This is a genomic window from Microbulbifer agarilyticus, from assembly GCF_019800665.1.
Taxonomy (GTDB): Bacteria; Pseudomonadota; Gammaproteobacteria; order Pseudomonadales; family Cellvibrionaceae; genus Microbulbifer; species Microbulbifer agarilyticus_C.
On record NZ_JAHVKO010000004.1, the window covers coordinates 173015 to 403700 of the forward strand.

At 58.1% G+C, this 230686-nt stretch carries 212 protein-coding genes (1 of these 212 only partly in view); 112 read left to right on the forward strand and 100 right to left on the reverse strand.

Translation table 11 applies throughout. The features are described 5' to 3' along the window. Positions 1–162: 162 nt before the first annotated feature. Entirely contained in the window at positions 163–987 is an 825-nt protein-coding gene (znuC, locus tag KUV22_RS10120; RefSeq protein WP_261319493.1) for a zinc ABC transporter ATP-binding protein ZnuC, read from the forward strand. Next, complete coding sequence (locus KUV22_RS10125; protein WP_222230771.1) at positions 987–1790, forward strand: iron chelate uptake ABC transporter family permease subunit; 804 nt, start codon at positions 987–989, stop codon at positions 1788–1790. Before znuC ends, KUV22_RS10125 begins: the two co-directional genes overlap by 1 nt. Before the next feature lie 39 nt (positions 1791–1829). Here the strand turns inward: KUV22_RS10125 and KUV22_RS10130 are convergent, their stop codons facing one another. The 9 genes from KUV22_RS10130 to KUV22_RS10170 form a co-directional block, all read right to left on the reverse strand. Next, positions 1830–1976 carry a hypothetical protein gene (locus tag KUV22_RS10130; protein WP_157520041.1) on the reverse strand — a complete coding sequence of 49 codons (147 nt, stop codon included), beginning with the start codon at positions 1974–1976 and terminating at the stop codon, positions 1830–1832. Positions 1977–1978: 2 nt separating this feature from the next. Next, positions 1979–2158, reverse strand: a complete 180-nt coding sequence (locus KUV22_RS10135; protein WP_222230774.1) for a hypothetical protein — start codon at positions 2156–2158, stop codon at positions 1979–1981. 33 nt (positions 2159–2191) lie between these two features. Continuing rightward, positions 2192–2401, reverse strand: coding sequence for a hypothetical protein (locus KUV22_RS10140; protein ID WP_222230776.1), 210 nt, complete (start codon positions 2399–2401; stop codon positions 2192–2194). A gap of 123 nt (positions 2402–2524) precedes the next feature. Beyond that, positions 2525–3316 (reverse strand): CPBP family intramembrane glutamic endopeptidase, encoded by a 792-nt coding sequence (locus tag KUV22_RS10145; RefSeq protein WP_222230778.1) that lies wholly within the window; start codon positions 3314–3316, stop codon positions 2525–2527. A gap of 83 nt (positions 3317–3399) precedes the next feature. Then, the gene (locus tag KUV22_RS10150) at positions 3400–4068 is read right to left on the reverse strand and encodes an SCO family protein (protein ID WP_222230780.1); all 669 of its coding nucleotides are present in this window, start codon (positions 4066–4068) and stop codon (positions 3400–3402) included. A 1-nt stretch (position 4069) separates the two neighbouring features. Then, positions 4070–4978 carry a heme o synthase gene (cyoE, locus tag KUV22_RS10155; RefSeq protein WP_222230782.1) on the reverse strand — a complete coding sequence of 303 codons (909 nt, stop codon included), beginning with the start codon at positions 4976–4978 and terminating at the stop codon, positions 4070–4072. Between the two features lie 217 nt (positions 4979–5195). Further along, positions 5196–6248 (reverse strand): COX15/CtaA family protein, encoded by a 1053-nt coding sequence (locus tag KUV22_RS10160; protein WP_222230784.1) that lies wholly within the window; start codon positions 6246–6248, stop codon positions 5196–5198. Positions 6249–6266: 18 nt separating this feature from the next. Further along, a complete protein-coding gene (locus tag KUV22_RS10165; protein ID WP_222230787.1) occupies positions 6267–6926 on the reverse strand; it encodes an SCO family protein in 660 nt (219 codons plus the stop codon). Between the two features lie 89 nt (positions 6927–7015). Beyond that, positions 7016–7849, reverse strand: coding sequence for an SURF1 family protein (locus KUV22_RS10170; protein ID WP_222230790.1), 834 nt, complete (start codon positions 7847–7849; stop codon positions 7016–7018). Between the two features lie 32 nt (positions 7850–7881). Between KUV22_RS10170 and KUV22_RS10175 the strand changes: the two genes are divergently transcribed. Continuing rightward, positions 7882–8106: a DUF2909 domain-containing protein gene (locus KUV22_RS10175; protein ID WP_222230791.1), complete on the forward strand. Its 225-nt coding sequence runs from the start codon at positions 7882–7884 to the stop codon at positions 8104–8106. Positions 8107–8153: 47 nt separating this feature from the next. Here KUV22_RS10175 and KUV22_RS10180 read toward each other — a convergent pair whose 3' ends face one another. From KUV22_RS10180 to coxB, 4 genes are read right to left on the reverse strand one after another with little or no spacing between them, the layout of a single operon-like run. Continuing rightward, on the reverse strand, positions 8154–9044 hold the full coding sequence (locus tag KUV22_RS10180; protein WP_222230793.1) for a cytochrome c oxidase subunit 3: 891 nt from the start codon (positions 9042–9044) through the stop codon (positions 8154–8156). Positions 9045–9050: 6 nt separating this feature from the next. Beyond that, positions 9051–9623 carry a cytochrome c oxidase assembly protein gene (locus KUV22_RS10185; protein WP_222230795.1) on the reverse strand — a complete coding sequence of 191 codons (573 nt, stop codon included), beginning with the start codon at positions 9621–9623 and terminating at the stop codon, positions 9051–9053. Between the two features lie 24 nt (positions 9624–9647). Next, the gene (ctaD, locus tag KUV22_RS10190; RefSeq protein WP_010131120.1) at positions 9648–11198 is read right to left on the reverse strand and encodes a cytochrome c oxidase subunit I; all 1551 of its coding nucleotides are present in this window, start codon (positions 11196–11198) and stop codon (positions 9648–9650) included. A gap of 24 nt (positions 11199–11222) precedes the next feature. Further along, positions 11223–12383, reverse strand: a complete 1161-nt coding sequence (coxB, locus tag KUV22_RS10195; protein WP_222230797.1) for a cytochrome c oxidase subunit II — start codon at positions 12381–12383, stop codon at positions 11223–11225. A 419-nt stretch (positions 12384–12802) separates the two neighbouring features. Between coxB and KUV22_RS10200 the strand changes: the two genes are divergently transcribed. Both KUV22_RS10200 and KUV22_RS10205 read left to right on the forward strand, forming a co-directional pair. Next, positions 12803–14161, forward strand: coding sequence for an MATE family efflux transporter (locus tag KUV22_RS10200; protein ID WP_261319372.1), 1359 nt, complete (start codon positions 12803–12805; stop codon positions 14159–14161). A gap of 156 nt (positions 14162–14317) precedes the next feature. Beyond that, positions 14318–14977 carry a hypothetical protein gene (locus KUV22_RS10205; RefSeq protein WP_222230799.1) on the forward strand — a complete coding sequence of 220 codons (660 nt, stop codon included), beginning with the start codon at positions 14318–14320 and terminating at the stop codon, positions 14975–14977. A 97-nt stretch (positions 14978–15074) separates the two neighbouring features. On the opposite strand, the gene KUV22_RS10210 is transcribed toward KUV22_RS10205, so the two are convergent. From KUV22_RS10210 to KUV22_RS10220, 3 genes are read right to left on the reverse strand one after another with little or no spacing between them, the layout of a single operon-like run. Beyond that, positions 15075–15881 carry a hypothetical protein gene (locus KUV22_RS10210; RefSeq protein ID WP_222230801.1) on the reverse strand — a complete coding sequence of 269 codons (807 nt, stop codon included), beginning with the start codon at positions 15879–15881 and terminating at the stop codon, positions 15075–15077. Positions 15882–15897: 16 nt separating this feature from the next. Continuing rightward, on the reverse strand, positions 15898–16158 hold the full coding sequence (locus KUV22_RS10215; protein ID WP_261319373.1) for a YheV family putative zinc ribbon protein: 261 nt from the start codon (positions 16156–16158) through the stop codon (positions 15898–15900). A gap of 23 nt (positions 16159–16181) precedes the next feature. Beyond that, positions 16182–18230 carry a M3 family metallopeptidase gene (locus KUV22_RS10220; RefSeq protein ID WP_222230802.1) on the reverse strand — a complete coding sequence of 683 codons (2049 nt, stop codon included), beginning with the start codon at positions 18228–18230 and terminating at the stop codon, positions 16182–16184. Between the two features lie 132 nt (positions 18231–18362). Between KUV22_RS10220 and KUV22_RS10225 the strand changes: the two genes are divergently transcribed. Beyond that, a complete protein-coding gene (locus KUV22_RS10225; protein ID WP_222231635.1) occupies positions 18363–18902 on the forward strand; it encodes a gamma carbonic anhydrase family protein in 540 nt (179 codons plus the stop codon). Between the two features lie 30 nt (positions 18903–18932). Further along, positions 18933–19772: a helix-turn-helix transcriptional regulator gene (locus KUV22_RS10230; RefSeq protein WP_222230804.1), complete on the forward strand. Its 840-nt coding sequence runs from the start codon at positions 18933–18935 to the stop codon at positions 19770–19772. A gap of 88 nt (positions 19773–19860) precedes the next feature. On the opposite strand, the gene KUV22_RS10235 is transcribed toward KUV22_RS10230, so the two are convergent. The 5 genes from KUV22_RS10235 to KUV22_RS10255 form a co-directional block, all read right to left on the reverse strand. After that, positions 19861–21276 (reverse strand): NAD(P)/FAD-dependent oxidoreductase, encoded by a 1416-nt coding sequence (locus KUV22_RS10235; RefSeq protein ID WP_222230806.1) that lies wholly within the window; start codon positions 21274–21276, stop codon positions 19861–19863. A gap of 38 nt (positions 21277–21314) precedes the next feature. Continuing rightward, positions 21315–23642, reverse strand: a complete 2328-nt coding sequence (locus KUV22_RS10240; protein ID WP_222230808.1) for a TonB-dependent receptor — start codon at positions 23640–23642, stop codon at positions 21315–21317. A 195-nt stretch (positions 23643–23837) separates the two neighbouring features. Beyond that, a complete protein-coding gene (locus KUV22_RS10245) occupies positions 23838–25241 on the reverse strand; it encodes an APC family permease (RefSeq protein WP_315857534.1) in 1404 nt (467 codons plus the stop codon). Positions 25242–25294: 53 nt separating this feature from the next. Continuing rightward, positions 25295–26722, reverse strand: a complete 1428-nt coding sequence (locus KUV22_RS10250) for an aldehyde dehydrogenase family protein (protein ID WP_222230812.1) — start codon at positions 26720–26722, stop codon at positions 25295–25297. Positions 26723–26942: 220 nt separating this feature from the next. Next, positions 26943–27905, reverse strand: coding sequence for a LysR substrate-binding domain-containing protein (locus KUV22_RS10255; protein WP_222230814.1), 963 nt, complete (start codon positions 27903–27905; stop codon positions 26943–26945). A gap of 162 nt (positions 27906–28067) precedes the next feature. Between KUV22_RS10255 and KUV22_RS10260 the strand changes: the two genes are divergently transcribed. Both KUV22_RS10260 and KUV22_RS10265 read left to right on the forward strand, forming a co-directional pair. Beyond that, complete coding sequence (locus KUV22_RS10260; RefSeq protein WP_222230817.1) at positions 28068–29306, forward strand: Zn-dependent hydrolase; 1239 nt, start codon at positions 28068–28070, stop codon at positions 29304–29306. Between the two features lie 196 nt (positions 29307–29502). Further along, on the forward strand, positions 29503–30414 hold the full coding sequence (locus tag KUV22_RS10265; RefSeq protein WP_222230819.1) for a dimethylarginine dimethylaminohydrolase family protein: 912 nt from the start codon (positions 29503–29505) through the stop codon (positions 30412–30414). Between the two features lie 87 nt (positions 30415–30501). Here the strand turns inward: KUV22_RS10265 and KUV22_RS10270 are convergent, their stop codons facing one another. The 11 genes from KUV22_RS10270 to KUV22_RS10320 form a co-directional block, all read right to left on the reverse strand. After that, positions 30502–30891, reverse strand: a complete 390-nt coding sequence (locus KUV22_RS10270; RefSeq protein ID WP_222230821.1) for a c-type cytochrome — start codon at positions 30889–30891, stop codon at positions 30502–30504. 34 nt (positions 30892–30925) lie between these two features. Continuing rightward, a complete protein-coding gene (locus KUV22_RS10275) occupies positions 30926–31327 on the reverse strand; it encodes a hypothetical protein (protein ID WP_033229933.1) in 402 nt (133 codons plus the stop codon). A 207-nt stretch (positions 31328–31534) separates the two neighbouring features. Continuing rightward, positions 31535–32671, reverse strand: a complete 1137-nt coding sequence (locus KUV22_RS10280) for a 5-(carboxyamino)imidazole ribonucleotide synthase (RefSeq protein ID WP_222230826.1) — start codon at positions 32669–32671, stop codon at positions 31535–31537. An 87-nt stretch (positions 32672–32758) separates the two neighbouring features. Next, positions 32759–33250, reverse strand: coding sequence for a 5-(carboxyamino)imidazole ribonucleotide mutase (gene purE / locus KUV22_RS10285; RefSeq protein ID WP_157520489.1), 492 nt, complete (start codon positions 33248–33250; stop codon positions 32759–32761). Between the two features lie 344 nt (positions 33251–33594). Continuing rightward, positions 33595–34443, reverse strand: coding sequence for a shikimate dehydrogenase (gene aroE, locus KUV22_RS10290; RefSeq protein ID WP_222230828.1), 849 nt, complete (start codon positions 34441–34443; stop codon positions 33595–33597). A gap of 91 nt (positions 34444–34534) precedes the next feature. Continuing rightward, a complete protein-coding gene (locus tag KUV22_RS10295; RefSeq protein WP_222230830.1) occupies positions 34535–34966 on the reverse strand; it encodes a hypothetical protein in 432 nt (143 codons plus the stop codon). A gap of 53 nt (positions 34967–35019) precedes the next feature. After that, positions 35020–35925 (reverse strand): oxygen-dependent coproporphyrinogen oxidase, encoded by a 906-nt coding sequence (gene hemF, locus KUV22_RS10300; protein WP_222230832.1) that lies wholly within the window; start codon positions 35923–35925, stop codon positions 35020–35022. A gap of 48 nt (positions 35926–35973) precedes the next feature. Continuing rightward, complete coding sequence (locus tag KUV22_RS10305; RefSeq protein ID WP_222230834.1) at positions 35974–36600, reverse strand: L-threonylcarbamoyladenylate synthase; 627 nt, start codon at positions 36598–36600, stop codon at positions 35974–35976. A gap of 206 nt (positions 36601–36806) precedes the next feature. Continuing rightward, positions 36807–37973 (reverse strand): PQQ-dependent sugar dehydrogenase, encoded by a 1167-nt coding sequence (locus tag KUV22_RS10310; RefSeq protein WP_222230835.1) that lies wholly within the window; start codon positions 37971–37973, stop codon positions 36807–36809. 57 nt (positions 37974–38030) lie between these two features. Further along, on the reverse strand, positions 38031–39185 hold the full coding sequence (gene dprA / locus KUV22_RS10315; protein ID WP_222230836.1) for a DNA-processing protein DprA: 1155 nt from the start codon (positions 39183–39185) through the stop codon (positions 38031–38033). Positions 39186–39361: 176 nt separating this feature from the next. Then, positions 39362–40429: a LysM peptidoglycan-binding domain-containing protein gene (locus tag KUV22_RS10320; RefSeq protein WP_222230838.1), complete on the reverse strand. Its 1068-nt coding sequence runs from the start codon at positions 40427–40429 to the stop codon at positions 39362–39364. 313 nt (positions 40430–40742) lie between these two features. Here KUV22_RS10320 and def point away from each other — a divergent pair, with 313 nt between their 5' ends. The 5 genes from def (at position 40743) to KUV22_RS10345 (ending at position 46801) form a co-directional block, all read left to right on the forward strand. Further along, complete coding sequence (gene def, locus KUV22_RS10325; RefSeq protein WP_222230840.1) at positions 40743–41249, forward strand: peptide deformylase; 507 nt, start codon at positions 40743–40745, stop codon at positions 41247–41249. Between the two features lie 192 nt (positions 41250–41441). Further along, positions 41442–42410: a methionyl-tRNA formyltransferase gene (fmt, locus tag KUV22_RS10330; RefSeq protein WP_222230841.1), complete on the forward strand. Its 969-nt coding sequence runs from the start codon at positions 41442–41444 to the stop codon at positions 42408–42410. Next, positions 42403–43710 (forward strand): 16S rRNA (cytosine(967)-C(5))-methyltransferase RsmB, encoded by a 1308-nt coding sequence (rsmB, locus tag KUV22_RS10335; RefSeq protein WP_222230843.1) that lies wholly within the window; start codon positions 42403–42405, stop codon positions 43708–43710. Before fmt ends, rsmB begins: the two co-directional genes overlap by 8 nt. A 236-nt stretch (positions 43711–43946) precedes the next feature. Then, entirely contained in the window at positions 43947–45332 is a 1386-nt protein-coding gene (trkA, locus tag KUV22_RS10340) for a Trk system potassium transporter TrkA (RefSeq protein WP_010131092.1), read from the forward strand. Positions 45333–45349: 17 nt separating this feature from the next. Beyond that, the gene (locus KUV22_RS10345) at positions 45350–46801 is read left to right on the forward strand and encodes a TrkH family potassium uptake protein (RefSeq protein WP_222230846.1); all 1452 of its coding nucleotides are present in this window, start codon (positions 45350–45352) and stop codon (positions 46799–46801) included. Positions 46802–46834: 33 nt separating this feature from the next. Here the strand turns inward: KUV22_RS10345 and KUV22_RS10350 are convergent, their stop codons facing one another. The 3 genes from KUV22_RS10350 to KUV22_RS10360 form a co-directional block, all read right to left on the reverse strand. After that, positions 46835–47482: a CDP-alcohol phosphatidyltransferase family protein gene (locus tag KUV22_RS10350; RefSeq protein ID WP_224868261.1), complete on the reverse strand. Its 648-nt coding sequence runs from the start codon at positions 47480–47482 to the stop codon at positions 46835–46837. 78 nt (positions 47483–47560) lie between these two features. Continuing rightward, positions 47561–48130 carry a DUF2239 family protein gene (locus KUV22_RS10355; protein WP_222230852.1) on the reverse strand — a complete coding sequence of 190 codons (570 nt, stop codon included), beginning with the start codon at positions 48128–48130 and terminating at the stop codon, positions 47561–47563. Positions 48131–48487: 357 nt separating this feature from the next. Beyond that, positions 48488–49375, reverse strand: coding sequence for a lysophospholipid acyltransferase family protein (locus tag KUV22_RS10360; RefSeq protein WP_222230854.1), 888 nt, complete (start codon positions 49373–49375; stop codon positions 48488–48490). A 176-nt stretch (positions 49376–49551) separates the two neighbouring features. On the opposite strand from KUV22_RS10360, the gene glyQ reads away from it, so the two are divergent. The 4 genes from glyQ to KUV22_RS10380 all read left to right on the forward strand — a co-directional run bounded on the left by glyQ (position 49552) and on the right by KUV22_RS10380 (position 54593). After that, complete coding sequence (gene glyQ / locus KUV22_RS10365; protein WP_222230855.1) at positions 49552–50532, forward strand: glycine--tRNA ligase subunit alpha; 981 nt, start codon at positions 49552–49554, stop codon at positions 50530–50532. Then, positions 50532–52613 carry a glycine--tRNA ligase subunit beta gene (gene glyS / locus KUV22_RS10370; protein ID WP_222230857.1) on the forward strand — a complete coding sequence of 694 codons (2082 nt, stop codon included), beginning with the start codon at positions 50532–50534 and terminating at the stop codon, positions 52611–52613. Before glyQ ends, glyS begins: the two co-directional genes overlap by 1 nt. A 10-nt stretch (positions 52614–52623) precedes the next feature. Continuing rightward, complete coding sequence (gene gmhB, locus KUV22_RS10375; RefSeq protein ID WP_222230859.1) at positions 52624–53172, forward strand: D-glycero-beta-D-manno-heptose 1,7-bisphosphate 7-phosphatase; 549 nt, start codon at positions 52624–52626, stop codon at positions 53170–53172. A gap of 233 nt (positions 53173–53405) precedes the next feature. Further along, complete coding sequence (locus KUV22_RS10380) at positions 53406–54593, forward strand: class I SAM-dependent rRNA methyltransferase (protein ID WP_222230862.1); 1188 nt, start codon at positions 53406–53408, stop codon at positions 54591–54593. A gap of 65 nt (positions 54594–54658) precedes the next feature. On the opposite strand, the gene KUV22_RS10385 is transcribed toward KUV22_RS10380, so the two are convergent. Continuing rightward, positions 54659–56824, reverse strand: coding sequence for a TonB-dependent receptor family protein (locus KUV22_RS10385; RefSeq protein WP_222230865.1), 2166 nt, complete (start codon positions 56822–56824; stop codon positions 54659–54661). A gap of 206 nt (positions 56825–57030) precedes the next feature. Here KUV22_RS10385 and KUV22_RS10390 point away from each other — a divergent pair, with 206 nt between their 5' ends. After that, positions 57031–57501: a GNAT family N-acetyltransferase gene (locus KUV22_RS10390; protein WP_222230868.1), complete on the forward strand. Its 471-nt coding sequence runs from the start codon at positions 57031–57033 to the stop codon at positions 57499–57501. A gap of 81 nt (positions 57502–57582) precedes the next feature. Here the strand turns inward: KUV22_RS10390 and gyrB are convergent, their stop codons facing one another. From gyrB to dnaA, 4 genes are all read right to left on the reverse strand, one after another. Further along, positions 57583–60003, reverse strand: a complete 2421-nt coding sequence (gene gyrB / locus KUV22_RS10395; RefSeq protein ID WP_222230870.1) for a DNA topoisomerase (ATP-hydrolyzing) subunit B — start codon at positions 60001–60003, stop codon at positions 57583–57585. Between the two features lie 122 nt (positions 60004–60125). Continuing rightward, entirely contained in the window at positions 60126–61226 is a 1101-nt protein-coding gene (gene recF, locus KUV22_RS10400) for a DNA replication/repair protein RecF (protein WP_222230872.1), read from the reverse strand. A 133-nt stretch (positions 61227–61359) separates the two neighbouring features. Then, entirely contained in the window at positions 61360–62469 is a 1110-nt protein-coding gene (dnaN, locus tag KUV22_RS10405; RefSeq protein ID WP_222230875.1) for a DNA polymerase III subunit beta, read from the reverse strand. Positions 62470–62551: 82 nt separating this feature from the next. Further along, positions 62552–64282, reverse strand: coding sequence for a chromosomal replication initiator protein DnaA (dnaA, locus tag KUV22_RS10410; protein WP_222230878.1), 1731 nt, complete (start codon positions 64280–64282; stop codon positions 62552–62554). Between the two features lie 664 nt (positions 64283–64946). On the opposite strand from dnaA, the gene rpmH reads away from it, so the two are divergent. The 5 genes from rpmH to mnmE all read left to right on the forward strand — a co-directional run bounded on the left by rpmH (position 64947) and on the right by mnmE (position 69047). Further along, positions 64947–65081, forward strand: a complete 135-nt coding sequence (rpmH, locus tag KUV22_RS10415) for a 50S ribosomal protein L34 (protein ID WP_043319858.1) — start codon at positions 64947–64949, stop codon at positions 65079–65081. Positions 65082–65125: 44 nt separating this feature from the next. Continuing rightward, positions 65126–65629, forward strand: coding sequence for a ribonuclease P protein component (gene rnpA, locus KUV22_RS10420; protein ID WP_222230880.1), 504 nt, complete (start codon positions 65126–65128; stop codon positions 65627–65629). Then, a complete protein-coding gene (gene yidD / locus KUV22_RS10425; RefSeq protein ID WP_222230881.1) occupies positions 65626–65895 on the forward strand; it encodes a membrane protein insertion efficiency factor YidD in 270 nt (89 codons plus the stop codon). Before rnpA ends, yidD begins: the two co-directional genes overlap by 4 nt. Positions 65896–65902: 7 nt before the next feature. Further along, positions 65903–67558, forward strand: coding sequence for a membrane protein insertase YidC (gene yidC, locus KUV22_RS10430; RefSeq protein ID WP_222230884.1), 1656 nt, complete (start codon positions 65903–65905; stop codon positions 67556–67558). A 115-nt stretch (positions 67559–67673) separates the two neighbouring features. Further along, positions 67674–69047 (forward strand): tRNA uridine-5-carboxymethylaminomethyl(34) synthesis GTPase MnmE, encoded by a 1374-nt coding sequence (mnmE, locus tag KUV22_RS10435; RefSeq protein ID WP_222230885.1) that lies wholly within the window; start codon positions 67674–67676, stop codon positions 69045–69047. A gap of 37 nt (positions 69048–69084) precedes the next feature. Here the strand turns inward: mnmE and KUV22_RS10440 are convergent, their stop codons facing one another. The 3 genes from KUV22_RS10440 to KUV22_RS10450 all read right to left on the reverse strand — a co-directional run bounded on the left by KUV22_RS10440 (position 69085) and on the right by KUV22_RS10450 (position 72635). After that, complete coding sequence (locus tag KUV22_RS10440) at positions 69085–70353, reverse strand: sensor histidine kinase (RefSeq protein ID WP_077407920.1); 1269 nt, start codon at positions 70351–70353, stop codon at positions 69085–69087. Next, on the reverse strand, positions 70343–71038 hold the full coding sequence (locus KUV22_RS10445; protein ID WP_222230886.1) for a response regulator transcription factor: 696 nt from the start codon (positions 71036–71038) through the stop codon (positions 70343–70345). The genes KUV22_RS10440 and KUV22_RS10445 overlap by 11 nt, the downstream gene beginning before the upstream one ends. 106 nt (positions 71039–71144) lie before the next feature. Next, complete coding sequence (locus KUV22_RS10450) at positions 71145–72635, reverse strand: DUF4397 domain-containing protein (RefSeq protein WP_222230887.1); 1491 nt, start codon at positions 72633–72635, stop codon at positions 71145–71147. A 729-nt stretch (positions 72636–73364) separates the two neighbouring features. Here KUV22_RS10450 and mnmG point away from each other — a divergent pair. The 15 genes from mnmG (at position 73365) to KUV22_RS10525 (ending at position 88142) form a co-directional block, all read left to right on the forward strand. Then, positions 73365–75254, forward strand: coding sequence for a tRNA uridine-5-carboxymethylaminomethyl(34) synthesis enzyme MnmG (mnmG, locus tag KUV22_RS10455; RefSeq protein WP_222230889.1), 1890 nt, complete (start codon positions 73365–73367; stop codon positions 75252–75254). A 4-nt stretch (positions 75255–75258) separates the two neighbouring features. Continuing rightward, a complete protein-coding gene (gene rsmG / locus KUV22_RS10460) occupies positions 75259–75903 on the forward strand; it encodes a 16S rRNA (guanine(527)-N(7))-methyltransferase RsmG (RefSeq protein WP_222230890.1) in 645 nt (214 codons plus the stop codon). A gap of 184 nt (positions 75904–76087) precedes the next feature. Next, entirely contained in the window at positions 76088–76906 is an 819-nt protein-coding gene (locus tag KUV22_RS10465; protein ID WP_222230892.1) for a ParA family protein, read from the forward strand. Between the two features lie 18 nt (positions 76907–76924). Continuing rightward, positions 76925–77833 (forward strand): ParB/RepB/Spo0J family partition protein, encoded by a 909-nt coding sequence (locus tag KUV22_RS10470; protein WP_010131060.1) that lies wholly within the window; start codon positions 76925–76927, stop codon positions 77831–77833. Between the two features lie 161 nt (positions 77834–77994). Further along, positions 77995–78516: an ATP synthase subunit I gene (locus KUV22_RS10475; protein WP_315857535.1), complete on the forward strand. Its 522-nt coding sequence runs from the start codon at positions 77995–77997 to the stop codon at positions 78514–78516. 117 nt (positions 78517–78633) lie between these two features. Continuing rightward, entirely contained in the window at positions 78634–79575 is a 942-nt protein-coding gene (atpB, locus tag KUV22_RS10480; protein WP_222230893.1) for a F0F1 ATP synthase subunit A, read from the forward strand. Positions 79576–79667: 92 nt separating this feature from the next. Then, on the forward strand, positions 79668–79916 hold the full coding sequence (gene atpE / locus KUV22_RS10485) for a F0F1 ATP synthase subunit C (RefSeq protein WP_010131056.1): 249 nt from the start codon (positions 79668–79670) through the stop codon (positions 79914–79916). Positions 79917–79970: 54 nt separating this feature from the next. Next, complete coding sequence (locus KUV22_RS10490; protein ID WP_010131055.1) at positions 79971–80441, forward strand: F0F1 ATP synthase subunit B; 471 nt, start codon at positions 79971–79973, stop codon at positions 80439–80441. A gap of 11 nt (positions 80442–80452) precedes the next feature. Then, positions 80453–80986 carry a F0F1 ATP synthase subunit delta gene (locus tag KUV22_RS10495; protein WP_222230894.1) on the forward strand — a complete coding sequence of 178 codons (534 nt, stop codon included), beginning with the start codon at positions 80453–80455 and terminating at the stop codon, positions 80984–80986. A 47-nt stretch (positions 80987–81033) separates the two neighbouring features. Beyond that, positions 81034–82578 (forward strand): F0F1 ATP synthase subunit alpha, encoded by a 1545-nt coding sequence (gene atpA, locus KUV22_RS10500; RefSeq protein WP_222230897.1) that lies wholly within the window; start codon positions 81034–81036, stop codon positions 82576–82578. Between the two features lie 65 nt (positions 82579–82643). Next, positions 82644–83504: a F0F1 ATP synthase subunit gamma gene (gene atpG / locus KUV22_RS10505; RefSeq protein ID WP_222230900.1), complete on the forward strand. Its 861-nt coding sequence runs from the start codon at positions 82644–82646 to the stop codon at positions 83502–83504. A gap of 38 nt (positions 83505–83542) precedes the next feature. Continuing rightward, positions 83543–84940, forward strand: a complete 1398-nt coding sequence (gene atpD, locus KUV22_RS10510) for a F0F1 ATP synthase subunit beta (protein ID WP_010131051.1) — start codon at positions 83543–83545, stop codon at positions 84938–84940. Between the two features lie 67 nt (positions 84941–85007). Next, positions 85008–85427: a F0F1 ATP synthase subunit epsilon gene (locus KUV22_RS10515; protein ID WP_010131050.1), complete on the forward strand. Its 420-nt coding sequence runs from the start codon at positions 85008–85010 to the stop codon at positions 85425–85427. A gap of 125 nt (positions 85428–85552) precedes the next feature. Next, positions 85553–86596 (forward strand): patatin-like phospholipase family protein, encoded by a 1044-nt coding sequence (locus KUV22_RS10520; protein ID WP_222230901.1) that lies wholly within the window; start codon positions 85553–85555, stop codon positions 86594–86596. A gap of 73 nt (positions 86597–86669) precedes the next feature. Then, entirely contained in the window at positions 86670–88142 is a 1473-nt protein-coding gene (locus tag KUV22_RS10525) for a tetratricopeptide repeat protein (protein WP_222230904.1), read from the forward strand. A gap of 70 nt (positions 88143–88212) precedes the next feature. Here the strand turns inward: KUV22_RS10525 and KUV22_RS10530 are convergent, their stop codons facing one another. After that, positions 88213–91539: an amidohydrolase family protein gene (locus KUV22_RS10530; protein ID WP_222230906.1), complete on the reverse strand. Its 3327-nt coding sequence runs from the start codon at positions 91537–91539 to the stop codon at positions 88213–88215. A 344-nt stretch (positions 91540–91883) separates the two neighbouring features. Between KUV22_RS10530 and glmU the strand changes: the two genes are divergently transcribed. The 6 genes from glmU (at position 91884) to glmS (ending at position 99726) form a co-directional block, all read left to right on the forward strand. After that, the gene (gene glmU, locus KUV22_RS10535) at positions 91884–93245 is read left to right on the forward strand and encodes a bifunctional UDP-N-acetylglucosamine diphosphorylase/glucosamine-1-phosphate N-acetyltransferase GlmU (protein WP_222230908.1); all 1362 of its coding nucleotides are present in this window, start codon (positions 91884–91886) and stop codon (positions 93243–93245) included. A gap of 420 nt (positions 93246–93665) precedes the next feature. Then, positions 93666–94775 (forward strand): pyruvate dehydrogenase (acetyl-transferring) E1 component subunit alpha, encoded by a 1110-nt coding sequence (gene pdhA, locus KUV22_RS10540; protein WP_222230910.1) that lies wholly within the window; start codon positions 93666–93668, stop codon positions 94773–94775. Continuing rightward, positions 94776–95828 (forward strand): alpha-ketoacid dehydrogenase subunit beta, encoded by a 1053-nt coding sequence (locus KUV22_RS10545; protein ID WP_222230912.1) that lies wholly within the window; start codon positions 94776–94778, stop codon positions 95826–95828. It begins immediately after the preceding gene. Further along, positions 95825–97027: a dihydrolipoamide acetyltransferase family protein gene (locus KUV22_RS10550; RefSeq protein ID WP_222230913.1), complete on the forward strand. Its 1203-nt coding sequence runs from the start codon at positions 95825–95827 to the stop codon at positions 97025–97027. Before KUV22_RS10545 ends, KUV22_RS10550 begins: the two co-directional genes overlap by 4 nt. Positions 97028–97099: 72 nt before the next feature. Next, on the forward strand, positions 97100–97861 hold the full coding sequence (locus KUV22_RS10555; RefSeq protein ID WP_222230914.1) for a DeoR/GlpR family DNA-binding transcription regulator: 762 nt from the start codon (positions 97100–97102) through the stop codon (positions 97859–97861). 35 nt (positions 97862–97896) lie between these two features. Then, a complete protein-coding gene (glmS, locus tag KUV22_RS10560) occupies positions 97897–99726 on the forward strand; it encodes a glutamine--fructose-6-phosphate transaminase (isomerizing) (protein ID WP_222230916.1) in 1830 nt (609 codons plus the stop codon). 89 nt (positions 99727–99815) lie between these two features. Here glmS and KUV22_RS10565 read toward each other — a convergent pair whose 3' ends face one another. Both KUV22_RS10565 and KUV22_RS10570 read right to left on the reverse strand, forming a co-directional pair. Next, complete coding sequence (locus KUV22_RS10565; protein ID WP_222230917.1) at positions 99816–100907, reverse strand: polysaccharide lyase family 7 protein; 1092 nt, start codon at positions 100905–100907, stop codon at positions 99816–99818. Between the two features lie 282 nt (positions 100908–101189). Then, positions 101190–101729, reverse strand: coding sequence for a fasciclin domain-containing protein (locus KUV22_RS10570; RefSeq protein WP_222230918.1), 540 nt, complete (start codon positions 101727–101729; stop codon positions 101190–101192). A 187-nt stretch (positions 101730–101916) separates the two neighbouring features. Here KUV22_RS10570 and KUV22_RS10575 point away from each other — a divergent pair, with 187 nt between their 5' ends. From KUV22_RS10575 to KUV22_RS10595, 5 genes are all read left to right on the forward strand, one after another. Continuing rightward, positions 101917–102480: a lipocalin family protein gene (locus KUV22_RS10575; RefSeq protein WP_261319375.1), complete on the forward strand. Its 564-nt coding sequence runs from the start codon at positions 101917–101919 to the stop codon at positions 102478–102480. 164 nt (positions 102481–102644) lie between these two features. Continuing rightward, positions 102645–103187: a sugar dehydrogenase complex small subunit gene (locus KUV22_RS10580; protein ID WP_315857537.1), complete on the forward strand. Its 543-nt coding sequence runs from the start codon at positions 102645–102647 to the stop codon at positions 103185–103187. A gap of 2 nt (positions 103188–103189) precedes the next feature. Further along, positions 103190–104797, forward strand: coding sequence for a GMC family oxidoreductase (locus tag KUV22_RS10585; protein WP_261319376.1), 1608 nt, complete (start codon positions 103190–103192; stop codon positions 104795–104797). A gap of 6 nt (positions 104798–104803) precedes the next feature. Beyond that, on the forward strand, positions 104804–106138 hold the full coding sequence (locus KUV22_RS10590; protein WP_261319377.1) for a c-type cytochrome: 1335 nt from the start codon (positions 104804–104806) through the stop codon (positions 106136–106138). Positions 106139–106156: 18 nt separating this feature from the next. Next, a complete protein-coding gene (locus tag KUV22_RS10595) occupies positions 106157–106960 on the forward strand; it encodes a glucose 1-dehydrogenase (RefSeq protein WP_222230922.1) in 804 nt (267 codons plus the stop codon). 21 nt (positions 106961–106981) lie between these two features. On the opposite strand, the gene KUV22_RS10600 is transcribed toward KUV22_RS10595, so the two are convergent. The 4 genes from KUV22_RS10600 to KUV22_RS10615 form a co-directional block, all read right to left on the reverse strand. Further along, positions 106982–107893, reverse strand: coding sequence for an alpha/beta hydrolase (locus KUV22_RS10600; protein ID WP_222230924.1), 912 nt, complete (start codon positions 107891–107893; stop codon positions 106982–106984). A 72-nt stretch (positions 107894–107965) separates the two neighbouring features. After that, positions 107966–109861 carry a monovalent cation:proton antiporter-2 (CPA2) family protein gene (locus KUV22_RS10605; RefSeq protein ID WP_222230927.1) on the reverse strand — a complete coding sequence of 632 codons (1896 nt, stop codon included), beginning with the start codon at positions 109859–109861 and terminating at the stop codon, positions 107966–107968. Between the two features lie 87 nt (positions 109862–109948). Continuing rightward, a complete protein-coding gene (locus tag KUV22_RS10610; RefSeq protein ID WP_222230929.1) occupies positions 109949–111271 on the reverse strand; it encodes a cation:proton antiporter in 1323 nt (440 codons plus the stop codon). Positions 111272–111372: 101 nt separating this feature from the next. Further along, on the reverse strand, positions 111373–112251 hold the full coding sequence (locus KUV22_RS10615; RefSeq protein WP_222230931.1) for a pirin family protein: 879 nt from the start codon (positions 112249–112251) through the stop codon (positions 111373–111375). A 150-nt stretch (positions 112252–112401) separates the two neighbouring features. Here KUV22_RS10615 and KUV22_RS10620 point away from each other — a divergent pair, with 150 nt between their 5' ends. From KUV22_RS10620 to gstA, 6 genes are all read left to right on the forward strand, one after another. Beyond that, on the forward strand, positions 112402–113289 hold the full coding sequence (locus tag KUV22_RS10620; protein ID WP_222230933.1) for a LysR family transcriptional regulator: 888 nt from the start codon (positions 112402–112404) through the stop codon (positions 113287–113289). 37 nt (positions 113290–113326) lie between these two features. Next, a complete protein-coding gene (locus tag KUV22_RS10625; protein ID WP_222230935.1) occupies positions 113327–114316 on the forward strand; it encodes a Gfo/Idh/MocA family protein in 990 nt (329 codons plus the stop codon). A 195-nt stretch (positions 114317–114511) separates the two neighbouring features. Then, entirely contained in the window at positions 114512–114916 is a 405-nt protein-coding gene (locus KUV22_RS10630; protein ID WP_077407850.1) for a DoxX family protein, read from the forward strand. A 33-nt stretch (positions 114917–114949) separates the two neighbouring features. Then, a complete protein-coding gene (locus KUV22_RS10635) occupies positions 114950–115924 on the forward strand; it encodes a glutathione S-transferase family protein (RefSeq protein ID WP_222230938.1) in 975 nt (324 codons plus the stop codon). Between the two features lie 193 nt (positions 115925–116117). Next, positions 116118–116729, forward strand: coding sequence for a hypothetical protein (locus tag KUV22_RS10640; protein ID WP_222230940.1), 612 nt, complete (start codon positions 116118–116120; stop codon positions 116727–116729). Between the two features lie 81 nt (positions 116730–116810). Next, on the forward strand, positions 116811–117410 hold the full coding sequence (gstA, locus tag KUV22_RS10645; protein WP_222230943.1) for a glutathione transferase GstA: 600 nt from the start codon (positions 116811–116813) through the stop codon (positions 117408–117410). Between the two features lie 9 nt (positions 117411–117419). On the opposite strand, the gene KUV22_RS10650 is transcribed toward gstA, so the two are convergent. Beyond that, positions 117420–118664 carry a multidrug effflux MFS transporter gene (locus KUV22_RS10650; protein WP_222230946.1) on the reverse strand — a complete coding sequence of 415 codons (1245 nt, stop codon included), beginning with the start codon at positions 118662–118664 and terminating at the stop codon, positions 117420–117422. 240 nt (positions 118665–118904) lie between these two features. Next, the gene (gene hexR / locus KUV22_RS10655; protein WP_010130290.1) at positions 118905–119759 is read right to left on the reverse strand and encodes a transcriptional regulator HexR; all 855 of its coding nucleotides are present in this window, start codon (positions 119757–119759) and stop codon (positions 118905–118907) included. 295 nt (positions 119760–120054) lie between these two features. On the opposite strand from hexR, the gene uvrD reads away from it, so the two are divergent. Further along, entirely contained in the window at positions 120055–122283 is a 2229-nt protein-coding gene (gene uvrD / locus KUV22_RS10660) for a DNA helicase II (RefSeq protein ID WP_077407842.1), read from the forward strand. Positions 122284–122402: 119 nt separating this feature from the next. After that, positions 122403–123536 carry a TRAP transporter substrate-binding protein gene (locus tag KUV22_RS10665; RefSeq protein ID WP_222230948.1) on the forward strand — a complete coding sequence of 378 codons (1134 nt, stop codon included), beginning with the start codon at positions 122403–122405 and terminating at the stop codon, positions 123534–123536. Between the two features lie 53 nt (positions 123537–123589). Here the strand turns inward: KUV22_RS10665 and KUV22_RS10670 are convergent, their stop codons facing one another. From KUV22_RS10670 to KUV22_RS10680, 3 genes are all read right to left on the reverse strand, one after another. After that, positions 123590–123979 carry an acyl-CoA thioesterase gene (locus tag KUV22_RS10670; protein WP_010130297.1) on the reverse strand — a complete coding sequence of 130 codons (390 nt, stop codon included), beginning with the start codon at positions 123977–123979 and terminating at the stop codon, positions 123590–123592. 169 nt (positions 123980–124148) lie between these two features. After that, a complete protein-coding gene (locus KUV22_RS10675) occupies positions 124149–125510 on the reverse strand; it encodes a TRAP transporter large permease (protein ID WP_222230950.1) in 1362 nt (453 codons plus the stop codon). After that, positions 125507–126130, reverse strand: a complete 624-nt coding sequence (locus KUV22_RS10680) for a TRAP transporter small permease subunit (protein ID WP_261319378.1) — start codon at positions 126128–126130, stop codon at positions 125507–125509. Before KUV22_RS10680 ends, KUV22_RS10675 begins: the two co-directional genes overlap by 4 nt. Before the next feature lie 236 nt (positions 126131–126366). On the opposite strand from KUV22_RS10680, the gene KUV22_RS10685 reads away from it, so the two are divergent. The 6 genes from KUV22_RS10685 to KUV22_RS10710 all read left to right on the forward strand — a co-directional run bounded on the left by KUV22_RS10685 (position 126367) and on the right by KUV22_RS10710 (position 133039). Beyond that, positions 126367–127434, forward strand: a complete 1068-nt coding sequence (locus KUV22_RS10685; RefSeq protein WP_261319379.1) for a PstS family phosphate ABC transporter substrate-binding protein — start codon at positions 126367–126369, stop codon at positions 127432–127434. Between the two features lie 161 nt (positions 127435–127595). Continuing rightward, positions 127596–128975: a phosphate ABC transporter permease subunit PstC gene (gene pstC, locus KUV22_RS10690; protein ID WP_222230953.1), complete on the forward strand. Its 1380-nt coding sequence runs from the start codon at positions 127596–127598 to the stop codon at positions 128973–128975. After that, complete coding sequence (gene pstA, locus KUV22_RS10695; RefSeq protein ID WP_222230955.1) at positions 128968–130269, forward strand: phosphate ABC transporter permease PstA; 1302 nt, start codon at positions 128968–128970, stop codon at positions 130267–130269. The genes pstC and pstA overlap by 8 nt, the downstream gene beginning before the upstream one ends. Positions 130270–130320: 51 nt before the next feature. Further along, positions 130321–131244 (forward strand): phosphate ABC transporter ATP-binding protein PstB, encoded by a 924-nt coding sequence (pstB, locus tag KUV22_RS10700; RefSeq protein ID WP_261319380.1) that lies wholly within the window; start codon positions 130321–130323, stop codon positions 131242–131244. 25 nt (positions 131245–131269) lie between these two features. Further along, positions 131270–131965 (forward strand): phosphate signaling complex protein PhoU, encoded by a 696-nt coding sequence (gene phoU / locus KUV22_RS10705; protein ID WP_222230957.1) that lies wholly within the window; start codon positions 131270–131272, stop codon positions 131963–131965. A 273-nt stretch (positions 131966–132238) separates the two neighbouring features. Continuing rightward, a complete protein-coding gene (locus KUV22_RS10710; RefSeq protein ID WP_222230960.1) occupies positions 132239–133039 on the forward strand; it encodes a putative porin in 801 nt (266 codons plus the stop codon). 76 nt (positions 133040–133115) lie between these two features. Here the strand turns inward: KUV22_RS10710 and KUV22_RS10715 are convergent, their stop codons facing one another. After that, positions 133116–134408, reverse strand: a complete 1293-nt coding sequence (locus tag KUV22_RS10715) for a M48 family metalloprotease (RefSeq protein WP_222230963.1) — start codon at positions 134406–134408, stop codon at positions 133116–133118. A gap of 66 nt (positions 134409–134474) precedes the next feature. On the opposite strand from KUV22_RS10715, the gene KUV22_RS10720 reads away from it, so the two are divergent. The 3 genes from KUV22_RS10720 to KUV22_RS10730 are packed head-to-tail and all read left to right on the forward strand — an operon-like array spanning position 134475 to position 136206. Then, positions 134475–134966 carry a DUF4265 domain-containing protein gene (locus tag KUV22_RS10720; protein WP_222230965.1) on the forward strand — a complete coding sequence of 164 codons (492 nt, stop codon included), beginning with the start codon at positions 134475–134477 and terminating at the stop codon, positions 134964–134966. 57 nt (positions 134967–135023) lie between these two features. Further along, complete coding sequence (gene yaaA, locus KUV22_RS10725; protein ID WP_222230968.1) at positions 135024–135803, forward strand: peroxide stress protein YaaA; 780 nt, start codon at positions 135024–135026, stop codon at positions 135801–135803. A 37-nt stretch (positions 135804–135840) separates the two neighbouring features. Continuing rightward, positions 135841–136206: a hypothetical protein gene (locus KUV22_RS10730; protein WP_222230970.1), complete on the forward strand. Its 366-nt coding sequence runs from the start codon at positions 135841–135843 to the stop codon at positions 136204–136206. Between the two features lie 83 nt (positions 136207–136289). On the opposite strand, the gene phoR is transcribed toward KUV22_RS10730, so the two are convergent. The 4 genes from phoR to KUV22_RS10750 all read right to left on the reverse strand — a co-directional run bounded on the left by phoR (position 136290) and on the right by KUV22_RS10750 (position 140118). Next, positions 136290–137609, reverse strand: a complete 1320-nt coding sequence (phoR, locus tag KUV22_RS10735) for a phosphate regulon sensor histidine kinase PhoR (RefSeq protein ID WP_222230973.1) — start codon at positions 137607–137609, stop codon at positions 136290–136292. Positions 137610–137705: 96 nt separating this feature from the next. Next, positions 137706–138410, reverse strand: a complete 705-nt coding sequence (gene phoB / locus KUV22_RS10740; protein ID WP_222230976.1) for a phosphate regulon transcriptional regulator PhoB — start codon at positions 138408–138410, stop codon at positions 137706–137708. Positions 138411–138610: 200 nt separating this feature from the next. Then, the gene (gene ubiA / locus KUV22_RS10745; protein WP_222230979.1) at positions 138611–139498 is read right to left on the reverse strand and encodes a 4-hydroxybenzoate octaprenyltransferase; all 888 of its coding nucleotides are present in this window, start codon (positions 139496–139498) and stop codon (positions 138611–138613) included. A 44-nt stretch (positions 139499–139542) separates the two neighbouring features. Continuing rightward, positions 139543–140118, reverse strand: coding sequence for a chorismate--pyruvate lyase family protein (locus KUV22_RS10750; protein WP_222230980.1), 576 nt, complete (start codon positions 140116–140118; stop codon positions 139543–139545). A 227-nt stretch (positions 140119–140345) separates the two neighbouring features. Here KUV22_RS10750 and KUV22_RS10755 point away from each other — a divergent pair, with 227 nt between their 5' ends. Further along, positions 140346–141656 carry a dicarboxylate/amino acid:cation symporter gene (locus tag KUV22_RS10755; protein WP_222230983.1) on the forward strand — a complete coding sequence of 437 codons (1311 nt, stop codon included), beginning with the start codon at positions 140346–140348 and terminating at the stop codon, positions 141654–141656. A 110-nt stretch (positions 141657–141766) separates the two neighbouring features. Here KUV22_RS10755 and KUV22_RS10760 read toward each other — a convergent pair whose 3' ends face one another. From KUV22_RS10760 to KUV22_RS10775, 4 genes are all read right to left on the reverse strand, one after another. Then, entirely contained in the window at positions 141767–142456 is a 690-nt protein-coding gene (locus tag KUV22_RS10760; RefSeq protein WP_222230986.1) for a hypothetical protein, read from the reverse strand. Positions 142457–142711: 255 nt separating this feature from the next. Continuing rightward, a complete protein-coding gene (locus KUV22_RS10765) occupies positions 142712–143422 on the reverse strand; it encodes a hypothetical protein (protein WP_222230989.1) in 711 nt (236 codons plus the stop codon). A gap of 283 nt (positions 143423–143705) precedes the next feature. Continuing rightward, positions 143706–145811: an ATP-dependent DNA helicase RecG gene (gene recG, locus KUV22_RS10770; RefSeq protein ID WP_222230992.1), complete on the reverse strand. Its 2106-nt coding sequence runs from the start codon at positions 145809–145811 to the stop codon at positions 143706–143708. Further along, on the reverse strand, positions 145808–146731 hold the full coding sequence (locus tag KUV22_RS10775; RefSeq protein WP_222230994.1) for a hydrogen peroxide-inducible genes activator: 924 nt from the start codon (positions 146729–146731) through the stop codon (positions 145808–145810). The genes recG and KUV22_RS10775 overlap by 4 nt, the downstream gene beginning before the upstream one ends. A 233-nt stretch (positions 146732–146964) precedes the next feature. On the opposite strand from KUV22_RS10775, the gene KUV22_RS10780 reads away from it, so the two are divergent. After that, positions 146965–147219 carry a GlsB/YeaQ/YmgE family stress response membrane protein gene (locus KUV22_RS10780; RefSeq protein WP_222230996.1) on the forward strand — a complete coding sequence of 85 codons (255 nt, stop codon included), beginning with the start codon at positions 146965–146967 and terminating at the stop codon, positions 147217–147219. A 205-nt stretch (positions 147220–147424) separates the two neighbouring features. Beyond that, the gene (locus KUV22_RS10785; RefSeq protein ID WP_222230997.1) at positions 147425–148303 is read left to right on the forward strand and encodes an NAD-dependent epimerase/dehydratase family protein; all 879 of its coding nucleotides are present in this window, start codon (positions 147425–147427) and stop codon (positions 148301–148303) included. A 46-nt stretch (positions 148304–148349) separates the two neighbouring features. Here KUV22_RS10785 and KUV22_RS10790 read toward each other — a convergent pair whose 3' ends face one another. The 5 genes from KUV22_RS10790 to KUV22_RS10810 all read right to left on the reverse strand — a co-directional run bounded on the left by KUV22_RS10790 (position 148350) and on the right by KUV22_RS10810 (position 153830). Beyond that, the gene (locus tag KUV22_RS10790; RefSeq protein ID WP_222230999.1) at positions 148350–148733 is read right to left on the reverse strand and encodes a RidA family protein; all 384 of its coding nucleotides are present in this window, start codon (positions 148731–148733) and stop codon (positions 148350–148352) included. A 380-nt stretch (positions 148734–149113) separates the two neighbouring features. Further along, positions 149114–151231, reverse strand: coding sequence for a bifunctional GTP diphosphokinase/guanosine-3',5'-bis pyrophosphate 3'-pyrophosphohydrolase (gene spoT, locus KUV22_RS10795; protein WP_222231001.1), 2118 nt, complete (start codon positions 151229–151231; stop codon positions 149114–149116). Positions 151232–151288: 57 nt separating this feature from the next. Then, the gene (gene rpoZ, locus KUV22_RS10800) at positions 151289–151552 is read right to left on the reverse strand and encodes a DNA-directed RNA polymerase subunit omega (RefSeq protein ID WP_222231003.1); all 264 of its coding nucleotides are present in this window, start codon (positions 151550–151552) and stop codon (positions 151289–151291) included. Between the two features lie 161 nt (positions 151553–151713). Further along, positions 151714–152334: a guanylate kinase gene (gene gmk, locus KUV22_RS10805; RefSeq protein ID WP_222231005.1), complete on the reverse strand. Its 621-nt coding sequence runs from the start codon at positions 152332–152334 to the stop codon at positions 151714–151716. A 251-nt stretch (positions 152335–152585) separates the two neighbouring features. After that, the gene (locus KUV22_RS10810; protein WP_222231008.1) at positions 152586–153830 is read right to left on the reverse strand and encodes a sterol desaturase family protein; all 1245 of its coding nucleotides are present in this window, start codon (positions 153828–153830) and stop codon (positions 152586–152588) included. Between the two features lie 322 nt (positions 153831–154152). On the opposite strand from KUV22_RS10810, the gene KUV22_RS10815 reads away from it, so the two are divergent. The 3 genes from KUV22_RS10815 to KUV22_RS10825 all read left to right on the forward strand — a co-directional run bounded on the left by KUV22_RS10815 (position 154153) and on the right by KUV22_RS10825 (position 156937). Continuing rightward, a complete protein-coding gene (locus KUV22_RS10815) occupies positions 154153–155892 on the forward strand; it encodes a hypothetical protein (RefSeq protein WP_222231010.1) in 1740 nt (579 codons plus the stop codon). After that, entirely contained in the window at positions 155893–156261 is a 369-nt protein-coding gene (locus KUV22_RS10820) for a hypothetical protein (RefSeq protein ID WP_222231011.1), read from the forward strand. A 133-nt stretch (positions 156262–156394) separates the two neighbouring features. Then, a complete protein-coding gene (locus tag KUV22_RS10825; protein WP_222231012.1) occupies positions 156395–156937 on the forward strand; it encodes a carboxymuconolactone decarboxylase family protein in 543 nt (180 codons plus the stop codon). A gap of 104 nt (positions 156938–157041) precedes the next feature. Here the strand turns inward: KUV22_RS10825 and KUV22_RS10830 are convergent, their stop codons facing one another. The 5 genes from KUV22_RS10830 to KUV22_RS10850 all read right to left on the reverse strand — a co-directional run bounded on the left by KUV22_RS10830 (position 157042) and on the right by KUV22_RS10850 (position 163610). Beyond that, complete coding sequence (locus KUV22_RS10830) at positions 157042–159135, reverse strand: S8 family peptidase (protein ID WP_222231013.1); 2094 nt, start codon at positions 159133–159135, stop codon at positions 157042–157044. A 274-nt stretch (positions 159136–159409) separates the two neighbouring features. Then, a complete protein-coding gene (locus KUV22_RS10835; protein WP_222231015.1) occupies positions 159410–160657 on the reverse strand; it encodes an MFS transporter in 1248 nt (415 codons plus the stop codon). Positions 160658–160691: 34 nt separating this feature from the next. Continuing rightward, a complete protein-coding gene (locus tag KUV22_RS10840; protein ID WP_222231017.1) occupies positions 160692–161945 on the reverse strand; it encodes a glycosyltransferase in 1254 nt (417 codons plus the stop codon). Positions 161946–161982: 37 nt separating this feature from the next. Next, on the reverse strand, positions 161983–162615 hold the full coding sequence (locus KUV22_RS10845) for a hypothetical protein (RefSeq protein ID WP_222231019.1): 633 nt from the start codon (positions 162613–162615) through the stop codon (positions 161983–161985). A gap of 116 nt (positions 162616–162731) precedes the next feature. Then, on the reverse strand, positions 162732–163610 hold the full coding sequence (locus KUV22_RS10850) for a DUF1295 domain-containing protein (RefSeq protein WP_222231020.1): 879 nt from the start codon (positions 163608–163610) through the stop codon (positions 162732–162734). 97 nt (positions 163611–163707) lie between these two features. Here KUV22_RS10850 and KUV22_RS10855 point away from each other — a divergent pair, with 97 nt between their 5' ends. Next, positions 163708–164463: an alpha/beta fold hydrolase gene (locus tag KUV22_RS10855; RefSeq protein ID WP_222231022.1), complete on the forward strand. Its 756-nt coding sequence runs from the start codon at positions 163708–163710 to the stop codon at positions 164461–164463. A 23-nt stretch (positions 164464–164486) separates the two neighbouring features. Here KUV22_RS10855 and KUV22_RS10860 read toward each other — a convergent pair whose 3' ends face one another. Beyond that, a complete protein-coding gene (locus KUV22_RS10860) occupies positions 164487–165134 on the reverse strand; it encodes a TetR/AcrR family transcriptional regulator (protein WP_222231023.1) in 648 nt (215 codons plus the stop codon). A gap of 288 nt (positions 165135–165422) precedes the next feature. Here KUV22_RS10860 and KUV22_RS10865 point away from each other — a divergent pair, with 288 nt between their 5' ends. From KUV22_RS10865 to KUV22_RS10900, 8 genes are all read left to right on the forward strand, one after another. Beyond that, the gene (locus KUV22_RS10865) at positions 165423–167864 is read left to right on the forward strand and encodes a TonB-dependent receptor (RefSeq protein ID WP_222231024.1); all 2442 of its coding nucleotides are present in this window, start codon (positions 165423–165425) and stop codon (positions 167862–167864) included. A 108-nt stretch (positions 167865–167972) separates the two neighbouring features. Continuing rightward, complete coding sequence (locus KUV22_RS10870; protein ID WP_224918568.1) at positions 167973–168782, forward strand: acetoacetate decarboxylase family protein; 810 nt, start codon at positions 167973–167975, stop codon at positions 168780–168782. Positions 168783–168808: 26 nt separating this feature from the next. Then, positions 168809–169981, forward strand: coding sequence for a 3-hydroxyacyl-CoA dehydrogenase (locus KUV22_RS17515; RefSeq protein WP_222231025.1), 1173 nt, complete (start codon positions 168809–168811; stop codon positions 169979–169981). An 11-nt stretch (positions 169982–169992) separates the two neighbouring features. After that, the gene (locus KUV22_RS10880) at positions 169993–170790 is read left to right on the forward strand and encodes an SDR family NAD(P)-dependent oxidoreductase (protein ID WP_222231027.1); all 798 of its coding nucleotides are present in this window, start codon (positions 169993–169995) and stop codon (positions 170788–170790) included. Positions 170791–170795: 5 nt separating this feature from the next. Beyond that, on the forward strand, positions 170796–172214 hold the full coding sequence (locus KUV22_RS10885; RefSeq protein ID WP_222231028.1) for an MFS transporter: 1419 nt from the start codon (positions 170796–170798) through the stop codon (positions 172212–172214). Positions 172215–172243: 29 nt separating this feature from the next. After that, a complete protein-coding gene (locus tag KUV22_RS10890; protein ID WP_222231030.1) occupies positions 172244–173848 on the forward strand; it encodes an AMP-binding protein in 1605 nt (534 codons plus the stop codon). Between the two features lie 101 nt (positions 173849–173949). After that, positions 173950–175728 (forward strand): acyl-CoA dehydrogenase C-terminal domain-containing protein, encoded by a 1779-nt coding sequence (locus KUV22_RS10895; RefSeq protein WP_222231032.1) that lies wholly within the window; start codon positions 173950–173952, stop codon positions 175726–175728. A gap of 14 nt (positions 175729–175742) precedes the next feature. After that, the gene (locus tag KUV22_RS10900; protein WP_222231033.1) at positions 175743–176699 is read left to right on the forward strand and encodes an alpha/beta hydrolase; all 957 of its coding nucleotides are present in this window, start codon (positions 175743–175745) and stop codon (positions 176697–176699) included. 38 nt (positions 176700–176737) lie between these two features. Here KUV22_RS10900 and KUV22_RS10905 read toward each other — a convergent pair whose 3' ends face one another. After that, entirely contained in the window at positions 176738–177571 is an 834-nt protein-coding gene (locus KUV22_RS10905) for a helix-turn-helix domain-containing protein (RefSeq protein WP_222231034.1), read from the reverse strand. Between the two features lie 185 nt (positions 177572–177756). On the opposite strand from KUV22_RS10905, the gene KUV22_RS10910 reads away from it, so the two are divergent. The 4 genes from KUV22_RS10910 to KUV22_RS10925 all read left to right on the forward strand — a co-directional run bounded on the left by KUV22_RS10910 (position 177757) and on the right by KUV22_RS10925 (position 182278). Further along, positions 177757–179559, forward strand: coding sequence for an acyl-CoA dehydrogenase (locus KUV22_RS10910; RefSeq protein ID WP_222231037.1), 1803 nt, complete (start codon positions 177757–177759; stop codon positions 179557–179559). A 33-nt stretch (positions 179560–179592) separates the two neighbouring features. After that, complete coding sequence (locus KUV22_RS10915; protein WP_222231039.1) at positions 179593–180051, forward strand: MaoC family dehydratase; 459 nt, start codon at positions 179593–179595, stop codon at positions 180049–180051. Positions 180052–180106: 55 nt separating this feature from the next. Beyond that, a complete protein-coding gene (locus tag KUV22_RS10920; protein ID WP_222231042.1) occupies positions 180107–181021 on the forward strand; it encodes an SDR family oxidoreductase in 915 nt (304 codons plus the stop codon). A gap of 75 nt (positions 181022–181096) precedes the next feature. Beyond that, positions 181097–182278: an acetyl-CoA C-acyltransferase gene (locus KUV22_RS10925; protein ID WP_222231044.1), complete on the forward strand. Its 1182-nt coding sequence runs from the start codon at positions 181097–181099 to the stop codon at positions 182276–182278. Positions 182279–182327: 49 nt separating this feature from the next. Here KUV22_RS10925 and KUV22_RS10930 read toward each other — a convergent pair whose 3' ends face one another. Both KUV22_RS10930 and KUV22_RS10935 read right to left on the reverse strand, forming a co-directional pair. After that, positions 182328–183020: an aspartate/glutamate racemase family protein gene (locus KUV22_RS10930; RefSeq protein ID WP_222231046.1), complete on the reverse strand. Its 693-nt coding sequence runs from the start codon at positions 183018–183020 to the stop codon at positions 182328–182330. A 124-nt stretch (positions 183021–183144) separates the two neighbouring features. After that, positions 183145–184068 (reverse strand): winged helix-turn-helix transcriptional regulator, encoded by a 924-nt coding sequence (locus KUV22_RS10935; RefSeq protein ID WP_222231048.1) that lies wholly within the window; start codon positions 184066–184068, stop codon positions 183145–183147. Positions 184069–184306: 238 nt separating this feature from the next. Between KUV22_RS10935 and KUV22_RS10940 the strand changes: the two genes are divergently transcribed. From KUV22_RS10940 to KUV22_RS10960, 5 genes are all read left to right on the forward strand, one after another. Next, entirely contained in the window at positions 184307–185773 is a 1467-nt protein-coding gene (locus KUV22_RS10940; protein ID WP_222231052.1) for a carotenoid oxygenase family protein, read from the forward strand. Between the two features lie 54 nt (positions 185774–185827). After that, positions 185828–187060, forward strand: coding sequence for an acetyl-CoA acetyltransferase (locus KUV22_RS10945; RefSeq protein WP_222231054.1), 1233 nt, complete (start codon positions 185828–185830; stop codon positions 187058–187060). A gap of 37 nt (positions 187061–187097) precedes the next feature. Further along, positions 187098–188297, forward strand: a complete 1200-nt coding sequence (locus tag KUV22_RS10950) for an acetyl-CoA C-acyltransferase (protein WP_222231056.1) — start codon at positions 187098–187100, stop codon at positions 188295–188297. 175 nt (positions 188298–188472) lie between these two features. After that, the gene (locus KUV22_RS10955) at positions 188473–189336 is read left to right on the forward strand and encodes a hypothetical protein (RefSeq protein WP_222231058.1); all 864 of its coding nucleotides are present in this window, start codon (positions 188473–188475) and stop codon (positions 189334–189336) included. Next, positions 189330–189779 (forward strand): hypothetical protein, encoded by a 450-nt coding sequence (locus tag KUV22_RS10960; RefSeq protein ID WP_222231060.1) that lies wholly within the window; start codon positions 189330–189332, stop codon positions 189777–189779. Before KUV22_RS10955 ends, KUV22_RS10960 begins: the two co-directional genes overlap by 7 nt. Before the next feature lie 26 nt (positions 189780–189805). Here the strand turns inward: KUV22_RS10960 and KUV22_RS10965 are convergent, their stop codons facing one another. Next, on the reverse strand, positions 189806–190690 hold the full coding sequence (locus KUV22_RS10965) for a YicC/YloC family endoribonuclease (protein WP_222231062.1): 885 nt from the start codon (positions 190688–190690) through the stop codon (positions 189806–189808). Between the two features lie 138 nt (positions 190691–190828). Here KUV22_RS10965 and rph point away from each other — a divergent pair, with 138 nt between their 5' ends. Together rph and KUV22_RS10975 are read left to right on the forward strand one after the other, a co-directional pair. After that, entirely contained in the window at positions 190829–191551 is a 723-nt protein-coding gene (gene rph / locus KUV22_RS10970) for a ribonuclease PH (protein ID WP_222231064.1), read from the forward strand. Positions 191552–191676: 125 nt separating this feature from the next. Beyond that, complete coding sequence (locus tag KUV22_RS10975; RefSeq protein WP_222231067.1) at positions 191677–193431, forward strand: tetratricopeptide repeat protein; 1755 nt, start codon at positions 191677–191679, stop codon at positions 193429–193431. 119 nt (positions 193432–193550) lie between these two features. Here KUV22_RS10975 and KUV22_RS10980 read toward each other — a convergent pair whose 3' ends face one another. Beyond that, on the reverse strand, positions 193551–194318 hold the full coding sequence (locus KUV22_RS10980; protein ID WP_222231069.1) for an exodeoxyribonuclease III: 768 nt from the start codon (positions 194316–194318) through the stop codon (positions 193551–193553). Between the two features lie 123 nt (positions 194319–194441). Between KUV22_RS10980 and pyrE the strand changes: the two genes are divergently transcribed. Next, the gene (gene pyrE / locus KUV22_RS10985) at positions 194442–195098 is read left to right on the forward strand and encodes an orotate phosphoribosyltransferase (RefSeq protein WP_222231072.1); all 657 of its coding nucleotides are present in this window, start codon (positions 194442–194444) and stop codon (positions 195096–195098) included. 136 nt (positions 195099–195234) lie between these two features. After that, the gene (locus KUV22_RS10990; protein ID WP_222231073.1) at positions 195235–195831 is read left to right on the forward strand and encodes a hypothetical protein; all 597 of its coding nucleotides are present in this window, start codon (positions 195235–195237) and stop codon (positions 195829–195831) included. 24 nt (positions 195832–195855) lie between these two features. On the opposite strand, the gene slmA is transcribed toward KUV22_RS10990, so the two are convergent. The 4 genes from slmA to coaBC all read right to left on the reverse strand — a co-directional run bounded on the left by slmA (position 195856) and on the right by coaBC (position 201364). Further along, positions 195856–196467, reverse strand: coding sequence for a nucleoid occlusion factor SlmA (gene slmA / locus KUV22_RS10995; RefSeq protein WP_010132085.1), 612 nt, complete (start codon positions 196465–196467; stop codon positions 195856–195858). A gap of 251 nt (positions 196468–196718) precedes the next feature. Continuing rightward, on the reverse strand, positions 196719–197642 hold the full coding sequence (gene argB / locus KUV22_RS11000) for an acetylglutamate kinase (protein ID WP_222231074.1): 924 nt from the start codon (positions 197640–197642) through the stop codon (positions 196719–196721). Positions 197643–197680: 38 nt separating this feature from the next. Then, positions 197681–200023: a phosphomannomutase/phosphoglucomutase gene (locus KUV22_RS17400; RefSeq protein ID WP_315857541.1), complete on the reverse strand. Its 2343-nt coding sequence runs from the start codon at positions 200021–200023 to the stop codon at positions 197681–197683. A 126-nt stretch (positions 200024–200149) separates the two neighbouring features. Continuing rightward, complete coding sequence (gene coaBC / locus KUV22_RS11010; protein WP_222231652.1) at positions 200150–201364, reverse strand: bifunctional phosphopantothenoylcysteine decarboxylase/phosphopantothenate--cysteine ligase CoaBC; 1215 nt, start codon at positions 201362–201364, stop codon at positions 200150–200152. 142 nt (positions 201365–201506) lie between these two features. Here coaBC and radC point away from each other — a divergent pair, with 142 nt between their 5' ends. The 6 genes from radC to KUV22_RS11040 all read left to right on the forward strand — a co-directional run bounded on the left by radC (position 201507) and on the right by KUV22_RS11040 (position 204771). Beyond that, the gene (gene radC / locus KUV22_RS11015; RefSeq protein WP_222231078.1) at positions 201507–202181 is read left to right on the forward strand and encodes a RadC family protein; all 675 of its coding nucleotides are present in this window, start codon (positions 201507–201509) and stop codon (positions 202179–202181) included. A 393-nt stretch (positions 202182–202574) separates the two neighbouring features. Beyond that, positions 202575–202811 carry a 50S ribosomal protein L28 gene (gene rpmB / locus KUV22_RS11020; RefSeq protein ID WP_010132080.1) on the forward strand — a complete coding sequence of 79 codons (237 nt, stop codon included), beginning with the start codon at positions 202575–202577 and terminating at the stop codon, positions 202809–202811. A 32-nt stretch (positions 202812–202843) separates the two neighbouring features. Beyond that, positions 202844–202999 (forward strand): 50S ribosomal protein L33, encoded by a 156-nt coding sequence (gene rpmG, locus KUV22_RS11025; protein WP_010132079.1) that lies wholly within the window; start codon positions 202844–202846, stop codon positions 202997–202999. Between the two features lie 95 nt (positions 203000–203094). Beyond that, complete coding sequence (gene mutM, locus KUV22_RS11030; RefSeq protein ID WP_222231081.1) at positions 203095–203910, forward strand: bifunctional DNA-formamidopyrimidine glycosylase/DNA-(apurinic or apyrimidinic site) lyase; 816 nt, start codon at positions 203095–203097, stop codon at positions 203908–203910. Positions 203911–203971: 61 nt separating this feature from the next. Next, positions 203972–204130, forward strand: coding sequence for a DUF5993 family protein (locus KUV22_RS11035; RefSeq protein WP_222231084.1), 159 nt, complete (start codon positions 203972–203974; stop codon positions 204128–204130). Positions 204131–204198: 68 nt separating this feature from the next. After that, on the forward strand, positions 204199–204771 hold the full coding sequence (locus tag KUV22_RS11040; RefSeq protein ID WP_315857542.1) for a disulfide bond formation protein B: 573 nt from the start codon (positions 204199–204201) through the stop codon (positions 204769–204771). 1 nt (position 204772) lies between these two features. Here KUV22_RS11040 and sugE read toward each other — a convergent pair whose 3' ends face one another. The 4 genes from sugE to rsmD form a co-directional block, all read right to left on the reverse strand. Beyond that, on the reverse strand, positions 204773–205099 hold the full coding sequence (gene sugE, locus KUV22_RS11045; protein WP_222231087.1) for a quaternary ammonium compound efflux SMR transporter SugE: 327 nt from the start codon (positions 205097–205099) through the stop codon (positions 204773–204775). A gap of 76 nt (positions 205100–205175) precedes the next feature. Then, entirely contained in the window at positions 205176–206984 is a 1809-nt protein-coding gene (ggt, locus tag KUV22_RS11050; RefSeq protein ID WP_222231089.1) for a gamma-glutamyltransferase, read from the reverse strand. A 73-nt stretch (positions 206985–207057) separates the two neighbouring features. Next, positions 207058–207537 carry a pantetheine-phosphate adenylyltransferase gene (gene coaD, locus KUV22_RS11055; protein WP_077407728.1) on the reverse strand — a complete coding sequence of 160 codons (480 nt, stop codon included), beginning with the start codon at positions 207535–207537 and terminating at the stop codon, positions 207058–207060. 134 nt (positions 207538–207671) lie between these two features. Continuing rightward, positions 207672–208268 (reverse strand): 16S rRNA (guanine(966)-N(2))-methyltransferase RsmD, encoded by a 597-nt coding sequence (rsmD, locus tag KUV22_RS11060; protein ID WP_222231092.1) that lies wholly within the window; start codon positions 208266–208268, stop codon positions 207672–207674. A gap of 478 nt (positions 208269–208746) precedes the next feature. Between rsmD and ftsY the strand changes: the two genes are divergently transcribed. The 7 genes from ftsY to KUV22_RS11095 all read left to right on the forward strand — a co-directional run bounded on the left by ftsY (position 208747) and on the right by KUV22_RS11095 (position 215191). Continuing rightward, positions 208747–209736 carry a signal recognition particle-docking protein FtsY gene (gene ftsY / locus KUV22_RS11065; protein WP_222231656.1) on the forward strand — a complete coding sequence of 330 codons (990 nt, stop codon included), beginning with the start codon at positions 208747–208749 and terminating at the stop codon, positions 209734–209736. A 103-nt stretch (positions 209737–209839) separates the two neighbouring features. Beyond that, positions 209840–210523 (forward strand): cell division ATP-binding protein FtsE, encoded by a 684-nt coding sequence (gene ftsE / locus KUV22_RS11070; RefSeq protein WP_222231095.1) that lies wholly within the window; start codon positions 209840–209842, stop codon positions 210521–210523. After that, complete coding sequence (ftsX, locus tag KUV22_RS11075; RefSeq protein ID WP_222231098.1) at positions 210507–211505, forward strand: permease-like cell division protein FtsX; 999 nt, start codon at positions 210507–210509, stop codon at positions 211503–211505. Before ftsE ends, ftsX begins: the two co-directional genes overlap by 17 nt. Before the next feature lie 348 nt (positions 211506–211853). Beyond that, complete coding sequence (gene rpoH, locus KUV22_RS11080) at positions 211854–212708, forward strand: RNA polymerase sigma factor RpoH (protein ID WP_010132063.1); 855 nt, start codon at positions 211854–211856, stop codon at positions 212706–212708. A gap of 267 nt (positions 212709–212975) precedes the next feature. Next, entirely contained in the window at positions 212976–213353 is a 378-nt protein-coding gene (locus KUV22_RS11085; protein ID WP_222231101.1) for a DUF423 domain-containing protein, read from the forward strand. Positions 213354–213536: 183 nt separating this feature from the next. After that, positions 213537–214274 carry a tRNA (guanosine(46)-N7)-methyltransferase TrmB gene (trmB, locus tag KUV22_RS11090; RefSeq protein ID WP_222231104.1) on the forward strand — a complete coding sequence of 246 codons (738 nt, stop codon included), beginning with the start codon at positions 213537–213539 and terminating at the stop codon, positions 214272–214274. A gap of 89 nt (positions 214275–214363) precedes the next feature. Further along, complete coding sequence (locus KUV22_RS11095) at positions 214364–215191, forward strand: outer membrane beta-barrel protein (RefSeq protein WP_222231107.1); 828 nt, start codon at positions 214364–214366, stop codon at positions 215189–215191. A 29-nt stretch (positions 215192–215220) separates the two neighbouring features. Here KUV22_RS11095 and KUV22_RS11100 read toward each other — a convergent pair whose 3' ends face one another. Then, the gene (locus KUV22_RS11100; RefSeq protein WP_222231110.1) at positions 215221–217134 is read right to left on the reverse strand and encodes an ABC-F family ATP-binding cassette domain-containing protein; all 1914 of its coding nucleotides are present in this window, start codon (positions 217132–217134) and stop codon (positions 215221–215223) included. 85 nt (positions 217135–217219) lie between these two features. Between KUV22_RS11100 and KUV22_RS11105 the strand changes: the two genes are divergently transcribed. Beyond that, positions 217220–217789 carry a TIGR02444 family protein gene (locus tag KUV22_RS11105; RefSeq protein ID WP_315857544.1) on the forward strand — a complete coding sequence of 190 codons (570 nt, stop codon included), beginning with the start codon at positions 217220–217222 and terminating at the stop codon, positions 217787–217789. Here KUV22_RS11105 and KUV22_RS11110 read toward each other — a convergent pair. After that, positions 217786–218793: a hypothetical protein gene (locus KUV22_RS11110; protein ID WP_222231113.1), complete on the reverse strand. Its 1008-nt coding sequence runs from the start codon at positions 218791–218793 to the stop codon at positions 217786–217788. The genes KUV22_RS11105 and KUV22_RS11110 overlap by 4 nt on opposite strands. 538 nt (positions 218794–219331) lie before the next feature. On the opposite strand from KUV22_RS11110, the gene KUV22_RS11115 reads away from it, so the two are divergent. Then, positions 219332–220120 carry an FKBP-type peptidyl-prolyl cis-trans isomerase gene (locus KUV22_RS11115; RefSeq protein ID WP_222231115.1) on the forward strand — a complete coding sequence of 263 codons (789 nt, stop codon included), beginning with the start codon at positions 219332–219334 and terminating at the stop codon, positions 220118–220120. A 128-nt stretch (positions 220121–220248) separates the two neighbouring features. Here KUV22_RS11115 and rsd read toward each other — a convergent pair whose 3' ends face one another. The 10 genes from rsd to rpmE form a co-directional block, all read right to left on the reverse strand. Further along, on the reverse strand, positions 220249–220716 hold the full coding sequence (rsd, locus tag KUV22_RS11120) for a sigma D regulator (RefSeq protein WP_222231118.1): 468 nt from the start codon (positions 220714–220716) through the stop codon (positions 220249–220251). Between the two features lie 117 nt (positions 220717–220833). Further along, the gene (locus KUV22_RS11125) at positions 220834–221592 is read right to left on the reverse strand and encodes an LrgB family protein (protein ID WP_222231120.1); all 759 of its coding nucleotides are present in this window, start codon (positions 221590–221592) and stop codon (positions 220834–220836) included. Then, on the reverse strand, positions 221582–221989 hold the full coding sequence (locus KUV22_RS11130; protein ID WP_222231121.1) for a CidA/LrgA family protein: 408 nt from the start codon (positions 221987–221989) through the stop codon (positions 221582–221584). The genes KUV22_RS11125 and KUV22_RS11130 overlap by 11 nt, the downstream gene beginning before the upstream one ends. Before the next feature lie 13 nt (positions 221990–222002). Then, positions 222003–222494 carry a disulfide bond formation protein B gene (locus KUV22_RS11135; protein ID WP_222231123.1) on the reverse strand — a complete coding sequence of 164 codons (492 nt, stop codon included), beginning with the start codon at positions 222492–222494 and terminating at the stop codon, positions 222003–222005. A gap of 15 nt (positions 222495–222509) precedes the next feature. Next, on the reverse strand, positions 222510–223100 hold the full coding sequence (locus tag KUV22_RS11140; protein WP_222231125.1) for an acyl carrier protein phosphodiesterase: 591 nt from the start codon (positions 223098–223100) through the stop codon (positions 222510–222512). 6 nt (positions 223101–223106) lie between these two features. Next, positions 223107–224696 carry a glutamate--cysteine ligase gene (gene gshA / locus KUV22_RS11145; protein WP_222231128.1) on the reverse strand — a complete coding sequence of 530 codons (1590 nt, stop codon included), beginning with the start codon at positions 224694–224696 and terminating at the stop codon, positions 223107–223109. Between the two features lie 171 nt (positions 224697–224867). Further along, positions 224868–225257: a hypothetical protein gene (locus KUV22_RS11150; RefSeq protein ID WP_222231130.1), complete on the reverse strand. Its 390-nt coding sequence runs from the start codon at positions 225255–225257 to the stop codon at positions 224868–224870. Positions 225258–225407: 150 nt separating this feature from the next. Continuing rightward, positions 225408–226661, reverse strand: coding sequence for a malic enzyme-like NAD(P)-binding protein (locus tag KUV22_RS11155; RefSeq protein ID WP_222231133.1), 1254 nt, complete (start codon positions 226659–226661; stop codon positions 225408–225410). A 309-nt stretch (positions 226662–226970) separates the two neighbouring features. Continuing rightward, positions 226971–227813 carry a thermonuclease family protein gene (locus KUV22_RS11160; protein WP_222231136.1) on the reverse strand — a complete coding sequence of 281 codons (843 nt, stop codon included), beginning with the start codon at positions 227811–227813 and terminating at the stop codon, positions 226971–226973. 17 nt (positions 227814–227830) lie between these two features. Further along, complete coding sequence (gene rpmE / locus KUV22_RS11165) at positions 227831–228043, reverse strand: 50S ribosomal protein L31 (protein WP_010132044.1); 213 nt, start codon at positions 228041–228043, stop codon at positions 227831–227833. 190 nt (positions 228044–228233) lie between these two features. On the opposite strand from rpmE, the gene KUV22_RS11170 reads away from it, so the two are divergent. Beyond that, entirely contained in the window at positions 228234–230483 is a 2250-nt protein-coding gene (locus KUV22_RS11170) for a primosomal protein N' (RefSeq protein ID WP_315857545.1), read from the forward strand. Between the two features lie 76 nt (positions 230484–230559). Further along, positions 230560–230686: the 5' portion of an SPOR domain-containing protein gene (locus KUV22_RS11175; protein WP_222231140.1), read on the forward strand. 440 nt of this gene lie beyond the right edge of the window; the window shows 127 of its 567 coding nt (coding positions 1–127); the start codon lies at positions 230560–230562; the stop codon falls past the right edge of the window.

Genomic DNA, 230686 nt, shown 5'->3' on the forward strand with positions numbered 1-230686 from the left:
AAATCCTACGGCCGGCAGCAACCGCGCTTGCCGACGAACACTCGCCAACACCGAATAAAGGGGTGCGATATAATCATACGCGGCTTACACTCGCCAGCCGTTTTACCATCGATCACGATTCTGCAGAGGCAAAATCCCTCTCTAACCAGCCTGGAGTCTCCCCTGAGTTCATCCGCCCCGCTCATCCGCGCCCACGACCTCGGCCTGAATATTGGTGGCCGGCAGCTGTTGCGGGATATCACGCTGGAGCTGCGACCCGCAGAAATTGTCACCGTGATCGGCCCCAATGGTGCAGGTAAGACGACCTTGTTGCGCCTGTTGCTCGGGTTGACCAAGCCCACCTCGGGCACGATCGAGCGGCGCCCGGCACTGCGACTGGGCTATATGCCGCAGCGCTTGCAGATTGATTCCAGCATGCCGATGACGGTATCGCGCTTTTTACAGCTCGGCATTGACGATGTCAGTGTCGCTGAAGCCCTCGACCGTGTCGCAGCCCCGCACCTGGCAAACGCCCGCCTTACCGACCTGTCCGGTGGCGAAATGCAGCGTGTGTTGCTGGCACGCGCAGCGGCGCGCAAGCCCCAGTTGCTGGTACTCGACGAACCCACCCAGGGCGTTGATGTCGGTGGGCAGAGCGAGGTCTACCAGTTAATCGCCCAGCTGCGCGACGAGCTGCAGTGCGGCGTGTTGCTGGTGTCGCACGATTTGCACCTAGTGATGGCGGCGACCGATCGGGTGTTATGCCTGAACCAACACATTTGTTGCCACGGGCACCCGGAGCAGGTAAGCAAAGACCCGGTGTACCTTGAAATGTTCGGCGACAAACTCGCCCTGTATACACACCACCACAATCATCACCACGACTTGAGTGGCGACGTGGTGGATGAGTGCTGTGACCACGACCATCCGCATGCGCTAACCCCTGCGCCCTCCCGCTCAAGCGTAGAAGCTCGTGGGAAATCCAAGGATTCGGAGGGGCAGAATTAATGGACTGGGGACAACTACTGAGCTCCACATTCCTCTGGTACGCGCTGGCGGCCGGCCTGCTGGTGGCAGTGGTCAGTGGGCCACTGGGTTGTTTCGCGGTATGGCGGCGCATGGCCTATTTCGGCGATACGCTGGCGCACTCAGCCCTGCTCGGGGTCACCCTCGGATTTGTACTGCATGTTCAACCGACGCTCGCGGTGGTGGCAAGCAGCTGTGTACTGGCATTGCTGTTGGTGTACTTGCAGCGCCGCCAGAACCTGTCGGTAGATACCCTGCTCGGGATCCTTTCTCACAGTATGTTGGCCCTGGGCATCGTGACCATGAGCCTGCTGAAGATCAATGTGGATTTACTGTCGCTGCTGCTCGGCGACCTGCTGGCGGTATCGTCGCAGGACCTGGCGCTGATGGCGGTGGCCGCGGTCATTATTGCCGCCCTGCTGTGGTACCTGTGGCCCAGGTTGTTGGCATTTACCCTGCACGAAGAACTCGCCGCAGTGGAAGGCGTGCCGGTGGATAAAATCCGCCTCGCACTCATGTTGATGCTGGCGCTGTTGATCGCCATCGCCATGAAAGTGGTAGGGGTACTGCTGATCACCGCGCTGTTGATCATTCCGGCGGCTACCGCACGTCGCCTGTCGGCGACACCGGAGCAGATGGCTGGCTTCGCGTCCCTGATCGGCTGCGCATCGGTGGTGGTCGGCCTGACCATGTCGGTGGTATGGGACAGCCCTGCGGGGCCATCGATTGTGCTAGCGGCGGGCCTGTTCTTTCTGCTGGGGCATATCCGCGCGGCGCGCGCATAACAAGCGGTGCCGCGCGATCGTTCTATACAACTGGCCGACTTAACGCGGCCCTCGCCGCTGGCCCTTGCGCGCCGGCGTGACCGGCTCACTTCCCGCGCGGTGAAAGGCAAACACCGTCAAGCCGATACCAATCAGCATCAACACAAAAACCGCCAGGCCGACGTAAAAAATCAGTTGGTCAGACATGACTACTCGCTGCGCGCCAGCAGCGCAGAAACTTTCACGTAAATACCAAACGCGAGAATGCTCGGCACCCAGAGGGCGGTGAATAAACCCTGCTCGCGGTAGCCGTTGAACCAGAGATAGCTGGAGAGGGCGAATGAAATCGCCACGGCGAGAAAAATAAACAGGTCGGACAAACGAAACATTTGCGGCACCTAGTTGCAGTTTGCCCCAAAAGTTTAGTCTTGCCAGAAGCCGATCGCGGCAATTAGCAGGCCGCCAATGGCGAAGGATGCAGGAATGCGCAATCCGGGAACGCCGAAGGTGGTGATCAACGACGGCTCCCATCCGAATAGGCCGGCAATAAACCAGATCACCCAGGGCAATACCATGGCAATGCCCAGGTACCCCAGCAGGCGCCTTCCGAAGGGCGGCCAATTAAACCGCATGTTTGCCAGTGCTCAGGTTCAGCTTCACAGACTTACGCGCCAAAAACCGCTCTTTTCAGATTAGTTCAAGCGCGCCGCTTACGCACCCCGACGACTCATATCCCGGATTCTCACCCTGGACTCTTACCCTGGATAGGCGAGTAGGGTCATATGCAGCAGGTTAACCCCCCAGTGGGCGAGCACACAGGCCCAGAAACTACCGCGTAACTGCCACAGCAGCGCGTAACCAAAACCGGCGACACCCACCAGCGCCAGCATGGTTGGCGAGGCCGCCCAGCCGGTATGCAGGGAGACAAACAACAGCGTCACCAGGGCAGTGGCGATCCAGGGCCAGCGCTTAAGCCACAGGCCGAGACCGCGCTGCAGCACCCAACGGAAAAAACCCTCTTCGGCGATGCACACCACAACAAAGTTGAGCAGTGCGGCAAGCGCGATCGTAGCGGTCAGTTTTGGATGGAAATCGAGGACCATACCGCCTAGCGCAATAGGTGCCGCGACGACCACGGCTATCCACGGCAAATCTTTGCGTTTCAGCGGTTGCGGCCGCACCAACATAAACAGCACGATGGTCAGCGCAATGACCGCCTTGGCAGGGCGGAAGCTCGGGTAAATCAGATTGGCGGAGGCATCCCGGTAGGGTTCCATCAGCAATATATGTTCGTTACCGGGAATCAAGCCACTGTTGACCAGCAACATGAGCAAGCCGGTAATGAAAAAGCTGGTGGCTTTTTTCCAGCCGTGGGCACTCTCCATCGCCACCAGGCCGAGCCAGATCGCCGGTGCAAACACACCAATCCAGCCGAAGGGAATAATCAGAAAACACAGGAAAGCGGCGGGCAGCCAGAGCGATTTGCCGTCGAACGGTTCACGCGCGGCAATTTCCGGCGCTCCCCGCCGAACACTCAGAGAAAACATAGAAAATCCATTTTCAATAGGTCGAATGGGAACAGGCGCCATCATAGCGCCTGTTGTTGATCACTTCAGTGAACTCCATCCCCTCAGCCGGTGAACGTGGCTCTCATTGAGCGGTAGGTCAGTTTCATTTTGGCCGGATCCAGTGGCGCTTTGAAAAAGCCGTGATAGTGGCCGCGTGGATTTATTAATACCACTTGCGAACCGTGGTCGACAGTGTAATTACCATCGTCCAGGGGCACCTTGTTAAAGGGGACATTCAACTGGTTCGCAAAGCGCTTCAGGTTCAGGAACTCACCGGTTACCCCGGCAAATTCTGGATTAAAGTAGCGCACGTAGTCATGTAGCTGTTGAGGTGTATCCCGCTTTGGATCTACCGACACCAGTAAAATGTCGGTGGTTTTCCGGGTTTCTTCATCCAGTGTCTGATAAAAGTTGTTCAGCGTCGCCATGGTGGTCGGGCATACGTCCGGGCAGTGTGTAAACCCGAAAAATACCAGTGTCCACCGCCCTTCGAGCTGCGTCGTTTTAAATGCACTACCGGTATCTGCGATCAGATCGAATTCGTCAAGAATACGTGGGCGCTCCAGCTTGATTGCACCATTGAGGCGTAACTCTGTATCGCTGATTACGCGCGGCTGGTTCATTTTATTCAGGAAACCGGCCATCACCGCGACCATAAATAAAACCAGAACGCCGACGGTTAAAAATATTCCCCGCTTTTGCGTGGCCGTGTGCTGCAAATTCTCACCCATCTCAGACTCCACTGGTTGGTAGTGCCACCAGATAATGATCCAGCAACATAATGCAGAACAGCGCCATCAAATAGATGATCGAGTACTTGAATGTTTCCATGCCCGCGTTGGGGTTGCGATCGCGCAACATTTCCACCGCCCAATACAGGAAGCCAATACCCAGCACCACCGCGCCCAGCAGATACAACCAGCCGAGCATGGCGGTAGCAAATGGCAACAGCGAGACCGCAAACAAAATAAACGTGTACAGCAAAATATGGACTTTGGTGTATTGCACTCCGTGGGTAATCGGCAACATGGGGATTTCCGCCTTGGCGTAATCATCACGGCGATGTACCGCAAGCGCCCAGAAGTGCGGTGGTGTCCAGGCAAAAATAATCAGTGCCAGCAGCAGGCCGTGGCCATGAATTTCACCGGTTACTGCGACCCAACCCAGTAATGGCGGTGCCGCGCCGGCGAGGCCGCCAATCACAATATTTTGCGGCGTGGCGCGTTTGAGAAACATGGTGTAGACCACCGCGTAACCCAGCAGAGACAGCAGCGTTAACCAGGCGGTAAGCGCGTTCACAAACACAAGTAGAATTGCCATGCCCGCGCAACCGAGAGCCATGGCAAACATCAGCGCCTTTTGCGGCTCGACGCGACCGCGTGCCACCGGCCGATTGGTGGTGCGCGCCATCTTGATATCAATCTGGCGGTCCACCAGGTGGTTTACCGCCGCAGCGCCACCGGCGCACAAGGCGATACCCAGGTTACCCAGTACCAGTATGTCCAGAGGCACCATGCCGGGCACCGCCAGTAACATGCCGATCACCGAGGTGAGAATCATCAGCATCACCACACGGGGTTTGGTGAGCTCATAGTAATCGCGCCAGCTGGCGCGTTGGACGGGTACTGCCTGGGTACTCATGGTTACCACCTCGTTGTCGTTGTTATATGCGGCCGCTTGCGTCTGGCTGTTATGGGCGCAGCGCAAAGGTCGCTATCGAGCAAGCGTTGCCACCGGGCAAGGTTTGCCCGGTGGCAGGGAAAGCCGATCAGGGCTTCCCTTCATTCAACCAATTCAACCGAGAGGTACTACTTAATCCTCTTCTCAATCCGCTTTTCAATCCTCTGCCAATACTCTTTTACGGATATTGCTTGATCGCCGGCTGTACCGTATTAATGCGGTAACAGAACGTCAGCAGGCTCAACAGCAACAGTGCCGCACCGGCATTGTGTGCCACCGCAATGGGGAGCGGCAGGAACATCACCACGTTGGCGATACCCAGCGTCACCTGCAAGGCCAGTACGGCCAGCAAACCCTGTCCCCAGCGTGGCGAGCCGGCGCGCCATGCGAGTACCGCGAGCAAGCTCACAATTAGGGTGACGATAATCGCTCCGATGCGATGGGTCAGGTGAATAGCGGTGCGCGCGTCATTCTCCATTGCACCACCGAGGTAGTTGGGCCCGATTTGCTGGGCAATATTGAACCCCTCGGCAAAGTCTGCGGCGGGCCACCACTGGTCGTGGCACTTGGGGAAGTCCGGGCAAGCAAGTGCGGCATAGTTGGAACTGGTCCAGCCACCCAGGGCAATCTGTAACCCAACGACCACCACGGCAGCGACCGCCAGCGGGCGCAGCCGTTGCAGCGCGGTAAATTCGTGGGCGGGAATCAGCCGTTTGCGATAGCGCAATCGCTCGGACAACATCCACAACACCGACAGGGTCGCCATACCGCCAAGCAGGTGCAGGGTCACTACCTGCGGCCACAGCTTGAGTGTCACGGTCCACATGCCGAATGCCGCCTGCAGCGTGATCAGGCCGAGCAGGATGTGACTCTGGATAAAGCCGCGATGGCCGCGCCGGCGCCAGAACAAATAGGTAAGACCGGCCACCAGCAGCATCAGCATACCGGCGAAATAGCGATGCACCATTTCTGGCCAGGTCTTGTCGGTCTCTACCGGGGTATCCGGGAAGGCTGCATTGGCCGCGGCGATTTCACTCTGGTTATCCGGCCACAGCAGGTGACCGTAGCAGCCCGGCCAGTCCGGACAACCCAACCCCGCGTCGGCGAGACGGGTAAATGCGCCGAGCACCACCACGACTACCGCAAGCCCGGTGCCGATTAAGGCAAGACGAAACCGCCAATCCTGCTTGTAATTTTTTCTCAGCTCGGTGATGTCTGATTCCACATCCATTGCTTTCTCCTGTTCCCGTTACTTCTCGTAGGAGTACTTCAGCAGTCGCTTGATATCCTTAAGTAGCTGATTGCCGTTGTGGGTGTTGTCGTACACCATCATGGCGTAGCCCTGTTGATCCACCAGCAGCGCACTGGGGCGTTTCAATTCTGCGTGGTCACTATCTGCCAACCACTCATCCAGTTTTTGCTGGTCGGTGGTGGTAAAGCGCAGCTTCGGATGCTGATCGGCAAGATCGCGATGACGAAGCTCCGTAAGCGGCGCGCCGGTTACCAGCAGGCGCTCCACACGGCGAGATTTCTCACCCAGGCGGATATGTACCTGACGCGTGGTATAGAGCAGCTTCTCGCACTCCCCTGCGCAGTTTTCTCCGCCCACAATCAGGTAGCGCCATTTTGGCTCCTGCGTCGCAAGGTCAACCGCATTGCCATCATCAGCCAGTAGATCAATTTCAGCGAGGTCCTGGGCTGGCGTGAGCAGCTCGCCCTGATTCACCGTATCCGTAGGCATGCCCACGCCGGTGTAAAAAATGATGTAGGCCGCAAGCATGGGCAGTGCCACAGACGCGACCACACTCATGCCGGCCAGGCGACTCAAACCTCCCCGCGGCGCAGGTGATGGAGACTCCTGCCGAGAGTCAGTCTGTACGTCAGATTCGATCTGGGTTTGCTCAGTCACGTGAGTACCTCGCTATCACACTCATACCCGGACGCAGGTCCAATTGAGTGCTCGTTATTGTTATGAGTTGATTATGTCTGTTTTGGTGTTTATTTAAACCACTTTTCTCGCACTATTTGCTGCAGGTTGGTCGCAGCCAACAGCCACATCACCATCAGGGCAAATGCCATGGCAAACCACTGCACCGCATAACCCGTGTGCTTGGCCGGACTGGTGGTCAACAGCTTCCAGTCCGTAACCAGTGCGGTATCGGAATCTGCGCTCAAGCGAATATGCCAGTCCGCTTGTTGCAAGCCGATGCTATGCGCGCGCTGCTGCGCCAGTGACTGAATGCGGCCATGCACGGCAACCGCCGGCAGCGCGTCGGTGTCCTCTGTCGAGTCGCCATTCGGGTAAAGAAAGCCGGTGATTACCTTGGCCGCCAATGGATAGGAAACTTGCGGCAACTGGTCACGGTGACTGTTTCCAGGAATCCATCCACGATTAATCAGCCAGCGCGCTTTTTCCTCGCCACCGCTGCCGGTTTCAAAAACCTGCACGACCTCATAGCCAACGCGACCATTACGAGTGCGGTTGTCGAGGAGAAAATATTCATCGGTGTAAAACCCCAGCAGGCGCACCGGGGTGTAGGTCGTAGGAGTACTTAGATCTGAGATCTTGATGGGCTGCGCACTGAGACGTGCATCGACCTGCCGCTGGATAGTCTCTTTTTCCGCCGCCCGCTGTAGCTGCCAGTTACCCAGCCCGAGCAATAGGGGGAAAAAACATAAACTCAGAACGGTCAGTGGCCAGTTGCGGATAAATGCTACACTGGCCCCCCGCGCTAAATGATCCTGGCCTTTTGCCAAGTGCGCGGAATGGGCGGAGTTCCCGGTCTGTACTGCCTGATCGCGTTGTTGCTGCGATTTTTTGGGAGCTATCATGCCAATAAATACTTCAATAAGTGGCGTCTGTTATGTGGCTTAAAGCAATAATTGTGTTGTTGTTTCTCGCGGTACTGGCCAGCCTGACCAGTGCACTCTTTTTTCTATTGCGCGACATGGGCGCGCCGGAATCCAAACGTGCCCTTTATGCATTAGGCATTCGAGTTTCTCTGGCTGCCCTGCTACTTGTGGCCATCTGGTATGGCTTCGACAGCGGGATACTTTCCAACACCGCACCCTGGGCGAATAAATACTGATTCGGTGAAGGGGTGGGTACCCAAAGGTATCCACCCCTAATTTTTCGTTAAGCGCCGAGCACGTAAACGAAGATAAATAGACCTACCCACACCACATCTACGAAGTGCCAGTACCAGCTGGCCGCTTCAAAGCCAAAGTGATCGTCCGGCTTGAAGTGATTTGCGATCACCGAGCGCAACAACATAATCAGCAGCATAATCGTGCCGAGTGTTACATGCATGCCGTGGAAACCGGTGAGCATAAAGAAGGTCGTACCGTAAATTCCGGATTCCAGAGTCAGACCAAGATGCTGATAAGCTTCGAGGTATTCTTCGACCTGGAAGAACAGAAAGGCGCCACCCAAGGCAACAGTTGCAGTAAGCCACCAATTAAAGCCTTTGCGGTTACCCTTTTTCAGGTACACGTGCGCGATATGCACGGTGACACTGGAAGCGAGTAGCAGAACGGTGTTAATCAATGGCAGGTGCCAGGGGTCGATGATGCCCTTCGGGCCGACCACTTTTGCCGCATCACCGCTGACCGCCTGCTCCGGGGTCACCATCAGTGGCCAGGTATTCTGGAAACCTTCCCACAGCATATTGGAGGAGCCGCGATCGCCTTCGCCACCGAGCCACGGCAAGGTAAAGGTACGGATGTAATACAGCGCACCAAAGAAGGCGGCGAAGAACATGACTTCGGAAAAAATAAACCAGCCCATGCCCCACACGTAAGAGCGCTTGAGCTGATCACTATTGAGCCCCTGCATGTTTTCTTTAATTACGGCGGCAAACCAGAACCACAACACGGTGGCCATCGCGAGGCTGCCGGCAAAGAAAATATAGGAGCTGCCGCCATTGATCCAGGTAGCGGCGCCGAACGCCATCAGGAATATGCCGATGGTGGCGAAGATGGGCAGCCGGGACTGCTCGGGCACATAGTAGCTGCTTTCGGTAGCCATAGTTTTTTATCCCTCTCGCTCGGAGTCGGTATTTTTGTTGTTCGCTTGTTTGGCAAATCTTTCCGTGACATCAAACAGCGTGTAGGAAAGCGTAATGGTATTCACACCGGCGGGCAGGTCTGGGTCGACGATAAAGCGCAGGCCCAATTCAGCGGTTTCGCCGGCAGCAAGTGATTGCTGGTTGAAGCAGAAGCACTCGGTCTTGTGAAAATAGTTGGCAGCCTTGAACGGCACCAGGCTGGGGATAGCCTGGCCGATCATTTCGCGATCGGTGGGGTTGCGCGCATGAAACACGGTATCCACCGCCTCACCGGGGTGCACACGTATTTCCACCATGCCGGGCTTGAATTCCCACGGCATGTTTTCGTTATTACTCGCCACAAACTGCACTTTGACGGTGCGCTCTGTGTCCACCGCTGCCGGCACCGCTTCGTAGCGGCCGCCGGTTTTGCCATTCAGGCCGGTTATTTCACAAAAGGCATCGTAGAGAGGCGGCATCACGAACAGTGCAAAGCCGAGCATGCCGACCGCAAGGGTCGTTAACTTGGCTGTGGTTTTTGCATTTGCGCTCAGTGCCATGATGCCAGCCCTCTCAATTCCGGATTAACGTACGACCGGTGGCGTGCTGAAAGTGTGGTACGGCGCCGGCGACGGCACGCTCCACTCCAGCCCTTCCGGGTTTTCCCAAACTTCATCGGTCGCCTTCTTGCCACCGCGTACGGTGCGGATCACGTTGAACAGGAACAAGATCTGCGCGGCACCAAACAGGAAGGCGCCCACACTGGCAATCTGGTTAAAGTCGGCAAACTGCAGTGCGTAGTCGGGAATTCGGCGCGGCATGCCGGCCAGGCCAACAAAGTGCATCGGGAAGAAGGTGACATTCAGGCCGACAAAGGCGAGCCAGAAATGCACTTTACCCATGGACTCGTTGTACATGTTGCCGGTCCACTTCGGCAGCCAGTAGTAAACGCCCGCGGTGATCGAGAAGATGGCACCGGGCACCAGCACGTAGTGGAAGTGCGCCACAACGAAATAGGTATCGTGGTACTGGAAGTCCGCCGGAGCGATGGCCAGCATCAGGCCGGAGAAGCCGCCGATGGTAAACAGAATCACGAAGGCAATGGAGAACAGCATTGGGGTCTCGAAGGTCATCGAGCCCCGGAACATGGTGGTTACCCAGTTGAACACCTTCACGCCGGTGGGCACCGCAATCAGCATGGTGGCGTACATAAAGAACAGCTCACCGGCAATGGGCATGCCCACGGTAAACATGTGGTGCGCCCACACGATAAAGCTGAGGAAAGCGATACTCGCGGTGGCATAAACCATGGAGCTGTAACCAAACAGCGGCTTGCGCGCGAAGGTGGGAATAATCGCCGACACAATGCCGAATGCCGGCAGGATCATGATGTACACCTCGGGGTGGCCGAAGAACCAGAACACATGCTGGAACAATACCGGGTCACCACCACCGGCGGCACTGAAGAAGCTGGTACCGAAGTGGATATCCATCAACATCATGGTGACCACACCGGCCAGTACCGGCATTACTGCGATCAGCAGGTAAGCGGTAATCAACCAAGTCCACACGAACAGCGGCATCTTCATCAGGGTCATGCCCGGTGCGCGCATATTCAGAATTGTGGCCACGATATTGATCGCACCCATAATGGATGAGGCACCCATGATGTGTACGGCAAAGATAAAGAAGGTCACGCTGGGCGGCGCGTACTCGGTGGAGAGCGGTGCATAGAAGGTCCAACCGAAATCGGGCGCGCCACCTTCCATGAACAGCGTGGACACCAGCATCGCGAAGGCGAATGGCAGGATCCAGAAGCTCCAGTTATTCATACGCGGCAGGGCCATATCCGGTGCACCGATCATCATCGGCACCATCCAGTTGGCAAGCCCCACAAATGCGGGCATCACCGCACCGAACACCATGATCAGGCCATGCATGGTGGTCATCTGGTTAAAGAAACCGGGCTGCACAATCTGCAGTCCGGGCTGGAACAATTCGGCGCGGATTACCAGCGCCATACAACCGCCTAGCAGGAACATCGCAAAACTGAACCACAGGTACATCGAACCGATGTCTTTGTGGTTAGTGGTGTAGAGCCAGCGGGTAAAACCGGGTTTCGGACCGTGTGCCATAACTAAACTCCTCTCGGCTCTTACTTACTTATTCTTGAAATTGAGAACGTCAATGGGCTGCACGGTGTCGCCCATATTGTTGCCGAAGGCACTGCGCTGATAGGTGATGACCGCGGCCAGATCCACTTCACTCAGCTGTGCGCCAAACGCCTGCATTGCCGGGTTGCTCGGCGAGCCATCCACGACCATGCTCATGTGGGCGTCCATCGGACCGGTGGCAATTGCAGAACCGGCAATGGCCGGGAAGGTACCGGGAATGCCCTCACCCTTGGCCTGGTGGCAGGCGACACAAGCACTTTTGTAGATCTCCTCGCCGCGGGCGTAGAGCTCGTCAAACGTGAAGGTTTTATTGGTGAGTTCTTTGATGCGCGCAGCGGCCGCCGCGCGGTCGCTCAACCAGGAATGGTATTCGTCTTCCGGCACCGCCTTGACCACAATGGGCATAAAGCCGTGGTCCTTACCGCACAGCTCCGCACACTGACCGCGGTAAATGCCGGGCTCTTCAATACGGGTCCAGGATTCATTCACAAAACCGGGAATCGCATCTTTCTTCACTGCCAGATCGGGCACCCACCACGCGTGGATTACGTCATTCGCCGTAATCAGGAAGCGGATTTTCTTATTGATTGGCACTACCAGCGGCTCATCCACCTCGAGCAGGTAATTGGCTGCCTTTGGCTGCTGGTTATTGATTTGCGATTGCGGGGTGGAGAGATTGGAGAAGAACGAAACATCGGAACCCATGTAGTCGTATTTCCACTTCCACTGGTAGCCGGTGATCATGATGTCCAGATCGGCTTCCTTGGTGTCGTAGATATCGTAGAGGGTTTTGGTGGCGGGAATCGCCATGCCGATGAGGATCAGGGTGGGGACGATTGTCCAGGCCAGCTCCACCAATGTGCTCTCGTGAAACTGTGCGGCCTCGTACCCCTTGCTCTTGCGGTGACGCCACATGCTGTAAAACATCACACCGAATACCACCACGCCGATCGCCACACAGATCCAGAAGATCAGCATGTGCAAATCGTAAGTGGTACGGGATACTTCGGTTACCCCTTGGGTCATATTGACCCCCCAGCGTGCCGCACCCTCCTCCGCATTCTGCGCAGTTTCCTGTGCAAGAACACCGGGTGCAATCGTCGCTAGGGTCAGGAAGGCGAACAGCCGTTTTATGCCCATCAACATCGCCTGCAGATCTCCATGTTTGTTATTCTCGCGAGTCGCTCACGGCGGTCGCACGGCAACGAATCCGGCGCACGAGCAAATACCCGAGCGAGATCGCGGCGCGAAAAACCACAAATAAGCAAAACCCGTAAACAGCGGCTGGCTGTTCGGAGGACTGGAGTCTGCCCCGACCACGAGATCGGGAACACATCCACACATTAAGAATGTGGACACGCTGTAGTAAACCAAGACTACATACACTGTTCGCACACCGGGCGATGACCTCGACTGCGCGATACTGCCGTCAGTGCAACTTGTTATTTTTACTTCAGATGTCGTCGCCCGGAAGGTACAACCAACAACCTGTGTCTTTTTGTCGCATCTAGCGTGTTCAACAGAAACACATCGCCAGAAGAAAGTCAATTAAACCGCCAACTTACATGAAAAATTCATCGGCGCAGACGAGCGTTACCAGGCGCCGCCAACAGGCCCCTTACCTGCGGGTCTGGCACCTCGCCTGGCCCATGATCTTGAGCAACATTACGGTGCCATTGTTGGGTGCTGTGGATACGGCTGTGCTCGGTCACCTGCCCAGCCCGGAATACCTTTCCGGGGTCGCCATCGGCGCCAGCGTGATTTCCATGTTGCTGTGGGCATTCGGCTTTTTGCGTATGGGCACCACCAGCCTGGTGGCGCGCTCCAGTGACAGCGGGGCGTCGTGGCTACTGCGCGCGCTGGGACTGGCGTTTGTGCTCGGCATCCTGCTGTTGCTACTGGCCTCGCCGCTGCTGCCACTGGTGACCCAATGGATGAATGCGAGTGCCGAGGCAACACCGCACGCACGGGACTACCTGCAAATCCGTTTACTCAGCGCCCCCATTGCGCTTGCCAACTTTGCCCTGCTGGGATTTTTTATTGGCCGTCAGGATAGCCGCGCGCCACTGGCGATTCTGGTCACCGCCAACCTGCTGAACATTGTGCTGGACCTGGTATTGATTCTCGGCCTCGGCATGGGCGCCCGCGGCGCGGCCTGGGCATCGGTGTGTGCGGATCTGTGCAGCTTCGGCATGGGCTGGTGGCTGCTGCATTTGCGGCATCGCGACACGCCCCGGGAAATGGCGCAGGTATTGCGCAATACAGCCTTCTGGCCGTGGCAAAACATTGCGCCGTGGTTGGAATTATTGCGGATTAACAGCGACCTGTTCGTACGTACCTGCCTGTTGTTATTTACCCTGACATTTTTCACCGCACAGGGTGCGGCGCAAGGGGATACGGTACTTGCAGCCAACGCGATCCTGCTGCAGCTACTAATGATGACTTCCTACGCGCTGGACGGATTCGCCCACGCCACCGAATCCCTAGTGGGGCAGTCCGTAGCCAGGAAATCGATGGCCCAGTTCCGCCGCACCAATCGCGCGGCAGGCGGCCTGGCGCTGGTTACCGCCGTTGTGATTACCGCGATACTTGTGAGCGGAAAATTCTGGATACTGCCGCTTTTTACCAATATCCCCGAAGTGCTGTCGGCAGCAAACGCATACTACCCGTGGCTGTGTGCACTGCCACTGGTGGCCGTGTGGAGCTATCAACTGGACGGGGTTTTCATCGGCGCAGGCAAGAGTCGGCAGATGCGTGACACCATGTTCATCGCTACCGTAATTGTTTTTCTGCCATGCTGGTGGCTTACACGCCAGCTGGATAACACTGGCATCTGGTTCAGCCTTTTTTTGTGGTTTGTCGCACGCTCTATCGGATTGATGGTCTACTTTTATAACTACACTAAAAAGAATTATTGGCTGTAATTGGAGCTACGGTACGGATTCCTCATCCTTCGTTAGGCAGTCTTGTTGCGCACATTTTGTTTGCTCTATTTCTGGAGCAGTTCTGGACCTAAAAGTCCCGGGGAAATAGGCGAACAATGAAACGAGGACGCGGTTTCACCGTTTTCGTTTCGACGTATGTCTGACCATTATGAACTGATCCAGCAGTGCATTGAGCGTGCCGTTACCGCAGAGCAGGCCCGAAGCCGCTTTCGCCACTCGCTGCACAAAACTCTGCGCAACCTGCATCGCAGTATCCACTTGCCCGAGCGAGACGCACCACTCCACCTCACCTGTTTTGTGATCCGCTATATCCAGGTTATTCCTGCCTGGCTAAAGCGTCTGGAAGCGCTGTGTGATGCCGGCGGCATGGACTTCCATCCGGTGCAGGAGCTGATTGCGCACAGTTTTAGTGAAATTCCCGAACGACAGCCTGAACAGCATGGGCTCGGCTCTATTCTCGACGAGGCGTATCTGGCACATCGCATCATGGAAGAGATCAACGATGTGTTGCAGCCGGTATGCGGCACGCCGCTACTGCCGATGGATCCGATGGTGGCCAATCTGGTGGTACGTGAGTTGCTGGGGGAGAGTCTGGCGTGCCAGCTGGATGGACTCGCCGATATTTTGTTACAGCGCTTCGAGCCAGCGGAGCTCGACCCGGAACATCTGATATCGATGATTTTGTATAAGCAGCGCTTCGACGATGTGCCCGGTCAATGGCCGGATTTCGCCCAGCACATGCAAATAGAATTGCGTGGCCCGTCAATTAATCGCCAGGTGGATTTATCCCACTAGTTTTCCCGGTGTGCCGCTTCGCATAGCGCGATCGCGCAGCCGCGGGATCTATACCACCTCACGTCCAAGGTTTCTCGGCCTGTCGCAGTGATACCTATCACTGCACAACAATTTGCCGCCAGTTGGCAAAAAAATCTGCCTCGCCATGCATCAGTGAACGATTCAGGTCGTCCGCCTTGCGGTGCAGGGTTTTATTGTAAAAAAACAGGCTACCGCCGCGCAGCGTAAACCCTCTGGTATTGTCGGTGAGCAATTGATAAAAGGCTTCCTGGCGCTCCAGATACTGTAAAACACGGCGTTTACTGAAACGTCCCTTGTGATATTTCTGGAAAATAAACTCGCGCAACTGCTGGTCGGCAAGGGCGCGTGCTTCGGGCGACATGCGACTGACATCCAGCCAGTGTTTTACATCCACTTCCAATTCCTGCATGTACTGATCCGCTGCCTCGGCGGCGGTCCTACTGCGGTAAATCGCTTTTTTGCGCCGTTCCTGAAAAGGCGCACTCTTGGCGGTATCCAGCTCCCAGATATCTTTTTTTGCCATATCCGCCAGCGGGCGGAAAATAGTTTTATGTTGTCGATTACTGTTTTCCGTCAATCGATCACACACATCAAGCGCAGCCTGCCAGTCAGCGAAGGGCTTGCCGACAAGGATGGCATCCGGCAGCGCCTGTGTCTGTTGTTTTAAGCGGCGGGTCTCGACATCCAGCAGCTTGGGCTGTTTTGCCCAGTCATTGCTCTGCAGTACAAACAACGACAACAGCCCCTGATTCACACAGCGGGTAATCAGGTGCGCGGTCATTTCCTGCTGCTGTTCGCGCACCTGGCGCTGATGGTCGAGCCAGTACAGGCTCGCGACAACGAGGGTAATCGCCACGGCGATCAAGGAAAGGAGCTTTTTCAAGTGGAAATCGTTTTGGTTATTTTTTTTCAGACGGCGGCAACAAAATCTTCACCGCAGTTTCTTCCACTTCCCTGTCTTCGGTTTGGTTGACCCGGGTGTCCAATTCCCGGACCGAGGCCTGCAGTCGAATTTCATCTTTAAAACCGCAGGCCACACATTCACGATAATTCTTGTCGCCCAATTTGTAATTCACAATCTTGTCCATTTCACTACAGCGTGGACAGACAGCGCCGGCAATAAACCGGCGTTTGATGGGCTTGTTAGTTTCGTCGCTCAAGGGATACCTCTATTACTATCGGGTTATTCTATACCCGAGTGACGCAATAATGCGTCTATTTTCGGCGCTCGGCCACGAAACGCCACAAAAATTTCCTGTGCATCGCGGCTGCCCCCCTGCTCCAGCACCGTGGTCAGGAATTTTTCGCCGGTCTCCGGATCGAAAATACCCTTCTCTTCAAACAGCGAGAATGCATCGGCACTGAGCACTTCCGCCCATTTGTAACTGTAATAACCCGCCGCATAACCGCCGGCAAAAATATGGCTGAAGCTGTTCTGGAAACGGTTTTCCGGAGAGACCGGCACCACTGATACCTGTGCGCGTACCTCATTGATCAAGCGCTGGATTTCCTCCGCATTGGCCCCTTCCGGGCGTGAGTGCAACAGAAAATCGAACAACGCAAACTCCAGCTGGCGCACGGTAAACATCGCGGACTGGAAGTTCTTCGCGGCCAGCATTTTATCCAGTAACGCCTGCGGTAGCGGCTCACCGGTCTCATGGTGGCCGGAGATCATCGCCAGCGCCTCCGGTTCCCAACACCAGTTCTCAAGAAACTGGCTGGGCAACTCCACTGCATCCCAGGCCACACCATTGATTCCGGAAACCGCGGCCACATCCACGCGCGTCAGCATATGGTGCAGGCCGTGGCCAAACTCGTGGAACAGGGTGGTGACTTCGTAGTGGGTCAGCAGTGCGGGTGCGTCCTGCGACGGCGAAGAGAAATTACACACCAGATAAGCCACCGGCAACTGCAGGCCGGCAATCGTCTGGCGGCGCACGCGCGCATCGTCCATCCAGGCCCCACCGCGTTTTTTCTCGCGCGCATAAGGGTCGAGATAGAAGCCGGCAATGGGTTCGCCACCGCGCTTCACCCAGTAAAACTGCACGTCCGGGTGATAGGTGGGGATACTGTCATCACGTTCGGCGACGACACCGAACAGCTTTTCCACCACCGCAAACATACCGGCGAGCACTTTGGGATAGGGAAAGTACGGGCGCAAATCTTCCTGGCTGACGGCGTAGCGGGATTGCTTGAGTTTCTCCGCAGCCCAGGCCACATCCCAGGGGTGCAGCGTATCGAGTCCCAGCTCGCTGGTGGCAAACGCCTGCAGCTCGGCAAATTCTTTCACCGCGGCGGGCTTGGCGCGTTTGGCCAAGTCGCGCAGGAAGGTTTCCACCTCCTCGGTGGAGCCGGCCATCTTGCTTGCCAGCGAGCGCTCGGCGTAATTTTGCATGCCCAGCAGGTGCGCCTGTTCCGCGCGCAACGCGAGAATCTCTGCCATCACATTGGCGTTATCGAATTCGCCCGCATTGGGACCGACATCGGACGCGCGGGTAATAAACGCGAAGTGCACGCGATGGCGCAGGTCGCGATTTCCCGCGTGGGTCATCACCGCCAGGAAACAGGGACCGTCCAGGGTGAGCAACCAGCCCGACTGGTTTTTCGATTCCGCCAAGGTCTTGGCCTGCGCCAGTGCGGAATCCGGGATACCTGCCAGTTCGGACGCCTCGGTGATATTCAGGGTCCACGCATTGGTGGCATCCAGCACGTTGTTGGCGAAGGTGCTCTTCAGTTCCGCGAGGCGCTTGCTGATCGCGGCGTAGCGCGTGCGTTTTTCGCCCTCGAGACTCACGCCGCCCAGATGCATATCGCGCAAACCGTGGCGCACTGCCTGCTGGCGGGCCTGCGGCCAGCTGGCAAAGTCTTCCGCTTTGGCCAGCGCGCGGTAGGCGGCATACAGTTCGGGGTTCTGACCCAGCTCGGTCCAGTACTCGGTTACCTTGGCCAGGCACTCTTCATAAGGTTGACGCCAGTCGCCGCTCAACACACTGTTCAGGTGCGATACCGGCGAAAAGGCCTTGCTCAGCTGGTCCTGAACCTCCTCCAGTGGTGCCATGGTGGCGTCCCAGGTAGGGCTATCTCCGGCACTTTCCAGGCAGGATCGCAGCTGTTCGCGGCACTTGACGATCAGCGTGCTGACGGCAGGCTCCGCGTGCAGGGGCTTTACCGTGTCGAACGGCGGCAGTACCGGTGCACCCAGCAACGGGTTGTCGAGGGAAGTGTCTGGCATCGGAATTCCTTGTCGATGGGCGGCCATCACAGGGGCGATGAACGCGGGGACGGGTTAACATATGCCCCCTATTCTAGTGGATTGCCCAAGCGGAGGTCAGCCTTGCCCAAACCGGATTTACCCCATGCTTCCATGCACGAACACCTGCGCGAACACCGCGGCCATAGCCCGAACCTAGGCGAGCGCGTGTTTATCGATCCGCAGAGCTGTGTGATCGGAGATGTGACGCTGGGCGACGACAGTTCCGTGTGGCCCATGGCGGTGGTGCGCGGCGACATGCACAGGGTGCGCATTGGCGCCCGCACCAGCGTGCAGGATGGCTCGGTGCTGCACATCACCCACGCCAGTGACTTCAACGAGGGCGGCTGGCCGCTTACCATCGGTGACGATGTCACCATCGGCCACAAGGCCTGCCTGCATGGCTGCACCGTCGGTAGCCGTGTGTTGATTGGCATTGGTGCCATCGTACTGGATGGCGCGGTGATTGAAGACGAAGTGGTGCTGGCGGCGGGCGCGCTGGTGCCGCCGGGAAAACGCCTGGAAAGTGGCTACCTGTATGTGGGCTCCCCGGCCAAACAGGCACGCCCCTTGTCAGAAAAAGAAAAAAGCTTCTTTGCCTACACTGCTGGCAACTACGTGAAGTTGAAAGATGAATATCTGGCCAAAGACTAAACCGGCACTTCGGCCCGGCAGGTGTGCTGCATGAGTGTTACCCCGGATTTATTCCACTGGCATCAGTGCGTCAGTAACCTGCTGGATTGCGAATCGGATTCGCAACGGGTGTATGAACTGCTGCGCGGCGCGGAACAGCTGGTGCACGGTAACAGCAGTATGGCGATCCTGTACCCCTCGGGCAGCGCGCCGGAAATTGTCCATCACCGCTTGCTCGCCAACGAACAGCCCAGCACCCAGGTGGATCGCTATGTAGAGGGCGCTTACCTGTTCGATCCGTTCTATCGCGCGGCGGTGGATGAAGAAAAACAGGGGCTTTTTTTCCTGCGCGAAGTTGCGCCCGATGCATTTTCGCATACGGAATATTTTCGCAAGTACTATCGTGAAGCCAATCTCGGGGACGAAGCCTGTTATCTGGTACGCGGCCGCGATGGCACCATCGCCAGCCTGTCGATTGGCCGCGCGCGCGATCTGGGTAACGGTCGTTTCTCTAATCAGGAAATGGCGGTACTGCGCTCTTTGACGCCGCTGGTAGAAAATATTCTCAGGAAATGGATGACCAGCCATGAGGCTGCGGAAACGGGTAAAGAAAGTTTCGGCACGCGTTTGGATAGCGCGCTGGAAAACTTCGGCAGTTCGCGCCTGACCAACCGCGAGTGCGAAGTGCTGCACCTGACCATGCGCGGACATTCCATCAAGTCGATGGCGGAGAAGCTGGATGCCAGTGTCGATACGGTAAAAACCCACCGCAAAAACATCTATGCCAAGCTCGATGTCACCTCGCAGTCAGAGCTGTTTTATCTGTTTATCAGTGCGTTGCGCCACCATTCCAGCGGCGATCCAGATCCGCTGACCAGCCTGGAAAAATAACCGCCATAAAAAAACCGCACCTGACCAGGTCGCGACATAAATCGCGACGTGGCGGTGCGGAAACGATTTCACACTCGGAAACACAAACTTACTTTTGCGTGATGGGGAATCCCATTTTTTCCACCATGCGCACCCAGGGAATACGCCAGCCACCCTTTTCGTCCAGGGTATCCAGCGCATACATGGTGATCTTGGCACCAATCCAGCGGAAGGGCTCCGGCGGAATAAATGCCGGTTGCGTGCGCGCAAACTGCAAATTGCGCTCTGGCACCTTCTTGTCGTCCAGCATCGCCAGCGCCACCCGCGCGCCGAAGCGCGTTGCGGTCACACCGAAACCGGAATAGCCACCGGCGTAAAGCATTTTTCCACCGTGATACGACTGGTAGTGCACCGCCATACGCGTGGTGAGTGCAATCGGCCCACTCCACGCGTGGCTGAAACGAATGCCGCGCAGGGTTGGAAAGGTGCGGTAAAAGTTATCCACAAGGCGCAGATACGGATCCGCCTTTTTATCTTCTGCGGGATCGGTATTGTTGCCAAAGAAGTAATCCAGACGCCCACCAAACAAAATACGGTTATCGGCAGTAAGGCGCATGTAGTTCAGCTGGGTGCGGGTATCGTAGATACCCTGGCGATTTTGCCAGCCAATCGATGCCATCTGCTCTGCGTTAAGCGGCTCGGTGACAACAATACGATCACGGATTGCCGCTACGCGGTTGCGAATTTTGCGGTTGCCCGCTGCAAACGCATTGGTTGCCAGCAAGACCTTATTTGCCTGTACCTGGCCCTGCGGTGTCTTTACCAGCACACCCTGTTTGTTCTGCTGGTTACTCACCATGGGCGTGTTTTCGTAAATCTGCACACCCAGCTCAGCGGCGACACGTTTCAGTCCCCAGGCGAGTTTCGCCGGGTGCACGGTGCCGCTGCGCTGTTTGGACCAGAGCCCGCCATTGAACAACGGCGAGTTCACTTCCTGCTGTACCGCATCGCGATCCAGCAGGTGTGCGTCGTGCCCGTAGTGACGGTAGAGCTTGTACTCTTTTTCGATATCTTCATGGCCTTCGTCACCGATCGCCACGGTCAGTTCGCCGCCCCATTCCAGATCGCAATCGATACCGTAGCGCTCGATGGTTTCGCGGAAACCGTCGAGATTGTCCTTACCCAGCTGCTCCAGGGTTTCCATATCTTCCGGAAACAATCGCTGGGCATTGGCCAGGCCGTGCATCACCGAAGTGGACAGAATCGCCGCCGGTCGGCCGGAGGCACCGATGGCAATACTGTTGGCTTCGATCAGCACCACGTCGCGTTCGGGGTTTGCCTCTTTTGCCTGTACCGCAGCCCACAAACCGGTAAAGCCGCCACCAACGATCAGCAGATCGCAGTTCAGCGCGCGCTGCAGCGCCGGTTCATCAGCCGGTCGCTGCGGCGCGTCGAGCCAGTAGGGAAAAAAGGTTGTGCCCTGTAACGCTTCCAGAGCATCCGCTCTGGCTTGTTCATCACACATAATTATCTCTCATCAACCAATCTATCGCCGGTCTGTAATTAGAAGAAGTTGTAGCGAACCGATACCCCGAAGGTGGTCGGTGCCTGGCGATAGTAGGAGCGCCCCGCGAAGCTGGAGAACGCATAGGTTTCAGCACTGCTGTCTTCGATGTTTTTGATCCAGCCACTCACTTGCCAGCGCTCATCCCCATCACTCAGGGTCGCTTCTGCATCCCAGGAATGTACTGGGCCGGACAGCGCATTGGCGTCTGCGAGCTGAGCGGTCATTTCATCGCTGTAGGTGTAGCTGGTTTGCAGGCGCAGGTTGTACTCAGCCAGCGGCAGGTCGTAGGCGAGCAAACTGTTGTAGCTCCACTCCGGCGCCTGGGACAGCGATGCACCCGCGGGCAGCGGTGCTGCCAGTGCATCCACAAACAGCTGATCCACGCCGTCCGCAGCGTCGTTCACCGAAGGATCGGCAGAGATACCGCGCATGCCCGCAGTGGTCGGCGCACGGGTCACTTCGCTGTCGAGGAAGGCAACACCAGCCATAACGGTCAGGTTGTCGGTAGGCAGCCAGTGCAGGTCCAGTTCAAAACCGTTGGTCTTGGATTCCGGCACATTCACCAGGGTGGTATCGGCCACCGGGAATTCGAGGAAATTACTGAAGTCATCAACGATGATGGTGACCAGTGACTGACGGTCGGTGTAGTCGAGGCTGAACAGGGCACCGTTCAACTGCAGCGAGGCATCGAACAGGGTGGCCTTAAAGCCCGCTTCGTAGGACAGCACCTTTTCCGGTTTCACGTACGCCCAGCTGATGTCGTCGAGAATCGCCGCGCCGTAGTAAGCGCCGGCCTTGTAGCTGTTAGCCACATTGGCGTAGAGCAGGAAGTCGTCGTTTACCTGCCAGTCCAGTCCCAGTTTGCCGGTTACGGCATTTTCACTGGTGCTGTCGTCGAGTTCGGCAATGGTGTCGTTGAAGGAATAGATATCGTCGTGATTGGTAGAAATACCATCGAAGGTGCGGTCATCGGCACTGTAGCGCACACCGGCGATCAGGTTCAGCGAATCGGTCAGCATGGTTTCGGTGTGCAGGTAAGTCCCCCAGGACTTGGTAACCTGTTCGTATTGCGCGGTGAGCAAATCCCAACCCTGCACGCTCACATCCGCGGGATCGAGCACAAAGGTACTGGCGACGGAGTCGGTCACGAAGAACGAATCGTCAAATACGTCGTGCACCTTTACGGTGTCTTCGGAAATATTCACACCGGCCACCCAGGTAACGCGGCCATCACCGTTGCTCACCAGCCGGAATTCCTGCGACCACTGGTTCATTTCGTTGTCCTGGTACAGATCCAGAATGGCCGCGGAGGAGCCGCCGTAGTTGTCTACCACATTGCGGTCGTAGGCATCGAACGCGGTAATAGAAACCACATCCAGGGTTTCGAAGCCGTAGCTCAAGTTAAGGGAGGCACCGTAGCCGGATTCGTCGCGGGCAACTTTCAGATCGCCAACGTTGACGAGAGTCGGGTCATCACTGCTGTTCAGCACATCGAACGACGGGTCGCCGAAGGCTTCGCCGAGGCCACTGACCTGCGGAGATACCGGCGTGGATTTGTCATTGCTGAAATAGACCTTGGCCAGGGCTTCACCGTTATCTGCAAACGGGAACAGGATCTGGCCGCGCCCCGCGGAGCGATCCACGCCGCCGAACTCCCGTCCGGTCTGCGCGTCTTCCTGCCAGCCATCGGCCTTGGACATATTCAGGCTCAAGCGGCCGAGGACTTCGCCGTTGATAGCGCCGCTCACCACACCAGTCAGCTCGTGGGAGCCGTAATTGCCGATACCCGCATCCACAAATGCTTCAAATTCGTCGCTGGGCTTGGCACTGATAAAGTTAATCGCACCGCCGGTGGTGTTTTTACCGTACAGAGTACCCTGCGGGCCTTTCAGTACTTCAACGCGTTCGATATCGAACAGCTGGCCGCCGAGGAAGGATGGATTGCTGGCAAATACTTCATCGGTGTAGATGCCTACACCGCTGCTGTTGTTGGGGCTGAAATCATCGAGGCCGATGCCGCGAATCGCAAACACCGGGGTGCCGCCAGAGGTGGAGTTCACGGTCACCAGACCCGGTGTATGCGCACCGAGATCCACCGCACTGTCGATACCCAGGCTCTGCATCATTTCGCCGCTGAACGCGTTGGCAGATACACCAATGTCATTTACCGACTGTTCGCGCTTTTGCGCGGTCACGGCAACTTCTTCGATCTGGTTGGCAAACGCGCTGGTGGTCACACCCAGCGTCGAAAGAAATGCGCCGGTGATGGCGACCGCAAGTGTGTTTTTCGCAAAACGTCGGCTGGAACGGTTCGACATTTCCATGACGATCTCCCCTTCAAAAAATTATCGGTTTTATGTTGAGAGAGACTATAAAAACCGAACAACTATTCGGCTATCACCCCAACGGGTGAGGTGTGCGTGGGATCGTCGGGGAAGGCACAACAAACACAAAAACCCGCAAAAAGCGGGTTTTTGTGCCGCATCTTGCGGCTAATTTTGTAGCGAAGCGTTTGCGGGCTAGAGCATTGCGCGCATTGCCGGGGTCACCGGCGGCTGACCGCGGCCCTGTTTTTCCGCCCACAAGATCGCCAGTTCACCGAGCAGCAGGGTCACGAAGGAACCAATCAGCACCGGCCATTGCACACCCTCACCGGGAGTGTAAATAAACAGGAAGATACTGCCGGCAAGGATCGCCACGCAGAACAGGGTCAGCGCACGCACGAACAGGCGGTTGCCCGGCACACGGAAAGGACGTTCGCGCTCACCATCTACGCGGCGCATTTTCAAAAACGCCAGGAACATACCCACGTAGGGCAGCAGGAAAATGACCCCGCTAAATGCGAACAACGACCAGAACAGGTCCTCGTTCGAGTCCACCAGAAAACCGTACAGCACCAGGATCACGGTGCTCATAACGCCCATCAGAATTGCAGCGCCCACCGGCGTGTTGCGGGTGACACTTTTGATCGCAAAGGCACGTGGCAATTCGCCTTCTTCCGCGGCCTCGGCAGCCGCGCGGTTGCCACCGATGGCCCAGGTAACGCCATTGGAGAAAAAGGTATACAGCGCGGCAATACCCAGTGCCATCACCAGCGCATCACCAAACGGCAGCGGCGCAAAGAACAGGCGCAGGGTGTCCACCAGACCCTCGACCAGGTCGATATCCTGTGCGGGAATCGCCGCGAGGATTGCCATGGTACCGAGCGTGTACAGCGCAAGAATAATGGCACCGGAAATCAGGATGGAGCGCGGCACATCGCGTTTCGGGCTGCGCATTTCATCACTACTGGCGCTGATCAATTCAAAACCGAGCATGCCGTAGATAATCGCGGGAATGTATTGCAGGCTGTCGCTCAGATTGGGCTTGATACTCTCGAGCGTAATCGGGTTGGCGAGCCCGTTTTCCGCCGCATAAAACCCGGCGCCGACAATGATCGCAACAAAGATCAGTATTTTAAAAATCGCACCGATGTTCGGTACCCACTTGCCCACGTTCAGGGTGACCACGTTGGCGGCGACGGCGATCCAGGTCAACACTACGCCCAGTACAATCTGTGCGGTGACCGTCATATCCGGCCAGAACAATTGTTTGGCTACACCGGCAAATAGAATAAAGATCGCCGGCATCCAGATCGCCACATTGACCCAGTAGCTCCAGCTCACCCGCGACGCCCAGCGGCCGCCAAAGGCATCCCGTACCCAGGCGTAAATACCGCCTTTCTCCGGATAGGCACAGCCAAGCTCGGCAGATACCAGTGCAAAGGGTACAAAGAAAAACAAACCCAGGAACAGCCACCAGAAAATACTCGAGGTACCGATGGCGGCGGTGGCGGCGAGGGTGTCCACCAGCAAAATGGCGGACACGGTAAACAGGATCATGTCCCGTTTGCCAAGATTCTTTTTGACGGCTACTTCTGTCACGGAGATTCTCCCGCGTGTTTTATGTTGTTGTTCAGTGTTTGCCGGAGTGTGCCTTAGCTTGCAGGCGCACCCAGTTGTGCGGATTTGATTTCGGTAAACTCTTCTACTCCATGGTGGGAGAACTCGCGACCATTACCACTTTGTTTGAAGCCACCAAACGGTGCCCGGTAATTAAACTCACCGCCATTAACAAAGCACAGCCCCGCGCGAATGCGTCGCGCGATGGCCAGCGCAGCGGTGTTGTCTTTCGCGAACACACCGGAAGACAAGCCGTAAGGCGTATCGTTGGCGATGGCCACCGCCTGATTCAGGTCATCGTAGGCAATGATGCACAGTACCGGACCGAAAATTTCCTCGCGTGCGATGCGCATGTCATTGGTCACACCGGCAAACACGGTTGGCCGCGCAAAATAGCCTTGCTCCAACCCTTGCGGTTTGCCGAGGCCGCCGCACACCAGTGTTGCGCCCTCGTTAATGCCAATCTGGATATAGTCCTGAACCTGCTGCCACTGGCGCCGGGAGGAAACCGGGCCCATAAACGCAGACTCACCCATACCCACTTCGATCTCGGCGACGCGCGTGCGCACAATGTCCAGCGCCTCGTCGATACGACTCCGCGGCACCAGCATGCGCGTAAGTGCGGTGCAGGTCTGACCACTGTTGATCATCACGTCGTCAACGCCGTAACGCACCGCCGCGGTTAAGTCACAGTCCGCGGTGATGATATAGGGGGATTTGCCACCCAGCTCCTGAGTGACGCGCTTGACCGTCGGCGCACAGGCCTTGGCAATTTCGATGCCGGCGCGGGTGGAGCCGGTAAACGACATCATGTCTACCAGCGGGTGTTCGCACAGGGCGCGACCTACCTCTATGCCGCGTCCCGGCACCAGATTGAATACGCCCGCCGGTAGGCCGGCTTCGTGGAAAATTTCCGCCATCAGGTAATCCTGTAGCGGTGTCTGTTCGGAGGGTTTGACCACCATGGTGCAACCTGCAGCGAGCGCTGCGCCCACCTTGCCAACAAACTGGTGCAAAGGGTAATTCCACGGATTGATAAACCCGCACACGCCAACGGCTTCACGCCATACCAGCGAGTGGCCGAGTTCTTCGGTTTCTTCGGTAATTCCGACCTGATCGGCGAACAGGCGCATGGCCTCGATGGGCCCCTCCACCTGCAACCAGCCAGCAATGTGCTGGGGGCAGCCCATGCTGGCGGATACCGCCGCAATCAGCTCCTGCTCCCGCGCCTGCATCAGGTCAGCCGCACGCAGCAACAGCGCGCGGCGCTCCGCGGATGGGGTATTGGCCCAGGTATCAAATGCACGGGATGCGGCCTGCACCGCACGATCAACATCGTCGGCACTGCCGGCAGGAACACGGGTAATAACAGATTCGGTTGCGGGATTGATCACTTCCAGCCAGTCGTCGGAAGTCGATTCCACCCAGTTGCCATCGATGTAGAGCTTATTGTGGTGTTGCATCGTTTTCGGCTCAGTTGCTGCGGCTGCGCGTCGCTTACAGCTATTGAAGCAGCAAGCGAGAGCATCTAAGTCCGCGAGGCGGACAAACTGCGCAATTGTTCATCTTATTTGAAGGATTATTCAGTATGCGCCAAGGGCAAGCGGGCCTGTATCACCTGAACAGGTGATACGAAGTCTCGGGTGAAACGGAGAGAAAAGACCGAAATATGCCGGTTAGCAATCAGCTATCTGCATCCTTGGCCGTGGGCGACAGCGCCTGCTGCAGGGCTTGTGCCTGGGTAGCCAGCGCCGCACCGCGCGTCTCCAGCCACTTGAACACGCTCTCGAGCACCAGGCGCGCGCGGTCATGCATGGCGCCGTGGTGGTCGCTCACCAGATACAGAAACTGGCCGATGGTATAGGGGCGCTCGATCACCGTCGCCAGGCGCCCGCTGCTGAGGTCTTCGCTCACCTCCAATCGATCCGCCAGCGCCACACCCATACCCAGGCGCGCCGCTTCGATGGCCTGATAGGCATAATCCACAGTGACGCCCTGGATCGCCGGCGCATACTCGACACCCTGCGCAGTAAACCAACCGCGCCATTGCTGCTGGCGGTCGTGCATCAGTGGCAGCCTTAGTAGATCCGCCGGGCGCAGGACACGGCCATGCGCCTGCAGCAGCTGCGGACTCGCCACCGGCAAGTAGTGTTCCTGATACAGCGGCGTAACCTGGCGCCCCGGCGCATCCGGCTCACCCAGGCAGATGGCAATATCCGCCTCTTCATCGAGCCTTGCCGCGCGCGGCTCAATGGTCGTCAGGCGCAGACGGATCTCGGGATAGCGCTGCTGCACCTCGGCGAGAATCCGCAACAGCCAGCGCGAGGCGATAGTAGCGGTGGCGGCAATCACCACCTCGCCGGCAAGGTTGGCTGGGTCCAGGGTCAGCAAGCCCTGCTCCAGACGCCCGAACGCATCGGAGACCGAGCGGTGCAGGCGCTTGCCCGCCGCGGTCAGGGACAGGCGATTGCCGCTGCGCAGAAATAGCGGCGTGCCCAGCCGCTCCTCCAGCTCGCGGATCTGCCGACTGAGCGCCGGGTGCGACACGTGCAACTCCTCCGCCGCACGCCGCAAATGACAGTGGCGGCCCACCGCGTAGAAACTGCGCAATGACGTCAGCGACAGGTTTCTCAGCTCTGCTGCCATGGTTTTCCTCGGAAATACCCCCGCCCTTGGGGTTTGCTTAGGTTTGGTGCTAAAAAGATACCAAAGTGGCAATTAATAGTTAATTGTGTTCACAAAAACAAACCATAGACTTGTGCTAAACCCTATACACCTTCCCAAACAATAAACGTGCGGATCGACCCCATGACTGACACCAGCCAAGTGCGCATCAACGGCCAGCGCCTGTGGGACTCCCTGATGGAGATGGCGCAGATCGGCGCCACCGACAAAGGCGGCTGCAACCGCCAGGCCCTTACCGACCTCGACAAACAGGGTCGCGACCTCTTCGTAAAATGGTGTGAAGACGCCGGCTGTTCCGTCTCCGTGGACGAAATGGGCAACATCTTCGCGCGCCGCCCGGGCAACAACCCGGAACTACCTGCGGTGCTCACCGGCTCCCACCTGGACACACAGCCCACCGGTGGCAAGTTCGATGGTGTCTACGGCGTGCTCGCCGGCCTGGAAGTGGTGCGCGCGCTCAACGACGCCGGCATCGAAACCGAAGCACCGCTGGAAGTCGCCGTATGGACCAATGAAGAAGGCGCTCGCTTCTCCCCCGCCATGATCGGCTCTGGCGTGTGGGCCGGCGAATTTGACCTCGACTACGCCTACGCCCGCGCCGACAAAGAAGGTAAAACCTTTGGCGACGAACTCGCGCGCATCGGCTACAAGGGCGAAGTCCCCGCCAAGCCGCGCCCACTGGCCGCCGCCTTTGAAGTACACATCGAGCAGGGCCCGATTCTGGAAGCCGAACAAAAACAGATCGGCGTATTGAGCGGCGTGCAGGGCATGAACTGGTACGACCTCACCCTGATCGGCCAGCCCTGCCACGCCGGCCCCAGCCCCATGGAAATCCGTCGCGACCCGTTTATGGGCCTGCACAAGATCCTCGACCAGCTGTACAAACTCGCCGCAGAGCACGGCCCCTGGGCCCGCGCCACCTTTGGTGATATCCGCGTCGAGCCCGGCAGCCGCAACACCGTGCCGGAGAAGCTCGTTCTCGCCGTCGACCTGCGCCACCCGAACCAGCAAGTGCTCGATTCCATGGACCAGCGCTTCCGCGAAATCGCCGCCACCGTCGCCGAGGAAACCGGACTGGAACACGATATCCGCGACGAATGGCGCTCCCCCGCCGTCGCCTTCGACAAGAACTGTGTCGAAGCCGTGCGCGCATCCGTCGCCGACCTCGGCTACAGCAACAAAGAGATGGTTTCCGGTGCCGGTCACGACTCCGTGTACATCTCCCGCGTGGCACCCACCAGCATGATCTTTGTGCCCTGCGAAAAAGGCTTGAGCCACAACGAAGCGGAGAATGCGGAGCCGAAGGATCTGGAAGCGGGCGCGAATGTACTGCTGCACGCAATGCTGAAGATGGCCGGTTAATCGAACACTGAAAACTAAGAATTGAAGGCGTCGCTGGCGATGACCCTTTGCGCGACCGTCTGCGGCCAGGACGGCCGCAGACGAGCCCCCAGGGATGGGTTTACGGCGTGTCGCGCAAAGGGTCACCGGCAGTGGCGACGCCACAAAACTAGCCGAGTGATTCCTCGAACCTCGAACGAACACGAGAGTTAACGAAATGACAGAATTTACCTACAAACACCGCAAAGACAACGGCAACACCGAGGCCCTCAAACGCTGGGGCATCGACTCCGAGTACGGCGTGCTGACCGACCTGCTGGTGGGCCCCATCGACCACTACACCTGGCAGATGGGCAACGCCGCCTCCCGCCGCTCCGTGCGCCTCGGCCGCGAATTCGATGCCACCGTCGCCAAGCGCCAGCACCAGGAAATGCTCGACGCCTACAAACAGGCCGGTGTTAACACCCACCTGCTGCCCGCAGACGGCAACCTCCCCTACCAACTGTATGCCCGCGACAGCAGCGTCATGACCCCATGGGGCCCGATCGTTACCCAGATGTATTCCCCGTGGCGCCGCGGCGAATGGGTCGACGTCGTGAAGACCTACCAGAAGCTCGACATCCCCATTTACGACATCATCACCGCCGGCAGCCTCGAGGGCGGCGATTTTATGGTGCTGGAGCCAGGTGTCATCCTGTGTGGCTACAGTGGCGAGCGCACCTCACCCCAGGGTTTCAACCAGATGAAAAGCTGGATCGAAAGAGAAGGCTGGGAAGTAAAAGGCTACCAGTTCGACCCCTACTTCCTGCATCTGGACGTGCTGGTTGCCGCACTTGCGGAAAAACTGGTCGCGGTATGTGTGGACGCGGTAGAGCCGGAACTGGTGCAGTGGTTCAAGGACCGCAACTTTGAAATTATCGACATCTCCTACCCGCAGGTAATGGAGCTTGGCGTCAACGTGGTAGCGCTCGGCAACGACCGCGTAATGCTGCCCGCCGACAATACCGAACTGAAAGAAAAATGCCGTGCCCACGGCCTGCAGGTGATCGACCCGGATATCTCCATGATTACCGCCGGCGGCGGTGGCGTGCACTGCATGTGTCAGCCTCTGGCGAGAAAGCCCGCCTAAGCAGGCTTGCACAAAAAAGGTCGGCCATAGGCCGACCTTTTTTATTGCAGGGAAATTTCCCGTTCCATACCAAGGCTCGCAACCGATTCAGCGCGCCGCCTTAACTTCCTCTTCACTCACCACTATTACCTCATCGCCCCAGGTATTGGTGATAAACGCGATGATTGCCGAGATTTCGCGGTCCGTCAGAAACTCCAGTGGCGGCATCAAATCCTCTTCGCCGCCATTGCGACGCGGTGCCGAGCGCCCGTGTAACACGGTTTCAATCAACAGCGGTTTATTTGCCAACAATGCGGGATTGCGCAGAGATGGGTACAACGCCTCCTCGCCATAGCCGTCAACCTTATGGCACTTTTTGCAATTATCGGCAAAGGTAAGCGCACCCAGTCCAATCAGGTCTCGGGTCTCCTGCTCTGAAGCGACGGATCCCAGCGAGAGAGTCGCAAACAGTATGCCGATGGATAATGTGCGTTTCATACGATCTGCCCTATTGCCAATTAATTGTGTGAGGTTATTTTCCCTGTGCGCGCAGCCATCCGGAGCCGGCGATACCGCCCGCGGCACAGGCCAGGATGATCACCAGTGGCGTCAGCGTACCCAACGCCAGTGCACCCACACCCAGTCCGCGCATGGGCAGCAATACCAGCAGCAGAATGCCCGCAGGTATCAGGGATAGCAGAAATCCACGGGTAATCCAGCTTTTGCGCCACGGCAGCATGAAAATCAATCCACAGATACCCCCCCAGACAACGCGCTGGTAAAGGTAAGCATTGGACAGATGCGGCGCGATATCCACAGACAGCGCCCGGGTAATCCCGTAGTGCCCCAGCGCCCACAAGCCCAGCGCATAGCACAGGCCCGCTACACCGCCGGCGGCAAAACAGATGGAAAGGTTTTTGATAAATTCTCGCACGACCAGATCCCCCAACTTCTTCTTATTCCCGCGTGCAGACTGTGCGGGTGAATAGAGGGAGTATGCCAGAACTGGGGGAAAAGAATCGAAACGGGTTGGAAGTTTCGCAGCCGCGAGGGCGAGCGTTCTGGGACAGGGTGAAGAGGGGCGAGGTATAGAAGAGCGGGGTAAAAAGGTGGCGGTAGAATACCGCCACCGGGGAATAACCTACGCGGGGCGCTTGCTCGGCCCGTACAGTTCTTCCAGCATGCTGTCGATACGTGCAGCCAGGGCGTCCTGGGTGTCGTCCAGCAAAATCACATGGCCCATCTTGCGGCCCGGGCGCAGCTCCTTGCCGTAAGACCAGACACCTTCGTTCTGCAACGCCGGCTCCTTATCCACACCCAGCATATTGATCATGACTGCCACGCGGTCACAGCCGGTTTCGCCCAGCGGCATGCCGAGAATTGCGCGCACATGGTTGGCGAACTGGCTGGTTTTGGCGCCGGCCAAAGTCCAATGGCCGCTGTTGTGGACACGCGGTGCCAGCTCGTTGATCAGCAGGCCATCGTCACTGACGAAACACTCCATCGCCAGCACACCGACATAGTCCCAGGCGTTCATCAACGTGGACAGGTATTCTTCCGCGGTGGTTTGCAGCTTCTCATCCACATGCGGCGCCGGTGCGGTGGATACCAGCAGGGTGCCGTTGTAGTGATCGTTCTCGGCCAGCGGATAGGTGACTACTTTGCCATCGGCGGTACGCGCACCGATCAGGGAAACCTCGCGGGAAAAGTTGATGCCCTTTTCCACCACATATTCCTGCGCCGGTACCTGGTCGGCGATTGCGGCAAGGTCTGCGTCGCTGTTCACACGCCACTGGTTTTTACCGTCATAACCGTGTTCACAGCTTTTGATAAAGGACGGGTAACCCAGTTCTTTGACCGCCGCACAGATTTCATCGTAGTTGTTGGCCGGGCGGAAAGGCGCCACTGGCAGGCCGGCATCGTTGATCGCGGTTTTTTCGCGCACGCGGTGCTGGGTCTTTTCGAAGGCATCCGGACGCGGGTACACCGGGCAGAATTTTTCCAGCGCGCGCAGCAGGCCAACGTCCACACTTTCGCGCTCGGCGGTAATCACCTCGGGGCTGCCCATCGCCTTGTACAGTTCTTCGATGTCAGCGCCTTCGCTGGCGTGCACGATGGTACCGAGCCCTTCCACACAGGTCGTGTTTTCACCACCCTCGGCCAGGAAGCTGAACTCGATTCCCAGCGGGCGGGCTTCCTGGGCCATCATCTGCGCCAATTGGCCGCAGCCGACAATACCGACACGACGCTGTGCAGATTGCTCTTGGCTGGATGTCATTTCCGCGATACCTCGTAAACCTTCAGTGCTTGTCGCACTATTCAAAAATCTAGCTGGTCAACAAATCGAATGAATCGGTAAACCGGTTTATTCAACTTCAAACGGCACACCGGCACTCTGCTTTTCACGCCAGGCGATCAGGCGCTGCTGCAGCTCCGGGTCGGTCAGCGACAGCATCTGCGCAGCCATCAGGCCAGCGTTGTAGGCGCCGGACGCGCCCACTGCCTGGGTGGCCACGGCCACGCCCTTGGGCATCTGCACGATAGACAGCAGGCTATCCATACCGGTCATAAACTTGCTCGCCACCGGCACGCCGATCACCGGCAGCGGGGTCATGGCCGCGATCATTCCCGGCAGGTGCGCAGAGCCGCCGGCACCGGCGATGATCACCTGGGTACCGCGCTCATGCGCGGTGGAGGCGAACTCCACCATACGCTGCGGCGTGCGGTGGGCAGAAACCACTGCCGTGGCAAAAGGTACACCCAGCTCGGTGAGCGGCTTGGTGGCCATTTCCATGGTCGGCCAGTCGGACTGCGAGCCCATCACAATAGTGACTTTTTCAAACGGCAGCTGATTCACGGGGATAACTCCAGTGTTCGCGGGCACCACAGCACTGTTGTTCACTGGCGGTACCGGGGAAAAACAGGGTCTTGCTGGTCACGCTTTCGAGAGTGCGCCCACCCGACCCGAAAATTTTAGGGGCGAGAGGATAGCAAAAATTGGCCGCAAAAGTACGCTATACGGCGTTTTCCCACGGGTTTCATCGCGGTATCGGCGCTATCTAGCCGGAAATGATGGCTTTTCGGGCTCCTGTGTTCGCGCTTGCACCACCGGAACCCTAAAAGATAGTGTGGCGAGACGGTCACAACACCTATAGGTGGCCGCCTGGATGGAGTGATATGTGGCTGCGGAAAGGTCCGACCTCAGCCCGCCTCTCCCGCTTCCGCATTGCGTTTTTTGCGCAGGGCTTCGCGCAACATCGCCTGCACCGGCGCCTCGGACGGGCGCACGCCCCGCCACAGGTGGAATGCCTCGGCCGCCTGGCCCACCAGCATGCCCAGGCCATCCGCGGTACGGGCGCCCAGCGGTTCCGCCCAGCGCATAAACGGCGTAGGTTCGGCACCGTACACCATGTCGTAGACACAGCAGTCCGGGCCCACCACCGATGCGTCGATGTGCGGGCGCTCACCGCTTAGCCCTGCCGCACTGGCATTGATGATCAGGTCAAAGCCCGCGGGAATATCTTCCAGACCTCCGGCAGTCACGCTGCCGAAACGCTGAAAATCCTCCGCCAAATGGTGCGCCTTGGAGGCGGTGCGATTGGCAATATGCAATCGCGCGGGCTGCTCGTTAAGCAGGGGCAACAGCGTTCCGCGGGTAGCACCACCGGCACCCAGCACCAGCAGTTTTTTGCCGCGAATCTGCCAACCGAGGTTGTCACGAATATCCGATACCAGACCGGGGCCGTCGGTATTGTCGCCCAGCAAACGGCCATCTTCCTGCAGTGCCAGGGTATTTACCGCACCTGCACTGCGCGCGCGTTCGGTCAGGGCGTCGGCGTACTCAAATGCGTCCAGCTTGAAGGGGGCGGTGACATTCAGCCCGCGGGCGCCGGCGGCAAAAAATTCGTCCACCACCGGTTTGAACTCATCAACTTCGGCAAACAGTTTGCCGTACTCGAGATCCTGATTGGTTTCCGTGGCAAAGGCGCTGTGAATCACCGGCGACATGGACTGCTTGATGGGGTTTCCGATGACCGCGTATTTATCCATAAATAACCTGAATCTCGTTTGTTATATTGCGCTGCGCTTGTTTGGCTTGCGGTACTGATCGTTACACTTTAAATCGTTACAACTTAAGTCATTACAAAGCGCGCAGTGCCTTGCGCACTTGCACGGTTTCATCGACACCAATCAGGCTGTCGATTTTCAATTCACCTTGGTATTCGCTCACCAGGTAACGGGTGATGGCACTGTATACTTGCTGCGGTTTCTCGCCGCGAGCATCAAGCAGTATCCAATTGAGGGTGGCGAGGCTGGCATTTTCGTTCAGCTCGATCACATCGGTCACCGCGCCAACAATCTGGGTTACTCCCAGTTTCTGGTAGAGCTTCAGCAGCTTCTCGACCCGACCAATAAAGTAGTCGCGATCCAGCTGTGACTTTTTGCCATCGGAAAAGTGGTAGTGCAGCGGGAAGCGATAAAAATCCGCGATCTGCTCTGCGTCGCGCGCCTCAAACAACCGGCGGTATTCGAGAAACAATTTGTTGATGTCTTCGAGACGAGCCTTGTGCATATCGTTACCTCTTTTTACAGCAGCCCCACAGCCTATGACTTCGGCAAGGCGTTTTATATCCAATCCCGATGCGGCAGGAAGTCGGTATACAGTTTCGCCTCGGCACTGCCCTCTTCCGGGTGCCAGTCATAGCGCCAGCGCACCTCGGATGGCAGCGACATCAGGATTGACTCCGTACGCCCGCCACTTTGCAGGCCGAACAGGGTGCCGCGGTCGAACACCAGATTGAATTCCACGTAGCGGCCGCGGCGATACAGCTGGAAGTCGCGCTCGCGCTCGCCGTACGGAGTATCCTTGCGTTTTTTCAGGATCGGCAGATATGCATCCAGGTAGGCATTACCCACTGCCTGCATAAAGGCGAATGCATTGTCGAATCCGCCTTCATTGAAATCGTCAAAGAACAGGCCACCCACACCGCGGGCTTCCTTGCGGTGCTTCAGATAAAAATATTCGTCGCACCACTTTTTAAAGCGCGGATAAATATCCTCACCGAAGGGCGCACAGGCTTCTTTCGCGGTCTGGTGCCAGTGCACAACGTCTTCTTCAAAGCCGTAGTATGGGGTCAGGTCAAAGCCGCCACCAAACCACCACACCGGGTCCGCGCCTTCTTTTTGCGCGACAAACAAGCGCACATTGGCGTGGCTGGTGGGTGCATAGGGGTTGCGCGGGTGAATAACCAGGCTGACACCCATGGCCTCGAAGGAGCGGCCCGCGAGTTCCGGGCGTGCCGCGGTGGCCGATGGCGGCAACTTGTCACCGTGCACATGGGAAAAGTTAACTCCGCCTTTTTCGATAACATTGCCATTTTCCAGCACCCGGGTGCGGCCCCCGCCGCCGCCCTCGCGCTCCCAGGCGTCCTCAAAAAATTCCTGCCCGTCCACCGCCACAAGTTCCGCACAAATGCGGTCTTGCAGGTCCAGCAGATATTTTTTGACGGCCTGAATGTCGATGGTACTCATGCAATGCTCACGATTTAATTTCGCTGGTAATAAGAATTTCTGTCGGGATTATCCCGCGCGCACAATGCGACCGCTGGAAGCGTCGCGAATTTCACTGGGGGATGCGCGCCCACCGGTGCTACCGCCGCCAATAAAATCCAGCGCGTCGCCAAAATAACGCAACACCTGGAATTTGTGACGCGCGGGCTGACAGCCCGCCGGGTTGGCGGAAGTCGACACAATGGGACCACCAAATGCCCGCGACAGTGCCGCGGTAAACGGGTGGTTGGTATGACGCAGGGCGACACTGTGGTGCACGCCGCTCACCCACGGCGGTATCTGGTCAAAATGCGGCACCAGCCAGGTAACCGGCCCCGGCCAGGTGGCATCGATACGTGCGCGCTGATCACCGGAGAGATTGTGCAACAGACCGGAGAAGTGGTTCACGTCACCCGACACCAGGATCAAACCTTTTTCCAGCGGCCGGTTTTTCAAGCGCACCAGGCGTTGCACCGCTTCGGCATTGTTCGGGTCACAGGCAAGGCCCCACACGGATTCGGTCGGGTGGGCAATCACACCGCCGGCGGCAATGATACGCGCGGCGCTTACCAGACTGATGCCAGCACCAGGCAAATTGGGCGTATGCGTAGTGGAGATGTCGTCGACGGCGGTAACGGAGGTAATTTTCTCTGACAAGGCTGGGACTCTTCGGGTCAGCAAGCGGAAGACGCGGCAAGCGCGCCGGGTAGACGTCCTCGGTACTTTTCAATGCGCCACTCAATGCGCAACAGTACTGGAGGTCGTCAGGTGGCAGCGCCGCAATTTATCGAATACTACCAGCCTAGACAAGGTAGCCTGATGAGACAGCGAGGTTACGGCGCCACGGGGAATCAGGTCTCGCATTAACCTTCGTAGGTAACACGGTAGATAACGCCGGCGCCGTCGTCCGACACTAATAAGGCACCGTCGGGCATCATCAGTACATCCACCGGCCGCCCCCAGGCTTCCTCTCCCTGCAGCCAACCATCGATAAACGGCGCGTAAGAAGTCGCCTCCCCGTCTTCATTCAGCGTGACCATGGTCACCCGGTAACCGATTTTGTTGGTGCGGTTCCAGGAGCCGTGCTCGGCGATCAAGACCTGATTTTTGTATTCCGCCGGGAACTGGTCACCGGTGTAAAACTTGACCCCAAGCGGCGCCACATGTGGCCCCAGGTTTTGTACCGGGCGCACAAAGTCGCTGCACTGTTTGCCCTCGCCGAATTCCGGATCGAGGATGTCATCGCCATGGCAGTAGGGGTAGCCAAAATGCATACCGGGGCGCGGCGCCTTGTTCAGCTCACAGGGCGGGATGTCGTCGCCGAGCATGTCGCGGCCGTTGTCGGTGAACCACAGCTCGTCGGTTTGCGGGTGCCAGGTAAAGCCCACCGTATTGCGCACGCCTTCGGCCCAGGTTTCGGTTGCCACCACCTCGTCGCCTTCAATTTTTAGGCGCTGGATGTTGGCGTAGTCTTTTTCCTCACAAATATTGCACGGTGCACCAATGGGTACATACAGCCAGCCGTCGGGGCCAAACGCAATGTACTTCCAGCCGTGATGCTTGTCCGGGAACTGGTCGGTAATCACTAACGGCTGCGGCGGGTTGTCGAGGCGGGACTCGATATCGTCAAAGCGCAGAATGCTGGTCACCGCGCTGACATACAGATCGCCACCCTTGAAGGCCACCCCAGTGGGCAACTTGAGCCCTTCGGCAATCACCTTTACCTCATCCGCCTTGTGATCGCCGTTGCTATCGATCACCGCATAGACCTTGCCCGCTCGGCGTGAACCCACAAACAGCGTGCCGTTTTCGCCCAGCGCCATGTGCCGGGCATTGGGCACGTCATCGGCGTACAGCTCAATTTTGAATCCATCGGGGAGGTTCAGCTTGTCCAGCTGCACATCATCTTTAGCGGCGTTGGTGCCGGCAGCAGCCGTCAGCGTGAGCGCAACGGCCAATGCACGCGGTGCGGCGTGACGGCAGGAAAGAGTTGCAGCAATTACAGGCTCGAGGAATTGGAACAGGCCCATGGGGCAGTCACTCCATGCTAGGTGAGAAAGTCATGGGCGACCGTACCGATTTTTCGCTTAATCCACCAGCCCGGCCAGGGCTTTGGCACCGCTGCCGGTAAGCTGATAGCCACCGGGGAGCTGTTCCACCAGCCCTTCCAGCTCCATGTGCAACAGGCTCGCCATCAGCTCGCCGGTATCGCCGCCGGTGTCGCGGGCCAGCTGTTCGATACTGCGCGGGTCGCCGCCGAGGGCGACAATAAGGCTGCGCTGCTCCGGCGGCAGACTTATGCCGCTATCCGCGGTCTGTTCAAACAGCGATCGCTGCTGCGCCATACCCGACAACAACCCACCCAGTTCAGCCACGATATCCGCGCTGGTTTCCACCAGATGAGCGCCGTTTTTGATCATGTGGTGACAGCCGCGGGCCATGGGGTTGTGCACGGAACCGGGGATCGCGAACACCTCGCGATTCTGCTCCAGCGCCAGGCGCGCGGTGATCAGAGAGCCGGAACGCACCGCGGCCTCTACCAGCAGAATGCCCAGGCTCAAACCGGAAATAATCCGGTTGCGACGGGGGAAATTGCCGGGCTCTGGCGCGCTGGCCAGCGGCATTTCACTTACCAGCGCGCCGCCCGATTCCAGGATCTGCTCTGCCAGCGCCGCATTGCGCTGCGGGTAAATGCGATCCACACCGGTGCCGAGCACGGCAACGGTTTTCCCCGCGCCGCGCAGCGCACCCTTGTGCGCCATGGCGTCGACCCCGAGAGCCAGGCCAGAGGTAATGGCGAAGCCAGCGGCCGCGAGGTCCGCGGAAAATGCCTCGGCATTGTCGAGACCGGCGCGACTGGCACGGCGCGCACCCACCACGGCGATCTGCGGCAGGGACAGCGCCAGGGGATCACCGGTGATATACAAAACGGGCGGCGGACGGTCGATTTGGCGCAGCAACGACGGATAGCTTTCGTCATCGCAATGCAGCAGGTAGATGCAGTTTTCCACACAGCGCTGACGTTCAGCGAGTGCCCATTGCGCCAGTTCACTGTCGCAGCCCAGGCGCTGGTATTCGGCCAGCTGGGCGCGGGCGCGCTCGGGTAATTTGCGGGGGAAATGGGTGGCAGGCTGCCGGAGAGCGGCTTCGGCGGAGCCAAATTGCTCCACCAGTTGCCAATACAAACTGGGGCCAATGCCCTCCAGCCGAAGCAGAGAGAGAGTAGCGGTCAACGCATCCATGCGATTTGCCGTAAATGTTGTTCAGTAAAACTTTAGGAGTGAAGGAGTCGCGGAAAAACGTAGCGAGCGGTTGGCTGGTGGTGGCCGCCGGAGCGCAACAACCGGAGCGTACTCAAAGTACGTGAGGATTGTGAGCACCGCCGTCAGGCGACCGCGCAGTAGTTTTTCAGTGATTCCTAGGGGTTGCGCACCAGATCCATTACTGCCAGCGGCTTTTCGGCTTCCAGCACCAGGCCGAGGCTCATTTTTTCGAAGCTGCGGAATACCATCAGCACACCGGCGCGCTCGTCCGGCAGTTTCACGTTCTGACGGGCGATGCGATCGCGCACGGTAGCGCCGCGCTTGTAGATCGCCAGTACATTACCGGGTTCCAGGCCTTCGCGCAGGCCGCGGTTGATGGCAACCACATCATACTTGGCGACCTGGGTTACACCCTCTTCCACACCGAGGATAACGCCATCCACAGGCACTGCCGGAGCGCTGGGCTGGAACAGTGCGGCAATCGCGCGCTCTTCCACCGGCAGCAAGCGGTCTTCCAGACGCATGTCGCGGCTGCTGCGGGTCACATCCAGGGTGGCCACGGCGAATTCGCTGTTGGCGTTATCCACATCCAGCTGACGCAGGTCTACGGAGGCGACATCCAGCGCCTGCTGACCCAGCTCTTCGCCGGTGTAGGGATCGGCGTAAACCGGACCCGGGCGGTAGACGCCGTAAGACGGCAGCGGTTCGCGGAAATCGCCACGGGCATAAACTTTTTCACCGGCACCCATCAGGATGCGCTGGTCCTGCCCTGAGATGACATAAGGAACGCCGCGGAAGGCATTTGGACCGACGATGCGGGTGCGGGACAGGAAGGCATTGATTGCGTCCAGCGGAATGGCTGGGATCGCGGTATCAATGGGTTCGCGGCGCACGGAGGGGCCCAGGCGGTTGTCGCTGGCCGGGCTCAATCGGTAAGCAGTGGGCGCGCGCTCGAGTTCGAGGCGCGGCTGGCCGTCAACGTATACCAGGTTGAGGCGGTCGCCGGGATAGATCAGATGCGGGTTCTCCACCTGCGGGTTCACCTGCCAGATTTCTGGCCAGTACCAAGGCATGGAGAGGAAGCGCCCGGATATATCCCACAGGGTGTCGCCCTGCTGGACGGTATAGGTGTCCGGATGGTCGGGCTTCAGCAGCGTATCTTGTGCGTGCAAGCCAAAGGTCGCCAGCAAGGTTGCGGCGGCGGCCAGTATTATTTTTTTCATGGAAGCATTCCTATGCTTTTTTGTCGCTAACGCTATTGGCCATTCAGTCTGCTGATTCTTTATACGGCTATCGCTGAGGTTTTATATCGCTATAATCTGTCAGCGCTGGGCCCGGCGGTGGCGGTACTAGCTGTACTAACAGACAGATGCTCTGCTAGTGCTACTGACCACACGCGGCAAAGTGGGGGCTAAAGGCGCCAGCTGGCGGTTTCGCCAGGGTGCAAAAACTCTCCCCCAGTTCAGCAAATTTCAAGCGCGATCATTATGTTATCAGCGCAAGTTCCACTAAGACTAGAAGTTTGTCACAGGTGTTATGGCCAAACTGGAAATCCTTGAATTCCCCGATCCCCGCCTGCGCAAGGTTGCAGAGCCTGTTGCAGAGGTGACGGACGATCACCGCACGCTGATCGAAGACATGTTTGAAACCATGTATGAGGCGCCAGGCGTTGGTCTGGCGGCGACACAGATCAATGTACACGAGCGCATTGTGGTGATTGATGTGTCGGAAGATCAGAGCGAGCCGCTGGTGCTGATCAACCCTGAGGTTGAGGTGCTCGATGCGGAAATCCACAAGTACGACGAGGGCTGTCTGTCGGTCCCGGGCTTCTACGAAAAGGTAGAGCGCCCGCGCAAGATCCGCCTGAAGGCGCTGGATCGCAATGGTGAGGCGTATGCGCTGGAAGCCGAGGGGTTGCTGGCGGTATGTATCCAGCATGAAATCGACCACCTCGATGGCAAGCTGTTTGTAGATTACATCTCGCCGCTCAAGCGCAATCGCATTCGTTCCAAGCTGGAGAAGGCGCACCGCCAGCGCGCTTAAGCACTTAAGGTCGCCCGGTGGCGTCGGGTCACCGGGTGTGGGTTTTCAGGACCACTGTGAACCCATCCCTGGGCGTTTCGGCGCAAACATCCTGTTTGCGACGATCCTGAAAACCCACACCCGGCACCCCGACTTCGCATTTTATTTGTGGACTTATCTATAAGTCCGCCCTTTCTTACCCGAAATACTGCCATGAGCCTCAATATTATCTTTGCCGGCACGCCCGATTTTGCTGCCGTCCACCTGCAAACCCTGCTCGACAGCGAACACAACGTCATCGCCGTCTACAGCCAGCCGGATCGCCCCGCCGGGCGTGGCAAGAAGCTGCTGGCGAGCCCGGTGAAGCAGCTGGCGCTGGAACACGAGATCCCGGTGTATCAGCCCCTGTCGTTGCGCGATGAACAGGCGCAACAGGAGCTGGCGGCGCTGAATGCGGACCTGATGGTGGTGGTGGCTTACGGTTTGATTCTGCCGCAGGTGGTACTGGACACGCCGCGGCTTGGTTGTGTGAACGTGCACGCATCTCTGTTGCCGCGTTGGCGCGGTGCGGCGCCGATTCAGCGTGCGGTGGAAGCCGGCGATGCGGAGAGTGGCGTGGCGATTATGCAAATGGAGGCGGGGCTGGATACCGGGCCGGTGCTGGTGGAGGCGCGCACGCCGATTGCCGCGGGCGAGACCGGCGGCAGCCTGCACGACAAGCTGGCCGGGCTCGGTGGGCCGGCGCTACTGGAAGCGCTGGCCATGCTGGAGAGGGACACCGCGAAACCGCAGGTGCAAGACGATGCACTGGCGAATTACGCGGGCAAGATCACCAAAGAAGAGGCGCGGCTCGACTGGAACCGCCCGGCAGCGGAATTGGAGCGCCTGGTGCGGGCGTTCAACCCTTTCCCGGTTTGCTGGACCGAGTACCGGGACAACAAGGGCAAGCCACAGCGACTGCGGGTATACGCGGCGAAGCTGGAACAGGGCTGCCACAACGACACCCCGGGGACCATTCTCAGCGCCGATGACGAGGGTGTTCTCGTTGCCTGTGGCCGCGAAGCATTGCGCCTGACGCAACTACAATTGCCAGGCAAGAAGGCACTGCCGGTGGCGGAGATATTGAAAGGTTACCGCGATCTGTTTGCCGCGGGCATCACTTTGGGAGCAGCCGATGAATGATCCAAGAGCCCTGACGGCGCGGGTAATCGCGCGCCTGTATCAGGACCGCGGCTCCCTGCAGCGTTTGCTGCCGTGGGCGGAAAAACAGGTCGACGAGAAAGACCGTTCACTGCTGCGCGAACTCTGTTACGGCACCGCGCGCTTCGCGCCGCGTCTGGAGCTGATGCTCAACAAACTGCTGCGCAAGCCGGTAAAGGACGAAGAGCTGGAAGCACTGATGCTGGTGGGCCTGTACCAGCTGGAGTACACGCGCATTCCCGACCACGCGGCGATTGCCGCCACCGTGGAAGCGGCCCGCGCGATCAAGCTCGGCCACGCCACCGGAGTGGTTAATGGTGTGCTGCGCAATGCGCTGCGTAATAAGGAAGTGCTCACTCGCAAACTCTCCGGCAACCCACAGTTCAGCTCCGCGCACCCGGAGTGGCTGCAGCAAGCGGTAAAGGGCGCCTGGGGCACCGATGCGCGCACCATCTTCACCGCGAACAACGAAAACCCGCCGATGACCTTGCGGGTGAATCAATCGCAAATCAGCCGCGATGACTATCTGCAACAGCTGCAAGATGCCGGTATCAACGCCGAGCCCTGCGCCTTCTCCACAGCGGGCCTGATTCTGGAGAGCCCGGTAGCGGTCAGCCGCCTGCCGGGCTTCGAAGACGGACTCGTCAGCGTGCAGGACCAGTCGGCACAACTCGCCGCCCCGTTGCTGGATCCACAGCCTGGTGAGCGCGTGCTCGACGCCTGCGCCGCGCCCGGCGGCAAAACCTGCCACCTGCTGGAGCTACAGCCGGACCTCGACCTCAGCGCACTGGATATTGAAGAAGATCGCCTCGACCGGGTCATCGAAAACCTCGAACGGCTCGGTATGGGCGCGCAAATCATCTGCGCAGACGCCGCCGAACCCGAGCACTGGTGGGATGGCGAACCTTTCGACCGCATCCTGCTCGACGCGCCCTGCTCGGCCACCGGCGTGATCCGTCGCAACCCCGACATCAAGCTACTGCGGCGCCCGGAAGATATTCAGGAGCTCGCCGCGCTACAGGGCAAGATCCTGCGTGCAATGTGGCGCCTTTTGAAACCTGGCGGCACACTCCTTTACGCCACATGTTCCATACTCCCGGAGGAAAACAGCGCTCAAGTGGCACGCTTCGTTGCGGAGACACCGGATGCGAGGGACAATACGCCGCAGTTGTTGCACGGGGAGCCCTGGGGATTGCCGCAGGAAGTCGGTATGCAGTTGCTGCCAGGCCTCCATGCAGGCGATGGGTTTTACTACGCAAAGCTTGAAAAGCAGGCACAGTAAGCCGACCACGTTTGCTAAGACTCGTGCGCTTACGAAGTACAAGAGTAAAAATTTAGGCTGGTCAGCCGGTGCAGGATGTCAGGATCGTCGCAAACAGGATGTTTGCGCCGAAGCGCCCAGGGATGGGTTTACAGTGGTCCTGACATCTTGCACCGGTTGGCCGGCCGCCACGCCCGCGAAAGAATCCGCAAAGCGGGTGGCACCAAGGCCAGAAGCCAAAGGCCCAATCGCATAATATGAAAATCATTATTCTCGGCGCCGGCCAGGTCGGTGGATCACTGGCGGAAAGTCTCGCCTCGGAGCGCAACGACATTGTTCTGGTGGACAGCAACGAGAAGACCCTGCGCGAGCTCCGCGACAAGATCGATATCGGCGTAGTCGAAGGCCACGCGTCCCATCCGGATATCCTGCAAGAAGCCGGCATCGAAGACGCCGACATCCTCGTCGCCGTCACCAACAACGACGAAACCAATATGGCCGCGTGCCAGATCGCGCACTCGTTGTTCCGGGTACCTACGAAAATCGCGCGCGTGCGCGCATCCGCCTACCTGCAATATCCCGAGCTGTTTTCCACCGAGTCGATTCCCATCGACGTATTGATCAGCCCGGAACAGATCGTGTCTGAATACATCGCGCGACTGATCGCCCACCCCGGCGCCCTACAGGTGCTCGATTTTGCCGACGGCCGCGTACAGCTGGTTGCGGTGCGGGCGGTACAGGGTGGGCCTCTGGTTGGCCATCAGCTGCGCTACCTGCGCGAGCATATGCCCAAGGTCGACACCCGGGTTGCCGCCATCTACCGCCGCAACAGCCCCATCATCCCGCAGGGCTCCACCGTCATCGAAGCCGGCGACGAAGTCTTCTTTATCGCCGCCAAACAAGATATCCGCGCAGTCATGAGCGAGCTGCGCCGCCTCGAACAGGGCTACAAGCGCATCACCATCGCCGGCGGCGGCAATATCGGGCTACGCCTGGCCACCAAGCTGGAAAACCGCTACTCGGTAAAGATCATCGAGCAGAGCCACGAGCGCTGTATCTTCCTGTCGGAAGAGTTGAGCAACAGCATCGTGCTGCACGGCAGCGCCTCGGACCAGGACCTGCTGCTGGAAGAGAATATCGAAGACACCGATGTTTTTCTGGCACTCACCAACGACGACGAAGCCAACATCATGTCGTCACTGTTGGCGAAGCGACTGGGTGCGCGCAAGGTCATGGCGCTGATCAACAACCGCGCCTATGTGGACCTGGTACAGGGCGGCGAAATCGATATCGCCATCTCGCCACAGCAAAATACCATTGGCAGCCTGCTCACCCATGTGCGTCGCGGCGACATGGTGAACGTACACTCCCTGCGCCGCGGCGCAGCAGAAGCGATCGAAGTGATTGCCCACGGCGACAACCGCACCTCGAAGGTAGTGGGCAGAAAAATTGAGGACATCGACCTGCCGGAAGGTGCCAGCATCGGCGCCATCGTGCGCGAGCGCGACGGCGAGAGCCAAGTGCTGATCGCCCACGACAACATCGTGGTGGAGACCGACGACCATGTAATCGTGTTCCTCGTCGACCGCCGCCACACCCGCCACGTGGAACAGCTGTTCCAGGTCGGCTTTAGCTTCTTCTGACGTCGGGACACGATTAGATGCGTTTAGCAGTCATAGCGCGGGTCTTCGGCATACTTCTGACGGTGTTCAGCCTTACCCTGTTGCCGCCGATCGGTGTATCGCTGTGGTACGACGACGACACCCACGTAGCGTTTTCCATCGCGTTTGGCATCACCCTGATCACCGGCTTGCTGATGTGGCTGCCGGTGCACGACCTGAAACAAGACCTGCGCACCCGCGACGGTTTCGTCGTCACCTCGCTGTTCTGGCTGATTCTGGGCAGCTTCGGTGCCCTGCCGCTGATTATCAGCCCCGCGCCTGATCTCAATGTGGTGGATTCCATTTTTGAATCTATTTCCGGACTCACCACAACCGGCGCCACCACCATTGTCGGCCTGGATACCCTGCCTCCAGCCATTTTGTATTACCGCCAGCAACTGCAGTGGTTTGGTGGCATCGGGGTAATTGTGATTGCGCTGGCTATTCTGCCGATGCTAGGCATCGGTGGTATGCAGCTGTATAAGGCGGAAATGCCGGGCCCGGTCAAAGACACCAAGCTGACACCGCGCATCGCGGAAACCGCACGTGCACTAATCGTTATCTATGTCGCGCTCACCGTGCTGTGCGGAATTGGCTACTGGTGGGCCGGTATGACCGCGTTCGACGCCGTGGGGCACGCATTTTCCACCGTGGCGAACGGCGGTTTTTCCACGCACGATGCGAGCATGGGCTTCTATGCCAACAACAACGCGATTATGGCGATCGCGATTATCTTTATGCTGACCGCGGCGATTAACTTTGGCCTGCACTTTTATGCGCTGGGTAACCGCACCCTCAAGCATTACTGGAAAGATTCTGAGTTTCGCTTCTACATACTGGTAACCTTTTTTTCCAGCATCATTATCATCGGCTACCTGTTCACTTCGGGCACCTTCAATATGAAGGACAGCTTCCTGCACGGAATTTTCCAGGTGGTCTCAATCGGTACTACCGCGGGTTTTGCCTCAGAGAGCTTTGCACTGTGGCCGGCTTTCTTGCCCTATATTTTGTTATTGCTCGGAATCATGGGTGCCTGCGCGGGTTCCACATCGGGTGGCATTAAAGCCGTGCGGGTAATGCTGATTGTTAAATCCGGCCTGCGCGAGCTCAGTCGCCTGGTACACCCCAATGCCGTTGTGCCGATCAAGGTAAATAAAAAAATCGTACCTACCCGTGTCACCGATGCGGTATGGGGGTTTTTTGCAATTTATATTCTGTCGTTTTTTATTCTTACGATTGTGGTGATGGCGACCGGCGAGAACTTCGTTACCTCGTTTTCCACCGTGGCATCCTGCTTGAGTAATATCGGCCCGGCACTGGGCGACGCTGCTTCGCACTACGGCGAAGTCAACGGTGTGGCCAAATGTTTTCTGATTCTCGCGATGCTAATGGGGCGCCTGGAAATCTTTACCCTGTTGGTGCTGCTCACCCCGGCTTTCTGGCGCCACTAATTCCTTTTATGCTAACCGGAGTTAAGGGAGACACTACTCAAAGGTGTCTTCTTTGCCGCGCATAACATCCCAATAGCGCGGCAAGAAACGCGCTAGCACCCACACCTCCAAAATACAGCCAATCAGCGTCAGCGCCTCCATGGTGTGATCAAAAACCTTCTCTTCTGTGGTGCTTTCCGGGATGAGTTCAATTGCCAGCTGCTCGGCGAAGCCTATTCCAAGTATTAAAAATGCAAGCGCCATAGCTGCACGTGACAACCATTCCGGGCGAAGCTGCGGACGCCTTTTAAGCCACAAAAGTAATACCGGGTAGGCCGTTAGCTGTATTGAAAATCGTGTAATAACCAACGTGGTGTAGATGCCACTTATGGATCCGTAGTGCCACAATAGTGGGATTAGCGCGAGGATATAAATACGATCGGCGACAGGGTCCAGTAAGGCGCCAAAATAGGAGTGCCAATTAAACCGATTTGCCAGCCAGCCGTCGAGCTGGTCGGTCCACGCGCCGAAACAATAGATCACCAGCGCCCAGAGGTGCTTGTCCGCCAATGACAGCCAGTAAATGATCGGAATCAGCGCAATACGCAACAGCGACAACCCGGTCGGTAAGAACCGCCAGGGTGACTTTTCTTCGGGTATTGGGGCTTCTTCCGATTCGGGTTCGGGTTCGATTTGGCTCATCGAGGTATGGGTTATTGAAATACCTACCTATGAGCTTAATCGAAATTTTCCAGGAATCCCGCGGCGGCACAAACTAAGTTAGTCCGTGTCTGTTTGCTCACTGGCAGCTCGATTGGACGGCGTATGAAAGGCATCGAATTTTTCCAAAAGGACGGCTCTCACATCTGCGGGCCAGGATTTTGTCGCCACGATAAATCCGGCCCGGCTGTTTCGGTACATGGCGCGTGCAGCTTCTTCAAAGCCTTGCGCGTCAGCAAAAAGCGAGAGCAGTTTATACAGCTGGTTTTGCTGAATACTGAGCTGCTCTTCCGCGGTCGCGTTTTTGATGGCCGCATCGACCAAACGTCGCAACGTCACCGAAGCGCCGCCGCGCTGTGTCGCCAACCACTCCCAATGCGCCGGCAACAGGGTCACCTCACGGGAGGTAACGCCCAGCTTCGGCCGCCCGCGGCGGCTTGGCGCAGAAAGCCTCGCGATGACACTTTCCACGTCACCCTGCCAGTCCACCTCAATGCGCTTGCAGGTATCCAGTGCCATCACCACTGGCTCGATGCCCGCCGCCCGTGACCTGCTCTTGCGCACAACGCTCTCGAGATCGCCACGGGCGATTAGTGATCCGTTGTGAACGGCGAGATATTCCGTTTTCATTTCAACTCCTGAAATATGGGTAGTCAATCTTATTATTACCCGGGTATTAATATAGATCAATTTACCCGGGTAATATTCGCGCTTGTTTTTACCCGGATAAATTAATTTAGATATTTGACCGGCAGGTCAATATTTGGGAATTTCCAGCATATGGCTCACGGGAAGATCCCACAGGCTTAACACTCTCTCCGGAAAGAACCGGGCGGAAAAATTAGAAAGTTGAGGGGAGGCTAGTGCGCAATGGGGGGAAATGGGGAAATGGTGCGCTCTGGGCCCGAGAACCGGGCCCGAGAGGATACTGCTGCGGCAGGGTTATTTCTGGAACAGTACGCTTGGTAGCGATAGCAGAAAGAAGTATTAGTTTTTCTTATACAGGCCGGTACGGCCTTCCGGCGCGCGCCGAAAACGTTTGTATTCCCACTGATATTGTTCCGGCGCTTCGGCAATGCAGGCTTCCACGCCGCGGTTCAATGCCGCGAGCGATACCTTGGCCTCTTCGCTGTAAATGGCCTCTTCGGCCGGTAACAGCACCAACTCAAACCCCTGCTCCAGGCGCTTGGCGAAACCAAACACCACCTTGCAACCGGTGCGCTGGATCAGGTTGTAGGCGAGCGTCATGGTCAGGGTGGGATGGCCGAAAAACGGCGCGAACTCACCGCCGGACAGATCCGGCTCCTGATCCGGCAGGACGCCGACGATACCACCGGCTTTCAACGCCTTGAGCAATGCCCGCACACCGCGCACATTGGTCGGCACCAGGTTCGCGCCGGTTTTTTCACGGCCGGCGCGAATCAGGGAATCCAGTGCCTCAATCTTGGGTGGCGCATACAGGCTGGTGGTGGGGCCGACGGTGGCCAGGTACTGGCCGAAGATTTCCCAGTTGCCGATATGCGGCGCGAGTACCAATACGCCGCGCCCCTCGCTGACACCCTCGGTGAGCAACTGCTGGTTGCGGATGCGTTCGATACTGTCTTCCGCCAGACTCCATGACTGGCGCCACAGGCTGGCGACTTCAAAACCCGTCATGGCGGTATTCACCACACTCTGACGAGCGAGCTGTTCGCGTGCTTTTTCCTGCATTTCCGGATAGCAATGTGCCAGATTGATGCGACTCACCCGCAGACTGTTTGCGCGGGTCGCGACGGCACAGTGGCCCGTGAAACCGCCGAGGCGCCGCGACCACTTGAGTGGCAGTTGTCCGATCAACTTCAAGGCGCCTGCGGCCAATTGCCCTTTGATATCCAACCGTTACATCCTTCTTGTCAGGGCCTGAGCCCACTCATGTTCATGTTTTTTCCGGTGATCGTCTTATATAGGCCAGATTGTGGCCATCAAATCCCTGCGCGCTGTTTAGCGTGCAACCGGCTGCCGCTATAATTGCGCCCCTTGTCTATTCCACCCAGCTGAAACCGGAGATTGTGGTGTCCGAGCAACAAACCAGCGGTTCTGCCCCTGCGCAGGATCTGAGCACCTTTCAGGGACTGATTTTTACCCTGCAGGAATACTGGGCGCGCCAAGGGTGCGTCATTCTACAGCCTCTGGATATGGAAGTGGGCGCTGGCACCTTCCACCCCGCAACCTTCCTGCGCGCCATCGGCCCGGAAACCTGGAATGCGGCCTATGTGCAGCCGTGCCGTCGCCCTACCGATGGCCGTTACGGTGAGAACCCCAACCGCCTGCAGCACTACTACCAGTATCAGGTGGTAATGAAGCCGTCGCCGTCGAATATCCAGGAACTCTACCTGGACAGCCTGCGCGCACTGGGTATCGACCCCGCGGTACACGACATTCGTTTTGTTGAAGATAACTGGGAATCCCCGACCCTGGGTGCCTGGGGTCTCGGCTGGGAAGTTTGGCTGAACGGTATGGAAGTGACCCAGTTCACCTACTTCCAGCAAGTCGGCGGCATCGAATGCTATCCGGTTACCGGCGAGATCACTTACGGTATCGAGCGTATTGCCATGTACCTGCAGGGCGTGGAATCCATCTACGACCTGGTATGGACCCGCGATGCGGAAGGCAACGCGGTGACCTACGGTGACGTTTTCCACCAGAACGAAGTGGAAATGTCCCACTACAACTTTGAGCACGCGGATGTCGAATTCCTGTTCGCGACCTTCGATCACTGCGAGCGCGAAAGCCAGCGCCTGATCGAACTGGGCCTGCCGCTGCCTGCATACGAGCAGGTAATGAAAGCTTCCCACGCGTTTAATTTGCTGGACGCGCGCCACGCGATTTCCGTCACCGAGCGCCAGCGCTTTATTCTGCGTGTGCGCACCCTGGCGCGGGCAGTCGCCCAGGCCTATTTTGACGCGCGCCATGCGCTCGGTTTCCCACTGGCAACCGAACAGGCTCGCAACGACGTACTTGCTCAACTCGATGCGCAGAAGGAGAAGAAGTAATGGCTCAGGATTTTCTGGTTGAGCTGGGCACCGAAGAGCTGCCCCCAAAAGCGCTGCACAAATTGATGCAAGCCTTCGCCGCAGGTATCGAACAGGGTCTCAAAGACGCTGAGCTCGCATACGGCGAGGTAAATGCGTTTGCCAGCCCGCGCCGCCTGGCAGTGTCGGTGAGCGACCTGGCCGAGCAACAGCAAGATAAACAAATCGAAAAGCACGGCCCCGCCGTGGCCGCGGCGTTTGATAAGGACGGCAACCCGACCAAGGCCGCGCAGGGTTTCGCGCGCGGTGCCGGCGTCAGCGTTGACGAGCTTGCGCGCGTGCAAACCGACAAGGGCGAACGCCTGGCATTTATCAGCGAACAGAAAGGCGCAGCGACCCAGGACCTGCTGGGTGACATCGTCAACAAATCCCTGGCGCAACTGCCTATTCCAAAACGCATGCGCTGGGGTGCACGCAAAGAAGAATTCGTACGCCCGGTCCACTGGCTGATCATGCTGTTCGGCAATCAGGTTGTGGATGCCGAGGTACTCGGACTGAAAGCCGGCAACACCACCCGCGGTCACCGCTTCCACTGTAACCGCGAACTCACCGTGGCCTCTGCCAACGATTACGTTCAGCAATTGCGCGATCCCGGCTTCGTGATTGTGGACTTCGCCACGCGCAAGGAAATGATCCGTGAGCAGGTTCAGGCGGAAGCCAATAATGTAAACGGTGTGGCGGTAATCGATGACGATCTGCTGGACGAAGTGACGGCACTCGTCGAGTGGCCGGTGGCGCTGACCGGACGCTTCGAGAAGCGCTTCCTCGAGGTTCCCGCAGAAGCACTCATTTCTTCGATGAAGGAACACCAGAAATATTTCCATGTGGTGGACGAAGACGGCAAGTTGATGCCGTTCTTTATTACCGTCTCCAATATCGAAAGCACCGACGCCAAGCAGGTGATCGAAGGTAACGAGCGTGTGATCCGTCCGCGCCTTTCCGATGCTGCCTTCTTTTTCGAAACGGATAAAAAAACCAGCCTCGAAGCGCGCCGTGAAAAGCTCAAGTCCATCGTGTTCCAGCAAAAGCTGGGAACCGTTTACGACAAGACCGAGCGCCTGGCCAAATTGGCGGCAGCGATCGCCGAGAAGCTGAACGGCGACGCAGCGCTCGCGGAGCGCGCGGCAAAACTGTGTAAGTCGGACCTGGTTACCGAAATGGTATTTGAGTTCGCGGATATGCAAGGCATCGCCGGCTATTACTATGCAGAAAACGATGGCGAACAACTCGACGTGGCCAAGGCCATGTATGAGCAATACATGCCAAAGTTTGCCGGCGATGAATTGCCGCAAACCGAGACCGGCACCATCGTCGCCCTGGCCGATCGCATCGATACCCTGGTCGGTATCTTCGGTATTGGCCAGCCACCCAGCGGCTCACGCGACCCATTCGCGCTGCGCCGTGCCAGCCTTGGCGTGTTGCGTCTGCTGGTAGAAAAGAATATCGATCTGGATTTGCGCGAACTGCTCACCCTGGCCCGCGATGGTTATCCGCGCACCGCACTGGCCGAGTACGACAATGTGGTTGAGCAAACCCTCGCTTACATGATCGAGCGCTTCCGCGCCCGTTATGAAGACGCCGGTATCAAGGCCGAAGTATTCCTCGCGGTATCCGCACGCAAGCTGTCGCGTCCACTGGATATCGACAACCGGGTGAAGGCGGTGCACAGCTTCAGCCAGCTGCCAGAAGCGGAAGCGCTGGCGGCAGCCAACAAGCGTGTATCCAATATCCTCGCCAAGCTCGACGGCCCCGCGCCGAACGAGGTCGATCAGGCGCTGCTGGAAGAAGATGCAGAAAAGGCACTGTATCTGGCGGTGCGCGATGCCGCTGACGCCGTAAACCCGCTGTATGCCGAAGCCCGTTTTGAAGAGGGTCTCGCCGGCCTGTCCGGTTTGCGCGACACGGTCGATGCCTTCTTTGACGGCGTAATGGTTATGGCCGAGGATGAAAAGCTGCGCAACAACCGCCTGGCCCTGCTGGCTCAGTTGCGCGGACTCTTCCTGGAAGCGGCAGACATTTCACTGCTGGCACCGGCGAAGTAAAGCGCAGGCTATGAGCATTATTGTTCTCGATCGCGACGGCGTCATCAATCAGCCCAACGGTAACCATGTTACCTGTGCGGCGGAGTGGGCGCCGATACCTGGCAGCATCGAAGCAATGGCGCGTCTCAGCCAGGCCGGCCATCAGCTGGTGATTGCCACCAATCAAAGTGGCCTCGCCAGCGGCCTGTTTGATCTGGACGATCTGGAAGCCATTCACGCGATGTTGCGCGAACAGGTAGAAGATGCCGGCGGCGAAGTCGCCGGCATCTTCTACTGCCCGCACAGTGACGAGGACAACTGCCGCTGCCGCAAGCCGAAAACCGGTTTGCTCGACGCTATCGAAGCGGAATTTGATGTGAGTTTGCACGACTGTTTTTTTGTCGGCGACCGCGCCAAAGACCTCTACTGTGCCGTGGCCAAGGGTTGTAAACCGGTGCTGCTTCAGACCGGCTGCGGTCAACAAACGCTGGCGGAGCTGATGCAGAACCCAGATGCGAGTCTCGCTGAGACCCGGGTGATGCAAAACCTCGCCGAATTTGCCGACTTCATTCTGTCTTAGGCGATCGCTGTTGGCGCATGCGCCGACGGCATTCATCCATTTCGCAGCCGTACTACGCGCGCAAGCTTCTTCAATAACTCATCTATTTATCAGCTGCCCGCAGCGCGGTGATTAAGCGTATTTCCGCCGTAGCTTTCCACTAGAGTGTTAGCAGGCCAATCACAATTCTCTCTTGTATTCGCAGGCGCGGATACGAACAATGGCGCCCCCGCAGCCAAACCGGAGTTTTTCCCGTGCATCAATTAGTTCTCAACCCACGTGCCGAGCGCCGTCTGAAGATGGGGCACCTGTGGATTTACAGCAACGAGGTGGACACCAAGCGCAGTCCGCTAAAGGGAATCGAGCCCGGCAGTCAATGTGAAGTTCTGGATAGTAATGGCAAGAGCCAGGGTTATGCGCTGGTTAATCCAAATCAACTGATCTGTGCGCGTCTGGTGTCGCGCAAGGGTGCGTTCACGCGTAAGACTTTGCAGCGGCGACTGGAGCAGGCTCTGGCTTTGCGCGAGCGGTACTTCGATCATCCCAGTTACCGTATGGTGTATGGAGACTCCGACGGCTTGCCGGGCCTTGTGGTGGATCGCTTTGGTGGTTATCTGGTGGTACAAATCAGTAGCTGGGGCATGGAGCTGTTTTGCGAAGACATTGTGAATGCACTGCAGGCACTGTGTAAGCCACAGGGTATTTTGCTGCGCAACGATCACCAGGGTCGCAAGGTGGAAGAACTACCCGAATTGTGTGAAGTCGCTTACGGTGAAGTGCCGCAGATGGTGCCATTTGAGGAAAATGGGGTACCGCTGTTGGCGCCGGTGTACCAGGGACAGAAGACGGGTTGGTTTTACGATCACCGCGACAATCGCGCCCATTTAAACCGCTGGGTGAAAGGCCGTCGCGTGCTGGATCTGTTTTCCTATGCCGGCGGTTGGGGTGTGCAAGCACTTGCTCACGGCGCTGCAGAAGTAACCTGCGTGGATGCGTCCGGTCAGGCACTGGACTGGTGCGAGGAAAATGCTGCGCTCAACAAGCGCAAAGAAGATCTGATTACCATTCAGGGCAAGGCGATCGATGCGATGAAATCGTTGATCGCCAGTGGCGAACGTTACGATGCGGTGGTGCTGGATCCGCCGGCGTTTATTAAACGCCGCAAGGATCAGAAGTCCGGCGAGGCGGCCTATCGACATATCAATGAGCTGGCGCTGCGCCTGCTTGAGAAGAATGGGGTGTTGGTGAGTGCCTCCTGCTCCATGCACCTGGCATCGGATACCCTGCTGGAAATCCTGCGTGGGGCTGGTCGCCACCTGGACAAGAATATCAGCGTCATCGGCAGTGGCGGTCAGGGTGCGGATCACCCGGTACACCCGGCGATTGCAGAGACACGCTATCTCAAGGCGCACTTTGTGCACCTGAGCGGCACGCTGCAATAGTTATTGTTGAGACATAAAAAAACCCGGCAATGGCCGGGTTTTTTTATGTCGTGCAACTTCAGGAATTAGAAACTGTAAGTCACACCAACAGAAGCGGTACGCGGGCGATTGGCGCGCGCACCATCTGGGGCACGGTTGATAATCGCCTGCTCGTCCAGCAGGTTGTCGATCTTCAGGTAGCCTGCCAGATCTTCGCTGAAGTCGTAGTGCGCAGCCGCATCGACTACCCACAGGGACTCGGTGCGCGCGAACTGGTCGACGTCGCCGCGATTACAGGCGTTATCGACACACATGTCATCCTGATAGGCGGCAGTCAGGTTTACACGCCATTCGGCACCGCTATCGATACCGGTGGTGACCGCAAATACGTTCTCCGGCAGGTAGGCGAAGTTGTCTCCCGCAAGGATGTCTTCCGCCACATTGTCGCGAGTGATTTCAGCATCGGTCCAGGTGTAGCTGGCGCTCAGCGGAATCAGCCAACCGTTCGCCAGCGACCATTCGGTTGCCACCAGAGCCTCAACACCTTTAATTTCTGATTCACCCAATGCGTAGGTGCCACTGTCGTCACCGTTTGCGCACGGAACGGCCACGGAACAGTTTTGTACGGTGCTTTCGTAATCGCTGTAGAAGGCGATCACTTCGGTACGCAGGCTACCATTGTCGAAGCGCGCGCCCCACTCGTAGTTAGAGGACAGGTCTCCGGCCTCGCCGTCAGAAGCGCCGGAACCGGGAGGCGCAAAGCCGCGGTGGGCTCCAGCCAGCAAGGTAACGGATTCGGTCAGCTGATAGGTCAGACCCAGGCCCGGTAACCATTCGCTCAGGGAATTTTCGCGGTAGCTGCCTTTTTCGCTGCGGTCGACATCGTTGTAACGCTGCTGTGAGGTTTCGATATCTTCGTAGCGCAGTGTGGCGGTCAATGCGAGGGCATCATTTACCTGAATCTGGTCATACACGAACAGGGACGTGGCATCTGCTTTACCGATGCGGTTGTTGCTCGAGCTAGGGTCGGTGATGTCGACAAATACGAGTTCGCCATTAACCTGGTTGTAGTTATCGACCGGCTGGAAACGGTCGATATCGTCGTAGTGATCGCGCACGCCGAATTCCAGATCATGGGCGATGGTGCCGGTCTGGAACTGCCAGTTAGCACTTACTTGCAGACCGCGGGATACGTAGGTGCGGTCGTTGTGTTTGATACCAACACCCTCGTAGTCCAAGGTCCCGTCAAGCACGGCCTGTGCATCGGGATCGCCAGCATTGGCTGCATCGATCAGGCCGCCGAGGCTCACCTTGAACCAGTCGCGCTTGAATTTGTTGTAATAGGCCTGGGTGTTCAGGCTGAAGCTTTCACTGAGAGCAATGGAGTGGTTCAGCTGTACGGTGCTGTGGCGGTTTTCGATCTCGTCTAGGGCACTGATGCCATAGCGGCGATTCGGATCGGCGGCGAAATCGGCGTCGGTGAGACCGAGGTAGCTCATGCCAGACTCTTCTTCCGAGTACTGCAACTTCACGTCCAGCTGCTGAGCGTACTTGGCTCCTTCGGCGGAGTTCAGGCGGCCTTTTAGCAGGTAGTCTTCCTTGTTGATATCGGCGCTGTCAGCGCGATCGATGTCACGGAAACCGTCTGCGCGTTGCTGGTGGGTTTCGATCAACCAGCCAGTGGTTTCGGTGCTGTCACCGTAATAGGTGTGCAGTCGGTTCTCGCCAAACTGACCCGCTTCCAGTTGTACCTTGCCAGTAGATTCGCTGGGGATTTGCGTACTGATCATATTCACCGCACCGCCAACAGTGAACGGTCCGTACTTCAGTGTAGATGGGCCCTTGAGTACTTCGATGCTGCTCAGGCGACCAGCGGTCGGGAAGTAGTAGGCCTCGGGCGCGGAATATGGAGCCGGCGCAACCAACACACCGTCTTCCATCAAAGAGATCTTGCCGGAACGGCCACCATCGGCGCCGCGAATACCAATGTTTGGACGCAGGCCATAGCCGTCTTCTTCACGCAGGTAGACGCCCGGTACCGCACGCATCATGCGGTTGATATCAACAAACTCGAACTTTTCCAGATCTTCAGCGCTTACCAGATGCGCTGAACCTGGGAGTTTTTCGATCTGCGTGGTGTCGCCGAGAACGGAAATCGTTTCCAGAGTTTCGGTTTTTTCTTCAGCGAAAGCGCCGGTGCTCAGGCTTGCGAGCAGGGCAACAGAGATCGGGGCGAGGGTAAAGCGGGCCAAGTGACGCTCCTTGTGTACATCTCTCATTACGATAGTTAATGAGAATTATTATATTTTACAAAGCGATCTTTGTCACTGTGTAGAACTCTGTTTTTGTGGAACTTTCGTGCCAATTTTCGGTCCCCGATCGACTGGATGTTCGGTTAGGAGCCACTGGCGCGGGAAGCTACCATCTGCTACTGCATCGACATAATTCGGGAGTTGTTATGCTGAGACCCTTGCAGGAATCGGATATAGAACGACTGCTACAGCTATGGCTTTTTCTGGCATCTACGGCACACCCGAGCCTTCCTGTTAGTTATTGGTCAGAACAGGGCCGCGCCATGCGGCGCAAGCTCAGGGCACAGTGCGGCCCGTGGAACCGTGGTGAGCCGGCAGCTGACGTGCACTGGGTGTATGCACGCCCTGGCAGTGCCACCGCCGAGGGACTGGTAACCGTGGGTGATGATCATCAGGTGCAGACGATTTTTGTGTCGCCAGGCGAGCAGGGGCACGGTGTTGGCAGCGAGTTAATGGAACAGGCCAAGTTCGGCCAGGTTGAGCTCACATCGGTGGTGCTGGAGGAAAACTTGCGCGGCCGCTACTTCTTACAGCAGCACGGCTTTGCCGAATTGGAGCGGACTTTCAATGCAAGCGCCGGCCAGGATGAGATCGTGATGCGCTGCCGGCTAACATAAAGTAAACACTTACTTACCAAAAAGCCCGTGTGGTTGTTACCGCACGGGCTTTCGATTGTGAGATTAGCAGTAGGGGTGACTTTAAACGTCCAGGTTCTCCACCGCCAGTGCGTTACTCTCGATAAATTCGCGACGCGGCTCTACCTGATCGCCCATCAGCGTGGTGAAAATCTGGTCGGCAGCGATGGCGTCTTCCACGGTCACCTGAAGCATACGGCGGGTTTCCGGGTTCATGGTGGTTTCCCACAACTGTTCGGGGTTCATTTCGCCCAAACCTTTATAGCGCTGGATGCTGTAACCGCGACGGCTCTCATTCATTAACCAGGCAAGCGCTTCCGGGAAGCTGTATACCGGCTGCTGTTTCTCGCCGCGCTGAATATAAGCACCCTCCTCCAGCAAACCCTGCAGCTTTTCGCCCAGCTGGCAGATAGCGCGGTATTCCGCTGACTCGAAGAACTCGTGGTTGACGGTATAGCGGCTGCTTACACCATGGGCAACGATATCGATGGTTGGCAGGAACAGATTGCGCTCCTGGTCTTCCGTTACGCTAACGCTGTGGCGGCGGCCGCCACCCTCGCCTTCCTGCTCCAGACGGGTCTGTAGCTGGTTAGCCCAGTCGGCCATGGCCTCGCTCGACTGAAGCTGCTCTGGCTTTACTGCCGGCAGGTAAACCATGCTCTGCAGCACTTCTTCCGGATACAGGCGCGACAGGCGGTCGATGGTCGCCATTACGCCGCGGTACTCTTTTACCAGGGATTCGAGTGCGGTGCCGGACAGGCCTGGAGCTTGCGGGTTTACAAACAAAGTGGCGCTTTCCAGAGCCGCGTTGGTCAGGAACTGGGTCAGGGCAGCCTCATCCTTCAGGTACTGCTCCTGTTTGCCCTTACCAATCTTGTACAGTGGTGGCTGGGCAATAAAGATGTGTCCGCGCTCAATCAGCTCCGGCATTTGACGGAAGAAGAAGGTGAGCAGTAGCGTACGAATGTGGGCACCGTCCACGTCCGCATCCGTCATGATAATGATGGAGTGGTAGCGCAGTTTGTCCGGGTTAAATTCACTTTTACCAATACCGCAGCCCAGCGCGGTAATTAGAGTGCCGACCTCGGCACTGGACAGCATCTTGTCGAAACGCGCTTTTTCGACGTTGAGGATCTTACCTTTCAGCGGCAGGATCGCCTGGGTACGGCGGTCGCGGCCCTGCTTCGCAGAACCACCCGCGGAGTCACCCTCCACCAGGTAGAGTTCGGACAGCGCGGGATCTTTCTGCTGACAGTCGGCCAGCTTGCCGGGCAGACCAGCGATGTCCAGGGCACCCTTGCGGCGGGTCATCTCGCGTGCTTTACGCGCTGCTTCCCGCGCGCGGGCCGCGTCGATCATCTTACCGACAACTGCCTTGGCTTCCTGCGGGTTCTCCAGCAGGTAATCGTTAAAAGACTGCCCCATTTCCTGCTCGACCGCCGGCTTCACTTCGGAAGACACCAGCTTGTCTTTGGTCTGGGAGGAGAATTTAGGATCAGGTACTTTCACCGAGATAATGGCAGTCAAACCTTCGCGGGCGTCATCGCCGGTGGTGCTGACTTTGTCTTTTTTACCAACACCTTCTTTCTCGATGTAACTGTTAAGTCCGCGGGTAAGCGCTGCACGGAAGCCCGCCAGGTGGGTACCGCCGTCTTTCTGGGGAATATTGTTGGTGTAGCAGTAGATATTTTCCTGGAAGGAGTCGTTCCACTGCAGGGCAACTTCTACCGCGATACCGTCTTCACGCTGATTCTGGAAGTGCAGGACCTTGTTGATCGGCGTCTTGTTCTGGTTCAGGAACTCCACAAAGGCGTGCAGGCCGCCCTCGTACTCATAAACTTCTTCTTTACCGCTGCGCTCGTCACGCAGGACGATACGTACCCCGGAATTCAGGAAGGAGAGCTCGCGCAGGCGCTTGGCAAGCTGCTCGAAATGGAATTCGATATTAGTGAAGGTGTCCGCGGAGGGCTTGAAGTGCACGCTGGTGCCGCTGGTTTCACTGTCGCCAACAACGGTCAGGGGCGCATCGGGTACGCCGTGGCGATAGACCTGCTCGTGGATTTTGCCACCACGGCGAATGGTCAGTTTCAGCTCTTCAGACAGTGCATTTACCACCGAAACACCAACACCGTGCAGTCCACCAGACACCTTGTAGGTGTTATCGTCGAACTTACCACCGGCGTGCAGTACCGTCATGATTACTTCAGCGGCAGAAACACCCTCTTCCGGGTGTATTTCGGTAGGAATACCACGGCCATTATCGGAGACACTGACCGACTCGTCCGGGTGAATGGTCACTCGGATTTCGTCACAGTGCCCCGCAAGGGCCTCATCAATGGAGTTATCCACCACCTCAAATACCATATGGTGGAGGCCGGTGCCGTCGTCGGTATCGCCGATATACATTCCCGGGCGCTTGCGCACCGCATCCAGGCCCTTCAGTACCTTGATGCTACTGGAATCGTAGTTATTCTCTTCCGACATTCTGTTGCTCCATTCCGCCGGCACGGTAAGTGTGCGGCCTAATCTCTTCTAGAAATAAATGCGTTTTTGTTTTTCGGGCGTCCGCCAACAAAGGCAAACACCGAGGTTCGAATTCTTAACAGCTAACCGCTTAGGTCAAAGTCTTCAATACAACCATGTTCCACGTGGAACATCTGTGGGTTACCCCAAGCGCCGTCGAGCGTCTTCCAAGCCCGCTGTGTTGTCTCTGGGTCAATACCTGTGACAAGTACTTGGCTGGCCGTATCACGCACCCAGCGGGCAAACAGAGCCTGATTGGCGTCATCTAGCTCCGCAGGTAAATCATCCACCAAAAACAATGGTTTTTCCGAGCCACCCACCGTCGCAGCCATCGCGGTACGCAGTGCGCACACAGCCATCTTTTGTTGGCCACGGGACAACACGGCTTCCGCTGGCTGCCCATTGATGCTGAACCGAAGGTCGGCGCGATGGGGTCCAATGCGGGTAAAACCCTGTTCGCAATCACCAGTTCGAGATGACTCAAGGGCCTCTGCCAGACTCAATTCGCGCTTCCAGCCGCTGCGATACTGAACATCCAGATCGCCAAAAACGTCCCGGGGCAATTCATCAAGGCGCTCCTTAAAAAGGACCTTCAGCCTCTGAAAGACCTCATAGCGACCCTGGTGAACCACCTCCCCTGCGGACAAGAGCTGTTGCTCCCAAGGGGCCAGCAAATCCGAGTCAATTTTACCACGACGAAGCAGTGCATTGCGCTGCTTTAGCGCGCTTTGGTACACCTTCCACTGCCCGGAAAACGAATGTTCCACGTGGAACACTGTCCAATCCAGTAACTGCCGGCGTACCCCGGGACCACCGTCCAGCGCAGAAAAACTGTCGCTATTAATTACCTGCAGCGGCAGGCATGCTGCAAGCTCCGAGCTGGAGCTGGCGGGCAATTGGTTGATACGTATGCGCCCCTTACCATCCCGCAGCTTCTCAACACCCAGTGCGACGCCACTGCGCAAGCGGCCGAACACCGCGAGCGATTCCGCACCATAGCGGATGAGTGATTGACTCTGTCGCGAACGAAAAGAGCGACCGCTAGCCAGCGTATGCACTGCTTCCAACAACGAAGTCTTGCCGCTGCCATTCGCACCGCAAAACAGGTGCACGACACCATCCAACACCACGTCAGCGTGCTGGATATTGCGAAAATTTGTGAGAACTACACGAGATAGAGCCACACTCAAACCCAAAATAGCGAACTACAGATACGAAAAGACCGCCGGCCCCAAGGGGTGGCGGTCTCCAGCGACAAAGTGCGTAACCAGCTCAATTACAACACTCTCGACAAGCGAACTGCTGCCATACCGTTGCTTACAAACGCATCGGCATAATCACATACACCGCATCGCCCTCTTCCGGCTGCTGCAGCAACGCACTGCTATTCGCATCGCCGAGGCCAATACGAATCTGATCGCTGTGGATGGCGCCGGTAACGTCCAGCAGATAGCCGACGTTGAAACCAATCTCCAGCGGATCGCCGTGGTAGTCGACCATCAGCTGCTCCTCAGCCTCTTCCTGCTCCGGGTTATTCGCCACAATCTGCAACAAACCCTCGGATAACTGCAGGCGTACACCGCGATACTTTTCGTTGGAGAGAATCGCTGCGCGCTGGAATGCCTGGCGCAGTGCCAGACGGTCGGCAAACACTTCATTACCGGTACCGCGCGGCAAAACGCGCTCGTAATCCGGGAACTTGCCGTCAACAAGCTTGGAAGTGAAGGTAAACTGACCGCAAACCACCCGAATATGGTTATTCCCCAGCACTACCTCGGCACTCGCGTCAGAATCCTCCAGCAGGCGGGCAAGCTCAAGCACCCCTTTACGCGGGACGATTGCCTGAATCGGCGCATCAACATTAAGGCCCAGCGCATCGCGATCACACAGGGCCAGACGATGGCCATCGGTAGCCACCGCGCGCAACTGCTGCGGGCGACACTCCAACAACAAACCATTCAGGTAGTAGCGAACATCCTGCTGCGCCATGGCAAAGCCGGTGGCATCAATCAGGCGGCGAATCTCACGCTGCGAGATTGAGAAACGACTCTGTGCTGTGGTTTCTTCCTGATTCGGGAAGTCACTGGCGGGCAGCGTAGACAACTGATAACGGCTGCGGCCACTGCGCAGCACCAGGCGCTCACCATCGCGCTCAAACTTTAGCTCCGCGCCGTCGGGCAGCGAACGACAGATATCGAGCAGCTTGCGTGCCGGAACGGTTACCTCACCCTCCATCTCGGCCGGCTGCTCAAGTTGCAGACGACCAACAATCTCTACTTCCAGGTCGGTACCGGTTAGCGACAGCTCCTGCCCTTGCAGTTGCATCAGTACATTCGCCAGTACCGGCAGTGTCTGACGCTTTTCTACCACACCCGCAACAAGTTGCAGTGGTTTTACCAGGGCATCACGGCTCACGCTGAATTTCATAATTATTGCCTTGATCTACGTTAGGTCGTTTTTATCCTACCGCCATCACGAGCAGTAGTAAAAATTATTAAATATCAAACAGTTAGGTGGTTAAAGAGCGCGTTAGCAGACGTACGTCTTCGCGAATATCACCATCGGATTCCTGCAGTTCCTTGATCTTGCGACAGGCATGCAACACGGTAGTGTGATCGCGACCACCAAAGGCATCGCCAATCTCAGGGAGACTGTGGTTGGTCAACTCCTTGGCCAGCGACATAGCCACCTGACGGGGGCGCGCTACGGAGCGACTGCGGCGCTTGGAAAGCAAGTCCGCCACCTTGATCTTGTAATACTCCGCCACCACGCGCTGGATATTATCGATGCTTACCAGGCGGTCCTGCAGCGCCAGCAGATCTTTAAGCGCCTCGCGTACCAGAATATCGTCGATAGCACGACCGGTGAACTGAGCGTTGGCAATCACCCGGCGCAATGCACCCTCAAGCTCACGCACATTGGAACGAATACGCTGCGCAATAAAGAACGCTGAATCCGGCGGTAACTCCACACCCACCTGCTCGGCCTTCTTCATCAAAATCGCCACACGGGTTTCCAGCTCTGGCGGCTCAACCGCTACGGTAAGCCCCCAGCCGAATCGCGACTTGAGCCGCTCTTCCAGGCCGTCGATCTCTTTCGGATAGCGATCACAGGTCAGAATGATCTGCTGACCACCCTCAAGCAGTGCGTTGAAGGTATGGAAAAACTCTTCCTGCGAGCGCTCTTTGCCGGCGAAAAACTGGATATCGTCGATCAACAACGCATCCACGGAACGGTAATAGCGTTTGAAATCACTGATCGCGTTCAGCTGTAACGCCTTCACCATATCCGCTACAAAGCGCTCGGAGTGCAAATACACAACCTTGGCATTGGGGTTGCGCTCAACCAATGCGTTGCCTACGGCATGCATCAGGTGCGTCTTACCCAGACCAACACCACCGTAGATAAACAGTGGGTTATAGGCACCACCGGGGTTATCGGCAATCTGCTGTGCCGCAGCCAAACCCAACTGGTTCGACTTACCCTCAACAAAGGAGGCAAAAGTGAAACCGCGATTCAGCGCACTTCCGTGCTTGATCGCCCCTTCTACTTCCACCTTACGCTGACCACCGGCCCCTGCGGGTAAACCGCTTGGCACGGCTTCACCGTTATGTAGATCCGCCGGCAACTTCTCTGCCGCACTCAATGCGTCCGCGCCAGCAGCTTCCGCTGCCAGGTTCTCATGGGAATCCATGCCCGGCAGCGAACGATTAATCGGCAACGGCGCCGGTGCAGGAGAAACGGGCAACGGGGAACGCCCCACTTCTGGCGTGGAGTAACTTGCTGGTGCTGCCTCCGCGGAACTCGCCGCCGGAACGCTGGCAACCGCCGCGTGCGCAGGCTGTACACCTGACTGCGCTACGTTGTTCGATACAACGTTGGACGCGCCGCCGTAGCCCTGATCAACACGGCCATGACCAGTATTCTGCTGGTAACCGGAATAAGCGCTGTCACCATTGAGGCTGCGACGGAAACGGGACGTGCGACGGTCAAGCGCCACCACCTCGACGCCGATCACGCGACCGGCAAACTGCTGCGCCAACTCACGAATACGGTCGAGAAATTTGTCGCTTACCCAATTGAGAATAAAACGGTTGGGCGCCACCAGACGCAGCTCGCCTTCAGCGCTCTCAGCACCGGCATCCGCGACGCGCAGCGGCCGAATCCAGGTATTGAACTGCTGTGGTGGCAATTCATCCTGCAAACAGGCAGCACACTGCTTCCAGATGGAATCAGACAAGGAACCCCCTAAGAAAGACAAATTGAGGTACAACTGCGCCCGCCAATACCGGCCACACTATCGCTGTGGGCCGCCCCCAAGAAACGCGGGCATCACCTCAAATGAAGGCCGACAGTATATCGGTTGGGCGCAGGGTTATCCACAACTCCACCACATTTGGGGACAACTTTTTGGTAAGAAAGACTAGCAATATCAACCACTTGACTACAAATTGAGCTAACCACTCACAACCGCCCCTTAAATTTATCCACAGGGAGCTGTGAATACCTTGGGGTCAAACGGTGAACTCTCGAAAATAGTGCAGACAATACAGGGACTTACCTGTGTGGCGCGCAATTCACCCAATGAACAAGGACAAAACGCTTCTCCCCCAGCGCCGTGCACACTACCTATATAAAAGGAAACAACACTCGACCTGATGCATTAAGCACAAGACGCGCGAACGCAGATTCACTCGCCAAGATTCCATTGCGTCACTCAGGAATCGTTGCTTTAACTGGCTTCTTTCTATACAATCCGCCGCCTTCGCAGCGCATAGCCCGCGATAACCTTTGCCCGGTTCGCAAGACTTGGCACACCGCTAACGGGCTATAGCCAAGCGCGGTAAAGAATTACCCAAACTTCCCGGACACGACTCCAGGACAACAATCCAGGTAGTAACAAAATGAAACGTACATTTCAGCCCAGCAACTTGAAGCGCGCACGTACCCACGGTTTCCGTGCTCGTATGGCAACCAAAAACGGCCGTAAAATCCTGGCCCGTCGTCGCGCCAAGGGCCGCAAGGTTCTGTGCGCCTAAGATTGCCGCCTAGCGAGCAACCTTATACTTGCCACTGAATCATCATGCAGTGTTCACGCAGCGACTTCGCATTCGCCAAGCCGCTGCGGCTGCTCAATGCGGCGCACTATCGCGCCGTATTTGATTCCGCTCCGGTTCGCGCAGCGCAACCGCAATTCCTGATCCTCGCCCGCCCGAACGAGCTGTCTCACCCAAGGCTCGGTCTCGTTATTGCTAAAAAGCACGTCCGCAACGCCACCGATCGCAATCGTATTAAACGTATTGCCCGTGAAACATTTCGTCTGCGCCAGAATGATCTGTTCCCGCTCGACGCCGTGGTACTCGCCCGCGCAGGTGCCGGCGAACTGGATAATGCGGCTCTCGCCAAGATATTCAATAAACTGTGGCGCAAGCTCGACCAACGCGCGCGCAACCCGCAGCCCGAGCAACCGGGACCAAAGCGCGGCTCGAGGGGCGGTAAACGGCCCCCGCGACGCAAACCGGCTGCCAACAAGGGCGGCCAGACTGCACCGCCAGAAAGCGATAGCGGCGGCGAGAACACCCCATGACCTGGCTGGCTATCCGACTGATCAAGTTGTACCGCCTCATCGCCAGTCCGTGGGTTGGCAACCAGTGCCGCTTCTACCCCACTTGCTCCTGTTATGCCGAAGAAGCATTTAAAACTCACGGATTCTGCAAAGGGGGTTATTTAACCCTGCGCCGCCTTATAAAATGCCACCCCTGGCATCCGGGCGGATTCGATTACGTACCACCGGCGCAACAAGCAACCGAAACACCGGCGAACGATAGAACGCCGCCAACGCAACAAGGCTAACGACATAATGGATTGGCAACGCTACACGCTGGTCGGCGGCATCGCCGCTGTCCTTCTGGCACTGATTTACCAGTGGAACGCTTTCCAGGAGCAACACGCCCCGACGATCGACCAGACCACCGTGGTGAACCACCAGAACACCGATACGGAAACCCTTCCCAGCAGCCAGGCCCAGTCCACCGCCGGCAGCGATCTTCCTGAAGGCAGTATCCCGGAAGTTGGCACTACCACGCAGCCTAAATTGATCAGCGTCGAAACCGACACTCTGAGCCTGCTGATCGACCCACAAGGTGGCGACATTGTGAAAGTCGCACTGCGCCAGTTCCATGAAGAACTGAATACGCCAGATCGCCCGCTGATCCTGCTCAACCAAACCCGCAGCCATACCTATATTGCGCGCAGCGGCCTCGTCGGCGGTAAAGGCAGCTGCTCCGCCGCACGCCCGGCGTTCACCAGCGATGCCAGCGAGTACGCGCTGCAGGAAGGTAAAGACACCCTCACGGTAGAGCTTAAGCAATCCCAGAACGGCATTGGCTTCACCAAACGCTTTACCTTTACCCGCGGCGATTACCTGATCAACGTTGCCTACCTGGTGGACAACGGCCGCGACAAACCGCTGCTTGCGGGCATGTGTGGGGAGATTATCCGCGACGCCCAGGAGCCGCCAGTCGACATGGGTATCGGCATGGCACCATTCCTTGGCGCCGCCCTGCACACCAGCGAAGAGAACTACTTCAAGCAGGATTTCGAAGACATCGCCAAGCGCCCGACCACCGAAACCATTCAGGGTGGCTGGGTTGCCATGGTGCAACACTATTTCCTCAGTGCCTGGATTCCAAACCAGCAAGACCTCAACACCTTTACCCTGGCGCCCATCGGCAACGGTCTGTTCAGCATGGGCTTCACCAGCCCACAGCTGCGCATCGAACCGGGCCAGCAGGGTACTGTGGCCGCCGACTTCTATGTCGGTCCAAAAGATGTATACCGTCTGGAAGAGATTTCCCCCTACCTGGACCTGACCGTAGATTACGGCTGGTTGTGGTGGCTGGCCAAGCCCATGTTCCGCGTACTGCACTGGATTCATGAGCACTTGGTCGCCAACTGGGGCTGGGCAATTATCCTGCTGACCGTATTCATCAAGGCGCTGCTCTATCCGCTGTCTGCCGCTGGCCTCAAGTCCATGGCACGCATGCGCAAATTCGCCCCGCAGATGAAAAAGCTGCAGGAGCAGTACAAGGACAACCGCCAGAAGCTCGCGGAAGAAACCATGAAGCTGTACCGCCGGGAGAAGATCAATCCCGTGGGTGGCTGCTTGCCGATCCTGCTGCAGATGCCGGTGTTTATCGGCCTCTACTGGATGCTGATGGAAACCGTGGAGCTGCGCCACGCACCCTGGATCGGCTGGATTCACGACCTGTCGGTTAAAGACCCCTACTTCATCCTTCCGGTGATTATGGGTGCCAGCATGTGGCTGATGCAGAAGCTGCAGCCACAGCCCACCGATCCCACCCAGGCGAAGATCATGCAGCTGATGCCAATCATGATGACCTTCTTCTTCCTGTGGTTCCCGGCCGGACTGGTTCTGTACTGGATCGCGAACAACCTGATCTCGATCGCACAGACCTGGTTTATCAACAAACAGGTCGAATCCGCAGACAAGTAATTTGCGCGATCGTGAAATCCAGAAGGGCCGCTACTAGCGGCCCTTCTTGTTGGTGAACCCCATGCGCGCAGCCTGTTCGTAAAGCCCGTTGTTGAAAGTCGGATAAACTCAAACTATGTCCCTGCAAAGCCTCAGCAAAGACACCATCGCCGCCGTCGCCACCCCACCGGGCCGTGGCGGCATCGGCGTGATCCGCCTGTCCGGACAAGACGCACGCAAGATCGGCGAACAGCTGTGTAACAAAGCCTTCAAACCCCGCTTTGCCCACTACTGCGATTTCACCCATCGGAAGCAACTCCTCGACCAGGGGCTGGCGCTCTACTTCCCCGGACCCAACTCCTTCACCGGTGAGGATGTGGTGGAACTGCAGGGCCATGGAGGCCCGGTAATTCTCGATACGCTGCTCGCCGCACTTATCGATATGGGCGCCCGCCAGGCACGCCCCGGCGAGTTTTCTGAGCGCGCATTTCTCAACGACAAGCTCGATCTGGCCCAAGCGGAAGCCATTGCCGACCTGATTGACGCCGGAACGGCCCAGGCCGCGCAAAACGCGCTGCGCTCGCTGCAGGGAGTATTCTCCGAAAAAATCGAAGATTTAGCGGAAAAACTGACGAATTTGCGTATCTATGTCGAAGCTGCGATTGATTTTCCTGAAGAAGAAATCGATTTTCTCGCCGATGGCAAAGTTGCCGCCGACATTGAGGCGCTGTTGGCCCAACTAGACAGCGTGGAAGCGGAAGCGCGCCAGGGTGCGATCATGCGCGAGGGAATGCAGGTGGCCATCGCCGGTAAACCCAACGCGGGCAAGTCCAGCCTGTTGAATGCACTGGCTGGCAAAGACTCGGCCATCGTCACCGACATCGCCGGCACCACCCGCGATGTGTTGCGGGAGCATATCCACATCGATGGCATGCCCCTGCATATCGCCGACACCGCCGGCTTGCGGGAATCCCCGGACCAGGTCGAACAGATTGGCATGCAGCGCGCCTGGGATGAGATTCACAGCGCCGATCGCGTACTGCTGGTGGTGGATGCTGCAGAAGTCACCAGCCTGGACCCCGAGCAAGCCTGGCCGGAATTCACCGCCCAACTGCCGGACCCAGACAAACTGACCCTTGTGGTCAACAAACTCGATCTCACCGACTACACCGCCGGACTACAAGTCCACAGCGACGGGGTACCGGTGGTCGCGATCAGCGCCAAAACTGGTGCGGGGATTGATGCACTGCGTGATCACCTAAAGCAGTGCATGGGATATCAGTCCGGGAACGAAGGAAGTTTCAGTGCGCGCCGCCGTCACCTCGACGCCCTGGCTCAGGCGCGCGCGTTTATCACCGCCGGCCAAGCGCAACTCAATGCCAGCGGTGCCGGCGAGCTACTGGCGGAAGATCTACGCCAGGCTCAGCAGTCACTGGGTGAAATCACCGGAGCCATGACCGCCGATGAACTGCTGGGCAAGATTTTCGGCAGTTTCTGTATTGGTAAGTAACCAGCGCCGCTGAAAAATTGGGAAGTGGCGCCAGGCCTCAGGCAAAGCGGAGGGTGGCGGTTGTGCCCGCCCCCTCTTCGCTGGCCAGCGATACCCGCCAACCATTTTGCTCACACAGGCGCTTCACAATCGCCAGGCCCACACCGTAACCGGAGCGAGATTGCTCGCTGCCACGCACGTGTGGCTCATAGATACTGGCCAGCTTGTCCTCACTGATCCCGCGGCCGCTGTCGATCACCTGCACCTGCCCGTCACCCACGCGCACCACTACCTTGCCACGGTCGGTGTAGTTCACCGCATTGCGGATCAGGTTACCCACCAGAATTGAAATGACGCGTTTGTTCGCTTGCAACAACAGACTCGAGTGGCACACGAGCTCCACGGCAATGCCTTTTTGCTCGGCCAATTGGGATATGCCCTCGTGCTCCCGCGCAATCAAGTCACAAACATCCACGCGTTCGGTGCGCAGACCGTCACCCTGCTCGCGCGACAACGCGAGGAACGCATCGATCAGCTCCTGCATATCGTGGCAGGCGCGTTGGATTCTATCGACCAGCTTGAGATCTGCTGCTGATATTTCCGGTTTCGCAGCAAGCAGCTCTGCGGACATGGCAATCACGGTGATCGGCGTGCGCAGCTCGTGGCTGGCATCGCGGGAAAATGCACGTTCCCGGTCGACAAAACGCGCGATCCTGCCGCGATAATGCTCGATCGCGTCCACTAGCATGGCCACCTCGGTGTCGAGGCTCATGGGCAACAGGTCCGCCAGATCCACCTCGCCTTTTTCTTCCGGCAACATATTGATCAGCCGGGCCAGCTCGATTGTCGGGGAAACCGCGCGCCGCGCCCGCAGGTAACTGAACCACAGCACCAGATACAGCAGCAGCAGCACCACTGCCAGCGGCACCAGGCCGTAGAGTGAGATCAGGCTGTTGACCCCGGAGCGGTTGAAAAACAGGAACATGCGCTGGCCACCGCGCGAACTCACATACAGCGAATTGAACTCGTCGGCCTTTACTTCGTGGTAGCCGTCGGCCACGTCGGTTGCCATTCGCCAGGGGAATGCGGACGCGTCCCGCGGAAACAGGTAACCCTGCAGGTTCAGGGAATTGGAGAGCTGTACCGACGGATTTTCTTCCACCAGCTGCCAGTAATGGGCGGTTTCCCGCTCCAGCGCTTCCTGTACCAATAGATGGGACAGTAACCAGTTGGTCAACAGCACCCCGAGGATCACGGCAAAGCCAATCAACAACCCCTGCAGAACAAAGGTGCGAAAGATTTTGTCCTGCAGGCGGTTATTTCGCATTGGGTACCACCAGCTGATAACCACTGCCGGGGTGATTCAGAATCATTTGTTGTGCGAAGGGCTTGTCGACTTTCTTGCGCAAGCTGTACATATGGCTGCGCAGGGTGTCACTGTCGGGCAGTATGTCGCCCCAAACCTTGCGCTCCAGCTCTGCGCGGCTCATCACCGCCGGAGAGCTGCGCATCAACGCCTCGAGCAAACGCAAACCAATTGGGGGCAGCCGGATATCCTGCCCATCCCGCTGTACCTGCAAGGTACTCTTATCCAGCTCCAGCGCACCCACCACGAGTTTATCCCGCGTGAGTTCGGAGCGATTGCGGCGCAACTGGGCATTAACGCGCGCTTCCAGTTCGCGGATGGCAAACGGCTTCACCAGGTAATCATCGGCACCGGCATTCAGCCCGAGAATTTTTTCATCCAGCGTGTCGCGCGCGGTCAACATAATGATCGGGGTATCGAGCTTGGCGTGCTCACGGATCGCGCGGCAAATCTCGAGCCCGTCGATACCGGGCAGCGAAAGGTCGAGAACCACCAGGTCTACGGGCTTGGTAGTCGCCAGGTGCAAGCCGGTCACACCATCCGCGGCGTAGTCCACCGTAAACCCGCGTCCCTCGAGGTAAGCGGTAATCATTTCCGCAATATCGCGATGGTCTTCAATGAGCAAAACCGTGCCGTTTTGTTGCATCACCAATGCCCTCGCTCGTTTGCCAATAATGAAAAATGCGGGCCCATGGGGGCCCGCACGCACATCTTATGTAACGCTTAGATAGCTCTGAGAAATCATACGTAAATCAGTTGGTGAGCACCACGACACCGAAATCTGCAGTGGTACCGCCCTGCTCACTCGGGCCGTAAGCCAGCACGCTGGCCACAACGCCACCGCCAAGCTCGAAGTTCTCGACGTTGATCGCCACCATGCCGCCAGCAACCACGCGGATATCGTAGGCGCCTGTCGCAACGGTTACGTAGTCGGTGATATCGCCAAAGGCGAAGTCAGTCAGCAGTGGCGCACCGGCCATGCCACCTTCCACATCCATCGCCGAGAATTCACCAGCGGCGGTAACGTACACATCCACCTCGCCGGCCGCCGGCGCACCGTGAATCACCTTCACGGAAGCTTCCGTGGCTACGGCACGGTTCGCGTCGACGGTGGGCAGCAGGCCGAAAGCCGGGGTGCCCAGTACGCGACCCGCGGCGACCACGGTGTACTCGGTACCGGCTTCCAGTGCGACTTCGCCGGACATAAACACACTGTCACCCACCATATCGGTGTCAGGGGCCACATCAAATACGTAGCTCGCGGCTGGCACACCGGCGTAGGCACTTTCACCCGGGAACTGATCCAGGTAATTGAAACCAGCGATTAGCTCCACCGGATCCATCCCCAGCACCTCACTGGTAGCAAATACTTCCACGTTGCCACTGTCGACACCCGCCGACATGACCGCGGCATTGGCATCAGGAGACAGGTGAACCACGCGCACACCGGCATTGGTGTCCATATCTAGGATCTCAACCGACTCGCCCTGCTCGGTAGTCACCAGCAGTTTGACCGGTGACGCGGCCGCCTCGGTGCTGTTTTCCGCAGCAATCGCGGTCACCAGCAGTTTTTGACCGGCGAACGCGGTGAGATCCACGGTACCGGAGTCGTAAACCACATCATCTTCCAGACCCACACGGATCCGTACCGGCTCCGCCATCACCACGCCAGCGTCAATGGACTCACCGAACTCAAACGCGAAGGCCGCAGAAAGGCTGGCAAAATCATCCTCAGGTGCACTCAGGTACACATCAACCCGCGGCGCATCTGGCGCGGCGTGGGTTACGGTCAATGCAACCTCGGTCTCGGCGGGCTCGGAAGCTGATTCGTTGACCACCAGCGGCGCGATATCCGCAACATTACCCACGGCAATCACCGTCGGACGGGCGTTTTCTTCGATGCTGAAGCCCGCGACTTCGATCACGGCGGCGTTACCACCGGGGATGATGCCTTCCACAGCAATGTCGTAGCTGCCCGTATCCAGCTCGGCAAAGCCGCTGGTCTCGGCATAATCCAGACCTTCGATCGCCACGCTGCCATTGAGCAGTACGTTTACCGCCGGCGCATCCACTGACGCATGCACTACCTGAATAAAGCCACTGGCCGCAGGTTCTTCCGCCGCCGGTGGAAATTCAATGACGTTGTCATTGTTGTTGTTATCGCTTGAACAGCCAGCAATCACCGCTGCCAGCGGCAGTGCCACGGCCAACTTCGAAACGATGGATCTATTTGAGGTTTTCATGGGGGTCTCCTGTTGTGTTTATGGGGCGATACTGGCGAACACCACATCAGGAGCGCGTCAAAAGGACGTGAAAATTATGTGAAAGCCGGAAATTCCGCTTGCGGCGAGACATACCCCAACAAATCGACCAATAAGTCACAAGATGGGAGGTGCTGGCGCGAATCTTTCCAACAAGATCTCCCCGAGCAAACCACAAGAGTTGCGCACACAAACTCACAGAGTTATCCAGACAGACCACCTATCCAGATCACTCACACAAGCTTTTATCCCGTTAAACCACAGACTTATACACAAAATTACGAAAAGAGAGACGCCCGATAGGCACGTGTGGATAAAAACAGTGGAAAAGTGAGGGGAAACCGGTACGCAAATGGGGACAAATCGACGAGTGGACCCATACCGCCAGACTTATCCCACTCATACACACCGCCATACCGCGGTTTTACCCTGCTAAAAGCAGGGGTTTAGGGGGTAGTTATCATTGATCTAACCAATTGATTTAAAACGTTTTTTTTCACTTATACGTAAAAAACACTGCCCTATATAACTACATTAAACATAAACACATACATACACATAAGATATGTATAACTTTATTTAAATAGGTATAAGAAAGCGTAAAACGAAATTTCAAAATGCCGCTTTTTTGCACAGCTCAAGGCGCCTATAATGTGCGGCCGATTTTTACCGTGACCTGTCAGCGGCAAAGCTGACACCAGAGCTGAACCTATGGATTACCCCACGCAATATGATGTGATCGTGATTGGCGGCGGACATGCCGGCACCGAGGCGTGCCTGGCATCTGCGCGCATGGGGAGTCGCACCCTGCTGTTGACCCACAACATCGAAACGCTCGGGCAAATGTCCTGTAACCCGGCCATTGGCGGCATCGGTAAAAGCCATCTGGTGAAAGAAGTGGACGCCCTTGGCGGCGCCATGGCCACCGCCACAGATCTCGGTGGCATCCAGTTCCGTGTTTTGAATGCCCGCAAAGGCCCCGCAGTACGGGCCACCCGCGCCCAGGCAGACCGCGCGCTGTACAAGGCGGCGATTCGCAATATCCTCGAGAATCAGCCCAACCTGGACATCTTCCAGCAAGCGGCCGATGACCTGATCGTCGACAACGACCGGGTGACCGGCGTGGTAACCAATGCCGGCCTGCGCTTTCACGGCAAAACCGTGGTCATTACCGCCGGTACCTTTCTCGGTGGGCGCATTCATATCGGCCTGGACAACCACGCCGGTGGCCGCGCCGGTGACCCGCCCTCCATTGCCCTTGCCGAGCGCCTGCGTGCGCTGCCTTTCCGCGTTGAGCGCCTGAAAACCGGCACCCCGCCGCGTATCGACGCGCGCTCCGTGGACTTCTCCGGCCTGGAAGAACAGTGGGGCGACGAGCCGCTACCGGTTATGTCCTACCTGGGCAACCGCGCCCAGCATCCGCAACAGGTGTGCTGCTGGATCACCCACACCAACGAGCAGACCCACGACATTATCCGTGGTGGTCTCGACCGCTCTCCCATGTATTCCGGCGTTATCGAGGGCATAGGCCCGCGTTACTGCCCGTCCATCGAGGACAAGGTGCACCGCTTCGCCGACAAGGACAGCCACCAGATCTTTATCGAGCCCGAAGGGCTCACCACCAACGAGCTCTACCCCAATGGTATCTCCACCAGCCTGCCGTTCGATGTGCAGATGAATCTGGTGCGCTCCATCAAGGGCTTTGAGAATGCGCATATCACCCGCCCGGGCTATGCCATCGAATACGATTTCTTTGATCCACGCGACCTGCTGCCGTCGCTGGAAACCAAGTTTATTGCCGGTCTGTTCTTCGCCGGCCAGATCAACGGCACCACCGGTTACGAAGAAGCTGCCGCCCAGGGCCTGCTGGCTGGCGCCAATGCGGCGCTGCAGGCGCAGGACAAAGACGCTTGGTCGCCGCGCCGCGATGAAGCCTATCTCGGTGTGTTGGTGGACGATCTGATCACCAGCGGCACCAAAGAGCCCTACCGCATGTTCACCAGCCGCGCGGAATACCGCCTGTTGCTGCGCGAAGATAATGCGGACCTGCGCCTGACCGAAAAGGGGCGTGCGCTGGGGCTGGTGGACGACACCCGCTGGCAGGCCTTCTGCGAAAAGCGTGAAGCCATTGCCCTCGAGCAGCAGCGCCTCAAGGAAACCTGGGTTCAGCCGGGTACCGATGCGGCCACCAGTTTGGAGCAAAAGCTGCCGCAGCCGCTGGCCCGCGAATACAGCCTGCAGGACCTGCTGAAGCGCCCGGAGCTGGAATACACGGATATCGCCAGCCTCAAAGGGGAAGCGGTCGCCGACGAGCGCGTCGCCGAGCAGGTGGAGATCTCCGCCAAGTACGCCGGTTACATCGATCGCCAGCGCGACGAAATTGAACGCCTGCAGGCGTACGAGGACACCCCGCTACCCGTGGATTTCGACTATGGCGCGGTATCCGGCCTCTCCAACGAGGTGGTGCAGAAGCTAACAGATGCGCGCCCCGACACCCTGGCGCGGGCCAGCCGCGTACCGGGCGTGACGCCGGCAGCGGTTTCGCTGTTGTTGATCCAGCTGAAGAAACGCGGACTGTTGACCCGCAAGAAGGCGGTTTGAGGTGATGGAGCAGTTTCGACCCCGCCTGCAGCAGGCGGCAGATCAGTTACAGCTGGATTTGACCGGTGAACAGCAGGACAAATTGCTGGCCTACCTCGACCTGTTTGCGCGCTGGAATGCCGCTTACAACCTGTCCGCAGTGCGCGACCCGGCGGAGATGCTGGAGCGCCATATCATCGACAGTCTGAGTGTGGTGAACCTGTGTGGTACCAGTCCCGCAGACCAGACCCCGCTGATCGATGTCGGCTCAGGTGGTGGCCTGCCCGGTATCCCGCTGGCGATCATCCACCCCGAGCGCCCCATCAGCCTGCTCGACAGCAATGGCAAAAAGTCGCGCTTTCAGTTTCAGGTGGCCAGCCAGCTCAAGCTCGCCAACATCAACGTGGTGAACCAGCGGGTGGAGGCCTACCAGCCGGAAAACCTCTACTCTGGCGTGGTTTCCAGGGCGTTTGCCTCCCTGCAGGATATGGTGCAGGGAAGTGAGCACTTGCTCGCCGCGGGCGGCCGCTTTTATGCGATGAAGGGCAAGATCCCCGAAGATGAGTTGAGCGCATTGCCAAAAGGCATTAAGGTCGAACAGATGCACCCATTGCGAGTACCGGGGTGCGACGCCGAGCGCCACCTGATCGTCCTTGTTCGCGAGGACTGAACCGCCAGCTCTGGCAATCCACTCCAATGCCGGGGTGGAACAAAAACAACTGAGATTAATACCAGTGCACCGGGCTGATGTTCGCGGGTGCGCTTTTGCTGCCGCGCCTCCCGGTCAAACCGGCCTAGCGGCGAGCCCGGGACGCAAGAGGAACTGCGTCAACGGGACCAACAGGACCAGAACCTTGAGCAAAATTTTTGCGGTAGCTAACCAGAAGGGCGGAGTCGGCAAGACCACAACCTGCGTTAACCTGTCCGCGTCACTTGTTGCCAACAAGCGACGCGTATTGCTGATTGACCTGGACCCCCAGGGCAACGCCACTATGGGCAGCGGCATCGACAAGAGCGAGTTGCAGCTGTCGAGCTACGACGTGCTGGCCAGCCTGCTGCCGCCGCGCAAGGCGATCGTGACAACCGCCAGTGGTTACGACCTGATGCCGGCGAACATAGACCTGTCCGCGGCGGAAGTGGAATTGCTGGAGATGGATGGCCGCGAATCCCGCCTGCGCCAGGCGCTCGTGCAGGTCGCTGATGATTACGACTACATCATCATCGATTGTCCGCCGTCGCTGAACATGCTCACCGTAAACGCTCTATGTGCCGCCGGCGGTGTATTGATCCCGATGCAGTGCGAATACTACGCGCTGGAAGGGCTGTCCTCACTGATCGACACCATTACCCAGGTCCAGCAGGCCGCCAACCCGAGCCTGAAGATCGAAGGTATCCTGCGCACCATGTACGACCCGCGTAACAGCCTGACCAGTGATGTGTCCGAGCAGTTGAGTGAGTATTTCGGTGAGCGCCTGTACCGCACCTGCATTCCGCGCAATGTGCGTCTCGCAGAAGCGCCGAGTTTTGGCAAGCCCGCGCTCGACTATGACCGCAGCTCCAAAGGTGCCATCGCCTACCTCGCCCTCGCCGGTGAGATTACCCGCCGCGACACCGCGGCAAACCAGAATAGCAACCAGAACAGTGGACCACGCCCGGTAGCGGAAGCGGTTTAAGACTGAGGTAACAAACCTATGGCCGCGAAACGCAAGGGCCTCGGGAAAGGGCTTTCCCATCTGATCAGCAACAATGCCAGCGAAGCCATCGCCGTGGCCACTGGCGAGCGCAACGGCGATGTCGCCGAGCGTGTGGATGGCGAGCTCAAAGAGTTACCCATTGAATTCCTACAGCGCGGCCGCTACCAGCCGCGCCGCGACTTCCCGCAGGAGTCCCTGCAAGAACTGGCCGACTCCATCCGCGCCCAGGGCATTATGCAGCCCATCGTGGTACGCCCTGTCGGTGAGCGCAAATACGAGATCATCGCCGGTGAGCGCCGCTGGCGCGCGGCCCAGCTCGCCGAGTTGGATAAAGTTCCCGCCCTGGTTCGCGAAGTGGCCGACGAAGCCGCTATCGCTATGGCGCTGATCGAGAATATCCAGCGCGAAGACCTGAATCCGGTTGAAGAGGCGGTGGCCCTCAAGCGCCTGCAGGATGAATTCGAGCTCACCCAGCAGCAGGTGGCCGAGGCCGTGGGTAAATCCCGCACCGCGGTGACCAACCTGCTGCGCCTGTTGAGCCTCACCGACGAGGTGCGCACCTTCCTCGAGCGCGGCGATATCGAAACCGGTCACGCCAAGGCGCTGCTCGGCCTCGCCGGTGAAGACCAGAAAGCCACTGCCCGCCAGGTGGTCGACCGCGGTTTGACTGTGCGCCAGACCGAGGCGCTGGTACGCAACGTCCAGGCCCAGGCGGGCAAGCCGAAACCGAAGAAAGCCCCCGTGGACCCCAATATTCGCCGTCTGAGTGAAAAGCTGGCAGAAAAAATTGGTGTTCCGGTGTCGATCGATCACGGCGAAAAAGGTGCCGGCAAGCTGGTACTCAAGTACACCAGCCTGGATGAGCTGGACGGCATTTTGGCCCACCTGGGCTACAGCGAAGACTGAGTCTCTTACAGTCGTAATGCTCTGGAAACGTTACTATTGCAACGTTTCTGTAAAAAATGCGCCAAAACAGTGCGGTGTTTTGGCGCATGCTTCCCTGCCCGCTGGCACCTCTGCCGCCAAATAACTCCTCGATTTGTAAGTACTTACTATCACCGAAATAGGTGGTAAACGACCGCGAAAGCCATACCATCTGGCGAGATTTGCTAGTTGAATCGACAGCCTCGTTCCTCCATAATTCGCACGCCCAATTTTTGGGCGGAAAAGAAAATTTGGCCGGCCTGTTCCCGCCTATGCGTAATCCCCCAGTTGTACAGATTTCGCTGATCCAGCTAGCGGTTGTTTTGCTGGCTGTAGTGGCGCTCGAATTCACGCTGGGACGTGTCATCGCCCTTTCCGCCCTGCTTGGCGGCGCCCTGTGTGTGGTGCCCAATCTGTATTTTGGTTTGCGTGCCTTTGAGCTGTTAGGGCCGAACCGCGGCAAGATTCGCGGAGCGCGCGCCAGCCAGCGCGCGGTGGGAAGCTTCTACCGCGCCGAAACCGGCAAGTTTGTAATGACCCTGGTGGGGTTTGCGCTGGTGTTTGCCAGCGTCAAAACGCTGAACCCCGCAGTGCTGTTTATCAGCTACGGCTTGTGCGTGATTTTGCAATGGATTCTCGTAGCCCGCCTGCATACCAAAGGTTAGCGGGGGGCGGGGAGCCTCGAAGAGTGACTGCGCTTTTGCTCAGGGCCGACAACCAAGGCCGCGCAGGTTCGGGGTTCCACGAAACAGATTTTTCATCTTAAAACGTGTTGAGGAACTATGGCTGCCGAACAAACCGCGACGGGTTATATCCAGCACCACCTGCAAAATCTTGCATACGGTAAACTTCCAGCGGGTTACACCCGTGCCGACGGAACCGTACTTTCCGAATCCACCTGGACGATTGCACACAGCAGTCAGGAAGCCGCCGATATGGGTTTCTGGGCCGTGCACCTGGACACTCTGGGTTGGTCCATTGGTCTTGGTCTGATTTTCTGCTTCCTGTTCGCCCGCGCGGCGAAAAAAGCGACTCCGGGCGTCCCTTCTGGTTTCCAGAGCTTCGTCGAAGTCATCGTCGACTTCATCGACAAAACCGTTAAAGACACCTTCCCGCACCGCAACAGCATGGTTGCACCGATGGCCCTGACCATCTTCGTGTGGGTATTCCTGATGAACCTGATGGATTTGATCCCGGTTGACTGGCTGCCGCTGGCGTTCGCCCACGGTACCTCTGCTCTCACCGGTGCCGATCCGCATCACGTCTACTTCAAGGTTGTTCCTACCACCGACCTGAACGCCACCCTGGGTATGGCGCTGGCGGTGTTCGCCCTGATGATTTTCTTCAGTGTGAAAGAAAAAGGCCTGATGGGCTTTGTGAAGGAACTGACTCTGCACCCCTTCCACTCCGGTAAGTGGTACGTAGATATCTTCCTGATCCCGTTCAACTTCCTGCTGGAAGCGGTTTCCCTGATCGCCAAGCCTGTCTCTCTCGGCCTGCGTCTGTTCGGTAACCTCTACGCGGGTGAGATGATTTTCATCCTGATCGCCATCGTATTCGGTGTTGGCGTTCTGGGCTTTATCGGCGCCAGCTTCCTGCAGATGGGCTGGGCGATTTTCCACATCCTGGTCATCACCCTGCAGGCCTTCGTATTCATGGTACTGACTACCGTGTACATGGCCATGGCGCACGACCGGGAAGAAGAGCACGCGCACGACCAGTAAGGTCGTGCCAGCTGTAAAGGATTTGTCGGTTTACTGACTTTTTTCACTCACTTTCAACTTCAACAACTCTTAACTTACTTTTGGAGAAAACAATGGAAGCATTAGGTCTGGTATACGTAGCTGCTGCACTGCTGATCGGTCTGGGCGCACTGGGTACTGCTATCGGTTTCGGCACCCTGGGTGGCAAACTGCTGGAAGGTTCTGCTCGTCAGCCGGAGCAGGCTCCTGCTCTGCAAGGCAAAATGTTCCTGATGGCTGGTCTGCTCGACGCCGTACCGATGATCGGTGTTGGTATCGCTATGTACCTGATTTTCGCGGTTGCTCCTGGTCTGGCTGGTTAATCCATCGTTCCAATTGCCCTTTAATCCACTTTTGAAAGAGCAAGAGGTGTCGGTGTGAATATCAACCTGACTCTGATCGGCCAGTCGATCACCTTTTTCGCCTTTGTATGGTTCTGCTGGAAATACGTCTGGCCGGCCCTGCTGGGTGTAATGCAAGAACGTGAGCAAAAAATTGCCACCGGTCTGCAAGAAGCCGAGCGCGCAGAAAAAGATCTTGAGCTGGCCCAGCGCAAAGCGGCCGAGCAACTGAAAGAAGCCAAAGCCCAAGCGGCCGAAATCATCGATGGTGCCAACAAGCGCGCCAACCAAATCGTTGATGAAGCCAAAGAGGCTGCACGCAGCGAAGGCGATCGCCTGAAAGCTGCCGCACAGGCGGAAATCGAACAGGAAGTAAACCGCGCGAAGGAACAACTTCGTACCCGTGTTGCTGCCCTGTCTGTTGCCGGCGCAGAAAAAATCCTCTCAATCAACATCGATGCCAAGGCACACGATGACATGATTGAGAAACTGGCAGCCGAGCTGTAAGCGAGGAACCCATGGCGGAACTCAGCACTCTGGCCCGGCCATACGCTAAAGCGGCATTTGCCCACGCCCAGGAAGCCTCCGACCTCAGCGGTTGGAGCGCGGCGTTGGTAACCGCAGCGGCGGTCAGCCAGAACGAAAAAATTGGCGAGCTGCTGGATAACCCGCAGTTGACCAGTGAAGTGCGCGCGGAAAAATTCCTGTCTGTATGTGGCGATTACGATGCCGCCATGCAGAACTTCATCAAGCTGCTGGCGGAAAACCACCGCCTGCCGCTGCTGCCGGAAATTTCCGAACTGTTCGAAGACCTGAAGGCCCAGGCAGAAGCCACTCTCGAAGTGGAAGTTATCTCTGCCCGCCCGCTCAGCGACGAACAGTCCCAGCGCCTCACCCAGGCACTCAGCAAGAAGTTTGCCCGCGAGGTGCACCTGCACAGCGCGGTCGACGAAAGTCTGCTGGGCGGCGCGATTATTCGCGCTGGTGACACGGTGATCGATGGCACCGTGCGCGGCCGACTGGCCAAACTCGCCGAGGCGATGAACTCCTAAATTACCTTCCCGGTGGGCAGCCCTGCCGGGGAATCGAGGAACAGAGCATGCAGCAACTGAATCCCTCTGAGATCAGTGAAATTATCAAGAGCCGCATCGACAATCTCGATGTGAGCACTGAAGCCCAGAATGAGGGCACAATTGTTTCCGTATCCGACGGTATCATCCGCATCCACGGCCTGGCCGACGTGATGTACGGTGAGATGATCGAGTTCGAAGGCGGTGTTACCGGTATGGCACTGAACCTGGAGCGCGACTCCGTTGGTGCCATCGTACTGGGCGACTACAAATCTCTGGCGGAAGGCCAGAAGTGTCGTTGTACTGGCCGCATCCTGGAAGCCCCGGTTGGTCCGGAGCTGCTGGGTCGTGTGGTTGACGCCCTGGGTAACCCGATCGACGGTAAAGGTCCGCTGAACAACAAGCTGACCGACGCTGTTGAGAAAGTAGCACCTGGCGTAATTGCCCGTCAGTCCGTTGATCAGCCGGTACAGACCGGTCTGAAAGCGGTAGACACCATGATCCCGATCGGTCGTGGCCAGCGTGAGCTGATCATTGGCGACCGTCAGATCGGTAAAACTGCGGTTGCGATCGATGCGATCATCAACCAGAAAGGCACCGGCATTAAGTGTATCTACGTTGCCGTAGGCCAGAAGCAGTCTTCTATTGCAAACGTTGTGCGCAAGCTCGAAGAGCACGGCGCAATGGACCACACCATCGTTGTTGCTGCCGGCGCCGCCGACCCAGCTGCGATGCAGTTCCTGGCTCCATACGTTGGCTGCACCATGGGTGAGTACTTCCGCGACCGCGGTGAAGACGCCCTGATCATTTACGATGACCTGACCAAGCAGGCTTGGGCCTACCGTCAGATCTCCCTGCTGCTGAAGCGTCCTCCGGGCCGTGAAGCATACCCGGGTGACGTTTTCTACTTGCACTCCCGTCTGCTGGAGCGCGCTGCTCGCGTAAACGCTGAGTACGTAGAGAAGTTCACCAACGGTGAAGTGAAAGGCAAAACCGGCTCCCTGACCGCACTGCCAATCATTGAAACCCAGGCGGGTGACGTTTCCGCGTTCGTACCGACCAACGTAATCTCCATTACCGACGGTCAGATCTTCCTGGAAACCGACCTGTTCAACTCCGGTGTACGTCCGGCGATCAACCCGGGTATCTCCGTATCCCGTGTTGGTGGTTCCGCACAGACCAAGGTGATCAAGAAGCTTTCCGGTGGTATCCGTACCGCACTGGCGCAGTACCGCGAACTCGCGGCCTTCTCCCAGTTCGCTTCTGACCTGGACGAAGCCACCAAGGCCCAGCTGGACCACGGTGAGCGCGTTACCGAACTGATGAAGCAGAAGCAGTACTCCCCGATGTCCATCGCGGACATGGCGGTATCTGTTTACGCTGCCGACAAAGGCTTCCTGAACGACGTAGAAGTCAACAAGGTGCTGGACTTTGAATCCGCCCTGCTCGCTTACATGAACAGCGAACACGCAGAGCTGATGGCAAAAGTGAACAGCACCGGTGACTACAACGGCGAAATCGACGCTGCCTTCAAGGCCGCTATCGAGAAATTCGTCGCTACCGGTAGCTGGTAATCCGCTTTCGCCCTGCACTCTCTGAGTACAGGGCGAAACAACGCGAGCGAACAAGGTAAAGCACTATGGCAGGCGGAAAAGAAGTACGCACAAAAATTGCCAGCATCAAGAGCACGCAGAAAATCACCTCGGCCATGGAAATGGTTGCGGCGAGCAAGATGCGTAAAGCTCAAGATCGCATGGCACTGGGGCGCCCTTACGCAAGCCGCATTCGCGCGGTGATTGGCCACATTGCCAACGCCAACGCGGAATACCAGCACATCTACCTGCAAGAGCGCGAAGTAAAGCGTGTGGGTTACATTCTGGTATCCACCGACCGCGGTCTCTGTGGTGGTCTGAACATCAACGTGTTCAAGGCAGCGATCCGTGATATGCACACCTGGGACAAACAGGGTGTAGGCGTAGACATCTGCGCGATCGGCAACAAGGCGGCCGGCTTTTTCAACAGCATCGGCGGCAACGTCGTAGCAGCAGTGCGCGACCTGGGCGACCAGCCTCAGGCCAAGCAACTGATCGGTTCTGTGAAAGTGATGCTCGATCGTTTCGCCAGTGGCGAGATCGACCGTCTCTTCCTGGTGTCCAACGAATTCGTGAACACCATGACCCAGAAGCCGCAGATCAACCAGCTGCTTCCGTTGAAGAAAGACGAAGATGAACAACTGCAGCACGAATGGGATTACCTGTACGAGCCAGAGCCTGTCGAGATTCTCGACGGACTGTTGTCTCGCTACATCGAGTCTCAGGTGTATCAGGCAGTAGTTGAAAACAAGGCCTGTGAACAGGCTGCACGTATGATTGCGATGAAGAGCGCCACCGATAACGCCGGTGAGCTGATCGACGCACTGCAGCTGGTTTACAACAAGGCGCGCCAGGCAGCGATTACCCAAGAGCTGTCTGAGATTGTTGGCGGCGCCGCAGCGGTCTAATTCGACCGCCGAAAGATTTGAACTTTGAGGATCGGGAAATGAGTAACGGGCAAATTGTGCAAGTTATCGGCGCGGTCATCGACGTGGAATTCCCGCGCGACGCCGTACCGAATGTATACGATGCACTTGTGGTTGAGGGTAAAGACCTCACCATGGAAGTGCAGCAGCAGCTGGGCGACGGCATTGTACGTGCTATCGCCATGGGTTCTTCCGAGGGTATCTCCCGCGGTCTGCCAGTAAAGAACACTGGCGCGCCGGTTTCTGTACCAGTAGGTACCGAGACCCTGGGTCGTATCATGGACGTACTGGGTAACCCAATTGACGAATGTGGCCCTATCGGTGAGAAAGAGCGTTCCTCTATCCACCGCGCTGCACCAACCTACGAAGAGCAGTCCAGCTCCACCGAATTGCTGGAAACCGGCATCAAGGTAATCGACCTGGTATGTCCGTTCGCCAAGGGTGGTAAAGTTGGTCTGTTCGGTGGTGCCGGTGTAGGTAAAACCGTAAACATGATGGAGCTCATCAACAACATCGCCACCGAGCACAGCGGTCTGTCCGTGTTCGCGGGTGTAGGTGAGCGTACTCGTGAAGGTAACGACTTCTACCACGAGATGCAGGAAGCTGGCGTTGTTAACGTCGAAGAGTTTGCCAAGTCCAAGGTAGCGATGGTTTACGGCCAGATGAATGAGCCGCCCGGCAACCGTCTGCGTGTAGCCCTGACCGGTCTGACCATGGCCGAGAAATTCCGTGACGAAGGTCGTGACGTACTGTTGTTCGTAGACAACATCTACCGTTACACCCTGGCCGGTACCGAAGTATCCGCACTGCTCGGCCGTATGCCGTCTGCGGTAGGTTACCAGCCGACTCTGGCGGAAGAGATGGGCGTTCTGCAGGAGCGTATTACCTCCACCAAGACTGGCTCCATCACCTCCATCCAGGCGGTATACGTACCGGCGGATGACTTGACCGACCCGTCTCCGGCGACCACCTTCGCCCACTTGGACTCCACCGTAGTACTGAGCCGTGACATCGCCGCCAAGGGTATCTACCCGGCTGTTGACCCGCTCGACTCCACTTCCCGTCAGCTGGATCCGCAGGTGATTGGTGAGGAGCACTACTCTGTAGCCCGTGGCGTACAGTCTGTACTGCAGCGCTACAAAGAGCTGAAGGACATCATCGCGATCCTGGGTATGGACGAACTGTCCGAGGAAGATAAGCAGATCGTAGCGCGCGCGCGTAAGATCGAACGCTTCCTGTCCCAGCCGTTCCACGTAGCGGAAGTATTTACCGGTGCACCGGGCAAATACGTTTCCCTGAAAGAAACCATCCGTGGTTTCCAGGGCATCCTGAACGGCGAATACGATGATATGCCAGAGCAGGCCTTCTACATGGTCGGCACCATCGACGAAGCCGTCGAGAAAGCCAACAAGAAGTAAGGCACGCGCGTGAGGCCCGGTTTTCGCCGGGCCTTACAAGGCAAACAGCTGAGAATGAGGTAGCCTTATGGCTATGACTGTACATTGCGACATTGTTAGCGCAGAGGAATCCCTCTTCTCGGGTCTGGTGAAGATGGTGATTGTCAGCGGCGTCGAAGGGGAGCTCGGTATCTCCTACGGTCACGCGCAGCTGCTCACCCACCTCAAGCCCGGCCCGGTACGCATCATCAAAGACAATGGTGATGAAGAGGTGCTGTTCCTGAGCGGCGGCTATGCCGAAATCCAGCCGAACATGGTAACCATCCTGGCCGACATCGCCGAGCGCGATATCGACGAAGATGCAGCCAAAAAGGCACGCGAAGAGGCGGAACACGCCCTGCGCAGCGCCCCGGCGGATATCGACTACGCCCGCGTTTCCGCGCAACTCGCCGAAGCCGAAGCCCGTCTGCGCACCCTGCAGGCGATCCGCAAGGCAGCCGGCAAGTAACGCGCATCTGCTTCCTACAGCAGGTCTGAAAAAGCAGCTTCGGCTGCTTTTTTTGTGCCTGTCATTTCAATCCCGGCCAAGCCGCGTCATTATTTATCCAGTTAAATACCGGAATTGGAATCCACATGGTAAATGGAACGAAAAACGGTGCCCCACGTATTGGCCTTGCCCTCGGCAGCGGTGCGGCAAAAGGCTTTGCTCATATAGGCGTGCTGCGCGCGCTGAAAGAAATGGGCATACGCCCGCACGTGATTGCCGGCACCTCCATGGGTGCATTTGTCGGTGCGGCCTATTCTGCCGGGCACCTGGATCGTCTCGAAGAGTGGGCGCGTCTGTTGGATAACTGGAAGGTGTTATCACTGCTCGACATCAACTGGACGCTGAGCGGCGGGGTCATCGGTGGTATCAAGCCATTTCGCACCTTTTTCGAAGAGGTGGAATACAAGCAGATCGAGGAGTTGCCGGTTCCGTTCACCGCCATCGCCACCGATCTGCACAGCGGACAAGAAATCTGGCTGCAACAGGGCAATCTTCAGGAAGCAGTAAGCGCGTCCTGTTCAATTCCGGGCCTGCTATCCGCCAAGGATCTCTCCGGTCGTTGGCTGGTGGATGGCGCCGTGTCCAACCCGGTACCGGTGGATGTGTGTCGCGCCATGGGTGCAACCACGGTGATCGCTGTCGACGTTACCGAAGATGCGGCGCCGTTAATGGACCGTGAGCATGGGGAAGTGCGCAGTGTTATTAGCGCCGCGTCGCCTGAGGCCGATGAGCTCCTGCTGGAGGCAGAAAGTGAAGAAATTGAGCAGCGTGAATCCGGTGGTGGCGAACAGGAGAGTAGCTTTACCGAGGGGTTATCGCGGCTGGTGGAACAGGGGCGCGAACAATTGAATCACTTTCGTGGCAGTCGCGAAGGCAAAGCGAGCCCGCCGGGCATGTTCGATACTATGCGGCGGGCCATGGAGATTCTGGAGCGCCGGCACAAGCGCACCCGCATGATGGGCGCGCCACCGGACGTGCTGATCAGGCCCAAGGTAGGCGAGATCGGCGGCAATGAATACGCCCGCGCCGGCGAAGCTATTGAACTCGGCGAACAAGAAGTTCTGCGCCTGCGCACTTGGATCGAGGACACGGTGCGCCAGGATTGTGAGCAAACTGTCGTCGGTTCTTAGGCTCATTGGCTGGATGACAGCAATTTCCGCGCTGGACTAACGTCCTGTCAAATGGGGTATGCAGAGGTAATAGATGTCTGTGACGAAATACTTGCGTATGAGCGCCCTGTTTACCTTGGTGCTGCTCAGCCCCTGCTTGTCTGCCGCCGAGTGGCATGAATACCAGTCGGAAAACTTCACCGTGTATTCCGACGTTTCCGAGCAGCGCGTCAACACGTTGATGCGCGATCTGGAGCGCTTCCGCCGCACCGCCCTCTCCTTTACCGGCCTTGAAGAGATTCCCGAAAACACAAAACTGCGGGTATTCCATTTCCGCAACTCCACCGAATTTCAGAAGTTCTCTGGCGATCAAAAAATTGCCGGGTTTTACCGGGAGACCTGGCATGGCCCGGTAATTTTCTCCCGCGACGGTGATCATGGGATTACCGGTTCCGGACTCATATTCCATGAGTATGTACACCACCTGATGCGCGAACACAGCACTATGACCTACCCGCGCTGGTACGCGGAAGGCTTCGCCGAACTGCTGGCGAGCGCGGAATTGCGCAAAAATACTGTGCTGGTGGGCGGCCTGCCGGAATGGCGACTGAGCGCGTGGGCCAAAGACGCACCGCTAACGATCGAACAGCTACTATCGCCACCATCACTCACGTCAGCAAATGGCCGTGACAACAGCCGCTACTGGAATAACTACTATGCCAGTGCCTGGTTGCTGACCCACTACCTGCAACTGGGCCACAATGCCGGCCACCCCGACTATCGCACCGCTACCGAAAATTACCTGCGCGCCGCTGCTGCAGGCGACGAGCCTGTTACCAGCTTTACCGAGTATTTCGGTAAGCCCATCGCCGATATACAGCGGGAAATGCTCTCCTATATGCGCGACGATATTCATCGTTACAGCCTGGATATACCGGAATATTCCTACTCCATCCCCCGTCGCGCGTTAAATAAAAACGAGCGCTTGTTCCTGCTGGCGAATCAGGCGCTCGATTTGCAAAAGTCCTTACTGGCGATGAATTACTTGCAACAAAGCGAAGAGCAGGGACTCGGCTGGCCCGAGAATCTGACTGCTATGGCGGTGATCGAGGCTGAGAAAGGCAACTTTAAATTTGGCGAGAAAATGCTGCAGGATGTCGGTGAATACGGCCTTGTCAGCCACCTCACCGCGGCAAACCTTGCGCGTTACTATTTGCTGCGCTTGCAAGCACTCAGCCAAACCCGCAAGTGGGATGAGGACGATTACGCCAAGGCGGCAAAGTACGGCAAGCTTGCTGTACAGGCCGGGCCCAACTACTTGCCCGGCTACCGCACGCTGTGGGTGGTGTATCAGCTAAAGGGCGAAAGCGAATCGGCGCTACAAATTATGCTGAGCGCCCATCACCAGCAGCCCAATCACCTGAACCTCAATGCGGCGATCGGGTTTTACCTGGCGCATCTGGGAGAAGCTGATCAGGCCCGGGAATATCTGGAGCGCGTTGTGGCTTGGAGCCACTCGCAAGACTTGCGTGCCAGAGCGCAGAAATTACTCGAGCGCAGCCATTAAAAAATTGGTCTCGCAAAAACAAAAAAGCCCGCGAGATTTCGCGGGCTTTTTTGTTATGGGTAATGGGAAATCAGTGCACCCAGTGATGGCGCTCCTGCTTCTCCTGGATCGCTTCCGCGGTCGGGGTCGGCATGGCGCTGACCGGCAGGCGCTCATGGAAGAACGCCAGACGCTGGTCGCCGTCGACTTCGTTCATGGTGGCTGCATCAAATACCTTGCCGTTGATCACGGTGTATTTGATGTTCTCGGACAGGCGCAGGTTTTCCAGCGGGTTGCCGTCTACCACGATGATGTCCGCCAGCTTGCCAGGCTCCAGACTGCCCAGATCCTTATCCATACCCAGATAGCGGGCGCCATCCATGGTGCCGGAACGAAGCGCTTCCCACGGGGTAAAGCCGCCCTGCTCCATCATCCACATTTCCCAGTGGGCACCGAGGCCCTCGCGCTGACCGTGGGCACCGATATGCACGGTAACGCCCTGGTCGCGCAGCTGCTTGGCGTGGCTGGCCACATTGAAGTGGTTGTAGTGGTGATCCGGCGCGCGCTCGCGACGGATAGAGCGCGGGTTGACGATAAAGTCCGGAGTGAAGCGCGTCAGGCGCTCGTTCTTCCAAACCTCGGTGTGATCGTACCAGTAGTATTCGCCGGTTAGGCCGCCGTAGGCCACCACGAAGGTGGGGGTATAACCTACCTGAGTCTGGCTCCACAGCTGCTGCACATCGGAATAAATATTGGCGATCGGCAGTGAGTGCTCAACACCGGTGTGACCGTCCACAATCATATTCATATTGTGCTGGTACTTACCGCCGCCTTCCGGCACCACCATGATGCCGTGTTTACGGCCTGCTTCCAGTACCTGCTGGCGCTGTTCGCGGCGCGGCTGGTTGTAGCTTTTCACGGAAATTGCGCCCATGTCCTTGAGACGCTCCACATGGAATTCCGCGTCTTCCAGGCTGTTGATCTTGGCTTTGTAGCCGGGGCCCTTGGCGCCGTAAAGGATGGTGCCGGTGGAGTAAATGCGCGGGCCGTTGATGATGCCGGCCTTCTGCATTTCCGCAGCGGAGAAGATCTCACTGCTGTCGTTGGAGGGGTCGTGAATGGTGGTCACGCCAAAGGCCAGGCTGGAATACAGGTTCCAATTCTGCTGCGGGATGATTTCCTCGCGTCCCTGAGCGCCGTGGGCGTGGGCATCGATCAGCCCCGGCAGTACGGTTTTGCCGGTTACATCGATACGCTGGGTGCCCACCGGGATTTCCACCTCACTGGTTGCGCCAACCGCCACAATACGATTGCCGCGGAACAGCACCACACCGTTTTCAATCACTTCCCGAGTCTGCTCGGAATCGCGCATGGTGACCACGGTGCCACCGGTGAGGGCCACCAGTTTGCCGCTGTTGGCAAACGGCTGCTCGAAGCTCAGGTCGGTCCCATCGCTAACGGGCTCAGGTAGCTGCTCCGGCGCACCGGCGACAAAGCCAAAGGCGTCTTTGAGTTCGCGCTCGTACAGTTTCGGGCCGTGGGCCCAACCCAGGGTGTTGCTGTCGGCGGACCAGTGCAGGTTCTCACCGGCGCGCTTGGATACCTGGGTTACCTTGACCGCACTGGCCTTGGGGCCGATGGATTCAGATTTGCCGGTGTGCATAAACGGGGCGGCAAATGCCTTGAAGTCCTGGGTAAACGCTACCCAGCGACCGTCCGGTGACAGGCGGAAGGAGGTGATTTCTGCGCCGTGCAGATGTTCACGCTCGTCCTTACCGTTGGTGTCGACACTCTTGAAGACACGCTTGCCACCGTTGCCGTAAATGTACTCGGAGAAGTAAATGCGCTCACCGTCGGCACCAAAGTGCGGCTCGTAACCGGACTTCGCGATACGGCGCTGCCAATCGCCATCGGCGTCGGCGAGGTAAATTCCCGGCTCGAGGGAGTATTCGGGGCTCAGCAGGTAGCCACCGGTAAAGCGGCGGAAGGTTACCTGTTCACCATCCGGGGAGAAGCTCGGCTCCACATACAGGCCGGGCTCCTGGGTGATGTTCCTGCCGCGGCCACTGCGCGCAGATACCACACGTACCTGGCCCAGTTTTTCGTCGTCCCAGGATACATAGGTGATTTGCTTGCCGTCGCGGGACCAGCTCGGATAGAACTCGAAGTGCTCATCCTGGCGGGTTAATCGGCGACGTTCACCACTTTTAACGTCCTGTACGTAAATTTTACCCAGTGCCTGGAAGGCGATCTGCTTGCCATCCGGAGACTTCTGCGCCCAGCGAATCATCTTTACGTTGAATGCATCCGGCGCCACATCGACCGGGAAGCGAACCGCATCGGCGACCTGCTTGTCGGTTTGGATGTGCGCGACGATTTCGCGTGCGCCGCTTTGCAGGCTGCTGCCGTCGGCGGCGATGCGCAGGAACTTGCCCTTGCTCCACACCACCAGGGATTTGCCGTCGGGCATCCAGTCGTACTGTACGTAGTTGCCGTGGGAGCCGAAGGTTTCCTGCAGGTCGCGCTCCAGCTCGGAGTAAAGTGGTGTCTCCAGACCGGTGCTCAGGTCTTTCACGAACAACGCGGTATTGAAGTCCTGACGGCGCACGAAGGCCAGTTTTTTGCCGTCCGGGGAGGGCATTGGGGCGATGGAGCCGCCGGGGCCGGAGACAAAGGTCTCGTCCTTGCCGTCATTCAGGTCATAGCGGTTGATGGCAAAGAGCTGCTTGGTGGAGTTCTTGTTGTACTCCCACACGGTGCCCGGGGTAGTGTCGATGGTGTAATAGATGTAGCGACCGTCCGGGGAGAACACCGCATCGGAAATGTTCTTCTGGGCGATATCGCCACCAAGACGCGCCTTGATCTGGCGGCCTTCACCACCGCCATAGTGGTACATCCAAATCTCACCGGCGGGGATACTGCGGCCACTCATAAAGCCTTTACGCGCAACCAGGTATTGGCCGTCCGGGCTGAAGCTCGGTGCGTGCACGAGGTTTTCACGTTCGGTGGTGAGCTGACGCAGGTTGTCGCCGGTGCGATCCATGATCCACACATTATCCGCACCGTCGCGGTCGCTCACGAAGACGATCGATTTGCCGTCCGGGCTGAAGCGCGGCTGGGTATTCCAGGCAATCTCATTGGTGATCGAGGTGGCCTTGCCGCCGTCGATGGGCATTTCATAGATGTCACCCAGCATATCGAACAGGATGGTTTTGCCGTCCGGGCTGATGTCCAGGTTGCTCCACGTGGTTTCGCGGGTGTCCAGCGGTATGGATTTGAACTCGTAGGGCGGTTTGTTCACGTCCCACTTGTCCGCTTCCTTCTTCGCCTCTTCCGCGGCCGCGGCCAGTGGCAGGGTCAGGGCGAGACTGGCACCGCCGATCAGGCGTGCCAGCTGGCTGACTTTGGTTTTTATCATCTCGAGCTCCCGGTTTACTGGAGTTGTCTTGAACAGCGCAACCTACGAGTTTGGGCCGCACTAGAGAAATCTGTATTCAGGAAAAACTACCGAAACGTCGGTAAAAAACAATGAATAGACGCCGAACGGAATAAAAGTCGGTATATTCAAAGCTGGCGAGATTTTCGTCTGCACAAGCCGTTTGCCGCACACCAAGGCACCGTTGGCAACATGCTGCATCGGAGTGCTTGCGGTCGTGGACTTGAGCCGTAACAATCCGCCTCCAGCAAAAATGATTGGTATCTATCTATAAAGAGGGGTGTCCAATCACACTTTCTCCTGTTGTTAATTCTCCAAGGATTCTCATGGCTATCGACGTTGTCATCCTCGCCGCGGGTAAAGGCACCCGCATGCGCTCCAATCTTCCCAAGGTTCTGCATCCCATTGGTGGCGTGCCGATGCTGGAGCGGGTGATCAATGCGGCCAAGGGGCTCGGTGACGTAAGTATTACCGTGGTTATCGGTCACGGTGCGGACCTCGTGCGCGAGCGCTGTGCCGATAGCGGTGTGCAATTTGTCGAGCAGACCGAACAGCTGGGTACCGGCCACGCCGTTGCCCAGGCAATTCCGAATTTTCGCAAGGGCGCCACAGTACTGGTGCTCTACGGCGATGTGCCACTGGTAAAAACCGCGACACTGCAAAGCTTGCTCGAGGCTTCTGCCTCGGGCCCTGCGTTGTTGTCGGTGGTGATGGATGACCCGAGTGGCTACGGGCGCATCGTACGCGATGAGTCCGGCGCGGTGCAGGCGATTGTCGAGCAGAAAGATGCTGACGCCGACACCCTCAAAATTACCGAAATCAACACCGGTATTCTTGCGGCGCCGGCTGACCTGCTGGCTCAGTGGCTACCGGAGCTCTCCAACAATAATGCCCAGGGTGAGTACTACCTAACCGACGTGATCGCGCGCTCCGTGAGTGAGAATATCGCCGTCACTGGTGTTATCGCCGATGACCCCAACGAGGTCGCCGGTGTAAACAGCCGTGCCCAGCAGGCGGAACTGGAGCGTGCACTGCAGGCAGAAAATGCCGAAGACCTGATGGCCGCCGGCGTCACCCTGCTCGATCCTGCGCGTCTCGATGTACGCGGAACCCTTGCCTGCGGCGCAGACGTTTCCATCGACATCAACTGCGTGTTCGAAGGTGACGTCACTCTCGGTGATGGTGTAAAGATTGGCCCCAACTGTCTGCTGAAAAACTGCCAGTTGGCCGCGGGTACGGTGCTGGAGGCCAATTCGATTATTGAAGATGCAAGCGTCGGCGAAGCCTGCACCATTGGTCCCTTCGCGCGCCTACGCCCGGGGACCGAGCTGGCCAACGGGGCAAAAGTCGGCAATTTCGTCGAAACCAAAAAAGCTAAAATCGGCCTGGGTAGCAAGGTCAATCACCTTTCCTATGTCGGTGATGCGGAAGTGGGAGAAGGCGTGAATATCGGCGCCGGTACCATCACTTGTAATTACGACGGCGTGAACAAATCCAAAACCATTATTGGCGATGGCGCCTTTATCGGTTCTAACTCGGCGCTGGTGGCGCCGGTAACCATCGGTTCTGGTGCAACCATCGGCGCTGGCTCAACAATTACCCGTGAAGTGAGTGCTGACGAACTGGCTGTTGCCCGTGGTAAGCAGCGAAATATTGGTGGCTGGCAGCGGCCTACCAAGAAGTCCTGAGCTCGATACTTCAGGTGCTTTTAAGCTATTAGGGTGGCGGTGGAGCACCGGGTGCAGATTTTCAGGACCGCTGCGAGTACATCCATGTACGCTGCGTCGCAAACATCCCTGTTTGCGACGCTCCTGAAAATCTGCACCCGGTACTCGACCTTCAGTCGAATCCAATTCACTTCGTAAGAACTTTCCTGCTCCACTAACGAAGTAGATGGGGTCAAGAGAAGGCAAAGTGCCGGGGATTATTTTTCGAAAGCGTCGGCGACAGGACGTCGCCGACGCAGCGCCCAGGGATGGGTTTACTGGGGGGCGCCCAGCTCGGTTTCGAAAAATAATCCCCGGTGATTTGCCGCCACCGAACCGCGAAAAATCGAACCCGGTTACCTCCAACTACACTACAAGCATCGGAATCCAGGGACCGCGCCGATGCACAAACCCCGCCTGCAGTTGCAAGCTTCCTTTGATATTGCCCATCTCCAGTATCTGGACAATCAGGGCAAGGCAATACAGTCGCTACCTGAATTTGCCACGCCGGACTGGCTTACCCATTGCTATCGGCAAATGCAGTTGGCCAGGCTGGTGGATGATCGCGCGGTAAAACTGCAGCGCACCGGCCGCCTCGGCACCTACCCTTCCACCCTCGGTCAGGAAGCCATCGGCATCGCCACTGGCAATGCCCTGGCCGCCGATGATGTCTATTGCCCCTACTACCGCGAAACCGGCGCGCTACTGGAGCGCGGCGTTACCATCGAAGAAATTCTTGCCATCTGGGGGGGGGATGAGCGCGGGCAGAACTTCCAGCACTCTCCCAGCGACCTGCCGATCTGTATTCCTATTGCTACCCAAATGCTGCACGCAGTGGGCGCCGCCTTTGCCTTGAAACAGCGGCATCAACAGGAAGGTGTGCCGTTGCAGGCAGCCGTCGCCAGCAGTGGCGAGGGCGCGACTTCTAAGGGCGACTTTTACGAAGCGATGAATCTCGCCGGGGTGTGGAAGCTGCCGGTGGTGTTTGTGGTGAACAATAACCAGTGGGCCATCTCGGTGCCGCGCCACGGCCAGACCGCGACCCAGACGATTGCACAAAAAGCCGTCGCTGCCGGGATCCCCGCGCTGCAGGTGGATGGCAACGATGTGGTAGCGGTGGCCTGGGCGGTGCAAGATGCGCTGCAACGAGCGCGCAATGGCGATGGGCCCGCGCTGATCGAGGCGATTTCCTATCGTCTGTGCGATCACACTACCGCGGACGACGCCAGCCGCTATCGCAGTGCCGAAGCTCTGCAGCAAGCCTGGCAGTGGGAGCCGATCAAGCGCCTGGATCGCTACTTGCGTGAACAGGGTTTGTGGAGCGACGCCAAACAGCAGGACCTGGATCGGGAGTTGGCCACGACCATGGAGATGGCGCTGGGCAACTGGCAAACGCGGACGCCTGAGCCGGTCACCGCCATCTTCGATCACCTGTATGCACAGTTACCTGAGGGTTTGTATGAACAGTACGACCAGTTGCGCGATGAACAGCAACAGGGGGCCGGTGCATAAATGGGGGATCAGCAAAACACGATAACGCTGGTGGAAGCGGTAACCCAGGCGCTGGCATTCGAGCTGAAAAACAACCCCGAAGTTGTGGTGTTTGGGCAAGATGTTGGGGCGAACGGCGGCGTATTTCGGGCAACCGAGGGCTTACAGGAGCGTTTCGGTGCGGCGCGCGTACTCGACACACCACTTGCGGAAACCATGATCGCCGGCGTCGCCGTGGGCATGGCCACGCAAGGGCTGCGCCCGGTCGCCGAATTCCAGTTTATGGGATTTATCTATCCTGGCCTCGACCACATCCTCAGCCATGCCACGCGCATGCGCAACCGCACCCGCGGCCGGCTCAGTTGTCCCGTCGTGTACCGCGCGCCGTATGGCGGCGGCATTCACGCACCAGAACATCACAGTGAAAGCACCGAGGCAATCTTCGCGCACATTCCCGGTCTGCGCGTGGTGGTGCCCTCCTCGCCCGCGCGTGCCTACGGTCTGCTACTGGCGGCCATCCGCGATCCAGACCCGGTGCTGTTCCTGGAACCGAAGCGCATTTACCGCGCCGCCAAACAACCGGTACCCGATGACGGCGAAGCACTGCCGCTGGATCGCGCGTTTGTGCTGCGGGAAGGTTGTGACCTGACCCTCGTTGCCTGGGGTGCCAGCGTCAAAGAAACCCTCGAGGCGGCGGAGCAACTCTCCGCCAGCGGCATCGAGGCGGAAGTGATCGACCCCGCCACGCTCAAGCCGCTGGATATCCACACGATTATTGATTCCCTGGAGAAAACCCGGCGCTGCGTAGTGGTACATGAAGCCGCGCGTTTTGGTGGCCTCGGCGCCGAGATTGCCGCGCAGATTCAGGAGTACGCCTTCGATTTGCTGGAAGCGCCGGTACAGCGCGTTACCGGCTACGACACGGTAATGCCCTACTACCAGTTGGAAGGTGCCTACTTGCCTGGCGTCGAGCGCATACTCGCCGGGGCCCGCACCGCACTGGAGTATTCGCGCTGTGAGCCCGGTTCCTCTATAAGCGCCAATGCACTGAGTGGTGGAGAGGCGTTGCCATGAAGATCTTCAAGCTGCCTGATCTGGGCGAGGGCCTGCCAGATGCCACCATCCGCGAGTGGCTGGTCCAGGAAGGTGACAGCGTTGCCGCGGATCAGCCCCTGGTCACCGTGGAAACTGCCAAGGCCCTGGTAGAGGTGCCATCGCCATACGCTGGTGTGGTGGAAAAGTGCTTTGTCGCCGCGGGGCAAACTCTGAATACCGGTCAACCGCTTATCGGCTTCAAGCAGGGTGAAATAGCGCAAACGTCGGCGAAAATGCCCGATACCGGCACGGTTGTTGGCAAAATCGAAGCCGGCGGTCAGGCGCTGACACAGGAACATCACCCCGTATCCAACCGCCCACGCAGCGCCACGCCCGCGGTGCGAGCACTGGCCCGGCAATTGGGTGTGGATCTTTCCAGGCTTCACCCCGCGGGTTCCCGTTTTAGTGAAGCCGAAGTGCGCGCTGCCGCCACCGGCGCAACAATGTCTATGCGGCAGCAGAAGTCGATGCGGCAGGAGTCTATGCGGCAGGAGTCGATACGGGTGCAGGCGCCGTCGCAATCCGATGGTGTGCTGGTTGCGCCAACAATACCGTCCGCCTCTGCTGAACCTGCGCGCCGCGCCATGGCGATGGTGATGGCTCAGAGCCGCGACCAGATCTGCCCCATGACCCTGTGCGATGAGGTGGATATTTCGCGCTGGCCAAAAGGCACTAATGCGACCGTCCGTTTGCTTCGGGCAATGGTCGAAGCGGCGTCGGCTGAGCAGAACCTCAATGCGTACTTCATCAACGATACCTTGCAGCCGCAGGCCCCGATTAACGTGGGCCTGGCGGTGGATGCATCCAAAGGCCTGTATGTGCCGGTGCTAAAGGATGTCGCAGCACTTTCACCTCAGGATCTGCAGGCAGCGATCGCCCGTTTTAAACAGCAGGCGGAAGATGGCGGTATTCCGCAGCAAGACCTGCAGGGCGCCACCATCCACCTGTCGAACTTCGGCAGCCTCGCGGGCCGTTTCGCCACTCCGGTGGTGGTGCCGCCGCTGGTCTGCATTGTCGGGGCTGGCCGCGCACACAAGGCGGTGTTACCGCACAAAGGCAAGGCGCGGGTACGCAAGCTGTTGCCGCTCTCCATTACTGCAGACCACCGTGCGGTGACAGGTGGTGAGCTCGCGCGATTTTTACAGACTATGCGAGAGCAGTTGGAGACCGGGGAATAGACGGGAAAATCGCCTTGTGATTATAAGTTTCGTTTTGCTATCATTATCTTTCGAAACGAAAGATGTGAAACCATGTCGAAACGGAATACCCAGCAGAGGCGTCACCAGATACTAAGCCTGATCAACGAGGCCGGCGAAGCCAGTGTCGAAGAATTGGCGCGTCGGTTCGAAACATCGGAAGTTACGATCCGAAAGGATCTGGCGGCCATGGAAGACAGCGGCCTGCTGCTGCGTCGCCACGGTGGTGCCATCCCCCTGCCCCGGGAATTGATGACGGAAGACACGCTGTCGCAAACCAAACGCGCCATCGGTCGCGCCGCCGCAGAGCTGATCCGCGATCACAACCGCATTGTTATCGACTACGGCCGCACCACCACCGGCCTGATTCCGGAGCTTAACCACAAGCGCGGCCTGGTGGTGATGACCAACTCCCTGCACGTGGCCAATCAGCTGCGCGAGCTGGAAAACGAACCCACCCTGCTGATGACCGGCGGCACCTGGGATCCGCACTTCGAGGCTTTTCAGGGGCAGGTGGCCGAGCAGGTATTGCGTGGTTACGACTTTGATCAGGCCTTTATTGGCGCCGATGGTATCGACCTTGATCGGGGTACCTGCACTTTCAACGAACAGATCGGCCTGTCACGAGTGATGGCGGATGTCGCTCGCGAGGTGATTGTGATGGCGGAGTCCAGCAAGGTCGGGCGCCGTATCCCTAATCTGGAGTTGAGCTGGGAAATGTTCGGCACCCTGGTCACCGATAGCGGTATTGAAGACAAGGTTTGTGCGCAGCTCGAAAGCAGAGGGCTGCGGGTGATTTGCGCGGACGCCAAGTAGCGTTCGCACAGCAATAAATAATTGAGGTTAACAAGATGTGTGGAATCGTCGGTGCCCTGGGGCAACGCAACGTAACCGGTATCCTTCTCGAGGGCCTGCGCCGGTTGGAATACCGTGGCTATGACTCGGCCGGCGTGTGTCTGGTGAACGGCGACGGCAAATTACAGCTGCGCAAAACCCAGGGCAAGGTTGCCGATCTCGAATCTGCGCTGGATGAGAATCCCACTTCCGGTCAGCTCGGTATTGCGCACACCCGCTGGGCCACCCACGGCGTGCCCTCCGACAAAAATTCGCACCCGCATGTATCCGGTGACTTCGCCCTGGTGCACAACGGCATCATCGAAAACTACCAGGAGCTGCGCGAAGAATTGCTCGCAAAAGGCTACGAGTTCCAGTCGGAAACGGACACCGAGGTAGTGGTACACCTGATTCACTCTCTCGCCAGCGAGGGGCGCAACCTGCTTGAAGCGGTTTCTGATGCCACCAAAAGACTGCACGGCGCCTATGCCCTTGGGGTTGTATCTGCCAAGGAGCCCGAACACCTGGTGTGTGCGCGACTGGGTAGCCCACTGGTGATTGGCGTCGGTATCGAGGAAAACTTTATTGCTTCCGACCCCATGGCTTTGCAACAGGTGACCGACCGCTTTATTTTCCTCGAAGAAGGCGACCTGGCCGAGGTGACCCGCGACGCCATTGCGATCTGGGATAAAACCGGCGAAGAAGTCAGCCGCCCGGTAAACAAGTTGCAAGGTGGTCACGATGCCGCGGACAAGGGCCGCTATCGCCACTATATGCAGAAGGAAATTTTTGAGCAGCCCAAGGTGGTGGAAGCAACCATGGCCGGGCGCATCGGCGAGCACTCGGTGCTGTCGCAGGCACTGGGTACCGCCGCCAATGAAATTCTGCCAAAAGTAAAACAGGTACAGATTGTTGCCTGCGGCACCAGCTACCACGCCGGTTTGGTTGCCCGTTACTGGATTGAAGACTGGGCCGGGGTGCCCTGCTCCGTGGAAGTGGCCAGCGAAATTCGCTACCGCAAGACCGCGGTACGCCCCGGCACTTTATTTGTCACCATCTCCCAGTCGGGCGAGACTGCCGATACCCTGGCCGCCCTGCGCCAGGCCAAGGAGCTGGGTTATCTCGCCTCTATGACTATCTGCAACGTACCCAACAGTTCACTGGTGCGCGAGTCCGAGCTGCATCTGATGACCGAAGCGGGTCCGGAAATTGGTGTCGCCTCCACCAAGGCTTTCACCACGCAGTTGGTCGCGCTGCAAATTTTCTGCATCGCATTGGCCAAAGCCAATGGCATGGATGGCGACCGCGAAGCACAGCTGATCAGTGCCTTACACCAGTTGCCGAAACTGATGGAAAAATTCACCGGCCTGGACGCGCTGGTAGCGGCTACCAGTGAAGCCTTCGCGGAAAAAAATCATGCGTTGTTTCTGGGGCGCGGTGTGGAGTATCCGATCGCATTGGAAGGAGCACTCAAGCTCAAGGAAATTTCTTATATCCACGCCGAGGCCTATCCAGCCGGTGAACTCAAACACGGCCCGCTCGCCTTGGTCGATGCGGATATGCCGGTTATCGTCGTCGCGCCTAACGACGAGCTGCTGGAAAAGCTGAAATCCAATCTGCAGGAAGTGCGCGCGCGTGGCGGTGAGCTGTTTGTCTTTGCCAGCCCCGAGGCCGGATTCCACAGCGAGGAAGGACTCACCGTGGTAGAGGTGCCGGATGCACCGGAAAGTCTGCAGCCTATTCTGTATACCGTACCGCTGCAGCTATTGAGCTATCACGTAGCGTTGCTGAAAGGCACCGACGTGGATCAACCGCGCAATCTGGCGAAATCGGTGACCGTAGAATAGTTATTGTTTTTCAGGAGAGTGCTAGTGCTCTCAAATAAAAAAGCCCGCGTTTTTTGCGCGGGCTTTTTTATATGGATATTTTTCAGTGATCAGTTTAACTCGATGGAAGTAAAACTGGCCTGCGCATAGTGACCTCCAGTGCGATCTTGCTCCCATATTCCCGAGCCGGCACAGCCTGCATACCACATACCCTGCTGATTTTTGCTGCTGCACTGGTTGTAGGCGCCAGCCTTGAAGTAGAACCAGTCACCGCTATAGCCTGCGGGATTATCCAGTGGGTCTACTTCACCGTTGGCGTCAACGTTGTTGGCAAGGTCGATGGTGTATTCCACGCGCGGTTTATTCGCCGCTTCAAAGGTGAGCTGCATGACATTGTCGACTACATCGACCGTATAGCTAAATGATTCATTGAGCTTGATGCCCTTGTCGCCTGGGTTCTCCGCGGACTCCCAGGTGTTGCCCCATACCGGATAAGCGATATCGGTACGGTTGGGGTTGTCTTTTTCCAGATTGCGCTCGTAGGTCCAGAATACGGAACCGTATTCGTGACCTGGCCACTTCTTGTAGTAAATCTTGAGCGGTTCGTTGCCGTAACCGAAACCAGCGTCGAGAAGGTTCGCGTCTTTACCGGCATGTATTTGGCCGACAACCACAGAGAAAGCCGGTTTTTTATTGGGGTGCGCAGCCTCGACCGCTACATGATTGACCGCCAGGGTCGCCGACAAGCGGCCACCGATCGCACCGTATTCATTTGCCTTGGGGTGCGATGCCAGCACAAAGTTATTCCCGGGCGCCTTGGTCTTGGATTTCACCGGGTCGATCATCTGCCGCAGCTCACTGCGAGTGTTGGTGGAATTCGCGGTGGTAATGGCCTTGTTTGGCGCAGTGAATACCAGCTCACCCTTTTCGTTGCCGTAAAAGAAGCGGGGCTCATACAGGCGCATGATATTGGGTGGCCCAACTTCATCAATCTTGCCGTCACCATTGCTGTCCATGGGCAAGGTGATCTTCCAGTTGCGCAGATCCACCAGAGACCCCGGAACAACGACCGCCGCTGTCTCAAGATTTGTCGGTTTTGCAGGCTTTTGTTCTGGTCCGCTGTGGCATGCAGATAACAAAATACCGAGACAGGCCCATGCCGTGAGGTGAAAAATCTTGTGCTTGCTCTGCTGGTTTATCATTATATTTTCCTGCGAATAACGATACTCCCGAGACTAAGTGCGCTGCTTAGTTGGTGTAAAGCAATAAACCAACAAAGTGAGATTATTGGTCGACCAATCCGGCCTCGACGGCTGTTGACGCACAGCGGGCGAGTGACCATTTCGATACGGGTAAGCAAATGTAGTCGACCTGCGTATTTCCTGTCGCTCATACCAGGCTGAACTTGGATTTAGCACAAAAGAAAACGGCAGCGCCGTCTGCGCTGCCGTTTTCGTATTTACCGTAATTGCGTGTCGAAGCAATTACTTGCTCGGCATCAATACACCATCGATTACATGCACCACACCATTTGAATTCATGATGTCTGCCTGAACAACGTTTACGGTATTGCCTTTCGCATCGGTTATGGTCACTTTGTCACCCATCATTTTCAGGGTGAGCTCGTCACCTTCCACCGTCTTCACTTTCGCATGGCCACCGCCCTGTTTAATCAGTCCTACCACCATTTCCGCGGTGGCTTTGCTGGGAACCACATGGTAAGTGAGGATTTTTTTCAGTTTGTCTTTGTTTTCTGGCTTCAACAACATTTCCACGGTACCCGCGGGCAGCGCAGCGAAGGCATCGTTGGTGGGGGCAAATACCGTAAATGGGCCATCGCCTTTCAGTGAGTCGACCAATTCGGCGGCCTTAACTGCGGCAACTAACGTTGACAGCGCCTCAGCATTTGCGGCGTTTTCCGCGATGGTTTTACTTTCGTCTGCTTTGAGGGGCATGCACGCGAGTGCGGTGAGCATAAGAGGTGCGAAAAAGAATTTGGTGAGTACAGCGTTTACCGATTGCATAGTTAAACCTCCGCAATAAATCGACGCGGCCATAGAGATCACAGAGTGTGCGCTCGGCTGGCTGGGTCGAGGTGCCCGGTAGTCTAGTATCGGCGAACGTTTCGTCCAAAGAGGGATGTTCCTGCGGGGTTCATTCTGGCCAGTGAAGTGTCCTGTTGCCTGAGCTAGGGTGAATTAAGAGGCACGAATGATTGAGCGGTCGCGCGCGGAGGGTTGCAAGATGCCGTTGAGGAAACTCGCTGTTTCACTACTGGTTGCCGTCAGTATTCTGCATGCGGCCTGTACGGGGATACCCCAGGGCGTCACACCTATTGATGACTTCCGCCTCGAGCCTTATTTGGGCAAATGGTATGAGATCGCGCGCCTGGACCACTCTTTTGAGCGGGGCTTAACTCGGGTGACTGCCGAGTACGCTATGCGTGAAGACGGCGGTGTCAGAGTGGTCAACCGCGGGTTCGATGCCGAAAAAGGCAAATGGCAGCAGGCAGAGGGCAAGGCATACTTTGTCGGCGCGCCCAACATTGGCCACCTGAAAGTCTCCTTCTTCGGCCCCTTCTACGGGTCCTATATCATTTTCGATCTGGATCAGGACTATCGCTATGCAATGGTTGCGGGTCCAAGCCGCTCTTATCTGTGGTTGCTGTCCCGCACGCCGACCGTGGATGAGGCGGTGAAGCAGCGGTTTATCAACCGCGCTGAGTCCCTCGGCTTTGATACTCGCTCACTCATCTTTGTCGAGCAGGCGCCGTGAGGTTCATCCTTACATGTGCGGAGTGGGTGCCGGGGCACAACCGCCGAACAGTTCCATTGTCCTAGTTTTGCCATTTACGCTGGGTAACTGTTCTTTCCGGCGGCCCTCTCTCAGCCTTATCTATACTGCCAGTAACGGATGGCGAGTTACTCTGTGAGGGCGGTGTGGGCTCTGGTAAGTGCAAAGATGAGCAAGCGCGGGCAGTTGCGAGCGCAGCGCCGAACTGCCTTGCCCGACGCAGATTTGTCCGCCATCAACTTGTCTTAGGTGCCAGCCTTGTGGGCGGCAGTGTGGCGCCGGTTTTCTCTCAGTCGCAACGTTTGCCGGACAGTGCCGAAAGCGCCTTGCACCGCCTGGAAAAATTTTTTTCCGTGTCACAGAAGCTGTTTTATCCACTGCCCATCGATACCCCATTAGACCGAAGAGTGGCGGCGCGCTTGTTGGTGGCGCTCAATGACCAGTACCCGAGCTTTGCGCAGCAGCTCGATCTTTTGCCTGACGAACCCGGTGAAGCCGAACGCCATTCACCGGTCGCGCAATTGATTATCGCGGCCTGGTTTCTCGGTACCGTTGGCACAACGCTGGTGACCTATGAGCGTGCACTGATGTATCGACTCACCTCGGATGCCCTTCCCGTACCCAGCTATTGCACCGGCAAACCCGGCGATTGGGCCAGGGCCCCACAGCTGAAATTCAAGAGGATCTAGGTTTGGCGAGCAGGGATGCGGAGTATGTGGTAATCGGGTCGGGGGTGGCTGGTGCACTGGTGGCCAACGAGCTGGCCAGGGCGGGGAAATCCGTGCTTATTCTCGAGGCGGGGCCGCGCGTCGCGCGCTGGCGCACGGTGGAACGGTTTCGCAACCAGTTGGATAAGACCGACTTTATGGCCGCTTATCGGTCACCCCGCTGGGCACCCCATCCGCAGTACGGTGAATTCGCCAACAACTATCTGATCTTCAAGGGCAGCCACAAATTCAAGCAACAGTATATTCGCGTGGTGGGTGGCACCACCTGGCACTGGGCGGCTTCCTGTTGGCGCTTTTTGCCGAATGACTTCAAGCTGAAAAGTCTGTACGGGGTTGGCCGGGACTGGCCGATTGAATATAGCGATCTGGAGCCTTGGTACTACCGCGCCGAACAGGAACTGGGTGTGTGGGGGCCAAAAGATGAAGAGCTGGGTTCACCGCGCAGCGCGGCCTACCCCATGCAGCCCTTGCCCCTCTCCTACAATGACGCGCGGCTCAAAACGCGCATGAACCGGCACAACCCCGCCTGGCAAGTGGTTACCGAACCCGTCGCCCGCAACAGCCGCCCTTACGATGGTCGACCAACCTGCTGCGGCAACAATAACTGCATGCCAATTTGTCCGATTGGCGCCATGTATAACGGCATCGTCCATGTGGAGAAAGCCGAGGCCAATGGCGCAGAGTTGATTGATAGCGCCGTAGTCAACAGGCTCGTGACCGAGGGTGACCGGATTGTCGCTGCGGAATACAAGGACCCCCGCGGTGAAAGTCATCGCGTAACCGGCAAGAAATTTGTGCTCGCGGCGAACGGCATCGAAACGCCAAAACTTATGCTGATCTCAGAGGCGCGCGACCACCCGAACGGGATCGGCAATCGCTCGGACATGGTGGGGCGCAATCTGATGGATCACCCGGGTACCGGCGTCCACTTCTACGCCGATGAACGGTTGTGGCCCGGACGTGGGCCTCAGGAGATGACCTCGGTCATTGGCTTTCGCGACGGTGCATTTCGCAGCGAATACGCCGGCAAGAAACTGCATTTGTCGAACGGCTCTGCGATACACAAAGCGACCGAGGCGGTACTACAAAAATCTGGAACGGTGGGTGTACTTGGTCTCACCGAGCAACTGCGCGAGCGTGCCGCCACCTATGTGGAATTCAACAGTTTCCACGAGATCTTACCCCAGCCACAAAACCGCATTCAGCCCAGCAGCACGGAAAAAGACGCCAGCGGCATTCCGCGTCCGCAAATTACCTACGCGATCGATAACTATGTGGTGAAAAGCGCCGCACACACCCGTGAACACTACGCGGAAATCGCCAAGCTGATGGGCGGTAGCGAGGTCACCTTTGCCAACGACTTTGCTCCCAACAATCACATCACCGGCACCACGATTATGGGTAGCAGTGCGGAGGACTCGGTTGTCGACAAGGACTGCCGGACCTTCGACCACCCCAACCTGTTTGTTGCGGGCAGCTCGGTGATGCCTTCCGTGGGTACCGTCAACGTAACGCTGACGATTGCCGCGCTTGCCCTGCGCCTGGCAGACACCCTGCTCAGGGAGGGGTGAGCAGCGATGCACCGGCGTCTTCTCTGGCTCTATGTAATTTCCATCGCACTCGTCGGCAGTCTATTGGCCGGCTGGCATGCGGTTGCGCAAGAAATCTGGGATGAAGCAGCGGCCGCCTCCGTGAATAAGGAGCTGAACCGCGCCGATCTGATTGAAAAGGGGCGCTACCTGTCGGTTGCCGCTGATTGCAAAGCCTGCCACACCGCAGAGGGTGGCTCAGTCTATGCCGGTGGGCGTGCAATGCATGTGCCGCTCTTGGGGACACTGTATTCAAGTAACATCACTCCGGATATTGCCACCGGTATCGGCGGTTGGACCCTGCAGGAATTCGAGCGCGCGCTGCGCGAAGGCGTTGGCAAGGATGGGCGCAACCTGTACCCGGCGATGCCATATGTTTCCTACGCGAAGATTACCGATGAGGATATCAAGGCACTGTATGCCTATTTCCTGTTCGGTGTCGCACCGGTACATGAAAGACCTCCAGCGAATAAAATCCCGCAATTACTCAGTGCACGCTGGCCGCTCTATTTTTGGAATTTGCTGTTTACACCCAACAAACCCTTTGCGCCGAACCCGCAAAAAAGTGATGCCTGGAACCGCGGTGCTTACCTCGTGCAGGGGCCAGCCCATTGCGGCGAGTGCCATACACCCCGCGGCCTAGCCTTTCAGGCAAAAGCGTTTGACGAAACCAAGAAAGGATTCCTCGCCGGTGGCCCGGTGTTGGATGGTTGGGAGGCGTACAACATTACGCCGGATCCAATCGGCGGTATTGGCAAGTGGACAGAAGAGCAGCTGACACAGTATTTAAAGACCGGCCATGTAAACCGCCTGGCCCAGGCCGGCGGCTCCATGGCCGAGGCGATCGAAAACAGTCTCGCCAACATGCAAGACAGTGACATAGCCGCAATCGTGACGTACCTGCGGGACATCCCCCCCGTAAAAGGCAGAGTCAGAATGCCGCGGCAGAGCCTCGGCAACCCCGCCACCGACGTGGTCATCCTGCGCGGTAACCCGTTGTCGCGGGATATTGATCCAAGAAAAAAGGCCGATGGTGCGCGACTGTACCTGGGGTTTTGCGCGACCTGCCACGGGGTGGACGGGACCGGCAGTAAGGATGGTTACTATCCATCGCTGATTCGGAACTCAACCGTTGGCGCGAAAGACGATCACAACTTGCGCCAGGCAATACTGGAAGGCATTAGTCGCACCATTGATGGTGAGGAAAAAATGATGCCCGGGTTCGCCGACAAAATGGATGAAGAACAGCTTAAAAGACTGGTGAATTATTTGCGCGCGCAGTTTGCCGTGCCTCCCCGGCAAACACCGGAACCGAATAACTGATTATTGGGGTCGCACGAAATGCATCGACTGGAAAATAAAGTCGCGCTGGTGACTGGCGCCGCCAAAGGCATCGGGCGCGCGGTCGCCGAGTTGTTTGAGCAAGAAGGGGCCACCGTCATTCTCAGCGATATCGACGATGCCCTGGGCCAGGCAGTGTGTTCTGAAATCGGCGGAGCAGCGCGCTATATCCATCTGGATGTGGCCGAAGAGTCCCAGTGGGATTCGATTTCCAGCGCCATTGAGCAACAGTTCGGCAGGCTGGATATTCTGGTCAACAATGCCGGTATTACCGGTTTTATGGAAACCGAAGGTCCCTTTGATCCGGAGAACTTCAATCTGCCGAGCTGGCAGAAAATCCACCAGGTCAATGTGGAGGGGGTGGCAATGGGTTGCCGGGCAGCGATCAAGCTGATGAAACCGGCAGCGCACGGCAGTATTGTTAACCTTTCCTCACGCTCGGGGAATGTCGGTATACCCGGCGCTGCGGCTTATGCATCGAGCAAGGCCGCGATTCGCAACCACACCAAATCGGTCGCCCTGTATTGTGCGCAACAGGGGTACCGCATTCGCTGTAACTCCATTCACCCCGGCGCCATCCTCACGCCGCTGTGGGATTCGATATTGGGTCAGGGTGCTGAGCGTGAGGAGGCTATCGAGAAAATTGCTGCAGACATTCCACTGCGCACCATGGGCGAGCCGATGGATGTGGCCTATGCCGCACTGTATCTCGCATCGGACGAATCCAAATATGTCACCGGCACCGAGCTGATGGTCGATGGCGGTATCCTGGCGGGCAGCACAGCGTCTCCGAAAAAGAAGTAGCTTTCGCGGAGGATATCGAACCTATAGCGTCTTCGATCGTGGAATTGCCCACAGTAATCCATCGGTAATCAGTGTCGGAAACACACTCACGTGGTATTCCTCCGGTATCAGCTTGGTTGTGACCTCAAGACCTGCGTAATCCCGCGATTCCAATTGCTGTTCAAACGCCAGCATGTCGTCGACCATGGTGAAATGGCTGTGCGGTTTACCGTTTTCGTATTCGCCGATCACCATCATCACCTGCGCATCCAGTGCCTTGTGCTGCTTGGCATAGTCGGATTCCATTGCAAAGATCACCTTGTTGTCATACCACAGGGATGGGCTGCCAAGGATGTAGTAGTCGAATGCTTCGGGCTGGTCGAACAGAATCGATGCACCGAGCAGGCCTCCAAAGGAGTGCCCCACAAAAATCTTTTTGTGCGGATGGATACGGTAGTGTTTGCTGAGGTAGGGGAGCACCTCATCGGCGAGAAAGCGGATGTATTTCGCCGATTGGCCGGAGGCCCGACGCGCGGCATCGGAGTGGCCACCTTTTTCATAGGGCGAGGGGGTGGGTGTGTAATCCCGGGTGCGGCTGAGCCCGCCGTTATCGCCCTTGGAATAGGACACGCCCACCAGCACCACTTCTTCAATCTTTTTGCCGTGGTCGCCCAGTTGCCGGGTGATGCTGCTGATCAACGGAAACGCATAGTCGGCGTCGTTGACCAGCACCAGCGGGTATTGCTGCTCGGTGTTGTGGAAAGAGCGCGGCAGCTTGATGAACAGCTCGTAGTCCTTGCCGTTGGCTTGCGAGTGGATATCCACAACCTGCGAGCCTTTGATTGTGTACGGTTTGGGCGCGGAAGCTGGGGAGCTTTGCACTTGGGCAAAAGCGAAGCTGGTCAGTGTGGCAAACCCACCACATAGCAGCAGGCGGGCAAACAGGTTTTTCACGGCGCAGTCTCGTTATTAATTTTTTAGGAAACAGTCCCGTTTAGAGCAATTGCACCGGAATAAGTTCCCGTATTAAAGCCCCGGCTGCACCGCCTTTTTTCCTTTCTTCTGCTTGCGCTGCTTATTACTTCCGTTGTCGCCGTCGTCCCAGTGATGATCCAGGTGCAGGTCTGGGTCGCGTCGGTCTTCCTGCAGTGCCTGCAACAGCTGTTCGCGATAGATCTTGGTCTGGGCAATATGCTGGGATTCATCGCGCCAGTACGGGAATAGCGATTCCAGCATGCGTTGGTCGTGCTGTTTGAATTTGCGTGCCGCGCGCAGGGCCTGGTGCTTGGACAGTCCCAGCAGCTCCAGCGCACCCGCACCGATTTCGATGGCGCTGTCGACGGTCTCGCGGTAGATATACTTCACCCCCGCTTCCATCAACGCATACTGGTGCATGCGGTTCCGTGCACGGGCCAGGATGGTGAGGTGCGGGAAGTGCTTCTGAATGCGCGCAATGATATCCAGCGACGCAGCCTGATCGCTCAGGGTGAGGATGATGAGCTTGGCGTTGTCGGCGCCGGCGGCGTGCAGTAAGTCGCCGCGGGACGCATCGCCGTAGTAGGCCTTGATGCCGTAGCGGCGCACCATCTCCAGCTGTTCTGCATTGTGCTCCAGCAGGGTTGTCTCGAAACCACAGGCATTGATCATGCGCCCGGCAATCTGGCCGTAGCGGCCGTAACCGATGATGATTACCGGCGAGCCGTCGTCGTGCGGGCCGCTGTCGGCAACATCCGGCAGTTGCGGGCCGGAGAAAAATCTCGGCTGGATTAGCTGCTCGTATGCCAGTAGCAGCAGCGGGGTCAATGCCATCGACAGTGCAATCAGCGCGATCAGGATACTGCTGACATCCGACGGCAGAACGTGGTTCTGGCTGGCGTAGGCCAACAGTACAAAACCAAACTCACCCGCCTGCGCCAGTGACAGCGCAAACAGCCAGTCCTCCCCTTTCGCCATGCCGCGAATGCGCGCCAGCGCAAACAGGATGATGAACTTCACCACTACCATCAACAGCAGTAAACCGAACAGCAACAGTGGCTTTTGCATTACCAGCGCGAGATCCAGGGTCGCGCCCACCGCCAGGAAGAAGAGCCCCAGCAACAAGCCTTTAAACGGCTCGATATCCGCTTCCAGCTCGTGGCGGAATTCGCTTTCCGCCAGCACCACGCCGGCAATAAAGGTACCCAGTGCGGGGGACAGTTCCAGCCAGCTCATCAGTGCCGCGGCACTCAATACGATCAGCAGCGCACAGGCGGTGAACAGCTCGCGGGTGCGGGTGCCCACCACAATGCGCAGCAGCGGCGTCAGCAGGTAGCGCCCCGCCAGAATCAGCCCGATCACTGCACCCAGCACCGCAAACGCATAGCTCCAGCCCTGCAGGTCATCGGGATCGGGGGCAATCTCGACCGTCGCCAGCAGCGGCAACAGGGCCAGGATGGGAATAACCGCGATGTCCTGAAACAGCAGCACGCTGAATGCGTTGCGCCCGCCCTCGGTCTTCAGCAGATTTTTTTCCGACAGGGATTGCAGCACGATAGCGGTGGAAGATAGCGCCAGGATCAGCCCGACCGCGGTGGCACTGCGCCAGTCAAAACCAAACAGGGCGATGGCCAATCCGGAGACCGCCAGCGCGGTCAGCAGCACCTGGGCGCCACCGGTGCCGAAAATCGCCCCGCGCAGTGCCCACAGTTTCCTGGGTTGTAGTTCCAGGCCGATCAGAAATAGCATCAGCGCAACGCCGAATTCGGCAAAGTGTAACTCGTCGCTGGTGTCGCCAACTAGACCAAAGGCATAGGGGCCGATCAGTACGCCGGCCACCAGGTAGCCCAGCACCGAGCCGAAGCCAAGGCGCTTGGCCAGCGGTACCGAGATCACTGCGGCGCCGAGAAAAATCACGGTCTGAAGTAAAAAGTTATCTTGTGCCATAACGCTGTTTTGAATTTTATGTGCTGTAGATGGATGCCCCCCGGCACCCGTTGGTCTTGAAGCTGGCAGCCCGTTATCTGCCTGCGTCTATTGCGCCTGTTGCCCCGCGTTCGGCGGCGGCACGTTGCTGGAATAATTCGCTTCGCGACTGCGGCGTATCAGCGGGGCAATGGTGGAGCCCTGAACCACGATGGAAAAGAGTACCACGCCGTAGGTCATCACTACCCACAGGTGCCCCAGGTCCTGAGTGCCCCCTCCTCCCTCGCGACTTATTAAGACTCCAGACGGTATCGACATCGCCAACGCCAGCGCCAGACCACCGCGCAACCCCCCCCAGATCAGAATGCGTTCGGTATAGGGGTGGTACCTGCGGTGGCGCTTGAGGAACTGGAATGGAATGCTCACCGCGGCCACCCGGCCGATGAGCACAATCACGATTGCGGCAACAATCATCAGGTAGTCGATGGGCTCGAAGGTGATTGTGATCAGGAACAGCCCCACCAGCAGGAACAGGATGCCGTTCAGAAACTCTTCGGTAATGTTCCAGAAGTTGTCCAGTTCGTGCTGGCTCACCCGCGAGAAACCGTGTTCGCGGGTGAAGTTGCCGATAATGATCCCCGATACCACCATCGCCAGCGCACCGGACACCCCGAGGATATTGGCGGTGGCAAAACCCGCGGTGGGAATCACCAGGGTGAGCAGCAATTCCAGGCTGTGGTCATTGGTGGAGCAGATCAGCCAGTGAAATAGCCCGCCGATGGCGAGACCGAGGGCGATACCGCCGAACGCCTCCACCATAAACAGATGGCTGATGGCGGCGAATGTGGGTTCGGTGCCCTGAAACGCCAGCGCATACAGCACCGCGAACACCACCATGCCAAAACCATCGTTGAACAGGGATTCCCCCTCCACTTGGATCGACACCTGCGACGGCGCCCTCAGGTTTTTGATGATCGCCAGCACTGCGATGGGGTCGGTGGGGGAAATCAGCGCGCCAAATAACAGGCAGTACACCAGCGGCACCGGCATGCCGAGCAGCCCGAGCAGGAAATACAGAAGGTAACCGACCACAAAGGTCGAGATCAGGGTGCCGAAGATCGCCAGTGCGGTGATCTCAACCTTCTGGTTGCGCAGCATATACAGGTCAATATGCAGGGAGCCGGCAAACAGCAGGAAGCCCAGCATGCCCTTCAACAGCAGGTCTTCCAGATTCATTAGTGGCAGCAGCTGTGCCGCCCAGTCGCGCAGTTCAACGATCTCCAGCTTACCCAGCCCGGTAACGATCAGCGACAGTGCCAGGGAGCCAGCGGTAATCGCAATCGTGGTCTGGGTGCGAAGCACATACTGGTTGAGAAATCCGAGGAAAACGGAGGCCGCGGCAATAAAACAAAAGGTGTAATAGACATCCATGTGGGCGCGGAATCTCCATACCGGGGTTACATCAGGTTTGTAGGGCGCGCGGATCGTGCCCTACAAAACGCCCTAATGCGAGCGCAATTTCCCGGCTGAATTTAATCGGTCAGGGTGCCGTTATTGTAGTCGCGCACGGCCTGCTCGATTTGCTCCCGCGTATTCATCACAAAGGGTCCGTAATGGGCGATGGGTTCATTCAGCGGATTGCCGTGCAGGATCAGTGCACCCATTTCCTCGGCTGCATTTAATTGCAGCGATTCGCCTGCGCCAAACAGCACCAGATTGCCGCGCTCCACCACACCGCGGCCGGTATCCAGCGCGCCGCGGTAGATATACACCAGCACCGAGTGCGCCGCCGGCAGCGGCAGCTTGATCTCGGCACCGGCCGCCAGGCGCAGGTCGGCCACAGCGGCGCTGGCAGAGGCATCGAGCAGTGGCGCGCATTCCGGCTCGCCGGCGACCTGCCACTGGCCCGCGATCAGGCGGATCATCGAGCCCTGCTCATCGAGTGTGACTTCGCGCACCTGCTCCGGCTGCACATCGCGCCAGTCCGGATCTGCCATCTTGTCCTTGGCCGGCATGTTGATCCACAGCTGAAAGCCGTGCATTCCGCTCTCCCCTTGCGAGGGCATTTCCGAATGAATAATGCCGCGCCCGGCGCGCATCCACTGGGCGCCGCCCTGGGAAATAGCGCCGCGATTGCCCAGGTGGTCCTTGTGCTCGAACTCACCACTCAACATATAGGTGAGGGTCTCGATGCCGCGGTGCGGATGTGGTGGAAAACCGGCGATGTAGTCGTCGGGGTTTTCCGAGCGGATTTCATCGATCATCAGGAAAGGACTGAAGTCCGCAGACTGGAAACCTGCGACACGATGAATTTTTACCCCGGCGCCATCAGCGGAGGGATGCCCCGCCACTACTCGCGCTGCAGGACGGGTTCCGGTGATATTTGCGCTGTTCTGTGTGACGTTTTGCATGGTTCTGCTCCTCCATTTCCGGCAGTATAAGCCGATAAAATCGCCTGAAAATGGCAAAAAATCGCAGCTAATATTCGAACAAATTGACAGATCGACCGCAGAGCGTTTCGAGCGCATCGGTTTTGATCGCATCCGGACAAGGGAAAGTCTATGGCCAAGGTAACCTTGGAACAGTGGCGCATGTTTCAGGCGGTGGTGGAGTACGGCGGCTTTTCGCAGGCCGCGGAAGCCGTGCACAAAAGCCAGTCTTCCATTAATCACGCGGTGCACAAACTGCAGGAAAGCCTGGGTATTGCCCTGCTGGAAGTGCGCGGGCGCAAGGCGGAACTCACCGACGCCGGGCGCGTACTGCTGAACCGTGCGGGAGGTCTGCTGAATGAAGCCGAGGCGCTGGAATCGGTCGCCGAGAGTCTCGCCGCCGGCACTGAAGCCCAGCTGCGCCTGGCGGTGGACGTGCTGTTTGATTACGACGCCCTGTTTACCGCGGTCGAGCGCTTCGCCGAAGTCTACCCGCACACCCGCCTGGAAATCCGTGAGACGGTTTTGTCGGGCGGCGAAGAGTTACTGCTGCAGCAGGAAGTGGACTTTATTCTCTCCGCCCGGGCCCCCCAAGGGTTTGTCGGCGAGCCGCTCACGCGGGTGAAATTCCTGCCGGTGGCGCACCCGGATCACCCCCTGCACCACCTGGGCCGCCCGGTAAACCGCGAGGACTTGAAGGCCACGCGGCAGATCGTGATGCGGGATTCCGCGCTGAAGAATCGTCAGGACGCGGGCTGGCTTGGCTCCGATGAGCGTATTACCGTCACCAATGTGCACACCTCCATCGACCTGATCGAACGCGGCCTGGGCTTTGCCTGGTTGCCGGAGCCGCGCATTCGCGATTCGCTCAGCGCCGACCGCCTGTTGCCGTTGCACACCGAGGAGCCCTGGGAAAGGGATGTGATGGTGTACCTGTTCTTTGCCGACCGCGATTGCGCCGGCCCCGCTGCCAACATGCTGCTGAGCGCCCTGCGCGAAAGCCTGCCGCCCCTGGACTGAGATACCCCAGAGACTTTGAGACCTGAGTTTGTGATAAATGGAACAAAATAACCGCCCGATCCGCTGGGGCATCATTGGCTGCGGTAACGTCACCGAACTGAAAAGCGGCCCTGCGTTTAACAAGGTACAGGGCTCTGAGCTGCTGGCGGTGATGCGTCGCGATCAAGCAAAGCTCGCCGACTACGCCGAACGCCACGGTGTGCCAAAGACCTACGCCAATGCCGACGCGCTGATTCAGGATCCGGAGATCGATGCCATCTATGTGGCGACTCCCCCGGGCAGCCACCGCGAGTACGCGCTGAAAATTGCCGCCGCCGACAAGCACTGCTGTCTGGAAAAACCGATGGCGCTGAATTTCGCCGAGTGCGAAGAAATCGCTGCGGCGTTCGCAGGGCGTGACGCACAATTGTTTGTCGCGTATTACCGCCGCTCCCTGCCGCGTTTCAGGCAGGTCAAGACGTGGCTGGATGAAGGCAAAATCGGCGATGTGCGCCATATCAACTGGAGCTATGCGCGGGTTCCATCTGATGCGGACCTTTCGGCGGAATACAATTGGCGCACCGATCCTGCCGTATCCGGTGGCGGCCACTTTGTTGACCTGGCCTGCCATGGTCTGGATCTGTTTATTTATCTGCTTGGCGATATTCGCGACGCCAAGGGCATCGCCGTCAACCAGCAAAACCTGTATGACGCCGAAGACGCGGTATCCGCCTGCTGGGTATTCGATAGTGGTGCCACCGGTTCCGGCTTCTGGAATTTTGGCTGTGCCGAATACGGCGATGAAGTGGTAATTCACGGCAGCCGCGGCAGTATCCGCTTTGCCGTGTTTGCCGATGCGGCTCTGGTGCTGGAGAGTGCCAGCGGCTCGGAGTCGGTGGAAATCCCTCATCCGCAGAATATCCAGTTCTTCCATATCGAAAACATGGTCAAACACTTAAATGGCGCGGGTTGCCACCCGGTTGCCGGCGGCGAGGGCGGCAAGGCCTCGCGGGTGATGGACCAGATCCTCGCCGGGCTGGTCGGCTAGCACCGGCGAGGTTGGCGATACCTTCTGACAATCCCTCCGATAACCCTTTCTGGGGAAACACCACGTCAAAGTCCGAAAAAATCGTAAATTCGTGCCGATAATTTGCGATTTTTGTTTCGAAAAGTCGAATTACACTGAACAGCGTTGTCACTCCATACACTTTCCGTCTCGACGGCTATTTACGAGGACTCTGCTATGCAAAACGGTGCACTGTGTGATTTCGGCAAATTGATCGGGCGTATTCTGATTTCGGTGATGTTTATCGTTGCCGGCTACAGCAAGATTGGCGCCTACGCGGGAACCCAGGAATATATGGCGGCCGCGGGCGTGCCCGGCATTCTGTTGCCGCTGGTTATTCTGCTTGAGCTGGGCGGTGGCCTGGCGATTCTGTTCGGTTTCTTCACCCGCTGGGTAGCGCTGGCATTCGCCGTCTTCTGTGCACTGAGTGCCTGGCTGTTTCACAACGTACCTGGCGACCAGATGCAGCAGATAATGTTTATGAAAAACATCACCATCGCTGGCGGCTTCCTGATCCTGGCATGCGCCGGCGCGGGTAAATTCAGCTTTGATCACGCCATGGCGAAAGTGAAAAACCGCTGATCGCCAATCACAACCTCTACACGGAGCACAATCATGGGACTCTTGGTTAAAGGCGAGTGGAAAGATCGCTGGTATGAAACCGACAAAAGCGGTGGTGAGTTTGAGCGTGAAGCGGCGCAGCTGCGCAACTGGGTGACCGCCGACGGCAGTGCCGGCCCTAGTGGTGAGGGTGGTTTCGCGGCGGAAAAGGGCCGCTACCACCTGTACGTTTCCCTCGCCTGCCCCTGGGCGCACCGCACGCTGATATTCCGCAAACTAAAAGGATTGGAAGACTACATCACCGTGTCCGTGGTCAGCCCCTACATGCACGAGCACGGCTGGACCTTCAATCAGGAGGAAGGCAGCAGCGGCGATGCGCTGTTTGGCAGCGAATTCCTGTACGAGGTGTACACCCGCAATCGCGGTGATTATTCCGGGCGGGTGACGGTGCCGGTGCTGTGGGACAAGCAGCGCAATTGCATCGTCAGTAACGAGTCGTCGGAAATCATCCGCATGTTCAATACCGCGTTCAACGATCTGACCGGAGATGACCAGGATTTCTATCCCGAGGATTTGCGCGGGGATATAGACGCCACCAACGCGCTGGTATACGAAAACGTCAACAACGGCGTGTATCGTGCAGGCTTTGCCACCAGCAAGAAGGCCTACGAGGCGGCGTACCATCGCCTGTTCGAGGTGCTTGAGCAATTGGAGCGCCGCTTGGCGGACAATCGCTACCTAACCGGGGATCGCATCACCGAGGCGGACTGGCGGCTGTTTACTACACTGGTCCGGTTCGATCCGGTGTACCACGGCCACTTCAAGTGCAACAAGCAGCGTCTGGCAGATTATCCCAACCTGTGGGGGTATGTGCGTGAGCTGTACCAGTGGCCCGGGGCTGCGGAAACGGTAGATTTCCACCATATCAAAACCCACTATTACGCCAGTCACCTGAACATTAACCCCACCGGCATTGTGCCCGTGGGCCCGGAGCTGGATTACGCGGCGCCCCACGGTCGCGGTGTCTGAACGCGCAACAACCGGACACAAACCGGGCTAACCCTCCACCCGTGACCGCGTCGGTAGATAAATATGGCGCGGTCAGAGTATCATCCTGCAGGTTTTTTGCTCGAAAGTGAGTACTTACTCCTCCTGTCTGGCTTTTTGCTCGGCGGAACTGGGGCTGAGTTTGTGAGCAACTTAATTGCTGTAAGAGATTGATATGCGGATTTTTGTATTAACGACGGGACGTTCGGGGTCTACGACGTTCGCCGAAGCCTGTACCCATATTGAAGGTATGACGTCTGGCCATGAGACTCATGAGCGCATGGTCAAAGGGCGGCTGGATTATCCGGATAACCATATTGAATCGGATAATCGGCTGGTATGGTTTCTTGGTTCACTGGATAAAATGTATGACGATGAGAATACATTTTATGTCCACCTGACCCGCGACCCAGAGAAGATAGCGCGGAGTTATCGTGATCGCTGGCAGGGCGTGATCTGTATCGCGCGTCACTTCTATCACGGTATTTTGATGTGCCGCAAGAAGCCCGATATGGAAACTGCGCTGGATGCCTGTCGACTGATGGTGGACACGGTTCAGGACAATGTCGATTTCTTTTTGCGACATCGTCAGAACTGGGTGACTGTGCGTATGGAGGCGCTGGAAGAAGATTTCTTCAAGTTTATGGATGCCGCTGGTGTGCAGGGTGATCGGGATAAAATACGCGACACATTGCGCACCGTGATTAATGGCAATAAATACTTACGTAAGAAGAAAACCTTACTGTACAAGGTGCGTTCGCTCTATTCCTCGCGTTTCCTGAGATGATTGCCTGAAGGCAAATGCGGTTCTTGGCCTGGTCAAGCGCGCGGCTATACTCGGGGCAACCTTCCGGTCTTGGAGATCCCGATGAAATTGTTCTATAGCCCCGGTGCCTGCTCATTGTCACCTCATATTGTTGCCTGCGAAGCGGGGATCGATCTGGAGCTGAGCAAGGTCAACCTGAAAACCAAGGAGATGGATGGCGGTGGCAATTTTGCCGAGGTCAATCCCAAGGGGCAGGTTCCCGCGCTGCGGCTCGAGGGTGGCGAACTGCTGACCGAAGGCCCGGCCATCGTACAGTTTCTTGCCGAACAGAAGCCGGAGCAAAACCTGGCGCCACAATATGGCTCGCTGGCGCACTATCGGGTGCTGGAGTGGCTGAATTACCTGGCTACCGAGGTGCACAAGACCTTCCTGCCGTTGTTCTGGGGCGGCACCGATGACGAAAAGGCGCTGGCCAGTAAAAAACTCGCCAAGCGCTTTCAGTACATCGAGGACAGCATGGCGGGCGATTACCTGATGGGCGACGACTTCTGCATCGCCGATGCCTATCTGTTTACTGTGTATAACTGGTGCAAGTTTGTCGACGTGGACACCAGTGCCTGGCCGAAGCTGGCGGCCTTTGCCGCACGCATGTCCCAGCGCCCGGGTGTGCAGAAAGCGCTCAAGGCCGAAGGGCTGATTTAACCCGGGCCTTCATTTCCTCTCAGATATCTCGATCGGCCGTCGCGCTTTCGCCACAAACAGCACCAGGCACAGCGCAGCGGCTGAGCAGCACAACATGCCCAGCGCAATCGGCACCAGGGTGCCGGTGTGCACCGCACTCACCGTCCCACCAAGTACCCCGCCAAAGATAAACAGCGAGGCGCCGAACAGCGCATTGGCGGTGCCGCTGATCGAGGGGAAGAATTCCAGATAACAGGCTGCCGAGTTGGGCGTGATCAGGCCGATGGTGGCCATTGCCAGCACCAATGGAATCATCCACGCCAGCAATGGTTGCTGTGCGCCGTAGTAGAGGGTGCTGGCCAGCAACAGCGCACAAAACACCAGTTGCAGCGCGATGCCCGCCAGCAGGATCTGGCGGGGCTCGAAGACCTTCAGCAGGCGGATGTTCAGCTGCACCAGAATCACCAGTCCCAGTACGCAGCTGCCAAACAGAATCGGGAAGGTCTGCGGGCTGACCCCGAAATGCTCCATAAACACAAACGGTGCGGTGGTGATGTAAATGAACATGCAACCGCTGACAAACGCCTGCCCGAACAAAAAGCCCAGTGCCCGCGGGGTGCGGAAAATTTCGGCGTAGCCCTGAAACATGCTGCGGCGGGGCTGGCGCTGGCGCCGCGCGCGGCGAAAGCGCGACACGGTTTCCGGCAAAATGCCGCGCACCAGTACCATCATCGCCAGACCGTAGACCAGCAAGAAGATAAAGATCGCGTGCCAGTCGCCAAAGGTCAGCAGGGTGGAGCCGATCACCGGTGCCACCATCGGCGCAATCAGCATCATGGTGGCAATCAGCGACATAATGCGCGCCGCCTCGCGGCCGTGGTACAGATCGCGCACGATGGCGCCGCAGATAACCGTAGCGAAACCGCCGCCCGCGGCCTGGAAGAAGCGTAGCGCCACCAGCATTTCCACGCTGTTGGCAAACAGAATCAGCGTGGTGCTGACGATAAACACGCTGAGACCAATGGTACCCACCAGAATACGCCCCCAGCGGTCCGACAGGGGTCCACCAAACAACTGCCCCAAGGCAAAGCCCAGCAGATAGCTGGAAACCGAGTGCTGCACCTGTGCGACTTCCACGCCCAGCGCGACCGCCATCGCGGGAATCGCCGGCAGATAGGTATCGATGGCAAACGGCGTCAGCGCAACCAGGGCGGCGAGACAGGGAGCGAGCCAGCGCGGCGGACGGCCGTCGGCGTCGAAGAAATTCGGGGGCATAACAAACCGGTAAATAGGGAAACTACGGGCACAGCGCCAGCGCCTGTGGGAGCCCGCGAGCCGATGCTCAAAGCATAGTTATTGGCAGATATTGTCTGCGGGCGGCGGCATAGTAGCGGGCGCGCCCGGCTGATGCCATGGGTGCTGGGGAATATGCGGTGAGTAGTTTTCTACTAAGGCGGGATAAGCGCTGCCAAGAGCAGCGCGTTCGCAGCAGATAGCCGCTTTTGGTGCTTTTCTCTAGTGTTTCTCTTCGCGCAAATTGTACAGACCCTGTTTCAGCTTCAGCAGATGTTCCTGCAGCTGCGGGCCCTTGCGCTGGGCAACGCCGATGGCGAGCACGTCGATCACCACCAGGTGGGCGATGCGGGAAGAGAGCGGAGTGTAGAGTTCGATGTCTTCCTCTACATCCACTTCCAGGGGAATGCTGGATTGGCGGGTCATCGGCGAGCCGCTGGGGCCGAGGCCAATAACGGTGGCGCCCTGTTGCTTGGCCATTTCCATGGAGCGCAGCAACGATGAGGTGCGGCCGCTCTGGGAAATGGCAACCACTACGTCGCCGGGCTGCATGCTCATGGCCGACATGCTCTGCATATGGTGATCGGAGTGGGCCGCGGTGGCCATCTGCAGGCGGAAGAACTTGTGCTGGGCATCGGCGGCCACGGCACCGGAGGCGCCAAAACCGAAGAATTCCACGCGCTTGGCGGCGGCGATGGCGGAAATTGCCGCTTCCAGGGCGCGCCCGTCAATCTTGTCGCGCACGTTCAGCAGGGTATCGACGGTGGAGTCGAACACCTTGCGTTTGTATTCGGCGATGGAGTCGGTTTCGGTGACTGCGATCTGGCCAAAACTGGGGCTGGAAGCCAGCTGCTGGGCCAGGTTCAGCTTGAATTCCTGGAAGCCGGAGCAGCCCACGGCGCGGCAGAAGCGCACCACGGTCGGTTCGCTCACCTGTGCTTCAGTGGCGAGATCGACAATACGCATATGAATGATTTCGCCCGGATTGGCGAGGATATATTCCGCAACCTTGCGCTCCGATTTGCGCATGGAACTCAGCTGCTCGCTGATTTTTTGCGTGACTTCCGCTGGCTTCACGACAACACCTTCTATGGTTCAAGTTGTGCAGTTTAGCGGCATGGCTCGGTGCTGGCGAGTGTTGGTGTTGCTTGATCGTGCTCTCGTGGCGGCACTGCCGCCGGGTATGCCTGTGTGAGCACGGGCTAGGCGCCCCCCCTAAACCCATCCCTGGGGGCTCTTCCGCGAGGTCCCTCTCGCGGAAGGTCTCGCACAGGCATACCCGACACCAGCGCCTTAACGTCGACCAATGTCTATCTGAAAAACCTGTTCATATAAACAGGTGAATGGCTCTTCCTCTGATACAATCCGCCCCATGGACGTATCTGAACTTTTAGACCCCCTCAACGACCCCCAGCGCGAAGCTGTGGCCGCGCCTCCGGGCAATCAATTGGTTCTGGCCGGTGCCGGCTCGGGCAAGACCCGCGTGCTGGTGCACCGTATCGCCTGGCTGATGCAGGTGGAAGGGGCGTCGCCCTACTCCATTATGGCGGTGACCTTTACCAACAAGGCCGCGCGCGAGATGCGCGGGCGAATCGAGGAGCTGCTCGGGGTAAACACCTTTGGCATGTGGGTGGGTACCTTCCACGGCCTCGCCCATAGGTTGCTGCGTGCGCACTGGCAGGAAGCGAAGCTGCCGCAGAATTTCCAGATTCTCGATTCCGACGACCAGCTGCGCCTGATCAAGCGGGTGCAGAATGAGCTGGGCCTCGACGAGAAGAAGTGGTCACCGCGGGAAACCCAGTGGTGGATCGGTGCGCAGAAGGATGAGGGTATTCGTCCCCAGTATATCCAGCTGACCGGCGACCCCTGGCTGCAGACCATGGTGCGTATCTACAGTGCCTATGAAGAGGCTTGCCAGCGCGCCGGCGTGGTGGACTTTGGCGAGCTGTTGCTGCGCGCCCACGAACTGCTGCTGAACAATGACAGCATCCTCGCGCATTACCGCCGCCGCTTCCCGTTTATCCTGGTGGACGAATTCCAGGATACCAACACCATTCAATACGCGTGGCTGCGCCTGCTTGCCGGCGACCAGTGTGCCATCACCGCGGTGGGCGATGACGACCAGTCAATCTACGGCTGGCGCGGTGCCAAGATCGAGAACATCCAGCACTTCGAAGCGGACCTGAAAGAGGTGCAGACGGTGCGATTGGAGCAGAACTACCGTTCCACCAGCACCATCCTGAACGCGGCCAACGCCGTTATCGCGCACAACTCCGGCCGCCTCGGCAAACAACTGTGGACCGAGGGCGACAAGGGCGAGCCTATCTCCCTGTATTCCGCCTACAACGAACAGGATGAGGCGCGCTTTATTGTGGAGCGTATTCAGGACTGGGTGCGCGATGGCAACCGCCGCGACAGCATTGCAATTCTGTACCGTTCCAACGCCCAGTCGCGGGTGCTGGAAGAAGGCTTGCTGCGTGAGCAGGTGCCCTATCGTATATACGGGGGCCAGCGCTTCTACGAGCGCATGGAAATCAAGAATGCGCTCTCCTATATGCGCCTGATGACCAACCGCCACGACGACACCTCGTTCGAGCGTGTCGTCAACACGCCCACGCGCGGTATTGGCGCACGTACCGTGGATACGGTGCGGGCGTTCGCGCGCGAGCACGGCTGCTCCCTGTGGAGCGCGGCGGAAAAGATGTTGCAGCAAAAGGTGCTGGCCGCCCGCGCCGGCAATGCTCTGGGTAACTTCCTCAGCTTGATCGACGCGCTGGACGAAGAGAGCACCGATAAGACCCTCGACCACATCGCCGAGCTGGCCATTGAACAGACCGGCCTGATCGAATTCCACGGCAAGGAAAAAGGCGAGAAAGGCCAGACCCGCGTGGAAAACTTGCAGGAACTGGTCAGTGCCTGCCGCGGCTTCGATGGTATTCCCACTGCGGATGCCGATGGTGAGGCGGTGGACGAGGAGGAAATCCCTCTGCTCAACCAGTTCCTCGACAGCGCCGCACTAGATGCTGGCGAAGGTCAGGCGGACGAGTTTGAAGATGCGGTGCAGCTGATGACCCTGCACTCCGCCAAGGGGCTGGAATTCCCGCTGGTATTTATGGCCGGTGTGGAAGAGAACCTGTTCCCGCACAAAATGTCGGCCCAGGAACCCGGGCGCATGGAGGAAGAGCGTCGCCTGTGTTACGTGGGTATCACCCGCGCCATGCAGAAGCTGTACATCACCTATGCAGAAAGTCGCCGCCTGTTCGGCAGCGAGACTTACAACAAGCCGTCGCGGTTTGTGAGTGAGATTCCGGTGGAGTATATCCACGAGGTGCGCCTGAAAACCGAAATCTCCAAACCGCTATTCCAGCCTAACTATGGGAAATTTGGCGGCAGCGCCGGTCAGTTTTCCGACCCGGCACCAGAATTCGACGACGACCTGCCGCCGCTGGCTCTGGGCGGCCGTGTGGACCATGCCAAGTTTGGCGAAGGCACTGTAATGCAGTTTGAAGGTTCCGGTCCGCGCGCGCGCGTACAGGTCAACTTCGACGACGCCGGCAGTAAATGGCTGGTAGTATCCATGGCCAAGCTGCAGCCGCTGTAAGTACTGTTAACAGAGTTGAGCTAGTAGTGCTGAGCGCTGAAAATTTGGATGCGTGATATTGCATCCACCACCCCGGGCCAGGTGCCCGGGGCCAATACACAATAAAAATTCAAACGGACATGAAAAAAATAAACTGGTACCCCCCCGTTATTCTGGGCCTGCTTGCCCTGCTGGTGCTGACCTTTGGCAGCCTGGTGATTTCCCGCTCTGACCAGGAACAAACCGTCACCGCGTTGGAAAATGCCGGTCAGCAGACCTTTGAGTGGAAAATGGTTACCACCTGGCCGAAGAATTTCCCCGGCCTCGGCAGTGCCCCCGAGCGTTTCGCCAAGAACGTCGACGCCATGTCCAACGGTCGCCTGAAGATCAAGGTCTTCGGTGCTGGTGAGCTGGTGCCCGCCATGGGCGTGTTCGGTGCGGTATCCAGCGGTGCGGCGGAGGCCGGCCACGGTGCGGCCTATTACTGGAAGGGCAAAATCCCCGCGGCCCAGTTCTTTACCGCGGTGCCGTTTGGCCTGAATGCGCAGGAAATGAATGGCTGGCTGCACTACGGCGGCGGGCTGGAACTGTGGGAAGAACTCTATGAACCCTTCGACCTGATCCCCATGGCCGGCGGCTCCACCGGTGTGCAGATGGCGGGCTGGTTCAACAAGGAAATCAATTCCGTTGACGACCTGAAAGGCCTGAAGATGCGTATTCCGGGGCTCGGTGGCGAAGTCCTGAACCGCGCCGGCGGCACCGCCGTGACCATTCCCGGTGGTGAACTGTATACCGCCCTGCAGACCGGCGTGATCGATGCGACCGAATGGGTAGGCCCCTACAACGACCTTGCCTTCGGCTTCCACCAGATCGCCAAATACTATTACTACCCGGGCTGGCACGAGCCGGGCTCGGTACTGGAAATCCTGATCAACAAAACCGCATTCGAGAAACTGCCAGAAGACCTGCAGGCCATCGTGCGTGTCGCTGCGCGCGATGCCAACCAGGATATGCTCGATGAATACACCGCGCGCAATAACCGCGCCCTCAAAGAATTGGTGGAAGAGCACGGTGTGGAGCTGCGCAAATTACCGGACGAGGTTATCGCGCACCTGAAGGAAATCAATCAGGGCATCATGCGGGAAACCGCGGCCAAAGATCCGCAGTTCAACCGGGTGTATGAGGCCTTCCAAGATTTTGAAGCGCAGGTAATTCCGTATCACCGGATCAGTGAAGAGGCGTACTACAAGACGCGCGAAATTAACCAGCATTAAAAAAGGGGCCGTTTGGCCCCTTTTTTGTCATTTTTTAACGGCTTCTGCGAAGCTTACGGCAGCGGGCGGGTGCGGCCGCGGTCGTCGATGGCCACAAACACAAATTCCCCTTCGGTCACTTTTACCTGCTCACCGGTATCTACCCGGGTCAGCCAGACTTCGACCAGTGTTTTGATGGAGGAGCGGCCTACTTCCACCGCTTCGGCGTAGCAGCTTACCGTGGAGCCAACCGGTACCGGGCGCAGGAATACCATGCTGCCGACGGCGACGGTGGTCACGCGGCCGCGGGCGATGCTCTGGGCGAGGATGGCACCGGCGACGTCCATCTGCGACATCAGCCAGCCGGCAAAAACATCACCCTGGGGGTTGGTATCCCGGGGCATGGACTGGGTCTGCAGGGTCAGGGTTCCGCTTGGTTGCGGTTCTTCATCAATGGCGGACATCACGGGTGCTCACAAATTCTTAGACTTATTGGCCCGGCGGTGGAATTTTGGTCGCCGCCTCGGGTGGCGCATCTTAACACAATCTGGGCACTAAATGACCAGTGTTGCGTACACCTTCTAACGCGAGCCCGCGGGTAGACGGGCTGGCGCTGTGCGCTTCGAAAACCCATCAGGATGCCATATAGCTCGGCAGCCATGTGGCCAGTGCCGGCCACATGGCCAGCAGGCACATCACCAGCAACTGAATGGCAATAAATGGCACCACACCGCGGTAGATGGCCCCTGTTGCCACTTCCACCGGCGCCACACCGCGCAGATAGAAGAGTGCGAAGCCAAATGGCGGGGTGAGGAACGAGGTCTGCAGGTTCAGGGCGATCATCACTCCCAGCCACACCGGGTCTAGGCCCATGGCCAGCAGTACCGGGCCGACAATCGGCACCACCACAAAAGTGATCTCGATAAAGTCGAGGATAAAGCCGAGCAGGAAGATCACCAGCATTACCAGCAGGGTCGCACCGACAACGCCGCCCGGCAGGCTCTCGAAGAAGTGGGTAACCACTTCCTCACCGCCAAACCCGCGGAATACCAGCGAGAATAGCGAGGCACCGATCAGGATCGCGAACACCATGGCGGTGACCTGCAGGGTGCTCTGCCCCACTTCGCCGGCGCGGGACCAGTTCAACGCGCCGCGCCCCCAGGCCAGGATACCGGCACCCAGCGCGCCCACGGCGGCGGCCTCGGTTGGGGTGGCGGCGCCGGTAATGATCGAGCCGAGCACCAGCAGCATCAGGGCAATGGGTGGGAACAGGCTTTTCAGGGTTTGCAGCAGGTCGACGTCTTCACTGGTGTTGCGGGCAGTTGCTGGCTCGCGGCGCGCAATAAACAGCAGATACAGGATGTAGGCAGCGACCAGCAGCAGCCCCGGGATAATCGCGCCCATAAACAGGTCGCCCACACTCACCGGTTTCGGGTTGAAGATACCCTGCGAGAGCTGCGCCTGCTGGTAGGCATTGGACAGGGTGTCCCCCAGCAGCACCAGGGCGATGGACGGCGGGATAATCTGGCCCAGCGTGCCGGTTGCACAGATGGTGCCGGTGGCGAGCTTGGGGGAATAGCCGCGCTTCAACATGGTGGGCAGGGACATCAGGCCCATGGTTACGACAGTGGCACCAACAATACCGGTACTGGCGGCCAGCAGCGCGCCTACCACCACCACCGACACCGCCATACCGGCGGGGATTCCGGAGAATACCCGCGCCAGGTTCACAAGCAGGTCCTCGGCGATTCGCGCCCGCTCCAGCATCACGCCCATCAACACAAACAGCGGCACCGCCATCAGGGTGCCGTTTTGCATAATGCCGTACAGGCGGTCGGGAAACGCGCGCAGCAGGCCGGCATCGAAGACGCCGCCGACAATGCCCAACCCGGCAGCCAGCAGTGCGGTGCCGCCCAGAGTAAATGCCACCGGATAGCCGGCCATTAGCGCCGCACACACGGCGACGAACATCAGTAGGGGGATCAGCTCCATCATGCGCTGGCCTCCCCGGCAGCTTCCCGCACCAGTGGGTGCGGTTGCTGTTCTGGTTCTCGCTTGGCAGGCGTTTCGGCTGCTGTAGTAACGATATTGGAGAAGTTATCGCTGGATTCGGCCTGCATCAGCGTGTGCAGTGCGCGCGCCAGCTGGCTGAGCCCCTGCAGTGCGAGGGTGGCGGCGGCCAGCGGGATCAGGCTCTTGAGCAGGTAAACCCCACCGAGACCGTCCGCGCTATTACTGGTTTCCTGCACGGCCCAGCTGCTGGCGGCAAACTGCAGGCTGCCGTAACCGATAAACACACACAGTGGCAGCAGGAAGATCAGGCAGCCCACCGCATCCACCCAGGCTTTGCCTCTTGGCGAGAGTCGGCGGTACACGACATCCACGCGCACATGGGCGCCGGACTGCAGTGCATAGGCCAGGCCGAGCATCAGCGCGGCGCCATGCAAATAAGCCACTGCATCCTGCATGGCCAGGGAGCCGCCATCGAAGCCGTAGCGCATTGCCACCACCAGACTCTGAATGACCACCATGGCCAGCGTGAACCAGCCCAGAAAGCGTCCGCAGCCACCGGCAAACCGGTCCAGGGCACCGGCGGCACGTAGCAGAAACATCATGTGAATACTCTCAAATCATCTTTATTGTTCTGTTATCACTGGGGCACAGCCTACCTTTTGGCCAGAAATTGCGCCAGCGCGGTGTGGGCTCTGGCCAAAACTGACTTGTAACCCAATATTGGTCATGAAATGAGCGTGTGACTGTAACCTGTTTGTAACTTTTCATTCATAGAATCGTCACCAGTTGGAAATAGCATGCTCCGCGTGCAGATAATTCGACCACTTATGGAGACACCATGAACAACCGTTCCGCGAGTAAAAAAGTCCTGGCTTCGGCCCTGGCGGCCCTGACCATTGCGGCCTCCAACGCGGCCCTGGCAGCGCGCGATCACATCAGCATCGTCGGTTCCTCAACCGTTTACCCGTTCACCACTGTTGTTGCCGAGCGTTTTAGCCGCGCCACTCAGTTCAAGACCCCGGTTGTTGAATCCACCGGTACCGGCGGCGGCATGAAGCTGTTCTGTCAGGGCGTTGGCGAGAGCACTGCCGACATCACTGGTGCTTCCCGTCGCATCAAGCAGTCCGAGCTGGAAATGTGTAACGGCAACGGCGTTGACGTTGTTGAAGTACAGATCGGTTATGACGGCATCGTGCTGGCGAACGCCAAAACTGCCAAGCCGTTCGAATTGAGCCGCAAGGACATCTTCCTGGCCCTGGCCAAAGACGTGCCGAACCCGGACGGTTCCGAGACTCTGGTGCCTAACCCGTACAAAACCTGGAAAGACGTAAACCCGACCCTGCCGGCTGCGAAGATCGAAGTTCTGGGCCCGCCCCCGACTTCCGGTACCCGTGACGCTTTCGCTGAACTGGCGATGGAAGGTGGCTGTAAGAAGTTTGACTGGATCGCTGCCAAGAAGAAGTCTGACAAGAATGCGTACAAAGCCATCTGTCACAACGTACGTGAAGACGGCTTCTACGTAGAAGCGGGCGAGAACGATAACCTGATCGTCAACAAGCTGGCCGCCAACCCGAACGCACTGGGCATCTTCGGCTTCAGCTTCCTGGATCAGAACGCCGACAAGGTTCAGGGCTCCCTGATCGAAGGCCAAGAGCCGACTTTCGAATCCATCGCGGACAACAGCTACCCGGTTTCCCGTCCGCTGTTCGTTTACGTGAAGAAAGCGCACGTTGACGTGGTACCGGGCATCAAGCAGTTCCTGGCCGAGTTCACCAACGACCGCGCCTGGGGCGAAGAAGGTTACCTGGCAGACAAGGGCATGATCCCGCTGCCGAATGCCGAGCGCCAGAAGGTTGCCAACAATGTTCGTAAGCTGAACGCATTGACCAACCTGGCTGCTAAATAACAGCTAGAAACAAGGTAGAAGGATTTACCGGCCAAGCCCTTTTTAAGGGCTTGGCTTTTTACGTATATAAAAGCCGCAATTTTTTCCGCGCCATGCAATTGCGGTCACAACCGTTGATAATGGCCGACGTTTTTTGTACCTAGAGATAACCGAGCGAATCGATGCAGACTCCTACTCTCTTCGCCCTGCTGCTATTGCTGATACTGGTGGCCTACGGCACCGGTTTTAGCCGTGCGATTGCCGCTGCCCGCAGCAGTGGTGGTATCCGCAGCCTGGCGTCACTGCCAAGCTACTACGGCGTGCACACCGCACTCTGGTGTGGCCTTCCCGCCCTGATCATTCTGGGTTGCTGGCTTGTTTTTGACGATGCCATTATCCGCGCAATGGTGATGGGCAGTATCGCCGACAAGCCAGAGTCCATCGCCGGGCAAAACCTGCTGTACGCGCAGATCCAGAACCTGGCTGCGGGTAACTTGGTGGGCAATGTGACCCCGCAACTGCAAGACGCCGCTGCACATCTTGAGAGTCTGCGTGCAAGTGGTCGCTGGATGCAGACCGCGTTGATCCTGATTCTGTCGATCGGCCTCGGTGCCTACGCATTCCTGCGCATTTCCCCGGAGATGCGCGCGCGGGAAAAAGTCGAGAAGGTCCTGCGTATTATTCTGCTGGCTTGTGCCTGCGCGGCCATCTTCACTACCGTGGGCATTCTGCTGTCGGTACTGTTCGAATCGCTGCGTTTCTTCCAGTCGGTACCGGTCACCGAATTCCTGTTTGGCTTGCACTGGAGCCCACAGATGGCACTGCGTGCGGACCAGGTTGGCTCCAGTGGTGCCTTTGGTGCGGTACCGCTGTTTACCGGCACCCTGCTGGTTTCCGCAATCGCCATGTTTGTGGCGGTGCCGGTGGGCCTGATGTCGGCCATTTACCTGGCGGAATACGCCGGCAAGAAAGTGCGTTCCGTGGCCAAGCCGCTGTTGGAAATCCTCGCCGGTGTACCCACCGTGGTCTACGGCTTCTTCGCCGCACTGACCGTAGCCCCGTTTATCCGTGACCTCGCCCAGTCCATGGGTCTGCAGGCATCCAGCGAAAGTGCGCTGGCCGCCGGTCTGGTGATGGGGGTAATGATTATTCCGTTCGTGTCGTCCCTGTCGGACGACGTGATCAATGCGGTGCCCCAGTCCCTGCGCGACGGTGCGCTGGGCCTTGGTTCCACCAAGTCGGAAACCGTGCGCAAGGTCGTGATCCCTGCCGCACTGCCGGGCATCGTCGGTGGTGTACTGCTGGCGGTATCCCGCGCGATTGGTGAAACCATGATCGTGGTGATGGCCGCGGGCCTTGCCGCGAATCTCACCGCCAACCCGCTGGAGTCGGTTACCACGGTTACCGTACAGATTGTGACGCTGTTGGTGGGTGACCAGGAATTTGACAGTCCGAAGACCCTCGCCGCCTTCGCGCTTGGTCTGATGCTGTTTATCAGCACCCTGATTCTGAACTTTATTGCCCTGCACGTAGTGAAAAAATACCGGGAACAGTATGACTGATCTGACTCAATCCAATTTGACGCAGAAAGAAGTGCGCGAGCGAATCGAGTCGCGCCTTGCCAGCCGTCACCGCAAGGAAAAGATCTTTCGCGGTTTTGGTATCGCCAGTATTGCCTTTGGCATACTCGCGGTCGTAGTGCTGTTTACCGACATTATCAGTAAGGGCAGCAGCGCATTTGTTCAGACCGATATCGAGCTGAACGTTACTTATGATCCTGCGGTCCTCGGTATCGATACCGTCGATGACGAGAGCCTGGCGTGGGCCAACTTTGATGCGGTGATTCGCAATGCCCTGCGCGAGCGCTTCCCCGATGTAAGCGGCCGTCGCGACAAGCGCGAACTCTACTCGCTGGTGTCCAATGGCGCGGGCTTTGAATTGCGCGAGCGCCTGCAGCAAAACCCGGAGTTGCTGGGTAAGACGGAAACCCTGTGGTTTAACGCCGACGATGATGTGGACACCTATGTAAAAAGCCTGTCCAAGTCCGAAGAGGGTTTCCTGGGGCGTACCTCCGAGCAGAAGGCAGGGTGGATCAAGTCCCTGCTCGCAACGGGCGAACTGGAAAAACGCTTCAACACCACCTTCTTTACCAACGGTGACTCCCGCGAACCTGAGCAGGCCGGCATTCGTGCGGCATTGATGGGCTCGCTGTTTACCCTGCTGGTCACCCTGGCGCTGTCCTTCCCGATTGGTGTGGCCGCGGCTATTTACCTGGAAGAGTTTGCACCAAAGAATCGCTGGACCGACCTGATCGAGGTGAATATCAACAACCTCGCCGCGGTTCCGTCCATCGTATTCGGTTTGCTGGGCCTGGCGATCTTTATCAACTTCTTCGAGCTGCCGCGTTCCGCGCCGCTGGTGGGTGGTCTGGTACTGACGTTGATGACCTTGCCGACGATCATTATTTCCAGCCGTGCCGCGCTGAAGTCGGTGCCGCCGTCGATCCGCGAAGCAGCCATGGGTATGGGTGCCTCGCGCATGCAGGTGGTGCTGCACCACGTATTGCCGCTGGCCATGCCGGGCATGCTCACCGGCGCCATCATCGGTATGGCACAGGCACTGGGTGAAACCGCGCCGCTGCTGATGATCGGTATGGTGGCGTTTATTGTGGACGTGCCGCACGGCATCACCGACCCGTCCACGGTGCTGCCGGTACAGATTTTCCTGTGGGCAGACAGCCCGGAGCGCGCCTTTGTTGAGCGTACCTCCGCCGCGATCATGGTACTGCTGGCAGTCCTGATCACCATGAACACCTGCGCAGTTTGGCTGCGCAAAAAACTCGAGCGCCGCTGGTAACGCGCGTGTGCGTAACCTTCGGATGTTAAGATTGCGAATCGAGAGTGAGCCATGACAAGCATGACCCTGAACGCCGGCGCACCAGTACCGGCGCAAGACAAAACCAATTCAGCCACCGACTTAACCGATAAGTCGGCCACGGAGTCCACCTCAGTGAAACAACAGGCAGTGAAAACCCAGGAAGATATTGCCGAAACCGTCGGCAGCCCCTTCTGTGATGAAGCCAAGCTGCGCATGCGCAACGTGAACGTGTTTTACGGTGAGGCCCAGGCAATTCACGATGTCAGCCTGGATATCGGTCGCAACCAGGTGGTTGCCATGATTGGCCCTTCTGGCTGTGGTAAATCCACCTTCCTGCGCTGCCTGAACCGCATGAACGACACCATCGAAGGGTGTCGCGTAGAAGGCGACCTGACTTTGGACGGCGAAGCCATCTACGGCCCCAAGGTTGATGTGGTACCCCTGCGTGCACGCGTGGGCATGGTATTCCAGAAGCCGAACCCCTTCCCCAAGTCCATTTACGACAACGTTGCCTACGGCCCCAAGATCCATGGCATCGCCAGCCGCCGCGCGGAACTGGATGAGATTGTGGAAAACAGCCTGCGTCGCGCAGGCCTGTGGGACGAAGTAAAAGATCGCCTGGACAAGCCGGGCACTGGCCTTTCCGGTGGTCAGCAGCAGCGTCTGTGTATCGCCCGCGCCATCGCGGTAAGCCCGGAAGTGATCCTGATGGATGAGCCCTGCTCCGCCCTGGACCCGATAGCCACCGCGCGCATTGAAGAGCTGATTCATGAACTGCGTGAAAACTACACCATCGCCATCGTGACCCACTCCATGCAGCAGGCCGCGCGGGTAAGCCAGCGCACCGCCTACTTCCACCTGGGCAAGCTGGTTGAGGTCAATGACACCGAGACCGTGTTCACCAACCCCGAGCACGATCTTACCGAAGCGTACATTACCGGCCGTTTCGGCTAAGGTTGAGGGAAGCGGACAAAACACCATGGATATGCATTTCGATCAACACATCTCCCGCCAGTTCAACGACGATCTTGAGAGCCTCAAGACGGAAATGCTGGAAATGGGCGGCCTTGTAACTCGCCAGGTAGCCGACGCCGTAGAAGCGCTGGCCAATGCCGACAGTGAGCTGGCGGAAAAAGTTTTGAAGGTGGAAGAGGATATCGACCGCTGTGAAATGGAAGTGGACGAGCACGCGACGCTGATCATTGCCAAGCGCCAGCCCGCCGCCTCCGACCTGCGCATGGTGATGTCCGTTATTCGCATCGCCCGCGACCTGGAACGTGTGGGTGATGAGGCGAGCAAAATCGCCAAGATGGCCATCGCACTTACGGACCAAGGCTCGGCCCCGCGCGGTTACACCGAGATTCGGCATATCGCCAACGCCGTGCGTAAGATGCTGAACGACGCCCTCGATGCCTACACCCGTTTCGATGTGAAATCCGCGATGGAAACCCTCGCCGAAGACGAACAGGTGGATATGGATTACCGCAGCGCCGTGCGCGAAATGGTGACCTATATGATGGAAGACCCGCGCAGTATCTCGCGGGTGATGAATGTGCTGTGGACCTTGCGCTCCCTGGAGCGTATCGGCGACCACGCCAAGAACATCTGTGAGCAGGTGGTATACCTGGTTCAGGGTGCGGACATTCGCCACGGCAACGAGCAAAACCTGCGCTAGCAAAATACGCAGTAGTTTGCAGATCGCACCTACCCAAAAAGGCCGCTTCCGCGGCCTTTTTTAATTCAGCATCCGTTCAGTCTCGCCCTGTCACACTGCGCTCGCGAACTTGATCTTCATACTAAAAATAACTTGGTATTTGGTACGAGTGTCGCAATTTATACTTTTTATTGCACCCATATTCTCCTTTGCATAGAATCCGCGCCGACTTTGCTTTTGTGCAAATCGGATGGGTACGCAAGTACAGATGTAACTTAAACAGGGAATACTTCTATGAAGTTCAAGTTTGCAGCACTTCCACTGATGCTGGCTTCTGCGGTCGCTTCCGCGGCGCAATACAATTCTTTTACCGACGTTGATTATACCAATAGCGATTTCGGTAACTTTGACGTAGATACTCTGAATCTAGATTCACGCTATTACTTCGGTGCGTTGGAGACCCTCGGTCCGCGTAAAGAGTTTGGCTATATTCTGCCAGTTTCCAATATCTACGGTGGTTTCGCTTATGCGGATGCCGATGGCGAAAGTAGTGATGCGTTGAATATTGGTGGTGAATACTACACCGGTCAGTGGAAACTATTCGGCGGTTTGAGCGATAACGACCTGTCTACCGATTACCGCGTCGGTGCGGGTTTCCTGTTTACCCCGAACTTGCTTGCCGAGGTAGAGGCAGTGAAGCGTGAGGATGTGGATACCCAGCTGATGTTTCGCGGTCGCTACAACCATCAGCTGACCGGCAATGATTACATCGGCTTTACTGCCGAAGTTGACGATGACTTTGACTACCGCAGCGTGTCTTCCAAGTACTTCACCGCGCTGTCCGGTGGCCAGTACCTGAGCGCGAGCCTGTCATTGATTGACACCGATAATTCCGATCTCTACTGGGGTGGCGGTGTTGAATTCTATTTCAATGAAGATACGTCTATTGGCGCGACTTACGATGAAGCCGAATCATATCGTTTCCACGCCACCCACTTCTTTAATGAAAATGTTGCTGCCAAAGCTTCCTATGGGTCCAACCGCGATTTCGATGATCTGGATGTATTCAGCCTCGGCGTAACCGTTCAGCTGTAATTTTCCCTGCAAAAATCGCGCATAAAAAAGCGGGCGAAGAAATTCGCCCGCTTTTTTTGCTTCTGTTCAGGGAAACTTATCCCTGTCCACTCAGTGCCTGCACCCGCGCTTGTGCTTTAGTGCCGATGTCACCCCCGCCCTTGGCGGCAGTCTGGTAGTGACTCAGCGCGTTCTTGGTATTGCCCTGCTGCTCATACACCTGCCCGAGATAATAGTGGGCATGGGGCGTTTCCAGATAGCGCGTGGAACGCTGCAGGTCGCGTTCGGCGGCGGTGTAGTTTTTTAGCTCAGCATTGAGCATGCCGCGCATCAGCCAGTTGGAAAACAGAGTTGGGTTTTTTTGAACCGCGGTCTCGTACGAGCGCAGCGCCGGCTGGTATTGTTTCTTCTTCGCTAGCAGGTCGCCTTCCAGTGCGTAGAACGCTGCTTCCTTGGGCTGTTGCTTCTGTGCCCGGCGCGCGAGCGACAGCGCCTGGTCGTATTGCTTGTTCTTTGCCGCGGTTAAAGCGTCGTCGTAGCTCTTGTATGCATCCGCATCGCGCTTAAGTTGCGCGATAGCGCGCTGGTACTGGCTGCGATTGACGGTGCCCGCGGGGAATTTTTTCGCGTGCTGGATATTCGCATCGACGCGGGACTGCGAGGGTGGGTGGCTGGCGAACAGCGCCTCGAGTCCGCCGGACTGACGGCCCTTGGACAGCTCGACAAATTTCTTCTGCAGGCGCACCGCGCCCTGCGGGTCGTAACCGGCCGCCGCCATGTACTTCATACCGTACTCATCGGACTCCAGCTCGTTGTCACGGCCGTACTTAGCAATGTAGGCGGAGCCGCCAAATTGGCTGCCGAGGGAGATCAGGTCGCCATAACCGGTGTTCTGGGTGGTGGCGCCGAGAATGGCGATACCCGCACCAAGGATCTGTTGCTGGGACATGGCCGCCGCGGAATGGCGCGCCGCCGCGTGCACAATCTCGTGGCCCAGTACCGCTGCCAGCTCCGCCTCGTCTTCCAGCAGTACCAGCAGGCCGCGGTTAATCGCGATTTTGCCGCCAGGCAGTGCCCAGGCGTTGGGGGTGGAGTTATTCAGTACCACAAACTCGTAAGGCAGGTTGGGCTGATCCGATACTCGCGCCAGTTTCTGGCCGACGTTGCGCACATAACTCTGCAGCGCGGGGTCGATCAGGTATTCGCCGCCCTGGGTCTGCTGTGCCTTGGGGTACTGCTGCTCGCCCAGCGCCACTTCCTGCCCCTGGGACATCAGCGAGAGTTCCTTCTTGCCGGTCACCGGGTTGACCGCACAGCCCACCAGGCCTGTGGACAATGAAGTGGTAATTGCGATGGTCAGAAGGCGGTTTGAGATTGAGCGCGGAAACATAATCCTCTCCCTGTATAATGCGTATCGCGAATAGCACACTATTGTACACAGTCCGGGGAGAGGGTTATGACGACCGCACTGCAGATTATTGAATTGTTTGCCGGGACCAATCCGGATGGCGAACCGGTGGTCGAGCGCATGCAGGTGAAGGTAAACGAGGACGACAGCGTGCAGCTGGTGCGGTCCCCGGCGTTTATCAAAGGCATCGCCAGTGGTGACACCATCAAGGTCAACCGCGAAGACCCCGAGAAGCCGAGCTTCGAGCTGGTAAAGCGCTCCGGCAACCTGGCGGTGCGTATCTTCTGTCGCGGTGACAGCACCAAGCTTTCTGACCAGCTGACCCCGCAACTGGAAAAACTCGGTGGCGAACTGGATCTCGAATCGCCGCGTCTGCTGGTGTACAGCATTCACGTGAGCTGTGGTTTCGAAGAGATCGAGAAGATCCTGAACAGTGCCTGCGATGGCGCCAATAGCGTCTGGTACTACGGCAACGTCTACGACCCGGTCGATGGGCAGACACCCCTGAACTGGTGGCAAGATATCCTGAAGCCCGAATAAGTCTTCGCCGAGCCCCATATAAAATCCGCGACAACGCCCGCAAGCAGTTAAAAACTTATGTTGATTGTTATCTCCCCCGCGAAAACCCTCGACTACGAGAGCGACATTCCCGCACTCGATACTACCCAGCCGGACTTTCTCAAAGAGTCCGCAGCCCTGATCAAGGAGTTAAAGGCGCTCAACCCGCAGGACATATCCAACCTGATGAAGGTGTCCGACAAGCTGGGGGTACTTAATTACGACCGCTTCCACAGCTGGAAGCGCCCGTTCACCGACAGTAATGCCCGCCCTGCCCTGCTCGCATTCAAGGGTGACGTGTACACCGGGCTCGAAGCGGAAACCATGGGCAAGCGCGATTTTAATTTTGCGCAAAAGCACCTGCGCATGTTGTCCGGTCTTTATGGCTTGCTGCGTCCACTGGACCTGATGCAACCTTATCGCCTGGAGATGGGCACCAAGTTTGCCAACAGCGGCGGCAAAAACCTGTACGAATTCTGGGACGGCAAGATTACCGAGGCCCTGAATACCCAACTTGCCGAACTCAAAAGCAAGCAGCTGGTTAACCTGGCGTCCAACGAGTACTTCAAGTCGGTGCAGGTGAAAAACCTGCAGGCGGATGTGGTAACTCCGCACTTTAAGGATTGGAAAAACGGCCAGTACAAGATGATCAGTTTCTTCGCCAAAAAAGCGCGGGGCATGATGAGTCGCTGGGCCATCGACAACCGTGTGAAGCAGGCGGAGCAGCTGCAAGACTTTGATGTGGCCGGTTATTATTTCAGTGAAGAACACTCCAAGGGCAATGACTGGGTCTTCCTGCGCGACGAACAGCCAGCCTGAACTACAAAACCCCTGAGCAGAACACAGGAGCGCACTTATGCCCCCATGGTTTGAAATTGCCGTCACCATCGCCGCCGCCATTGCCGCGGTGTTTTTCTTTGCCAAGTACCGCGAGACAGCCGCTGCACTGCACGAATCCGAGCGCATGAAGCTCAAGTATTCCAAGGACCTCGATCGCTACCGCGATACACCGCAACTGCGCGCCCTGCGCGATGCCTTGATCGGCGAGCGCAACCTGCCGGTAGACGATGAAGGTCGCGAGCACCTGCTGATCCGCGACAGCGCGCGCAAGCTGGTGCACATCACCGTGCAGAAGCGTACCGCCGCGCCGGTATCGGGCGACGAGTCGGTTGAGTACACCGCAGCGGGCGAAGCGCGCACACTGAAAGAACTGGAAGGATAAGTTTCGGGCTCCCGCCAGAGACAGCATAAAAAAAGCCCCGTTAAGGGGCTTTTTTGTGTCTGCAATATCCGCGCTGGGTGGAATCAGCTGGTGGCGGAACTGGCCTGGGTCAGTTTCTCGCTGGGGAAATTCAGGGTAAAGGTACTGCCGCGGCCCGGCACACTGCTGATACTCATATTGGCACTGTGGCGCAACAGCACATGCTTGACGATGGCGAGGCCGAGACCGGTGCCACCACTCTCACGGGAGCGACCGGCATCGACCCGGTAGAAACGCTCGGTAAGGCGCGGGATATGCAGCGGGTCGATACCGATACCGGAATCCTTTACCGCAAAGTGGCCGCCGCTGGCGTCCATTCGCCAGCGCAGTTCGATGGGGCCGCCGTCCGGACTGTACTTGACCGCGTTGAAAGCCAGGTTGGCAAAGGCGCTGTGCAGTTCACCGGCGTCGCCGGTGATGGTGCAGTCTGCATCACACACCACGGAAATCTGGTGTCGGCCGCCGCTCAGTGAGCGGGCTTCGTCGGCCACCCGTTCCATCAGCCCATTTACCGCGATGCGATCGCGCCCGCTATCGCGCTCGGAGGTCTCCAGGCGGGCGAGTAGCAGCAGGTCGTTCACCAGGCTGGTCATACGCACCGTCTGCTCGCTCATTTGCCCCAACGGCCGCTCCCAGTTGCGCGGCGCCTGGCCACTTTCCTGCAGCGTCTCCAGGTAGCCGGCAATCACCGTGAGCGGGGTGCGCAATTCGTGGGATACGTTGGCGACAAAGTCCCGGCGCATCTGCTCCAGGTTATGCAGCCGGGTAATATCGCGCACGATTACCAGCGCTTCATCCTGGCCGAAGCGGGTTACTTCCATCTGCAGGGTGCGCGAGTCGTCTCCGGGTGCCGGCAGGGTAATCGGCTGCAGGTCGCCCTGATTGGTGCCGCGCATGCGCTCGTGCATATGCTCGACAAAGCGTGGATCGCGCACAAAGTTGATGATCGGCTGACCGCTGTCGTCGGCCTGCAGGCGCAGCATTTCGCCGGCGACGGGGTTCCACCAGGCCAGGTTGCCGTCATCTTCCAGTGCCACGATGCCCTCGCGCAATGCGCTGGTGCTGTCCTGCACCCGGCGCAGCATGGCGTGTAGCTTTTGCTTTTCCTTGCGGTGGCGACGCTGTATCCGATAGAAGTCGTCGGTGATATCGCCCCATACCCCAAAACTAGTGGGGGCCGGACCACGGCGGCCGTTGGACAGCCAACGGTCGAAGCGATTTTGCTGCCACAGCAGCCAGATGAGATAGACGGTGAGGCCGGAGCACAATGCCAACCACCAGTGCCCGGTGGCGAAGCCCAGAATGGTGGTGCCCAGGGCTATGATGATAAAACGCGACAACTCGCCAATACTGCGATCGAGCATGAGGTTTTGGCCATCTTGTTGGGGGCGCGTCGAAGTGCGATCCGCCGCGCCGCCGGGCGATAAAGCGGGCCCGCTGGTAAAGTTCGATGGGTGGGATTATACCCGTTCGACGGTCTGGACTGAAAAGCGATAACCGGTCCCACGCACGGTCTGAATGTAGCGCTCATGGCCATCTACGGTCAACGCTTTGCGCAGGCGCCGAATGTGCACGTCCACGGTACGCTCTTCCACGTACACGTTGCCGCCCCACACGTGGTCGAGCAGCTGGGTGCGGGTGTAGGCGCGTTCCTGGTGGCTGAGGAAAAAGGTCAGCAGGCGGAATTCCGTCGGCCCCATTTCCACCGGGTTGCCGTTGATGGTGACGCGGTGGCTGATTGGGTCGAGCACCAGGCCGCCGGCGGTGAGCGGTTCTTCCGGGGCACTGGGGCCGGCGCGGCGCAATACGGCTTTCAGCCGTGCGACCAGCTCGCGGGGGGAAAAGGGTTTGGTGATGTAGTCGTCGGCGCCCGTCTCCAGGCCCTTGATCTTGTGGTCTTCCTCGCCCTTTGCGGTCAGCATCACGATGGGCAGCGACGCGGTGAGCTCGTCGCGCTTCAGGCGGCGCGCAAGTTCGACACCGGATACATCCGGCAGCATCCAGTCCAGGAGAATAAGGTCGGGTCTTTCGTCGATGACCAGAGCGTGGGCCGCCTGCGCGTTCTCTGCTTCCAGGCAGCGGTAATCCGCCATCTCCAGCGCCACGCGCAACATGTCACGTACCGGGGCTTCGTCATCGACTATAAGGATCGTCTTGCTGTGCATCTGCCTGCCATACCCTAACTGTGTTTGCTGTCGCTTCGGTGGTGCTTCACAACCTCCGCTGCGGCGCCTCGTGGCGTCCTGCCTCGTAGACTGTAGCGCCAGCCTCAACTGACTATTGTAGAGTGGCCATTTAACGTCACTTTGGTGACAAATATATGACAGGTGTTCAGGTAGGTGGAACTTCGAAACAAAGGGAAGCTCTAACGCGCGAGATACTGGAAAAATATTCCAGCAAAAAGCGCCATCCCCACAAAGTTGTTGTTCAGAAATGCCTTGAAGCATGCATCCCGTTGCCGGTCGCGGATCAACCATTGCTGGTAGGCAAACAAGCCAGTCACGATTGCCACGCCGCCGTAGTAAATGGACCCCAAATCCGCACGCCCACCCAGCATCAGTAACGCCACCACAACCATCGCCTGCAGGCTGGCGGTCATCGCCTTGTCCAGCTCGCCGAACAGGATGGCGGTGGATTTGACGCCGATTTGCAGGTCGTCATCTCGGTCCACCATGGCGTAAAAGGTATCGTAGGCCACGGTCCACAGCAGGTTGGCGGTAAACAGCAGCCAGGCCACCGCCGGCACTTCGCCGGTCACCGCGGCAAACGCCATCGGAATGCCCATGCTGAACGCGGCCCCCAGCACCACCTGCGGCAGGTGTGTATAGCGCTTGGCGAAGGGGTAACAGAAGGCCAGCGCCAGTGCCGGCAGCGACAGCAAAATGGTGGCGCGGTTGGTGGTCAGCACCAGCAAAAAAGCCACCAGCATCAAGCCGGCGAACAGCATCAGTGCGCCCCTGGGGGTGGCGGTACCGGTGGCCAGAGGGCGCTGTTTGGTGCGCTCTACATGCCCGTCGATATTGCGGTCGGCAAAGTCGTTAATGGCACAGCCGGCCGCGCGGGTGAGCACGACGCCCAGGGTAAACACCACAAACAGGTGCAGGCCCGGCCAACCCTCGGCGGCGATCCACAGCGCGCACCAGGTGGGCCACAGCAGCAGCAGTGAACCGATCGGTCGGTCCATGCGCGTCAGCTGCCAATACGGCAGGGCTGCGGGCCAACGCTGTTGGATCTGGTGGCTGATAGCTTGCATGGTGGCTTCCCGTGTTCGCTGAGTACTTTGAGGCGCTTGAGCGCTTATGCCATCGGCGGTGTATGGGGATTGAAACCGCTCAGGAAGGTCTCTGCAACCAGCAGCGGTTTATCCTGTAGCCAGAAGGTGGAGCGGCGTCCCCAGGCGTGGGGTGCACTGTCGCTCAGCTCTGCTCGCGCGCAGTGCGGATTACGCTCGAGCCGGTTGAGCACAATAGGCCCGCGGCGGATGTCCGGCTGGCTGAACAGCAGTTCGCCGAGGGGGCGGTTGTCGAGGCCGCGCAGATAGCGGGATTTACCGGTGAGGGTGCGCTCGGGCAGCACGCTGCGGGCGTAGACCCAGGGCTGTTCACTGTTGCCATACAGCAGCACCTCGCGCACCAGCGCGCGGCTGCGGTCTTTCAGGTTGAGCGCGCGGCGCTCCTCGGGCCGGGGTGTTTGCCAGCCCTGATTGAGTATCTGTACGCGGAAGGTGCCCTCGCCCAGACGCTTGAGGGCGGCGGTCAGCGAACCCGGGTGCAGCAGCCAGGGCAGCAGCCGCTCCGGTGGTGTCTGGCCGTGGAGGCTTTCCAGAGGTTGAGGGTGCCAATCGCCGATGGCCTCAAAGGGGGAGTGGTACAACGCTGACTCCGCGCAAGCTTGTGGTGGTTAGATCAACCCGCATTGTACCCGAGCGCGCCACCAGGGGAACGCGCTTTGCCCACAGGGAGTGAGGCCGATATAGTGGCGCATTCGCTGGCAGTTGCCGGATGCTGGCGATACGGGCGCTGCGCCTGTGTCGATGCCATTATCTACAATGCACAAAATAATGAATTGCCACTGCAAGGTGCGCATAAACGGGAAGGACCATGGGGCTTACCAAAAAAATCGTACTGGCCATGATCGCGGGTATCGGACTCGGCCTGCTGTTCAACGTACTCAATTCCAGCCAGGTTCTGGGTGAGGCGGTCACCTCCTTTATCAATAACTACCTCACCAATGGCCTGTTCGACATCGTCGGTCGCATCTTCATCGCCTCGCTGAAACTGATGGTGGTTCCGCTGGTACTCGTCTCCCTGATTTGTGGCGCCTGTGCCCTGTCGGAAGGTAGCCGCGTTGGCGTGCTGGCGGGCAAGACTCTGGCCCTGTACATGGTGACCACCGCGGTGGCGATTTCCCTGGCATTGATGCTGGCGCTGGTGATTCAACCGGGCGCGGGTATGGAACACCTGGCGGGCAATGCACAGTTCGAGGCAAAGCAGTCTCCGCCGCTGTCGGATGTACTGGTCAATATTTTCCCCACCAACCCGGTGCAGGCGATGGCCGAAGGGAATATGTTGCAGATCATCGTGTTTGCGCTGTTGCTGGGTTATGCGATTTCCCGCAGTGGCAAGCCGGGCCAGCGGGTAGCGGCCTTCTTTAATGACCTGAACGATGTCATTTTGCGCATGGTGGGCGTGCTGATGGCGTTTGCGCCTTACGGTGTGTTTGCCCTGCTGGCGAACAAGATTGCCCTGCTCGGCCTGGATGCGATCCCCACCCTGGCGAAATATTTCAGCGTGGTGCTGTTGGCACTGATGGTGCACGCGCTCGGGGTATACCCGCTGCTGCTGAAACTGCTGTCGGGTCTGAACCCGGTACAGCTGCTGAAAAAAATGCGCCCGGCAATGGCTTTTGCCTTCAGTACCGCCTCGTCTGCAGCGACCATCCCGGTCACCCTGCAGACGGTGGAGAAGCGCCTGGGTGTGGATAACAAGGTGGCCTCGTTCACCGTGCCGCTGGGTGCGACCATCAATATGGATGGCACCGCGATCATGCAGGGTGTGGCCACGGTATTTATTTCCCAGCTGTATGGCATTGAGATTGGCCTGATGGGTTACCTGACGGTAATTCTGACCGCGACACTCGCGTCAGTTGGCACCGCCGGTGTGCCGGGTGTCGGCCTCATCATGCTGGCGATGGTACTCGGCCAGGTTGGTCTGCCGGTCGAAGGTATTGCCATCGTGATGGGTGTGGACCGCCTGCTGGATATGGTGCGCACCGCGGTAAATATTACCGGCGATGCGGTGGTGAGTACCGTGGTTGCGAAAAGCGAAGGGGCTCTGGATGTCAGTACCTTCAATGACGAGAACTACAACAGCGTTGTGGATCACCAGGACGGCCGCTCAACGATTGCCTGAGGTACCTGAGCGAAAAGGTATCTGAGCCAAGAGGTATCTGAGCTCAATTGAACCAATAAAAAAGGGCGAGGCGCATAGGCACCTCGCCCTTTTTTGTGTCCTGCCGGCGATTAAGCGGAGACTAAATCGCGCAGTGCATCTGCTTCCAGGTGATCTTCCATACGCTCCACCAGCTCTTCAACCATTTCGCTGAGGGCATCTTCAATGGCTTCCTGGGTATTGTCTTCAGCGTCGCGACCGTCGAGGTAACTGCGCACCCGATATTTTTCCGTGATTTTCAGTTTGCCAATATCGATGCGTTGTTCGCGCAGTGTGTTGCCGTTGCGCCCGGCGAGCGTGAAGCGGAACTCGCCGCTCAAGGCGACGTGCCCTTTTTCGGTATCGTGGTTCTTCCCGGGCTTCATGCTGTTCAGGTGCTTGATCACTTTGATCTGGATATTGTTTTCCAGGTTCAGCAGACCATGTTCCTTTACCAGCGGCACTTCCTCATCTTCCAGGTATTCGTATAACACCCGGGCAAACTCGCTGTGGATATGTTGGGTGTAGCTGCGCACCGCCTTTTGCTTGAGCTCGGCGAGCCCGCCACCGTTGCCGGCCATCGCCAACATCAACTGCATATCCCCGGACACGGGCATGGGTACGTCGATTTCGATTTTGCCGGGGGTAATGACGAGGCTTGGGATATGGTCGCTGCCGCCCCAGAAACTTTGCTGGGCGATGGCTTGGCCAACGGTGATTGTGGATAGTGCAAGGCTGCACAGGCCCGCGGCCAACAGCCGGCGGATTCCTAGGTTTCTCATACATCGCTCCCTGTTTTATTTTTATACGGGGATGGTGTTTTTTATGTACGTCGTGGCGAATGATTTCGCTCTAGTTAAGTTGGACGTCTGTTCCAAGCTGCCACTTATTGCAGGCAAACGCAAAAAAATTTCGTGACTCAGGCGTCACCTTTGTTCTGGGCTGTGAGGTGGGTCGCAGCGGGGGCGAAATAAATCGGATATGTGCTGAGAGCGGGGAGGAGAGGTTGCACCGCCCCGGGAGGCGGTGGCAGAAACTTAATTGCGGCCGGTAAGTTCGAGCAGTGCGTCTGCTTCGAGGTCGTCTTCGATGCGGTCGAGGATGCGTTTCACCAGCTGGTCTGCCATGCGCTGCAGCTGTTCGCCGGTGTTGTCTTCGTTATCGTCGCCGTACAGGGATGTCTTGATCTGATACTTGCCCTTCAGTCCCAAGTTGGCGATATCCAGGCGTTTTTCTCTCAGCACCCGCTCGCCCGGTGCCTGCAGGCGCAGCAGATAGTCACCGCTGGCACTGAGGTTGCCGCGTTCGATTTCGATGTCACCCTTGGTTTTGAGGCCACTCAGCTGCTTGACCACGGAAATATCCACGAAGTTAAACAGGATCAGTGAGTGGTTATCGCTGCGCAGGGGTATTTCTTCGTCGGCAAAGAATTCACGCAGGGCACTGTCCAGGCGCGTGCGCAGATAATCGCTGAACTCGCGGCTGGCCGTTTCCTTGGCTGCGGAAACCCCGCCACCGTTGGTGGCCTGTGCCAGCAGACTTTCGAAATCATTGCCTTGCAGCGGTGTGGGTACCTCTGCGGCGACTTCTATGTTGGCGAGAGTGAGGTGCAGTGCCGACTGCTCCTGTGCCTGCGCCAGGACCGCAAATAAGCTTGTGCACAGCAGTATGCCGAGGCGGGTAAGAAGTTTTACATTGCCACGGGGCTGGTTTAAGGCTGCGCTGTTAAACATTTTGCGCTGACTCATTCAGCTGACTCCTGCACCTGATTCTTTCAGGTGTTCGCTATGCAAATGTGTGTGCCGCGGGTGCAGTGCCTGCGGGCTCTTATGTGATAAAAGGGGCGGTTGCGCGGTGTCGGCAAAACGCCCTATCAATGAGGCTGCCACCACACGTGAGCGAGTGCAAAAATATTAGTGACCCGAAGTGACCAATTGGTCTTGGCAATAACGTGGTGCAGTGAAAACTGTGGGGTGCTTGGCAAAAATAAGCGCCAATGGCATGGGGTTGGGGTGAGCAGGGACTGAGAACTCAGGCTTCGGCAAAGCGCGGTTTATTGTGCAGCCAGCGCCTTACCAGCGCGGTGCGCGCCTCTTCGCTTAACTGTGGAGCGGCGGCAATTTTCTGTACCTGCGGCAACAGGTGGGCATCTCGCTGCAGGTCGGCAATGCGGTGCTGGATCTCGCCGGTCTGGCGGGTGCCGAGGATCTCCCCGGGGCCGCGCAAGCGCAGGTCCTCCTCGGCGATGGCGAAGCCATCCGAGTGACTGCGCAGAGCCTGCAGGCGTGCGCGGCCGTTGGCGGATAATGGGGTTGAATACATCAATACGCAGTGGCTGGCGATACTGCCCCGCCCCACCCGGCCCCGCAACTGGTGCAGCTGGGCGAGCCCCAGGCGCTCGGGGTTTTCGATAATCATCAGGCTGGCATTGGGCACATCCACGCCCACCTCGATTACCGTGGTTGCCACCAGCAAATCCACTTCGCCGGCCTTGAACGCCTTCATCACCAGCTCCTTGGCTTCCGGCTTCATGCGTCCGTGCACCAGCGCCACGCGCACCCCATCCAAGGTGTCCGCCAGTTCCTCGGCGGTGGATTCCGCGGCCTGGGCCTGCAGAGTTTCGGATTCTTCAATCAGGGTGCATACCCAGTAGGCCTGGCGGCCCTCGCGCACGGCGCCCTGTACGCGCTCCATCACATCAAAGCGGCGCTCATTGGAAATGGCCACGGTATTGATTGGCTGCCGTCCGGGCGGCAGCTCGTTGATTACCGAGCAGTCCAGGTCGGCAAACGCGGACATGGCCAGGGTGCGGGGAATCGGGGTGGCGGTCATGATCAGCTGGTGGGGCTGGGTACGGGTCTCGCCCTCGACCGCGCCTTTTTCGCGCAACTGCAGGCGCTGGCGCACACCGAAGCGGTGCTGTTCGTCGATGATCACCAGCGCCAGGCGGTGGAACTCCACACCTTCCTGAAACAGCGCGTGGGTGCCGACGATCAACTGTGCATCGCCATTTTCGATCGCCGCCAGTTGCGCGCGTTTTTCTGCGGCTTTCATGCTGCCGGTGAGCCAGCCCACGGTAATACCCAGAGGCTCCAGCCAGCCGCTGAAGTTGATGCGGTGTTGCTCGGCGAGGATTTCCGTGGGCGCCATCACCACACACTGGTGGCCGGCGCCGATTGCCTGCAGTGCCGCGCGCGCGGCCACCAGCGTCTTGCCGGCGCCGACGTCGCCCTGCAGCAGGCGCATCATGGGGGTGGCGGTGGCGAGGTCGTCGGCGATTTCCCTGCCCACCCGCTGCTGTGCATTGGTGGGGGAAAACGGCAGACGTGAGAGAAAATCCCGCTCCAGTGCGGTATTGAGCGCGAGCGGTGGTGCGGCAACCTGGGCGCCGTTGCGGCGCAGTTCCAGCAGGCTCAGGTGGTGGGCGAGCAGCTCCTCCAGCGCCAGCCGTTGCTGTGCCGGGTGCTGGCCTTCCGCCAATTGCGCAAGGTCGGCATCTGCCGGTGGCTGGTGCAGATACATCAGCGCGCCGGCCAGCGGCAGCTGCATTTCTTGCGGCAACAGCTGGGCCGGCAGCAGTTCGCTGACATTGCCCTGGGCCAGCCAGTCCAGGCCCTGGCCGATCAGTGCGCGCAGGCGCCCCTGCCCCAGCCCTTCGGTCAGCGGGTAAACCGGGGTCAGGGTTTCCGCATTGGGTGAAGTGGTTTCGCCGAGCACCTCGGTTTCCGGGTGATACAGCTCGATGCCGGCGCTACCGCGCCGCGCTTCGCCGTAGCAGCGCACCCGCGTGCCCGCCGCCAGGCGGTTTTTTTGTGCCGCGGTGAAGTGGAAGAAGCGCAGGGTGACGCTGCCGGTGGTGTCCTGAATGCGCACCGCGAGGCTGCGGCGGCGCCCAAAAATAACGTCCGCTGCGCGCACTTCACCCTCGATAACCGCGTCCATGCCCGGGCGCAGCCCCGCCAGCGGTACAACTCGAGTGCGGTCCTGGTAGCGCGCCGGCAGGTGGAATAACAGATCCTGCAGGGAACTGATGTGCAGTTTGGCGAGGGTTTCCGCAAGTTTGGCGCCGACACCCTTGAGCGCGGTGACGGGAATTTCTGCCAGGGGTTTTTGCGGAGGATTCTGCGGCTGGCTCACGGACTCTGCAGCTGGCACTGGTTGATCGCGTCGCGCAGCATGTCGATGGCGCGATGGCGGGGAAAACTGGCGCGCCATGCCAGGGCCACGGTGCGCTGCGGTGCGGGGGCAACAAACGGACGGGTCACCAGCACCCCGGTGGCGTATTGCGAGGCGGCGGCGGCCGACAGCGGCAATACGGTGATGCCCAGGCGCGAGGCCACCATATGGCGCAGGGTTTCCAGGGAGCTGCCGTCGGCGGCGGTACGGATATGCCCGCTGCCGGCTTCTTTTTCGATGGACTGTTGCAACTGTGGGCAGGCTTCCAGCACTTGATCGCGGAAGCAGTGGCCCTCACCCAGTAACAGCACATTGTCTTCGCACAGCTGTTCCGGGGTCAGTGCTTCATATTTTGCCAGCGGGTGGTCTGAGGGCATCAGCACCACAAACGGTTCGTCGTAGAGCGGCTGGGTAACCACGTCCGGCTCGGTAAACGGCAGCGCGATAATTACCGCATCCAGTTCACCCTTGCGCAGGCGACCGCGCAGGGTCGATGTATAGCCCTCCTCTACATACAACGGCATCTGTGGCGCCAGTTGTTGCAGCTGGGGAATGAAATGCGGGAACAGATAGGGGCCGATGGTAAAAATCGCGCCCACCGACAGGGGGCTGCTGAGCTGGTCCTTACCGGCGCTGGCAATATCCTTGATGGCCGCGGATTGCTCTAGTACCAGTTGCGCCTGCGCGACGATACGCTCTCCAAGTGGTGTGGCCTGCACCCGGGTCTTGGAGCGCTCAAACAGTGCCACCCCAAGTTCTTTTTCCAGCTTCTTCACCGCAATGGACAGGGTGGGCTGGCTGACAAAGCAGCGCTCGGCCGCGCGGCCAAAGTGCTGTTCCTGGGCCAGGGTAACGATGTATCGGAGCTCGTTCAGTGTCATGGTAAACGCAATCAGATAAATCCAGGCGATAGAGTTTATTCATAAACACCCCCTGGCGGCCAGTAAAACCGCCGGGCCTTTGTGTAAATGTCACAATCTAGAAAAAAATGCTATTAGACAGGTTTATGCATAGTAAGATTTGCTATTAACTTGCGCACCGCACGGGCGATGTGGCGCTTTTTTTACTATACATGGAAGGCAAGCGTTCAAATTACATCAAGCGGAGGATCGCTATGGGAATCTTGTCTTGGATTATTTTGGGTCTCATCGCCGGTGCGCTGGCCAAGTGGATCATGCCCGGGCCGGATCCCGGTGGTTGGATTGTCACCATGATCATCGGTATTGTCGGTGCGTTTATCGGTGGCTGGGTCGGTAGCTTTGTGGGCCTGGGCACCACCGGCGGCCTGTCCCTCGGTAGCATCATCACCGCGGTAGTGGGTGCAGTTATCCTGCTGTTTATCTATCGAATGGTGAAATCCCGAGGTTGACGAAGCTTTGTTCGTCTATCCGTACGGGGCCCCGGAAAAGCGGCGGGCCCCGTTCACAGACTTCGTTAGGGAAACAGGCTATAAATAGCCAACCTGACGGAAAATTCATCGCAATTCTACGTATAATTCTAATCGCGCCCACCAGCGTGTGGACCGAAAAATATTGGGACCGGCGTTCGGTACCCAGGGGAAAAAGCAAGCGGTTATGGCAAAGGAAAAAGTCTGGATCTTCGGTTGCGGCGATCTGGGGACACGCCTCGCACTGAAGTTGGATCGCAAGGCGTACGATGTGTTTGGTGTACGACGCAATCCGTTACAGGCACTGGCACGCAAGCGCCGCGCGGACGTCGTCAACTGGCGTCGCGGCGACGCCACCAAGACAGAAGATATCCATCGCCACCTGAGCCAGGGTGCCGACATTGTCATCGCTACCTTCACGCCCGGCGCCAGCACTCCCCAAGCTTACCAGCGCGCTTATGTCGAAACGGCCACCTGCCTGCGCCAGTCTCTTGCAGATATGGAAAAACCCCCGCGCCTGTTGCTGTGGGTTTCCTCCACCCGCGTTTACGGCCAGAGTGGTGACCAGTGGTTGGATGAACGTTCCCAACCGATGCCGAGCAGCTTCCAGGGTGAAGCCCTGCTGGCCGCGGAAAAAATTGTCCAGCAAAGTGTGGTGGAAACCTGCGTGGTGCGCTTTGCGGGAATCTACGGGCCCGGCCGCGATCGACTGCTTTCGCAAGTGCGTGCCGGCCGTTGCGCGCCGCCATCACCGCCCCAGTTCAGCAACCGCATTCACGTGGACGACGCTGTCGGTTTTCTGACGCACCTGATTGAGGGCCAGAAAAAAGGCATGCCGCTGGAGAAGCTGTATATCGGTGCGGACTGCACCCCGGTTCCCATGTACGAATTACAGAGCTGGCTGGCAAAGTCGATGGGTTATACCAGTGCGCACCTGCGCGAAGAAGTGGCCACCAGCGAGCGTCGCTCCAAGAAACTGAGCAACAAGCGTATGCTGGATAGCGGCTATGACATGCTGTATCCGGATTACCGCGCCGGTTACCGCACACTGCTGGAAAACGACTGATTCAAAAGTTCGCGCCGCCCATTGGCGAGCGGCGCGCGGCAATCCCTTAGATCACCAGAACCCCTTCCGCCTCGAACTGCGCACCCTTGGGCAGTTCACTCACACCCACCGCCGCACGCGCCGGGAATGGTTTGGTAAACATCTCCTGCATCACTTCATTGACGGTAGCGAAATTGCTCAGGTCAGTGAGGTACAGATTCAGCTTTACCAGATCGTTCAGGGTACCGTTCGCGGCTTCGCACACCGCCTGCAGGTTTTTAAATACCTGCACCGCCTGCTCGCGGAAATCGTCGGACACCAGTTCCATGGTTTCCGGAACCAGCGGAATCTGACCGGACAGGTAGATAGTGTTGTTGACCTTGACCGCTTGGGAATAGCTGCCGATTGCTGCCGGTGCCTTATCGGTTTTTATCACGGCGCGATTGGGCATGGATGACCTCTCCTGACCCTGTTGGGGCCTACTTACTGAAAAAAGGAAGCGGGAGAATATAGCGTGGTTTTGTAGGCTTGGGGAGCGGTGCAAAGGACCAGAATGCGATATGCGGAACTTATCCACAAACTGAGAAAATTCACGCAAAACCCCCGCGAATTTCCCAAAAACAGCGCAATTCACATCCGCAAAAAAACCCAAGCCCAAAGCACCCACGAAGGCCCGTCACTGGTGCCCATCCGACAAACGATTGCCGACAGGTTGTTTGGCGGATGGGCACCAGTGACGGGCCGGGCCTAAATCGGAGCCATCAGCAGAAGCAATTAAGTGAGGGGGTGGCCAGCAAAATGCTGACCGCAAAGGATGTAAGAGTCTGAAAATCAGGGCCGCGCGATCTTGATCACCGCCGGCAAGTTACGCAGCCGCTTCATCACCTGAGCCAGGTGCACGCGGTTGGTCACTTCCAGCGTCAGTGCGATGGTACTGTGCTGCGCATCCTTCTCGTCCACATGGATTTGCTCGATGCTCGCGCCCTCTTCGGTAATACGCGTCGCCAGACGGGCAATGATGCCGCGCTCGGATTCCACCTCCACGCGCACATCCCCAAGGAACTCGCCTTTTACATCCGCCGACCAGCTCACCGCCATGATATTTTCCGGGTGCTCGCGCAACTCCGCCGCATTGCGACAGGTATCCCGGTGCACCACCACACCCTTACCGGAGCTGATGTGCCCCATGATGGTATCGCCGGGAATCGGGCGGCAACAGCGGGCAAAGCTGATCATCATGCCCTCTTGGGCATCGATGGTCAGCGGCGAGGAAATATTGCTCGCCTCGGTCTCGGTGGTGCCCGGTGGCACCAGTAGTTTGGCCGCGGAAAAGGCCGCGCGGTTGCCGAGCCCAATCTCCTCCAGCAGGTTCTCGAAACTTTCGTAATTGGCCTCTTTCACCCCGCGGCTGATCTGCTCCTCGGAGAGATCAGAGAGCTTCAGGTCGAACTTGGTCAGTGCCTTTTCCAGCAGGCGCTGGCCAAGGGCGATCGAATCGTGATGGCGCTGGTGCTTCAGGTAGTGGCGAATGGCACTGCGCGCCTTCGCGGTCACCACAAAATTGAGCCAGTTCGGATTTGGCTGCACGTTTTTGCTGGTGAGGATCTCCACCTTCTGGCCGCTTTCCAATGGCTGCGACAGCGGCGCCAGGCGCTGGTTGATGCGCACCGCCACACAGGAGTTGCCGATATCGGTGTGCACCGAATAGGCGAAGTCCACCGCGGTGGCCCCGGCGGGCAGGTCGATAATCTTGCCCTTGGGCGTGAACACGTAAACCTCGTCCGGGAACAGGTCGATCTTTACGTTTTCGATAAATTCCAGCGAGTCACCGGCGCGCTGCTGCATCTCCAGCAGGCCCTGCACCCAGCGGCGCGCGCGCACCTGGCTGGTACCGCCGGTATTCAGCACCTCATCGCCGGACGACTTGTACAGCCAGTGCGCGGCAATACCGCTGTTGGCCATCTCGTCCATTTCCTTGGTGCGGATCTGTACCTCGATCGGCACCCCGTGCATACCCAGCAGCACCGTGTGCAGCGACTGGTAGCCGTTGGATTTGGGGATGGCGATGTAGTCTTTGAATTCGCTGATGACCGGCTTGTACAGGTTGTGGATAACCCCGAAGGTGCGATAGCAGGTGTCCACACTGTCGACGATGATGCGGAAGGCGTAGACGTCCATGATTTCCTTGAACGACTTCTTCTTCGAACGCATCTTCTGGTAGATGCTGAACAGGTGCTTCTCGCGGCCGATCACCAGCGCATCGATGTTCTCGCGCTCCAGGCGCAGTTCGATGGCGTTCTGGATTTTTTCCAGCAGCTCCTTGCGGTTGCCACGGGCGGCAACCAGAGCTGCGCGCAGGCGGCTGGCGCGCAGCGGATAAATGGCAAAGAAGGCGCGGTCTTCGAATTCGATCCGCACATCGTTCATGCCCAGGCGGTTGGCAATGGGCGCATAGATCTCGAGGGTCTCGCGGGCAATGCGCGCGCGTTTGCCGGGCTTCAGCGAGCCGAGGGTGCGCATGTTGTGCAGGCGGTCGGCGAGCTTCACCAGAATCACGCGGATATCCCGCGCCATGGCCAGGGCCATTTTCTGGAAGTTCTCCGCCTGCTTCTCCGCCGGGCTGTCGGTCTCAAACTGGGTCAGCTTGGACACCCCGTCCACCAGATCCGCAATCTCTTCACCAAACTGCTCGGCCAGTGCCGCTTTGGGGATGCCGGTGTCTTCGATGACATCGTGCAGCATGGCGGCGGCCAGACTCTGGGCGTCCATGTGCATGCCTGCAAGAATGGTGGCAACGGCGAGAGGGTGGGTGATATAGGGCTCGCCCGAGCGCCGGGTCTGGCCCTCGTGGGCCTGCTCCGCGTAAAAGTACGCGCGGCGGACGAACTGGATCTGATCGGGGGGAAGATAGGACGAGAGGCGATGGGCCAGACTATCGATCGTGTGCAAAGCCGCGCTCGCCTCTTAGATTTCCTGCAAATCCTGCATCAAAACGTGGGGTGGGGATTACAGGTCCTGCTCGGACAGGAATACCGGCGCCGGGGACGCGGCCTGTACCGGCTCTTCTTCCGGCTCGTCCAGAATGCTGGCGTCAACGAAGCCTTCTTCGATTTCGCGCAGGGCGATTACGGTGGGCTTGTCGTTTTCTTCCGGAACCATCGGATCGCGGCCGCCGGTAGCGATCTGGCGAGCGCGCTTGCTGCCAACAATCACCAGCTCAAAGCGGTTGTCTACGTGGTCGAGGCAATCTTCAACGGTAATACGTGCCATAAAATCTCTGTTCCAGTGTGGGTTCGCCCGCTTGCGGGCAAAAAAGGACAAATTCTGTTGTCTGGTCGGTCACGGCCGACGCGGACGGGGTTAACTATTCTACCGGACCGCGCGGTGTACGCAAATCGAACAATGGGTTCTTTGTGCGGTTTTGGTGGCTTTTACTGACTGCGCAGTAACGATTGCAGCAGACCTGCGTGTTGCTCCTGCTGTCGCGCCAGCCGCTGCCGCTCTGCCACCATGATTGCGCGCAGTTCATTCAGCGCGGTGGTGAAGTCGTCGTTGATCACCAGGTAATCGGTCTCCACGTAGTGGGACATCTCATCGATTGCCTGTGCCATGCGCTTGTCGATCACCGCCTGATCGTCCTGGCCGCGCCCGGTCAGTCGCTCGTGCAGCGCCTGCTGCGAGGGTGGCAGGATGAAAATTCCTACCGTCTCCGGCATCAGTTTGCGCACCTGCTGCGCGCCCTGCCAGTCGATTTCCAGAATCACATCGCGACCGCTGGCGAGGGTTTCTTCCACCCACGCCTTGGAGGTGCCGTAGAAGTTCTCGAATACCTGCGCATGCTCGAGGAACGCGCTTTCCTGCAGCATGCCCGCGAAGCCATCGTGGTCCACGAAATGATAGTTGATGCCGTCGATTTCACCGGGGCGCATGGGTCGGGTGGTGTGTGACACCGACACCGTGACCTGAGTATCGGCCTCGATCAGCGCTTTGACGAGACTGGTTTTACCGGCGCCGGAGGGCGCGGAGACCGTATAGAGAGTACCTGTGGACACGGCGAACCTTGCTGCAGTGTGAGTAAGTGGGGTGATGGGCGGGGATTATAACGAATGCGGGGGCCGCGGAGCGAATATGAGGGATACGAAGCGAATGCAAAACAGGCGAGCCCCGACCGGGGCTGGGGGCAAAGTGTTGGGCTTTTTCGGTCCGCCTGCCACGGGGAGGCAGGGTTTCCGAACCCGGTCGAGGTGCCTGCGGAATCACAACCATGCCTTTGGGGAAGGCGGGCTACCGCGGATTCCTTGCGTTAATGACTAACGGACGTGACTGTATCGTCTTTGTCATTAAAAACCAACCACCACCAGAGCGCGGCGCTCACCAGGCAGTAGCCTGCAACCGCGGTCCAGACTAATTGCGGCAGTAGTGGAATGGATACGGCGAGCAGTGCCAGGCGGCCCAGCTCCCAGTAGCGGGTAGCGCTGTTGCCGTCGAGGATACGCCCGTTCAGGATCAGGCCCGCGATGACCAGGATTACCGCCAGTGTGGTGGTGGCGAAATCGAGGCCGCTGCCCATAAACAGTAATCCCACGGTCGCCAGGGTGTAGCTCAGATGCTGGGCCAGCGCGTACCAGCGCACGCCGCGGTTAATCTGCGGGTCAAAGCGGTGAAAGTTGTCCAGATCCCCGCTGGGAACGGGCATGGCCGCCTCGGCGTCCGCCGGGCGGTAGCCGGTGGCACGGAACCACAGGGTAAGCTTTTCCTTCCAGCTTTTGGTGTACACCGCATCCAGCCACATGCGCTTCAGGTGCTGCAAATTGGCGGCGAACGGGTCGAAGGTGTTGAGCGGCTTGCGCACGCCGTAGATGCACGGCTCGTCGTCCAGTTCTTCCTGATAGGTTCCGAACAGGCGGTCCCAGATGATCAGCACGCCGCCGTAGTTGCGGTCTACATACACCTTGTTCTGTGCGTGGTGCACCCGGTGATTGGACGGCGATACCAGGACCCACTCCATCCAGCGGATCTTGGGAAACTTCTGGGTGTGCACCCAGAACTGGTAGATGAGGTCAATGGCGCCGGCGGTCAGCAGCACTTCCGGGGGCATGCCCACCAGCAGCAGCGGCAGGTAAAACATCCACGACAGGGGGACAAAACCGCTGGACTGGCGCAGCGCGGTACTGAGGTTGTAATCCTCGCTCTGGTGGTGCACCACGTGTTCGGCCCAGAAGATATTGACCTCGTGCGCGATGCGGTGGCGCCAGTAATAGAAGAAATCGTACAGGACGATCGCCAGCACCATGTGCCAGGGGTTATCCAGCGACCAGTTGATGCCCAGGCTCTGGTAGGTGGGTTCCAGCCACTGGTACAGCGGAATGTAGACGAGCATCAATATGCCCACGCGCACCAGCCCAACCACCCGGCTCATGATGCCGGCGCCCAGGCTGCCGATGGTGTCGTTCAGTCGATACAGGCCCCAGCCGCGCCAGCGGTCGAGGGTCAGCTCGAGCACAAGCGCGAGCAGGAAAAACGGAATGGCGGCGGTGATCAGTCCCACGGGCACCTCGAGAGTCGTCGGTTTGATTATCTTTGTTGTGACTTGCTAGCAATCTTGCCACAGGGCGGGAGGCGAGCAATGTCCTGAGAGACCGGATTTCGAAATCCGTGTGTTTTTGGCGTTGCCCGTGACGAAGATCGTCAGTGAGCAGCGGCAATCATTCCGCGGGCATCCCGCGCGAGACCGGTGACTGGCACGCTCGTGCCGACCTTGGTGCTTTCTGATGATTTCCGTTTTGCGATAGCATTTGCCGCAATCACTATTACGGGACAAGGAAATGCCCCACTTTGATTTAAGCGACAGGCAGGGAAAGTATTATCGCTTGACGGCACCAATCCGTTTCTCCGTTCCCTGGATTGATCCACAGCAGGTTCTTATTGCCGAGGAGTTACTGGCGAATACGGAGCCTGGCCAGTTGTTGATGGCCGAGCAGCACTTTTTTGGTGGTGGCAGTTATCCCCTTTTGCAGCTCGGCAGATCCGAGAGTTTCGGGCTCCCTTCCGCTCTGCGCACGCACTCCGGTGCGTCTTCTCTGGTTTCACGTCCGGATTCAGTTCAGAGCCCATTACAGGGGCCAGTTCAGGACTCGGAGCAAATCCTGCTCGAAGCCATTCGCAGGGGCACGCTCGAACTGCAGGCGGCTGATCCGGCCCAAGCCAGTCACAGCCAAAGCGCAGACGAGCGCAACGCGCTGCGGGTAAAAATCCGGCTGGCGCTCGCTGAAATCGTCAGTCAGGAACGTGCAGAGGGCGCCGGTCATGAACGTTCGCTGGCAAACGAGTCGCACTTGATACGCGGGCTTATTTACACCGGTGCGTTTTTCAACGGGCTGTGGCAAGCGGGCACGGATTTCGCCCAGTGGCTGAAAGAAGTCAACGATGTGGTGAATCCCACCCAGCGCATCTTGCGCAGCCTGCGCTCGGGCATGCGTGCGCGGGAGCGCGTCAGTGTTAGCGGTGAATCGTATCTGGATGCCTTTGTGTCGGAGCAGCTCACCGCCGAAAAGCGCCAGCTGGTAGAGGCCATCGGCTTTGACCCGTCCAGTATTACCCGTGAGCAGTTTCATCAGGCGCTGGAGATTGCCGAGCTGGTCTGGCAAGACCCGGCGCTGCGCGCAGATATACGCCGCTTTTGTGTGGATTACGTAAATGCGCAGCATGCGGTGGAGCTCACGGCGTTTTCGGGCACCGCCGCATTTGAGGTTTTGTTTACCCTGGTGCTGGCGGCGGTCACCGCCGGTGCTGGTGTGGCGGTTGCCGGTGCGCGGCAGGCCCGCCACTTTGCTCGGTTCCGTAAAGTGGGTGAGTTACTGAAACGCTACGCTGATGAGGCTGCGCGGGCAGCGAAAAGAAAAGCGAAATCCACTGCGGGCGGTAACAGTCAGGCGAATGATTTTGGCGCTTTGCCGCGGGAAGAAGTGCTGGTGAAGCCCACGGACACCTCTGCCAGTAGGCCACCAAAACCCAAAACCAATTCCGCCAACGAAAATCCAGCGGCGCAGAATCGCAGCGCAGCTGCCGCGCCACCAGTCGCCAAGCGCGCAAGGCCCGAACCGGATAACTGGAAGACCTATAAGACCCATGGCGTTGAACAAACACCGATGGCGAGCGCCGTGGGCAGGGAGATGGTCGAAGTGCTCGAAGCCCAGGGTTTGTCCCGCGCCGAAGCGGTGATGAAAGCACAGGAATTTCTGGCCTCGGGTAGCGAGCTGCCGGTGAAAAAGACCGTTAAACAAGGGGAAAAGCTGTATAAGCTGGTGCCCGCAGGCGAAACACCGGGCAAGTATTCGGCCTATTTTGCCGAATTGTCGGATATCCAGGGCTTCGAGGGCGTGAGTTACGATGAGCTCACGGATGCCATCGGCATTCCCCTGGAAAGCCAGCAGACAATGAAGTTTGACCTGATGGAAGTCGAAGCGCTGGAAGATGTTACGGTTTACCAATCCACTATCGCGCCGACTTCGCAAAATGGCTATAGCCAGCCCGGCGGCGGGCGGCAGACACTGATTATCAACCGGTCGCAATTCTCAGATCCAAAATCTACCGGCAGGAAGTTTCCCTAAATGAAAAAGTTTGTACGTATCGACCCGCAAAGCGGCAGATTTTTGGATATTGATCCAAAAAAACTCGCGCGGGATGCCAAGAGCCTCGGCGATTTTGTGCGGAAAAATATTGACCCGGCAAACGATGCGCTGGGTATTTACACGCAACTGCTGCCACTGTGCGACAAGGTGGCTACACAACACCAGAACCAATCGATCCCACTGGACGAGCTGCCACTGCGCTACCCGTTTCGCGAGGGGTTGTTCCCCAACGGGATGGATGCCCTCTACTCGGAGTTTTCTGCAACGATTACCGGCACACCGCTGGACGTTGTGAATATCGTTGATGTGAACGGTGTTCCCTGTGCGGAGGTCGAATTCGAAGATTGATTTTCCCCTGGTAGGGACCGCCAAGCGCGGCCCAACTGCCGGCCAGTTACTCCGGGCTGCCATCGATATCGCGTGCTATAACCAAGAGCAGTCGCGATCCCATCTTGCCGATTTGGAAGCCCGGAGGATTATCATGTCAGAGTTTATTGTCCACACCCTGGAAACTGCGCCGGAAGACAGCAAGCCGCTGTTACAGGATTCGATTAAGGCATTTGGCTCCATCCCCAACCTGCACGGTGTAATGGCCGAGGCGCCTGCCGCGCTGAAGTCATACCAAGTGCTGCACGAGCAGTTCCTCAATACCTCGCTGACACCGGAGGAGAAAACGGTCGTTTGGCAATCCATCAATGTGGAGCACGGCTGCCACTACTGCGTTCCCGCCCACACCGCGATCGCCAAGATGATGAAAGTCGATGATGCGATTATCGAGGCGTTGCTGGACCAGACACCCCTACCTGATGAAAAACTTGAGGTGTTGCGCGACACCACCTTGGCAATAGTGCGCGACCGCGGCGTTGTATCAGATGACGTAATGCAGCGTTTTTACGACGCGGGTTACAACCGCCAACAGCTGTTGGAAATTATCGTCGGTGTCGCGCAGAAGGTGATGAGCAATTACATCAATCACTTTGCCGAAACCCCGGTGGATAGGCAGTTCCAGCGATATGTGCGTTGAGTCTTTTTGCTGTCGCTGACGAGTGAGCACAAAAAAGGCCGGCATATGCATGCCGGCCAAAACAAGGTGGGGTAAATCGAAGTCAGCAGTAACTGTTAATTGCTTTAGGGTGCTGCTTCTGCCTGCAGGGTTACGCCCGAATAAGCGCTGTAGCCGCGGATGCTGATGTACCAGGTCCCTGACTGCGGGTTGCTAATGCTGCAGCTTTCGTTATTGCCCCAGCGATAGGGACGGCAGTCGTAGCTGCTGGTAGTGGGCTGGCTGCCGTAGCGCACGTACAGGTCACCATCACCGCTGCCACCGCTCATCAATACTTCCAGCGTGCTCATGCCGCTGTTCACATCCAGGGTGAAGTGCTGCCAGGCACTGGCAGAGCCGGATACATTGGATTCGGTCCAGCCGGTGGCACCACCGCCGCCGCCATTGCCCGACTCGTCAAAGCTGCCCACCAGGCTCACGCCGGAGAAGGTGCTGTAAGCGCGCACCATCACGTGATAGGTACCCGCCTGCACATTGCTGATCGTGCAGGTTTCGTTGTTGCCATTCAGATATGGGCGGCACTCGTAGCTGCCGGTGGTCGGCTGGCTGCCGTACTGTACATACAGGTCCGCATCACCACTGCCACCGGAAATCTGGAAGCTCAGATTGCTCGCGCCGGCCGGTACTTCGAGGGTATAGCGCAGTTCCTGTCCGGAGCTTGCCGCCAGGCCAGACTCGGCCACGCCGTTGGTCAGCGCACCGTCACCCGGATCCGGATTGCCGCCACCGCCGCCGTTGGCTGCCGCCACTGCCGCTGCTGCATCCACGATACCGGAGCCACACTGGCTGCAGGAGCCGGGGAAGCTGCGCGCGGTGCTTTTCAGGTTGGCTTCCACCTCGTCAGGGGTGATGCCGGAGTCCACCGCATACAGCAGTGCTGCTGCACCCGCCACATGTGGCGCCGCCATACTGGTGCCCTGGTAGAAGGCGTAGTTGTCGCTGCCCGGGCCCTGAGAGCCGCTGTTCAGAGTGGAAAGCACGCCGTTAGTGCTGGTATCGGTTTCGCCACCCGGTGCCGCTACGTCCACCACGCTGCCGTAGTTTGAATAGTAGGCGCGGCTACCGGCGCGGGTGGTGGATGCCACGGTGATGACACCGGAGCAGCTCGCCGGGCTGAAGTTGCCAGCGTTGGCATTGGAGTTACCCGCTGCAACCACCACGGTGGTGCCGAGGCTGCGCGCGGTATTGATGGCATTCTGGGTGGTGGTATCACAACCGCCGCCGCCACCCAGGCTGAGGTTCAGAACCTGCGCCGGGTTGGCATTGGCGGGAACACCGCTCACGCTGCCGCCGGCGCCCCAGATGATGCCGTCGGCAATATCCGAGGTATAACCACCACAGCGGCCCAGTACGCGGATCGGAACGATCTTCGACTTGTAGGCGACGCCGGCAACACCGGTGTTGTTGTTGGTTACCGCCGCAATGGTGCCGGCCACATGGGTGCCGTGCCAGCTGCTGCTGCGCGCCGGCTCACCCTGGCCACAGGCGCCCGCTGGCGACCAGTCGCCGGGATCGCTGGCGTCACTGTCACGACCGTTGCCGTCCTGCGCTACGGTGGTATCGGAAATCATGTCGTAACCGGGCAGCAGGTTTGCGTTCAAGTCCGCGTGCGGGCGGTAACCGGTATCGATCACCGCAACCACAACCCCCTCCCCCTGTGTCACATCCCAGGCCGCCGGCAGGTTCAGACCGCCGGTGGACTCAAAGTAGTGCCACTGCTGGTTGTAGTTGGTGTCGTTGGGGGTGGCCATGGGGCGCATCAGCCGGTCTGGCTCCGCGTATTCCACCTGCGGGTCCTGTTGCAGGCGCGCAATAATCGCGTTCATTTCCGCCTTGCTGGCACGCTTCTCCAGCTTCATCAGCTGGGCACCGGTTGCGAGGCGACGCATATGTTTGAAGCGGTGGCCGGCGGTGCGCGCGACGCGGTCGATTGCGGTTTGCGACATGGCCAGACTGTTGGCGCCGGCCGTCGTGTTCTTGTATTTCACGATGATGCGGTCGGTGACCATTTCCTGCGGGGCAACGCTGGTGGCGGTGAGCTCGGGCTCGACTGCCTGCACAGAAAAGCTGGTGCTCAGGCCGGCGCCGAGTAGCAGTGCCGTAACACCGGCGCAGCTGGATGTGCGCACGCTGCGTGCCAGTAGATTGAGTATTTTCATTGTTGCGAGTTTCTCCTTAATTATTTTTATCGACGAAGCTGGGTACAGCCGCCGCTAAACCACTGCGGAACTCCTGGGCAGCGGCCGCGGTGTTGGCGATGCAATCGTGTCGCACCGTATTCCGCGGCTAGGGTTTAACGAGGAGAATCGTTTCGACCTCAGTCATATTTTGAGATAACTCTTTGGTTTTTGCGCCAAAATTAGGTTAATTTTGGTACGTTCGTCTCTGTTAGGTGAGCGGGTGTGACGGCGGTCTCGCTGGCTGGCGCCGTTTTTAGCGCGGGTTTTTTTCGTCGCTGGCAGGTGTGTTAGGTGGGGCTGCGACCTCTGTTGAGTGCCACAGGGTAAGGAGAAATCCGCAAACGCCGAGCACCGGCCCGGGCAACAGCAGCCAAACGGCATCCGGGCCGCTGACCTCAAACAGCCGGCTGAGCGCGGCAATGGAAACGACGGTGATGCCGAAGCCGATGGAATTTTGAATGGCCAGTGCGGCGCCCACCAGTTCGCGTGGACAGGCGCTCGCCGACAGCGCAGAAAACTGGGGCGAATCGGCGATCACCGTTGCTCCCCAGATTGAGAACAACAGCACCAGCCAAACTGCGGACAACTGATCCCACAGCAAGGCAAACATCAGCACGCAGCAGCCGGAAATAATGAGCGCGGTGATGGCAACGACGCTGCTGCCGACACGCCGCGACAGCAACCCACCCGCAATACAACCCAGTGCGCCGACGCCGATAAAGCAAAACGACAAGCCCGCTACCCCCAGCCCCGGGAATACTTCGGCCAGCCCGACACTCGCAATCAGTAGTGGCAACACCGTCCAGAAGGCATACAGCTCCCACATGTGGCCGAAGTAACCCCAGGCGGCGGCGCGAAACCGCGGAATGCGGAACGCCTGCAGCACCGCGGGTGTGGCAAAGCGCTTGTTGCGGGACCTGTGTTTGACGCTGGCAGATATGGGCAAATGAGGGCCGTCACCGAGTCGAAAGATCAGCAGTGCGGCGACGATTGCGAGCACGGAGGAGGCGGAAATGATCCACTGCCAGGGTATGTCCGCGCCCAGCTCGCGTAAACCGTGCGGCAGCGCCGTGCCCAGGGTCAGCATGGCCACCAGCTTCGCCAGTGCGGCACCGGCGCGCTCCGGTGCCCAGCTCACCACCAGTTTCATACCCATCGGATAAATGCCGGCCAGGCAGATACCCACGAGAAAACGAAACACCAGCGCACTGTTAATGTCGTGGGATAACCAGGCGAAGCAGGCGTTGAACAGTGCCCCCGCCAGTGCGCTGAAGACAAAAAGTCGGCTCGCGCGAAAGCGATCGGCGATGCCGCCGAGCGCGAGTACCAAGGTGCCGAGAATAAACCCGGCCTGCACCGCATTGGTCAACCAGCCAATATCCGTTGCGGTTACTCGCCAGCTCGCGATCAAGTCGTCCGCCGCACCATTAGCGCTGAACCACAGTGAGGTACCTAGCAGCTGGGCGATGGCGATAATGGTGACGGGTGCGAATAGGCGCATGGTCGGCTAGTTGATTTGTATCAGCGGTTATTAATCAGTTGCTGTCCGCCAACTTGTTTTTTGTCTCGATCCAGCGGCTCATAAATTCCTCGGCGCGGTGTTCGGTGCGCCGCAGGATCCGTCCCCAGATATTGCGGTTGCGATGCGCCTCCAGGTCCGCGGTAATGGCTTCGATACGCGCGAGAAATTGTGGGGCATGATCCGCGTAGCTGAAGCCGCTGGCGAGAGCTTGGGTGCCGGCATCGCGCACCCGCTGCCACGCCGTCCTGTCCTGATACAGCTCCGCGGTGGTTGCGGCAAAGGTATCCGGGCAGTCACTCACCGGGTAACCCCAATCATTGGCGCCCGCCATGGATTCCGCACCGATAGGGGTGGTCACGGTGGGGGTGCCGGACAGCCAGCCGTCGAGAATCTTGCCCTTCTGCCCCGCGCCAAACCGCAGTGGCGCCAGGTTCAGGCGATAGCGGGCCAGGGTCGCCAGTGCATCGTCGGTGCGCCCGACAATGCGCAGCCCGGCCTTTGGTTTGTGGAAGCGCTGCATGGCGTGATCGGCATAGGCGCCGTACACGTGGCACTCCACTTCCGGCAGCAATGTGCGCACCCGGGGCCAGATAGTTTCGGCAAACCAGGCTACCGCATCGCGGTTCGGTGCATGCTTGAAGCCGCCGATCATTGCCAGGTGCTCGCGCTGTTCGAAATCCGGCAGCGCGTCGAGGTCTGGCATTTCCCGCACCAGAAACGGCAGGTAGTGCAGCTGCCAATCCGGCAGGCAGAAGTGCTGCTTGAGCAGGTCCACCTCCACCTGGGAAATCATAACGGTGAGATCACAGCGCGCCATGGCGGCGATTTCACGTTCCGCACTGGCATGGAACAGGTTGAGCGCGTCACCGGTTTTTGCCGCCTGATGACGCGCCTCGCGCAGGCTGTGAAAATCGCTGGTGTCGAGAATCGTCATCGCCTGTGGGCACTGCTCGCGCACACGCCAGCCGAACTGCTCTTCCATCATAAAGCGGTCGTAAATCACCAGCGTCGGGTCCAGCTGGCGCACCCAGTCGTCAAAGCTGGATTCGTTCACTTCGATCTGGTGTTCGCCGTATTCGGACTTTGCCTGAAAGGGCGTGGGTTGCGCGGGGCTGCCAATTTCCACGGCATAGCCCGCCTCGGCGAGCAGATCGAGAATATCTAGCGTGCGCCGGCCGGCGGCCGTGGAGGCAGGTTCGGGCCACTGCTTGGCAATCAGCAGGGCGCGTTTTGCGGGAGCGTGTTTTACAGGGGTGTCGGAAAGCATTTGCGGGATTATGCCAGTTAACGCCGGCGCCGCGTATTCACTCCCAGCCCAATGTGCGCCACAGCGCGATCAGCAATGGTGGAATGATCAGCCAGCCCAGCTCCCACACGGTGGGGCCGATAAACGCGAGGCCGATGGTGAGTGCCGCAGTGAGTGGCTCAATTGTCGAGCGCCGTGCGACCGCGCGTCGTTCGCTGGCGTCCAGCTCGGGGTGGGCAAACCCTTTGCGACAGGCGTACTTCCAGCCCAGAAGGCCAATCAGGCCCGATATCGCCAGGCAACAGCTCTGCCCCACCGGTGACGAGATACTGACCAGTTGCGGGTCCGCCACCGCAAAGAACAAATAGAGCCCAACCACCACCAGCTGCAGTAGCACCAGCAGGGTGTGCAGACCGTCGGAGCGCTCCACCGGCCCCAGCAGCTTGTGGGTAAGGTTCCAGTTAATCAGGGTAAGGCCCACCGCAATCACCAGGCGCAGCAGTAATTCCGGGTCTGCCACCAGCAGGCTGAGCAGGCCGTAGGGCATCTCCGCCCAGGCCATATCTTCGGTGGGCGGCAGGTACATAATGAAGTTGACGAACAGAACGGCGTAGGCGACGTCCACAAAGGTTTCCAGCCGTCGCAAGCGACTGCGTTGGGTGAAAACCGTGGCGGCGTCCGCGGTGGGCATGGGGCTTGTTCCGAGGGGCTAGCTATTCATCCAGATTAGCATTCCTCGAGCGCGGGCTTTTTGCCGTCGGCACTGGCGCACCGCATCGAATGCACTTCGCTTAGCGTGCCTTTTGCTTAGTTTTTCTTCCCCGGCACTGGCCACAGCAGGTGGGTGCCGGCCTTATAGCGCTGGTAGCCTGCTTCATCACCCCAGCGTTCATCGGCGCGTTTTTCCAGCATTGGCACGCCACTGATATAGCGCAGCAGAACAAAGACAAAAATGGGTGAAATCAGCGCCGCCCACTGGCTGCCTTGCAGCACTGGCACCGCGATCAGAGCGATACCGGTCCACAACAATATTTCGCCGGCGTAATTCGGATGACGCGACCAGGCCCACAAGCCACTATCAATAAAGCGACCGCGGTTTGCCGGGTTGGCTTTGAAGCGCGACTTCTGGGTATCGGCGACCACCTCGATCGCCATGCCGAGCAGCCACAGAAGTGTCCCGGCCACCGCCCAAATACCCAATGGCTTCGCGTTCACACTGGTGAGTACTACCAGTGCGCAACAGGCGGTGACGCTCACCCACAACCCCTGCAGCGTCCACACCATCAGGAAGCGCAAAAACGATGGCTTGATGGTGTCGAAGCGGCGGTCTTTGCCGTCTTTGTGAATGCGGGAAAATAAAAAAGAACCCAGACGCAGCGCCCACAGGCTTACTAGTACCGCAACCAGGATTGCGCGCGACGACGACTGCGGGTTTAACCACAGCGGCACCAGCACCACGCTGAGATAGGTCACGCTACCGGTGAGATCAAAAAACTTTTCGGTTTGCGCGAGAAAAGATGGAATGAAAACCAGCCACTGCAGGACGAAAGCCAGTACAAACATCCACACCAGCAGGGGCGCACCAGCAAGCCTCACACTGTGCGAGGACAGCAGTGCGGCCAGGCCCGCGGCAATCGCCAGTATGACCGGTATCGCAAGCGCGGAAATTTTCTCAGCTTTGTTCACAGGAACCCCCGATTAGTTTGTACAGGCGAGTAGGAAATTACTCTAACATGACCGCTCTGATCTCCGCTTTATACCCCTGAAAATACCAAGTCTTGCTATGCCATACGCCATAAATCGAGGCCTGCATATTCATTATCGTGTTACCGGTTACGGTGCTCCACTGGTTCTACAGCATGGCAGTACTTCCAGGCTGGAAGCCTGGAACGAAAATGGCTATGTCGATGCTTTGCGCGACCAGTTCCAACTGATCATGATCGATGGTCGTGGGCATGGTCAGAGCGATAAGCCTCACGAGCAAAGCGCCTATGATCTGCCCAATCGGGTTGGGGATGTGATTTGTGTGCTCGATGCTCTCGGGTTAACCCGTGTGCATTATTGGGGTTATTCGATGGGTGGCTGGATAGGATTCGGAATGGCTGCGCATGCGCGGGAGCGCTTGGCATCACTGGTGATTGGTGGGGCTCATCCCTATGCAGACACTGCGACCGCTTTTGCGGAAATTGATGGAGGCGATCCCGATGCATTTATGACGGCGCTGGAAAAATTTACCGGCGCACGGGCGACGGCTGAGGTACGCAGACGCATCCTAAATAATGACCTGCGTGCATTGGCTGCCGCTATGCATTCGCGGTGCTCACTCGAACATATTTTACCAGGAATAGAAGTGCCCACCCTTTTGTATGTGGGTGAGCAAGATCCGCGTGCAAATAAGGTGCAGCGCTGCGCAGCTGATCTGATTCGTGGGCACAGTGAAGTCCTGCCCGGACTGGATCACGCCTCGGCAAGCTGGCGGTCAGATTTGGTGATACCGCAGGTGTTGCCGTTTTTGCTTGAGCAGCCCTTCCCGAACTAGATGTCGTTGTGCGCGATAAGTAATTATTCCTGTTTCAGCCGCAGCAACATCTGCACCAGCATATCCGCATGTCTATCGACGCGCACTTCTTCACAGGGGTCAATATTGAATAGGCGCCGGCACTCGGGCGCAAAAGAAAAGATGGTCGACGAGGCACTGACCATGATGTAGTACCAGTGCACAAAGGCATCCCGGTCTAACTGCAGGGAGTCACCCACCAATCGCTGCATTTTTTCGCAGGCTGGCGCAATGTACTGCTCAATCAAATACTGAATGCGCCAGCTATCCCGGGTTGCTTCCTGAGCCATCAAGCGGCTTAGCTCCGGATGGCGTGCGTGATAGCCCACATAAAAGCGCACAATAAAAGCTAAGTGCTCACTTTCAGAAACCTCGCGTAATAGCCCCAGGCGCTGCTCGAATTCTTCGTGCATGCCACTGAACACCGTCGCCACCACGGATTTCCAGAAAGCCTCTTTGTCGCCGAAGTGATAAGCCAGCAATCCGCGTTTTACCTTGGCGGCATTTTCGATATCACGTAGGGAAACTGCATCAAAGCCGCGCTCAGAGAACATTAGCCTTCCCGCATCGACCAGCTTGGCCTTGGTGGCCTCTGCCCTTTCCTGAACACGCCGTGTGCGCCCCCCGTTCGAGGTGGCGGTTACCGATGACATAGAAACCTCGTGTGACTGAGCAGTTCAATTAAGAAACAGATTGAACGGTATTTGGCCGAAAGATAGTCTGGAGACGCTAATTTTAACACGGGAATGGCAGCCTAGATGCAGAAAAAACGACAAATAACTTGTTGACCAATCAAATGAATGTGAATAAATTTGTTTGCGTGCAAGTTTTTCTGCACCAGCGATTGATGTTAGTGCTACTGGCGGTGTGCCCAGTCGGAATTCTTCCGGCCCGCGAGCCTCCGCATTTAAAACGATAAAAAGGCCTGGAGGTCTACCGGCATGAAGTCCAATTTCTACAAGCGATTCCCAACCCACCGATTGTGTGCGGCCGTGACTGCATTGATAGCAGCGGTACCTGCCGGTGCAGAGACTACTTTGGAAGAAGTCGTGGTCACCGCTAACAAGCGTGAGACCGGCCTGATGGAAACTGCCGCGGCGGTATCTGCTTTCGACAGTAAGGCGCGCGATGAGCTGGGTCTGGATGGCCCGCAGGATCTCGCGGTGCGTTCGCCCTCACTGACTATTGCGCCCAGCCGGGTCAGCATTCGCGGAGTAGGCCGCCCCAACGTGGCGTTGGGCTCGGACCCCGGTGTCGGCCTGTACTGGGACGGCGTCTACAACACGGAAACCGACATATTCACCATGTCGAACTTCCTCGACATCGAGCGTGTTGAGGTCCTGCGTGGCCCACAGGGCACCCTTTACGGTCGCAACTCGATTGGTGGTGCCATCAATCTCGTCAGCAAGCAGCCAGACAGCGAAGAATGGGGTACTTCCATCGTTGCTGAGCTGGGCAACTATGGCCACACGGTGGGCCAGGTGCTGACCACCGGCCCGGTTACGGAAAAGCTTTCAGTCCTTGCCGCAATCTCCGACATTCGTCGTGATGGTTTTCAGGAAAATATTTACAACGGTGACGACTACGACAATCGGGAAAACCAGTACGGCACCATTAGCCTGCGTCATGAAACCACCGATAACTGGACCAATACCGTCAAGGTGATGCGCGCGCAGTCTGATAGCAATCCCTCCAATGGTTACACGTTGGAACCTTTTGCGACCGATTACGTGCAGGAAGTGCGCGATGCTTATGTCGGCACCACGGTGCTGAATTTCCCGGGTATGTATCCGGGGCAGAACTTTGCCAATATGCATCAGGGGATGACTGCGGAAAATCCGGGTGTCAAGAATTCCAGCCAAGTCTCAATCGACTTCACACCGACCCAGACCAGCGAACGTGACGCTGTTTTCTTTACCAGCGAGCTGGATACCGACAGCTTCTCTCTCAAATATACCGCAGGACATTCGAACTTTGATTTCAGTCGTGCGCTCGATGCGGATCTCACTGCTTCCGGCGACTCAGGCCTTGATTGGAACAACCTCTTCCTAACCACTGAGTTTGGTCCGCTCCCAGTTTCTCTGGTGACCGGTATCGGCGCCACGCCTTCCGACCTGATTTTCTCATTTGAACAGCAAGCGGATTTTACCTCGCACGAGTTACAGCTGAGTAGCGACCTGGACGGACCGGTGAATTTTATCGGTGGTCTCTACTATTACAGCAGTGATGAGTTTCAGGACATCAGCTACCAAGAACGCAATGCGGAGCTGATGGCGGTTTACGGAATTTTCGGCAGCTTTATTGGCCAGACGGTGAACCCGGATGGCTACCTCTACAAGGCTACTGCCGACCTCGAAACCACATCTACCGCCGTGTACGGGCAGATGGATTGGAACGTCACTGATGATCTGGTAGTTACCCTTGGGGCGCGTTACTCAAAAGACGAAAAGTCCGGTAATGATCTGACGTTCGCACAGTACGTTGGTGACCCGTCTAGCCCGTTTGTGTCTCGCTCAGAATCCGAGTCCTGGGATCAGCCTACGTGGAAGCTGGGCCTCGACTACACGCTCAGCGAAGACCAATTCCTATATGGCTTTGTTGCTACAGGCTACCGCTCGGGCGGTTTCAATTTCCTTCAGCCCACCGCCAGCACTGATGTGGATATGGTTGAGCCCGAAACCCTGACTTCAACGGAAATTGGCTACCGTGGCAGCTTTGCCGACAACCGGGTGAACCTGAGTGCGTCGGTTTACCATTATGCGTATGAAGATATGCAGGTTCTCAAGCAGACCGTGATTAATGGCGTTGGCCTGGCGAGTTATGAAAATGCCGCCGAAGCCAGTGCTACAGGCTTCGAAACCGAGTTGGTGGCCTTGCTGACCAAAAACTTGATGCTCAGCGGCACATACTCCTACAACAACACCAGCTTTGAAAACTTCTCGTCCGCTGACCTTAACGCCTGTGCGTTGGGCCCACGCGCAGATGGCTTGGTGTTCGACGACCTGTGTATAGCCGAGCAGAATCTTACGGGTAATTCCTTCCCGCTCAGCCCTGAGCACAAAGCCTCAGCCAACCTGACCTACAGCTGGGAAGCCATTGGTTTTCAGTGGAGCGCAACCGGTAGTTACTTGTACACCGGAGAGCAATATATGACGGCCTTCAATCGCGACGATTACGACCTGCTGGATTCCAGCGATCGCATCGATTTGCGATTGAACGTGGCCTCGTTGGATGACACCTGGGAGGTTACTGGCTTCGTCAAGAATCTCAGCGACGACCGCCACGTTACCTACCGCGAGCGTCCGAGCACGGTGACCCAGACTGCTGTGTCGACATTGAGCGATCCGCGTCTTGTCGGCCTCCGCTTGAAGTACAACTTCTAAAGCGGACTAAGGTGTGGCCCCAGAAGGGGTCGCGCCGGTCCATAGAAAATTGCTGCGGCATGCCGTTCATGTTTCCGTTGCCGCTACTGGACTCTTTTTGAGGTACCCATGCGAGACCTGCCTGTAAACCAACCATTTGCCATGCCCGCGCACTTCGGGCCGCGAGGTAGCGATGCCCGCGCCAGTGGCTGGTACCGCGATGTCACTATGATGGTGGTGTCCTATGTTACCGATGGCGAAAAGCTCGCCCTTTACCTACCGGAACCTTTTTCTCTCGATGAGGAGCCTGTGATCACGGTTGTGTACGCCTGCAACAAGCAGGTCGACTGGCTCGCCGGGCATGGCTATAACCTAATCGGCGTCCATGCCAATGCCCGCTTTGATGGTCGGCACGAACAATTGCGTGGCACTTATACCCTGGCGATGTGGGAAAACCTCACGGATCCAATTCTGACTGGGCGCGAGCTGCAGGGAATTCCCAAAATCTATGCCGATATCCCTGAACACACCGTAAACAACGGCTGCTGGCACGCCGAAGCCCGACATTTCGACAACTCGATTGTTAATTTGCAGGTGGACGACCTGCGACCGCCAACGGCCGAAGAGATTGCGGAATCGACCGCGGCACAACAAGGCCGCGATAACCCCATGGCTTGGCGCTATATGCCGGCGATCGGAGGCTTTGGATCCAGCGTTAGTGAAGCCACCACCTTTCCCTCGGAAACCCATTACCACGATGTGCAGGTGGGTAGTGGCAGTGTGGCTTGGCAGAAGCTCAGCTGGGAACAAAACCCAACCCAGTTCCATATCGTCAATGCTATTCAGGCGTTGCCGGTAATCGAGTATCGCCCAGCGATGGTCGCGCGCTGCAGTGTCAACCTGCTAGTACCCGATCGATTGCCGCGCGCGATCCGTTAAGTCCTGCGACGTTTAGGTAAGAAGTAGTGAACCAGAAAACGATAAAAAAAATCTGCTATATCGGTGCGGGCACCATGGGGAGCTACAACGCATTGATTGCAGCTATCGCCGGCTATCAGGTGACATTGTTCGATCAGGACGAAGACGCTCTGCTTACTGTGCGCGCTCGCCAACAGGAAATCGCCGGGCTCCTGATAGCCAGTGGCAAGGTGTCGCAAGTCGCTATCGACAATTGCTGGGCGCGTGTGCGCACATGCTCCGATCTCGCCGTTGCCATTGGCGACGCAGATCTAGTCAGTGAATCGGTCACGGAATCCCTTGAGATAAAACGCACCGTACTGCGTCAGCTCGAGGCGCTGATGTGTCCCGGCACACTACTTACCAGTAACACTTCCGCGCTATTGCCATCGGACATGGATGTGGGGCTCCGTGACGGCGAAACTTTTGCCGCGTTGCATTCTTATCTGGGCGCGCCACTGATGGATATTGTCCCGGGTCCACGTGCCAGCGAACGGGTTGTAGCAGTACTCGAGCAATACGTACGTAGCCTCGGTTGCGTGCCAATGGTGCTGCACAAGGAGTATCCCGGCTATATCCTGAACTCCCTGCTAGGGCCGCTGCTCACGACAGCCATGCTCCTGGTCAGCCGATCGCGGGCGACGGTCGAACAAGTAGACCGCGCCTGGATGCGTCATATGGGGGGTACCATGGGTCCGTTCGGCATGATGGATTTGTTTGGCCTGAATGTCGTACTGGATAGCTGGAAGCGACCCGCACAAACCCACCATCGCGCGCAGTTCAAAGCGGAAATAATTCGCTGCCTGCAGCCAATTGTTGCCGCCGGTCACACTGGTATGAAATCGGGCCAGGGATTTTATTGCTATCCAGCGCCCACGTATGCGTCAGAAAATTTTCTTTGCAGCGAACCAGTATGTGAGGAAATTTTTACCGCACTTATCGGAAGTGTCGTGCAGGCTGGACTACTTATCGTCGCCGATGGTGCTGCCAGCGCGGAAGAAGTCGACCGCGCGTGGCGCATAGGTACCACTTTAAAAACTGCGCCACTCGAGCTGGTCACTACTGGCACAAGCCAAGTGTTGCGAGAAGAGGTACTCTCGACCCGCAGCGATTTGTCGCTACTTAGCGAAACGCAACAGCAACAAGCGCGCGGTGCCCTGGCTGTCACCGCGCCGGCCTGATGGAGGTATCTGTGGATCAGGAGCTCTGCGGAAAAATCGCACTGGTTACCGGCGCCTCGCGCGGTGTGGGTGCAGAAACGGCGCGTCAACTGGCTCGCGGCGGTGCAACAGTGATATTGGCGGCGCGTAGTCGCGAACAAGGCGAAACCGTTGCCCAATTAATTTGTGCCGATGGTGGTAATGCGGAATTTATCCAGCTCGATGTTACATCTCGAGACAGCTGGTGCGCCTTGGTGGCACATGTTATGGAACGCCATGGGGCCCTGCATATCTTAATTAACAATGCAGGAGTGCATATCGCTCGTACATTGGAAAATTGTTCGGAAATGGATTTCTACAAACAAGTAGAAACGAACCTCAAAGGCGTTTTTCTCGGTTGCCAAACTACTCTTCCGCTGTTGCGCGAAAGTGCGGCGCATTGTGGTGATGCCGCCATTGTCAACGTTTCTTCTATCGCCGGACTGGTCGGCGTCGCAAACCAAACCCTCTACAACATGACCAAGGGCGGATTGCAGCTCTTTAGTAAGTCGCTGGCTCTTGAGCTTGCACCACAAGGTGTGCGTGTTAATTGCGTAAATCCAGGCATGATTGAAAATGACATGGGTGACGCCCTGGTAGAACAGTTGGTCAACGAACAAATGTTTGCCGATACCGAAAGCGCGAGTCGCTATCTTCACCGGCAAATTCCCCTGCGGCGTTTTGCGCGCAGTGGTGAAGTTGCGAAAGCCATTACTCATCTAGCCAATCCATCCTCCTCATATATGACGGGTACCGAAATGGTGCTCGATGGTGGACTCACCGCGGGATAAGAACTATGCAAAACGCTTTAAATAAGTCGACAAAAAATGCCTATGGTATGGGGCAGTTTGCCTGGGCGGCGAAGGATTCCTGCTTTCACTACTTCCTGTTTTTCTACTACACACAAATACTTGGGATGTCCCCGAGCATTGCGGGGCTGGCTGCGCTACTGTCAATTATTGCTGATGCTATTTCTGACCCAATTGTCGGGTACTTCTCCGACAAATCACAGTCGCGTCGCTGGGGTCGGCGGCACGGCTTCATGGCATTATCGATTCTCCCGGTATCCCTTTCATTGTTTGCAATTTTTAACCCGCCCGCAGGGCTTCATGATGGCGGCCTATTTGCGTGGTACATAGGCAGTGCGATTCTGGTGCGTACGGCACTGACCTTCTTTGTCGTTCCTCATATGGCAATGGCGGCAGAACTCAGCGACGACTACCATGAACGCACCAACATCGTGTTACACCGAACTTTCTGGGGTTACGCTGGCGGAATCAGCCTGCAGGTCCTTGCCTGGTTTATTTTGATTCCAACTGCCACCAGCAACGGTGACATCGCGAGTGGCTATCAGAACATTGGGCTCGCGGCCGCGCTGCTGGCCGCTGTTGGGATGGCCATTGCTGTGTGGGGCACACGTTCACGAATTCCGTACTTGAAGCAGGCGACGAGCGAACAGAAAAGCCGCGCCTGGTACTGTGCATTTACCGATATCATTCAGTTCTTCAAAATTCCTTCTGCGCGCATCCTATTTTTCGGCAGCTTGATACTGGTGTGTGGCATGGGTACCGCAAATACCATGTTACTGCACGTCAACACCTTCTTTTATGGCTTCAGCAGCACGCAGACAGGCGCCTTCATGCTGTGCGTATTCGTGGCACTAATTCCCGCGACGATATTAACCATGAAAATCACCGCACAGATGGGTAAGCGCCGCACTTTAATGCTGTTCCTTATTACCGCCGCTCTGGTGGGGCCAATACCAGTACTTGCGCGTATTTACGGATTTGCGCCAGCCCCGGGAACGGCAAACCTGCTGATCCTGGTGTGCCTGTTTGTCGTTATTCACCAGACATTTTTTATTGGCGCCATGAGTATCACTGCTTCGATGGCCGCGGATGTCGCCGACGATGTTGAGGCAGAGTCGGGTCTGCGTCAGGAAGGCTCGCTGAACTCCGCGTTGATGCTTATTCAAAAAGTAACGTTTGGCGCAGGCACGCTGTGTGCTGGTTTTATTCTCGACTTTGCCGGTTTTTCCGATTCTGTGGACGCCTCCGGGATCACGATGGATATGTTGGCCCGTCTCGGCTGGGCTTATGGTCCGGGTATTTCCCTTATTGTACTCGGCAGTGTCTACGTTTTTTCTCTCTACCGCTCCCGGCGTGAAGGGGAAGCCTTTCGTGAAATGGACAAGCGCGCGATTGCGGCCAGCTAACCGGTGACCACAAACTGAGATACGAGAAAATGACTGATAATGCCTTCGAATATTCACAGGCGATGCTGCAAAAAATTAATCCGCGGGGGTTTCGGAACCTGGTGGATGCGTTTGATGCTGCTATATCGGCATATGCAGATAAGTCAGCATTCTCCTGCCTTGGACAAACGCTGACGTTTGCGGAATTGGATCGCCACAGTCGAGCTTTCGCAGCTTATCTTCTCAGGGATGGTTTGCAGCCAGGTGACCGGCTGGCGATTCAAATGCCCAATATCCTGGCGTATCCGATAGCTGTTTGGGGTGCTTTGCGGGCTGGTGTGGTCATTGTCAATACCAATCCGATGTACACCGAGCGAGAAATTCGTCATCAGTTTCAGGATGCGGACGTCAAGGCGCTATTGGTGTATGAGGCCTGTCTGCCGGTAACCGCCAAGGTTGCAGGTGAACTCGGCATTACCCGGGTAATCGTTGCCAACGCACTGAAAGCGGACGCCGGGCAGCAACTGCCCGACGAGTGCCCGGAAACTTATGTGACACTCAGTAATGTCCTGGCGCGCCATCTCGACCAGCCTTGCGAGCCGACAGACTGCGCCATGGAAAGCCTGGCGGTGTTGCAATACACGGGTGGGACAACTGGGCCATCAAAAGGTGCCATGCTGACGCACGGTAATTTGTATGCAAGTGCATGGCAGACCACCAGTGCACTGGATGAAAACGAGCGCAATGACGGCGTGGTGATCGCTCCCATGCCGCTGTATCACATCTATGGTTTCACCTGGAATGTTATCAGTTGTTGTATGAATGGCGTGCACTCGGTGTTGATTCCAGATCCGCGCAATCTCGACAGTCTGATACAGGCGATGAAAGCCCATCGTTTCACCGGGTTTGCTGGCGTGAATACCTTGTTTGCGGGGCTGATGCGGCACCCGGAATTTGATGACATTGATTTCAGTGCGCTGCGTGGCTCCATTGCCGGAGGCGCAGCGCTGGTCAGCTCAGTCGCGAAAGAGTGGGAGCGTCGCACGGGCACGCTGTTATTTGAAGGCTATGCGATGTCTGAAACCAGCTCATCACTTACCTGTAATGTGCCGACAGCACATCAAGTAGGTACAGTCGGCAAACCGTTGCCAGCGATGCAGGTCAAGGTCATCGACTCCGACGGAGAAATCCTTGCCGACGGTGAAGCGGGTGAACTGGTGGTACGTGGCCCACAGGTGCTCAAGGGCTACTGGAATCGTCCGGAGGAAAGTGTCGCGGCAATTGACCGCGATGGCTGGTTTCGCACCGGTGATGTCGCCGTGATCCAGGAAGATGGGTTTATACGAATCGTTGACCGTATCAAAGACATGATTTTGGTCTCCGGCTTCAATGTCTATCCAAATGAAATTGAAGATGTATTGACCGCTCACCCAGATGTTTTCGAATGTGCTGCGATAGGCGTACCCGATGAACGCACTGGCGAAGCCATCAAAGTATTCGTTGTCGCTGCCGGTGACTCACGCGATACGGATTCGCTGCGGGAATACTGCCGCAAATTACTGACCCCTTACAAAGTCCCCAAGTACATTGAATTTATCGATGTGTTGCCCAAATCGGCGGTGGGCAAAGTACTGCGCCGCAGCCTGCGTAAATAGTTACAACGCGAATTTCTTCCGAGTCGACCAATAATCTCTGGTAGTGCCTGCTTGATTGACAATCGCAGGTATTTTCCTTGGCTAACAGATGTGAGAACGCCATGCCCTTTAAAGCACCCATCCGCGACGTCCAGTTTCTCGCGGACAAGCTACTTAACGCGCAGCAACACTACGCAAGTCTCGCAGGTGGTGAGCCACTGGATTGCGATCTGCGCAACGCCATTCTCGAGGAGGCGGCGCGCTTTAGTGAAGAGGTGCTTTACCCATTGAATCGCAATGGCGATGAACAGGGCTGCCTGTGGAATGAGGATGGGGTAAAAACACCCGACGGTTTTGCCGACGCCTATAGGCAATATATTGATGGTGGTTGGCCGGGCCTCAGCATGCCCACTGCTTTTGGGGGGCAGGCGTTGCCAAAGTCCCTCGACTTTATGGTGTCCGAATGCTTGAGTCAGGCGAACCACGCGTGGGCAATGTATCCTGGTTTGAGTGCAGGTTGTCGCGGAACGCTGTTGGCCCATGGCACAGAGTCCCAGCAAGCAATCTATTTGCCTAAACTGACCAGCGGCGCCTGGACAGGCACTATGTGCCTGACCGAGCCTCAATGCGGCAGTGACCTTAGTTTCTTACGCACCCGCGCGGAAGCACGGGAAGACGGCTCTTATTCCATCAGTGGTACCAAAATCTTTATCAGCGCCGGCGAACACGATCTCAGTGAAAATATTGTTCATCTGGTACTAGCGCGACTGCCCGAGGCACCCGCAGGTACTCGCGGTATTTCGTTGTTTATTGTCCCCAAGTTTTTACCCGACCGACACGGCGAACCTGGCGCACGCAATGCGGTCCAGTGCGGCTCGCTCGAACATAAAATGGGCATTCATGGAAACGCCACATGCGTGATGAATTTTGACGGTGCTCAGGGCTTTCTCATTGGTGAGCCGCACCGTGGGCTATTGGCCATGTTTACCTTCATGAATTCTGCGCGACTGGGCGTTGCGCTGGAAGGTCTTGCCCATGGCGAAGTCGCGCTGCAGGGTGCGCTCAGCTATGCGACTGAACGCGAAGCCGGGCGTGCGTTATCCGGCGCTAAAGTACCAACGCGCCCGGCGGACAGACTCGTCGTACACCCGGATGTGCGGCGCATGCTGTTGACTATCCGTGCTCTGACTGAAGGTAGCCGTGCGTTGCTACACAGTCTCGGGCAGCTGGTAGACATCGAGCTGGGTACTGATGCTGAGGCAGCGGCTGAAGCTGCCAGTTTGCTCGCATTTTATACGCCAATCGCCAAAGGCTTCATGACCGAAATGGGCATCGAATGCGCGAATATCGGCATGCAGGTCTACGGAGGCCACGGCTACATCCGCGAATGGGGAATGGAACAAAACCTGCGCGATGCACGCATCACCACCATGTATGAGGGCACTACTGGTATTCAGGCACTGGACCTCCTGGCACGCAAGGTGCTGCGCGACCAAGGGGCCTCACTGGAGACGGTCATTGTCCGCATTCGTGCCGACATGGAAGACATGGAGACAGATTATGCCCAACGTCTTTCTGCGCGTCTTGAAGAATGGCAGGCGATCACCGCGACACTATTCAATTCCGTCAGTGAGAATATTGACGAGCTTGGCGCTGCGTCGGTGGATTATCTGATGTACTCCGGCTATGTGTTGCTGGGCTGGCAATGGGGGCGCATGGCCAGTGTGTCCGAAGTACGGGAAGGTGCGGATGCTTTCTATCGTGCCAAGGCCGTGACGGCACACTTTTATTTCGACAAAATACTGCCGCGCTGCAGCAGCCTGGCGGAACAGATACGCGCTGGTGCCGACAGTCTGATGGCGTTGGACGATATGGACTTTGACGTCCTCGCAGGTCGATAACCGGGTGCAAAAGAATGAGCCTGACCGAGCGGCAACTAGCTGAAGACATACGTGGGTTTCTTCAGCTGGTGGAGAGCCTGGAACGTCCGGCACTGACTGACGTTGGTGCCGAAGTGGCGCGCACAGCCGTCAAGACAATGACGCCAGACGATGGCGGTGTACGTCGCTGCCAATCAGAGGACATGGTTTTAGACGTGGCGGGCGGCCAGATACCCCTGCGGATCTACCGGCCGCGAAACCCGCGTGGGGTACTGGTTTTTTTGCATGGCGGAGGTTGGGTGCTATGTGATCTCGATACCCACGATGTATTCGCAGATCAGTTGGCGCACAGCACCCAGTATGTAGTGGTTTCCGTTGGCTATCGTCTGGCTCCGGAACACCCATATCCGATTCCATTGGACGATGCCTATGCTGCGCTTTGCTGGGCTGGCGCCAACGTGGAAGCGCTTGCCCCGGGGTGTTCACAGGTTGCAATTGCCGGTGACAGCGCCGGGGGTAATCTCGCCATTGCGTGCAGCCTTAAGGCCCGCGATCAAGGTGGTCCTCGCATTCTTCACCAATTGTTGTTCTATCCGGTCACGGATATCAGCAGTCTGGAAACACCGTCTTATTCTGCTTTTGCCGATGGCTATTATTTGCGTAAGTCTGATATGGCGTGGTTTGCACAGCAATATGTAGCGGATGCTGGCAGTACCAGCGATCCGTATGTTTCACCGTTGTGCTCAGTAAATCTTCAGGGCTTACCACCGACCTACCTGATCACCGCAGGCTTCGATGTACTGCGGGACGAAGGCACAGAATTTGCGGCAAAGCTGAAACATGCCGGGGTACCCGTTCGTTATGTCTGTTACCCGGAGATGATTCATGGATTCCTGACCCTGGCGAGCAACATCCCGTCCGCCCGCACTGCCACTGAGAGGGTATTAAGGGAGGCCGCACAGGAGCTGGGTTCACAGCAGGTATCAGCGTAAATCTGTGGGGTGCTTCTAAACGCCTCGATTGCTTGTTGTTAATAAAACAGCAGAGGGTGTGAGAGATCGCTATCCAGTGCATCCCCTAGGTCGAGCGCTTCATCTTCCGGATAGAGCGTGTTAATCGCCAAGCGCGGTTCCGACACGTACGATGCGGGGCCCACTGCACCGACGTTCAGGCTGACATTGAAAAGACTCAGAAGTTTGCCCTTGTAGCGTTGCTGAACACGGTAACTGGCCATGGGCTTGAGCTGTGAAGCAATCTGGGCCCAGTCGTCCGGCACACCGGGATGTGCTGCGAGTTCACGCACCATCCCGTGGTAGATGGGATCATCGGTCAATAGGGCCTCCTGCTGGGCATACATCAAGATCATGGCCAGCTTATGCCGCCAGGATTCTTGCGCGGCACCTTCCGACGGACGCCGGAACAAAAACTCGAAATGATTTTTTACTTCGACCAGCTCCTCAGCGCTAACCACCTCTTTGTAGAAGGCCACCCAGCTGCGGTTCACCATCAACAAGCGGCCGTAGCGGTCCATGAGCACTGCTGGGTAGGGGTCCATCGCCTTCAGTGAAAACAGGGTGGCCTTGCGCAGCCAATTGAACTCTGGCGCTTCGAAGTCAACGGCCTGGCTGCGCGCGAGATATCCTGCTGCCAGTCGCAGGTAGCTACTGTCCCGCTCTCCGAGCTGCAACGATTGGGCAATCGCCTCAACCAGCGCTTCACTGGGGCGCGCCTTGCCATTCTCCAGAAAGCTGATATGCCGGGTTGAGGATTGTAGATTGAGCGCCAGCGCTTCCTGGCTCATACCGCGCACCTTGCGCCAGAACCGCAATAGATGCCCAAACGCCGGATAGGCTGTATCGCTCATATTCCCGCCTTAACAAACAGCGCCACGGCAACGTATGCCGCGGGGCTCTCGAACGTGACCTGGCCCAAACTTGACCTGAGAGGTAATGGCCGAGTCTATCAACTGGGTCAACAATACCCAACCGCCCGCAAGCTGGGTGGAAGAATTCCGATAACCGCCAATGCTCAATAAATATTAGGTGACCCATGGCAGCCCAAGCACTTAGTGAACGCGATCTGGCATTCATGCTGTATGAACTCTTTGATGCGGAATCTCTCACGGCCCGTGCGCGCTACGCGGACCACAGTCGCGAGACATTTGACGCAGCTATCCAGACCGGCAAGACGGTTGCGCTGAAACATTTCCTGCCAATCCGCCAGAAGGTCGACACCAATGAGCCCACTTTTGACGGCAAAAAAGTGCACCTGATTCCTGAAATCAAGCCCGCGCTGGATGCGGTGATTGAGGCTGGTCTCGCCGCGCCCTCCAGCGATTTTGACAGTGGTGGTATGCAGTTGCCACCGATTGTCACCAGTGCGGCTCAGGCGCACCTTTTTGCTGTGGCGAGCACAACACTGGGATACATCTCCCTGACCGATGCCAATGCCAACTTGATTGAAGCGCACGGTTCCAAAGAGCAAATCGACACCTGGGTGCGCCCCATGCGCGAAGGGCGTTTTATGGGCACCATGGCGATGACCGAGCCCGGCGCCGGTTCCGGGCTTGCCGACCTCACTACTACTGCTACCCGCGAAGCGGATGGCAGCTATCGGCTGACCGGTAACAAGATTTTTATTTCCGGTGGTGATCACGAGCTCAGTGAAAACATCGTGCACCTGGTACTCGCGCGGGTTAAGGGGGCGCCCAAGGGCGTGAAGGGCATCTCCCTGTTTATCGTGCCCAAATTCCTGCTCAACGAAGACGGCAGTATTGGCGAGCGCAACGACGTGGCCCTCGCTGGCCTGTTCCATAAAATGGGTGGTCGCGGACATACCTCCACCGCGCTGAGTTTTGGCGAAAACGGTGGTGCCAATGCCTATCTGGTGGGTGAAGAAAACAAGGGACTGATGTATATGTTCCACATGATGAACGAGGCGCGCATCATGGTAGGCACCGGTGCTGCCCTCACGGCGCTGACCGGCTACCAGTATTCCCTCGACTACGCGCGTGAACGTCCCCAGGGGCGGTTACTCGGCAACAAGGACCCGGAATCCCCCCCCATCCCGATCATCGAGCACGCGGATGTGCGTCGCATGCTGCTCACGCAAAAGGCCTATGCCGAAGGCGCCTATGCACTGTGCTTGCTCGGCTGCCAGCTGGCCGACGACGAAAAAACGGCAGAAACCGAAGAAGCCCGCACGCAGGCGCACACCCTGCTGGATTTCCTGACCCCGATTATCAAAAGCTGGCCGTCGGAATACGGCCCCAAAGCCAACAACCTGGCGATCCAGGTGATGGGCGGCCACGGCTATATCAATGAGCATCCGGTGGAAATGTTTTACCGCGATAACCGCCTGAACCCCATTCATGAAGGCACCACCGGTATTCAGTCGCTCGACCTGCTCGGGCGCAAGGTACCGATGAATAACTTCGCCGGTTATCAGGCGATACTCAATGAAATGCAGGGCACTATCGACAAAGCCCGCGATACGGAATTGAGTCTGTTTGCTGGGCAATTAGGCGCTGCGCTAACCGAGTTGCAGCAGACTACGACTGGCGTGCTCGGCGCAACCGCCGAGAAAAACATCGATCTCGTTTTCTCCAACTCGGTCAGTTATCTGGAGATGTTCGGGCATATCGTGGTCGCATGGATCTGGTTGCGCCAGGGGCTCGCCGCAGATGCGGGGCTCCAGGCTAATCCGCATAAAGATGACGAGCACTTTTACCGCGGAAAGCTGCAGGCAATGCAGTATTTCTTCCGCTCAGAACTCCCGAAAATTTACCACTGGTCGAAACTGGTGCGCGATATCGACGCTACCAGTTTTGAGATGAAGCCAGATTGGTTTTAAACAAAAAAGCCAGTTATCAATCCAGGAAATAGCATGAACACCGTTACCAAAGAAGCGCTGCTGCAACACGTCGGTACCGAGCTGAAAACCACAGACTGGTTTGGCGTAAATCAGCAACAAATTGACCTCTTCGCCGAGGCGACTCTGGACCACCAGTTTATTCATGTCGATCCCGAGCGCGCGGCACAAACGCCATTTGGCTCGACCATCGCACACGGTTTCTTATCGCTGTCGATGCTGTCCCATTTTGCAGAGACCTTTGGCCTTGCCATCGAAGGCGCTTACATGGGTATTAACTATGGCTTTGACAAGGTGCGTTTTATCGCGCCGGTGAAAGTTGATAGCCGGATTCGCGCCCATGCGAAGCTTGCCAGTGCGGAAGAAAAAAATCCTGGCCAGTTCATGCTGAAGTTTGATGTAACCGTGGAAATTGAGGGTGAAGAGAAACCTGCACTCAAGGCAGAGTGGCTGACCATGCAAATGGTTGCATGAATGCAACCATTCACAGTGAAAACTGACAATACAATTATTTCAAGTGAGAAAAACAATGACAGTACGTTTTGACGGCCAGGTGGCCATCGTAACCGGCGCCGGTAATGGTCTTGGTAAATCCCATGCGTTGGCACTGGCCGCACGTGGCGCGAAAGTTGTAGTCAATGATCTGGGTGGCGCCCGCGACGGTAGCGGTGCGTCTTCAGAGGCGGCGCAGGCAGTAGTGCGGGAAATTGAGGCCAACGGTGGTGAAGCCATCGCGCACGGTGCCAACGTAGCCAAGTTTGACGAGGTGCAGGACATGGTGCAGCAGGCCATGGACAAGTGGGGCCGCGTCGACATCCTGATTAATAACGCCGGTATCCTGCGCGATAAATCCTTCGCCAAAATGGAATTGAGCGATTTCCAGATGGTGATGGATGTGCATGTGATGGGCTCGGTGAACTGCACCAAGGCGGTGTGGGACATTATGCGCGCGCAGAATTACGGTCGCATCGTGATGACCACTTCTTCCAGCGGCATGTATGGCAACTTTGGCCAGTCCAACTACGGTGCCGCCAAAATGGCAGTGCTAGGATTTATGAATACCCTGGTGCTCGAAGGCGCGAAATACGATATCCGTGTGAATGCGCTGGCGCCGACGGCCGGTACCCGCATGACCGAGGATCTGATGCCTCCAGAGATACTCGGTATGCTGACACCGGAATCGGTAACCGCCGGTGCCCTAACCCTGTGCCACAAGGATGCCCCCAACCGCTTTATTCTGTGTGCCGGTGCGGGTGGTTACGCCAGTACTCGACTCTTCGAGACCGCGGGCACCTTTATCCCGGCCGATGCGCAAACCCCCGAGGCGGTGCTCGAAAGCTGGGACAAAATTTGCGAACAAAGTGCACAGGGCGAACTCGCCTCGGGCGCGGGACAAACGGAAAAATTCCTCACTATGGCGATGGCCAGCACCCAGCCGGCGTGATTTGGCCCAAGTAATTTCAACCTGTCTGCCGCATCCACGCATATGTGTGGGTGCAGACTCGAAGAGCGTTTATCTATGAAAGAAGCGGTTATTGTCTCAGCTGCGCGCACGCCCATTGGTCGCGCTTATCGCGGTGCGTTTAATAATCTGGAAAGCCCGTCGCTTGCGTCCCATGCGGTAACCGCCGCGGTCGCGCGCGCGGGTATTGATCCCGCAGAAGTTGACGACTGTATTTTCGGTGCGGCGCTGCAACAGGGCAGTCAGGGTGGCAACCTTGCCCGCCAGGTTGCCCTGGCCGCAGGCCTGCCGGTAAGCGTCAGCGGCATGACCATTGATCGCCAGTGTGCTTCCGGCCTCATGTCGATAGCCACCGCGGCCAAGCAGATCGTCGTCGATGGTGCGCCGGTGGTTGTTGCCGGGGGTTGTGAGTCCATCAGCCTGGTGCAAAACGAGCACATGAACCTGCACCGTGCGGCAGATCCGACGGTACTGGCAAAAGCGCCGGCCATTTACATGCCGATGTTGGATACCGCCGAGGTTGTTGCCAAGCGCTATAACATTTCCCGGGATGCTCAGGACGAATACGCGCTGGAATCCCAGCGCCGTACCGCCGCGGCCCAGGAGGCCGGTAAATTCGATGATGAAATTGTTCCGGTGACGGCGACCAAACTGGTGGCCAATAAGGAAACTGGCGATATCAGCGAACAGGAAGTGACGCTGGCCAAGGATGAGGGTAACCGGCCGGGTACTACCCTTGAGGGCCTAAACAGCCTGAATGCAGTGCGCGAGAACGGTGTGATTACTGCAGGCAATGCCTCGCAATTGTCCGACGGCGCTGCTGCGGTGGTGATGATGGATAGCAAGCTGGCCGAACAGCGCAATCTGCAGCCGCTCGGGGTCTACCGGGGTATGGCTGTAGCCGGTTGTGAGCCCGATGAAATGGGAATTGGGCCGGTATTCGCGATTCCCAAGCTGCTAAAGCGCACCGGCCTGAAAATGGACGATATCGGTTTGTGGGAACTGAACGAGGCGTTCGCGGTGCAGGTGATTTATTGCCGTGATCAGCTGGGCATTCCAGCTGACCGACTCAATGTAAACGGTGGCGCCATCTCCATTGGTCACCCTTACGGCATGAGTGGTAACCGCATGACCATGCATGCGCTCATCGAAGGCAAGCGTCGCGGTGTGAAATATGTCGTCGTCACCATGTGTGTTGGCGGTGGTATGGGTGCCGCGGCCCTGTTTGAAGTCCTCTAATCTGAATGCGGCAAGGCGTCTTTCGCCCGGCTGCCATTCGCACCAAGGTTCAGGCCGCTTCCAGTGACTGCGCCTTGAGCAGAGCCAGCATGCGCTCCGACGGCAGGAACAGTTTGATGCCGTCGCAGTGCTTGAGTAGCTCGGCGTAGAAGTAGTCAAAGTGGGTGCAGCCTAGGATCAGGATCTGCACCCCGCTTTTCACCAGTGCCGCCGCCAGGTCATCCAGCGCGTGCTGCTGCACCAGTTCCGCTGGTGATACCCCGTCTTCGATATCTTCCACAATCTGCAGGTTGCCGATGCCGATGACCTTGGCACTGCGGTTGCGCAGCAGGATTTCCCGCTCGATGTTGGCACAGCTCTGGCAGTTGGCGGCGAGCAGGCCGAAGTTGCGATAGCGCTGGGTCAATTCCGCGTACACATCCAGCGGTGACACCACCGGGATCGCGACGGTGCTGCGCACGGTATCCAGGTCCACGGCACCAGACAGCGAGTTGCAGTAGATCATTGCCGCCGCGGCGCCCTGCTGCTGCAGGGACTCAATCGCATCGATCAGCTTCTGGGTGAGAGCGCCGCGCTCCAGCGCCTGCAGCTGGGTTTGCGCTTGCGGTGACGCGGACAGGGAGATGCCCAAGCCCGCTACTTGGCGGGCGGCGAGAAAGTCGAGTCCAAAACGGGTATCCGTGGCGGTGCCAGCAACCACGCCGATGGAATACTCATCATTGTAAATGTCATTTCGGAGCACATCTCACCTCGAATCTGTTCGAAATTGCGGATGTGCATATTTATCCACAAGTGGCGCGGTCAGTCGAGGTAAATCCGCACTGTGGATGACTGGTAAGGCCTGGCTGGTATCGGCTAACCGGCGCTCAGCTGGTGGTCAGTCGCGAAACATCCCGTGGCCAGGGTTTTTGCCCACACTCACCGCATACCACATCGATTACCAGAGGCTGCCCGCAGCCCTTGTGCCGCAAGGCCAGCGGCCGCTGGTCTGGGGGCAAACGCTGCTCCGCCCACTGTCGCATCACCATGACCAGCGGGTACAGGTCCCTGCCCCGTGGGGCCAGGCGGTATTCGTAGCGGGGCGGGTTTTGTTGGTAACTGATGCGCTCCAGCACTTCGGCCTCGACCAAGAAGCGCAGGCGCTGGGTCAGGATGTTCGAGGCGATGGAGAGATGTCGGGCGTAGTCGTCGTAGCGGCGCACCCCGAAAAAGGCGGCAATCAGGATCAGCAGGGTCCAGCGGTCGCCGATCAGATTGCTTACCGTGGCGAGGTCGCGGTCACTGCCCGTCGCTTGTTCGGCGCGCACGCGGCGCTGCCCGCCGATGGACCGCAGCTCTTCAAACTGTGGCTCCAGCCCCGCTGCGGGCAGGTCCCAGTCGACGGAATCCAGTGTGACTTCTTCGGCGCAGGCGCGGCACTGGGCGCGAGGGTGCAGTGGGCTCCCGCACACACTGTGGCGCAACCGCGCGGGCAGTTGCTCGCCGTGGGCCCAGCGGGATTCCCACTGCCACGCCAGCAGTGATGCACCGAACAATTCCTGCCCTGTGGCTGTGAGTCGGTATTCGACCCGCGAACCGGTGCCGTAGGCCTTGCGGTACAGCACGTCCGCGTCAACCAGTGCAGCAAGGCGACGGGTCAGCGTGGCGCGGCTGGCACCGGTGTGCGCGCGAATCTCTTCAAAGCGGCGCCGCCCCAGAAACGCATCCCGCAGGATCAGCAGCGACCAGCGGTCCCCGATTACATCCAGCCCGCCGGCGATGGCGCGGTTAATCAATAATCCCGAATTCATGGCGCGATATTAGCGCATCCCGCCGTTGTGGCGTATTCCCCGTAATCAGTCTTTTAGTGCTGGTGATCCTATCCGATCACTGACGCCTAAATTGGCATCCAATTCTCTATCTAAATGCATACTTGATCGAATCCGGCCGATCTGTTTTTATTATTAGTATCATAATGCAAGTTACTATTTACCTGTTACTTAGACGTAGCCTAGACATAACCCTATTGAGGCCCTGAGCACTACCGGTATGGATATCAAATATAAGAACACCGTCCCCAGTACCCTCCAGCCCAGCATGCACCCCTACCTGAACGGTGCCTGGACCCCGAACTTCACCGAATTTACCGCGACGGACCTCGAGGTGATCGGTGAGATACCGCGGGATATCGACGGGGTGTATATCCGCAATACGGAAAATCAGGTGCACGAGGCGATCGGTGTCTACCACCCGTTCGATGGCGATGGCATGTTGCACGCCATGAGCTTCCGCGATGGCAAGGTCGAGTACCGCAACCGCTTCGTGCGCACCAAGGGGTTCGAAGCCGAGCAGGAAGCTGGCGAATCGCTGTGGGCGGGGATTGCCAACAGCGTGCACAAATCCAAGCGACCGGGCTGGGGCGCGCAAGGCGCGGTCAAGGACGCCTCCTCCACGGATGTGGTGGTGCATGCGGGCAAGGTACTGTCGACCTTCTGGCAATGCGGCGATGGCTACCGTCTCGACCCCTATACCCTGGAGCAGGAGGGTGTTGCCGGCTGGGCGCCGGTCGATGGTATTTCTGCGCATCCCAAGGTGGATGAGCGCACCGGCGAGATGCTGTTCTTCAACTACTCCAAGCATCCGCCCTACCAGCACTACGGTGTGGTGGATAAGCACAACAAGCTGGTGCACTACACCCCGGTGCCCACCCCCGGGCCGCGCCTGCCGCACGATATGGCGTTTACCGAGAACTACTCCATTCTGGTGGACCTGCCGCTGTTCTGGGACGAAAACCTGTTGAAGGACAATATCCACCGCGCCGGTTACCACCCGGACATGCCTACCCGCTTTGCCATTTTGCCGCGCTACGGCAAGGCCGAAGACATCCGCTGGTTTGAGGCGGCGCCCACCTATGTCCTGCATTGGATGAACGCGTACGAAGAAGGCGATGAGATTATTCTCGACGGCTACTTCCAGGATGCGCCGGTGCCGGAACCTCTGCCGGGCCTGCCGGAAAAAGTCGGGCGCATGATGGCCGGCATCGATATGCATTCGTTCAAGTCCCACCTGCACCGCTGGCGCTTCAACCTGAAAACCGGTGAGACCAAAGAGGAGCGGCTCGACGATCGCGTGCTGGAATTCGGCATGTTCAACCAGCGCTACGCCGGGCGTAAATCCCGCTACCTGTATTCCGTGTGGGGAGAGCCCGGTTGGTTCCTGTTCTCCGGCATGGTCAAACACGATCTGGAAACCGGCGAGAGTTGGAGCCTGCCGTTTGGCGAGCAGCGGTTTGGCAGCGAGTCGCCATTCGCACCGCGGGTAAACGCCAAGGACGAAGACGACGGTTATCTGGTGAGCTTTATCACCGACATGAAAGAAGACCGCTCCGAGTGCGTGTTAATCGATGCGAAGGACATCGAGGCGGGACCGGTGTGCCGCATTATCCTGCCGCACCGGATATGCAGCGGCACCCACGCCACCTGGGCCGACGGCCCCACTCTGCGTGGCGATCGATAAGCGCGCGGGGATCAATAAACACAGAAAGTCACAGCTAATTAAGGGGAGAACACCGTGGCCACCAGTTCCATCTATATCCTGGGCGGCGCGCAAAGTGATTTTGCCCGCAACTGGGCGCGCGACGGTCTGTCCCTGTTTGATGGCTTTGCCGAAACCCTAACGGCCGGTCTGGAAAACACCAAACTGGATCCCGCAGAAATTGAAGTGGGCCATGTGGGCAATTTTGTCGGCGAGTTGTTTGCGGGCCAGGCACAGCTGGGCGGCTTCTTTGGTGAAGTGGACCCGGCGCTGCATTACCTTCCCGCCTCGCGCCATGAGGCCGCCTGTGCATCCGGCTCCATGGCACTGCTTGCCGCCATGGCCGACTTGCGTGCCGGCAATTATCAGCTGGCGGCGGTGGTGGGCATCGAGCAGATGCGCAATGTGCCCGGTAACGAGGCCGCGGCCAATCTGGCGCCGGCCGCCTGGAACGGTCGCGAATGGACCGATGCGGAATACCTGTGGCCCTGCGCCTTTGCCGAACTTATCGATATTTATCGCGCGCGCCACGGGCTCGACAAGGCACACCTCGCGGCAATTTCGCAAAAGAACTTCGCCAACGCCCGGGTAAACCCCAATGCCCAGTCCCGTCGCTGGCAATTTGCCGACAACAGTTTTGCCGAGGATGACAGTGCAAACCCAACCGTGAGCGGCGACATCCGCCGGCACGATTGCGGGCAGATTACCGACGGTGCCGCGGTGGTTTTTATTGCGACTGAAGAGCGCGCCCAGGAATACGCCCGCGCTCGCGGCCTGCGCCTCGAAGACATACCGCGCATTAAGGGCTGGGGACATATCAATGCGCCCATGCTGTTTTCGCACAAACTCAAACTGCAGAACCCACAGGGTGTTTTATTCCCGCATGTGCAGCAGTTGTTTGCGCAAACCCTGGCCCGTGCCGGCATGCACAGCGTACGCGATGTGGACGGACTGGAAGTACACGACTGCTTCAATATCACCGAATACATGATTCTGGATCACTGCGGACTTGTGCCGCCGGGCCAACTCCACCGCCTGATCGAGGAAGAAACTTTTGCGCGAAATGGCGCATTGCCGGTCAATGCCAGCGGCGGCCTGATTGGCCTCGGTCACCCGGTGGGTGCCACCGGTGTGCGTATGGCCCTGGATGGCTATCGCCAGGTAACTGGCAGCGCCGGCGAAAACCAGATCGCCAATGCCAAAAACCTGATGACGTTTAACCTCGGTGGCAGCACCACCACCTGTGCCAGCCTGATTATCGGCCGCTAACTAAAAAACCAGATAAAAACCAGATAAAGAGCAGAGTATGCAAAGCGCCAATATTATCGACACCGTACGGATCCCCCGCGCCCGCAGTCACGCCGAGAAAGGCGCATACGCGAAAGTAAAACCCGTCGCGCTACTCGCACCGCTGTTTCACGCACTGCAAACGCGCAACGATCTGGACCCGGGTATCGTCGACGATGTACTGCTGGGTTGTTCCACCCAGAGCGGTGAGCAGGGTTCCAATATCGCCAAGATGGCCGCCATGTACGCGGGTTGGCCCGACAGTGTGCCGGGCGCCAGCATCAGCCGCTTCTGCTGTTCGGGGCTGGATGCAGTGAACACTTCTGCCGCACATATTACTGCAGGCATGGCATCGGTGGTGGTGGCCGGCGGTGTCGAGCACCTGAGCCGGGTACCGATGTTTTCCGACAAGGGTCCCTGGTATTCCGACAAGGAAGTGATGCGGGCGACGCGTTTTATGCATATGGGCCTGTCCGCCGACCTGATCGCTACCCGCGAAGGCTACAGCCGCGCACAGTTGGATGAACTGGCCCTGCAATCCCAGCAGCGCGCCGCACACGCATCGCAGGCGGGCCACTTTGCCAACGCGCTGATTCCGGTAACCGATAGCGAAGGCGAGCCAATCCTGCAGGCCGACGATGGCATACGCACAACCACTATGGAAAAGCTCTCCGCCCTGCCGGAAAGTTTCCGTGAGTTCGCGCCGCTCGCGCAGAAGCTCGTCGGCTTCACCTATCCCGGCACCGAACTCGACTGCCGGCATACCGCGGGAAATGCCCCGGCGCTGGTAGACGGCGCATCGCTGGTATTACTCGCCAGCGATAATGCCTGCGCAGAATATGGCCTAAAACCGCGCGCCAAAGTTCGCCACTTTGCCAGTGCCAGCGATGAACCAGTACAAATGCTCACCGGCCACCTGCGCGCCACCGAAAAGTTGTTGAGCACGACCGGACTTAAGCCAGAAGGTATCGATCTATGGGAAATTAACGAATCCTTTGCCGCGAGCGTACTGAAATACCAGCAGCACTTTGCGATCGATTTTGACAAGCTGAACGTCAATGGAGGTGCTATCGCCATGGGTCACCCGCTAGGTGCCACCGGTGGCATTCTTATCGGCATGTTGCTCGACGAGCTGGAGAGACGAGACCTGCAGCGCGGTCTGGTCGCTATTTGTGGTGGCGCCGGTGTGGGCGTTGCGACTCTCATTGAGAGACAATGAAAATTATCTAAGTATTCAACCTAACACATCATTGCCCGTTGGATTGCCTTGCATAATCCGTACATTCGTGCCACAAATTCTCATTGTATCGCTTTTCTTGTTTTTCTACTCTTGCGTTAAACTTCAGCGCTTTACGCTTCAGCTTTACAGCGGATAAACATGGATTTGTTTAACGATGAAAGATATGGAAAGAGATCCGATCAGAAATGGCCTCCGGCATAATTCGCACGAATTGTACGCACTTTCGCTGGATGAATTTGATCATGTTGTAGCGACCGTTGCGAAATCGCCCGAGTATTCTTCCCAACAATCTACCTGGGCGATGCTTAGGAGTGGGGTCGAGGCTGCGGCAAATTACAGTGCCACAAGCAAAGACTTGGGCATGCTGACAAAACTATTTGCCGATCTCGGATTTTCCGGAACAAAGGCATATATCAAATATTATAAAGGGCAGCCCTATGTAATATTCAAGGGCAATCCGCGACTGCGAACGATTTTTACTGGCACCAGATATGGGTTACAAAATGCCAAAGTAGTACAAATGGGAGTCGGGAAAAGTGGTGCAATTGGTGCAATGCGTAGCGGCGGGATTTTGACTGTTGTTTTGGTAAGTGCCTTTAGAATTGCAGATTACATTCTTACAGATCAAGTTACTTTGAATCAGCTGATCGGAACCTTGGCTACAGACATTATAAAAATAGGGATTGCCACGGGGGCGTCAATAATTGCCGCTGCAGGTGCAGCAGCAATATTCACTGTGGCAGTGGGACCCATTGTGGCCGCTATTGGAGTGGGGTTGCTTGTTTCTTACGGACTTTCCAGGCTGGATAACCGGTTTGAAATTACTGAGAAAGTCATTTCTGCGTTAGACGAGCTACAGCGTAAGAAAAATGCGAAAGTGGCAGATTTTAAGAAAAGTATTTCCAGCGCGGCCGGTGAATTTATCGATAGCGCTTTGGATTATGTTATCGATGAAACTAGAAGAGTCCTAATCGATACCGCGAAACATTATTTACACAGGAATATACCGCAATGGTAGCGAAAGCCGAAATATCGCAACAGACGTCACGCCCAACGGCCGCAGCTATATTGTTGGTATTTTTTTCGGTGGCGGGTATTTGTCTCATACTCCCCACCGTAGCTTTCTATCACATGATGGTAGCGATATTCCAAGCTGACAATAACGTGTTAATTGACAAGGGTGTTTATTACTTGTTTGGCGCGGGAATCGCGATGTCGTTTTTATTATTGGATGGAATTTATAATTCGCTGATTCGACAGCCAGTCCCAGGAAAAATCAAGCAAGCTGTTGGTGCGACTGCCTTACTTGGGCTGGCGCTCATTGTGATTCTACCTACTACAGTTCACTACGCTTCCGCATATCTTCTTGAGCAACGGGGTTACGAAATTTGTGAAGCAGCCTCAAGTCAGTGGTTGTTCGTGCGAGATATCGTCTACACCATCCCTGGTGCGTGCGACTGAAGATTGTCTGAACTCTTGAATAGGACTTATTCGATATTCTGCACCTGCTCGCGCATCTGCTCAATCAATACCTTTAACTCCACCGCAGCCTGAGTGGTGTCAGTTACTACCGCTTTGGATGAAAGCGTGTTCGCTTCGCGGTTGAATTCCTGCATCAGGAAGTCGAGGCGTCGGCCGATGGGGCCGCCGTTCTTGAGTACCCGACGGGTCTCGGTGATGTGAGCGTCAAGACGGTCCAGCTCTTCATCCACATCCGCTTTTTGTGCGAGCAGCGCAATTTCCTGCTCGATACGATCCTTGTCGATTTCTTCGAGCAGTTCTTCCAGCCGGGTTTTCAGTTTTTCGCGCTGGTTTTGCAGAATCTGCGGCAGCAGCGCGCGCACGGTGGTGACCTGTTCATTGATGCCGACAAGGCGTGCTTCGATAAAGCCGGCGAGTTCGGCGCCTTCGCGTTCGCGGTTATCCACAAGCTGCTTCAACGCCTGCTTGAAGCCGTCGAGGATGGCGTTGGCCTGTTCCTGCGCATCGGTTTCCGGTTCGGCAATCACCCCCGGCCACTTCAGAATTTCCATCGGATTCAGCGGCAGGCTGCCGACACCGCCAAGGCCTGGTGAGACTTGCTTGGCCGCACTCAACAGTTGCTCAACCAGCGCCTGATTCACCTCAATTGCCGCGGCCTCACCGCTGGTAGCCCTGAGGTTCAGGGTCATTTCCAGCTTGCCGCGGTTCAGGGTCTTGCGCAGCTGTTCACGTAGTTTGGGCTCCAGTGCACGGGCAGCTTCCGGCAGGCGGAAGTGTGGTTCCAGATAGCGATGGTTCACCGAGCGCATTTCCCACACCGCGGTACCGGTGGAGTAATTTACCTCGGCACGCCCGAAAGCGGTCATGCTGCGCACTTTGTTGTTGGCCATACTGCCGTGCTCCAGAAATGCTCTAATTGAGCATGAGTGATGGAAAATGAGCGGCAAATCATAGCACAGGGTGATTGTGTGCTTTGATGGCTATAATGCCGGGCTTGCAAGTTAAAGATGATTCTAAAGAGGTGAGATATGCAGCGACCAAGCGGCCGCAAACCAGAACAACTGCGCGATGTGCGCATCACCCGCAACTATACCCGCCACGCGGAGGGCTCGGTGCTGGTGGAGTTCGGCGACACCAAGGTGCTGTGTAACGCCTCTGTGGCGGCAGAAGTGCCGCGTTTTCTGCGCGGTCAGGGCAGTGGTTGGATTACTGCGGAATACGGCATGCTGCCCCGCTCTACCGGCACCCGTATGGGGCGCGAAGCGGCGCGCGGTAAACAGGGCGGACGCACCGTAGAAATTCAGCGCCTGATCGGCCGCTCACTGCGCGCGGCGGTGGACCTGGAGGCGCTTGGGGAGCACCAGATTACCCTCGACTGCGATGTTATCCAGGCAGATGGCGGCACGCGTACCGCGTCGATTACCGGTGCCTGTGTGGCGCTGGTGGATGCCATTCGCTATATGCAGCGGGAAAAAATTATCGACACCGATCCGCTGAAAAATATGGTGGCGGCAATCTCTGTGGGTATTTATGAAGGCCAGGCGGTGCTGGACCTGGACTACCCGGAGGACTCCCACGCCGATACCGATATGAATATGGTGATGGCGGAAGATGGTGGCATGATCGAGGTGCAGGGCACCGCCGAGGGCGCACCGTTTACCGAGCAGCAGTTTGCCGAGATGCTGGCGCTGGGCAAGGCGGGTATCAAGGAGCTGGTCGAGCTGCAGAAAAAGGCATTGTCCGACGCGTAACGGCGTACGTCACCGACCGTGCGCGCGTAGTTCAAAATCCGGCAGGCTTTGCCACTTCCTGTGGTGGAGCCATGCCCGGATTGTCATAGGCTTCTCTCAATCCTGTTAAACCAGTGAGAGAGCCCATGGAAAGACCCCACCTCGCTTCAGCCCTTTGTGCTTTGCTGCTACTTGCCGGGCAAAGTTTTACGCACAGCTTTGCCCAGGAAGCTGGGACCTCCACTAGCAGCGCCACCACCAGCACACCTGTGGATAAGCAGGAAGCGCGTCCCCATCACAAACATTACCGCGAGCCCGCAGGCGGCGATAAACCTTCGCCCACCGGCAGCATTGCGCCGCGCCTGCAGAACCTGGGTAAACATACCTTCCCGGTAAGCTGTGCCTCCGAGCAGGGGCAGCAGTACATCAATCAGGGCCTGAACCTGGCCTACGCATTTAACCATGCCGAAGCCGGCCGCTCGTTTCGTGAAGCGGCGCGCTTGGATCCAGACTGCGCCATGGCCTACTGGGGCCAGGCACTGGTGTTGGGACCCAACATTAATGCGCCTATGGACCCGGAAGCAGAGCCCAAGGCGCGCGAGCTGGCCCTGAAAGCGAAGTCGTTAAGCAGCGGTGTGGATAAGCGGGAGCGCGCACTGATTGATGCGCTGACTACCCGCTATACCGGTGATGCCGCGGACCGCAGCGCGGCGGATAAGAAGTATGCGGCAGCCATGGGCAAGGTCGTCGAGCAGTACCCGGATGACCTGGATATCGCCACCCTGTACGCCGAGTCGATGATGGATCTGCGCCCATGGAATTACTGGATGCGCGATGGCACTCCCTACGCGGGCACGGAAAAAATCGTCGAGTTGCTCGAACAGGTGATGGAGAAAAATCCCGAGCACCCCGGTGCTCTGCACCTGTATATCCACCTGATCGAACCCACCAATAATCCCGAGCGCGCGGAAAAGGCCGCGGATACGCTGCAAAACCTGGTCCCCGGTGCCGGGCATCTGGTACATATGCCGGCGCATATTTACCAGCGGGTGGGGCGCTATGCGGATGCGGTAAAAGCGAATGAGCGCGCGATCGCCGCGGATGAGGATTACATCACCCAGTGTCGTGCCCAGGGCATCTACCCGATGGCCTATTACCCGCACAACATTCACTTCCTGTGGTTCGCCAATACCGCGCTGGGGCGCAGCGGCAAGGCCATCGACGCGGCGAATAAAACCGCCGAGCAGATTTCCGATGAGACCCTGGAGGCGATGCCGATGCTGGCGAGCTTCCGCGTGCTGCCCTACTGGTCGCTGGCGCGCTTTGGCAAATGGGATGAGGTACTGGCACTTCCGCAACCGCCGGCGGACCCATTTCTTTCCCTCGCCTGGCACTATGTGCGCGGACTCGCGTTTGTCGCCAAGGGCCAATTGAACAAGGCACAGGAGGAGTTGGCGCAGGTGCAGAAGCTCGCCGCTGATCCGGCGCTGGACTACCCGATGTTTTCGCCCAATACCGCCAAACAGGTGCTGGCGATTGCTCCGGAGGTGCTTGCCGGCGAGCTGGCGGCCGCGCGCAAGGATTACGAGAGTGCGGTCAATCATTTGAGCCGGGCCATTTTGCTCGAGGACGGCCTGGTGTATACCGAGCCCGCCGAGTGGCACTATCCGCCGCGCCTGGCTTTGGGTGCGGTACTGCTCGAGGCTGGCCGTCCGGCCGAGGCGGAAACCGTTTACTGGCAGGATCTGGATCGGCGCCCGGACAACGGCTGGGCGCTGTTTGGATTGGCCCAGGCGCTGCGAGCGCAGGACAAAGGCGATCAGGCAGAACTGATCGAGGCGCGCTTCAACAAGGCCTGGCGGGATGCAGATGTGAAGCTGAAGGCCTCGCGTATTCGCTGACGTTACCAGCGAACAGTACCGGCGAAGACAAATAAAAAAGGGCGCTGTGAATTCTGTTCGCAGCGCCCTTTCTATGTGCCTGGTATGTGCTTGATCAGAAACGGAGCCCGCGTGAAGCGTCAGACCTCCAGGTCGTAATCCATGATCACCGGCAGGTGGCTGGAGAACTTCACGTTCTTGTTAATGGCGCCGTACTCGATCTTGTTCTTCAGGGTCTGTGACACGATCTGCATATCGGTGCGCCAGCCGTCACCCTTGCCCGCTTCACCACTGGGCCACCAGGTAAATTCGTCCGCGTCTTTTACTACCCGGCGGAAGGCATCGATATAGCCGATGTCGTTGAACAGCTGATCCAGCCAACGCTGTTCGTGACGCATAAACCCGGGAGTGTCCTGATGATCCTGCCAGTTTTGTACGTCGGCGCGGCGGTGTGCCATGCCCCAGTTTCCGCAGAAAATAAAGTCGCGGCGTTTCCTGCTGATTTTGGCCAGGTGTGCCTGCATGTCGTCAAAAAACTGTACTTTTGTTTCCAGTGAGGCCTCGTTGGTGGCCACCGGAGCCAGCAGTGAGCCGACGCTCAAGCGTTCAAAATCTGCCTGCAAATAGCGCCCGTACATGTCCACGCCGTTGGCGAAGCCCATGCCGTAAATCAGGGCTTTTGGCTGTGCGCGGGTGTAGATGGCGACACCGTTTTCATGGGGGGTGCCGGAATCGAAGAAGTAGCTGTAGTAACCGTCCGGATGAAAGATGGGATGATCCAGTTCCGGTTCCAGTGAGCGTAGATCCTGCAGACAGATGATGTCTGCGTCCTGATCTGCCAGCCAATCATATAGCCCGCGTTGTGCAGCCTGGTGCACTCCATCCACGGACAAACTCACTATTCGCATTATTAGCCCCTTACCAGCGGACTGTGTAAAATTGCAGTCGTTATTTGTCTGAACATTCTATGATTGCCGTACCCCGTTCCTTGGGGACCTTCCTTCACCTTAGCCAATAGTTATCAAATTGCCATGCAGCAGTACCAGCGAGACTTTATACAACTGGCCCTAGAGCACGATGTGCTCTGTTTCGGAGATTTTACGTTGAAATCCGGTCGCCAGAGTCCCTACTTTTTTAATGCCGGCCGTTTCCACAGCGGTGCAGCGCTTGCCGCTCTGGGCAACGCCTACGCGGAGGCGATTATTGCCTCTGGAGTGGAGTTTGATGTCATATTCGGGCCGGCCTACAAGGGCATCCCGCTGGGTGCGGTAACCGCAGTGGCGTTGGCACAGAAAGGTATCGATAAGCCCTTCTGTTACAACCGCAAAGAGGCCAAGGCCCACGGCGAGGGCGGCACCTTAGTGGGTGCGCCGCTTAAAGGCAAGGTTTTGATCATCGACGACGTGATTACGGCGGGCACCGCGGTGCGCGAAGTGATGCAGATTATCGATGATCACGGAGCGGCGCCCGCCGGTGTCGTGATCGGCCTGAACCGCCAGGAAAAGGCCAGCGATGATTCGGACCAGTCTGCGATCCAGCAAGTCGAGCAGGAATACAGCATTCCTGTGATCGGCATAGTAGAACTGGACGATATTATTACCTATCTTAAGTCTGAGGCCGCCGGTGAAGAGCTGTTACAGCGGATCATCGATTACCGCCAGAAATACGGCGTTTCCGCTGAGGGTTAGGCGGCAAAGATTACGTATTTAACCCTATGGGGCTAAAGACAAGCCGGTAGCAAAACAATTAGGGTTAACAGTGGCGCAGAAGGAAATGCGCCGCTGATCAAATAATGAACGATTGCAAAGATAAAATGAGGCAGGCGTGAAAATCGCAACTGCACTGGCGCTCGCCGGTGCTCTTCTGACAATGGAAGTCGGAGCTGCAAGCTCGGGGTGGGATGGCAAGAAGCTGTACCGCTATACCAACGAGAACGGCGTAAAGGTGCTGGACGATGTCGTGCCTCCCCGTTACGTAGCGGGTGGCTATGAGGTCCTTACCATTTCCGGGCGTGTTCTCGAGGTGGTAGAACCCGAGCTGACCGGGCCGGAACTGGCGGAGAAGGAGCGTCGCGAGGCGCAGATGGCCGCCGACCTGGCACTGCTCAAGCGCTACAACAGCGTTGCGGATATTGAATCTGCGCGCAAACGCAAACTCGCCATCGTGCAGCAGGACGTCGCGATCCTGCGCTCCAATATCAGCTCACTGAACCGCCAAATCAAAAACGAAGAGTCCGCCGCGGCGCGTATCCAGCGCAATGGGGGCACCGTTTCTGCTGAGCAGATGGAGCGAATTGGTAATCTGCGTAAAGAAGTCGACGTGGTGAACCAGCGCCTGTCGATGCGTAACAAAGAAGCGGTCGACATCAACAGCGAGTTTGATCAAGCCACAAGCCGCTACCGGGAAATTGCCGGCAAATAAGCCGGCCGCCTTCCCGTAGCTTTCTTATCCCTGCGCGGTCAGCGCACTTTCCCGGAAAAATCCTGCCACTAGTACCGGCCACTGCTCTGTCCAGTGCTCGGTCGGTTTGCGTTTGAAGCCACTGCGCACGTACTGCACGATACGGCCCTCGGCGCTGGCCAGCAGCAGGTTGGCCGCTGCGGTCAGCGGGATGGCGGGGCGCAGTTGCTCGCGCAATTCCGCCTCGCGCAAAATCTGCTTCAGCTGGGTTTCCAGGCGATCGAACAGCTGCAGGATACGGCCGTGCAGGCGCTCGGTTTCCCCGGTCAGGGCGTCGCCGGTCAGCAGGCGGGTGATACCCGGGTTGCGTTCACAGAAGGCCAGCAGCAGGTGCAGAATTTTCTGGCAGCGGGCGAGCGCATTGGGCTCGTCCTGCATGATGATCTTGATGCGGCTGAAAATGGTCTCTTCAATAAACTCGATGAGGCCTTCGAACATTTTGGATTTGCTGGGGAAGTGGCGATACAACGCCGCCTCAGAGAATCCTACCTCTTTGGCCAGCGCCGCAGTGGTAATGCGGGCGCCGGGGCTGGCTTCCAGCATATGCGCCAGCGCTTGCAGGATTTGTTGGCGCCGATTGATTTTTTCGCTGCTCATGAACTGCCTTTGCCCGGAATATTCAGCCGGGATCTGATTTTGTTGTTGTGCCGGTATTGTGTTGTTTGTCTGGCTTGGCAGCGTGATGGGGTGTCAGAAGCCCGCGACTTTTTTGATAAAAGTTTTATTCGCTGAAAGCCAGTAGGCCGGCGCCAGAATCGTAACGATTCGGCGCCGGGGCATCAATTGTTAGTGACCGTTAACACTCGTTATGTGAACCGGGTCACGTCGCAATTTGTGCATTTTTCCGTCTATTCAACGCATAAATTGGCGTTGGTGATCAGGGTGCCCACGCCGGTGTCGGTGAAAATTTCCAGCAGTACCGCGTGGGGTACGCGCCCGTCGATAATGTGTGCCGAGGTTACGCCGGCTTTCACCGCGTCCAGCGCACAGGCGATTTTCGGCAGCATACCGCCGTAGATAGTGCCATCGGCGATCAGCCCGTCCACTTCCAGGGTGGAAAGGCCGGTAAGCACCTCGCCCTGCTTGTCCTGCAGACCGGCCACGTTGGTGAGCAGCATCAGTTTTTCTGCTTTCAGGTATTCGGCAATTTTGCCTGCGACCAGGTCTGCGTTGATGTTGTAGGACTCGCCATCCCTGCCCACACCAATCGGCGCAATCACCGGGATAAAGTCGCTGTTGATCAGCATGTCGATCACATCGGTATCGACACTTTCCACTTCGCCGACATGGCCGATATCAATGATTTCCGACGCGTGCAGGCCGGCGGCATCTTCTTTGGTGCCATTGTCGCGCGACAGTTTTTTCGCGCGAATCAGCAGGCCATCCTTACCGGTGACGCCCACCGCGCGGCCGCCGTTTTTATTGATCAGGTTAACGATCTGTTTGTTCACGGTGCCGCCGAGCACCATTTCCACCACGTCCATGGTTTCGCTGTCGGTCACGCGCATGCCGTCGACAAAGCGCGATTCGATACTGAGCTTGTTCAGCAGGTCGCCGATCTGCGGCCCGCCACCGTGTACCACCACCGGGTTCATGCCCACCAGCTTCATCAGGATCACATCGCGGGCGAAGCTGTTCTGCAGCTCCTCATCCACCATGGCGTTGCCGCCAAACTTGACCACTACGGTCTTGCCAATAAAGCGCTGAATATAGGGCAGCGCCTCATTGAGTACCTGGGCGACGCGCAGGGCAGATTTCTGATCCAGTGACATAGCGTTTTCCTTACTGCTGTGGGGCAACCCGCTGGTACTTAAGGCAGTACCAGGGCGGGATCAATCTTTTGAAGTTGTTGGCCAACCAGCTCGCGGATACGTGCGAGGGCGGCCTCATCGTCGGCTTCGAAGCGCAGGGTCAGTGCAGCGGTAGTGTTGGAGGCGCGCACCAGGCCCCAGCCATCGGCAAACTCGATACGCAGGCCGTCGATGGTGTTGAGATCCGCCTGACCAAAGGTACCCTCGTTGCGCAGGCGTTCGATCAGCGCGAACTTATCGGCCTCTGCCACCGGCAACAAAATTTCTGGGGTATTTACCATTTTTGGTAGCGAGTCGAGCAGCTCGTCGAGGGTCTGCTCGCGCAGGGCCATAATTTCGAGAATACGTGCGGCGGCGTAAATGCCGTCGTCGAAACCGTACCAGCGGTCCTTGATAAAGATATGCCCGGACAGCTCGCCACCGAGCAGCGCGCCGGTTTCCAGCATTTTGGCCTTCATCGGTGCGTGGCCGGTCTTCCACATCACCGGGCGGCCGCCATACTGGGTCACGAGGTCGGCCAGTGCGCGTGAGCTTTTCACGTCGAACACGACATCCGAGCCCGGGTTGCGCGCCAGAATATCCCGTGCCAGCAGCATCACCAGCTGATCCGCCCATACGATACGGCCGCTTGAGGTCACCAGGGTCACACGGTCGCCGTCGCCATCGAGTGCGATGCCGAGGTCGGCTCCTTCGCCTTTTACTGCGGTAATCAGGTCCTGCAGGTTTTCTGGGCGCGATGGGTCGGGTGCGTGGTTGGGGAAGTTGCCATCCACTTCGCAATAGAGGGTATCTACCGCACAGCCCAGTTGCTCGAACAATTCCGGTGCCAGTTCCGAGGTGGCGCCGTTGCCCGCATCGATCACCACGTGTGGCTGGCCGGCGAGCGCGACATCATTGAAGATTTCATCGATGTAGGTATCGCGGATATCCTGCTGGCTGTTGCTGGATTCACCGGAGGCAAACTGACCGGATAGCATTAATGCGCGCAGATCCTGCAGCTTGTCGTCTGCTAGCGAGCGGCCGTCCATTACAATTTTGAAACCGTTGTACTCTGCGGGGTTGTGGCTCGCGGTCACCATTATGCCACTGTTGGCATTCTTGCCTTTGGAGCAAGCGAAATACAGCACGGGCGAAGGCACCAGCCCCAGATCCACCGCGTTACAGCCACTTTCGAGAATGCCTTCGATCAGGCAGTCTCTCAGCAGCTCGCTGCTGTTGCGGCCGTCGCGGCCCACCAGCAAGAGTTGTTGTCCGGCCTGCAGGGCAATGGTGCCCAGCGCGCGACCCAGCTGGTAAGCAAACGGCTCATTAATTTCTTCACCCGCGATACCGCGGATATCGTAAGCGCGGAATACGTGGGCCGGGATTTCGGTGCTCGGTGTGCGCATCAGGTCGTGGGCAGAGGCCTGCTCGACCTTGGGTGCGCTGGGTGCCGGCGCCGAGGCCACCGCAGTGGTGGCACTTTCAGCTGCAGACTTGGGCGCGTCGAGATCCTCTTTGCGCAGGCCTTTTTGTGCAGCGCCTTTTTTCTTGCTGCGTCCGGCCTGCTCCCAAGGTGCGGCACCGCCATCGGCGGGCAACATTTTCCACAAGCCAAACAGCGTTGCCCCGAGGCCGATCAAGGCCAGGGCAAATAGCCACACTGGTGAAATACTGTGTGCGCCGGCAAAAGTGGCTGAAGGGGTAAATGAGACTTTCAGGTAGCTTCCGGCAACCGGGGCTGACACCGAGTCGCCGGCACTCCCCTGGGTGGGGGAATTCCACAATGGGCTCGCGGGTCCGTCGGGGAACTGTTGCGCCACACGGACGTTGCCCGGTGAGGTGTCCAGTTCCGACAGTGCACGTTCAAACACACCAAATGGCTGGGCAATCAGCAGCGCGCCGTCTTGCTCTGGTTGTGCGCTAAACAGTTGCCACTGATTATCGCTACCGCGCAGGAATTCGGGTTTTTGTTGGTCGCCCTGCTGGCTGCGTTTTAGCAGGTCCACCTGCGCAAAATTGAGTGGCGGATTGCCGACACCCGCATACAGCTCTGCTGCGGTGAAGTATTGCACCGCCCCCTGCGGGACCACATTGGTGCCCATGCGCGTAGAGGATTTTTGCTGCGGGTTCAACTTGGCCAATTGCTGCTGGCGCTGGCTGAAAAACCCTTGCAGCTGTTCGGCATAGCCATTGGCTGTTTGTTGCGACGCCTCGCGCACGCTGGCTTGGTTGTACGCCTGTAGTACGTTGGTGTTCAGCAGATGTGCACCGCCGAGCCAAACGGCGGCAGCCAGCAGCGCAGGTAATGTCAGCCCGCTGTGCCACAGTGGCTTATTTTCTGTTTGTGCTTTTACAGCCACGATTTTCAGTCTCCTAGTCTTTCCAGACCAGCCCCCGGACCGGTTCAGTTATTCTGAATCTTGTTCGGCCACTCCCGTGATGTGGCCGCGCGTTGTTGTGTCGTTATTATTTTGAGTAATTCTTTTTTATGTACTCGGAAAAGCGCGCTTGGCAATCCGCCCGATCAGTTCCGCTGCCAGTTCGGTTTTTAGTGCAGCGGGCAGCAGTGTTTCGCCGGCGTTATCGATAATCACCACCTGATTACGGTCGCTGTTAAATCCGCCGGCAGGGTCGCTCACATCGTTTGCCACAATCATGTCGAGGTTCTTGCGCGCAAGCTTGCCCTTGGCATGCTCGATGACCTTCTCGGTTTCTGCGGCAAAGCCCACCACAAATGGGCGCTTGCTTTTGCGTGCAGCGATGGTGGCGACGATATCCGGGTTTTTCACCAGGCTCAGTACGTCGCTGTCATTGCCGTCTTCTTTCTTAATCTTTTGCTCCGCCACAATCGCCGGGCGGAAATCCACTACCGCAGCGGCGGCAATAAACAGGTCGCTGTCATCCGCCGCCTGCTCGGCAGCGGCGAGCATATCGTCGGTGCTCACAACATCCACGCGGGTGACGCCCGCGGGTGTGTCCAACCGCACCGGGCCGGCGATCAGGGTAACTTCGGCACCGGCGCGCGCTGCTGCGGCGGCGATGGCGAAGCCCATTTTTCCGGAGCTGTGGTTGCTCAGGTAACGCACCGGGTCCAGCGCTTCACGCGTGGGGCCGGCGGTAATGGTGACTTTCTTGCCGGCGAGCACTTGCTCGGGCACGAGGAAATCTACTAGCCCGTCGACAATATCCAGTGGCTCCAGCATGCGTCCCGGGCCCACATCGCCACAGGCCTGGCTGCCGGCATCCGGGCCCAACAGGGTGACACCGCGGCTTTGCAGGGTTTCGGCGTTGGCCAGGGTGGCGGGGTGGCGCCACATGGCCTGGTTCATGGCCGGTGCCAGTACCAGGGGTGCTTCGGTTGCCAGACACAGGGTGGTCAGCAGGTCGTCGGCCATGCCGGCGGCGAGCCGTGCCATAACGCTGGCGCTGGCCGGTGCAACCAAGATGACGTCGGCCCACTTGGCCAGCTCAATATGCCCCATGGCTGCTTCGGCGGCCGGGTCCAACAGGTGCGTGTGCACCGGATTGCTGGACAGCGCCTGGAACGTCAGCGGGCGCACAAACTCCTGGGCGCCGGCAGTCATGACCACGCGCACGGTGGCACCGCGATCCTGGAGCCTGCGTACCAGGTCGGCGCTTTTGTAGGCGGCGATACCGCCGGAGACACCAAGCAGTATCCGTTTGTCGGCCAGTGAGGGCATATTCTGGGTTTCCGAAACGCTGGGAACACGTAAGATTACCATTTTAGCGCCGCGGACCATATGGTCACGAGTTTGCTATTGCGGGCTTGCAGGGGAAGCGAGCATTTACTTTTTGTTTTGGGCGATTACCCAGGGAGGGGAAATGGCGATTACCGACTGGCCGGCGGAGGAGCGGCCGCGGGAAAAGTTGCTGGCCAAGGGTGCGGCGGCGCTGTCTGATGCGGAGCTGCTGGCGATCTTTCTGCGCACCGGCTTGCCGGGTGTGTCGGCGGTGGATCTGGCGCGGCAGCTGCTGAGCGACTTTGGCGGGCTACGGCCGTTGCTGGAGGCGGAGCGCAAGGCTTTCTGTGCGGGCAAGGGCCTGGGCGATGCCAAGTATGTGCAGTTGCAGGCGGTACTGGAGATGGGCCGGCGCCATCTGGCGGAGGACCTGCGGCGTACGGATGCGCTCACCAGTCCGCAGGCGGTGCGTGACTATCTGGCCGCACAATTGCGCCATCGCACCCGCGAAGTGTTCTGCTGCCTGTTTCTGGATAGCCAGCACCGAGTGATCGCCTTTGATGAGCTGTTTGAGGGCACGCTGAACGCGGCCAGTGTTTATCCCCGTGAGGTGGTGCAGGCAGCGCTTGCCAGGGGCGCTGCTGCGGTAATCCTTGCCCACAACCACCCATCTGGCGTCAGTGAGCCTAGTCAGGCAGATATCCATATTACCGGGCGGCTTAAAGATGCCTTGGCATTGGTGGATGTCCGGGTTTTGGACCATCTGATTGTTGGTGAGGGAGCCGGGTGTTCTTTTGCGGAACGCGGATTGCTCTGAGGCCTACTGGGCTTCGTATCGAATATCCGTGGCGGTCGGGTGCTGGGTGCGGCTTTTCAGGACCGCTGTGAATACATCCCTGTACGCTTCGTCGGCAACATCCATGTTGCCGACGATCCTGAAAAGCCGCACCCAGCACCCGACCTTCTCGCCAGACCGATATACTCACTTACAGACGTGAGAAGGTGGGATTGGTGCCATTGACCCAAAGTGGCCGCCCGGACAGCAAAAAAGCTGGTTAAAACTTGCCCCACCTAGGGGGTTCTGGTATAAAACGCCGCTCTTTGCGGCCGGGCCAGATTCTGTACAGATCCCGCGGTCGCGCTGGATACCGAATTTTGCATTTGCCCCGCCTTGAGCTGAGGGCACGAGAGTTTTTAAGAGGCCAATCAGATGTCCAAGGTATGTCAGGTAACCGGTAAGCGCCCGGTAACCGGAAACAACGTTTCTCACGCCAAAAACCGCACCAAGCGTCGCTTCGTGCCGAACCTGCAGTCCCACCGTTTCTGGGTGGAAGCAGAGAAGCGCTTCGTGAAACTGCGTGTTTCTACTAAAGGTATGCGCATTATCGATAAAAAAGGTATCGATACTGTACTGGCAGAGCTGCGCAAGCGCGGCGAGAAAGTTTAATAGCTGCTTAATAGCAGATTGGAGATAGAACAATGCGTGACAAGATTCGCCTGAATTCCAGCGCCGGCACCGGCCACTTCTACACCACTGACAAGAACAAGCGCACCATGCCTGAGAAAATGGAGATCAAAAAGTACGATCCCGTTGCTCGTAAGCATGTGATGTACAAGGAAGGCAAAATCAAGTAATTGATTGCCTGACTGTTCGTGAAAAAGCCCGGTTCTCCGGGCTTTTTTGTGCCCGCAAGAAACAAATAAACTCTGATGCGAAGGCTTCGCTACCAATGCCAGAACTCCCAGAAGTAGAAACCACCAAGCGCGGATTGGCGCCCCATCTGGAGGGGCGTAAGGTAAAGCAGTGCGAAATTCGCCAACACAGCCTGCGCTGGCCGGTGGATGCTGACTTTGCCGAGAAGATCTGCGGCGCGCGTATCCAGCGACTGGATCGCCGTGCAAAGTACCTGCTGGTGGAGACTGACAAGGGGCTGGCCATCTGGCACCTGGGTATGTCCGGTAGCCTGCGTATTGTTGAAGGCAGTGAGCCGCCGCAAAAGCACGATCATATCGACTGGCTGCTCGACAGTGGCCAGCGACTGCGCTTCCACGACCCGCGCCGTTTCGGCGCGCTGCTGTGGACTACCGACGACATCGCCGATCACGAGCTGATTACCCACCTCGGGCCCGAGCCCCTCGGCGACGATTTCCACGCGGACTATCTGTTCAATGCCTCCCGCGGCCGTAAGGCCCCGGTAAAGACATTCATCATGGATGGTCGCATCGTCGTCGGCGTGGGCAACATCTACGCCTCCGAAGCCTTGTTTATGGCTGGAATCCGCCCACAAACGCCTGCCGGCAAGATTTCCCGTGCCCGTTACGAACGATTGGTGGAAGCGATCAAGGAGGTGCTGGCCTTTGCCATCCAGCAGGGTGGGACGACGCTCAGAGACTTTGTCGGCGGTGACGGCAAGCCGGGCTATTTCGCCCAGAAGCTCAATGTTTACGGTCGCACCGGCGAGCCCTGTCGCCGCTGCCCCGGCACCATTCGCGAGCAGGTTATCGGCCAGCGCAACACCTTCTTCTGCCCCCGTTGTCAGCGCTGATTGGGAATTCGTTTGCGCTCACCCTAAATTTGAGTCCGATGTTCCAATCGGGTTTGAATCCATGATCATTGTGTTGCCTTTTCTCACGGCGCTGATCTCCGCCTGGTTCACCTGGCGCGGGCACCGGGCTAGCGCGATGGGCTGGTGGGCGATTACCGCCGCCATCTATGTCGCCTGGTGTTTCTACCATATGACCACCCCCCTGAAGATTTCCCTTTGAGTCTTGTTTTGCCCCTTTGGGGCGAAACCTGCTTAGGCCCTGTTAGGCTCGTTTAGGAGAGTTGCGCTGTGATTCACCATCTTTTCGGCCTGCGCCGCTGGACCGACTGCCTCAATGCCCTCGCTCTGGTGGGGGTGAGTGGCGTTCTCTGGTTCGCCTTTCTCTGGCAAATCGTCTACCACGATCTGCCCTGCCCCCTGTGTCTGCTACAGCGGGTGGCGTTTACGATGGTTGGGATCGGCTTGATGCTGAATGTGTGCTTTGGCAGCCGCCCGGCACATTACGGCATTACGATACTGTCTGCCCTCGCCGGCATGGTGTCTTCCGCGCGGCAGGTTTTGTTGCATATCGCTCCCGGCGACCCGGGTTACGGCATGCCGTTTTTGGGGCTGCATTTTTATACCTGGGCGCTGATCGCGTTCTTTTTGCTGGCCCTGTATCTCGGCGTTTTGTTAATGCTGGATGGGATGAAGCAGAAGGACGCGGCGGATATTCCGCGCAGCCCCGGCTGGTTGGGTAACCTTGGGGTGTACAGTTTTCTGGTGATCCTGCTGGTTATGTTCGTCGCCACCCTGCTGGAGTGTGGCCTGGGCCCCTGCCCGGATGACCCCACCGATTACCTGTGGATCCCGGGCAAATAACTCAGCCGGGTGAAAACAGTTTGAGTCCGGCGATGCCCGCGACGATCAGGCCGATACACAGCAGGCGCGGCAGGGCGGTGGATTCGGCAAACAGAATGATGCCAAGGATGGCGGTACCCACCGCGCCGATGCCGGTCCACACGGCGTAGCCGGTGCCCACCGGAATGGTCTTCAATGCCTGCGACAGAAAATAAAAGCTCGCGATCATCGCAATCACGGTGAGCACACTGGGTATGGGCTTGCTGAAGCCCTGGGTGTATTTGAGGCCGATGGCCCAACCCACTTCCAGCAGGCCCGCAATCACCAAAAAGAACCACGGATTTGTCATCGTTACTTCCTTGTGAAGTGTTCGGCTTGTGGAGTGTTCGGCCTGTGGAGTGTTCGGCCTGTGCGGTGGCTGGCGGTCAGCGTCCGACCGCGCTGCCTTCGCGGCGGGTGTCGGCGCCGCCATGTAGCTTGCCTTGCTTGACGGCAATACCGTGGATGCCGCTATTCAAGTCCCGGCGTACCACCTTGTGACCTTTTGCCTCGAGCTTTTTCAGTTCGTCATCGCTGAGTGTATCCGGCTCCACTTCCACCCGATAACCGATAGCACCGATGTTACCGGCGGCGATCGCCTCGGCAATGGGCATGCCTTTTGTCAGGTGGTAAAGGATGGAGCGCGCGGTGTAATCGATAATCCGCGAGCCGCCGGGTGAGCCAATAATCAGGCGCAGACTATCGTCTTCGTTAAACACCATGGTCGGCGACATGGACGAGCGCGGGCGCTTGCCGGCCTGGATACGGTTGGCAACCAGTTCCTTGTTGGCGTTGTGTGGCACGAAGGAGAAATCGGTGAGCTGGTTATTCAGCAAAAATCCTTTCACCAGCAGTCGCGAGCCAAACCCGGTCTCGATACTGGTGGTCATGCTCACCGCGTTGCCGTATTGGTCGACGATCGAGAGGTGGCTGGTGTTGGGCAGTTCGGGAGATTTGGCTTCTACGCGTTTGCCCGTAAAGGCTTTGGGATCGCCCGCTTTTGCCGGCTGTGCTTTTTCCACGTCGATCAGTTTCGCGCGCGCGGCCAGATATTCGGGTGCGACCAGTGCTGCGGTGGGTACTTCGACAAAGTCGCTGTCGGCGGCGTAGGTATTGCGGTCCGCAAAGGCCAGCTCCGACGCTTCGATAAACAGGTGGGTAAGCTCGGCGCTGCCGACATCAAACTGCTGCACCGGTGTGTGTTGCAGCATGCCGAGGATGGCGCCCACGGTGGTGCCACCGGACGATGGGGCCGAGGCACCGCACACTTCGAATTCGAAATAATCCGCGCATACCGGTTTGCGGATCTTGGCGGAGTAGCTGGCCATGTCTGCCATGGTCATCACGCCGGGGTTTTCCGGGTCGTTGCGCACAGCGTCCACGATGGCCTGGGCAATTTCGCCCTCATAAAACGGCTTGGCGCCTTTTTGGGCGAGCAGTTTCAGGGTCGCTGCATACTCCGGGTTTTTCAGGATATGCCCGACGGGCAGTGGTTTGCCGTCGTCACCAAACAGGTAGGCAGTGATGGCCGGGCGCGCGGCCACCATCGGCAGTCGGTCCGCCAGCTTGTACAGGCGTGGGGAAATCGCGAAGCCATTTTCCGCCAGTGCAATCGCCGGTTGGAACAGCTCAGCCCAGGGCAGCTTGCCGTCGCGCTTGTGGGCCAGCTCCATCATGCGCATGACACCGGGCACGCCTACGGAATAGCCACCAATCACTGCCTTGATAAAGCTCATGGGTTTGCCGTCGTGCATGAAATAGTTTTCATCCACTGCCTGCGGCGCGGTTTCGCGGCCGTCGTAGCCGTTGAGTTTATTGTCGTCGGCGCGGTAACTCAGCATAAAGGCGCCACCGCCAATACCGGAGGACTGGGGCTCCACCAGCCCTAGCACCAGCTGCGCGGTAATGGCCGCATCTACTGCGGTGCCGCCCTTGCCCAGGATCTGTTCCGCCGCCGCGGAGGCGTGGGGGTTGGCGGTGACCGCCATAAACTCGCTGGCGATGGCGGACTTGATCTCGGTGCGCCCGGTGGCGATTTCTGGCTGTGCTTCTGGTTGTACTTGCGGCTGTGCTTGCGATTGCGTTGCCTGTTGGGCGCTCGCCGGTAGTGCAAGGAGATGCAAAGACAGCGCGGCGCTGGTAGCCAGCAGCCGGGGCGTGGAAAGGACGTTGGAACGTGAGAAAAAACGATTCACTGGGCGACCCGAAAGAATGTGGATCGCCCGAGTGTATCAGACTGGCAGGACAGGTTGCGTCGGCAGAGACCGCTTAGCGGTTGTATTTCTCTTGCAGTGCCTTCTGTACGCCGGGCGGTACAAACTTGGTGACATCACCACCGAGAGAGGCGATCTCACGCACCAGGGAAGAGGAGATGTAAGACAGGTGTTCCGCCGGTGTCAGGAACAGGCTCTCCATTTGCGGCGCCAGCTGGCGGTTCATATTGGCCAGCTGAAACTCGTATTCAAAGTCGGAGACCGCGCGCAGGCCCCGCACCACACCGTGGGCGTCCAGCTGGCGTACCAGGTCGGCGAGCAGGATATCGAAGCCAATCACTTCGATGTTGTCCAGATGGGCCAGCTCCTGTTGGGCCAGCTCCACGCGCTCTTCCATGGTGAACAGCGGGTTTTTGCGCGTGCTGGCGGCAACAGCGACCACCACATGATCGAACAGGCGGCAGGCCCGCTCAACGAGGTCCATGTGACCATTGGTGATGGGGTCAAAAGTACCCGGGTAAACCACTTTTTTCATAAGCCAATTCGCCTTGCCGGCCAGAAGGGACGCGCATCTTAAACAATTTAGACGCGGCTCTCAAAATGTCGCGGCAAAATCGCCAGCAACTCCATGAATAGTGGAAATTCACGCCTCGAATTTACGCGCGGGCTTCACACCCTATACAGGCGCATACAGACCTGTCCGGCGTACTTTTCTTTCTCCAGCTGCCAGCCGTCCGGCGTCGCAATCACCGTGTCTCGCGGCGACTCCACGTACACCAGCGTGCCATCGCCGAGTCGTTGGCTCTGCGCGAGTGCATTTAGGGTGACTGCCCACAGGTCCCTGGCGAAGGGTGGGTCGACAAACACCACGTCGTAGGCCGGGCCGCCCTGGCTGGTGAACACCTCCGCGGCGCAGTTGTGCACCTCGCCCTCATCGGCTTGCAGAAGCTTCAGCTGCTCGCGCAAGGTGCGCGCGGCGCCGCCGTCCAATTCCACAAAGTCCACATGCGCGGCGCCGCGGCTCAGGGCTTCGAGGCCCAGTGCGCCGGAACCGGCAAACAGGTCCAGACAGCGCGCATCGGGCAGGTGGAATTGCAGCCAGTTGAACAGGGTCTCGCGCAGGCGGTCCCCGGTTGGGCGCAGTCCCTCGATCGGCGCAAAAGCAACTTTTCGCCCACGCCAGCGGCCACCGATGATACGCAGCTGGCTCGGGGCTTGTGTGACGGAAGACGGTTTACTCGGCCGGGGGCGGCGGTTTCTGGGCATCGGTTGTCCGGGGAAGTTGTTACAGCAGTAAATTAGACAGGGCCGCACTGTGTGCTAAACAGTCAGCGGTGCTAAGATTAGCGCCTTTCCGAGACCGGCTGCCAGTGGCAGTGACCCTCATCTATCTCCTTCGAAGAATTCGCACCCGATGATTTTTGATTTTCTGCGCAAAAAGAAGTCCGAGGACCAGGCCGCCGAGGATACGGCAGCCCCCGCGGAGTCCCAGCATCCTCTTTCCGAGGAGGTGGCCGAAGAAGCGGCCGGTGAGGCTGAATTCGTAATCCCAGAGAATCTGCAGGCGCCGGCTCCCTCGTCCGAAGAAGAGCAACTATCGACGGAAGAAGCCCCGGAAGCGGGTTTCGATCCGGCCGCCGAGGTGGCGCAGGACACGCCAGAGCCTGCCTCTGCGCCGGCACCAGCCGCGGCAGACGAGCACCTTTCCACCGAAGAAGCCCCGGAATCCGGATTCGATCCGGCGATGGAGGTGGCGCAGGACGAGCCAGCACCGGTACCGGAGCCAGTGCAGGAAAAGCCCAAGAAAGAGGGCTTCTTTGCCCGTATCCGCCGCGGCCTGTCGCGCACCAGCAGCCAGTTTGCCGAAGGGATGGGCAACCTGTTCCTGGGTGCCAAGGAAATCGACGAAGACCTGATGGAGGAGCTGGAAACCCAGCTGCTCATGGCGGACGTGGGCGTAGATGCCACTACCGAGATTATCGACCGCCTCACCGAGCGCGTTTCCCGCCGCGAACTATCTAATGGCGAAGCGCTGTACAAGGCGCTGCAGGAAGAGCTGGCCGGGCTGCTGGACAAGGTCGAAGCGCCGCTGGCGATCGACGAGAGTAAAAAGCCGTTTGTCATTCTGGTGGTTGGCGTGAATGGCGTCGGCAAGACCACCACCATTGGCAAGCTGGCCCACCGCTACCTGAACGAAGGCAAGTCGGTGATGCTCGCTGCCGGCGATACCTTCCGCGCTGCCGCGGTGGAACAGCTGCAAGTTTGGGGACAGCGTCACAATGTGCCGGTCGTGGCCCAGCATACTGGCGCGGATAGTGCCTCAGTGATCTTTGATGCGATACAGTCTGCCCAATCCCGCAACGTGGACGTGGTGATTGCGGATACCGCCGGGCGCCTGCACAACAAGTCCAACCTGATGGAAGAGCTGTCCAAGGTGCGCCGTGTGATGGGCAAACTCGACGGCGCCGCGCCGCACGAGGTGCTGCTGGTACTGGATGCCGGCACCGGCCAGAACGCGCTGTCGCAGGCCGAGACCTTCAAGGATTCCGCGGGGGTCAGCGGCCTGGTACTGACCAAGCTCGATGGCACCGCCAAGGGCGGGGTGATTTTCGCGCTGGCACAGAAGCTGGGGATTCCGGTACGCTTTATCGGCGTGGGGGAGCAGGCAGAAGACCTGCAGCCGTTTGTGGCGAAAGACTTTGTGGCGGCGTTGTTTAATCGCACCCAGGGCTGATTGTCTTAAAAAGTTGTTCCCGGTATCAGTACCTTCGCGCAGAGTGCGGTATGTTCTATAAGGGCGTGTCGCCGCCGAAATTAAGAAAAACAAAAACGCGCTCATGATCCAGTTTGATAACGTCAACAAACGCTACGAGTCCGGCCAGGATGCGCTGGGGCGCGTCAGTCTGGAAATTGATCGCGCCGAGATGGTGTTCCTGACCGGCCACTCCGGCGCCGGCAAAAGCACCCTGCTCAAACTCCTCACCGCCATCGAGCGCCCCACCCGCGGCAACATCATCGTCGGCGGCCAGAACCTCAATCGCCTGCGCAATAGCCAGATTCCCTACTATCGCCGCAACCTCGGCATCGTGTTCCAGAACCACCAGTTACTGTTCGATCGCAGCGTGTTCGACAACGTCGCCCTGCCGCTGTCGGTCTCCGGTTGCAGCCGCCGCGAAGTGGGCCGCCGCGCGCGCGCCGCGCTGGACAAGGTCGGCCTACTGCACAAAGAGAAGCAGAATCCCATTGTGCTCTCTGGCGGTGAACAGCAGCGCGTGGGTATTGCCCGCGCGGTAGTGAACAAGCCCGCCCTGCTGGTGGCGGATGAGCCCACCGGTAACCTGGACCCGAAACTGTCCGAGGAAATCATGGGGCTGTTCCGGCAGTTCAATGCGGTGGGCACCACCGTGCTGATCGCCAGCCACGACCTCGAATTGATTGCGCGCATGCGCCAGCGGGTGCTGACGCTGCAGCAAGGCCAGTTGATCTATGATGGATACCCGAGCCGTGAACCAGCGTACTAAGCCCGCCGCCAACCCACCCGAACGCAGCCGTGCCGCCGGTGCAGTGACCGCGCGCACCGGTGTGGGCGACCGCTTCAGCAGCTGGACCAACCACCACCGGGAAATGTGGCGCGAGTCGTGGGCGCGTTTCTTTGCCTCACCCATGTCCAGTGGCATGACCGCACTGGTGATTGCCATTGCTCTGGCCCTGCCCGCAGCACTGCAGTTGGGGCTTACTAACTTTCAGAAGGCGGTGGCCGGCTGGGATGGGCAGCCACAGATTTCCGTATTCCTGCACAAGCGCGCCCGCGAGAATGCGGTGCAGTCGTTCGCCGATGACTTGCGTGGGGACCCACTGGTAGCGGGGGTGACGTATATCTCGCCGGAGCAGGCGCTGGCAGAATTCCAGCAGTCCTCCGGCCTCGGGGATGCGCTGCTCGGTATGGACAGCAACCCCTTGCCAGCAGTACTGCTGGTGCGCCCGCGCGGCTCTGATACGACCTCACTGGAGACGCTGGCCACCCGCTTGCGCGACAGCGCGATGACAGATTCCGTGGTGCTGGATATGGCCTGGGTGCAGCGCCTGGCGCAGCTCACCGAGCTGGGGCAGCGCATGAGCATGGGGCTGGCATTGTTGCTGGCGCTGGGGGTGTTGCTGGTGGTGGTGAACAGTATCCGCCTGCATATCGAAAACCGCCGGGATGAAATCCTGGTGGTGAAGCTGGTGGGCGCCACGGATGCGTTTGTGCGCCGCCCCTTCCTGTACACGGGTCTGGTGTATGGCCTGGTCGGCGGTTTGATTGCCTGGCTGCTGGTGAGTGGTGGGGTATGGCTGCTGGCGGGGCCGATTAGCGGGCTGGCAAACCTCTACGGCAGTGGCTTCCGTCTTGATGGCCCCGGGTTTACCTATCTGATTGGGCTGGCCGGCGGCGCCGCGCTGCTCGGGCTTACCGGGGCCTGGTTGGCGGTGGCGCGACATATTTCCGTGATCCAGCCCCGCTAGCCCCCGATCCGGACGCCATTTACCTCATTTCATCGGCCGCTTGTGTCGCTTGACCGCGCAGTCTGCAAAGAATGGTAAAGCGCGGGCGCGCCCCGGAACTTCTGCTGTGGATAACTGCTCTAATCTCCCGTATTTCAAGGGCTGGCGCGCGATGCCGGCCATCTCCATACGGGGTTCCATTTCCCGTTGCGAGTGCTACACTGTGGCCGACTTTGCTCTCTCGGTGCCGCTTAAAGACTGAACAGTCCAGGGCCGAACGGAGCAGCCGCCGCAAACTACTGGTCCCGGTAAGAAATAGCCCGGGCAGCAAGTGCCAAGCGGGGCAATACGATACGAGGAGAATCCTGAATGGGAACCAGTTTACAGCCGATCCACACACTGTCACCGGGCGCCAATCTAAACGCCTACATCCAGACAGTGAGCGGCTTTGAGGTGCTCTCCGCTGAGGAAGAAAAGAAACTCGCGGAAGACCTCTACTACCACGAAAATCTCGAGGCAGCCCGACAGTTGGTTATGTCTCACCTGCGCTTTGTTGTGCACATCGCCAAATCCTACTCCGGCTACGGCCTGAACCAGGGCGACCTGATTCAGGAAGGTAACGTGGGCCTGATGAAGGCGGTGAAGCGTTTTAACCCGGAAAAGGGTGTACGTCTGGTGTCCTTTGCGGTGCACTGGATCAAGGCGGAGATTCACGAGTTCATTCTGCGCAACTGGCGCATCGTTAAGATTGCGACCACCAAGGCGCAGCGCAAGCTGTTCTTCAACCTGCGTGGCCAGAAGAAGAAGCTGGCGTGGCTGACCAACGATGAAGCCAAGCGCGTGGCGCAAGAGCTGAATGTCGATGTGCAGCATGTACACGATATGGAAGGCCGCCTGGCGGCGCACGATGCGGCGTTTGATGCGGGCGTGGATGACGACGAAGATTCCGCGTGGCAAGCTCCGGCGCACTACCTGGAAGACCGTCGTTACGATCCGGCCACTATGCTGGAGCACGATAACTGGCAGGAAACCAGCGTAAACAACCTGACTGCTGCGATGGATCAGCTGGACGACCGCAGCCGCGACATCATTGAGGCGCGCTGGTTGAGTGAGTCCAAGGCGACCTTGCACGAGCTGGCCGACAAATACGGTGTTTCCGCTGAGCGTATTCGCCAGCTTGAAAAGAACGCCATGAAGAAAGTCCGGGTGGCGATGGAAGCGTAACCACGCTCCGACCCAACCGGATGGAAGAACCGCGCCACTGGCGCGGTTTTTTCGTATGTGGGTTGCTGGGTTTAGTGGTATTCAGTTTAAAAGCGAGCTTGGTGGCGGGGAGGCACCGGGTGCTGCTTTTTGAAACCGCTGTGAACCCATCCATGGGCGCTGCGGCGGCGACGTCCCTGTCGCCGACGCTTTCAAAAAGCAGCACCCGGCACCTCCCCTTCGCAGCGACCCCTGTACTTCGATTGCCGATTGGAAAGGAAAACCCTGATGGCTAAATTGTATTTATTGCTGGCCGCATTTTTTGGTGGCACCGGCGTTATGCTCGGCGCTTTTGGCGCTCATGGACTGCGTGACAAGGTCGCGGAAAATCTGTTGGAAGCCTACAAAACCGGCGTGCATTATCAGATGATTCACGCGCTGGCACTTATAGCCGTGGCTATATTGATCCAGCAAATTGGTGCAAAAACCTCGCTGATTGTGAGCGGCGCGCTTTTCGCGGTTGGCATTTTATTTTTCTCAGGCAGCCTTTACGGCCTGACCTTTGGTGGACCGAGAATCCTCGGACCAATCACACCGATCGGTGGCACATTGATGATCGGAGGCTGGATAGCCCTGTTTGTCGCCGCCCTAGGTTATACGAAGTAAAAAACTACGAATCGAAGGCCAAGGGCCGGGGATGCGTTTTCAGAAGCGTCGGCGACAGGACGTCGCCGCCGCAGCGCCCATGGATGGGTTCACAGCGGTTCTGAAAACGCATCCCTGGTGCTTGGCCGCCACAGCACCAGCTACGAAGCACCCAAGGTAGGTGCTCCGAGCTAAGAGGTAAAAATGCAAGAAGAGCCAAACAACGAACAAGCGGGTGAGGAAGAAGAATTTCCCTACCGCACCGAGTTCAAAAAGAAATCCATCCGTAGCTACGTGATCCGCGGTGGGCGTATGACCGAAGGTCAGCGCAACGCGTTTGATAACTACTGGGGCACGTTTGGCCTGTCCCTTTACGATGGCGCGATCAACGCGGCAGAAGTCTTCGGTGGCGAGGCCCCTGTGGTATTGGAGATCGGTTTCGGCATGGGCGATTCCCTGCTGGAAATGACCAAGGCCGAGCAGGACAAAAACTTTATTGGCATCGAAGTGCACCCGCCGGGTGTCGGTCGTCTGATTAACAATGCCGGCAAGGAAGAGGTAAAAAACCTGCGCGTGTATATGGCAGATGCCATCGACGTGCTGAACGACTGTATTCCTGACGCCAGCCTGGATCGTTTCCAGTTGTACTTCCCCGATCCGTGGCACAAGAAAAAGCACAACAAGCGCCGCATCGTGCAGCCCGAGTTCGTGAAACTGCTGTGCAGCAAATTGAAGCCCGGCGCGCTGATGCACATGGCCACCGACTGGGAAAACTACGCCGAGCAAATGCTCGAAGTACTCGAAGCCGAGGAAATGCTGGAGAATACCGCCGGTAAAGGGCAATACTCCCCGCGCCCGGAATTCCGTCCGCAGACCAAATTCGAGCGTCGCGGTGAGCGTCTCGGCCACGGCGTGTGGGACCTGCTGTACAAAAGAAAATAAGCCGACAACATAGCGAGCCGCGCGGGAAATGGGCCGCGGTTCGCTGTGCTATCTTGTGACTACCGGTAAATGGATGCTCCGGAGCAACAATGACAACAAGCCCCACCCTCGCCCGCAAACTCCTACCTAAGCTGCTTCTGGGCAGTGCCCTGCTCCTTTCTAGCGGCCAGGCCGTGTCCGATGGGGAAGGTACTCTCAATCTCTACCTCAACGGCGGCTATTACTGGTTTGATGACCAGCGCCTGGATGGCACACCTTACTTCGGTTTTGAGCTGGAAGATCGCGCCGGCGGCGGTATCGGCTTTGGCTACAACGTTACTGATCGCTGGGCTCTTGAAGGTGTGTATAACTACTTCAGCGTCAACGTGCAGGACACGTTTGAGGACGTCGAGGTACAGAATTACCACGTCGATCTGCTGTATCAATTCGCTGGCCGCTTTTGTGGCAATTACGACTGGCAGCCCTATGTGGTGGCGGGTATTGGCGAGTTGCGCATCGATGAAGACACCTACGGCTACCCGTTTGACTGGCACCGTCGTCAGACCATGGTCAACTTTGGTATGGGCGTGAAGTACCGCCTGCACCCACGCTGGCAAGTGCGCGGCGATGCGCGCGGTTTCCAGGGAGTGGAAGAAAGTGGCCTCGACGCCTATGTGAGTATGTCGATCGGCTACCAGTGGGGTGAGGACCCGGTGGCGATTTACGATCGCGATGGTGACGGTGTGTATGACGACGCCGACGAATGCCCACAGACACCGCCTGGTATTGATGTGGACTTTCGCGGCTGCCCCATCGACACCGATGGCGACGGCGTGCCGGACTATCTGGACCTCTGCCCGAATACGCCCATGGGTATGGCGGTCAACGAAGATGGCTGCCCACGGGAAGGCTACGACCCCTACGAAATGTCGAAATAACCGCGCAGGGGTCGGATCGAGTCAGCGCGTTAACTAGCGGAGCGCGCTGCCTCCAGTGCCTCGGAGACTTCCAGCCACTCCATTTCCAGTTCATCCAAACTTTCCCGCGCCTCTCCCTGCGCTTTGGTCAGCTGGGTAATTTCATCCTGGCGGCCACCACTGTAGAGATCTTCATCCGCGAGTTTCTCTTCCAGCCGCTGTACTTCCTTTTCCGCCTTGGCCATCTTCTGCTCGATACTTTTGAGCTTGTTGGTCAACGGCTTGAGTTGTTCGCGCAGGGCCGCGGCCGCGCGCCGCTGGGCTTTCTTGTCCTCAACGGGCTTGCCATCGGTACTGACCGTGTCGTTTCCGGACTGGCGTTTTTCTTCGCGCTTGAACGCCAGCAACCACTGTTTGTAATCATCCAGGTCACCGTCGAAAGGCTCGGCGCGGCCGTCTGCCACCAGAATAAATTCGTCGGTGGTGTTCGCCAGCAGGTGACGATCGTGCGATACCAGAATTACCGCACCGGGGAATTCTGCCAAGGCCAGCGTCAGTGCATGGCGCATTTCCAAGTCCAGGTGGTTGGTGGGTTCGTCCAGCAGCAACAGGTTGGGTTTCTGCCACGCCAGCAGTGCCAGCGCCACGCGGGCTTTTTCACCACCGGAAAAACCGCCCACCGGTTCGAATACCCGGTCACCGATAAATCCGTAGCCACCCAAAAAGTCGCGCAGCTCCTGTTCGCTGGCGTCCGGCGACAGTCGTTGCACATGTAGAATCGGCGAGGCTTTGGAATCCAGCGCTTCCAGCTGGTGCTGGGCAAAGTAACCAATCTTCAGGTGCTCGCCGCACTGGCGCTCGCCGCCCAGCAGCGGCAGCTCGCCAGCGAGGGTTTTGATCAGCGAGGATTTACCGGCGCCGTTCGGGCCCAGCAGACCGATACGTCGACCGGGCTGAATGCCCATTTCCACGCGTGGCAGAATGGTTTTGCCCGGGTAACCGATTTCCGCCTCGCGCAGATCCACCAGTGGGTTGGAAACTTTCTCGGAAGCCGGCAGGCGGAAGCGGAATGGCGAGTCTACATGCGCCGGGGCGATCTCGGCCATGCGGTCGAGCGCCTTCAGGCGGCTCTGGGCCTGCTTGGCCTTGGTCGCCTTTGCGCGGAAGCGCCGCACGAAATCTTCCATATGCGCGCGCTGGGCCTGCTGCTTCTCGTATTGAATTTGCTGTTGCGCCAGGCGCTCGGCACGGGCCCGCTCAAATGCGGTGTAGTTGCCGCTGTAGAGCACCAGATCCTGCTGTTCGAAGCTGATAATGCCGTCCACCACCGCGTCCAGGAAATCCCGGTCGTGCGAGATGATCAGCAGGGTACCGGGGAAGCGCTGCAGCCACTGCTCCAGCCACAGGGTGGCATCCAGGTCCAAGTGGTTGGTGGGTTCGTCGAGCAGCAACAGGTCAGCCGGGCACATCAGTGCCCGCGCCAGGTTCAAGCGAATACGCCAGCCGCCGGAGAAGCTCTGCACCGGACGCTGCTGATCGGCGTGGGAGAAACCCAGGCCGTCCAGCAGCTGCGCGGCGCGCGCTGGACCCGAATAGCCGTCAATCGCGGCCATGCGCTCGTGCAGCTCGCCAATGCGCTTGCCGTCGCTGCCATCGGCCTCTGCGGCTTCCAGCTCCTGTTGCAGCTCACGCAGGCGGTGGTCGCCGTCCAGCGCATAGTCCAGGGCGCTGCGGTCACTGGCCGACACTTCCTGGGCCATATGCGCAATTTCCCAGCCCGATGGGACTTCGACACTGCCCGCGTCGCTCTCCTGCTGCTTGAGCAACATCTTGAACAGGGTGGATTTACCGCAGCCGTTGGCACCGATGATGCCGACCTTGTGGCCTGGGAAGATGCGGCAGCTGGCATCGTTGAGCAGGTCGCGCCCGCCCACTTGCAGCGACACCCCTTGCAGATTGATCAATGGAAACCTCTTTGATTTCGCGCGATATTGACTAGGCTATCCCCATAACAATGTCGTCGCATAACAATTTCGCCGGGATTCTATCGTGACAGAAACCGCACCTCCATCACCGCCGCACTCTCCACCAAATTCGCCCTTGCAGAACCCCCTGTGGGATTTCAGTCTCGAGTTTTATCGCCAGCCATCGGTGGCCGACTTCCTGCTGGAGTGCCAGGACAGCAAAGGGGCGGACGTGTGTCTGCTGCTGTGGGCCAGTTACACCTGCGCCTGTGGTCGCCAACTGAGTGACGAAAGCTGGCGAGTGGCGGATCGGGGGTTGGCGCCTCGGCGCCGCATGATCAATACCGTGCGCAACCTGCGCCGCTTTGTCGGGCGTATTAACAAGCAGAGCCGGCTATATGAATGGTGCAAGCGCAATGAGATTCGCATGGAGCAGCGCCAGTTGGCCGCGCTGTGGAAGCTGAATGGAGAAACCTGGCCGGAGACACGCTCACCGCTGGCGCTGGCCGGAGAACAGTATGGTCTGATGCAAAAAGATCAGGCCCGCTGGGCGGGCCTGATCGATGCCTATAGCTCTCAAGATGCCTATGACGCTAGCACGACTGCAGCAGGCACTGGCTTGGGCAATGAAGGAGCCGGTGATCGCACAAATTAGCTCTTGTGCTTGTGCTCCTCGGGGCCGTAGTGCGGGTTTTCCTCAGTGGAAAACAGGCTCTTGGCCGGCGTGCTTGGCGTGATGCTCGGGGTTACCGGGGTTGCAGCTGCAGCGCTGGACTCGGGCACCATTGGTTTTGGTTCGGAAGTCTTACTCATTACCGGTGCCGGTGATTCGCTTACCGGTGCGGCTGCGGGCGCGGCAGCAGGGGCTGGCTGAGCGGCCGGCTTTGCGGCGGCGCCATTAGATTTGTCTACTGCGGGCTTTTCAGCTGGTTTCTTCGGTGCGGCTTTTTTAGCTGCGGGTTTGGCTGCCGGCTTAGCTGCAGGTTTTGCGGCGACCTTCTTGGTTGCGGCTTTCTTCGGTGCAGCTTTTTTCGCTGCCGGTTTTGCTGCGGGCTTCTTGGCGGCTGCCTTCTTGGGTGCCGCTTTCTTGGCGGGGGTTTTCTTCACTGCGGCTTTCTTGGTTGCCGCCTTCTTCGCTGTGGCCTTTTTGGCTGCAGGCTTTTTCGCTGCCGCTTTCTTCTCGGCGGCCGGCTTGCTTGCAGTCGCTTTCTTGGCTGCCGCTTTTTTCTTTTTCGGCTTGCTCGCGGCCTGCACCTTTTTGGCCGCCGCATCTCCGGCTTTCTTCACGGCTTTTGCAGTCTTGTCGGACAGCTTGGCGGCTGTGGCAGCGGCCTTGGTTCCGCTCAGCGCTACTGCGGCTTCCTTGGCAACCTTTTCTACCTTGGCCAGCGCAGACTTGGCCGCGTCGGCTTTCTTCTTGGCAGAGGCTTTGGCGGCCGGGGTCTTTGCCTTGGCACCGGCAGTGCGGGCAGCCGCAACTTTGGCTTTGGCCTTGGCTACCTGAGCCTTGGCCTTGTCGGCATCTTTGGTAGCTTTCTTCAGGGCCTTATCGGCATCGGCCACTTCCTTGGCTCGTGCTTTTTCAATTTGGGTGGCGATCTTGGCGATCTGTTTTTCAAGAGCGTCAATGGAAACAGCGGCTTTGCGTTTGGCGGCCATGATTCAATATCCTGCGGTTGGAACGGGTTGTGAAAATCGTTATTAAAAGGGAGCCCCGATGACTTACTCCAAGATATCTCCAAGACATCCCCCAAGATATCTCGGTGTGACAGAACCACCTCTCTGCCGGAGAAAAAAGTCGAGGTCTAACGCTGATAATAGCGCTGTTATTTACTTCGTGCATCCCTACAGTACGCAGGATTTTTTATCTTTTTAACAACTGCGGCATAAGGCTTTCAAATTTCCTGCATACCCTCCGCCCGAATTGCGTGTGACAGCAAAATGAAACAACCGAGAAGAATCGCTGTCCGATGCAGCGAATGCGTTAAGAGTATGCTGGTGTGCAGGTCGTTCGCGCATGGGTTAGACTTGCCATTCGCTGCGGTCCGGCTTGCGATACTGTGATCTGCCGCACAATGCACCCAGGTGTCAGGGTGTACAACAGCGGCATAGGCAGGGAATACAGGACCTGCTCGATTAATACCGGTGCTTGCCATCGCTATTTACAATGTTTCACGGAAATAAAGAGACAACTCTCATGAATAAAACTTCTTTGGCTGCTGCGATTGCTTTGGGTATTGCACTGGTCGGTTGTAACAAGCAGGAGTCTGCCGGTTCTGCAGACATCAAACTGGAAACCCAGGAGCAGAAGGTCAGCTATATCATCGCCGAAGATATGGCTAACCGCCTCAAGAGCCAGGAAGTCGCTCTGGACCCGCAAATTGTTGCCATGGCGCTGCAAGATGTTGCTAGTGGCCGCGAGTCCCGCTTGAGCCAGGAAGAAAAGCAGAAAGTGATCCAGGTATTCCAGGAGAACATGCAGGCCAAGCAAAAAGAGCTAATGGAGAAGCAGGAAGCCGACTTCAAAGCGTCCGCGGATAAGAACCTGGAAGAAGGTAAGAAGTTCCTGGAAGAAAACGCCAAGAAAGAAGGCGTGCAGACCACCGACTCTGGCCTGCAGTACAAGGTGATTACCGAAGGCACCGGCCCGAGCCCCAGCGAAACCAGCGTTGTTGAAGTGGACTACAAGGGCACGCTGATCGATGGCACCGAGTTCGACAGCTCTTACAAGAATGGCAAGCCGGTTCAGTTCCCGGTGAATGGCGTGATCAAGGGTTGGACCGAGGCACTGCAGCTGATGAAGCAGGGCGCGAAGTGGGAACTCTACATTCCTTCTGAGCTGGCCTATGGTCCCGGCGGTGCCGGTGGTCTGATCGGCCCGAACGCGACCCTGATTTTTGAAGTCGAACTGCACAAGGCCGACGCCAACAGCGACGAAGGCGCTGCAGAAAAAGAAGCGGTTGAGGAAGATCAGGGAACCGAGTAATCGAATATCGGTTACCAGGTTGCGCTGTTGCGCACTGATCAAAAAGGGGCCTGCGGGCCCCTTTTTTATTGCTGACGCATTTGGGTGCGCAGAGTTATTTCACACGCGGTATGCGCATGAGCACGCAATCAGGCCAACTGATTTTTGTGTGCGGTGTGCAGGGTATCGATCATGCGGTCCTCCGCGGCAAAGCGGGTTTCCAGCGCGACGCCCAACTCTGACAGATCTTGTACCAGTGCACTGAGGTCATCGGTTTCCTGGTACTTGTCGTTGAAGTCGACAGCGACATCGGTGGTGCCATCAATCTCCCGGTACAGGGCTTTGGCTTGCTGTAACCCTTCGGTGTCACCAAAGGCCTGGCCTTCCTGTATCAACTGATCGTAGACCTCAAAGTGGCCGGCAGACACATAGTCCACCAGCTGCTGGCACAGGATGCGGACACTGGTCTCCGCGGCCTTGTCGCCATCGGAAAATTCCTTGTGGTCCGACAGCTGGCAAAAGCTCACCAGCAGCGCCTGACGGGATTGCAGCCAGCGGTCAATAATCTGGCTGACGCCGCCCCAGCGCTCTTGCGCGTTCTTACAGTTCTCCAACATCTCCAAGTTTCCTTTTGTGTCTTTTACAACTGCTCATACGAATGTAGAAGCTTCTCCCGCCGTGGGCAAGGCGGGCGCCGCAAAAAAACTGGAACGGGACGGACGTCTGCTTTTTTGCTACGCCGAGGTGAGAACTGGTAACAGCAATGCGGTCAGGGCGCCGCACAAACCCATGGCCAGTGCGGAAAAGGCGCCGCACAGGGCGCTGATCTCCAGGGCGCGCACGGTGCCGATGGCGTGGGCGTTGATGCCGAGGGTGAAACCGGTAACCCGCTCGTCGTGAATACCCAGCAGGCGCATAAGCGAAGGGCCAAATACTGCGCCGACAATCCCGGTAAAGGCCACCACCCCCGCGGCGAGGCTATGAATACCGTTCATCTGTTCGGTGAGCGCCAGTGCCACGGGGGTGGTCACGGACTTGGTGGCCAGTGCGACCAGTACCGTGTGACTGCCACCGAGCAGCAGCGCGATGACCACCGCCACCAGCGGCGCCAGCACGGCGCCCACTAGCAGACCAAGCATCAGTGGCCAGCCCGCGCGTCGTACCATCACCAGATTTTGTTTGAGGGGAATGGCGAGGGCGACCACCGCCGGGCCGAGTAACAGATACAGCAATCCGCTGCCCTGCTGATAGCCGGTGAAGTCGACGCCGAGCAGCAACAGCCCCGCAAACACCAGCAGGCTGCCGCCCACCACCGGGTGCAAGATTGGCGTACCGGTGCGCCGGTAGATTTTCAGTGCCAGCCAGAATCCCATGATGTTCAGTGGCAGTATCACCAGTGGGTGGGTGGCGGAGAGCGGCTGCAGAAAACCACTCGCAACCTGCTCCAGCTGGGCCAGCCATTGCAACCACAAGTTGCGTATTTCACTGCCCATGATCACCTCGGCGGCGGGCGCGTCGCTGAATCAGGTGTTTTAGCAGCAGAGCGGTGAGTGTCAGGCTGATCAGTGTGCCGATCACCATCGCGGCGATCAGCGCAAACCAGTCGCCGCCAGAGAGGTCGCGCAGAAAATAGATGCCCACAGTAGCGGGCAGGAAAATCAGTACCAGCAAACGCAGTATCTGCTCGGCAACCATGCCCAGGCCGTAGGGCACGCGCCCATACAGCATCAGTGCCAGCAGCAACAGCAGCATTCCCAGCACCGGGCCGGGTACCGACAGCGACAGGCTTGCGGCCAGCGCGCGACCGGCGAAGTCAAACGCCAGCAGTAGTCCCGCGCCCAGCAGCCACTGCAGTGCTTTGCCGGGCCACGATTTCGATTCGGGGGGCATGGTGAAGGTTCGCTTAGCCCTTGCGCAATGCTTGCCACAGGCCAAACAGGATCAGGCCCACAAAGCCCACCGCGGCCCAGCCGGGAATGGACAGCCCGAGGAAAGTCCAGTGCACCTCGGCGCAGTTACCGTCGCCAGTCAGCAGGGTTTTGATCACTTCAGCCATGGGGAAAACTTCCACCATATAGCTAATACCGGGGCCGCACGCCGGTACTTCATCTTCCGGCAGGCTCTGCAGCCACAGCTGGCGGCCGGAGAAGTAGAGGCCGCCCAGTGCCCACAGGGAGACGACGAATCCGTAGATGCGGCGGCCGATGCTGGAAGGGTTGTGCAGGAAAGCAATCAGCGAAGTGATACCAACACCGAGGAACATAACCCGCTGGGTGATACACAGTGGGCAGGGTTCGAGGCCCATCGCGTATTCCATATAGAAGGCCACGCCGAGTACGAAGATAACGGCGAGGAACATCAGCAAAAATGTGGTGCGCGGGCTTGGCAGGGTCATGGTGTCTTCCGGTATTTATTCGCTAATTTGTTGGCGGAAACGTTCGGCCTGTTGGCTTAGGTCGGCAAACAGCAGCTGAAACTCCTGCTCCAGTGCGCGGCGATCGCGTTCCAGCAGGGGCAGCATGTCGACCAGGGGTTGCGGGCGTCGCAGACGCTGACCCACTCGTTCGAGGGTGCGTTGGATCACGTCGACCTCGCGGTAGCCGGGGAGCAGTTTAAATTGCTCGGCGCGTTGAATAAACGTTTGCGCGTTTTCCGGGATCCACTGCTGGCGCTCGCGGAAGTTGGACCAGCATTCTTGGGAAAAGGTTTCCAGGGGGTGGGGATGCCACTGCTCCCAGCTGTTGGCGAGCAGGTGGTCGAACCAGATATCCAGCGCGATGCCGCCCAGGCGGCGCCACTCGGGACCGAGACGCGTGAGCGCGCTTAGAAAGGCAGGGTGCTGGTCACTCAGCAGGTCGATGCGCCGGTGCAGGCGCATGCCGTCTTCAATGGATTGGGGGCGGGCGCCGGTAAGCGGGCCTTTGACAAAGTCCCCGAGCAAACCGCCCAGTTGCCAGTCCGGATCCGGGCCGGAGAGCAGCAGGTGGGCGAGGTAATTCATCGGTGCTCAGAGGTCTTTGTGGCAGAACACATACTGGGCGTAGTACTTGCCAAGGAAGTCTTCGAAGGTCCCGGTGTCCGCGTCTTCCACGGCTTTTTGTTTCTGTCGCGACTCTTCTGCCAGGCGCTCGAACTCGGCCTGCTCTTCGTCGCTCAATGGACGGTCGATGAAATATTCGCGGTGTTGCTCGGCCTTGTCTTTGGCCCACTGGAAGAAGGTCTGCCCGTGTTCGTGCATCTCCGCCAGCATGTGCGCCGCCGGGGTGAGAGTTTTGCCGCTGATCTTGTCGCGCTGAACGTCCACCGCGCGCGCGTAATCTTCACTCTGCCAGGCGCTGTCCAGCAGTTCCGCCAACGGCATAATCTGGTCCAGCAGCTCGTTGGCCCAGTCGGTGAGTTTGCGCTCGCCGCCGTTGTGGATAAGTTGCACTTGCGGGTCGCGACCCTGGTAGACGATACGCGACAGGTTTTCCTGCACCGCGCGGTAGTCGGCTTCGTCGGTCTGCGGGCTGTCGCTCAGCAGGCAGTGCAGCAGGAAGGCATCGAGGAAGCGCATTTGCGGAGCTTCAATGCCCAGCGGCACAAACGGGTTCAGGTCCAGGCAGCGCACTTCAATGTATTCCACCCCGCGGGCGTCCAGAGCGGAGAGTGCGGTCTCGCCCATCCCGGCAGGGTTTTTCGGGCGGATCGGTGAGTAGAACTCATTCTCGATCTGCAGCAGGCCGGTGGACAGCTGCTGGTAGTGGTCCCCTGCATCTTTGACCCCCAGCTCGTGGTAGGCCGGATAGGGTTTGGAGATGGCGGCACACAGGGTGGACAGGTAGCTCGGCAGATCGTTGTAACAGACGATCAGGGACTTCTGTGCGTCGCTGGTGTAACCCAGGTCGCCCATGCGCAGGGAGGTCGAATTGGGTGCGTACAGGCTGCGGCCGTCACCGTCGAACGGCTGCAGCTTATGCTCGCGATCCTGCACGAAGGTGCCGCACACCGCCGGCGCTGCGCCAAACAGGTGGATCAGCAGCCAATACTGGCGACGGAAGTTGCGGATCAGGTCGAAGTAGCGGCGGGTCTTAAAGTCCTGCAGCGATTCACTGCTGTTTTCTTTGGCCTGCAGCCACTGCCAGAAGGTATCCGGCAGGGAAAAGTTGTAATGGATACCGGCGATGGTCTGCATGGCGCGGCCGTAGCGCAGGCCCAGGCCAAGGCGGTAAATAGTCTTCATGGTGCCGCTGTAGGAGCTGCCATAGCGCGCGACCGGGATATCCTTGTCGCGGCCGATACGGCCGGGCATGCTGTTGACCCACAGGCGCTCGTCGCCGATCTGGCTGTAGGTAAAGCGGTGGATCTGGTCGAGTTTTTCCAGAGCCTGCTCGGGCGTGGCCACCGGCGGTGTAATGAATTCCAGCAGTGCTTCAGAGAAATCGGTGGTGATGCACTCGTGGCTGAGTGCGGAGCCAAGCCCGTGCGGGTGGTCTGTCTGTGCCAGTTCGCCTTCCGGGGTGACCCGCAGGCCTTCCTTTTCAATACCGCGGCGAATGCCCTTGAGCAGGTCTAAGCCTTCCGGCTTGGCCAGTTCGGCCAGATTGAACGTGGGCAAGGGTATCTCCTGTGGGCTGCCGGCTGCATACCAAGTGCGCTAACTGTGACGCGCTGATGAATCCGCCAAACGGCGTCCGGCTTAAATGGGGGCATCCCCGGTGATCTCAAGCGGCAAACCCGGGGCATTCTCCTCGGGTCCGCACCAGATGGGGTGTTTCAGGTCGCTTGATCAGGTCTGTCCGGCAACGGGCTCGGAGGGCGGTTCGCTGCTCGCCAACTCGGCCGCCGCGTCCACTGCGGGTTCTGCAGCTTCTGTAGGTTCGTCGGTTGCCGGTGCTGCCTCAAGTTTGGGATCGACCTCGATCTCGCCTTCAGCCTTGAGAGGGGTTTCGCTGAGCGCGTCTTCGGGCACCAGCGGCTGGCGCTTGGTGTCCAGCTTGCATTCCAGCAGCTCAATGCGCAGGGAAACGTCGCGGGTGTTGGCCTCGAACATCTGATTGATGGCGACATCCTTGTGTTCGGTACGGAACAACTTGGTGTGCTCGCGGCCGTCAATCCAATCGTTGCCTTTACTTAAAAACTGCTGGTGCTGATTGGTCAGCACATAGACATGACTCATGCGGTGGGATAACTCTGCTCAGACATTGGAGCCAGTGTAGCGGTGCGCGGGGGGAGGCTCAAGGACTGGTGGAGTGGATCCGTACCCGGTAGCGCCACCGCTACCGGGATAGGTTCAAGATCGGGTCGATATAGACAGAATCGACAAGGTTTACACGGGCTTAAGCGGGTAATGCTCCGGGTAAGGCAGGCGTGCGGCGCCGCTATCTACCGCCGCCTTGGCCACCGCTGCAGCCACCTCTGGCAGCAGGCGGGGGTCGGTGGGCTTCGGCAAAATATAAGCAGGGCCAAATGCCATCTCTACGCCACCGTAGCCCGCGCGCACTTCTTGCGGCACATCTTCGCGCGCCAGCTTGCGGATCGCCTCAATGGCCGCGAGCTTCATGTGTTCGTTGATGCTGGTGGCGCGCACATCCAGTGCACCGCGGAAGATAAACGGGAAACACAGTACGTTGTTTACCTGGTTCGGGTAGTCCGAACGGCCGGTAGCCATGATCAGGTCGTCGCGGGTTGCGTGCGCCAGCTCCGGGGCGATTTCTGGGTTGGGGTTGGAGCAGGCAAACACCACTGGCTTGTCGGCCATATGCGCCAGTTGTTCCGCCGACAGTAGGTCCGGCCCGGACACGCCAAGGAACACATCGGCACCCTCGATAGCGTCATCCAGAGTGCGCATTTCGGTATCTCGTGCCCACTCGCCCTTGTAGGCGTTGATATCGCTGCGCCCGGAGTGGATGACTCCGCGGCTGTCGAGCATGGTGATCTGTTCTTTCTTGGCGCCCGCGCACAACAATAATTTGCAGCAGGCAGTGGCGGCGGCGCCGGCGCCCAGGCAAACGATGCGCGCGTCTTCGATGTTCTTGCCCTGGATTTCCAGCGCGTTCAGCATGCCGGCAACGGTCACGATCGCGGTGCCGTGCTGATCGTCGTGGAAAATGGGTACCGAGCAGCGCTGGATCAGAGCCTCTTCGATGTGGAAGCACTCCGGCGCCTTGATGTCCTCGAGGTTGATGCCACCGAAGGTGTTGGCGATAGCCGCAACGGTTTCGATAAAGCGTTCGGGGCTGGGTGCTTCCACTTCGATATCCACGGAATTGATATCTGCGAAGCGCTTGAACAGCAGCGATTTGCCCTCCATCACTGGCTTGGACGCCAGCGGGCCCAGGTTGCCGAGGCCGAGGATGGCACTGCCGTTGGAGATGACCGCCACCAGGTTGCCCTTGCCGGTATAGCGATAGGCGGCTTCCGGGTCTTTGGCGATTTCGCGCACCGGTTCCGCCACGCCCGGGCTGTAGGCGAGGGAGAGGTCTTCCTGGGTTTCAGCAGGTGTGGTGAGTTCCACCGATAATTTGCCCGGTGTCGGCAAGGCATGGTAGTCGAGCGCTGCCTGGCGTAGAGAGTCGGTCATCAGGGTGTCATCTTCTTGTATTGGAAAGCGCCCGGGATTCTGCACCGGGCGCGGGTTACCGCGGCTGTATTGATTTTATTGTGGGGCAGTTTGCGCGCCTAAAGCGGAAATATTGGGATGACCATCCGTTCATAGTGGTCAAAACCGGACATTCCAAAATAGGTTTACTAATACTACCCGTAAAATTGGTTACAGATGAAATAGTTTTCGTGATTTATGTGTATTTATTGAATGAATGAGTCACGGGGTTGGCGCTCGCCAAAAGATCGCTATTCGATGTGGGTGAAGTAAATGCGGCGGTGGGTAAAGCTAGCGGAGAAATTCCAGCGTTTCCGCGGCGTCCACCGCGATAAACCAGCGTTTGTGCCCGGGATTTCTGGCGGCGTATTTTGCGCCGCGATCCACCAGCCAGCCGCGCGTCATCAGCTGTCGATTGCGCCAGTTCTTCTGCCGTTTCAGGGATGGTGCGCTCCTAGGGTCGACCCGCAGTGCCACCGGTCCATCCAGATCCAGCCAGATATATCGGTTGTGGTGCGCCTTGGTCACTTGCCCGGTAAGCAGCACAAAGCCGCCATCGCCGGGGCGCACTTGGGAAGCAGTCATTACCGGCCATACGCCCGGTGACCAGACCCCGCGCTGGTACTGGCGCGCCTCGCGTTCGCGACTGGCCAGGCATTCGCTAAGGGCGAGGTTGGGCGCCACCGCAATATGGAAGGCGAGACCGGCGGACAGCAGTGCAGATTCCAGGCTGTCGCCGCGGTGGTTGTAGACGTAGGCCAGGACGCGGCCATGGTTGTCGCGGCGGTCGCGGTCGTAGACCAGTTCCAGATCGCCGCCGGCGAGAAAGCGTTCGGTGAAATCCCTGGCCTCCTCGGCCAGGGGCTGAGCCGGACGTTTGCGGTGGGCCAGCTCCGGTGTATTCACGCCGATCAGCCGCACCCGGCGGCCGTCTTCGAGGCGCAGGGTATCGCCATCGATCACCTGCTTGAGCCCCACCACCTCATCGGCGCCGCCCAGCACACAGTCAGCGCGGGCCGTACTCGCCTGCAGTATCGCCAGCACCAACAGCCAGGCACAAAAAAAGACGCCGAGGAATGTCCTGGGCGTCTTTTTTGTCGCAACCGGGATAGAGCGAATCTTCCCGGTGCACATTTCGGTAGCGCTTTCTCTTACTTGGAGATGCGGCTGCCGAAACGCTTCTTGAAGCGATCTACGCGGCCGCCAGTGCTCGCCTGCTTCTGCTTGCCGGTGTAGAACGGGTGGCAGTTGGAGCAAACGTCGAGCTGGATGTCCTTGCCCAGGGTGGAACCCATTTTGAAGGTGTTGCCACAGGAGCAAGTTGCGGTAATTTCGGCGTAGTTCGGATGGATATCGGTCTTCATGATTGCCTCTTTTCGACACCGCCACCCAGTCATTTATCGCTGAGCACGGAATCGTCATTGGTGTAGGGGATAAATCCCCGGGCTGTTTAAAAAGTCGGCGCATACTATCAGATTAGCCTGACGATTCAAGCGGAACCTTCTGCGTTATCATCGCGTCTTTGTGCAAGCAGTGCACCAGCAGTAGTGAGCAGTGGAGATACGTGCGTTGGGGTTAGTCGGGGCAGAGCAAAACCAATCTAGAGAACCGTCGGTCATTTTGCGCCTGGCAGTGCCGGTGCCCCTGCGCCGCCTGTTCGACTACCTGCCGCCAGCGGGCGTGAATCCGGCCCATCTGCAGCCCGGGCAGCGCTTTCAGGTGCCGTTTGGCAAGCGAGATCTGGTGGCCGTGCTGGTCGAGGTGGCCGCGGAGTCCCCCCACACCGAACTCAAGCCGGCCACCGCCTGTATTGACCCCACGCCGATCTTCGATGCGCGCAGCCGCCGCTTCCTGCAGTGGGCGGCCGATTACTATCAGGCGCCTATTGGAGAACTCTACGCCGCCGCCCTGCCGGTCGCGCTGCGCCGGGGAAAGCCGGCGGACCACTGGGCGGAGCAGTGGCTGGAACTGACCACCGAGGGCAAGGGGTTGCCGGAGACCGCATTAGCGCGGGCCAAGAAACAGCAGGCCCTGCTGCAATTACTACTCAGCGCGGGGCGCCAGAGCCGCACCGCGCTGAATGCCCGCGGCCTCAACAGCAGCGTGTGCAAGGCGCTGATCGAGCGCAACCTGGCGCACTGGGTGGCCGGGCCCACGGCCCCGCCGCCGCTGGAGGAGGTTGCGCCCCGCCCCGCCCCGGAATTGAATGACGAACAACGCCAGGTGATCGATTCGGTGCCCGCCAGCGGATTCAGTGCCTCGCTTTTGGAGGGCACCACCGGCAGCGGCAAGACCGAGGTCTATCTGCGCCTGATGGAGCGCGCCCTGCGCGACGGCAAGCAGGCCCTGCTGCTGGTGCCGGAGATCGGGCTGACCCCGCAGACCCTGCGGCGTATCGCTGCGCGCTTCCCGGATTTCCGTATCGCCGCCCTGCACTCGGGGCTTGCCGATGGCGAGCGCGCCCGCGCCTGGCTGTCCGCCGCCAGCGGTGTGGCGGATATTGTGATTGGCACCCGCTCGGCGATTTTTACCCCGCTGCCACGCCTTGGCATCATCCTGATCGACGAGGAACACGATGGCTCCTTCAAACAGCAGGACGGGGTGCGCTACTCCGCCCGCGACCTGTCGCTGGTGCTTGCGAAAAGCGGCGACGTACCGGTGCTATTGGGTTCCGCCACCCCCTCACTGGAGAGCCTGCACAATGCACTGAGCGGGCGCTACCAACACTTGCGCCTGCGTCACCGCGCCGGCAACGCCAAGCCTCCACAAATCAGTGTGGTGCCGATCCTGCACCAGCAATTGCAGGAGGGCTTTGCGCCGCAGGTGCTGCGGCATATCGGTGAGACGCTGGCGCGCGGTGAGCAAGCGCTGGTATTTATCAACCGCCGTGGCTATTCGCCGGCGCTGACTTGCGACGACTGCGGCTGGCTCGCCGACTGCCCGCACTGCTCCGCCAAGCTCACCCTGCACCGGCGCCAGCGCCACCTGCGCTGTCATCACTGCGACTACCGCATGCGCGAAGTGCACAGCTGCCCGCAATGCCACAGCCGCAACCTGAATGCGCTGGGTGCAGGCACCGAGCGCAGTGAAGACTTCCTTACCCACAGCTTCCGGGATTTCCCGGTGATTCGTGTCGACCGCGACACCACCGCCAGCAAGCAGGCGCTGGACAAGCTGCTGGAGCCGGCGCGCAACGGCGAACCCTGCTTACTGCTCGGCACCCAGATGCTGGCCAAGGGTCACCATTTGCCCAAGGTCACCCTGGTAGTGATTCAGGACGCCGACGGCGGCCTGTTCAGCGCCGACTTCCGCGCCCCCGAGCGCATGGGCCAGCTGCTGGAGCAGGTTGCCGGCCGCGCCGGCCGCGGTGACCTGCCCGGGCACGTGCTGGTGCAGAGCCGCTACCCGGAACACCCGCTGCTGCAACTACTGCTGAACAAGGGCTACGGCGCTTTTGCCCGCCAGCTGATGGACGAGCGCAAGATCGCTCAACTGCCGCCCCTGCGCGCCATGGCGCTGGTGCGCGCCGAGTGCGAGGAGCCGCGCTGGGCGGAAGAGTTTCTCGCCAACGCCCGCGACTACCTGCAAGCGCTGGCGCCGCCGTCGCCGGAGCTGCAGTATCTGGGACCAGTGCCGGCACTGCTCGAGCGCAAATCCGGCCGCTTCCGCTTCTACCTGCAGATCACCGCGGAAAAACGCGGCCTGCTGCAAAAACTACTGGCGCAGTTCAGCCAGTGGGCGGAAGGCAATCGCAACCGGCGGTTGCGCTGGGCGATCGACATGGATGCCCAGGAGCTGTCCTAAATTCCGCACACAGCGCGGAGTTCAGGCGTTACAATTTGCCGCTTTGCATAAATAGATAAAAGACTGAGAGAACACGATGGCCCGCCGTAACACCCGCCGCTCACAACCCTCCGGCAAGCCCGCCTGGGTCTGGTTTGTACTGGGCAACTTTGTCGGCGGCTTCGCGGTGTTTGTGTTTTTGCTGAACGACATAAAGACCGGGC

Excerpts from the sequence above, each read along its gene's own strand:
- KUV22_RS10125 (WP_222230771.1), top strand. The coding sequence starts at position 987 with ATGGACTGGGGACAACTACTGAGCTCCACATTCCTCTGGTACGCGCTG.
- KUV22_RS10130 (WP_157520041.1), bottom strand. The coding sequence starts at position 1,976 with ATGTCTGACCAACTGATTTTTTACGTCGGCCTGGCGGTTTTTGTGTTG.
- KUV22_RS10135 (WP_222230774.1), bottom strand. The coding sequence starts at position 2,158 with ATGTTTCGTTTGTCCGACCTGTTTATTTTTCTCGCCGTGGCGATTTCA.
- KUV22_RS10140 (WP_222230776.1), bottom strand. The coding sequence starts at position 2,401 with ATGCGGTTTAATTGGCCGCCCTTCGGAAGGCGCCTGCTGGGGTACCTG.
- KUV22_RS10145 (WP_222230778.1), bottom strand. The coding sequence starts at position 3,316 with ATGTTTTCTCTGAGTGTTCGGCGGGGAGCGCCGGAAATTGCCGCGCGT.
- KUV22_RS10150 (WP_222230780.1), bottom strand. The coding sequence starts at position 4,068 with ATGGGTGAGAATTTGCAGCACACGGCCACGCAAAAGCGGGGAATATTT.
- cyoE (WP_222230782.1), bottom strand. The coding sequence starts at position 4,978 with ATGAGTACCCAGGCAGTACCCGTCCAACGCGCCAGCTGGCGCGATTAC.
- KUV22_RS10160 (WP_222230784.1), bottom strand. The coding sequence starts at position 6,248 with ATGGATGTGGAATCAGACATCACCGAGCTGAGAAAAAATTACAAGCAG.
- KUV22_RS10170 (WP_222230790.1), bottom strand. The coding sequence starts at position 7,849 with ATGATAGCTCCCAAAAAATCGCAGCAACAACGCGATCAGGCAGTACAG.
- KUV22_RS10175 (WP_222230791.1), top strand. The coding sequence starts at position 7,882 with ATGTGGCTTAAAGCAATAATTGTGTTGTTGTTTCTCGCGGTACTGGCC.
- KUV22_RS10180 (WP_222230793.1), bottom strand. The coding sequence starts at position 9,044 with ATGGCTACCGAAAGCAGCTACTATGTGCCCGAGCAGTCCCGGCTGCCC.
- KUV22_RS10185 (WP_222230795.1), bottom strand. The coding sequence starts at position 9,623 with ATGGCACTGAGCGCAAATGCAAAAACCACAGCCAAGTTAACGACCCTT.
- ctaD (WP_010131120.1), bottom strand. The coding sequence starts at position 11,198 with ATGGCACACGGTCCGAAACCCGGTTTTACCCGCTGGCTCTACACCACT.
- coxB (WP_222230797.1), bottom strand. The coding sequence starts at position 12,383 with ATGTTGATGGGCATAAAACGGCTGTTCGCCTTCCTGACCCTAGCGACG.
- KUV22_RS10200 (WP_261319372.1), top strand. The coding sequence starts at position 12,803 with ATGAAAAATTCATCGGCGCAGACGAGCGTTACCAGGCGCCGCCAACAG.
- KUV22_RS10205 (WP_222230799.1), top strand. The coding sequence starts at position 14,318 with ATGTCTGACCATTATGAACTGATCCAGCAGTGCATTGAGCGTGCCGTT.
- KUV22_RS10220 (WP_222230802.1), bottom strand. The coding sequence starts at position 18,230 with ATGCCAGACACTTCCCTCGACAACCCGTTGCTGGGTGCACCGGTACTG.
- KUV22_RS10225 (WP_222231635.1), top strand. The coding sequence starts at position 18,363 with ATGCACGAACACCTGCGCGAACACCGCGGCCATAGCCCGAACCTAGGC.
- KUV22_RS10230 (WP_222230804.1), top strand. The coding sequence starts at position 18,933 with ATGAGTGTTACCCCGGATTTATTCCACTGGCATCAGTGCGTCAGTAAC.
- KUV22_RS10235 (WP_222230806.1), bottom strand. The coding sequence starts at position 21,276 with ATGTGTGATGAACAAGCCAGAGCGGATGCTCTGGAAGCGTTACAGGGC.
- KUV22_RS10240 (WP_222230808.1), bottom strand. The coding sequence starts at position 23,642 with ATGGAAATGTCGAACCGTTCCAGCCGACGTTTTGCGAAAAACACACTT.
- KUV22_RS10250 (WP_222230812.1), bottom strand. The coding sequence starts at position 26,722 with ATGCAACACCACAATAAGCTCTACATCGATGGCAACTGGGTGGAATCG.
- KUV22_RS10255 (WP_222230814.1), bottom strand. The coding sequence starts at position 27,905 with ATGGCAGCAGAGCTGAGAAACCTGTCGCTGACGTCATTGCGCAGTTTC.
- KUV22_RS10260 (WP_222230817.1), top strand. The coding sequence starts at position 28,068 with ATGACTGACACCAGCCAAGTGCGCATCAACGGCCAGCGCCTGTGGGAC.
- KUV22_RS10265 (WP_222230819.1), top strand. The coding sequence starts at position 29,503 with ATGACAGAATTTACCTACAAACACCGCAAAGACAACGGCAACACCGAG.
- KUV22_RS10270 (WP_222230821.1), bottom strand. The coding sequence starts at position 30,891 with ATGAAACGCACATTATCCATCGGCATACTGTTTGCGACTCTCTCGCTG.
- KUV22_RS10280 (WP_222230826.1), bottom strand. The coding sequence starts at position 32,671 with ATGACATCCAGCCAAGAGCAATCTGCACAGCGTCGTGTCGGTATTGTC.
- aroE (WP_222230828.1), bottom strand. The coding sequence starts at position 34,443 with ATGGATAAATACGCGGTCATCGGAAACCCCATCAAGCAGTCCATGTCG.
- KUV22_RS10295 (WP_222230830.1), bottom strand. The coding sequence starts at position 34,966 with ATGCACAAGGCTCGTCTCGAAGACATCAACAAATTGTTTCTCGAATAC.
- hemF (WP_222230832.1), bottom strand. The coding sequence starts at position 35,925 with ATGAGTACCATCGACATTCAGGCCGTCAAAAAATATCTGCTGGACCTG.
- KUV22_RS10310 (WP_222230835.1), bottom strand. The coding sequence starts at position 37,973 with ATGGGCCTGTTCCAATTCCTCGAGCCTGTAATTGCTGCAACTCTTTCC.
- dprA (WP_222230836.1), bottom strand. The coding sequence starts at position 39,185 with ATGGATGCGTTGACCGCTACTCTCTCTCTGCTTCGGCTGGAGGGCATT.
- KUV22_RS10320 (WP_222230838.1), bottom strand. The coding sequence starts at position 40,429 with ATGAAAAAAATAATACTGGCCGCCGCCGCAACCTTGCTGGCGACCTTT.
- def (WP_222230840.1), top strand. The coding sequence starts at position 40,743 with ATGGCCAAACTGGAAATCCTTGAATTCCCCGATCCCCGCCTGCGCAAG.
- fmt (WP_222230841.1), top strand. The coding sequence starts at position 41,442 with ATGAGCCTCAATATTATCTTTGCCGGCACGCCCGATTTTGCTGCCGTC.
- rsmB (WP_222230843.1), top strand. The coding sequence starts at position 42,403 with ATGAATGATCCAAGAGCCCTGACGGCGCGGGTAATCGCGCGCCTGTAT.
- trkA (WP_010131092.1), top strand. The coding sequence starts at position 43,947 with ATGAAAATCATTATTCTCGGCGCCGGCCAGGTCGGTGGATCACTGGCG.
- KUV22_RS10345 (WP_222230846.1), top strand. The coding sequence starts at position 45,350 with ATGCGTTTAGCAGTCATAGCGCGGGTCTTCGGCATACTTCTGACGGTG.
- KUV22_RS10350 (WP_224868261.1), bottom strand. The coding sequence starts at position 47,482 with ATGAGCCAAATCGAACCCGAACCCGAATCGGAAGAAGCCCCAATACCC.
- KUV22_RS10355 (WP_222230852.1), bottom strand. The coding sequence starts at position 48,130 with ATGAAAACGGAATATCTCGCCGTTCACAACGGATCACTAATCGCCCGT.
- glyS (WP_222230857.1), top strand. The coding sequence starts at position 50,532 with ATGGCTCAGGATTTTCTGGTTGAGCTGGGCACCGAAGAGCTGCCCCCA.
- gmhB (WP_222230859.1), top strand. The coding sequence starts at position 52,624 with ATGAGCATTATTGTTCTCGATCGCGACGGCGTCATCAATCAGCCCAAC.
- KUV22_RS10390 (WP_222230868.1), top strand. The coding sequence starts at position 57,031 with ATGCTGAGACCCTTGCAGGAATCGGATATAGAACGACTGCTACAGCTA.
- gyrB (WP_222230870.1), bottom strand. The coding sequence starts at position 60,003 with ATGTCGGAAGAGAATAACTACGATTCCAGTAGCATCAAGGTACTGAAG.
- dnaN (WP_222230875.1), bottom strand. The coding sequence starts at position 62,469 with ATGAAATTCAGCGTGAGCCGTGATGCCCTGGTAAAACCACTGCAACTT.
- rpmH (WP_043319858.1), top strand. The coding sequence starts at position 64,947 with ATGAAACGTACATTTCAGCCCAGCAACTTGAAGCGCGCACGTACCCAC.
- rnpA (WP_222230880.1), top strand. The coding sequence starts at position 65,126 with ATGCAGTGTTCACGCAGCGACTTCGCATTCGCCAAGCCGCTGCGGCTG.
- yidD (WP_222230881.1), top strand. The coding sequence starts at position 65,626 with ATGACCTGGCTGGCTATCCGACTGATCAAGTTGTACCGCCTCATCGCC.
- yidC (WP_222230884.1), top strand. The coding sequence starts at position 65,903 with ATGGATTGGCAACGCTACACGCTGGTCGGCGGCATCGCCGCTGTCCTT.
- mnmE (WP_222230885.1), top strand. The coding sequence starts at position 67,674 with ATGTCCCTGCAAAGCCTCAGCAAAGACACCATCGCCGCCGTCGCCACC.
- KUV22_RS10440 (WP_077407920.1), bottom strand. The coding sequence starts at position 70,353 with ATGCGAAATAACCGCCTGCAGGACAAAATCTTTCGCACCTTTGTTCTG.
- KUV22_RS10445 (WP_222230886.1), bottom strand. The coding sequence starts at position 71,038 with ATGCAACAAAACGGCACGGTTTTGCTCATTGAAGACCATCGCGATATT.
- KUV22_RS10450 (WP_222230887.1), bottom strand. The coding sequence starts at position 72,635 with ATGAAAACCTCAAATAGATCCATCGTTTCGAAGTTGGCCGTGGCACTG.
- mnmG (WP_222230889.1), top strand. The coding sequence starts at position 73,365 with ATGGATTACCCCACGCAATATGATGTGATCGTGATTGGCGGCGGACAT.
- rsmG (WP_222230890.1), top strand. The coding sequence starts at position 75,259 with ATGGAGCAGTTTCGACCCCGCCTGCAGCAGGCGGCAGATCAGTTACAG.
- KUV22_RS10470 (WP_010131060.1), top strand. The coding sequence starts at position 76,925 with ATGGCCGCGAAACGCAAGGGCCTCGGGAAAGGGCTTTCCCATCTGATC.
- atpB (WP_222230893.1), top strand. The coding sequence starts at position 78,634 with ATGGCTGCCGAACAAACCGCGACGGGTTATATCCAGCACCACCTGCAA.
- atpE (WP_010131056.1), top strand. The coding sequence starts at position 79,668 with ATGGAAGCATTAGGTCTGGTATACGTAGCTGCTGCACTGCTGATCGGT.
- KUV22_RS10495 (WP_222230894.1), top strand. The coding sequence starts at position 80,453 with ATGGCGGAACTCAGCACTCTGGCCCGGCCATACGCTAAAGCGGCATTT.
- atpA (WP_222230897.1), top strand. The coding sequence starts at position 81,034 with ATGCAGCAACTGAATCCCTCTGAGATCAGTGAAATTATCAAGAGCCGC.
- atpG (WP_222230900.1), top strand. The coding sequence starts at position 82,644 with ATGGCAGGCGGAAAAGAAGTACGCACAAAAATTGCCAGCATCAAGAGC.
- atpD (WP_010131051.1), top strand. The coding sequence starts at position 83,543 with ATGAGTAACGGGCAAATTGTGCAAGTTATCGGCGCGGTCATCGACGTG.
- KUV22_RS10515 (WP_010131050.1), top strand. The coding sequence starts at position 85,008 with ATGGCTATGACTGTACATTGCGACATTGTTAGCGCAGAGGAATCCCTC.
- KUV22_RS10520 (WP_222230901.1), top strand. The coding sequence starts at position 85,553 with ATGGTAAATGGAACGAAAAACGGTGCCCCACGTATTGGCCTTGCCCTC.
- KUV22_RS10525 (WP_222230904.1), top strand. The coding sequence starts at position 86,670 with ATGTCTGTGACGAAATACTTGCGTATGAGCGCCCTGTTTACCTTGGTG.
- KUV22_RS10530 (WP_222230906.1), bottom strand. The coding sequence starts at position 91,539 with ATGATAAAAACCAAAGTCAGCCAGCTGGCACGCCTGATCGGCGGTGCC.
- glmU (WP_222230908.1), top strand. The coding sequence starts at position 91,884 with ATGGCTATCGACGTTGTCATCCTCGCCGCGGGTAAAGGCACCCGCATG.
- pdhA (WP_222230910.1), top strand. The coding sequence starts at position 93,666 with ATGCACAAACCCCGCCTGCAGTTGCAAGCTTCCTTTGATATTGCCCAT.
- KUV22_RS10545 (WP_222230912.1), top strand. The coding sequence starts at position 94,776 with ATGGGGGATCAGCAAAACACGATAACGCTGGTGGAAGCGGTAACCCAG.
- KUV22_RS10550 (WP_222230913.1), top strand. The coding sequence starts at position 95,825 with ATGAAGATCTTCAAGCTGCCTGATCTGGGCGAGGGCCTGCCAGATGCC.
- KUV22_RS10555 (WP_222230914.1), top strand. The coding sequence starts at position 97,100 with ATGTCGAAACGGAATACCCAGCAGAGGCGTCACCAGATACTAAGCCTG.
- glmS (WP_222230916.1), top strand. The coding sequence starts at position 97,897 with ATGTGTGGAATCGTCGGTGCCCTGGGGCAACGCAACGTAACCGGTATC.
- KUV22_RS10565 (WP_222230917.1), bottom strand. The coding sequence starts at position 100,907 with ATGATAAACCAGCAGAGCAAGCACAAGATTTTTCACCTCACGGCATGG.
- KUV22_RS10570 (WP_222230918.1), bottom strand. The coding sequence starts at position 101,729 with ATGCAATCGGTAAACGCTGTACTCACCAAATTCTTTTTCGCACCTCTT.
- KUV22_RS10575 (WP_261319375.1), top strand. The coding sequence starts at position 101,917 with ATGATTGAGCGGTCGCGCGCGGAGGGTTGCAAGATGCCGTTGAGGAAA.
- KUV22_RS10590 (WP_261319377.1), top strand. The coding sequence starts at position 104,804 with ATGCACCGGCGTCTTCTCTGGCTCTATGTAATTTCCATCGCACTCGTC.
- KUV22_RS10595 (WP_222230922.1), top strand. The coding sequence starts at position 106,157 with ATGCATCGACTGGAAAATAAAGTCGCGCTGGTGACTGGCGCCGCCAAA.
- KUV22_RS10605 (WP_222230927.1), bottom strand. The coding sequence starts at position 109,861 with ATGGCACAAGATAACTTTTTACTTCAGACCGTGATTTTTCTCGGCGCC.
- KUV22_RS10610 (WP_222230929.1), bottom strand. The coding sequence starts at position 111,271 with ATGGATGTCTATTACACCTTTTGTTTTATTGCCGCGGCCTCCGTTTTC.
- KUV22_RS10615 (WP_222230931.1), bottom strand. The coding sequence starts at position 112,251 with ATGCAAAACGTCACACAGAACAGCGCAAATATCACCGGAACCCGTCCT.
- KUV22_RS10620 (WP_222230933.1), top strand. The coding sequence starts at position 112,402 with ATGGCCAAGGTAACCTTGGAACAGTGGCGCATGTTTCAGGCGGTGGTG.
- KUV22_RS10625 (WP_222230935.1), top strand. The coding sequence starts at position 113,327 with ATGGAACAAAATAACCGCCCGATCCGCTGGGGCATCATTGGCTGCGGT.
- KUV22_RS10630 (WP_077407850.1), top strand. The coding sequence starts at position 114,512 with ATGCAAAACGGTGCACTGTGTGATTTCGGCAAATTGATCGGGCGTATT.
- KUV22_RS10635 (WP_222230938.1), top strand. The coding sequence starts at position 114,950 with ATGGGACTCTTGGTTAAAGGCGAGTGGAAAGATCGCTGGTATGAAACC.
- KUV22_RS10640 (WP_222230940.1), top strand. The coding sequence starts at position 116,118 with ATGCGGATTTTTGTATTAACGACGGGACGTTCGGGGTCTACGACGTTC.
- gstA (WP_222230943.1), top strand. The coding sequence starts at position 116,811 with ATGAAATTGTTCTATAGCCCCGGTGCCTGCTCATTGTCACCTCATATT.
- KUV22_RS10650 (WP_222230946.1), bottom strand. The coding sequence starts at position 118,664 with ATGCCCCCGAATTTCTTCGACGCCGACGGCCGTCCGCCGCGCTGGCTC.
- uvrD (WP_077407842.1), top strand. The coding sequence starts at position 120,055 with ATGGACGTATCTGAACTTTTAGACCCCCTCAACGACCCCCAGCGCGAA.
- KUV22_RS10665 (WP_222230948.1), top strand. The coding sequence starts at position 122,403 with ATGAAAAAAATAAACTGGTACCCCCCCGTTATTCTGGGCCTGCTTGCC.
- KUV22_RS10670 (WP_010130297.1), bottom strand. The coding sequence starts at position 123,979 with ATGTCCGCCATTGATGAAGAACCGCAACCAAGCGGAACCCTGACCCTG.
- KUV22_RS10675 (WP_222230950.1), bottom strand. The coding sequence starts at position 125,510 with ATGATGGAGCTGATCCCCCTACTGATGTTCGTCGCCGTGTGTGCGGCG.
- KUV22_RS10680 (WP_261319378.1), bottom strand. The coding sequence starts at position 126,130 with ATGATGTTTCTGCTACGTGCCGCCGGTGCCCTGGACCGGTTTGCCGGT.
- KUV22_RS10685 (WP_261319379.1), top strand. The coding sequence starts at position 126,367 with ATGAACAACCGTTCCGCGAGTAAAAAAGTCCTGGCTTCGGCCCTGGCG.
- pstC (WP_222230953.1), top strand. The coding sequence starts at position 127,596 with ATGCAGACTCCTACTCTCTTCGCCCTGCTGCTATTGCTGATACTGGTG.
- pstA (WP_222230955.1), top strand. The coding sequence starts at position 128,968 with ATGACTGATCTGACTCAATCCAATTTGACGCAGAAAGAAGTGCGCGAG.
- pstB (WP_261319380.1), top strand. The coding sequence starts at position 130,321 with ATGACAAGCATGACCCTGAACGCCGGCGCACCAGTACCGGCGCAAGAC.
- phoU (WP_222230957.1), top strand. The coding sequence starts at position 131,270 with ATGGATATGCATTTCGATCAACACATCTCCCGCCAGTTCAACGACGAT.
- KUV22_RS10710 (WP_222230960.1), top strand. The coding sequence starts at position 132,239 with ATGAAGTTCAAGTTTGCAGCACTTCCACTGATGCTGGCTTCTGCGGTC.
- KUV22_RS10715 (WP_222230963.1), bottom strand. The coding sequence starts at position 134,408 with ATGTTTCCGCGCTCAATCTCAAACCGCCTTCTGACCATCGCAATTACC.
- KUV22_RS10720 (WP_222230965.1), top strand. The coding sequence starts at position 134,475 with ATGACGACCGCACTGCAGATTATTGAATTGTTTGCCGGGACCAATCCG.
- yaaA (WP_222230968.1), top strand. The coding sequence starts at position 135,024 with ATGTTGATTGTTATCTCCCCCGCGAAAACCCTCGACTACGAGAGCGAC.
- KUV22_RS10730 (WP_222230970.1), top strand. The coding sequence starts at position 135,841 with ATGCCCCCATGGTTTGAAATTGCCGTCACCATCGCCGCCGCCATTGCC.
- phoR (WP_222230973.1), bottom strand. The coding sequence starts at position 137,609 with ATGCTCGATCGCAGTATTGGCGAGTTGTCGCGTTTTATCATCATAGCC.
- phoB (WP_222230976.1), bottom strand. The coding sequence starts at position 138,410 with ATGCACAGCAAGACGATCCTTATAGTCGATGACGAAGCCCCGGTACGT.
- ubiA (WP_222230979.1), bottom strand. The coding sequence starts at position 139,498 with ATGCAAGCTATCAGCCACCAGATCCAACAGCGTTGGCCCGCAGCCCTG.
- KUV22_RS10755 (WP_222230983.1), top strand. The coding sequence starts at position 140,346 with ATGGGGCTTACCAAAAAAATCGTACTGGCCATGATCGCGGGTATCGGA.
- KUV22_RS10760 (WP_222230986.1), bottom strand. The coding sequence starts at position 142,456 with ATGAGAAACCTAGGAATCCGCCGGCTGTTGGCCGCGGGCCTGTGCAGC.
- KUV22_RS10765 (WP_222230989.1), bottom strand. The coding sequence starts at position 143,422 with ATGAGTCAGCGCAAAATGTTTAACAGCGCAGCCTTAAACCAGCCCCGT.
- KUV22_RS10775 (WP_222230994.1), bottom strand. The coding sequence starts at position 146,731 with ATGACACTGAACGAGCTCCGATACATCGTTACCCTGGCCCAGGAACAG.
- KUV22_RS10780 (WP_222230996.1), top strand. The coding sequence starts at position 146,965 with ATGGGAATCTTGTCTTGGATTATTTTGGGTCTCATCGCCGGTGCGCTG.
- KUV22_RS10785 (WP_222230997.1), top strand. The coding sequence starts at position 147,425 with ATGGCAAAGGAAAAAGTCTGGATCTTCGGTTGCGGCGATCTGGGGACA.
- KUV22_RS10790 (WP_222230999.1), bottom strand. The coding sequence starts at position 148,733 with ATGCCCAATCGCGCCGTGATAAAAACCGATAAGGCACCGGCAGCAATC.
- rpoZ (WP_222231003.1), bottom strand. The coding sequence starts at position 151,552 with ATGGCACGTATTACCGTTGAAGATTGCCTCGACCACGTAGACAACCGC.
- KUV22_RS10820 (WP_222231011.1), top strand. The coding sequence starts at position 155,893 with ATGAAAAAGTTTGTACGTATCGACCCGCAAAGCGGCAGATTTTTGGAT.
- KUV22_RS10825 (WP_222231012.1), top strand. The coding sequence starts at position 156,395 with ATGTCAGAGTTTATTGTCCACACCCTGGAAACTGCGCCGGAAGACAGC.
- KUV22_RS10830 (WP_222231013.1), bottom strand. The coding sequence starts at position 159,135 with ATGAAAATACTCAATCTACTGGCACGCAGCGTGCGCACATCCAGCTGC.
- KUV22_RS10835 (WP_222231015.1), bottom strand. The coding sequence starts at position 160,657 with ATGCGCCTATTCGCACCCGTCACCATTATCGCCATCGCCCAGCTGCTA.
- KUV22_RS10840 (WP_222231017.1), bottom strand. The coding sequence starts at position 161,945 with ATGCTTTCCGACACCCCTGTAAAACACGCTCCCGCAAAACGCGCCCTG.
- KUV22_RS10845 (WP_222231019.1), bottom strand. The coding sequence starts at position 162,615 with ATGCCCACCGCGGACGCCGCCACGGTTTTCACCCAACGCAGTCGCTTG.
- KUV22_RS10855 (WP_222231022.1), top strand. The coding sequence starts at position 163,708 with ATGCCATACGCCATAAATCGAGGCCTGCATATTCATTATCGTGTTACC.
- KUV22_RS10860 (WP_222231023.1), bottom strand. The coding sequence starts at position 165,134 with ATGTCATCGGTAACCGCCACCTCGAACGGGGGGCGCACACGGCGTGTT.
- KUV22_RS10865 (WP_222231024.1), top strand. The coding sequence starts at position 165,423 with ATGAAGTCCAATTTCTACAAGCGATTCCCAACCCACCGATTGTGTGCG.
- KUV22_RS10870 (WP_224918568.1), top strand. The coding sequence starts at position 167,973 with ATGCGAGACCTGCCTGTAAACCAACCATTTGCCATGCCCGCGCACTTC.
- KUV22_RS10885 (WP_222231028.1), top strand. The coding sequence starts at position 170,796 with ATGCAAAACGCTTTAAATAAGTCGACAAAAAATGCCTATGGTATGGGG.
- KUV22_RS10890 (WP_222231030.1), top strand. The coding sequence starts at position 172,244 with ATGACTGATAATGCCTTCGAATATTCACAGGCGATGCTGCAAAAAATT.
- KUV22_RS10895 (WP_222231032.1), top strand. The coding sequence starts at position 173,950 with ATGCCCTTTAAAGCACCCATCCGCGACGTCCAGTTTCTCGCGGACAAG.
- KUV22_RS10900 (WP_222231033.1), top strand. The coding sequence starts at position 175,743 with ATGAGCCTGACCGAGCGGCAACTAGCTGAAGACATACGTGGGTTTCTT.
- KUV22_RS10905 (WP_222231034.1), bottom strand. The coding sequence starts at position 177,571 with ATGAGCGATACAGCCTATCCGGCGTTTGGGCATCTATTGCGGTTCTGG.
- KUV22_RS10910 (WP_222231037.1), top strand. The coding sequence starts at position 177,757 with ATGGCAGCCCAAGCACTTAGTGAACGCGATCTGGCATTCATGCTGTAT.
- KUV22_RS10915 (WP_222231039.1), top strand. The coding sequence starts at position 179,593 with ATGAACACCGTTACCAAAGAAGCGCTGCTGCAACACGTCGGTACCGAG.
- KUV22_RS10920 (WP_222231042.1), top strand. The coding sequence starts at position 180,107 with ATGACAGTACGTTTTGACGGCCAGGTGGCCATCGTAACCGGCGCCGGT.
- KUV22_RS10925 (WP_222231044.1), top strand. The coding sequence starts at position 181,097 with ATGAAAGAAGCGGTTATTGTCTCAGCTGCGCGCACGCCCATTGGTCGC.
- KUV22_RS10935 (WP_222231048.1), bottom strand. The coding sequence starts at position 184,068 with ATGAATTCGGGATTATTGATTAACCGCGCCATCGCCGGCGGGCTGGAT.
- KUV22_RS10940 (WP_222231052.1), top strand. The coding sequence starts at position 184,307 with ATGGATATCAAATATAAGAACACCGTCCCCAGTACCCTCCAGCCCAGC.
- KUV22_RS10950 (WP_222231056.1), top strand. The coding sequence starts at position 187,098 with ATGCAAAGCGCCAATATTATCGACACCGTACGGATCCCCCGCGCCCGC.
- KUV22_RS10955 (WP_222231058.1), top strand. The coding sequence starts at position 188,473 with ATGAAAGATATGGAAAGAGATCCGATCAGAAATGGCCTCCGGCATAAT.
- KUV22_RS10960 (WP_222231060.1), top strand. The coding sequence starts at position 189,330 with ATGGTAGCGAAAGCCGAAATATCGCAACAGACGTCACGCCCAACGGCC.
- KUV22_RS10965 (WP_222231062.1), bottom strand. The coding sequence starts at position 190,690 with ATGGCCAACAACAAAGTGCGCAGCATGACCGCTTTCGGGCGTGCCGAG.
- rph (WP_222231064.1), top strand. The coding sequence starts at position 190,829 with ATGCAGCGACCAAGCGGCCGCAAACCAGAACAACTGCGCGATGTGCGC.
- KUV22_RS10975 (WP_222231067.1), top strand. The coding sequence starts at position 191,677 with ATGGAAAGACCCCACCTCGCTTCAGCCCTTTGTGCTTTGCTGCTACTT.
- KUV22_RS10980 (WP_222231069.1), bottom strand. The coding sequence starts at position 194,318 with ATGCGAATAGTGAGTTTGTCCGTGGATGGAGTGCACCAGGCTGCACAA.
- pyrE (WP_222231072.1), top strand. The coding sequence starts at position 194,442 with ATGCAGCAGTACCAGCGAGACTTTATACAACTGGCCCTAGAGCACGAT.
- slmA (WP_010132085.1), bottom strand. The coding sequence starts at position 196,467 with ATGAGCAGCGAAAAAATCAATCGGCGCCAACAAATCCTGCAAGCGCTG.
- argB (WP_222231074.1), bottom strand. The coding sequence starts at position 197,642 with ATGTCACTGGATCAGAAATCTGCCCTGCGCGTCGCCCAGGTACTCAAT.
- coaBC (WP_222231652.1), bottom strand. The coding sequence starts at position 201,364 with ATGCCCTCACTGGCCGACAAACGGATACTGCTTGGTGTCTCCGGCGGT.
- radC (WP_222231078.1), top strand. The coding sequence starts at position 201,507 with ATGGCGATTACCGACTGGCCGGCGGAGGAGCGGCCGCGGGAAAAGTTG.
- rpmB (WP_010132080.1), top strand. The coding sequence starts at position 202,575 with ATGTCCAAGGTATGTCAGGTAACCGGTAAGCGCCCGGTAACCGGAAAC.
- rpmG (WP_010132079.1), top strand. The coding sequence starts at position 202,844 with ATGCGTGACAAGATTCGCCTGAATTCCAGCGCCGGCACCGGCCACTTC.
- mutM (WP_222231081.1), top strand. The coding sequence starts at position 203,095 with ATGCCAGAACTCCCAGAAGTAGAAACCACCAAGCGCGGATTGGCGCCC.
- KUV22_RS11035 (WP_222231084.1), top strand. The coding sequence starts at position 203,972 with ATGATCATTGTGTTGCCTTTTCTCACGGCGCTGATCTCCGCCTGGTTC.
- sugE (WP_222231087.1), bottom strand. The coding sequence starts at position 205,099 with ATGACAAATCCGTGGTTCTTTTTGGTGATTGCGGGCCTGCTGGAAGTG.
- coaD (WP_077407728.1), bottom strand. The coding sequence starts at position 207,537 with ATGAAAAAAGTGGTTTACCCGGGTACTTTTGACCCCATCACCAATGGT.
- rsmD (WP_222231092.1), bottom strand. The coding sequence starts at position 208,268 with ATGCCCAGAAACCGCCGCCCCCGGCCGAGTAAACCGTCTTCCGTCACA.
- ftsY (WP_222231656.1), top strand. The coding sequence starts at position 208,747 with ATGGAGGTGGCGCAGGACGAGCCAGCACCGGTACCGGAGCCAGTGCAG.
- ftsE (WP_222231095.1), top strand. The coding sequence starts at position 209,840 with ATGATCCAGTTTGATAACGTCAACAAACGCTACGAGTCCGGCCAGGAT.
- rpoH (WP_010132063.1), top strand. The coding sequence starts at position 211,854 with ATGGGAACCAGTTTACAGCCGATCCACACACTGTCACCGGGCGCCAAT.
- KUV22_RS11085 (WP_222231101.1), top strand. The coding sequence starts at position 212,976 with ATGGCTAAATTGTATTTATTGCTGGCCGCATTTTTTGGTGGCACCGGC.
- trmB (WP_222231104.1), top strand. The coding sequence starts at position 213,537 with ATGCAAGAAGAGCCAAACAACGAACAAGCGGGTGAGGAAGAAGAATTT.
- KUV22_RS11095 (WP_222231107.1), top strand. The coding sequence starts at position 214,364 with ATGACAACAAGCCCCACCCTCGCCCGCAAACTCCTACCTAAGCTGCTT.
- KUV22_RS11110 (WP_222231113.1), bottom strand. The coding sequence starts at position 218,793 with ATGGCCGCCAAACGCAAAGCCGCTGTTTCCATTGACGCTCTTGAAAAA.
- KUV22_RS11115 (WP_222231115.1), top strand. The coding sequence starts at position 219,332 with ATGAATAAAACTTCTTTGGCTGCTGCGATTGCTTTGGGTATTGCACTG.
- rsd (WP_222231118.1), bottom strand. The coding sequence starts at position 220,716 with ATGTTGGAGAACTGTAAGAACGCGCAAGAGCGCTGGGGCGGCGTCAGC.
- KUV22_RS11125 (WP_222231120.1), bottom strand. The coding sequence starts at position 221,592 with ATGGGCAGTGAAATACGCAACTTGTGGTTGCAATGGCTGGCCCAGCTG.
- KUV22_RS11130 (WP_222231121.1), bottom strand. The coding sequence starts at position 221,989 with ATGCCCCCCGAATCGAAATCGTGGCCCGGCAAAGCACTGCAGTGGCTG.
- KUV22_RS11135 (WP_222231123.1), bottom strand. The coding sequence starts at position 222,494 with ATGACCCTGCCAAGCCCGCGCACCACATTTTTGCTGATGTTCCTCGCC.
- KUV22_RS11140 (WP_222231125.1), bottom strand. The coding sequence starts at position 223,100 with ATGAATTACCTCGCCCACCTGCTGCTCTCCGGCCCGGATCCGGACTGG.
- KUV22_RS11150 (WP_222231130.1), bottom strand. The coding sequence starts at position 225,257 with ATGAGTCATGTCTATGTGCTGACCAATCAGCACCAGCAGTTTTTAAGT.
- KUV22_RS11155 (WP_222231133.1), bottom strand. The coding sequence starts at position 226,661 with ATGACCGACTCTCTACGCCAGGCAGCGCTCGACTACCATGCCTTGCCG.
- KUV22_RS11160 (WP_222231136.1), bottom strand. The coding sequence starts at position 227,813 with ATGTGCACCGGGAAGATTCGCTCTATCCCGGTTGCGACAAAAAAGACG.
- rpmE (WP_010132044.1), bottom strand. The coding sequence starts at position 228,043 with ATGAAGACCGATATCCATCCGAACTACGCCGAAATTACCGCAACTTGC.